Genomic DNA, 224,741 nt, shown 5'->3' with positions numbered 1-224,741 from the left:
GCGGTGGCCCAGCGGGTCAGCTCGTGCCGGTTGGAGAGCTGGAGCTTGCGGAGCACCGCGGAGACGTGCGACTCGACGGTCTTCACCGAGATGTAGAGCTGCTTGGCGACCTCCTTGTACGCGTATCCCCGGGCGATCAGCCGCAGGACCTCGCGCTCCCGCTGGGTCAGCCGGTCCAGGTCCTCGTCCACCGGGGGCGCGTCGGTGGAGGCGAAGGCGTCCAGGACGAAGCCGGCCAGGCGCGGGGAGAAGACGGCGTCGCCCTCCTGGACCCGGAAGATCGAGTCCACCAGGTCGTCACCGGTGATCGTCTTGGTGACGTAGCCGCGGGCCCCGCCCCGGATCACGCCGATCACGTCCTCCGCCGCGTCCGACACGGAGAGCGCGAGGAAGCGGACCGGGTCCTCGGCCGCACCCATCAGTCCGGCGCAGCGGCGCAGCACCTCGACCCCGCCGCCGCCGGGCAGGTGCACGTCGAGGAGCACGACCTCGGGCCGGGTGGCCGTGATGACGGTGACGGCCTGGTCGACGTCGGCGGCCTCACCGACCACCTCGACCCCGGTGATGTCGGTCCGGCCGATCTCGGCCTGGACGCCGGTGCGGAACATGCGGTGGTCGTCGACGAGGACGACCCGCACCCGGCGCCCGGCACCGCCCGCCGCGACCGGCCCCGTCTCCCCGTCGGCCCCGGTCGTCGCTCCGGTCTCGTCGCTCATCCGTCCGCCCTCTCCATCTCCAGCTCGACTTCGGTGCCCCCGCCCGGTACGGCCCGCAGCCGGGCCGTACCGCCGTTGCGCTGCATCCGGCCGATGATCGATTCTCGTACGCCCATTCTGTCCTCGGGGACCTCGTCCAGGTCGAATCCGGGGCCGCGGTCGCGCACCGACACGAACACCGTGCGCCCCTCCACCTCGGCGTAGACCTGCACCGCCCCGCCCTCGCCACCGTACTTCGCGGCGTTGACCATCGCCTCGCGCGCGGCCTGCATCTGCGCGGTCAGCTGCTCGTCGAGGGGGCAGTCGCCGACGACGACCACCTCCAGCGGCACGCCGTGCTGGTCCTCGACCTCGGCGGCGGCCCGCTTCACCGCCTCGGCGAGGGTCTCGGGCTCCTCGTCCCTGCCGGTGCCCTCGGGCTTGTACAGCCAGTTCCGCAGCTCGCGCTCCTGGGCGCGGGCGAGCCGGCGGACCTCGCCGGCGTCGTCGGCGTTGCGCTGGATCAGGGTGAGGGTGTGGAGCACGGAGTCGTGGACGTGGGCGGCGACCTCGGCCCGCTCCTGGGCGCGGATGCGCAGGGTCCGCTCCGCGCTGAGGTCCTGCGACATCCGGATCAGCCAGGGGCCGGCGAGCAGCGCTATGCCGGTCAGCACCGCGACGGCGGCGGTCAGCGCGGTGCCGATCTGGGCGACGGAACCGCGCACGACCACGAAGACGGCGAGGCCGGTGCCGACCAGGGCCACGCCGACGAGCCCGCGGACCAGGTGGAAGCCGCGCCCGTGCTTGACCCGGCCGGTCCAGGTGTCGCGGCGGGCGTTGTCGGCCTGCCGCCACACCAGGACGACGCCGACGCCGATGAGCAGCGTCGGCCACACGTACCGTCCGGTCTCGCCGTCCAGCCTCAGGTTGGCGATGAAGATCGCGGCGCCGACGGCGAGGGCGACGAGGGCGACGATCTGGCCCCGGTCGGGTTTGCGGAGCCGGCGTCTGCCGTCCTCGGTGGTCTCGAAGACGGGGCGGGGGTCGGCCCGGCCCCCGACACCGAGCGGGACGACGATCCAGAAGACCGCGTAGAGCAGCAGCCCGAGTCCCTCGGTGAGGACGAGCACCGCGAAGACGGCGCGCACCCAGGCGACGGGCAGGCCGAGGTGTCCGGCGAGGCCGCGGGCGACACCGCCGAGCCACCGCCCGTCGGCGCTCCGGTAGAGCCTGCGCACGGGCGGTTCGTCGAGGTCGGTGACGCGAGCGGTTGCGGACATGCGCCGATCGTCACACGTCCGGCCCGCCCGGGGCATCAGGGTCGGCCCTGAGATCGACCCGGGGATCGCCTCGGGGTCGACACGCCGTCGAATATCAGGGTCGCGCCAGGGTCGTTCCCGGTGCCGTCCGGGGGGCACGGGCGGTCACCATGGACGCATGACGAGTTCGACGCCTTCGCGGCCCGCGCACCCCGAGGCCCCACCGGCGGCAGAGGCCGCCACCGCAGCCCCGCTGCGCCGCTCGCGTTCGAGCCGAGTGGTCGGCGGGGTGTGCGGCGGTCTCGGCCGGCACTTCGACATGGACCCGGTGATCTTCCGGACCGTCCTGGCGGTGCTGGTGGTCACGGGCGGCGTGGGACTGATCTTCTACGGCTTCGCGTGGCTGCTGATCCCGCTCGTGGGCGAGGAGGACGGCGAGGGCCGGCGGCTGCTGACCGGCCGGGTGTCCGGCGCCTCGCTCGCGGCGGTGCTCATGGCGCTGGTGGGCTGCGGCATCTTCCTGTCGATGCTGCGCACGGGCTCGCTGCTGGGCTTCGCGGTGCTGCTGACGCTGGTCACGGCCGGGGCGGCGTACTGGTCGCAGCGGCGGCACACGGCCGGCGGGGAGACCGAGGGCGATGCGGAGGTGCGGCCGAAGGCGCCGCACGCGCGGGTCCCGGTGCCGCCGGAGGCGAAGGCGCCGCCGCTGACGTTCCCGGAGGGCCAGATGAGCTCGTGGTGGCGCGATCCGATCGTGAAGGACGGCTCCACCGGCAAGGTGGCCTTCGGCTACATGTGGGGACCGCTCGGGATCGTCGACGAGGAGGGCCGGGTCGACGGCGAGGTGCCGAAGCCCGGGAGCCGGTGGAGCGCGCCGCGGAGCGCGGAGCGTCCGGAGCCGTCGGTGCGGCGGAGCCCGTACTCGATCGCCGGTCTCGTCGACCTGCTCGCGCTGGGCGCGGCGGTCGCGGGCACGGCCCTGACGTGGGAGTCGCAGCCGCTGGGCACCAGCCTGGCGACGGGGCTGGCGGCCGCCCTGGGCGTCCTCGGCCTGGGGCTCGTGGTCAGCAGCGTCCTGGGCCGGACCGGCTTCGGCACGATCTTCCAGGCGGTGGTGACGGCGGCGCTGCTGGCCGGCGCGGTCGCCCTGCCGGACAGGATCACCACGGACTGGACGCGTCAGACGTGGACGCCGGCCACGGTGGCCGCCGTGCAGCCGCAGTACGACCTGGGCGCCGGGGTGGGGACGCTGGACCTGTCCCAGCTGACGGTGCCCGAGGGGACGACGGTGTCGACCGCGGTCGACGTGGGCGCGGGGAAGCTGGAGGTGGTCGTGCCGGACGACGTGGTGGTGAGGCTCCGCGCCCAGGTGGGTCTCGGCGATCTCCAGCTGCCCGGGCAGGCGCCCGACGACATCGACGTCGCCCCGCACCGCGACGAGACGCGGACGCTGAACCCGCCCGCCGGGGTCGACCCGGCGGGGACGCTGGACCTCTCGCTGGAGGTCGCCCTCGGACAGGTGGAGGTCACCCGTGCTGCTTCATGAGTTCCGTCCGGGCCGGCTGGTCGTCGGCGTGGCCTCCCTCGCCCTGGCCGCGGCCTACGGCGGCGAGCTGGCCGGGGCGTGGTCGGTCCCGTGGTGGCTGGCGGTCCCGGTGATGTGCGGCGGGCTGGGGGTGGCCGGTCTGGTGACCTGGGTGGCCTACGGCATCCGGCGGCGTTCGGCGAGGAGCCGGTCGGCGGAGAGCAGCGGGGCGCCGGCGAGCAGCAGCGGCAGCCAGGCGATGAGGTAGGCGAGGTCGTTGCCGAGGTAGTACGGGGTCACCTGCCAGCTGACGGTGAGCCAGAGGCTCAGCGAGATGAGGGCGCCGCCGAGGGCGGCCACCCGGGCGTAGAGGCCGAGGAGGGTGCCGAGGCCGACGGCGAGCTCGCCGAGGGCGATGGCGCAGCCGAAGCCGGTGGGGCTGTGGAGGGCGAGGTCGACGAGCCAGGGGACGGCCGAGGAGTCGCGGACGCCGCGCATGGTCTCGCCGATGGAGCCGGTGCCGGTGTCGGCGAGGAAGGCCGGGTCGGTGAGCTTGTCGAGGCCGGCGTAGACGAAGGTGACGCCGAGGAAGATCCGCAGCGGCAGGAGGGCGTACCGGGAGGCGGTGGCCCGCCAGGCGTCCGTGCGGCTCCGGAGGCCGGTCCTGCCGGGGCTCCCCTGGTACTCGGTCATGATCGCTCACCTCTCCACGCCCCGCACGACTGTTCGCGGACCGATTGTCCCCGTTCGGCCTGTGAAGGGACACAGGAGGACGGGAACCGGGTGGGTCGGCCGCCCGGCCGGGGGAGTCCGCAGGTCTCCGGGGGCCCCGGGCTCCGGGAGCGCCGGTCTCGGGGAGGGGTCAGTCGGCGACGTCGATCGTGACCCGGTTGGTCTCCAGGCCGGCGGCGGTGACGACGGAGACCTCGACCCGGCCGGGCTCGACGTCGGCGGGGAGCGGGACGGTGAGCACGGTGTCGGTGGGGTTGGCGAAGCCGCCGGGGACCGGGACCAGCGGCACGTGGGCGTGGACGGGGCCGATGCGGACGACGAGCCGGGTCAGCGGGTCGGGGGAGGCGGCGCCGGGCGGGACGAAGCCGTGGCCGCGGATCTCGATGTCGTCGCCGGTGCGGATGGGGGCGTCGAGGTCGCCGGCCTCGCGGGCGCGGACCACGGCGTGGACGGCGGGCCGGCCGCCCTCGGTGCACTTGGCGGCCAGGTGCCAGGCGGCGGAGACGGCGACGAGGAGGGCGAGGGACCACGGCAGCCCGGGGAGGCGGCCGGGGTCGCCGGCGAGCCGGACGGCGGCGAAGACGAGGACGGCGCCGGAGACGAGGACGTACTGGACGTCGGCGAGGTCGGCGCGGCCGTTGTCGTCGCAGAGGAGGTCGGCGGCGCGGGGGCGGTCGGCGCGGACCTTCTGGAGGCGCTGGGCGGCGATCCGGGTGGAGACGACGAGCCGGGCGGTGACGGCGACGGCGGAGACGAGGGCGAGGACGGTGACGAGCCCGGCGGCGCCGGAGAGGCCGAAGGCGGTGGCGGTGGGCGCGCGGAGGGTGAGGAGGAGCAGGGCGTAGCAGAGGAGGAGGAGCCAGGCGGCGGCGACGGCGCGGGTGGTGGAGAGCCGGTTGTCCTCACCGGTGAGGACGGCGAGGAGGCCGCCGCGGGCGCGGTGGGCGTGGGCGGTGGCGGTGAGCGGGACGGCGAGGAGGAGGGCGGTGCAGAGGCCGGCGGTGCGGGCGGCGGTCCAGCCGGTGCCGAGGGCGGTGAGGGCCTGGCCGAGGAGGAGGGCGAGGACGGCGGCCCAGATCGCGGCGAGGCTGCCGGTGCGGACGCGCGCGAGCCAGGCGAGCGAGGCCTCCCGGCCGTGGGCGGTCACGGCCCGGGCGGACTGGGCGAGTTCGTCGGAGACCCACTGGCGGGCGGCGACCGGGGAGTGGGCGACGGCGGCGGGGACGCCGCGGCCGGCGGCGAGCTCCTCGCGGCGGGCGAGGAAGGCCGCGACGGCGCGGCGGTGACCGGTCTCCCCGCAGTGGGCGCAGCCGGCGCAGGCCGTCGGGTGCCCTTGGGCACCGTGGTGTGCGCCGTACTGTCTCGCCTCTTGGACCGCCACGGTGCCGCCACTTCCCGATGTCGAGGTTTCGAGCTCAACCTGCCTCTGGTTTCTGGGAATTGTGCCGCACGGAGGGTGCTCGCGAAGGCCGCGTGCGCCCCGCCGGAGAGTGATTGCCGCGTCATCCCATTGACGTACGGAAGGGTGAAGGGATGGTGTTACGACAGGAGTTCGGGCTCCGCTCGGCTGATCCTGAGCCAGAGGGGCTGGTAGTTGATCCAGGCGACGAGGTCGGTGCCGAGCTGTTCGCGGGTGGCGACGGCGTCCCGGTGGTCGATGAGGACGGGTTTGCCGGCGGCGCGGGCGGCGAGCTGGATGCGGGCGCACCGGTCCATGGCGATGAACCACCAGGCGGCGGCGTCGACGGAGGAGCCGACGGTGAGCAGGCCGTGGTTGCGCAGGACGATGCCCTTGAAGGGGCCGAGGGCGAGGGCGACGCGGCGGGCCTCCTCGGCGTCGACGGTGACGCCGGTGTAGGCGTCGTAGAGGGCGTGGTCCTGGTAGAAGGCGCAGGCCTCCTGGGTGAGGGGGTCGAGGAGTTCGCCGAGGGCGGCCAGGGCGCGCCCGTGGGTGGAGTGGGTGTGGGCGACGGCGACGGCGTCCGGGCGGGCGCGGTGGACCTGGGCGTGGACGGTGAAGGCCGCCTGGTTGACGTGGTGACCGCCGAGGACGACCCGGCCGTCCCCGTCGGCGAGGACGAGGTCGCTCGCGGTGAGGTCGCCGAAGGGGGCGCCGAAGGGGTTCACCCAGTAGCAGTCGTCGTACTCGGGGTCGCGGACGGTGATGTGGCCGGAGACGCCCTCCTCGTACCCGAGCCGCCCGAAGAGCCGGAGCGCGCCGGCGAGCCGCTGTTTGCGGTGGGCGCGTTCCTCCTCGGCCGTCGCGTGGACGGGCGGCATGGCGAAGTGGAGCCGGTCGACGGGGACGGGGGCCGGTATCTCGGTCATGCGCCGGAAGGTAACGCCCGGCCGGTCAAGTCACCAGAGTCCGGACGGGAAGACGACGGAGCCGCCGCCCCTCGCGGGGGCGGCGGCTCCGTCGGCGTGCGGGAGGGGTCACTCCCACTCGATGGTGCCCGGGGGCTTGCTGGTGACGTCGAGGACGACGCGGTTGACGTCGGCGACCTCGTTGGTGATCCGGGTGGAGATCTTGGCGAGGACCTCGTACGGCAGGCGCGACCAGTCGGCCGTCATGGCGTCCTCGGAGGAGACCGGGCGCAGGACGATCGGGTGGCCGTAGGTGCGGCCGTCGCCCTGGACGCCGACGGAGCGGACGTCGGCGAGCAGCACGACCGGGCACTGCCAGATCTCGCGGTCGAGACCGGCCTTGGTCAGCTCCTCGCGGGCGATGGCGTCGGCCTCGCGGAGCAGGTCGAGCCGCTCCTTGGTGACCTCGCCGACGATGCGGATGCCGAGGCCGGGGCCGGGGAAGGGCTGGCGCTGGACGATCTCCTCGGGCAGGCCGAGCTCCTGGCCGACCATGCGGACCTCGTCCTTGAAGAGCTGCCGCAGCGGCTCGACGAGCTCGAACTCGATGTCGTCGGGGAGGCCGCCCACGTTGTGGTGCGACTTGATGTTGGCGGTGCCGGTGCCGCCGCCGGACTCGACGATGTCCGGGTAGAGGGTGCCCTGCACGAGGAAGGCGACCTCGGGGCCCTCCTCCTGGAGGATCTCCAGCTGCGCCTGCTCGAAGACGCGGATGAACTCCCGGCCGATGATCTTGCGCTTGGTCTCGGGGTCGGAGACGCCGGCGAGGGCGTCGAGGAAGCGCTTCTCGGCGTCGACGACGACCAGGCGGGCGCCGGTCGCGGCGACGAAGTCCTTCTCGACCTGCTCGGTCTCGTCCTTGCGCATCAGGCCGTGGTCGACGTACACGCAGGTGAGCTGGTCGCCGATGGCCTTCTGGACGAGGGCCGCGGCCACCGCGGAGTCGACGCCGCCGGAGAGGCCGCAGATGGCGCGCTTGTCGCCGACCTGGGCGCGGATGGCCGCGACCTGCTCCTCGATCACGTTGCCGGTGGTCCAGGTGGGCTGGATGCCGGCGCCGCGGTAGAGGAAGTGCTCCAGGATCTGCTGGCCGTGCGTGGAGTGCAGCACCTCGGGGTGGTACTGGACGCCGTAGAGCTTCTTCTCGTCGTTCTCGAAGGCGGCGACCGGGACCACGTCGGTGGAGGCGGTGACGGCGAAGCCCTCGGGGGCGGCGGAGCAGGCGTCGCCGTGCGACATCCACACGGACTGCTCGACCGGGGTGCCCTCGAAGAGGGTGGAGCCGGCCTTGGAGACGTGCAGGGGGGTGCGGCCGTACTCGCGGGCGCCGGTGTTGTCGACGGTGCCACCGAGGGTCGTCGCCATCAGCTGGAAGCCGTAGCACATGCCGAAGACGGGGACGCCGGCCTCGAAGAGCGCACGGTCGAGGCGCGGGGCGCCCTCGGCGTACACGGAGGACGGACCGCCGGAGAGGATGATCGCCTTCGGGTTCTTGGCCAGCATCTCGGCCACCGGCATGGTGGACGGGACGATCTCGCTGTAGACCCGGGCCTCGCGGACGCGGCGGGCGATGAGCTGGGCGTACTGGGCGCCGAAGTCGACAACGAGGACTACGTCCGGGTTGGTGACGTCGGGCGCGGCAGCGGGGGACGCTGATGACACTACGGCGGCCTTCCGGCGGTAGGAGGGTTCCCCCGAAGGGGCCTATTTGTCGATTCTACCGGCGCGCGGGTGACGCTCTTCGTCTCACCATCCGAACCGGGGTGGCCTTCGTCTCACCATCCGGGCCCGGCTTGCACCGGGCGGGAGCGCGGGGTCCATACTGGCGCCATGCGCACGCACTCGACCTTCGTGTTTACCTATGGCGACCGGCCCACCGGCTGCCATGGTCGTGCTGCTTGAGCAACTGACAAGCGACTTCCCAGGCGCCCCGGGCCGATCAGGCCCGGGGCGTCCTGCGTTTCCCGGGCCGGGCCGATCCGGGGCCTCCACACCACCAGGAGCCCCGCGTGACCACGAAGACCCTCACCGAGCAGACCGGCGCCCGCACCGACGAGGCGGCCTCGCTGATCGGCGACGCCCGCGAGCGGATCGACGCGCTCGACGACCGGATCATCGGTCTCATCCAGGAACGGATGGCGGTCTCGGCGGTGATCCAGGAGGCCCGGATCTCCTCGGGCGGCCGGCGGGTGAACCTGAACCGCGAGATGGACGTGCTCGCCCACTACCGCGACGCGCTGGGCAGGCCGGGCACGGCCCTGGCGATGACGATGCTGGAGCTGTGCCGGGGGCGCATCTGAGGGACCCCGCCGGGAGGCGGCGGTGCGGCCGGGACGCGTCCGGGTGGGTGCCCGCACCCGCGTTCGGTGCCGCTCTCACCCGTACGGCGCGTGACCGGCTCCCGCCGGGCTTCGTTGAGCGGGGTGTCCGTGCCAGCCAGGGGCGGGCCCGCAGAAACCACGCGTGGCTTCGCTGGGGCGTGTGGCGTGCTTCTGGCACGTCGTGGGACCTCGCTCCAGCGCACGTGACCGGACGGCAGGGGACAGCAGCCCGGTCACCCAGAAAGGGCGGTCGGTCCCGGGGACGCCCGGGGCCGACCGCAACCGGCTCACCGGTCGCGGATCCCGCGGCCCGCACCCCCTCCGTACCCGTCCCCTCCGGATCTCCCGTCCCCCTCCGACCTCTCCTCCCCCGACGCGGCGCGACCCCCCGGCGCCGCTCCGTTCGGCACCGCCGCTGCCCTGACACCGGTGCCGACCCCAGGGCCCGTGCCGCGACCGGAATCGCGGCACGGGCCCTCCCCATACCCCGCCCCCCTATGTGACGCGCGTCACATCAAGAACTCGTACAACGCCTACAACCAAAGGCGGGGGTCGGCGGTCATCTATGCAGCACCACAGAAAAGCCGGAAGGGCGCTGCACTCGGAGGGGGGTGCAGCGCCCTTTCCGTGTCCCGGCCCCTGGCCCCCGGTCCCTGGAGGACCTTCGGTCAGGCCTGCTTCTTCGGCGGGACCGCCGGGATGCCGAGGAACGGCAGCCGCAGGGCGCCGAACGCCTCGGCCGGGACCGCCGGGGACTTCGGCTCGACCGCCGCCACGCGCGCGTACGCCTCGCCCTGCCGGGGCCGCGGGTCCTCCTCGCCCTTGTTCGGCCAGAAGGACATCGCCCGCTCCGCCTGGGCGGTGATCGTCAGGGACGGGTTCACCCCGAGGTTGGCGGAGACCGCCGAACCGTCCACGACCGAGATGCCCGGGTGCCCGTAGAGGCGGTGGTACGGGTCGATGACGCCGGACTCCGCGTCGGCGCCGATCGGACAGCCGCCGAGGAAGTGCGCGGTCAGCGGGGTGCCCATCAGCTCGCCGATGTTGGAGCCGGCGAAGCCGTTGATCTCCTCGGAGAGCAGGGTGGCGGCCCGGGTCGCCGCCTCGATCTGCGTCGGGTTCGGCGCCCCGTGTCCCTGGCGGGCCGTGAGCAGGCCCTTCCCGATGCCGCCGGGCTTGCGGTAGGTGGTCAGCGAGTTGTCGAGGGACTGCATGACGAGGCCGATGATCGTCTTCTCCGACCAGCGCCGGTTGGAGAGCGAGCGGAGCGCCAGGGCGGGGTGGCGGAGCATGCCGAGGGCCCAGTTGCGCACCCGGTGGGCGCCGTAGGGGACCTGGAGGACGGTGAGGCCGCCCATCGAGTTGGAGCCCTTGCCGTAGCGGACCGGCTCGATGTGGGTGTTCGCGTCCGGGTGGACCGACGAGGTGATGGCGACGCCGCGGGTGAAGTCGGCCCTCTCCTTGCCGTGCTTGCGCCGGTAGCGGCGGTCGGTGGTCTGGGCGCCGACGATGCCCTCGGAGTTGGTGCGGGTCAGCTCGCCGAGCCGGCCGGAGATCCGGGGCAGCAGGCCGCTGTCCTTCATCCGGTGGAGCAGGGTCTGGGTCCCGTAGGTGCCGGCGGCGACGACCACCCGCCGGGCGGTGAAGGTGCGGCCCCTGCCCTTCCTCCGGTCGTCGGTCGGGAGGGTCTTCACGGCGTAGCCGCCGCGCGAGTCCTCGGTGACGGCGACGACGGAGGTCATCGGGTGGACGACCGCGCCCGCCTTCTCCGCGAGGTACAGGTAGTTCTCGTTGAGGGTGTTCTTGGCGCCGTGGCGGCAGCCGGTCATGCACTCGCCGCACTCGGTGCAGGCCTTGCGCGAGGGGCCGGCGCCGCCGAAGAACGGGTCGGCGACCTCCGCGCCGGGCCGCACCCGCGCCGGGGCGGAGCCGTCCTCGCCGACGGCGTCCCTCCCGTCGCCGAAGAAGACGCCGACCGGCGCCATGTGGAAGGTGTCGCCGATGCCCATGGCCTGGGCGGCGGCCTTCAGGTGGACGTCGGACGGGGTCATCGTCGGGTTGAGCCGCACGCCCAGCATCCGCTTCGCCTGGTCGTAGTACGGGGCGAGCTCGGAGCGCCAGTCGGTGATGTCCCTCCACTGCGGGTCGTCGAAGAACGGCGCGAGGGGCTCGTACAGCGTGTTCGCGTAGTTGAGGGAGCCGCCTCCGACGCCCGCGCCCGCCAGCACCATCACGTTGCCCAGCAGGTGGATGCGCTGGATGCCGTAGAGGCCGAGGGCCGGGGCCCACAGGAAGTTCTTCAGGTCCCAGGAGTTCTTCGGCAGGCTCTCCCGGGTGAAGCGGCGGCCGGCCTCCAGGACGCCGACCCGGTAGCCCTTCTCGGTGAGCCGGAGGGCGGTGACCGAACCGCCGAAGCCGGAGCCGACCACGAGGACGTCGTAGTCGTACGCGTCGTCGTCGTCCTGATTTCGGGCAGGGGGTACCGCGGTCATGGCTCTCCTCGTCAGGGAAAGGGGCGGGTCGGGCGGGGGCGGGCGGCGCGTCAGCTCAGGCGCAGGGCCTTCATCGCCTTCAGGGAGAGGCTCATCACCTTCGCGTACGCCTCGTCGTCCATCCCGAAGGAGGGCGCGAGCGGCATCAGGCGCTGCTGGGCGACGGTCTGGGCCTCGGTGTACTTGAGGATGCCCTCGGAGCCGTGGCGGCGGCCGAGACCGGAGTCCTTCATGCCGCCCATCGGGGCGCGGACGCTGCCGTACGCGGGCGCGTACCCCTCGTTGATGTTGACGGTGCCGGTGCGCAGCCGGGCGGCGACGGCGTGGCCGCGGCGCGCGTTCGTGGTCCAGACGGAGGAGTTGAGGCCGTACGGCGTGGCGTTGGCCTCCGCGACGGCCTCGTCCTCGTCGGTGAAGCGGTAGATCGAGACGACCGGGCCGAAGGTCTCCTCGGCGCAGACGGACATCGGGGCCTCGACGCCGTCGAGGATGGTCGGCTCGTAGAAGAGCGGGCCGATGTCGGGGCGGGCGACGCCGCCGGCGACGAGCCTGGCGCCCTTGGCGACGGCCTCGTCGACGTGGCGGGCGACGGTCTCCAGCTGGCGCTCGCCGACGAGGGAGCCCATGTCGGCGCCGTACGCGAGGGAGTTGCCGAGGCGCATGGCCCGGGTGCGGGCGGCGAAGCGCTCGACGAAGGCGTCGGCGACCGACGCGTGGACGTAGAGGCGCTCGATGGAGATGCAGAGCTGGCCGGCGGAGGAGAAGCAGGCGCGGACGGCGCCGGCGGCGGCCTTCTCGATGTCGGCGTCCTCCAGCACCAGCATGGCGTTCTTGCCGCCGAGCTCCAGGCTGACGCCGACGAGCCGGGCGGCGGCGCCCTGGGCGACCTCGCGGCCGGTGCGGGTGGAGCCGGTGAAGGAGACGTAGTCGGCGTGCCGGACGACCTCGGGGCCGACGACCGGGCCCTCGCCGAGCACGACCTGGAAGACCTCGGCCGGCAGTCCGGCCTCGATGAGCAGGTCACGGGCCCACAGGGCGGTGAGCGCGGTCTCGGTGTCGGGCTTCATGACGAGGGCGTTGCCCGTCACGAAGGCGGGCAGGGCGTCGCCGACCGAGAGTTCGAGCGGGTAGTTCCAGGGCGCGATCTGGCCGACGACCCCGCGCGGCTGGCGCAGCTCGGTGACCTTGGTGAGGGTCGGGACGACACCGGTGTGGCGCTTGGGGCGCAGGTACGAGGAGGCCTTGCGCCCGTAGTGGCGGGCGGCGACGGCGACCGCGAGGACCTCCTCGTGGGCGTGCAGCCGGGCCTTGCCGGTCTCCAGCTGGATGAGGTCGAGGACCTCGGACTGGCGGGCGAGGACGAGGTCGTGGAAGCGGAGCAGGACGGCGGCGCGGGCCCGGACGGGGGTGGCGGCCCAGGCGGCCTGCGCGGCGCGGGCGCGGGCGAACGCCTCGGCGACGTCCTCGGGCGTGGCCTCGGGCAGGTCCGCCAGCTTCCGCCCGGTGAAGGGCGTGTGGTTGGCGGTGCGGCCGGAGCCGATGACGCCCCGGGTGAGCCGGGCGACCAGGTCGGGCGTCACCACGTCGTCGGCGGTCCGGGCGCCGACCGGCACCGGGGCGACCGGGTTGGTGGCGCCGGCCGGGGCGGCGGTGCGGGCCGCCGGCGCGGCGTCGGCGGGAACCGTGGGGGCGGCGGTGGCCTGCGAGTCCGTCATGACGCCGAGCGTAGGCGCCGTTCCGGTCTTTGGGTACCCGCCGGTAACGCGTTTTCACCCCCGCGTCCACCATGCCAGTGATCACTGGCACATAAGCCCTGATCAGGGGCTTACGGCCGGCGGGGGGCGTGGGGAAGATTTTTACGGAGCTCAGGTGCCGGGCGCCCGCCAGTGCTGGAGGACGACGTCGAACTGTTCCCGGGTCTTCTCCCAGCTCGACTCCGGCGAGGTCATGTAGATCGCGTACTCGGTGCCGTCGTCGCCGAAGTACACCTGGTCGATCGCGTGCCGCGGCCCCGGGAAGTTCTGCTTCTCGGTCCAGGTGAACTCCCACAGCGCGGACTTGACCTGATCGCGGTAGGTGTTCTGGTTGAGCCACACCCGCTGGTAGTCCATCCGCTTCCGGAGCGTCTTCTCCAGGTCCAGGAGGTGGGTGTACGGGTTCTCGAAGTCGGGGCTGGCGTCGATGCTGATCCGGAGCCGGTGGCGGCCGCCGTCCGGGGTGTAGTCGATGTTCCCGCCGTCGGTCTGGCGCTTCCAGCCGTCCGGGACGACCACGCTGAAGCCCTTCGGGTCCTCGACCCGGTGCCAGCCCTCCGGGATGCCGTCCGCCGACACGCCCTTGGCGGCGGTCGGGGTCGGGGTCGGGGTCACGGATCCGGTGACGCCGGTCGTCGGACCGGCGCCGGGCTCGCCGCCCCCTCCCCCGTACTGCATCACGGCGAAGACGGCGCCGCCGGCGACGACGGCGGCGAGCACCGCGGTGAGGACGGCGGAGTACCGGCGGCCCTTCCCGGCGGGCGCCGGCGGGGCCGGGGCGGGGTGGGCGGCGGAGGGCTGCGCCGGGGCCGGCCACGGGGCCGTGCGCGGCGTCGGGGCCACCGGGGTCGGCACGTCCTCCCGGCCGGTCGCCCCGGAGGGCGTGTCCACCCGCTCCAGGTCCATCCGCTGGGTCGGCACGTAGGCCTGGGCGGCCTCCGGGCTGCGGCCCTCCATCGCGTCGAGCAGCATCCGCTCGGCCTCGTCGGCGCGCGGCCGCTGTGCCGGGTCCTTGCGCAGCAGCGCCACGATGACCGACGCGAGCGGCCCGGCGTTCGCCGGGTACGGCGGCTCCTCGGCGACGACGGCCTGCATGGTGCTGATCGGGGAGGTGCGGCGGAACGGCGAGGAGCCCTCGACCGCCGTGTACAGGGTGGCACCGAGCGACCAGAGGTCGGAGGCCGGACCGGGATCGCCGCCCTGCACCCGCTCGGGCGCCAGGTAGTCGATGGAGCCGACGAGTTCGCCGGTCCGGGTGATGGTCGAGTCGCCCTCGATCGCCGCGATGCCGAAGTCGGTGATGAGGACCCGCCCGTCGCGGGCGAGGAGGACGTTGCCCGGCTTCACGTCCCGGTGGAGCACGCCCGCGGCGTGCGCGGCCCGCAGCGCGCCGACGACGTGCAGCCCGACCCGGGCGGCCTCGCGCGGCGCGACGGTGCCGGCCTCCTTGACGACGTCGGCGAGCGACGGGCCGTCGACGAACTGCATGACGATCCACGGCCGGTCGTCGTGTTCGAGGACGTCGTGGACGGTCACCACGCCGGGGTGGGTGATCCGGGCGGCGGCCCGCGCCTCCTTCTGGGTGCGGGCGTGCAGCACCAGCCGGTCCGCCTCGGCGACGAACCTGCCCGCCGTCAGCTCCTTGACCGCCACCACCCGGTGCAGGACCTCGTCGTGCGCGCGCCAGACCTTGCCCATGCCGCCGCGTCCGATGGACTCGCCGAGCCGGTACCGCCCGGCGAGCAGCAGCCCCGACCCTGTGCTCTGAGAGTGTTCCACTTGCCCCCGCCCCGTTGCTTCCGATGCCAGGTTACGGAGGAGGGGACGGCGGACGGAACCGCGGGGCCCGCAAAGGAACCGCACTGTGACCGCCGGAGGCGGTCAACGCCCCGCCCGGAACCCCTTCACGGCCTCCTCGTAGACCTCCGTGACCTTCTCCCGCTCGCTCTCCGGACCGATCACCTGGACGACGTAATAGCGGCCGTCCTCGATCAGCGCGAGGTTGTGGACGAAGACCTCCCGGCCCGTGCCGTCCATCCAGGTGTACTGCCCCTCGGCGGTCGGCGTGCGGCCGATGTCCACCCGCCGGGCCTTCACCAACTGCGACCAGCTGGACTGCCGGTAGGGCTCCAGCTCGCGCTCCCTGGAGCTCTGGTACTCCAGCGGATCGGAGCCGTGGTCCCGGACGCTGTCCCGGCCCGGGACGACGATCAGGGTGAAGTCGCCCCCGGTGTAGCGGACTTGCCCCGCGTCGTTGACGGAGCTGCGCCGCCAGTCGCGGGGGACGCCGATCCGGAAGCCCTCCGGGTCCTCGCGCAGCACGTAGCCGGCGGCCGGCGCGGGACCGGAGGCGGGCGGGGCGGAGGTCTGCGGGGTCCGCGGGGCCGCCGGGGTGGTGGCGGGCGGGGCGGTGGTCGGCGCCGGCGCGGGGGGCGTGGTCGCCGGGGAGGCGGCCTTCGTCGGGGCCGCCGGGGGACCGGCGTCGGCGGGCTTCCCGCCGTCCCGGGGCAGGGCGACGGCGGCGTACGCCAGCGCGCCGCCGAGCAGCAGGAGGACGAACAGGAGCAGTCTGCGGCCCAGGGAGCGCGGGGCGGCCTGCGGGCGCGGACCCCGGCGCCGCGGCTCGGGCTCGGCGTCCTCGTGGCCGTACTCGTACGCCTGCCGGGACCCGTACCGCTCGTGCGTCTCGAACGGCGCTTCCCGGACAGGCTCGTACCGCTCGCGCGACTCGGACGGCGTCTCCCGCTGCGGCTCGTACCGCTCGTGCGAGTCGAACGGCGTCCCGCGCACCGGCTCGTACCGCTCGTCCTGCTCGAACGGCGTCTCCCGCGACGGCCCGTACCGGTCGCCGGCGCCGTCGTCCTCGTACGCGGGGAAGGGCCGCGACGGCGGCTCGGGTGCGGGGGCGGGCGGGGCGGTCCGCTCGGGGCGGGGCTCCTTGCCGCGCCGGTGCCGGTGGCGCCCGGAGGCGGCGGCCGCCCGGCGGCGGCGCACCAGCTCGCCCCGGCGGCGCAGGATCGGCAGCCGCCGGGGGTCGAAGCGCGACGGGGGCGCCGCCGCGAGGTCCGGCTCCGGCTCCGGCGCGGACCTGACCAGCGACCGCAGCCAGCCGCGCAGCTCCTCGAAGTCCGGCCGCTCGGTGGGGTCCTGGCGCAGCAGCGACTCCACCACCGGGCGCAGCGGTCCGCACTCCTCGGCGAAGGCGGGCGGCTCGGCGCAGACCAGCTGGACCAGTTCGGCCGCGCTGTCCTCGGGGTACGGGGCGTGGCCCTGGACGGCCCGGTACAGCAGCGCGCCGAGCGCCCACAGGTCGGTGGCGGGGCCGATGGGCGGGGCGAGGCGCCAGTTCTCGTGGACGGGCCCGGCCTGTTCGGGCGCCCAGCGCTCGGTGACGGCGCCGACGACCGCGATCCGGGTCTGCCGGGCCCGCTCGGCGTCGAGCCGGGTGGCCGGGCCGCGGTACCGCTCCGCCGCGGGACCCGGCTGCGCGGGCACGGCCGCCTCCGCGGGCGACGGCACCCGGCGGGCGGGCACCGGGGCGGCGGTGTACCCGGCGGGCAGCGCGGGGCGGCCGGACCCGGGCAGCACGGAACCGCCGCCCGCCGGGACGCGCGGCGCGTCGTCCCGGGAGGCGTGCGGGCCGTCGCTCCAGGTGCCCTTGAGCATCAGCCGGGGCGGACGCGGGCCGCCGGGGGGCCGCTCGTCCCCCTCCTCGTCCTCCTCGTCCTCGTCGGCGGCGTCGTCGCCCGTGCGCGCCCACCACTGCGGGGCCGGGCCGGGCCGGGTGCCTCCGGGCAGGGCGGGCCCCGCCGGGCCGGGCTCCGCGACGGCCCCGGGCGGGGCCGGTGACGGCGGCTCGGGCCAGGGGACGGGCACGGCCCGGGGCGCGGACGGGGAGTCGGGTGCGGGCCGGGGTTCGGGCGCGGGCGTCGGCCCGGGCACGGCCGGGCGCCGGTCCGGAAGCGGTCCGGTGTCGCCGCGCCGCGCGGCGGCGGCGCGGGTGGCCGCGCGGTAGGCGGCGATGGCACCCGCCCTGGCCGCCCGCAGATCGGCGCTGGGCGGTACCGCCGGGGCCTCCGGCGGGCTCGCGGGACGCTGCGGTGCGGCCCGCCCGTAGGGGTCGACGCCGTACGGGACGGGCTCCGGGTCCTCCGGCGGCCCGGGCTCGGCGGCGGGCTCGGGTGCGGCGGGCAGCGCGGCGACGCCCTCGGGGGCCGCGTACTCCCCGGTCTCGTACACCTCCGTCCCGTACGCGCCGGTCGCGTGCTCCCCGGTCCCGTAGGCCTCGTGGCGCGCGGCGGGCTCGTACGCCTCGTACGGCTCGTGGTGCGCGGCCGGCTCGTACGCCTCCTGGTTCCCGGGCTCCTCGTACTCCCCGGTCGCCCCGTACTCCTCGTACTCCTCGCGCTCCTCGTGGTCCCCGTAGTCCTCGTGGTCCCCGGCGTCGCCGGCCCCTTCGGTCCCCTCGGTCTCCCCGTACGGTCCCGGCCCCCCGTACTCCGGCTCGGGGGCGGGGAAGGGCGGGTCCTCCGGGTCGGGGACGGGGGCGTAGCCGCACAGGGCCTCCTCGGCGGCGCCGGCGGCGAGGCCGGTGAGGAGGACGCGCCCGTCGTCGCAGACCAGGACCGTGCGGGCGGTGATGTTGCGGTGGACCCAGCCGTGGGCGTGGAGGACGCGCAGGGCGGTGAGGAGGTCCGCGGCGATCTCGGCGGCGCGGAAGGGGTTGAGCGGGCCCTCGGCGAGGAGGGCGGAGAGCGGACGGGCGGCCACGTGTTCGCTGACTATCCACAGCGAGCCGGCTTCCGCGAAGACGTCGAAGACCTGGTCGAGTAACGGGTGGTCGGGGATCTGCGCGGCCGCCTGGGCCGCCTCGATCGCGCGGCGGGCGACGGGCTCGGCCGGTCTGCGGGTGGCGCCCCCGCCGCCGCGCGGACCGGTGGGCGCGGGTCCCTCGCCGAGGAGTTCGGCGTCGACGATCTCCGGCAGGGGGACCTGCCGGATCCGCACCTCCTGGCCGCTGTACGTGTCGAAGGCGCGGGTCTCGACGAGGTCGACGAGGGCGTCGGCGCCGGTGGGCGGCAGGGGCAGGCGGTAGCGCTCAGCGAGCACCCTTCCCGCGTACTCGTCCACGGCGCCTCCCCCTGCGCTTCGGTCGTCCCCCGCCCCTCACGATACGGGGGCCGGTCAGTCCTTGGGGCTGAACGTGGCGAACGCCGTGTCCCGGAGCGTCCGGCACGCGGCGGCGTCCCACTCCGCCGCCTTGCAGGTGATCATGATCGAGTAGCCGTGCTTCGCGTCGACCTTGAAGCCGCGGTTGAGGACGCGGACCCGCTCGCCCTTCTGGTTCCGCTCGAAGCTCCAGTCCGCGACGGTCGGGTAGCCCTTCCACGCGACGGTGTCGACGCCGAGGTGCCTGTACCCGCTGCTGGTGAGGCGGACACCGCCGACGGCGGCGAGCCAGGCGGCCTTCGCGTCGTCCTTGGGGCTGCCGTTGAAGTCGACCTGGACGCGCGGGAAGCCGCCGCTCTCGCTCCATATGGCGCCCCCGCTGTAGCCCTCTATGGGGCGCATGACGAAGGAGGAGGGCATGGCCATGGAGAAGTGGAAGCGGTCGTTGGTGACGACGGCGTAGCCGGCGGGGAGCGCGGCGCCGGTGCCGCCGCCGGGCGTGCCGGTGGGCGTGGTGCCGGTCTGGCCGGTGGAGGTGCCCGGGGTGCCGGTCGCTCCGCCGGTGCCCGTCGCGGCGGAGCCGGAGGCGCCGTCCCCGCCGGGCTGGGTGCCGCCCTGCTGGCCGGGGTCGCTGGGCGTGCCGCCCTTGCCGCCGTCGCCGCCCGTCGCGCCGGAGCCGGCGTCGCCGCCGTCGCCGCCGGCCGTGGTCCCGGCCGAGACGGTGGTCTCGCCGCCCTTGCCCTCGTCGCCCTTGTCGTCGCCGTTCAGCGAGACGGCGAGGATGGTGCCGAGCACGGCGAGCACGGCGACCGCCGCGATGATCACCAGGGTGCGCCGGGGGACGACGTCGGTGAGCGGGGCGCGGACCGGGGCCGGCCGGGAGCCGCCCTGCGCGGGCACCGGCCGGGAGGACTCCTTGGTCCCGGCCTTCTCGGCCTCCTTGGCCCTGGCGTCCTTGGCCCGGTCCTTCGCCTTCGCCTCGGCCTTGGCCGCCGCGGCCGCGTTCCGCACGGAGGCGAGGGCGCCCCGCATCCGGTCGGCGGCGGGCTCGGGGGCCTTCTCCCGGGCGGCGGCCCGCACCTCCGGCTCCCGCTCCGGACGGGCCGGCAGCGGGACGACCCTGGTGGTCTCGGGCGAGGGCTCGGGCGCGGTCTCGGGGGCGTCCAGCACCGCGCGCAGCAGCACCCGGGCGCGGGCGTCGTCGAGCCGCTGCGCCGGGTCCTTGGCGAGCAGTCCGTAGATGACCTGTTCGAGACCGGGGCCCGCGTTCTTCGGCGGGTCGACGGGCTCGGTCATGACGGCGGTGAGGGTCGCGATCGCGGAGCCCTTGTCGTACGGCGGGCAGCCCTCGACCGCCGCGTAGAGCAGGCCGCCCAGCGACCACATGTCGGCGGCCGGGCCGGGCTTGTGGCCGCGGGCGCGCTCGGGCGAGATGTACGAGGGGGCGCCGACCAGCATGCCGGTCGAGGTGATGGAGGGGTCGCCCTCCACCTGGGCGATGCCGAAGTCGGTGAGGACGACGCGCCCGTCGTCGGAGATGAGGACGTTGGAGGGCTTCACGTCGCGGTGCAGGATGCCCTCGCGGTGCGCGGAGCGCAGCACGTCGAGGATGGCGAGGCCGACCTCGGCGGCGCGGCGCGGGGTGAGGACGCCGTCCTCGCGGACCGCGTCGGCGAGCGACTTGCCCTCGATGAGCTCCATGACGATCCAGGGGCGGTCGTCCTCGTCGACGACGTCGTAGACGGTCACGGCGCCGTTGTTGCGGATCTTGGCGATGGCCTTGGCCTCGCGCAGGGTCCGGGTGATCAGGCGGCGCTTCTCGTCCTCGTCGATGCTGCTGGGGAAGCGGAGTTCCTTGACGGCGACGGTGCGGCCGAGGGTCTCGTCGACGGCGCGCCAGACGGTGCCCATGCCGCCGCGGCCGAGGAGGGCGCCGAGCCGGTAGCGGCCGGCGAGCAGCCGGCCCTCGGTCTCGGCGGTGGACGAGGAGTCCTTGCGGAGCCGGTCGGCCGCGGGCCGCTGCCCGTCGCCGTCCCCGGCGCCGAAGCCGGCCCGTCCGGTGGACGGCTCGGTCCCGGGCACCCGGTCGCGGGGCGCGCGGTCCCGGGGTTCCGCCTCCTCGCGGGGCTTCCGGTCCTGGGGCGCGGCCTCCTGAGGCTTCGTCTCCTCCGGTCCGGCGTCCTGGGGGCGCGGCTCCGCGGCGGGCGTGCCCGCGTCCTGTTCCGCCGCGTCCCGCCGCGCCTCGCGCGCGGCCGGAACCGCTCCCCGTCCGCCGTCGGTGGCGGTCCCCGCGGGGGCGTCCCGCCGGGGGTCCTTCGCCGTGTCCCGCGACTGCTCCGACTCCGACATGCGTCCCCTCTGCGATCCCTGATCTCCGCCGCGTCCGCCGCACTCCGCACGCTGCGGCAACCCGCCCTGGAAGAGAGCCCATTGTCCCCCACCTCGCGGCGGGCGGCGTCCCCGGGTCCGTACTCCGGTATGACGACGCGCCACCGGGGCCCCCGGGTTCCCCCGGTTCCCGGACGCACCGTCAGCCGGGGGACCCGTCAGATCGGGACGATGTCGGGCGCACCGAGCCGTGCGGCGTCCGCGGTGAGGTCGTCGGGCTGCCGCTGCGACTCGCGCTCCGCCTCCACCCGCTTCTCGTAGTGCTCGACCTCCTTCTCGATCTGCCGCTCGTCCCAGCCGAGGACCGGCGCCATCAGCCCGGCGGCCTCGCGGGCGCTGCGGGTGCCGCGGTCGAAGGTCTCGATGGAGACGCGGGTGCGGCGGGTGAGGACGTCGTCCAGGTGGCGGGCGCCCTCGTGGGAGGCGGCGTAGACGACCTCGGCGCGCAGGTAGTCGTCGGCGGCGGCGAGCGGCTCGCCGAGCGAGGGGTCCTCGGCGATCAGGGCGAGGAGCTCCTCGGCGAGCGAGCCGTATCGGTTGAGCAGGTGCTCGACGCGGACGACGTGGAGGCCGGTGCGGGCGGCGATCCTGGCCCGCGCGTTCCACAGCGCCCGGTAGCCCTCGGCTCCGATCAGCGGGGTGTCCTCGGTGACGCAGGGGGCGACGCGCTGGTCGAGGCCGTGGACGGCCTCGTCGACGGCGTCCTTCGCCATCACCCGGTAGGTCGTGTACTTGCCGCCGGCGACGACGACCAGGCCGGGCACCGGGTGGGCGACGGTGTGCTCGCGGGAGAGCTTGCTGGTGGCGTCGGACTCGCCGGCGAGGAGGGGGCGCAGGCCCGCGTAGACGCCCTGGACGTCGTCCCGGGAGAGCGGGGTGGCGAGCACGGTGTTGACGTGCTCCAGGAGGTAGTCGATGTCGGCGCTGGAGGCGGCGGGGTGGGCCTTGTCGAGGTCCCAGTCGGTGTCGGTGGTGCCGACGATCCAGTGGCGTCCCCAGGGGATGACGAAGAGGACGGACTTCTCGGTGCGCAGGATGAGGCCGGTGGTGGAGTGGATCCGGTCCTTGGGGACGACGAGGTGGATGCCCTTGGAGGCGCGGACGTGGAACTGGCCGCGCTCGCCGATGAGGGCCTGGGTGTCGTCGGTCCACACCCCGGTGGCGTTGACGACCTGCTTGGCCCGGACGACGTACTCGCCGCCGGTCTCGACGTCCTGGACGCGGGCGCCGACGACCCGCTCGCCCTCCCGGAGGAAGCCGACGACGCGGGCGCGGCCGGCGGCCAGCGCGCCGTAGGAGGCGGCGGTGCGGACCAGGGTGAGGACGAAGCGGGCGTCGTCCATCTGGGCGTCGTAGTACTGGAGGGCGCCGGTGAGGGCGTCCTTGCGCAGGCAGGGGGCGACCCGCAGGGCGCCCCTGCGGCTGAGGTGGCGGTGGACGGGGAGGCCGCGGCCGTGCCCGGAGGAGACGGACATGGCGTCGTACAGGGCGACGCCGGAGCCCGCGTAGAAGCGCTCCCAGCCCTGGTGCCGGAGGGGGTAGAGGAACGGAACGGGCTTCACCAGGTGGGGGGCGAGCCGCTCCAGGAGGAGTCCGCGCTCCTTGAGGGCCTCGCGGACCAGGGCGAAGTCGAGCATCTCCAGATAGCGGAGTCCGCCGTGGATGAGCTTGCTGGAACGGCTGGAGGTGCCGGAGGCCCAGTCGCGGGCCTCGACGATGCCGGTGGAGAGCCCGCGCGTGACCGCGTCGAGGGCCGTGCCGGCTCCGACCACGCCGCCGCCGACGACGAGCACGTCCAGCTCGTGCTCGGCCATGGCCTCCAGTGCCGCGGCCCGCTCGGCCGGTCCCAGTGTCGCTGTCCTCACGGCTGCCGCCTCCCGTCGTCCCGTGCGTCCCGCCGCCCGTCCGCCGTGCGTCCGGGCGCGGGAGAGCCGGACCGCTCCGTGATCCGGCTCGCCGTCTCGATTCTGGACCGGCCCGCCGGCTTCGGCCACCGTCCCCGCACGGACCTGTGGATAACACTCGGCAACCTTCGATCATGCAATGCCGCATATCGGTCATATTTACTCCTAGTCTGACATTGCGTAGGCACGGGCGTGCGTACGCCCCAGGCAACGGCTACCGGGAAGGACGGCCCACCCCCATGCCCGCAGACCTCGCCGTCATCGGCCTCGGCCACCACGGACTCCCCCTCGCGCAGGCCGCGACCGCCGCGGGCATCACCACCGTCGGCTTCGACACCGACCCCCGCCCGGTCGCCGAACTCGCCGCGGGCCGCCCCCCGGTCGACGGCTCCCTCACCACCTCCGAGATCCGCCGCATGCTCGCCGGCGGCTTCCGGGCCACCACCGGCCCGGCCGAGCTCGGCCGGGTCCGCACCGCCGTCCTGTGCTCCCCCACCCCCCTCGGCCCCGACGGCGCCCTCGACCTCACCGCCGTCACCGCCGCCGCCCGCGCCCTGGCCGCCCGGCTGCGCCCCCACACCACCGTGATCCTGGAGTCCCCCGTCCCGCCCGGCACCACCGAGGGCCCGCTCCGGGAGCTCCTGGAGGACGGTTCGGGGCTGCGGGCCGGCCGCGACTTCCACCTCGCCTACTCCCCCGGCCGCCTCGACCCCGGCAACCGCCTGCCCGGCCCCGCCGGCACCCCCAAGGTCATCGGCGGCCTCACGCCCGCGTGCACCGAGTCCGCCGCCGCCTTCTACGGCCGCTTCACCGACAAGGTGGTGCGCGCCCGTGGCCCCCGGGAGGCCGAGACGGTCAAGCTCCTGGAGACCAACTTCCGGCACGTCAACATCGCCCTCGTCAACGAGATGGCGGTGCTCTGCCACGAGCTCGGCGTCGACCTGTGGGACGTCATCCGCTGCGCCGAGACCAAGCCCTTCGGCTTCCAGGCCTTCCGCCCCGGCCCCGGCGTCGGCGGCCACGGCGCCCCCGTCGAGCACCTGGGCGCCCACCGCCCGCTCCGCCTCGTCGAGCTCGCCGGCCGGGTCAACCAGCGGATGCCGCAGTACGTCGTGCAGCGCGCCGCCGCCCTCCTGAACGAGCATGGCAAGTCCGCCCGCGGCGCCCGGGTCCTGCTCCTCGGCATCACCTACAAGCCCGACCTCGCCGACCGCGAGGGCTCCCCCGCCGACGAGATCGCCGGCCGGCTCATGGACCTCGGCGCGGCGGTCAGCTTCCACGACCCGCACGTCCCCGACTGGCGGGTGCGGGAGCTGCCCGTCCCCCGCGCGGACTCCCTCTACGAGGCCGCCGCCCACGCGGATCTGACGGTCCTGCTCCAGCACCACCGCGTCTACGACCTCCAGGGCCTCGCGGTGAAGGCCCAGCTCCTCCTCGACACCCGCGGCGCCACCCCCGCCGGCACGGCGCACCGCCTCTGATCACGAGGAACGCGGAACGAAAGGATCCGGCCACGGGCCCGCCCCGGGTAACGGGTGGGCCACCGTCCGGACGGACTGCTAGTCTCCGGCCCTCTCGATCGCACACTCGTGCGCCATCCATCCAGGGGGACCCCGATGAGCCAGCCCGTACCGCCGCCCGGCAACCCGTTCGCACAGGACGCGGCCGCCCAGCAGCCCGCCGGCCAGAACCCGTACGCGCAGAACCCGGCCGGGCAGAACCCGTACGGCCAGGCCCCCGACGGCCAGAACCCGTTCGGCGCGTACCCGCCGGCGCCCGAGCCCCGCCGGGCCAACGTCGGTCTCGGCATCGTCGCCGCCGTCGTGGCCGCGCTAGTCACCGCCGGCATCTACGGGGCCGTCATGGGCGGCATCGAGCGCGAGATCGGCTGGGCCGCCATCGGCGTCGGCTTCGTCATCGGCCTCGCCGCCGGCAAGGTCGGCGGCAGCAACCCGGTGCTCCCCGTCGTCAGCGCCGTCCTCTCCCTCGGCGCCGTCTACGTCGGCCAGCTCGTCGGCATCGCGATCGTCGTCGCCAAGGAGCTGAACGTCTCGGCCACCGACATCGTCTTCCAGGAGTTCGGCCTGCTGACGCAGGCGTGGAGCGAGGGCAAGGACGCGATGACCTTCCTCTTCCTCGCGATCGCCGCCTTCGCCGCCTTCTCCGGCGCGAAGAAGGCCGCCGCCTGACCCGCCGGTACGCGAGAGGGCCCCGCACCGACCGGTGCGGGGCCCTCTCGTCTGCGGACCGGAGACGTCAGCGGCGGTGCTGGGCGTCCGCGACGGTGACCTCGACGCGCTGGAACTCCTTGAGCTCGCTGTAGCCCGTGGTGGCCATCGCGCGGCGCAGGGCGCCGAAGAAGTTCATCGAGCCGTCCGGGGTGTGCGACGGACCGGTGAGGATCTCCTCGGTGGTGCCGACGATGCCCAGGTCGACCAGCTTGCCGCGCGGCACGTCCTCGTGGACGGCCTCCATGCCCCAGTGGTGGCCCTTGCCGGGCGCGTCGGTGCCGCGCGCCAGCGGGGAGCCGATCATCACGGCGTCCGCGCCGCAGGCGATGGCCTTCGGCAGGTCGCCGGACCAGCCCACGCCGCCGTCGGCGATGACGTGCACGTACCGGCCGCCGGACTCGTCCATGTAGTCGCGGCGGGCCGCGGCCACGTCGGCGACGGCGGTCGCCATCGGGACCTGGATGCCCAGCACGTTGCGGGTGGTGTGCGCGGCGCCGCCGCCGAAGCCGACCAGGACGCCCGCGGCGCCGGTCCGCATCAGGTGCAGGGCGGCGGTGTACGTGGCGCAGCCGCCGACGATGACCGGGACGTCCAGCTCGTAGATGAACTGCTTCAGGTTCAGCGGCTCGGAGGCGCCGGAGACGTGCTCGGCGGAGACCGTGGTGCCGCGGATGACGAAGATGTCCACGCCCGCGTCGACGACGGCCTTGGAGAACTGCGCGGTGCGCTGCGGGGAGAGCGCGGCGGCGGTGACGACGCCGGAGTCGCGCACCTCCTTGATGCGCTGCCCGATCAGCTCCTCCTTGATCGGAGCCGCGTAGATCTCCTGCAGACGGCGGGTGGCGGTGGCCTCGTCCAGCTCGGCGATCTCGTCGAGCAGCGGCTGCGGGTCCTCGTGCCGGGTCCATAGGCCTTCGAGGTTCAGCACGCCCAGGCCACCGAGCTCGCCGATCCGGATGGCGGTCTGCGGGGAGACGACCGAGTCCATCGGGGCGGCCAGGAAGGGCAGCTCGAAGCGGTAGGCGTCGATCTGCCAGGCGATCGAGACCTCCTTCGGGTCCCGGGTGCGCCGGCTCGGCACGACGGCGATGTCGTCGAACGCGTACGCCCTGCGGCCGCGCTTGCCGCGCCCGATCTCGATCTCAGTCACGATGTGTGGCCTTTCCCTCTGTGTCTGCGCCTACCAGTATCCCCGACACACGCGCGGGGGGCGGCTCCGGCCACATGCCGGAACCGCCCCCTCCCGTGCGCGCGGACTACTTCCTGCTGTAGTTCGGCGCCTCGACCGTCATCTGGATGTCGTGCGGGTGGCTCTCCTTGAGGCCCGCCGAGGTGATCCGGACGAAGCGGCCCTTGGACTCCATCTCCTCGATGGTGGCGGCGCCCACGTAGCCCATCGTCTGGCGCAGGCCGCCGACGAGCTGGTGGACGACGGAGGAGAGCGGGCCGCGGTAGGGCACCTGGCCCTCGATGCCCTCGGGCACGAGCTTGTCGTCCGAGGTGACGTCGGCCTGGAAGTAGCGGTCCTTGGAGTAGGACCGGCCCTGGCCGCGGGACTGCATGGCGCCGAGCGAGCCCATGCCGCGGTACGACTTGAACTGCTTGCCGTTGATGAAGAGCAGCTCGCCGGGCGACTCCTCGCAGCCCGCGAGGAGGCTGCCGAGCATCACCGTGTCGGCGCCGGCGGCGAGCGCCTTGCCGATGTCGCCGGAGTACTGGAGGCCGCCGTCGCCGATCAGCGGGACGCCGGCGGCGCGGGCCGCGAGACCCGCCTCGTAGATCGCGGTGACCTGCGGGACGCCGATGCCGGCGACCACGCGGGTGGTGCAGATGGAGCCGGGGCCCACGCCGACCTTGATGCCGTCGACACCGGCGTCGATCATCGCCTGGGCGCCGTCGCGGGTGGCGACGTTGCCGCCGATCACATCGACGTTCACGCTCGACTTGATCTTCGACATCCAGCTGAGGGCGTTGCTGTTGTGGCCGTGCGAGGTGTCGACGATGAGGAAGTCGACGCCGACGGCGGCGAGCGCCTGGGCGCGCTCCAGGGCCTCGGGGCTGGCGCCGACGGCGGCGCCGACGAGCAGGCGGCCCTCGGAGTCCTTGGCGGCGTTCGGGTACTTCTCCGCCTTGACGAAGTCCTTGACGGTGATGAGGCCCTTGAGCACGCCCTCGTCGTCGACGAGCGGCAGCTTCTCGATCTTGTGGCGGCGCAGCAGCTCCATGGCGTCGACGCCGGAGATGCCGACCTTGCCGGTGACGAGCGGCATCGGCGTCATGACCTCGCGGACCTGGCGGCTGCGGTCGGTCTCGAAGGCCATGTCGCGGTTGGTCACGATGCCGAGGAGCTTGCCGTCGGGCGCGGTGACCGGGACGCCGCTGATGCGGAACTTGGCGCAGAGGGCGTCGGCCTCGGCGAGGGTCGCCTCCGGGTGGACCGTGATCGGGTCGGTCACCATGCCGGACTCGGAGCGCTTGACGAGGTCCACCTGGTTGACCTGGTCCTCGACGGAGAGGTTCCGGTGGAGCACGCCGACGCCGCCCAGACGGGCCATGGCGATCGCCATGCGGGACTCGGTCACCTTGTCCATCGCCGCGGAGAGCAGCGGGATGTTGACCCGGACGTTACGAGAGATGCGGGACGAGGTGTCGACCGCGTTGGGGAGCACCTCGGAGGCTCCCGGCAGCAGCAGCACGTCGTCGTAGGTCAGCCCGAGTGTCGCGAATTTTCCGGGCACTCCGTCGACGTTGGCAGTCATGACACCTTCCCAAATGGCCTTGATCGGTGCGGGATGTCCATGCTAACGGGCCTGAGCCGTGTCTCATTCCACGATCAAGATCAGCGGAAAGCTTTGGACCTTCGTACGTATGCGAAAGGGCCGCTCCGGAGCCGTGCCGCTTACTGCTCGGCCAGCGCCCGCAGCCGGCTGAGGGCGCGGTGCTGGGCGACCCGGACGGCGCCCGGGGACATGCCGAGCATCTGGCCGGTCTCCTCGGCGGTCAGGCCGACGGCGACCCGCAGGACGAGGAGCTCGCGCTGGTTCTCCGGGAGGTTGGCGAGCAGCTTCTTGGCCCATTCGGCGTCGTCGCTGAGGAGGGCGCGCTCCTCGGGGCCGAGGGAGTCGTCGGGCCGCTCGGGCATCTCGTCGGAGGGCACGGCGGTGGATCCGGGGTGGCGCATCGCGGCCCGCTGGAGGTCGGCGACCTTGTGTCCGGCGATGGCGAAGACGAAGGCCTCGAAGGGCCGGCCGGTGTCCTTGTAGCGCGGCAGGGCCATGAGGACGGCGACGCAGACCTCCTGCGCGAGGTCCTCGACGAAGTGGCGGGCGTCACCGGGCAGCCGGTTGAGCCGGGTGCGGCAGTAGCGCAGCGCGAGGGGGTGGACGCGCGCCAGCAGGTCGTGGGTGGCCTGCGCGTCCCCTTCGACGGCACGGTGGACGAGCGCACCGATCTCCCCCTGCCCGGCAGGCATGGGGGAACCCATGGTCTCGTCGTCGCGCATCGCTCCATGGTGCCCCGATGCCGGTCCGCCGGCGGCACCGTGTCCGTAGTTGTGCACCGAAGCGTTATGAGCAGGTGCGCCTGGATTCATCTCTGGCGCCCTCCCCTTCCGCTCGATCGACTCGTCCCCGAGGAACTCCACACCTCAAGGATGCGGCATCGCGCGGGGAAGTGACACAGGCCCGCCCCGTCCGCCCCTCGGCGGACGGGGGTACGGACGGGGAGGCGGTCGGTGTCCGCCGATTCAGCGGACCAGACCCCAGCGGAATCCGAGCGCGACGGCGTGCGCCCGGTCGGAGGCCCCGAGCTTCTTGAAGAGGCGCCGGGCGTGGGTCTTCACGGTGTCCTCGGAGAGGAAGAGCTCGCGCCCGATCTCCGCGTTGGACCGGCCGTGGCTCATGCCTTCGAGGACCTGGATCTCGCGCGCGGTGAGGGTGGGCGCGGCGCCCATCTCGGCCGAACGGAGCCGCCGCGGCGCAAGCCGCCAGGTCGGGTCGGCGAGCGCCTGCGTGACGGTGGCCCGCAGCTCGGCGCGGGAGGCGTCCTTGTGCAGGTAGCCGCGGGCGCCGGCGGCGACCGCGAGCGCGACGCCGTCGAGGTCCTCGGCGACCGTGAGCATGATGATCCGGGCGCCGGGGTCGGCCGAGAGCAGCCGGCGGACCGTCTCCACGCCGCCGAGGCCGGGCATGCGCACGTCCATCAGGATGAGGTCCGAGCGGTCCGCGCCCCAGCGGCGGAGGACTTCCTCGCCGTTGGCCGCGGTGGTCACGCGCTCCACGCCGGGCACGGTCGCGACCGCGCGGCGAAGCGCCTCTCGGGCAAGCGGGGAGTCGTCGCAGACGAGAACGGAGGTCATGACCGACCTCCGCGGCTCTCGCAGCTGATGCGCGTCACCTTGAGCCTCCAGGGCTGGTACGTATCGTCACCTGTGCGGTTGACGCTCCCGGACACCTGCCCGATCGCTTGTTCATTCAACCGCCTCGCACTCTCAACGATGGTCACTCGAAAGAGTTACGGGTCGGGCGAGACCTTCGGCACTCCTCGTGAGGGGCCGTGCACGGAGAAGAGCGCCGCAGGTCCTGCGTCCATCGCCGGAAGCCATCACCAGAAGCTATGCCCCATTTAGCGGGTTTTCTTCCCTTTTCGCGGTGTCTGTGGCTAGATTCGCAATGAGTCATATTTACATCTACTTCGACAGTAGTCGGACCCACCCGGACCGACCGGGGCCCGAGGAGCCCCGGGGCGACAGCCACTTCCCGCCCACCCACCAACCCGTTTCGACACGGTTTCAAGGGGACTAGCGCAATGGCAGATTTCTCCCGCCTTCCCGGACCCAACGCCGATCTGTGGGACTGGCAACTGCTCGCGGCCTGCCGCGGGGTCGACAGCTCCCTGTTCTTCCACCCCGAGGGAGAGCGCGGCGCGGCACGGAGTGCGCGTGAGAACTCGGCGAAAGAGGTCTGCATGCGGTGCCCGGTCCGCGCGCAGTGCGCGGCACACGCACTCGCCGTGCGGGAGCCCTACGGCGTCTGGGGCGGCCTCACCGAGGACGAACGCGAAGAACTCATGGGACGCGCGCGCAACCGCCTGATCGCGGCGGCTCCGGCGGCGTCCGCCGGCCGATCGATCGTGGGGCACGCCTGAAGGAACGTTTCCTCATCAGCTGAGACAGGAAGCCCGGTGGTCCTCGGGGGACCCGGGCGTCCGTGGCCGCGCGCGGGGGGCGGCGCCCGGACGGCCACCGCCCCGCCGGGTCCCCGGCGAAGGCGCGGCTACGCGCGCGCGGCGGCCCGGGTCAGCTCGTCGAGGGTGGCCGCCACCGCGGGCACCTGGGCCAGGTCCGGCAGCGTCAGGGCCACGATCTCCCGCTCCACGGCCGGCTCGACCGCGACGGTCCTGGCCCCCTTGGGCCGTACGGACTCGATGGCCAGCTCCGGCAGGACGGCCACGCCGAGCCCCGCGCCGACCAGGCCCACCACCGCCGGGTAGTCGTCGGTGGCGAAGTCGATGCGCGGGGCGAAGCCGGCCTCCTCGCAGACGTCCACGAGCTGGCGGCGGCAGCGGGGGCAGCCGGCGATCCACGCGTCGCCGGCGAGCTCGGCGATGCCGACCGAGCCGGCGTCCGCGAGCGGGTGCCCCTCGGGGACCAGGCCGACGAGCCGGTCGGCGAGCAGCGGGCGGACCACCAGGTCGTCCCACTCGCCGGCGGCGTGCCCGGAGCCGTACCGGAAGGCGAGGGCGATGTCGCAGTCGCCCTCGCGGAGCATCTCGACGGAGCGCGGCGGCTCGGCCTCGACGAGGGAGACCCGGGTGCCGGGGTGGGCGGCGCGCAGGGCGGCAAGCGCGGTGGGGACGAGGGTCGAGCTGCCGCTGGGGAAGGAGACCAGGCGGACCCGGCCGGCCCGCAGGCCGGCGATGGCGGCGACCTCCTCCTCCGCGGCGGTGAGTCCGGCGAGGATGCCGGCGGCGTGCCGGACGAGGACCTCCCCGGCCTGGGTGAGGCGCATCTCGCGGCCGGTCCGGATGAGCAGCGGGGTGCCGGCCGAGCCCTCCAGGGCCTTCATCTGCTGGCTGACGGCGGGCTGGGTGCAGCCGAGTTCGCGCGCGGCGGCCGAGAAGGAGCCGGTGGCGGCGACGGCCCGCAGGACGCGGAGGTGGCGTGCCTCGATCATGGTTCGAGCATAAGCGACGCTTGGATGCGGAAGCGAATCTTCGAACACAACTTTGAGGTAGGGGCCGGGAGACCCGCCTACGCTGCCTTCCATGACCTTGCTGAGCGTGAACACGGGCCGGGCGAAGAGCGTCGCCTACAGCGAATCCGCCTCCGGACGGACGGGCATCGACAAGCGGCCCGTCGACGGCCCCGTACGGATCGACGCCCCCGGCCCGGCCGGCGTCGGGGCGAGCGGCGTCGCCGGGGACGACGTGTGCGACCTGCGCTTCCACGGAGGCGCCGACCGGGCGGTGTACGCCTTCGCCCGCGAGGACCTGGACCGCTGGGAGCGGGAGCTGGGCAAGGAGCTGGCGAACGGCTCCTTCGGCGAGAACCTGACCACGAGCGGCCTGGACGTGAACGGGGCGCTGATCGGCGAACGCTGGCGGATCGGCGGGGAGGTGGTCCTGGAGGTCACCGGCGGCCGGATCCCCTGCCGCACCTTCCAGGGCCACCTGGAGGAGCTGGGCCTCGACGCCAGGGGCTGGGTGCGGAGGTTCACGCGGGCCGAGGCCGGTCCCGGCGCGCTGCTGCGGGTGATCGAGCCGGGCGAGGTGCGGGCCGGCGACCCGGTGACGGTGGTGCACCGGCCGGACCACTCCGTCACGGTCGCCCTCCTGCACCGGGCGGCGACCACCGAGCGGAAGCTGCTGCCCGGGACCCTGGTGGCCGCCGAGTGGATGGAGTCCGGGCTCCTCGCGGTCGCCCGGCAGTACGCGGAGAAGTACGGCGCCTGAGGCCGGCCCGTCCGGGGACCGGGCGCCGCGGCGCCGGGCACTACGGTTCCGGTATGACCACTGCACTGATCACGGGAGCCACCGCCGGTATCGGGGCCGCGTTCGCGCGCAGGCTGGCCGCCGACGGGCACGACGTCGTCCTGGTGGCGCGGGACCTGAAGCGGCTGCGGGAGCAGGCCACCGAACTGCACGACCGGCACGGCGTGGAGGCCGAGGTGCTCGCCGCCGACCTCTCCGGGGAGGAGGGGATCGCCGCGGTCGAGGCCCGGCTCTCCGACGCGCGCCGCCCGGTCGACCTGCTGGTGAACAACGCGGGCTTCGGGAACAAGGGCCGCTTCCTCGACGTGTCGATGGCCGACGAGCTGAGGATGCTGACCGTGCACTGCGAGGCGGTGCTCCGGCTGACCTCGGCCGCGTCCGCCGCGATGCGGGAGCGCGGGCGGGGCGGGGTGGTGAACGTGGCCTCGGTGGCGGCCTTCGTGCCGCGCGGCACCTACGGCGCCTCGAAGGCGTGGGTCGTGCAGTTCACCCAGGGCGCGGCCCGCGACCTCGCGGGCAGCGGGGTGCGGCTGATGGCGCTCTGCCCCGGCTTCGTGCGCACCGAGTTCCACGAGCGGGCGGGGATGGGGACGGACAACATCCCCGGCTGGATGTGGCTGGACGCGGACAAGCTGGTGGCGGCGGCCCTGTCGGACCTGGCGCGCGGGAAGACCCTGTCGATCCCGGACCCGCGCTACAAGGCCCTGATGGGCGTGGTGAAGCTGGCGCCGCGCGCGCTGCTCGGCGGGGTCTCGTCCAAGGCCGGGCGTAAGTACGGACCCCGATAGCGGTGTCCCGCCCGGGTTCCCCGGCCCTCCTGCTCGGGACGGGTCGAGTACGCGCGCCTGCGCGGGCGCGGCGGATTGCCGGAGGCTCGGGGGCAGGGACCGGCCACCTCGGAAGAACCTTCCCTTCGCGCTGACGGACGACGGCTCGGGGCTCTTCGCGATCGGCGCGTTCACGGTCGGGTCGGCGGCCCGGCCGCGGCCTTCGTCACGCGGGCCCTGGTGACGGCGTGGTCGGACCGGCGGTTCCGGGCAGCGTGAGGCGCGTGACGGCGCCGTCCCCCCACCTGACGCGCAGCTCGGGCCCCTCGGCGACCTCGACCTCCGCGAGGGCGGCGGCCGGGGCCGGGGCCGTCTCGCCGGTGAGCGAGGCGAGCGCGACGAAGAGGGCCGCGGGCCCGCGGGTGGCGCCGTGGACGGCGGGGGTACGGGTCGGGGCCGGGCCCTGGAGGGTGGCCCCGGTGGGGAGCGCGGTGACCTCGGGACCGTAACCGTGGACCGGGTGGAGCTGGGAGGCGGGGGCGCCGGGCGCGTCGGGGACGGCCCAGCCGGTCTGCCGCACGGGGGTGCCCTCCGGCGCGCCGAGGACGAGGTGGGCGCGGAGTTCGGCGCGCCCGCGGGCGAGGGTGGCGGAGACGACCCGGACCCCGGGGAGCGGGGTGTGCGCGGAGACGGCCCGGTCGGGGCCGCCGGGGAGCGGTGCGGCGGGGCCCCGGTCGGTGGCGGTGCCGTCGGGGCGGAGCAGCGCGAAGTGGTTGTCGGCCGGGTCGGGGGCGCCGGTGGGGCCGGTGCGGGTGGCGTAGGCGAAGCGGGCGTATCCGGGGTCGTCGCCGCCGGGTCCGCCGGCGGCGACGTGGTTGCTGCCGTGGTTGTGGAGGCGGACCAGGCCGTCGGCGGCGGTGGTCTGGACGAGCAGGCCGGTGGGGCCGAGCGGGCGGACGGTGTCGGCGCGTTCGGCGGGGAGGGGTTCCTCGGGGGCGGTCCAGACGGGGTGGTCCGGGGGGAGCAGCAGTCCGAGGAAGCCCTTCGAGGCCCAGTAGGGCGAGGCCGGACCCGAGTAGGCCTGGACGAGCGGCGGGTGGGGGCCGTGCCAGCCGAGGGTGAGCAGCCCGCGGCCGTCGGTGGCGCCGCGGTCGAGGAAGTACCGCAGGGAGCCGGAGGCGAGGCGGCGGGTGGTGCCGGGGGTGAGCGGGGTGTGGCCGGTGAGGGCGCCGAGCCAGGGGGCGGCGGCCGCGGCGAAGCGGTAGACGAGGGAGCGTCCGTACGGGACGGGGGCGCCGCTGGTGTCGAAGAGGTGGGCGTGGTCGGCGAGGTGGGCGCGGAGCCGGGGGCCGTACCGGTCGAGGAGCTCCCGGTCGCCGGCGAGGTGGGCGTGGAGGACCGGGTAGAGGTGCAGGGCCCAGGAGTTGTAGTGGTCGAAGGCGCGGTTGTCGCCGTCGCTGTACCAGCCGTCGCCGAGGTACCAGTCCTCGATGCGGGCGAGGGAGCGGTCGGCGGTGGCGGCGGCGCGGTCGGTCTCGATGCCGGCGTCCCGGAGGAAGCCGGCGACGGTGAGGCCGAAGAGCCACCAGTTGTTGTCGACGGGCGAGGGGGCGAGGGCGGGGAGCAGCCAGTCGGCGGCGCGCTGCCGGGTGCGGTCGTCGAGGCGGTCCCAGAGCCAGGGGCGGGTGAGGCGCAGGCCGAGGGCGACCGAGGCCGACTCGACGACCGCCTGGCGGGTGCCGGTGGTCGTGGGCCAGGCGTCGGGGTCGCCGTCGGCGCCGGGCGCGAGGGTGCCGGCGGCGAGCCCGGCCGCGTACCGGTCGAGGTGGCCGTGCGGGTCCTCGCCGCGGGCGCCGGCGACGCGGAGGGCGGCGAGGAGGAAGGTGCGGGCGAAGCCCTCCAGGCCGTCGGAGCGGGGGCCGGACCAGCTGGGGCGGGGGCCCGGGAGGTCGATGCGGCCGCCGCGCGGCGAGGCGTGGGGGCGGACGGCGAGGAGGAGCCGGTCGGCGGTCCGCTCCCAGTGGGCGCGGGTCCATCCGGTGTACGGGCTGAGCTCACGGTCCTCCGGCGGCGTGGGCATGATGCTCCTGGGGTCCCGGGGGGGGTGACGGCTGCCTCGCCGGAATCCTCGACATGCTCCGATCGAACGTCAAGAGATTCAGAGCGAATGATCGAAACTCCCGTCGTTCGATCATTTCGTCTAAGGTCAGCTGTCCCGGGGCCGTCAAGGCCGGAACCACCACCACGAGGGGGAACCGCAGGTGCGCGAGAGTGCCGACGAACGACACGCCCGACTGCTGGACCTGGTGCGCGAGCGCGGCACGGTCCGCGTCGCCGAGCTGGCCGGCCTGCTGGGGGTCTCCCCCGTCACCGCCCGCCGCGACGCGGAGGCGCTGGCCGGCCGCGGCCTGCTCGACCGGGTGCACGGCCAGGTCTCGTGGCCGCGCCCCGGCGGGCCCGGCTCGCCCCGGACCGGCGCCGCCGAGGGCCTGGTGATCGGCCTGCTCGCGCCCTCCGCCACGTACTACTTCGCCGAGGTCATCCGGGGTGCGCACGAGGCGGCGGCCCGGGCCGGCGCCCGGCTGGTGCTGCGGATCTCGGACTACCGCCCCGAGGAGGACCGGGCCCGCACCGAGGGGCTGCTCGCGGCCGGCGCCGAGGGGGTCCTCGTGGCGCCGGGCTGGCGCGGCCCGGAGGACCGGCTCGCCCACGGCGACTGGCCGGCCCTGCTGCCGGTGCCGGCGGTGCTCCTGGAGCGGCGGGCCGAGCCGGGCAGCCCCCTCGACGGGCTCGACCGGGTCTCCTCCGACCACGCCCACGGGGTGCTGCTCGCCCTGCGCCACCTGCTCGGGCTCGGTCACGCGACCCCGCTCCTGGTGGCCCGCGGCGACTCGCCGACCGCGCTCGCGGTGCGGGCCGGGTACGCCGAGGCGCTGGGGGTGCTGGGCCTGGAGGAGCCGCGGCCGGTGATCGACTCCGTGCCGGCCGAGGCGGACCCGGAGGGGTTCGAGCGGGTGGTGCGGGCGCTGCACGAGGCGGTCTCGTCGGGGCTCGCGAGCGCGGCGCTCGTCCACAACGACGTGGACGCGATCGAGATCATGCAGCGGCTCGCCCCGCTCGGCGTGCGGGTGCCCGAGGACCTCGCGCTCATCGCGTACGACGACGAGGTCGCCGCGCTGGCCGACACCCCGCTGACGGCGGTGGCCCCGCCGAAGCGGCAGGTGGGCCGGCACGCCGCGGAGCTGCTGGTGGAGCGGCTGACCGGGCGCGCGGACGAGGACGCGCCGCGCCGCCACGTGAGCCTGCTGCCGCGGCTGCGGGTGCGGGCCTCCTGCGGCGCCTCCGGCCCGGAGCCCACCCTCTGATCGATTTGATCTTTTTCCGATCATTCAATCTTTCGCTCTTGACTTCGCTCAGGAACGGTCCCAGGATCACGGCCAACCCCCTCCACGCCGCCGATCAGGAGCCGTGCCGTGAGCCTCAGCTGGAGCAGAACGTCCCGTGTCATAGCCGGCACCGCCGCCGCCCTCGCCGTCCTCACGGCCTGCGGCGGGGGCGGTGACGCAACCGGTTCCGCCGACGGCGAGCCGGTGCGCCTCACCTTCTGGGGCTGGGCCAAGGGCTCCAAGGAGGTCGTCGACGCCTTCAACGCCTCCCACACCGACATCGAGGTGACCTTCGAGGAGATCCCCTCCGGCAACGCCGGCGGCTACGCCAAGATCTCCAACGCGGTGAAGGCGGGCAACGCCCCCGACCTCGTCTCCATCGAGTACCCCTCGCTCCCCGAGTTCGTCTCCTCCGGCGCCCTCCAGGAGATCGGCGACGTCCTCCCCGAGTCCGCCCGCGCCGCCCTCCTCCCCCAGGCCGTCGAGCTCACCACCCTCGGCGGCAAGTCCTGGGCCGTCCCCTTCGACGCCGCCCCGCAGGCCTTCTACTACCGCAAGGACCTCTTCGAGAAGTACCGCGTCGAGGTCCCCACCACCTGGGACGGCTTCAGGAAGGCCGCCGAGCAGGTGAGGAGGGCCGACCCGAAGGCCCGCATCGCCACCTTCTTCCCCGACGACCCCACCACCTTCGAGGCGATGGCCTGGCAGGCCGGCGCCCAGTGGTTCAAGGCCGAGGGCGACACCTGGAAGATCGACACCACCGACCCGGCCACCACCCGGGTCACCGCCTACTGGCAGGGCCTCCTCGACGACGGGCTCGTCCACAAGAACGCCTCCTTCAGCCCCGAGTGGACCGGCTCCCTGAAGAACGGCACCACCGTCGGCTACCTCGGCGCCTCCTGGGGCGCCGGCGTCCTCAAGGGCACCCTCCCCGAGCAGTCCGGCAAGTGGGCCGTCGCCCCCCTGCCCAGCTGGGACGGCAAGCCCGCCTCCGGCATGCTCGGCGGCTCCACCTTCGCCGTGCCCAAGAGCAGCAGGCACAAGGCCGCCGCCGTCGAGTTCGCCACCTGGATGGCCACCACCGAGGAGGGCGTGAAGGCCCGCATCGCCTCCGGCACCTCCAGCGCCTTCCCCGCCGCCACCGCCCTGCGCCCCGTCGCCAAGGAGGCCTTCGACGCCGGCTTCTACGGCGGCCAGGACATCTACGCCCTCTTCGAGGCCGCCGGCGCCTCCATCACCCCGCAGTGGTCCTGGGGCCCCGCCACCGGCACCACCAACACCGCCATCAAGGACCGCTTCGGCGCCGTCGCCGCGGGCGGGCCCACCCTCGCCGACGCGGTGAGGGCCGGCCACGACGCCACCGTCGCCGAACTCACCAGGCGCGGCCTGAAGGTCGAGGGCTGAGCACGTGAAGGCCCGCACCCGTGCCGCGGCACTCCTGCTGACCCCGTTCTTCCTGCTCTTCACCGCGGTGCTGGTGGTGCCGATCGGATACGCGGTCTGGCTGAGCCTCTTCACCGAGAAGCAGTCCGGACTGGGCTTCGGCGGCTCCGAGACCGTCTTCACCGGACTCGGCAACTACGCCGCGGCACTGGGTGACCGGGCCTTCCGCGACGGATTCGGCCTCCTGCTCGGCTACTGCCTGCTCTACGTGCCGCTGATGCTCGGCGGCGCCCTCGGCCTCGCCCTCCTCCTCGACACCGCCCTCGCCCGCGCCCGCCGCTTCTTCCAGCTCGCGCTCTTCCTGCCGCACGCCGTGCCCGGCATCATCGCCGCCCTGATCTGGGTCTACCTCTACACGCCCCAGCTCAGCCCGGTCGTCCGGGCGATGGAGGCCGGCGGGATCGGCTTCGACTTCTTCTCCCCCGAGGGCGCCCTGCCCTCCGTCGTCAACATCGCCCTGTGGGAATGGCTCGGCTACAACCTGATCATCTTCTACGCCGCCCTCCAGGCCATCGACCGCTCCGTCCTCGAAGCCGCCACCGTCGACGGGGCCGGCGCCTGGCGCACCGCCTTCTCCGTGAAGATCCCGCTGCTCCGCGGCTCGCTCGCGATGGTCGCCCTCTTCACCGTCATCGGCTCCCTCCAGCTCTTCACCGAACCGCTGATCCTCAGCAGGGGCACGGGCTCCGCCGTCACCTCCACCTGGACGCCGAACATGTACGCGTACTCCGCCGCCTTCGACCGCAACGACTACGGCCTGGCCGCGGCCGCCTCGATCCTGCTGGCCCTGACGGCCGCGCTGCTGTCCTTCGCGGTGACCCGCCTCACCCGGGACCGGAAGGAGAAGGCCGCGTGACCGCCTCCCGCTGGCTGTCGAGGACCGCCGTCAACGGCGTCCTCCTCCTCGCCACCTGCTACATGCTCTTCCCGCTCGTCTGGCTGCTCACCGCCGCCACCAAGGACGCCGGAGGACTCCTCGCCGGGAACGCCTTCTCCTTCGAGGGCTTCGACCTCGGCGGCAACCTCGCCCGGCTCGCCGAGCACCACGACGGCGTCTACTTCCGCTGGTACCTCAACAGCCTCCTCTACGCCGGGATCGGCGCCGCCGCCTGCGCGCTGATCAGCGTGGCCGCCGGATACGCCTTCCACGTCTACGACTTCCGCGGCAAGGAGAAGCTCTTCGGCCTCGTCCTCCTCGGCGTCCTCGTCCCCACCACCGCCCTCGCCCTGCCGATGTACCTGCTCGCCAGCGAGATCGGCATCGTCAACACCTACGCCGCCGTCCTCCTCCCGGTCCTCGTCAACCCCTTCGGGGTCTACCTCTCCCGGGTGCTGTGCGCCGCCTACGTCCCCGGGGAGGCCCTGGAGGCCGCCCGGATCGACGGCGCCGGGGAGATGCGGGTCTTCTGGTCGATCGGACTGCGCACGGTCATGCCGGGCTTCGTGACCGTCTTCCTCTTCCAGTTCACCGCCGTCTGGAACAACTTCTTCCTGCCCCTGGTGATGCTCTCCGACCAGAAGCTCTTCCCGCTGAGCCTCGGCCTCTACGCCTGGAACAGCAACGCCCACGCCGAACCCGGCTACTACCCGCTCGTCGTCACCGGCTCGCTGCTCGCCGTCGTCCCCCTCGTCCTCGCCTTCGTCTCGCTCCAGCGCCACTGGAAGGCCGGTCTGACCGCCGGCAGCGTCAAGTGAGGAGCCCAGGTCCCCCCATGCGCCCGACCGCCGACAACCGCCCTCCCCTCCTGCTCGCGATGGGCCCCGGCGTCTCCGAACGCCTCCTCACCGACGCCCACCGGGCCCGCCTCGCCGCCCTCACCCGCACCGACCCGCGGCTGATCGCCCACGACCTGACCGCCCCCGACCCGCGCACCGCCGCCGCCCTCGCCGAGGCCGAACTCCTCCTCACCTGCTGGGGCGCCACCCCGCTCACCCCGGAGGTGCTGGCCCGCGCACCGCGCCTCAAGGCCGTGGTGCACGCGGCCGGCTCGGTCAAGCACCACATCACCGACGCCTGCTGGGAGCGCGGCCTGCGGGTCACCAGCGCGGCCGCCGCCAACGCCCTGCCCGTCGCCGAGTACACCCTCGCCGCGATCCTCTTCGCCGGGAAGCGGGTGCTGCGCTCGGCCCGGCGGTACGCCGAACTCCGCTCCGGCCACGGCTGGCTCGCCGAGTCCGCCGCCTGGGGCAACTACCGCCGCACGGTCGGCATCGTCGGCGCCTCCCGCATCGGCCGCCGGGTCGTGGAGCTGCTGCGCCCCTTCGACCTGGAAGTGCTGCTCTACGACCCCTACCTGACGGTCCCGCCGGCCGGCGCGTCCCTCGCCGGCCTGGACGAACTCTGCTCCCGCAGCTCGGTCGTCTCCGTGCACGCGCCCCAACTCCCCTCCACGTACCGGATGATCGGGGCCCGGCAGCTCGCCGCCCTGCCCGACGGCGCCACCCTGGTCAACACCTCCCGGGGCTCCCTGATCGACGAGGACGCCCTCCTCCCCCACCTCGCCTCGGGCCGCCTGCACGCGGTGCTCGACGTGACCGAACCCGAACTCCCGCCCCCGGACTCCCCCCTCTACAGCCTCCCCAACGTCCTGCTCACCCCGCACATCGCGGGCTCGCTCGGCAACGAGCTGCACCGGATGACCGACCAGGCGCTGGACGAGGTCGCCCGCTACACCCGGGGCGAGCCCTTCGCGGAGGAGGTCAGGGCCGCCGACCTGGGACGCTCCGCCTAGGGCGGCCTAGACTGGAGGGGTCCATCCGCGGCTTCGCCGGTCGGAGGCGGCCATGACCTTCGTGCAGATCATCGATTGCAGGACGAGCCGGGTCGAGGAGCTCAACCGGCTCATGGACCGGTGGGTCGAGCAGACCCGGGGGAAACGGACCGCCACCCACAGCATCGTCGGGACCGACCGGTCCGACGCCTCGCACGTCGTGGAGATCGTCGAGTTCCCCTCGTACGACGTGGCGATGCGCAACTCGCAGCTGCCGGAGACCGACCGGATCTTCCGGGAGATGGTCGCCCTCTGTGACGAGATGCCGACCTTCACCGACCTGGACGTGGTCCGGGACGAGGCGCTGTACAAGGCGAACGCGCGGCAGATGTTCGAGCGGTTCGCGAACGGGTCGGACCTGGCGCTGCTCGACGGCCTGCTGGCCGAGGGGTACCACGACCACGATCCGGCGAACCCGGTGGCCACCCTCGGGATGGACGCGGTCCGGCGCGAGGTGGAGCAGTGGCGCGCGGGCTTCGACTTCGCGTTCACGGTCGAGGACCAGATCGCCGACGGCGACCGGGTGTGCACCCGGTGGAGCTGGAAGGGGACCCACGTCGGCGACTTCATGGGCCTCCAGCCGACGGGGATGGAGGTCACCATGACCGGGACCACCATCCACCGCTTCCGCGACGACGGGAAGATCGTCGAGGGCTGGTGGCAGTACGACCTGCTCGGGCTGATGGGACAGCTCGGCGCGGTGGAGGACTGAGGAACGCTCCGGCGGGACCCGGGAAACGGGCGAGGCCCGGTGCTCCCGCGACGGGAGCACCGGGCCTCGTGACGCGCGGGGCGTCAGGGGTCAGTGGGAGTGACCGTGACCGTGGCCGTGGCCGTGGTCCGCCGGCTCCTCCTCCTTCTTCTCCACCACGAGGGTCTCGGTGGTGAGGAGCAGGGAGGCGATGGAGGCGGCGTTCTCCAGGGCGGAGCGGGTGACCTTGACCGGGTCGATGACGCCGGCCTTGACCAGGTCGCCGTACTCGCCGGTGGCGGCGTTGAAGCCCTGGCCCTTGTCGAGCTCGGAGACCTTGGAGGTGATGACGTAGCCCTCCAGGCCGGCGTTCTCGGCGATCCAGCGGAGCGGCTCGACGGCGGCGCGGCGGACGACGGAGACACCGGTGGCCTCGTCGCCGGTCTTGCCGAGGTTGTCCTCCAGGACCTTCACGGCGTGGACGAGCGCGGAACCGCCACCGGAGACGATGCCCTCCTCGACCGCGGCGCGGGTCGCGGAGATGGCGTCCTCCAGACGGTGCTTCTTCTCCTTCAGCTCCACCTCGGTGGCGGCGCCGACCTTGATGACGCACACGCCGCCGGCCAGCTTCGCGAGGCGCTCCTGGAGCTTCTCGCGGTCCCAGTCGGAGTCCGTGGTCTCGATCTCGGCCTTGATCTGCGCGACGCGGCCCGCGACGTCCTCGGACTTGCCGCCACCGTCGACGATGGTGGTGTCGTCCTTGGAGACGGTCACGCGGCGGGCGGTGCCCAGCACGTCCAGACCGGCCTGGTCGAGCTTGAGGCCGACCTCCTCGGCGATGACGGTGGCACCGGTGAGGGTGGCCATGTCCTGGAGCATCGCCTTGCGGCGGTCGCCGAAGCCGGGCGCCTTGACGGCGACGGCGTTGAAGGTGCCGCGGATCTTGTTGACGACGAGGGTGGAGAGCGCCTCGCCCTCGACGTCCTCGGCGATGATCAGGAGCGGCTTGGAGCCACCGGCCTGGATGACCTTCTCCAGGAGGGGCAGCAGGTCCTGGATCGAGGAGATCTTGCCCTGGTTGATCAGGATGTACGGGTCGTCGAGGACGGCCTCCATGCGCTCCTGGTCGGAGACCATGTACGGCGAGAGGTAGCCCTTGTCGAAGGCCATGCCCTCGGTGAACTCCAGCTCCAGGCCGAAGGTGTTGGACTCCTCGACGGTGATGACACCGTCCTTGCCGACCTTGTCCATGGCCTCGGCGATGAGCTCGCCGACCTGCTGGTCCTGGGCCGAGAGGGCGGCGACGGCGGCGATGTCGGACTTGTCGTCGATCGGGCGCGCGGTGGCGAGCAGCTCGTCGGAGACGGCCTTGACCGCGGCGTCGATGCCCTTCTTCAGGGCGGCCGGGGAAGCGCCGGCGGCGACGTTGCGCAGACCCTCGCGGACGAGCGCCTGGGCGAGCACGGTGGCGGTGGTGGTGCCGTCACCCGCGATGTCGTTGGTCTTGGTCGCCACCTCCTTGACGAGCTGGGCGCCGAGGTTCTCGTACGGGTCCTCGATCTCGACCTCGCGGGCGATCGTGACACCGTCGTTGGTGATGGTGGGGGCGCCGAACTTCTTGTCGATGACGACGTTGCGGCCCTTGGGGCCGATCGTCACCTTCACCGTGTCGGCCAGCTTGTTGACGCCGCGCTCAAGGGCGCGACGGGCGTCCTCGTCGAACTTCAGGATCTTCGCCATGGGAGCGATTCAGCCCTCTCGGAAATCGTGTGGGTAAAACCGACCGCGCCCCTGGACGCCCAAGAGATCAAGGGGTCAGGGGCGCGGTTCAAAGCGGTACGGCGTCTTACTTCTCGATGATCGCGAGCACGTCGCGGGCCGAGAGGACGAGGTACTCGTCGCCGTTGTACTTCACCTCGGTGCCGCCGTACTTGCTGTAGAGCACGACGTCGCCGACCTTCACGTCGAGCGGAAGGCGCTCGCCGTTCTCGAAGCGGCCCGGGCCCACGGCGAGGACGGCGCCCTCCTGGGGCTTCTCCTTCGCGGTGTCCGGGATGACCAGGCCGGAGGCCGTGGTCTGCTCGGCGTCGAGCGGCTGGACCACGATGCGGTCCTCAAGCGGCTTGATGGCAACCTTGGAGCTGGCGGTCGTCACGATCCGACCTCCCCCTTCGGAGATCTCGCGGGGTTAACTTTCTGGGGTCGCGACCAGCTGGATCCGTCGTCGCGGGTGCCGGACCTGCCCGTCGCTTTCCTGGCACTCTCCGGTGGGGAGTGCCAGAGCCGAGACTATGACCGCGATTAGCACTCGGTCAAGCGGAGTGCCAATTCCTCACTCCGTGGCGGCCTCCGCGCGGACGGCGGAGCCGGCCGGGGCGCGGTCGCCGACGCGCTCGACCGCCTTGCGGCCGAGGCGTTCGAGCGGGTCGACGGCGGAGGCGCAGCCGGTGAGGCCGAGGAGGAGGACGGCGACCACCAGCGGCCGCAGGCGGCTCATACGTAGTCCTCCAGCCGGCCGACCGCGTACCCCTTGGACGTGATCACGTTCATCACCCGACGGATCATGTCCGGCATGCTGCCCTTCCAGTCCTCCTCGCCGCGGAAGTGGGTGAGGACGATGTCGCCGGGGTGCAGGTCGCGGTCCCACTCGCGCCACTCCATGTGGTCGGGGAAGGCCTCGGAGGCCCAGAGCGGGACGGCCTTGACGCCGCAGGACTTCGCGGCGCGCAGGGTGTCCTCGTTGTAGTTGCCGTACGGGGGGCGGAAGAGCTCGGGGCGCTTGCCGTACTTCTTCTCGATGACGTCCTGCATCCCGCAGATCTCCCGCTTCTGGCGCGCGTAGGAGAGCCCGGGCAGGTACTTGTGGTTCAGCGTGTGGTTGTGGAGGGCGACCCCGCGCGGCTGCGACTTCTGCATCTTCGCGAAGTAGCCGTAGTCGTCGCTGACGACGTAGTCGCTGAGGAAGGCGCTGTAGGGGATGTCCAGCTCCCGCATCATGCGGATGAGCTCGGGGTCCTTCTCGGCGCCGTCGTCGATCGTCAGGAAGACGACCTTCTCCTTGGTGGGGACGGTGGTGAAGACGGGCGGGAGTCCCTCGCCGTCGGTCTCGAAGCCCTTCCGGGTGGTGATCCTCGGCTTGGTCCTCGGCGGGGCGGGCGCTTCGAGGGGGGTCAGCCGGAGGCCCCACTTCTTCGCGGCGACGGCCCGGGCGGCCCGCCGCTCCGCCAGCGCGGCCTTCTTCTCCGCGGCGAGCCGGGCCGCGGTCTTCGCCGGGGCCTGCTGTCCCGCGGCGGGGGCGGGGGCGCCGCCGGCGCCCGGCGCGGAGCCCTCGGAGCAGGCGGCGGTGGAGGTGAGCGCGGCGACGAGGAGCGCGGCCCCCAGGGCACGGCGCGAGCCACCCTTTGTCATCATTTCTTCCTTTTGTCGTACGACCGGTATGGCGCCGCATCCTGTCAGCGCGACCCGCCCGCCCGGCCGCGACACCGCCGTACCGGCCCCACGGTCCCCCGCCCGGCCCACAGGGAGAATGGAACGGTGACCGACCTCGCCGCCTTCGCCGCCCTGCTCGCCCCCGAGGGCCAGACGCTCCTCGCCGCCCTGCGCGACTACGACCCCGCCCAGGAGCTGGCGGTCGCCTCCCGGCTGCGCCGCGACCACCCCGCCGAGCTGGTCTCGGCGGCCCTCGGACAGGCCCGGCTGCGACAGCGCGCGGTGGCGAAGTTCGGCGCCGAGGACGCCCACCGCATGTACTTCACGCCGAACGGCGTCGAGCAGTCGACCCGGGCCGCCGTCGGCGCCTACCGCGCGGCCCGCCTCAAGGCCCTCGGCGTCGGCTCGGTCGCCGACCTCTGCTCCGGGATCGGCGGCGACGCGCTCGCGCTGGCCCGCGCCGGCATCTCCGTCCTCGCCGTCGACCGCGACCCGCTCACCGCCGAGGTCGCCCGCGCCAACGCCGCCGCGCTCGGCCTCGACGGTCTGATCGAGGTCCGCTGCGCCGATGTCACCGAGATCGACACCAGCCCCCACGACGCCGTCTTCGTCGACCCGGCGCGGCGCGGCGGCCGGGGCCGCGTCTTCGACCCGGAGGCCTACTCCCCGCCGCTCTCCTGGGCCGTCGAGGCCGCCCGCAAGGCCCCGCGCGCGGCCCTGAAGATCGCCCCGGGCATCCCGCACGAGACCGTCCCCGCCGAGGCCGAGGCCGAGTGGATCTCGGACGGCGGCGACGTGAAGGAGGCGGTCCTCTGGTTCGGCACGGAGCCGGGCGCCCGGCGCGCCACCCTCCTGCCGTCCGGGGCGGGCCTCGTCGGCCGCGGCCTGCCCGACCCGGCGGTCCGCCCCGTCGGCCGCTACCTCTACGAGCCCGACGGCGCCGTCATCCGCGCCCACCTGGTCGCCGAGGTCGCCGAGGAGCTGGGCGGCGGGCTGATCGACGCCACGATCGCCTACGTCACCGCCGACGCCCTGACCCCCACCCCGTACGCCTCCGCCTACGAGATCACCGACGAACTCCCCTTCAACCTCAAGAAGCTGAAGGCCCTGCTGCGCGAACGCGAGGTGGGCACGCTGACGGTGAAGAAGCGCGGCTCGGCCGTCGAGCCCGAGGAGATCCGGCGGAAGGTGAAGCCCAAGGGCCCCCACTCCGCGACGGTGCTGCTCACCCGGGTCGCGGGGGCTCCGACGATGCTGATCGGGCACCCCGTGCGGCCGGAGCGACCCTGATCGCCATGCGGTAGTGCCCGGCCGCCTTGAAGAGCCCGATCAGGCCGTTGATCCAGAGGATGAGCGCGACGCCCATGCCGTAGGCGACGAAGCCGTGGCCGCCGTCCTGCGGGGTCGCACCGGCCGGCACGGCGAAGCCGAGCCACAGTCCGAGGCCGCACAGGAGGGCGGAGAGCAGCATCCAGCAGACGCTCGGGACCGGCCGCCGCAGCCGCGCGTCCGCCGCCCCGTCCCGGTCCAGCGCGACCCAGGCGGCGAGCCGTTCGCGCGCCACGCGGTCCTGCCGCACCCCGCGCACGGCCAGCCAGACGCCGGGCACCATGACGCCGGCGCCGAGGACGGCGGCGACCAGGCCGATGAAGAAGGTGATCGGGTCGAGGAGCGCGCCGCCGAGGTCGACGAGGAGCACGCCCACCATGCCCCAGCCGAGCTGGAGCAGCAGCACCGAGCCGGCGAACAGCGCGAACCGCCCGCCGCCGAGCAGCCGGCGCCCCAGCGCGTCGAGCGCCAGCGCCCGGTCCGCGAGCCGCGCGTCCCGGTGGGGCCAGCTCCGGAGCTCGGCGGGCGGGGGCGGCGGGGGCAGGGGCGTGCGCGGCGACATGCCCAGCACCCTAGGTGATGGCCCCGGCGGGACGCCGTCTAGGCCGTCCCTTCCGGATCCTGCCGGGCCCGGGCCAGCAGCAGGTCCCGCTCGCTCTCGTTGCGGGTGAGCTCCGCCGCCCGCGCGAAGGCGGCGCGCGCCTCGTCCGCGCGGCCGAGCCGGGCGAGCAGGTCGCCGCGGACGCTCGGCAGCAGGTGGTAGCGGGCCAGGGCGGGTTCGGCGGCGAGGGCGTCGACCAGGCGCAGGGCCGCGGCGGGTCCCTCGGTCATCGAGACGGCCACCGCCCGGTTCAGCTCGACCACCGGTGACGGGGCGAGCTCCATCAGCCGCCCGTACAGTCCGGCGATCACCGTCCAGTCCGTCTCCTCGTAGGAACCGGCCCGCGCGTGGCAGGCGGCGATGGCGGCCTGGAGGGCGTAGGGGCCGTAGGAGCGGCCGTCCCCGGCCCGGGCGAGGGCGGCGCAGCCGCGCCGGACGAGGAGGCGGTTCCAGCGCCGCCGGTCCTGCTCGGCGAGGAGCACCGGCCGGCCGCCGGGGCCGGTGCGGGCGGGGGTGCGGGAGGCCTGGAGTTCGAGGAGGGCGGCGAGGCCGTGCACCTCGCTCTCGCCCGGCATGAGGGCGGCGAGGCCGCGGGCCAGCCGGAGCGCGTCCTCGCAGAGCGCGGGCCGCAGCAGGTCGTCGCCGGCGGTGGCGGCGTACCCCTCGTTGAAGACCAGGTAGACGACCTCCAGGACGGAGCCGAGCCGGGCCTCCCGCTCCGCGCCGTACGGCACCTCGAACTCCACGCCCGCCTTCGCGAGGGCGCGTTTGGCGCGGGTGATCCGGGCGGCGACGGTCGCCTCGGGGGCGAGGAAGGCGCGGGCGATCTCGTCCGTCCGCAGTCCGCAGACGAGCCGCAGGGTGAGCGCCGCCCGGGCCTCGGCGGACAGCACCGGGTGGCAGGTGGTGAAGACGAGCCGGAGCACGTCGTCGTCGATGTCGCCGGGGCCGGAGGGTTCGGGGTCGTACGACTCCTCCGGCAGCGTCCGGCCGACCTCGGCGAGCTTGCGCGCGTAGGTCTCGCGGCGCCGCACGAGGTCGACGGCGCGGTGCTTGGCGGTGGCCGTCAGCCAGGCGCCCGGGTTCTCCGGGACGCCCTCCCGCGGCCACTGCTCCAGCGCGGCGACGAGCGCGTCCTGGGCCAGCTCCTCGGCGATGCCGACGTCCCGGACGGTCCGCGCCACCGTGGCGACGATCCTCGCGGACTCCATCCGGAAGACCGTCTCCAGCGTGCTCTCCACCGTCACGTCCCCATGACAGCACGGGACGGGTCAGTCCTCCGGCATCTCCTCGACCTCGCGGACCTCCAGGCCGACCTTCCAGTGCGGCGGGTGGGCGGCGAGGAACCGCTTGCCCCACTCGACGGCCTCGGCCATGTCCTTGCACTGGAGCATCGCGTAGCCGCCGACGACCTCCTTGGTCTCGGTGAAGGGCCCGTCGGTGCAGGAGAGCCTCCCGCCCGACCAGGTGATCCGGGTGGACTCGGCGGTCGGCCGGAGCCCGGCGGTGTCGACCATGACGCCGGCCTTGGTGATCTCCTCGAAGAGGGCGCCCATCCGCTCCTCGAAGCCGGGGTCGGCGCTCTCCATGTCGATGGCGTCAGGGGTGTTCTCCTCGATGCGGACGAGGGAGAGGAAGCGGGGCACGGTGACTCCTGGGGGTGCGGTGGCGGGGCCGTTCCCCGCCTTCCACACATACGTCGAACGGGCCGGGGCCGCATCGACACCCCGCCCGGGGAATTCCTAGACGTAGTCCTCCAGGCGGGCCACGGTGAAGCCCTGTTCCTGGATCCTGCGGAGCATCGTGGCGGTCATCTCGGTCATCGTGCGGCCCTTGAGCTCGGCGGGACCGCGGAAGTGGGCGAGGACGATGTCGCCGGGGTGGAGCTTCCGGTCGCCGCGCTGGTACTGCATGTTCTTGATCTGCATGGACTCGCGCCACAGGACGATCGCGTCGACCCCGCACGTCCCGGCGGCGGCGCGGGTGGCCTCGTTCCAGTTGCCGAAGGGCGGCCGGAAGAGGCGCGGGGCGGTGCCGTACCGCTCGCGCAGCCTCTCCTGCTGGCCGCATATCTCGCGCCGCTGGGCCTCCGGGCCGAGGGCGGGCAGGTTCGGGTGGGTGAGGGTGTGGTTGGCGACGCCGTGGCCCTGGGCGACGAGCGGGTCGAAGTAGCCGTAGTCCCCGCTGATCACCGAGTCGGTGAGGAACATCGTGAAGGGCACGTCCAGCTCGTCCATCATCCGCACGAACCCGGGGTCCTTCTCGGCCCCGTCGTCGATGGTGAGGAAGACGACCTTGTCCTCGACCGGGATGTCGCTGACCACCGGCACCGGGCCGCCGGGCGCCCGCCGCACCGGCTTGACGGCGGGCGGGGCGGGCGGCGCGGCGAGGGGCTTCAGCCCCCACTTCCGGTACGCGGCGGCCCGGGCGGCCCCGGGGGCCTGCGCCGGCTCCGGGGCGGTGGCCCCGGCCGTGGGCGTCGCCGGGGGCCGGACGGCCGACGGCGGGGCGGGGGCCGTGCAGCCCGTCATCAGGAGGGCCGCGGCGCTCAGGGCCGCCCACGCCGCGATCTGCTTCTTCACGGGCTGTGGGATGCCCGTACGGCCCGAAAGGTTGCGCGAGCCTCGAACGAACCGGCTATTCGACCGATTCGAAGCGCCAGCGGTGGACCGGACGGGTGATCAGCTCCGCGTCCGGCTCCGGCAGCTCCGGAAGCTCGGCGTCGAGGCCGTCCGCCTCCCACCAGGTGAGGACCAGGACCCGGTCCTGCGGGGCCCGGAGGACCTCCCGGCGCAGCGGCTCGCGCGCCAGCACCCGGGACCGGGCCCACTCCAGGAGCTCGGGGCCCCGGCCCTGCACGGCCCGGGCCTCCCACATCAGGGCGACCCTCACGAGTAGAGGTTCTCCTTGCTGATCTCGTGCACGTGGTCGTGGTCGTGCGCGGGGGCGCGGCCCGGCACGTGCGGGTCCGTCACCGGCAGCGAGGAGTCCGCCGAGAGCTCCAGGTCGGAGGCGGCCCGGCCCCGCGCGACCATCTCCGAGCCGAGCGCGGCGACCATGGCGCCGTTGTCGGTGCACAGGCCCGGACGGGGCACCCGGAGCCGGATCCCGGCCCGCTCGCAGCGCTCCTCGGCGAGGGCCCGCAGCCGCGAGTTGGCCGCCACGCCGCCGCCGATCATCAGGTGGTCGACGCCCTCGTCCTTGCAGGCCCGGACGGCCTTGCGGGTGAGGACGTCGACGACGGCCTCCTGGAAGGAGGCGGCCACGTCGCGCACCGGCACCTCCTCGCCCGCCGCCCGCTTCGCCTCGATCCAGCGGGCCACCGCGGTCTTGAGCCCCGAGAAGGAGAAGTCGTACGCCGGGTCCTTGGCGCCGCTCAGACCGCGCGGGAACGCGATCGCGGCCGGGTCGCCCTCCCGGGCCAGCCGGTCGATGACCGGGCCGCCGGGGAAGCCCAGGTCGAGGACCCGGGCGATCTTGTCGAAGGCCTCGCCGGCGGCGTCGTCGATGGTGGCGCCCAGCGGCCGCACGTCGGCGGTGATGTCCGTGGAGAGCAGCAGCGAGGAGTGCCCGCCGGAGACGAGCAGCGCCATCGTCGGCTCGGGCAGCCGGCCGTGCTCCAGCTGGTCGACGCAGATGTGCGAGGCCAGGTGGTTGACGCCGTAGAGCGGCTTGCCCAGGGCGTAGGCGTACGCCTTGGCGGCGGAGACGCCGACGAGGAGGGCGCCCGCGAGGCCGGGGCCCGCGGTGACCGCGATGCCGTCCAGGTCCTTCGCCGAGACGCCCGCGGTCTTCAGGGCCCGCTCGATCGTCGGGACCATCGCCTCCAGGTGCGCCCGGGAGGCGATCTCGGGCACCACGCCGCCGAAGCGGGCGTGGGTGTCGACGCTGGAGGCCACGGCGTCGGCGAGCAGGGTGGTGCCGTGGACGATGCCGACGCCGGTCTCGTCGCAGGAGGTCTCGATGCCGAGCACCAGCGGTTCGTCAGCAGCCATCAGATCTCAGTCCCCGTTCCTTGAACGATCAGTCGCATCACGAGCGCGTCGACGTTGCCCGGCTGGTAGTAGCCGCGCCGGAAGCCGATGGGCTCGAAGCCGAAGCGCTCGTACAGCTTCTGCGCCCGGGTGTTGTCCACGCGCACTTCGAGCAGGACCTCGTCGCACTCGAAGGCCGTGGCGTGTTGGAGGAGGTCGGTGAGGAGCCGGGCGCCGAGCCCGGTCCCCCACTGGTCGCGGGCGACGGCGATGGTCTGGACGTCGCCGAGTCCACCCGCCGCCGCCAGGCCCGCGTACCCGGCCAGCCTGGCGGTGCCGTCCGGCGAGGTCTCCTCGGCGACGACGTACCGCCGGGTGGCCCGGGGCCCGCGCGCGTGCGCGAGCTCGGACCAGAACATCCCCTCCGACCAGGCGTCCTCGGGGAAGAGGTCGGCCTCCAGGGCGAGCACCTCCGGCAGGTCCCACCAGCGCATCTCGCGCAGGACGGCGCCGCCGGCCACCGCTGCCCCGGTCACTGGGGGGTGACCACCTTGTAGTTCTTCGGCACCTGGGCGTCCGGCCGCCGCAGGTACATCGGCTGCGGGTCGAGGAAGCCCCCGCCGCCCGCCGCGAGCCGCTCCGCCGCGAGCGCCGCGAGGGCCCCGGCGGACTGGTGCTCGGGGCCGCGGGCGTCGGGGAAGGCGTCCGGGTAGAGCAGCGCGCCCGCGCCGACGACGGGCAGCCCGGCGAGCCGCTCGGCGATCTCGGCGGGACGGTCGACGGAGGCGTCGGTGACCCGGGTGCGGGCGTCGTCGTAGCGCGCCCAGTAGACCTCCTTGCGGCGGGCGTCCGTCGCCACCGCGAAGGGCCCCTCGATGCCGGAGGCGTACGCCAGTCCGTCGAGGGTGCACAGGCCGTGCACGGGCACCCCGCCGAGGGCGGAGGAGAAGGCGGCGGCGGTGACGAGCCCGACCCGGAGGCCGGTGTAGGGGCCGGGGCCGACGCCGACCACGATCCCGGTCACCGCGTCGAGCGCGGTCCCGGCCTCCTTGAGGACCCGGTCGACGGCGGGGAGCAGCAGCTCCCCGTGGCGGCGGGCGTCGACTCGGGTCGACTCGGCGACGACGGCCGTGCCGTCGTGGAGGGCGACGGTGACGGCGGGGGTGGCGGTATCCATGGCGAGCAACAGCACGCGAACAGCCTACGGCGCCACGAGCGGGCGATGCGGCGCGCGGCCGTCCGGGGGCCCTGCTGCTACCGTCAGGCCCGACAGCGCGTCAGGCTCGGCACGTACGTACGAAGAGGTGGAGACGGTGGCAAGGAGCAGCTCGGGATTCGTGGCCGGGCTCACCGCGGCGGCCGTCGCCGCGGTCGCCTTCCTCGCCTACCAGGCGTCGGCGAGCGTGCCGGCGGACCTCGCGGAGCCCTCGCGGACGCCCGGCGCGGTCGCGCCGTCGGCGTCGGCGCCGGCCGGGGCGAAGAAGCCGGCCGCGAACCCGCTGACGGTGCCGGCGGCGTCGGGGACCGGCGAGCGCGTCGTGTACGCCCTGGCGGAGCGCCGCGTATGGCTGGTCGGCGCGAAGAACAAGGCGCTCCGGACCTTCCTGGTGGCGCCGAGCTCGGTGAGCCCGGCGCCGGGGGCGTACGCGGTGACCTCCCGGTCGGGGTCGGTGACCGGCTCCGACGGCGTGCAGATCGAGCACGTGGTGCGCTTCGCGACGGTGGAGGACGTGACGGTCGGCTTCAGCGCGGCGCTGGACGGCTCGATGCCGGCGGCGGACCCGTCGAAGAAGACCGGCGGCATCCGGATGAAGCGGGCGGACGGCGACGCGCTGTGGACCTTCGCGTCGATCGGCGCGAAGGTCGTCGTCGTCCCCTGAACCGTCCCCCGGGCCGCCCCCGGGGTCGTCCCTGACGCACGGCGGGAGCCCCCGTCCCGGCGGTTTGCCGCAACCCGGCGTCCGGGCTGCGCGGCCTCGTCCCGGGTTACGCGGCCTCGTCCCGCAGCTCCGGCTCCGGTTCCTCCGCCTCGGGCGGGAGGGCGGGCCGCGGCGGGGTCGAGACGGCGCTGGCCGCGGCACAGGAGGCCAGCAGTTCACTCATCGAGACGCGCTCCTCGGCGGTGCGGTCGTCGCGCTCCGGCATCTGCGTCGCCATGCATGCCTCCCGTAGGTTAGGTTCACCTAACCAGCTCGTCCCTCCATGTCACCACGGGGCGGAGCGGCGGCGCAACATTTTCCCGACATGCTGTCGGAACCTACGGACGTTCACAGCGACGCGAGGTCCTCGCCGGCCCAGCGTCCGCCGATCCCCCGCAGCACGACCGAGCGCCGGTCGTCGTCGGTGTCGCCGGTGACGCGGTGGATGAGCACGTGCAGCCGGTCGTCGGTCAGCTCCTCGACCTTGCCGTCGCCCCACTCCACGACCACCACGGACTCGGGCAGCGAGACGTCGAGGTCCAGGTCCTCCATCTCGTCGAGCCCGCCGCCGAGCCGGTAGGCGTCGACGTGCACCAGGGCGGGACCGCCGACGAGCGAGGGGTGGACGCGGGCGATGACGAAGGTCGGCGAGGTGACCGCGCCCCGCACGCCCAGGCCCTCGCCCAGGCCGCGGGTGAGCGTGGTCTTCCCGGCGCCCAGCTCGCCGGTGAGCATGACGAGGTCGCCGGGGCGGAGGATCTTCGCGAGACGGCGGCCGAGCTCCTGCATCCGCTCGGGGGAGTCGACGGAGAGGGTGGCGCCGGAGACGGGCGGGTGCGCTGCTTCCATACCCGCCAACCTATCCGTTCCCGGACCCCTCCCCGGGCGGCACCGCCCCGGCCCGGGCCAGCAGGCCGGTGAGGGCGCCGGTGACGGCCCCGGGCCGCTCCAGCATCACCAGGTGGCCGGCGTCGGGGACGACGTCGAGCACCGCGCCGGGCAGCTCGGCGGCGATGGCCTCGGTGTGGGAGGCCGGGGTGACGAGGTCCTGGTCGCCGGCGAGGGCCAGCACCGGCAGGTCGCGGAAGGCGGCGAGGGCGAGCCGCTTGTCGTGCGCGGCGAAGGCGGGATAGAACTCGGCGACCACGTCGACCGGGGTCGACTCGATCATCCGCTCGGCGAAGCGGACGACGGCCGGGTCCACGTCCGGCGAGGCGAAGGAGTACTTCTTCACCAGCCCGGCGAAGAGGTCGGCGGTGGCCCGGCGCCCCTTCTCCACCAGCTCGGCCTGGGCACCGAGGGCCCGCAGCACGCCCGGCAGGACCCGCCGGACGGCGTCGACCCCGGCGCGCGGCAGCCCGTAGGAGACCTCCTCCAGGCGGCCCGACGAGGTGCCGACGAAGGCGGCGCCGACGACCCGGTCGCGGACCAGCTCCGGGTACCGCTCCGCGAGCGCCATGACCGTCATGCCGCCCATCGAGTGCCCGACGAGGACGAGCGGCCCCTCGGGCGCGGCGGCGTCGATGACGGCCCGCAGGTCGCGCCCGAGCCGGTCGATGGTGACGGGCAGCCCGTCGGGTCCCGCCTGCGAGGCGCCCCGGGCCGAACGGCCGTGCCCGCGCTGGTCCCAGTAGACGGCGCGGACCCGGCCGCGCAGGGCGGCCCGCTGGTAGTGCCAGGAGTCCTGGCTGAGGCAGAAGCCGTGGGAGAAGACGACCGTGACCGGGGCGGGTCCGAGGCCGCCGGTCCCGCCGGCCTCGCGGAGCCCTTCGGTCCCGTCGATCTCGTCGAGCTCGTCGATCTCGTAGGCCAGCGCGGTGCCGTCGTCCGCGAGGGCGCGGCCGGTGGTGCCCCGGAGGGTGCCGTACGGGCCGGTGGCGTCCAGCGCGAGCCGCGCCTTGCGGCGTACCGAGCGGCCGACCGTCAGGCGCTCGACCGCCACACCGGCCGCCGCGCCGGCGGCCAGCACGCCCAGCGCCGCACCGGCGAACCCCGCGCGCCGCCAGCCGCTTCCCCCGGCCCCCTCCCCCACGGCGGGCTACTCCCCCACGTAGACGCGCGGCACGCGCGCGCCGATCCGGGTGACGATCTCGTACGCGATGGTGTCGGCGGCCTCCGCCCAGTCCTGGGCCGTCGGCTCGCCGTGCTCGCCGGAGCCGAAGAGGACGGCCTCGGTGCCGGGCGCGGGCCGGTCGCCGCCGAGGTCCACCACGAACTGGTCCATGGCGACCCGCCCGGCGACCGTGCGGATCCTCCCGTCGACGAGGACCGGGCCGCGCCCCGAGGCGTGCCGGGGGACGCCGTCGGCGTAGCCCACCGGGATCAGGCCGAGGGTGGTCTCGCCGGCCGTGACGTAGTGGTGCCCGTAGGAGACGCCGTGGCCGGACGGCACCTCCTTGACGAGGGCGACGCCCGCCTTCAGCGACATCACCGGGCGCAGGCCGAGCTCCGCGGAGGTGCCGAGCTCGGGCGCGGGCGAGACGCCGTACATCGCGATGCCGGGCCGGACCAGGTCGAAGTGGGTCTCGGGCAGGGTGAGGGTGGCCGGCGAGTTGGCGATGTGGCGGACCTCGGGTTCGATCCCGGCCTTCTCCGCGTAGTCGAGCATCGAGCGGAAGACGTCGAGCTGGGCGGTGATCGACGGGTGTCCCGGTTCGTCCGCGCAAGCGAAGTGGGACCAGAGCCCGGTGACCTTGACCAGGCCCTCCTTCTCGGCCTTCAGGGCCTCGGCGACGAGCGCGGGCCAGTCGGCCGGCTGGCAGCCGTTGCGGCCGAGGCCGGTGTCGGCCTTCAGCTGGACGCGGGCCGTGCCGCCGGTGCGGCGGGCGGCGGCGGTGACCTCGTCGAGCGCCCAGCGGCCGCTCACCGCCATGTCGAGCCCGGCCTCGATGCCGGCGTCCCACGGGTCGCCCGGCGTCCACAGCCAGCACAGCACGGGGACGCCGGTGATCCCGGCGGCGCGCAGCGCCAGCGCCTCCTGGGGGGTGGCCGTGCCGAGCCAGTCCGCGCCCGCGTCGAGGGCGGCGCGGGCGCAGCGCTCGGCGCCGTGTCCGTACGCGTCGGCCTTGACCACGGCCATCACGCGGACGTGGGGGGCGACGCGGGCGCGCAGCGCGCGCACGTTGGCGCGCAGCGCCCCCAGGTCGATCTCGGCGCGGGCTCGGCGGGGCGGGAGTGCTGTCTCAGTCATCGCGCCCAGTCTCTCAGGTGGCCGCCGCCCCGGGCCGCTTCCCCCGGATGTAGACCCGGTCACCCTCGCGCGGGACGGACCGGGGCCTTCTCGGCGTTCCGGTGCCCCGGGGGCGCGCGGCGGCGGCTTCCGGCGCCCCGGCGGCCGCTCCGCGGACACCGCGGGAGCCCCGCCCGCCGCCGGCGGACCGGGAGGAGGCCACCGGCGTGTCCCGCACCGCGGCGCTCCTCCCGCCGCCCGCACGACACCCGTCCGGCGCACGACGCCCGTCCGGTGCGCGGCACCCGTCCGGTGCGCGGCACCCGTCCGGTGCGCGGCACCCGTCCGGTGCGCGGCCGGTACCGGACGGCGGTACCGGCCGGGACCCGCCGGGGTCAGGGCTCCCGGATGTCCCGCCAGGCCGCGGGGAGCGCGTCGGCGACCCCGCTCGCGGTGATCGGGCCGCCCGCGCCGGCGGCCCGGCGGGCGGCGAGCCCGTGCAGGTAGGCGGCGCAGGAGGCGGCGTCGACGGGGTCGAGTCCGGCGGCGAGGAGGGAGCCGGCCAGGCCGGACAGGACGTCGCCGGAGCCCGCGGTGGCGAGCCAGGGGGTGCCGGTCGGGTTGACCCGGACCGGGCCGGTGCCGCCGGGCCCGCAGACGAGGGTGGTGGAGCCCTTGAGGAGGACCGTGGCGCCGTAGCGGGCGGCGAGTGCGCGGACGGCGGCGAGCCGGCCGGCCTCCACGGCCGCCCGGTCGGTGCCGAGGAGGGCCGCCGCCTCGCCCGCGTGCGGGGTGAGCAGGGTGGGCGCGGACCGCTCCCGTACGGCCCCGGGGGTCACGTGGCGCAGCCCGTCGGCGTCGACCAGGACGGGTACGTCGGCGGCGAGGACGTGCCCCATCGCCGTCTCCGGGTCGGACCCCTCGCCGATCCCCGGTCCGGCGACCCACGCCTGGACCCGCCCGGCGGCGTCCCACGGGCCGGTGTGGACCAGGACCTCGGGGTGGGCCCGGACGACCATGTCGCCGACCCGGCCGAGGTAGCGGACGGCCCCGGCGCCGCCGCGCAGCGCCCCCGCAACGGCGAGCACGGCCGCGCCCCGGTAGCGGTCGGAGCCGGCGTACACGCCGACGACCCCGCGCCGGTACTTGTCGCTCTCCGCGCCGGGTTCGGGCAGCAGCCGGGCCACGTCCTGGTGCTGGAGGGCCTCCAGGCCGGGGATCGCGGGCAGGTACGGGCCGAGGCCGATGTCCACGAGCCGCAGGGCGCCCGCGTACTCCCGGGCGGGGTCGACGAGCAGTCCGGGCTTGTACGCGCCGAAGGTGACGGTCGCGTCGGCGCGCAGGGCCTCGCCGTCGACCTCCCCCGTGTCGGCGTCGACGCCGCTGGGCAGGTCGACGGCGACGACGACCGCGTCGGAGCCGCGCGCGGCCCGGGCGACCGGCACGGCCTCGGGGCGCAGCCCGCCGCGCCCGCCGATGCCGGTGATGCCGTCGAGGACGAGGTCGGCGGCGGCCAGCGCCTCGTACGGGTCCTCGGTGACCCGCCCACCGGCGGCCCGGAGCGCGGCGAGTCCGGCGCCGTGGGCGCGGCCGCCGAGCAGGACGGCGGTGACCCCTGCGCCGCGCCGGGCGAGCCGGGCGCCGGCGTAGAGGGCGTCGCCGCCGTTGTCGCCGCTGCCGACGAGGAGGACGACCCGGGACCCGTACACCCGGCCCTTGCCGAGCAGCGAGCAGCAGGCGGCGGCGAGTCCGGCGGCGGCCCGCCGCATCAGCGCGCCGTCGGGCAGCAGCGCCATCAGCTCGGCCTCGGCGGCACGGACGGTCTCCACGGGGTGAGCGGTACGCATGGGCAGCAGTCTGCCCCAGGTCCGGGGCGGCCGCCCGGGAGGGCCTGCCGGGGACGCCGCCCCGCGGGACGCGCGGGGCGCGGGGGGCGTGCGCCAAAGGGCTTCCGCAAAGCGCGGGTTGACGCCCCCTCACAGATCGACTGCGGAGCGGTCACCCGGACGGCCCGCAGGACACCCCCGGAACCGGCCCCTACCCCGACGCCGACACCGACGGGCGAGCCCACCGGCGAGCCCACCGGGGAGCCCACCGGGGAGGAGACAGCCCCCTGGAACCTGTCGGGGGACACGAGCCCCGCGCGCGGCACACGCGTCCGCCGCCGGCCCCGGCGGTCGCGCGCGGCGCGGAGCGGGGCCCGGTACCGCCTCCCCGCGGCCGGGCCCCGCTCCCGTGTCCGTCCGCCCCGGCGGGGGGGCTCACCCCTCGGCGATCACCACCGCCGAGGCCACGCCCGCGTCGTGGCTCAGCGAGACGTGCCACTGCTTCACGCCCAGCTCGGCCGCGCGGGCCGCCACCGTGCCGCTCACCCGCAGCCGGGGCTGGCCGGTGGACTCGGCGTACACCTCGGCGTCCGTCCAGTGCAGGTTCCCCGGCGCCCCGAGCGCCTTCGCCAGCGCCTCCTTCGCGGCGAACCGCGCCGCGAGGGAGGCCGGGCCGCGGCGCTCCCCGCTCGGCAGCAGCAGCTCCTCGCGCACGAAGAGCCGCTCCAGCAGACCGGGCGTCCGCTCCATGGACGCGGCGAACCGGTCGATCTCCGCCACGTCGATCCCCACCCCGATGATCATCTCTCTCCTCACTCCACCGTCACGGACTTGGCCAGGTTGCGCGGCTGGTCCACCTCGTTGCCCCGGGCGGTGGCCAGCTCGCAGGCGAAGACCTGGAGCGGCACCGTGGCGACGAGCGGCTGGAGCAGCGTGGGCGTCGCGGGGACGCGGACGAGGTGGTCGGCGAAGGGGACGACGGCCTCGTCGCCCTCCTCGGCGATCACGATCGTCCGGGCGCCGCGGGCCCGGATCTCCTGGATGTTGGAGACGATCTTGTCGTGGAGGACCGAGCGCCCCTTGGGCGAGGGCACCACGACGACGACCGGCAGGTCCTCCTCGACGAGGGCGATCGGCCCGTGCTTCAGCTCGCCGGCCGCGAAGCCCTCGGCGTGCATGTACGCCAGCTCCTTCAGCTTCAGCGCGCCTTCGAGGGCCACCGGGTAGCCGACGTGCCGGCCGAGGAAGAGGATCGTGTCCTTGTCCGCGAGGGAGCGGGCGAGGGCCCGCACGGGCTCCATGGTCTCCAGGACCCGCTCGACCTCCTCGCCGATCCGCGCCAGCTCGCGGACGACGGCCCGGATCTCGTCGCCCCACTTGGTCCCGCGCACCTGGCCCAGGTAGAGCGCGAGGAGGTAGCAGGCGACGAGCTGGGTGAGGAAGGCCTTCGTCGAGGCGACGGCGACCTCCGGACCCGCGTGCGTGTACAGCACGGCGTCGGACTCGCGCGGGATGGTCGAGCCGTTGGTGTTGCAGACGGCGAGGACCTTGGCGCCCTGCTCGCGGGCGTGCCGGAGCGCCATCAGGGTGTCCATGGTCTCGCCGGACTGGGAGATGGCGATGACGAGCGTCCGCTGCCCGAGGATCGGGTCGCGGTAGCGGAACTCGCTCGCCAGCTCGACCTCGCACGGGATGCGGGTCCAGTGCTCGATGGCGTACTTGGCGATCATTCCGGCGTGGAAGGCGGTCCCGCAGGCGACGATGACGACCTTGTCGGCCTCGCGGAGGACCGCGTCGGGGATGCGCACCTCGTCGAGGGTGAGCCGCCCGGAGGCGTCGATCCGCCCGAGGAGGGTGTCGGCGACCGCCTTCGGCTGCTCGGCGATCTCCTTGAGCATGAAGTGGTCGTAGCCGCCCTTCTCGGCGGCGGAGGCGTCCCAGTCGACGTGGAAGGCGCGGACGTCGGCGGGCACGCCGTCGAAGTCGGTGACGGTGACGCCGTCCCGGGTGAGCTCGACGACCTGGTCCTGGCCGAGCTCGATCGCGGACCGGGTGTGGGCGATGAAGGCGGAGACGTCGGAGGCGAGGAAGTTCTCCCCCTCGCCCACGCCGACGACGAGCGGCGAGTTCCGGCGGGCGCCGACGACGACGTCGGGCTGGTCGGCGTGGACGGCGACCAGGGTGAAGGCCCCGTCGAGCCGCCGGCAGACCAGCCGCATCGCCTCGGCGAGCTCGCCCACCGAGGAGAACTCCTCGGCGAGCAGGTGCGCGACGACCTCGGTGTCCGTCTCGGAGAGCAGGGCGTGCCCGCGCTCGGCGAGCTCCTCGCGCAGGGCGGCGAAGTTCTCGATGATCCCGTTGTGGACGACGGCGACCCGCCCCCCGTTGTCGAGGTGCGGGTGCGCGTTGGCGTCGGTCGGCCCGCCGTGCGTGGCCCACCGGGTGTGCCCGATGCCGACCGACCCGCCCGCCAGCGGCCGGTCGACCAGCTCCTTCTCCAGGTTGACGAGCTTCCCCGCCTTCTTCGCGGAGGCGAGCCCGCCGTCCGCCAGCACGGCGACCCCGGCCGAGTCGTACCCCCGGTACTCCAGCCGCTTCAGCCCCGCGACGACCACATCAAGCGCCGACTGCCCGCCGACGTATCCCACGATTCCGCACATGACGGCAGCCTACGGCCGGGGGCGGTGCCCGGCCCGCACCCCGCACGGAGTGGGAGCGGCCGCCGTCAACCGCGCGGCACGTGACCCACCCCACGGCCCACTCCCGGCGCGCACCCGGGACAATGGGGCACGTGATCACTTCGCCGCCACGGAGCGCCAACGGCAACGGTGCCGGGAGCGGGGGCACCCGTAGGGTCCCCGAGCCGACGCCCTACGTCGACCTCACCCGCGCCGAGTGGAGCGCGCTGCGCGACAAGACGCCGCTCCCGCTGACCGCCGACGAGGTGGAGCGCCTCCAGGGGCTGGGGGACGTCATCGACCTCGACGAGGTGCGGGACGTCTACCTGCCCCTCTCCCGGCTGCTCAACCTGTACGTGCAGGCCACCAGCGGGCTGCGCGGGGCCCTGAACACCTTCCTCGGGGAGCGGGCGGAGCAGCGCGGCACGCCGTTCGTCATAGGGGTCGCCGGGTCGGTCGCGGTCGGGAAGTCGACCGTGGCCCGGCTCCTGGAGGCGCTGCTGGCCCGCTGGCCGGAGCACCCCCGGGTGGAGCGGATCACCACCGACGGCTTCCTCTATCCGATGGAGGAGCTGAAGGCGCGCGGGCTGATGTCGCGGAAGGGGTTCCCGGAGTCGTACGACCGGCGGGCGCTGACCCGGTTCGTCGCCGACGTGAAGGCCGGGAAGGAGGAGGTCACCGCCCCGGTCTACTCCCACCTCATCTACGACCGGGTGCCGGGCGAGCAGCTCGTCGTGCGGCGGCCCGACATCCTGATCGTGGAGGGGCTGAACGTGCTCCAGCCGGCGCTGCCCGGCAAGGACGGGCGGACCCGGGTCGGGCTCGCCGACTACTTCGACTTCTCCGTGTACGTGGACGCGCGGCCGGAGGACATCGAGGGCTGGTACCTCAACCGGTTCCGGAAGCTGCGGGAGACGGCCTTCCAGGACCCGTCCTCGTACTTCCGGCGCTGGACGCAGGTCTCCGAGGAGGAGGCCCTGGACTACGCCCGCACGATGTGGCGGACCGTCAACCGCGTGAACCTGCTGGAGAACGTGGCCCCGACGCGCGGCCGGGCGACCCTCGTGGTCCGCAAGGGCCCCGATCACAAGGTGCAGCGCCTCAGCCTCCGCAAGCTCTGACCTCCGTAAGCTCGGGGGCATGCTGCATCTGCGGATGATCGTGCCGGCGGACCGCACCGAGGCCGTGGTCGGACTGATCGGGTCGACGGTCGGCACCACCCACGTGGTGGTGCTGCCGGGGGCTGCCCGGGACCCCGTCGGCGACGTCGTGATGTGCGACGTCGCCCGCGAGGCCGGGGACGAACTGCTGCACGAGCTGCGGGAGCTGAAGCTCGATCGGGTCGGGTCGATCGCGGTCGAGAACATCGACCTGTCGATGTCGGAGCGGGCCGACCGGGCCGAGGAGGACGCGCCGGGCGAGGGCGCGGACGCGGTCATCTGGGAGCAGTTGGCGGAGGCGACCCACGAGGAGTCGACGCTCTCCTTCACGTACCTGTCGTTCATGCTGCTGGCGACGATGATCGCCGCCTGCGGCGTCGTGCTGGACAACGCGATCCTGATCGTGGGCGCGATGGCGGTGGGGCCGGAGTTCGGGCCGCTGGCCGGGGTGTGCACGGCGATCGTGCAGCGGGCGCCCCGCCTGGCCGTCCGCTCGCTCGTCGCGCTGCTGATCGGCTTCGTCGCGGCGATCGCGGCGACGACGCTCTTCAGCCTGCTGATGGATTGGCTCGACCTGTTCAGCGAGTCGATGCTCGACGGGGAGCGGCCGCAGACCGGCTTCATCTGGCAGCCGGACCCCTTCTCGCTGGTGGTGGCGCTGCTCGCGGGCGCGGCCGGCACCCTGTCGCTGACCTCGTCGAAGTCCGGCGCCCTGGTGGGCGTGGCCATCTCGGTGACGACCGTGCCGGCGGCGGCGAACGCGGCGGTGGCGCTCAGCTACGGCGAGGTCGGCCAGACGTGGGGGTCGATCGAGCAGCTGCTGCTCAACCTCGCGGCGATCATCGTGTCGGGCACCGTGACCCTCGCGCTCCAGCAGAAGCTGTGGCGCACCCAGCGCGGCAAGCTGAAGCGCCGCCTGCGCCGGGGATGACGGAGGGGGTACGGGAAGGGCCCCGCGCACCGGAGTGCGCGGGGCCCTTCCCGTACGGTCCGTCAGACGGTTCAGCCGAGCGCGGACTTCACCACGTCGGCGAGGCGCTGGGCGACCGAGCGGGCCTGCTCGATGTCGGCGGCCTCGACCATGACGCGGACCAGCGGCTCGGTGCCGGAGGAGCGGAGCAGCACGCGGCCGGTGGTGCCGAGCTCGCGCTCGGCGTCGGTGACCGCGGCGGCCAGCTCGGCGGAGGTGGCGACGCGGGACTTGTCGACGTCCTTGACGTTGATCAGGATCTGCGGCAGCCGCTCCATGACGGAGGCCAGCTCCGCGAGGGACTTGCCGGTGGCGGCGACCCGGGCGGCCAGCATGAGGCCGGTGAGGGTGCCGTCGCCGGTGGTGGCGTGGTCGAGGACGATGACGTGGCCGGACTGCTCGCCGCCGAGGGCGAAGCCGTGCTCCTTCATGGACTCCAGGACGTAGCGGTCGCCGACCGCGGTCTGGACGAGGGTGAGGCCCTCGCGCTCCATGGCGAGCTTGAAGCCCAGGTTGGACATGACGGTGGCGACGACCGTGTCGCCGCGGAGGGTGCCGGCCTCGCGCATGGCGAGGGCGAGCACGGCGAGGATCTGGTCGCCGTCGACCTCCGCGCCGGTGTGGTCGACGGCGAGGCAGCGGTCGGCGTCGCCGTCGTGGGCGATGCCGAAGTCGGCGCCGTGCTCGACGACGGCGGCCTTGAGGAGCTCCAGGTGGGTGGAGCCGCAGCCGTCGTTGATGTTGAGGCCGTCGGGGGCGGCACCGATGGTGACGACCTGGGCGCCGGCGCGGGTGAAGGCCTCGGGCGAGACGCGGGCGGCGGCGCCGTGGGCCTCGTCGAGGACGATCTTCAGGCCGTCGAAGCGGTTGGGCAGCACGCCGAGGAGGTGGCTGACGTAGGTCTCGAAGCCCTCGTCGTAGTCGCGGACGCGGCCGACGCCGGCACCGGTGGGGCGGTCCCAGGGGGCGCCGGTGCGGTGCTCCTCGTAGACGGCCTCGATCTTGTCCTCGAGGTCGTCGGCGAGCTTGTGGCCGCCGCGGGCGAAGAACTTGATGCCGTTGTCGGGCATGGCGTTGTGGCTCGCGGAGAGCATCACGCCGAGGTCGGCGCCGAGGACGCCGGTGAGGTGGGCGACGGCCGGGGTCGGCAGGACGCCGACGCGCAGGACGTCGACGCCGGCGCTGGCGAGACCGGCGACGACGGCGGCCTCCAGGAACTCTCCGGACGCGCGCGGGTCACGGCCGACCACGGCGGTCGGCCGATGGCCCTCGAAGGTCCCCGCCTCGGCGAGCACGTGCGCCGCGGCGACCGACAGGCCGAGCGCGAGCTCCGCCGTCAGGTCCGCGTTGGCGACGCCGCGTACGCCGTCGGTGCCGAAGAGTCGTCCCACAGCTGTCCTCCGAAAATGCGTGCCCAAGAGTGGAAAAAGTCCAGGGGTGAAAAAGGTTAAGAAAAAACGTACGCCCCGACGGCACGCGCAGTGCGCCGGGGCGTACGTACAGACAGTCCGAGCAGGCGCTGATTAACGCTTGCTGTACTGCGGGGCCTTGCGGGCCTTCTTGAGACCGGCCTTCTTCCGCTCGACCGCGCGGTCGTCACGGGAGAGGAAGCCGGCCTTCTTCAGCGCCGGGCGGTTGTTCTCGACGTCGGCCTCGTTCAGGGCACGGGCCACGCCGAGGCGGAGGGCGCCGGCCTGGCCGGAGACACCGCCACCCGCGATGCGGGCGATGACGTCGTAGCGGTTGTCGAGCTCGAGCACCTTGAAGGGCTCGTTGACTTCCTGCTGGTGGACCTTGTTCGGGAAGTAGTCCTCGAGCGTACGCCCGTTGATCTTCCACTTGCCGGTGCCCGGGACGATCCGGACGCGGGCGATGGCGTTCTTGCGACGGCCCAGGCCGGCGGCCGGCTGCGGGTCGCCGAAGCGCGACGCGAGGGACTCGGAGGTGTAGTCACCCTCGACGACCTCGGTCTCGGTGGTGTACTCCTCGACGCCCTCGAACTCGTCGACGGGGGTCTCAGGGGTGGTCTCGGCCACGATGCTCCTCAGATTTCTTTCGTTCTTAGGGGGTGTGGCCGGAACTACTGCGCGACCTGGGTGATCTCGAACGGAACCGGCTGCTGGGCAGCGTGCGGGTGGTTCTCGCCCGCGTAGACCTTCAGCTTCGAGAGCATCTGACGGCCCAGGGAGTTCTTCGGGATCATGCCCTTGATGGCCTTCTCGACGGCCTTCTCGGGGTTCTTGTCCAGCAGCTCGTCGTAGCGGACGGAGCGCAGACCACCCGGGTAGCCGGAGTGGCGGTAAGCCATCTTCTGGGTCTTCTTGTTGCCGGACAGGTGGACCTTGTCGGCGTTGATGATGATGACGAAGTCGCCCATGTCCATGTGGGGGGCGTAGATCGGCTTGTGCTTGCCTCGCAGGAGGTTCGCAGCCGTGGTCGCCAGACGACCCAGGACGATGTCCTGCGCGTCGATGATGTGCCACTGGCGAGTGACATCGCCGGGCTTGGGGCTGTACGTACGCACTTCGTAGCCTTCGCTTCTTCAGTGGATGGAGTCCAGACACACCTGAAGCGATCATGCAGCTGGGGCCTGCACTGCCGGGACGTGCCCGTATGCGAGCCACTGGTAACTGCTCCAGGGAACCTGCGTAAGGGCCCCTCGCGTGAGAACGACGCGGCCTATACGCATAACAAACCTGAAGCCTACCCGGGCTCCCCGCGGCGGGTCAAAACGCGTCGTAGGCCGCCCGCGCCGCCTCCACCTCCCCGATGTGCCCGTCCGCCCACTCCTTGACCGCCGCCACCACCGGCAGCAGCGACTCCCCCAGCGGGGTCAGCCCGTAGTCCACCCGGACCGGTACGGAGGGGGTCACCGTGCGGGTCACCAGACCGTCGCGCTCCAGGGCCCGCAAGGTCTGGGTGAGCATCTTCTGGCTGACGCCGGCGACCTTGCGGCCCAGCTCCGCGTGGCGGCACGGGCCGTCGGCGAGGGCGTTCAGGACGAGGGTGACCCACGTGGCGGAGAGCCGGTCGAGGAGCTTCCGGGCGGGGCACTCGGCGAGGTACGCGTCGTACGCGCGGCGCGCCTCGGCGCGCTGCTCGGCGGCGGTGCGGGTGGGCATGGGCGCTCTCCCTCGGGTGCGGTACGCACTTCCAGGTGCCTGCTTCCCGCCGGAGAGTAGCGCTCCCTAGGTTCGTGAGGACCGTCACACCCCCTCCCGTCCCGTGGAAGGCCCTCCCATGCGCGCACTCGTCCTCGACTCCTTCGGCGGCCCCGACGTCCTGCGGATCGCCGACGTCCCCGTCCCCGCCGCAGGCCCCGGACAGGTCCGGGTGCGGGTCGAGGCCGCCACCGTCCACCCGGTGGACCTCGCCACCCGCGCCGGGGCCCTCGCCGGGGCCGGGCTGATGAGCGGCGGGGGCCGCACCGGGCTCGGCTGGGACGCGGCCGGGGTGGTCGAGGAGACCGGTCCGGGCGTCACCCACGTCCGCCCCGGCGACCGGGTCATCGGCATGAACGACCGGCTCGACGTGTCCCTCGGCACCCAGGCCGAGCACGTCGTCCTGGACGCCCACGCGGTGGTGCCCGCCCCGGCGGGGCTCGCCCCGGCCGCCGCCGCGACCCTCCCGCTGGCCGGCCTGACCGCCCTCCAGGCGCTGGACGCCCTGGCCCTGCCCGGCGGCGAGACGCTGCTGGTCACGGGCGCGGCGGGAGCGGTCGGCGGCTACGCGGTGCAGCTGGCCGCGGCACGCGGCCTGCGGGTGGTGGCGACCGCCCGCGCCGCCGACGAGGAGCTGGTGCGGGAGCTGGGCGCCGCGCTGTTCGTCCCCGCCGGCCCCGACCGCCTCGGCACGGCGGTCCGCGCCCTGGTCCCCGGCGGCGCGGCCGGGGCCCTGGACGCCGCCGTCCTGGGCGCGGCGGCACTGGACGCGGTCCGCACCAGCGGCGCCTTCGCCGCCCTGGTCGCGGGCGGCGCCCCGTACCCCCTGCGGGGCATCGGGGTCACCCCGGTGTGGGTCCGCGCGGACCGCGCCGGGCTGGCCCGCCTGGCGGCCCTGGCCGAGGAGGGCACCCTCACCCCCCGCGTCGCGGACACCCTCCCCCTGGCACGGGCGGCGGAGGCCCACCACCGCCTGTCCCGGGGCGGCCTCCGCGGCCGCCTGGTCCTGGTCCCGTGAGAGCCCCCGGGAGCATCGTGCCGAGCACGCCGCGGGCCCGGCCCGATCGGCACGGCGCCCCTACCGCTCCCGCTCGACCCGGCGCTCGTCCCAGACCGGCTCGGTCGTCTCCCGGACGACGCCGTCCGAGCCGAAGACCAGGTAGCGGTCGAAGCTCTTGGCGAACCAGCGGTCGTGGGTGACGGCCATGACGGTGCCCTCGTAGGACTCCAGGCCGTCCTGGAGGGCCTCGGCGGACTCCAGGTCCAGGTTGTCCGTGGGCTCGTCGAGGAGGAGCGCCGTCGTGCCGGCCAGCTCCAGGAGGAGGATCTGGAAGCGGGCCTGCTGGCCGCCGGAGAGCTTGTCGAAGGGCTGGTCGCCCTGCCGTTCCAGCTCGTACCGGCGCAGCATGGACATCGCCGCGCCCCGGTCCTTGGCGTGCTCGGTCCACAGGATGTCGACGAGCGGGCGGCCGGCCAGCTCGGGGTGGGCATGGGTCTGGGCGAAGTGTCCGGGGACGACCCGCGCGCCCAGCTTCCACAGGCCCGTGTGGGCCACCGACCCGTCACCGGCCAGGAGCCGCAGGAAGTGCGACTTCCCGGAGCCGTTCGAGCCGAGGACGGCGACCCGCTCCCCGTAGAAGATCTCCAGGGAGAAGGGCTTCATCAGGCCGGTCAGTTCGAGGTTCTCGCAGGTCACGGCGCGGACGCCGGTACGGCCGCCGCGCAGCCGCATCCGGATGTCCTGCTCGCGCGGCGGCTCCGGCGGCGGGCCGGCCTCCTCGAACTTCCGCAGCCGGGTCTGGGCCGCCGCGTACCGGGAGGCCATCTCGTGGCTGACCGCGGCCGCCTGCCGCAGGTTGACGACGAGCTTCTTCAGCTGCGCGTGCTTCTCCTCCCAGCGCCGCTTCAGCTCCTCGAAGCGGGCGAACCGCTCGCGCCGGGCGTCGTGGAAGGTGTCGAAGCCGCCGCCGTGCACCCAGACGTCGGAGCCGGCCGCGCCGGGCTCGACCGCGATGATCTTCTGCGCGGCCCGGGAGAGCAGCTCCCGGTCGTGGGAGATGAAGAGCACGGTCTTGCGGGTCTCCCGCAGCCGCTCCTCCAGCCACCGCTTGCCGGGCACGTCCAGGTAGTTGTCCGGCTCGTCGAGGAGGAGCACCTCGTCGCCGCCGCGCAGCAGCGACTCCAGGACGAGCCGCTTCTGCTCGCCTCCGGAGAGCGTGCGCACCTGACGGAACTGCGCCTTGTCGTAGGGGACGCCGAGCGCGGCCATGGTGCAGATGTCCCAGAGCGTCTCGGCCTCGTACCCCTGCACCTCGGCCCAGTCGGAGAGCGCCTGCGCGTACCTCATCTGCGCGGCCTCGTCGTCGACGGTCATGATCAGGTGCTCGGCCTCGTCGACGGCCTTCGCGGCCTCCCGGATCCGGGGGTGCGCCACGGAGACGAGGAGGTCGCGGACGGTCGACTCGTCCCGTACGGAGCCGATGAACTGCGGCATCACGCCGAGCCCCCCGCTGACGGTGACCGATCCGCCGTGCGGCTGGAGGTCTCCCGCGATCATCCGCAGGAGGGTGGTCTTGCCGGCGCCGTTGGCCCCGACGAGCGCGACGACGGCGCCCTCCCCCACCCTGAAGGAGGCGTCCCCGAGCAGGACCCTCCCGTCGGGAAGGTAGTACTCCAGATGCGCGGCCTCGACATGTCCCATGAGGTGCATTGTCACCGCCCGCCGCCGGTTCGCCCAAGCGGATTAGGATGCGCGGCATGAGCTTTGGGGGACCGCAGTGGCCGCAGGAGCCGCAGCAGCAGGGGCAACAGGGGCAACAGGGGTACGGACAGCCGCAGGGGTACGGGTACCCGCAGCAGCCGGGACCGCCGTACGGACAGCAGCAGCCGCCGCAGCACGGGTACGGCTACCCGCCGCCGCAGGACCCCTTCGCGGGCGGTCAGGGCGACGGCACACCCGACTGGGGCGCCCTGGCGGACGCCTCCGCGGCCGGCAACCGCCGCAAGCGCCGCCTGGTGATCGCGGGCGGCGTCGTCGCCACGCTCGCCGTGGGCGCGGTCGTCGCGACCGCCGTCGTCACCACCAACAAGAAGAACGACGAGGCGAAGGGCGGCGGCCCGGCCCCGACGGTCTCCGCCACCGCGACGGCCTCCCCCACCCCCGCACCGTCCTTCTCCTCCGTGGCCCCGCCGCCCCCGCCGGACCCGAAGGACTACATCACCGATCCGAAGAAGGACAAGGCGCCGCTGACCGCCGACGGCCTCTTCCCCGGCACGAAGCTCACCATGTTCGGCCGCCCCTACAAGAAGGGCGCGACCTCGGCCACGAAGAACTGCGCCTCGGTCACCCAGGGCTCGCTCGGCGCGGTGCTGCAGAAGAACGGCTGCGAGCGGGTGCTGCGCGCCACCTACGTCCGGGACGGCGTGGCGATCACCGTCGGCGTGGCCGTCTTCCCCTCCGAGAAGGCGGCCCTGAGCGCGAAGAAGCAGGCCGGTGGCGGCATCGCGCCCCTCGCCGGCGCGGGCGTGAAGAACTTCTGCCACGCCACGGTCTGCCTGCGCCGCGCCAACTCGGTCGGCCGGTACGCCTACTTCACCCAGGCCGGCTTCGCCGACGGCACCAAGGTCACCACCGGCGACAAGCCGGTCTTCCTGGCCAGCGACGACCTCGGCACCTTCGTCTTCAACCAGATCTACGCCCGCGGCAAGAGCCAGGCGAACGCGGCCGCGGCCTCCTCGGCCCCGCGGTAGCGCGGGCGGTCAGCAGCAGCCGGCGCCCGGCAGGGTGCGCTTGTTGCGGGCCTCGCGGCTGCGGGCGGCGAGCTGGTCGTCGGCCGGGTAGCCGACCTCTTCGAGGGTGAGGCCGTGCGGGCGGACGACGTGGACGGCGGAGTCCCGGACGCCGGCGGCGAGGACCTTGCCCGGCCACTCGGCCGGCCGGTGCCCGTCGCCGACGAAGAGCAGCGCGCCGACCAGCGAGCGGACCATGTTGTGGCAGAAGGCGTCGGCCTTGACCGTGGCCTCCAGGACGCCGTCGGGCCGCCGCTCCCAGCGCAGCTCCTGGAGCGTGCGGATGGTGGTGGCGCCCTCGCGCTTCTTGCAGTACGCGGCGAAGTCGTGCTCGCCGATGAGGGCGGCCGCGGCCTCGTTCATGGCGTCCGCGTCGAGGGTCCAGTCGTGCCAGAGCACGTGCCCGCGCAGCAGCGGGTCGACGCCGCCGGGGTGGTCGGTGACCCGGTAGGCGTACCGCCGCCAGATCGCCGAGAAGCGCGCGTTGAAGCCCTCGGGGGCCTCGGTGAGGCTCCAGACCCGCACGTCGTGCGGGAGCCGGCCGGCGAGCCGCCGCAGCAGCTTCTCGCGGTGCTCCCGCCACAGCTCCTCCGGCAGGTCCACGTGCGCGACCTGTCCGCGCGCGTGCACGCCGGCGTCGGTCCGGCCGGCGACGGTCAGCTCGAACGTCTCCGGGGAGCGCGTCACCGTCCTCAGCGCGTCCTCGATCTCGCCCTGGACGGTCCGCTGCCCCCGGGCCTGCTTGGCCCAGCCGGAGAAGTCCCGGCCGTCGTAGGAAAGGTCCAGCCGCACCCGTACGAACCCGGGCTGCACGTCATCACTCACCAGAAGATCCTCTCAGACACACGGGAACGGGCCCGCACCCCAGGGGGTACGGGCCCGTCCGCGAGAAACGTCGGAAGAACGCTTACGCGTCCTTCGCCTCGTCCTCGGTCGCCTCGACGGCGGCGGCCTCGTCGGCCTCCTTGACGGCGCGCTTGGTGGCGGCCTCGGCCTCGGCGACGGTCGCCTTCTTGGCGATCTCGCCCTCGACCAGCTCGATCACGGCCATCGGGGCGTTGTCGCCACGACGGTTGCCGATCTTGGTGATGCGGGTGTAACCACCCGGACGCTCCGAGTAGCGCGGGGCGATCTCGGTGAAGAGGGTGTGGACGACGCCCTTGTCGGTGATCGTCTGCAGCACCAGGCGACGGTTGTGGATGTCGCCCTTCTTCGCCTTGGTGATGAGGCGCTCGGCGACGGGACGCAGACGGCGGGCCTTGGCCTCGGTCGTCGTGATGCGGCCGTGCTCGAACAGCGACTTCGCCAGGTTGGCGAGCAGCAGCTTCTCGTGAGCGGCGGAACCGCCGAGGCGGGCACCCTTCGCGGGACGCGGCATGGTGTTTCTCCTTGTGATCTGCACCGGCCGTATGAGGTACCGGTGTCAGTGTCCGAGCGGGCGGTCACCCGTCGGAGATCCGGACGAGCCCCGAAGGGGCGAGTCCGGAAGGGGCGCGGGGAACTGTGCGATCAAGCACAGCGCACCCGCGCCGAAGTACGGACCCGAGGGCCCGAGCTCTTAGTACTGCTCGGTCTCGACGAAGCCCGCGTCCGCGTCGTCGTCGGCGCCGAAGGCGTCGGCGGCGGCGGTCGGGTCGAATCCGGGCGGGCTGTCCTTGAGGGCCAGGCCCATGCCGGCCAGCTTCGCCTTGACCTCGTCGATCGACTTCGCACCGAAGTTGCGGATGTCGAGCAGGTCGGCCTCGGAGCGCGCCACGAGCTCACCCACGGAGTGGATGCCCTCGCGCTTGAGGCAGTTGTACGAGCGAACGGTGAGCTCGAGCTCCTCGATCGGCAGCGCGAGGTCGGCGGCGAGGGCGGCGTCCGTCGGGGACGGGCCCATGTCGATGCCCTCGGCGTCGATGTTCAGCTCGCGGGCGAGACCGAACAGCTCGACCAGGGTCTTGCCGGCGGACGCCATGGCGTCGCGCGGGCGCATGGCCTGCTTGGTCTCGACGTCGACGATGAGCTTGTCGAAGTCGGTGCGCTGCTCGACTCGGGTCGCCTCGACCTTGTAGGTGACCTTGAGGACCGGCGAGTAGATGGAGTCGACCGGGATGCGGCCGATCTCCTGGCCGACCTGCTTGTTCTGGACGGCGGAGACGTAGCCGCGACCGCGCTCGACGGTCAGCTCCATCTCCAGCTTGCCCTTGGCGTTCAGGGTCGCCAGGACGAGGTCGGGGTTGTGCACCTCGACACCGGCCGGGGGCGCGATGTCGGCGGCGGTGACCAGACCCGGGCCCTGCTTGCGCAGGTACATCACGACCGGCTCGTCGTGCTCCGAGGAGACGACCAGCTGCTTGATGTTGAGGATGAGGTCGGTGACGTCCTCCTTGACGCCCGGCACGGTGGTGAACTCGTGCAGGACGCCGTCGACGCGGATGCTGGTGACGGCGGCACCCGGGATCGAGGAGAGGAGGGTACGGCGGAGGCTGTTGCCGAGGGTGTAACCGAAGCCCGGCTCCAGCGGCTCGATCACGAACCGGGAGCGGAACTCGTCGACGACCTCTTCGGTCAGCGACGGACGCTGAGCGATAAGCATGTGTGTTCCTTCAGTCGTGGACGCCCACCATTTGACGCCCGACGGGGGTGGAGCGGTACTGCGTACTGCAAGGGTACGGGCGGTACGCCCCCCGGAGGGGACGCACCGCCCGGATGCCCTGGTCAAGCGGGCCGTGCATCAGACCCGGCAGCGCCGAAGGCGCTGCCCCGGATCAGACGCGGCGACGCTTGGGGGGACGGCAGCCGTTGTGCGGCGTGGGGGTGACGTCCTGGATCGAGCCGACCTCGAGGCCGGTGGCCTGGAGGGAGCGGATCGCGGTCTCACGGCCGGAGCCGGGACCCTTGACGAAGACGTCGACCTTGCGCATGCCGTGCTCCTGCGCGCGGCGGGCGGCCGACTCGGCGGCCATCTGCGCGGCGAAGGGGGTGGACTTGCGCGAGCCCTTGAAGCCGACGTGGCCGGCGGAGGCCCAGGAGATCACGTTGCCCGCGGGGTCCGTGATCGAGACGATCGTGTTGTTGAACGTGCTCTTGATGTGCGCGTGGCCGTGAGCGACGTTCTTCTTTTCCTTGCGGCGCACCTTCTTGGCAGCGCCCTGACGACCCTTGGGGGGCATCTCTTACTCCTACGGGAGGTGGTCGGTCCTACAGCGAAGACCGCTTGGTCAAGCGTCCGCTGAGGACTACTTCTTGCCCGGCTTCTTCTTGCCGGCGATGGCGCGACGCGGGCCCTTGCGGGTACGAGCGTTCGTGCTGGTGCGCTGGCCGCGGACGGGCAGGCCACGACGGTGGCGGAGGCCCTGGTAGCAGCCGATCTCGACCTTGCGGCGGATGTCGGCCGCGATCTCGCGGCGGAGGTCACCCTCGGTCTGGAGGTTGGCGTCCACGTACTCGCGGATCTTGACGAGGTCTTCCTCGGCGAGGTCGCGGACACGGGTGGACGGGTCCACGCCGGTGGCGGCGAGGATCTCCTCGGACCGGGTACGCCCGATGCCGAAGACGTAGGTGAGTGCGACCACCACGCGCTTCTCGCGCGGGATGTCAACACCGGAAACGCGTGCCATTCAATGGCTCCTGTGTTCTCGGGGGTCTGCTGCAGAACCGTTCCCGGCTGCCGTATGAGGTACAGGTCGGGTCCCCGGCCCCCGCCGGAGGTGCCGTCAGCCGTGGATCACGGCCGGACGGGCTCTGCGTATGTACGTGTTGCTATGCGTCGCGCGAAGAACTGCGAAGTTGCAGGTCGGTCGGCGTGCGTCAGCCCTGGCGCTGCTTGTGGCGCAGGTTGTCGCAGATGACCATGACCCGGCCGTGACGGCGGATCACCTTGCACTTGTCGCAGATCTTCTTGACGCTCGGCTTGACCTTCATGGGATGTGAGGTTCTCCGGGTCAGTGCCACCACCCGCGCGCGGAGGCGGGGTGCGGGCAAGATCTACTTGTACCGGTAGACGATCCGGCCACGCGTCAGGTCGTACGGAGAGAGCTCCACGACGACCCGGTCGTCCGGAAGGATACGGATGTAGTGCATCCGCATCTTGCCGGAGATGTGCGCGAGGACCTTGTGACCGTTCTGGAGCTCCACCTTGAACATGGCGTTCGGCAGGGACTCGATCACGGTGCCCTCGATCTCGATGGCACCTTGCTTCTTGGCCACGCTTCGCCCTTCGAATCGGCTACCTTGATCGACTCTCGCCCTCCGGTGCGGACACACGGGTACACGAGAGCCGACGCATCAGTCTACGCCAGGCCCCACGAAAAGACGAATCCGGGGAATCTGCCCAGCACGGAAGATCGTTACTCCGCCGGTTTCCCGACGGTCACGCCAGCGGGTCCGGGGCGGCCGTGACGCCCAGCTCCGCGAGCCTGGCCTTGCCGCCGTCGACGGCGGTCAGGACCAGGGGGCCCTCCTCGGTGAGGGCGACGCTGTGCTCCCAGTGCGAGGACCAGGTGCCGTCGGAGGAGACGACCGTCCAGTCGTCCTCCAGGACCTCGGTGTGCGGCGTGCCGAGGGAGACCATCGGCTCGATCGCCAGGCAGAAGCCCGGGACCAGCTTCGGGCCCTTGCCGCGCTTGCGGGAGACGTAGTTCAGGAGGTGCGGGTCCATGTGCATCTCGGTGCCGATGCCGTGGCCGCCGTAGTCCTCGACGATGCCGTACCTGCCGAGGCTGTGGTCGCCGACGGCCGGCCGCGGCTGGCGCTTGATGTACGTCTCGATCGCCCGGGAGATGTCGACCAGGCGGGCGCCCACCCGCATCGCGGCGATGCCGGCCCACATCGAGCCCTCGGTCACCCGGGAGAGTTCGATCAGCTCCGGGGCGTGACCGGTGCCGACGAAGGCGGTGTACGCGGCGTCGCCGTGCCAGCCGTCGACGATCGCGCCGCAGTCGACGGAGATGATGTCGCCGTCCTCGAGGACGGTCTTCTCGTCGGGGATGCCGTGGACGACGACCTCGTTGACCGAGGTGCAGATGGTCGCGGGGAAGCCGCCGTACCCGAGGAAGTTCGACTTCGCCCCGTGCTCGGCGAGCACCTTGCGCGCGACCTCGTCGAGGTCACGGGTGGTGGCGCCGGGCACGGCCGCCTCGCGGGTGGCCGCGTGGATGGCGGCGACGACCAGCCCCGCCTCGCGCATCTTCGCGATCTGCTCGGGGGTCTTGATCTGCACCATCGTGACGGGGGCCTTTCCAACGAGTACGGGGACGGAACAACGATACGGCCGCGGCGCCCGTCAGGGGCACCGCGGCCGTACCGCGTGAGTGGGGGGTTACTTCTTCAGCGCGCCCATGGCGCGCGCCGTGACCTCGTCCACCTTGCCGAGCGCGGAGATCGTCACGACCAGGTTCTGCGCCCGGTAGTAGTCGATGATCGGCTCGGTCTGCGTGTGGTAGACCTCCAGGCGGGTGCGGACGGTCTCCTCGGAGTCGTCCGCGCGCTGGTAGAGCTCGCCACCGCAGGTGTCGCAGACGCCCTCGGTCTCGGGGGCGTTGTACGTCACGTGGAAGACGTGCGAGGAGTCGTTGCGGCAGATGCGGCGACCCGCGATCCGCTTCACGACCTCGTCCTCGGGGACCTCGAGGTCCAGGACCGCGTCCAGCTGCATGTCGTCGGCCTTCAGGACGACATCCAGGGCCTCGGCCTGGGCCACGTTGCGCGGGAAACCGTCGAGCAGGAAGCCGTTCGCGGCGTCCGCCTGCTCCATGCGGTCCTTGGCCATCCCGATGGTCACCTCGTCCGGAACGAGCTCGCCCCGGTCCATGTAACCCTTGGCCTCCAGGCCCAGCTGCGTGCCCTGCGAGATGTTGGCACGGAACAGGTCACCCGTGGAGATGTGCGGGATGTCCAGGTTCTTGGCAAGGAACGCGGCCTGCGTTCCCTTGCCGGCCCCGGGCGGTCCGACGAGGACGATTCGCATCAGCGGAGGAACCCTTCGTAATTGCGCTGCTGGAGCTGGCTCTCGATCTGCTTCACGGTCTCCAGCCCCACACCCACGATGATCAGGATGCTCGTCCCGCCGAAGGGGAAGTTGGCATTGGCACCGCCGAAGCCTGCCAACGCCATCGTCGGCACAAGAGCGATCAGACCCAAGTACAGCGAGCCCGGCCAAGTGATCCGGTTGAGCACGTAGCTCAGGTACTCGGCAGTAGGTCGACCAGCCCGGATACCCGGGATGAAGCCACCATACTTCTTCATGTTGTCCGCGACTTCCTCGGGGTTGAACGAGATCGCCACGTAGAAGAAGGCGAAGAACACGATCAGGAGGAAGTACGTCGCGATGTAGTAGGGGTGGTCACCCTTGACGAAGTGGGCTTCGATCCAGGTCTTCCAGCCGGCGGTGGAGCTGGAGAACTGCGCGATCAGCGCCGGGATGTAGAGCAGCGACGACGCGAAGATGACAGGAATCACACCTGCCTGGTTCACCTTCAACGGGATGTAAGTGGACGTACCGCCGTACGACCTGCGGCCGATCATCCGCTTCGCGTACTGCACCGGGATGCGGCGCTGGGCCTGCTCGACGAAGACGACGAGGGCCACCATGACGAAGCCGATGAGGATGACGGTGCCGAACTCGATCCAGCCCTGGGCGAGCTTGCCGCTCTCCTTGATGGCCCACAGGGCGCCCGGGAAGCCGGCGGCGATCGAGATGAACATCAGGATCGACATGCCGTTGCCGATGCCGCGGTCGGTGATGAGCTCGCCGAGCCACATCACGATGGCGGTACCCGCGGTCATGGTGATGACCATGACGGCGATGGTGAAGATGGTGGGGTTGGGGACGACCTGGTTCGCGACGCTGCAGCCGCTGAAGAGGGCGCCGCTCTTGGCGGTGGCCACGAGGCCCGTGCCCTGGAGGATCGCCAGCGCGATCGTCAGGTAGCGGGTGTACTGCGTGATCTTCGCGGTACCGCTCTGACCCTCCTTCTTGAGGGCTTCCAGTCGCGGGATCACGACGGTGAGCAGCTGCAGGATGATGCTCGCCGTGATGTACGGCATGATGCCGAGCGCGAAGATGGTGATCTGCAGCAGTGCGCCGCCACTGAACATGTTCACCAGGCCGAACAGGCTGTTGTTGCCTTCGCTCGCCTGGTCCACGCACATCTGGACGGCCTCGTAGCTGACGCCGGGGACGGGGACGTGGGCCCCGAGGCGGTACAGCACGATGATCGCCAGCGTGAAGAGCAGCTTCTTGCGCAGGTCGGGCGTCTTGAACGCCCGGGCGAAGCCGGTGAGCACGGTGCCTCCTGCGACCCCCGCGCTATGCGTCAGAGGTGACGGTTTTGAGATTCGATAAGGACTGATGGATATCGGTCCCGGCTCCTGCGGTCTATACCGCATGAGCATGGACGGTGCACGCCACCTTACCGGCGACCATGCCCCCCTAGGAACGACCAACCGGGGATGCCCCTTTTGGGAGGCATCCCCGGTCGGATGTTCAAGCCATCGAGTCGTCTCAGACGAGCTCGGTGACGGTGCCGCCGGCGGCGGCGATCTTCTCCTTGGCGGAGCCGGAGACGGCGTCGACCGTCACCTGCAGCGCCACGGAGACCTCGCCGGTGCCGAGCACCTTGACGAGCTGGTTCTTGCGCACCGCACCCTTGGCGACCAGGTCGGCCACCGTGACCTCGCCACCCTGCGGGTAGAGCGCGGCCAGCTTGTCCAGGTTGACGACCTGGTACTCGGTGCGGAACGGGTTCTTGAAGCCCTTCAGCTTCGGGAGGCGCATGTGGAGGGGCATCTGGCCACCCTCGAAGCGCTCCGGAACCTGGTAGCGGGCCTTCGTGCCCTTGGTACCACGACCGGCCGTCTTACCCTTGGACGCCTCACCACGACCCACGCGGGTCTTGGCGGTCTTGGCGCCCGGGGCGGGACGGAGGTTGTGGATCTTGAGCGGGTTGTTCTCCGCCATGATCAGTCGACCTCCTCAACCGTCACGAGGTGGCGGACGGTGTGCACCATGCCGCGGAACTCGGGGCGGTCCTCCTTGACGACCACGTCGTTCAGGCGCTTGAGCCCGAGCGAACGCAGCGTGTCGCGGTGGTTCTGCTTGCTGCCGATGTACGACTTCGTCTGCGTGATCTTGAGGCGAGCCATTACGCACCCGCTCCCGCACGCGCACGAAGCAGAGCCGCGGGGGCGACGTCCTCGAGGGGCAGACCACGGCGAGCCGCGATCTCCTCGGGACGCTGCAGGCCCTTGAGGGCCTCCACGGTCGCGTGCACGATGTTGATCGCGTTGTCGGAGCCGAGCGACTTCGACAGGATGTCGTGGACGCCGGCGCACTCCAGGACGGCGCGCACCGGGCCACCGGCGATCACACCGGTACCGGGGGAAGCAGGCTTGAGCAGGACGACGCCCGCGGCCTTCTCACCCTGGATCGGGTGGGGGATGGTGCCCTGGATACGGGGGACCTTGAAGAAGTGCTTCTTGGCCTCCTCAACACCCTTGGCGATGGCGGCCGGCACCTCCTTGGCCTTGCCGTAACCGACACCCACGGTGCCGTCACCGTCGCCCACCACGACCAGCGCGGTGAAGCTGAAACGACGACCACCCTTGACAACCTTGGCGACGCGGTTGATCGCGACTACGCGCTCAACGTACGCGGTCTTCTCGGCGGCGGCAGCGCCACCGTCGCGGCCCTTCCGGTCCCGCCGCTCGCCGCCACCGGCACCGCTACCGCGGCGCTGGGGTCCAGCCATTGGAATACCTCTCTCTGTTACGTCCGTTAGTCCCGGAACCGGGGCTTAGAACTTCAGCCCGGCTTCGCGGGCGGCGTCAGCCAGAGCGGCAATGCGCCCGGCGTACCTGTTGCCACCACGGTCGAACACGACGGCCTCGACACCGGCGGCCTTGGCGCGCTCGGCGACCAGGGCGCCGACCTGCTGGGCCTGCGAGGACTTGGAGCCCTCGCCACCGCGGATCGAAGCGTCCAGGTGGGACGCCGACGCGACGGTGTGACCCTTGAGGTCATCGATGACCTGCGCGGTGATACCGCGGTTCGAGCGCGTCACGACGAGGCGCGGACGCTCCGCCGTACCCGACACGTTCTTGCGGATGCGCAGGTGACGGCGCGCCTTCGCGGCGCGCTTGTAAGCGTCGCCCTTGGCGATCTTGACACCGTATGCCATGGCTTACTTACCAGCCTTTCCGACCTTGCGGCGGATGACCTCGCCCGCGTACTTGACGCCCTTGGCCTTGTACGGGTCGGGCTTCCGCAGCTTGCGGATGTTCGCGGCGACCTCGCCGACCTTCTGCTTGTCGATGCCCTCGACCGAGAACTTGGTCGGCGACTCGACCTTGAAGGAGATGCCCTCGGGCGCCTCCACCAGGATCGGGTGGCTGTAGCCGAGCTGGAACTCCAGGTCGGAGCCCTTCGCGGCCACGCGGTAACCGACACCGCTGATCTCGAGCGCCTTGACGTACCCCGCGGTCACACCGGTGATCATGTTGGCCACCAGCGTGCGGGACAGGCCGTGGAGGGCCTTGTTCTGACGCTCGTCGTTCGGACGGGTGACGTTCAGAACGCCGTCCTCGCCCTTAACGATCTCGATCGGCGCGGCGACGGTGTGGGTCAGGGTGCCCTTGGAACCCTTCACCGTGACCGTGCGGCCCTCGATGGTGACGTCCACGCCGGCGGGAACCGTGATGGGGAGCTTGCCGATTCGCGACATTGCTATTCCTCCGTTCCCGACTACCAGACGTAGGCGAGGACTTCCCCACCCACGCCCTTCTTCTGCGCCTGCTGGCCGGTCAGGAGACCGTGGGACGTGGAGATGATCGCCACGCCCAGGCCGCCGAGGACCTTCGGCAGGTTGGTGGACTTCGCGTAAACCCGGAGGCCCGGCTTCGAGATCCGCTTGATGCCCGCGATGGAGCGCTCACGGTTCGGACCGAACTTGAGGTCGACGACGAGGTTCTTGCCGACCTCGGCGTCCTCGACCTTCCAGCCCGTGATGAAGCCCTCCTGCTGGAGGATTTCCGCGATGTGAGACTTGATCTTGCTGTGCGGCATCGTCACGGTGTCGTGGTACGCCGAGTTCGCGTTACGCAGACGCGTGAGCATGTCTGCGATCGGATCAGTCATGGTCATGAATTGGCCTTCGGCCTCTCTCGCCGGGGTTTCCTGGTGCACCATCCCTCTCCCCGATCCGAGACGGGGCGGGTGCGGTGCGGTGGACCTACGGCGTAGTAAGTCGTAAGGGCGGCGGACGCCCAACCCCACTAGCCTAAGCCATGCGGGGGTGGGAGTCCGCCATCCCAATGCCTACCGAGAGACTCCGGTCATTCGCCAACGCCCAAAGGGCGAAGGGGAATTACCAGGAGCTCTTGGTCACGCCCGGCAGCTCGCCACGGTGAGCCATCTCACGAAGGCACACGCGGCAGAGGCCGAACTTGCGGTACACGGAGTGGGGGCGGCCGCAGCGCTGGCAGCGCGTGTACGCACGCACACCGAACTTGGGCTTGCGGGCAGCCTTCGCGATGAGAGCCTTCTTCGCCATCTCGCTTACGCCTCCTTGAACGGGAAGCCGAGGTGACGGAGAAGCGCGCGGCCCTCGTCGTCGTTGGTCGCCGTGGTGACCACGGTGATGTCCATACCCCGGGTACGGTCGATCTTGTCCTGGTCGATCTCGTGGAACATGACCTGCTCCGTGAGACCGAAGGTGTAGTTGCCGCGGCCGTCGAACTGCTTCGGGGACAGGCCACGGAAGTCGCGGATGCGCGGCAGCGCGAGCGACAGGGTGCGGTCCAGGAACTCCCACATGCGGTCGCCACGGAGCGTGACGTGCGCACCGATCGGCTGACCCTCACGCAGCTTGAACTGCGCGATGGACTTGCGGGCCTTGGTGACGGCCGGCTTCTGACCGGTGATCGTGGTGAGGTCGCGGATGGCGCCCTCGATCAGCTTCGAGTCACGGGCGGCGTCGCCGACACCCATGTTGACCACGATCTTCACGAGGCCGGGGATCTGCATGACGTTCTCGTAGGAGAACTCCTCACGCAGCTTGCCGGTGATCTCCTCGCGGTACTTCGTCTTGAGACGCGGAGTGGTGGTAGCCATCAGATGTCCTCACCCGTCCGCTTGGCAACGCGGATCTTGTTGCCCTCGTCGTCGAAGCGGAAACCGACACGCGTGACGACCTTCTTGCCGTCCTTCTCCACGACCAGCTGGACGTTGGAGACGTGGACCGGAGCCTCGGTCGTCACGATGCCGCCGGCCTGGTTGGGGCCGGCCTTGGTGTGCTTCTTGACCCGGTTGACACCCTCGACCAGAACGCGGGAGTCGGCGGGGAAGGCCGCGATGACCTTGCCCTGCTTGCCCTTGTCCTTACCGGTGATGACCTGGACCAGGTCGCCCTTCTTGATCTTCATGCTTACAGCACCTCCGGCGCGAGCGAGATGATCTTCATGAACTTCTTCTCGCGCAGCTCACGGCCGACCGGGCCGAAGATACGGGTGCCACGAGGGTCGCCGTCGTTCTTGAGAATGACAGCGGCGTTCTCGTCGAAGCGGATGTACGAGCCGTCCTGGCGGCGGCGCTCCTTGACGGTGCGAACGATGACCGCCTTGACGACGTCACCCTTCTTCACGTTGCCACCGGGGATCGCGTCCTTGACGGTGGCGACGATGACGTCACCGATGCCCGCGTAGCGGCGACCCGAGCCACCGAGAACACGGATGCAAAGGATCTCCTTGGCACCAGTGTTGTCGGCGACGCGAAGTCGCGACTCCTGCTGGATCACGTCTATCTCCTGATTGTCTGCCGGTTCCCGGCGGGAGCCGCTGGTCGATCAGCGGCCCCCGCCGAGCCTGGCGGAACTGTTCCTAGGGGGTCCCCCTAGGAGGGATTACTTGGCCTTCTCGAGGATCTCGACGACGCGCCAGTGCTTCGTCGACGACAGCTTCCGGGTCTCCATCAGGAGGACGCGGTCGCCGATGCCGGCAGCGTTCTGCTCGTCGTGAGCCTTGAGCTTGTTCGTACGGCGGATGACCTTGCCGTACAGCGCGTGCTTGACGCGGTCCTCGACGGCGACGACGACGGTCTTGTCCATCTTGTCGCTGACGACCAGGCCCTCGCGGACCTTGCGAGCGTTGCGCTCGGTCTTCTCAGTCACGTTGCTCTCGCTCATCAGGCGTTCTCCACCGTCTCAATGCCGAGCTCACGCTCTCGCATGAGGGTGTAGATCCGGGCGATGTCCTTACGGACCGCCCGGAGACGGCCGTGGTTCTCGAGCTGACCCGTCGCCGCCTGGAAGCGGAGGTTGAACAGCTCTTCCTTGGCCTCGCGGAGCTTGGCCACAAGCTCCTCGTTGCCCAGCTCGCGCAGCTCGGACGCCTTGGTACCGGCCGACATCACAGCTCACCTGCCTCGCGCTTAACGATCTTGCACTTCATCGGCAGCTTGTGAGCCGCACGAGTCAGAGCCTCACGCGCGATCTTCTCGTTCGGGTAGGACAGCTCGAACATCACCCGACCGGGCTTGACGTTCGCGATCCACCACTCCGGAGAACCCTTACCGGAACCCATGCGGGTCTCGGCAGGCTTCTTCGTGAGCGGGCGGTCCGGGTAGATGTTGATCCAGACCTTGCCGCCACGCTTGATGTGGCGGGTCATCGCGATACGCGCGGCCTCGATCTGGCGGTTGGTCACGTAGGCCGGGGTGAGGGCCTGAATGCCGTACTCGCCGAACGCAACCTGCGTGCCACCCTTGGACATGCCATTGCGCTTCGGGTGGTGCTGCTTGCGGTGCTTGACCCTACGGGGGATCAGCATTTCGGTCAGGCCTCCGTTCCGGTGCTCTCAGCAGCCGGAGCGGCGGCGGCCTCGGCCTTGGGGGCCTCGGCAGCGGGAGCCTGCTGCGGCTTGCGACCGCGACCGCCACGCTCGCCACCACGGCCACCGCGGCCGGCCGGACGGTCAGCGCCGCCACGGGCCGGGCGGTTGCCCGCACGGGCAGCAGCGTTCTCGGCGCGGACCTCGGCGATGTTCTTGACGTCGCCCTTGTAGATCCAGACCTTCACGCCGATGCGGCCGAAGGTCGTCTTGGCCTCGAAGAAGCCGTACTCGACGTTCGCGCGGAGCGTGTGCAGCGGCACACGGCCCTCGCGGTAGAACTCCGAGCGGGACATCTCGGCGCCGCCGAGACGGCCACCACACTGGATCTTGATGCCCTTGGCGCCGGCCTTCATGGCGGACTGCATGCTCTTGCGCATGGCCCGACGGAAGGAGACGCGGGAGGACAGCTGCTCGGCGACGGCCTGGGCCACCAGCTGAGCGTCGACCTCGGGGTTCTTGACCTCGAGGATGTTGAGCTGAACCTGCTTGCCGGTCAGCTTCTCCAGCTGGCCGCGGATCTTGTCGGCCTCGGCGCCACGGCGACCGATGACAATGCCCGGGCGAGCGGTGTGGATGTCCACGCGGACGCGGTCGCGGGTGCGCTCGATCTCGACCTTCGAGATGCCGGCGCGCTCCATGCCGGACGTCAGCATCCGACGGATGGCGACGTCTTCCTTGACGTAGTCCTTGTACAGCTTGTCGGCGTACCAGCGGGACTTGAAGTCCGTGGTGATGCCGAGCCGGAACCCATGCGGGTTAACCTTCTGGCCCATTACCGGGTTCCTTCCTTGCTGCTGACGACCACGGTGATGTGGCTGGTCCGCTTGCGGATCCGGTAGGCACGGCCCTGGGCACGCGGACGGAACCGCTTCAGGGTCGGACCCTCGTCGACGTACGCCTCGCTGATGAACAGCGAAGAGGCGTCCGTGTGGTCGTAGTTGTGCGCGGCGTTGGCAATGGCGCTGTCGAGCACCTTGCCGACCGGCACGGAGGCTGCCTGCGGAGCGAATCGCAGAACAGCCTGAGCCTCCGTGGCATCCATGCCACGGATCAGGTCCACCACGCGGCGGGCCTTCATGGGCGTGACGCGGATGTACCGCGCCTGGGCCCTGGCTTCCATGGTTGTCCCTCTCAGTTACTTACGTGTCTGAATGCGATCCGCTACTAGCGGCGCTTCGACTTCCGGTCTTCCTTGACGTGACCCCGGAAGGTACGCGTCGGCGAGAACTCGCCGAGCTTGTGCCCGACCATCGACTCGGTGACGAACACCGGGACGTGGGTCTTGCCGTTGTGCACCGCGATCGTGTGCCCGAGCATCGCCGGGATGATCATGGAGCGACGGGACCAGGTCTTGATGACGTTCTTGGTACCGGCCTCGTTCTGAGCGTCCACCTTCTTGATGAGGTGGCCGTCGACGAAGGGTCCCTTCTTGAGACTGCGCGGCATCTAAACCCGCTCCTAGCGCTTCTTGTTCGTCTTGCGGCGGCGGACGATGTACTTGTTCGAAGCCTTCTTCGGCGAACGAGTACGACCCTCCTTCTGACCCCACGGGGAGACCGGGTGGCGACCACCGGAGGTCTTGCCCTCACCACCACCGTGCGGGTGGTCGACCGGGTTCATCGCCACACCACGGACGGTCGGGCGAACGCCCAGCCAGCGCTTGCGGCCGGCCTTGCCCCAGTTGATGTTCGACTGCTCGGCGTTGCCGACCTCACCGATGGTGGCGCGGCAGCGGGCGTCGACGAGACGGATCTCGCCGGACGGCATGCGGAGGTGGGCCATGGTGCCCTCCTTCGCCAGCAGCTGCACGGAGGCACCCGCGGAGCGGGCGAACTTGGCGCCACCGCCGGGACGGAGCTCGATCGCGTGGATCGTGGTACCGACCGGGATGTTGCGGAGGGCCAGGTTGTTGCCGGGCTTGATGTCGGCCGTGGGGCCGTTCTCGACCCGGTCGCCCTGCGAGAGACCGCGCGGGGCGATGATGTAGCGCTTCTCGCCGTCCGCGTAGTGCAGCAGCGCGATGCGAGCGGTGCGGTTGGGGTCGTACTCGATGTGAGCGACCTTGGCCGGCACGCCGTCCTTGTCGTGACGACGGAAGTCGATCACGCGGTAGGCGCGCTTGTGGCCACCGCCCTGGTGACGGACGGTCACACGACCGGTGTTGTTACGGCCGCCCTTGCTGTGCAGGGGGCGGACCAGCGACTTCTCCGGCGTGGACCGCGTGATCTCGACGAAGTCGGCTACGGAGGAGCCACGACGGCCCGGCGTAGTCGGCTTGTACTTGCGGATACCCATTTCTCAGTCCTCGTCCGATATCGGACGACTCGACCGCCGTCAGGCGGTCGGGCCGCCGAAGATGTCGATTCGGTTGCCCTCGGCCAGGGTCACGATGGCGCGCTTGGTGTTGGCGCGCTTGCCGAAACCGGTGCGGGTGCGCTTGCGCTTGCCCTGACGGTTGATCGTGTTGACCCCGGTGACCTTGACCGAGAAGACCGCCTCGACGGCCTGCTTGATCTGGGTCTTGTTGGAGCCGGGCGCGACGATGAACGTGTACTTGTTCTCGTCGAGCAGGGCGTAGCTCTTCTCGGAGACAACCGGCTTGACGAGGACGTCGCGCGGGTCCGTGAAGGTCTTGCTGGTGATCTCGGCCATCAGGCGTCGTTCCCCTCGTTGTCGTCGGCCTTGGGGCCAGACACGAAGGACTCGAGGGCGGCCTGGGTGAAGACCACGTCGTCGGATCGCATCACGTCGTACGTGTTCAGCTGGCCCGGCTCCAGGATGTGCACCTGGGGCAGGTTGCGGGCGGACAGCCACGCGGCCTCGTCGGAGCGCTCGGCGATCAGGAGCAGGTTCTTGCGCTCCGAGATCTTGCCGAACAGGACCTTGGCGGCCTTGGTGGAGACGGCACCCTCGACCACGCCGGAGACGACGTGGATGCGGGAGTGGTTCGCCCGGTCGGAGAGGGCACCGCGGAGGGCGGCGGCCTTCATCTTCTTCGGGGTCCGCTGCGAGTAGTCACGCGGCACGGGACCGTGCACGACGCCACCACCGGCGAACTGCGGGGCGCGGGTCGAACCCTGACGGGCGCGACCGGTGCCCTTCTGGCGGTACGGCTTCTTGCCACCACCGCGGACCTCGCCACGCGTCTTGGTCTTGTGGGTGCCCTGGCGGGCGGCCGCAAGCTGCGCGACGACGACCTGGTGGATCAGCGGGACGCTGATCTTGGCGTCGAAGATCTCGGCCGGGAGCTCGACGGTCCCGGTCTTGTCGCCGGAGGGCGACAGAATGTCAATGGTGCTCATATCCTCAGGCCCCCTTGGCCGCGGTGCGGACCAGGACGAGGCCGCCGTTCGGACCAGGAACCGCGCCCTTGATGAGCAGCAGGCCCTTCTCCGCGTCAACGGCGTGAACGGTCAGGTTCTGGGTGGTCACGCGCTCGTTGCCCATGCGGCCGGCCATGCGCATGCCCTTGAAGACGCGGCCCGGGGTGGCGCAGCCACCGATCGAACCGGGCTTGCGGTGCACGCGGTGGGCACCGTGGGAGGCCTTGCCACCACGGAAGTTGTGGCGCTTCATGGCACCGGCGAAGCCCTTGCCCTTGCTCTTGCCGGTCACGTCGACCTTGATGCCCGCCTCGAAGACCTCGGCGGTGATCTCCTGGCCGAGGGTGTACTCGCTGGCGTCAGCGGTACGGATCTCGACGAGGTGACGGCGCGGGGTGACGTCGGCCTTGGCGAAGTGGCCCTTGAGGGGCTTGTTCACCTTGCGCGGGTCGATCTCGCCGAAGGCGATCTGGACCGACTCGTAGCCGTCGACGTCGTTCGTACGCACCTGGGTCACGACATTCGGGCCGGCCTTGACGACGGTCACCGGGACGACCCGGTTGTTCTCGTCCCAGACCTGCGTCATGCCGAGCTTCTCGCCCAGGATGCCCTTGATGTTCTTAGCCATCTCGCGCGTCACCTCAGAGCTTGATCTCGATGTCGACGCCAGCCGGGAGGTCGAGACGCATCAGCGAGTCAACCGTCTTCGGCGTGGGGTCGAGGATGTCGATGAGGCGCTTGTGCGTGCGCATCTCGAAGTGCTCGCGCGAGTCCTTGTACTTGTGCGGCGACTTGATGACGCAGTACACGTTCTTCTCAGTGGGCAGCGGCACCGGGCCCGCGACCGACGCACCAGTGCGGGTCACCGTCTCGACGATCTTCTTCGCCGAGGAGTCGATGACCTCGTGGTCGTAGGCCTTGAGCCGGATGCGGATCTTCTGTCCCGCCATGGCTACTTCGTAGTCCTGTCTCTTTGTTAACGCTCCGGAACCCGGTCGGTTCGCGTTCTTCCTCCGACCCACGCGGTCGGGCGTGTCGCACTCCCTCTACGAAGAACTCCCGAAGGATTTCCCAACCAAGGGGGTGCGGGCCGAAGACCGCGGACGGGGGTGAACACCCACCGGGCGCCTGGCTGGTACCCCGCTGACACTTCCCGGAAGATTCCCGTACGTCCGCTCCTGAGAAGGGGCGACGAGTACTGTGGGACTCGCTTCCGGTCCTCCCGGCGGGAGGCGCGCAGCATCGGCACTCAACCGAGCAACCCCGCTAGTCTGCCACATCGCCCCCGCGCCCCGCCAATCGGGGTCGAAGACTGTACCCCACGTCACGTACGGGTACACGCAGCGGGAGCGCGGCGCCCCGGACGCGCCCCCGCCCCCCACGCCGGCCGGGCGGGCCCGCTCCGTCAGGTGGCCGCCGCTCCGGGGCGCTGGTGGTGCGCCGGGCGGCCTCCCGGCAGGCCGCGACCCCGCCGCGGCGGGGTCGCCCGAGGGCTCCAGCAGGTGGGCCCGGGTGGCGAGGAGCCGGTGGTGCCGGACCAGGCGCCCGTCGGACGCCGGCGTGTCGGGCGGCTCCGGGCCCGCGCGGGGCCCCTCCACCACGGCGACGGCGACCGCGCGGTTCAGGGTGACCGTCGGGTTCGGGCCCGTCCCCTCCGGGAGCTCGTCCAGCAGCAGGATCTGCGGCCGGTCGGTCGCCTCCGCGGTCTCCGCCCCGTCGTGCACCGCCGCGATCGCCGCCTGGATCCGGTACGGCCCCACCCGGCCGCGCGGGAGGGCGCCGCTCATCAGCTCCACGCCCCCGGCCACCAGAGCCGCGTCCCAGCGGCTCCGGTCCTGCTCGGCCGGCGGCACCGGCTCGCCCCCGGGCCGGTGCGGGCCGGCCTGGGGGCGCCGGTGAGCGGCACCAGCGCGAGCAGCCCGGCCGTCTCGGTGTCCTCCGGGACGAGCCGGTGCGGCAGCCGGGCCGGCCGGATCGCCTCCACCGAGAGCCCGGGCGCGGTCGGCTCCTCGCCGCCGCTCGCCGTGTACCCCTCGTCGAAGACCAGGTACAGCACGTGCCGCACCTCGGCCGGCCGGTCCGTGCGGGTCCTCCCCCCGGGCAGGGCGAGGGCGTCCCCGGCCGCCCGGACGGCCTGCTCGGCGCGGCTGATCCGCTGCGCCGTCGTCGCCTCCGGCACCAGGAAGGCGGCGGCGACCCGCGCCGTGGCGAGTCCGCCGACCGCGCGCAGGGCGAGCGCGATCCGGCTCGGCGGCGACAGGTCCCGGTGGCAGCAGAGGAAGAGCAGCGCCGGCGAGTCGTCCGCGGCCTCCTCCCCCGCCTCGTCGTCGGCGGCGGGCGCGAGCAGCTCCGCCGCCGGGGCGGCGAGCGCGACCCTGTCCTCGCGGCGCCGGCGCGCGGCCTCGCTGCGCACCTGGTCGGCGTACCTGCGCCGGGCCACGGTCAGCAGCCGGCTCCCCGGCTTGCCGGGCACGCCCTGGTCGGGCCACTGCCGCGCCGCCGCGATCAGCTCCTCCTGGACGGCCTCCTCGCAGCCGTAGAAGTCGCCGTGGCGTCGGACGAGCGCGCCGAGGACCCGCGGGGCGCTCGCCCGCGGCAGCTCCTCGACGCCGGCCGGCACCGCGCCGGCCCGGTACTCCCCGGTCTCCGGGCGGGGCCCGTCGGTGACGGCCGGGGCGCCGTCCTCGCGGCGGACGGGCCGGGCGGAGGCCGCGTCGGCGAGCCGTCACCCCACGGTCGGAGCCGGCGGGGAGGTCTCGACGTCGCCCGGAAAGATCTTCGGAGGAACCTTTCCGGGCGTGCGCCGGGGCGTGCGGGTCAGATCACGCCCTGCGCCAGCATCGCGTCCGCGACCCGCTCGAAGCCGGCGATGTTGGCGCCGGTGACGTAGTCGCCGGGGGCGCCGTACCGCTCGGCGGTCTCGTGGCAGGTGCGGTGGATGTCGGTCATGATCCCGGCCAGCTCCTCCTCGACCCGGGCCGCGGACCAGGAGGTGCGGGAGTGGTTCTGGGCCATCTCCAGGGCGCTGACGGCGACCCCGCCCGCGTTGGCCGCCTTGCCGGGGCCGAAGGCGACGCCGGCCCGCTGGAGGAGGTGGACGGCCCCGGCGGTGGTGGGCATGTTGGCGCCCTCCGCGACGGCCTTGACGCCGTTGCGGACCAGCGCGGCGGCGTCGTCCTCGTCCAGCTCGTTCTGGGTCGCGGAGGGCAGGGCCACGTCGGCCGGGACCTCCCAGACGCGGCCGCCGGGCACGAAGCGGGCGGAGGCGCCGCGCCGCTCGGCGTAGTCGGCGACCCGGCCGCGCTCGACCTCCTTGATCTGCTTGAGCAGGTCCAGGTCGACGCCCTTGTCGTCGTAGACGTAGCCGCCGGAGTCGGAGCAGGTCAGCGGGTTGGCGCCGAGGGCGAGGAGCTTCTCGATCGTGTACAGGGCGACGTTCCCGGAGCCGGAGACGACGGCGCTCTGGCCCTCCAGGTCCTCGCCGCGCTCGCGGAGCATGGCGGCGGCGAAGAGGACGCTGCCGTATCCGGTGGCCTCGGGGCGGATCGCGGAGCCGCCCCAGCCGGTGCCCTTGCCGGTGAGGACGCCGGCCTCCCAGCGGTTGGTGATCCGGCGGTACTGGCCGAAGAGGTAGCCGATCTCGCGTCCGCCGACGCCGATGTCGCCGGCGGGGACGTCGGTGTGCTCGCCGAGGTGGCGGTACAGCTCGGTCATGAAGGACTGGCAGAAGCGCATGATCTCGGCGTCGCTGCGGCCGTGCGGGTCGAAGTCGCTGCCGCCCTTGCCGCCGCCGATGCCGAGGCCGGTGAGGGCGTTCTTGAAGATCTGCTCGAAGCCGAGGAACTTGACGATGCCGAGGTTCACCGTGGGGTGGAAGCGCAGACCGCCCTTGTAGGGGCCGAGGGCGCTGTTGAACTCGACGCGGAAGCCGCGGTTGACGTGCACCCGGCCGCGGTCGTCCTGCCACGGCACCCGGAAGACGATCTGGCGCTCGGGCTCGACGAGCCGCTCCAGGAGACCGGGCTCGGCGTACTCGGGGCGGGCCGCGAGCACCGGCGCGAGGCTGTCGAGCACCTCGTGGACGGCCTGGTGGAACTCGGGCTGGGCCGGGTTGCGGTGCTCGATCTCGGCGCGCAGGGCGTCGAGGGCGGACCGGGCGGCGGTCGTGTCGGCGATGGGCTGGGACGGCACGGAGTACCCCCTTCTGGCACGGCTGTGCGCGCCAGGGAAGCGGTGCGGAGCTCGGCGCCGTTGCCGAGCGTTGACGGGCGGCGTCCTCGCGCGCCCCCGCACCTGTGGGACCGCCACCGGACCCACTGTTACATCCAAGTGAATGCACGCACCAGTAAGCATCCGGTCCGTCCGGCATGCGAGACGGCCTCCGGCCCCGTCCGGAAACGCGGGAAGGCCCCCGTCCGGAAACGCGGGAAGGCCCCCGCACCTCTCGGTGCGGGGGCCTTCCCTCACTGCTCAGCGGCTCCTGCGAGCCACCAGGTCGGTTCAGGATCAGGCGTTGATCTTGACGACCTGGCCGGCGCCGACGGTCCGGCCACCCTCACGGATGGCGAACTTGAGGCCCTCCTCCATGGCGACGGGCTGGATCAGCTCGACGGTCATGGAGGTGTTGTCGCCCGGCATGACCATCTCGGTGCCCTCGGGGAGGGTCACGACGCCGGTCACGTCCGTGGTACGGAAGTAGAACTGCGGGCGGTAGTTGTTGAAGAACGGGGTGTGACGGCCACCCTCGTCCTTCGACAGGATGTAGGCCTGGGCCTCGAAGCTGGTGTGCGGCGTGACCGAACCCGGCTTGATGATGACCTGGCCGCGCTCGACGTCCTCGCGCTTGATGCCACGGAGGAGCAGACCGACGTTCTCACCGGCCTGGCCCTCGTCGAGCAGCTTGCGGAACATCTCGATGCCGGTGACCGTGGTGGTGGTCTTCTCGGTCTTGATGCCGATGATGTCGACGGTCTCGTTGACCTTGAGGACACCACGCTCGATGCGACCGGTGACGACGGTGCCACGACCGGTGATCGTGAAGACGTCCTCGATCGGCATCAGGAACGGCTTGTCGACGTCACGCTCGGGCTGCGGGATGGACTCGTCCACGGCCTTCATGAGGTCGAGGAGCTTCGCGCCCCACTCGGCGTCGCCCTCGAGCGCCTTGAGCGCCGAGACGCGGACGACCGGAAGGTCGTCGCCCGGGAACTCGTACTCGGAGAGGAGCTCACGGACCTCGAGCTCGACGAGCTCCAGGATCTCCTCGTCGTCCACCATGTCGGCCTTGTTCAGGGCGACGACGATGTACGGAACGCCGACCTGGCGGGCCAGGAGCACGTGCTCCTTGGTCTGCGGCATCGGGCCGTCGGTGGCGGCGACCACGAGGATGGCGCCGTCCATCTGCGCGGCACCCGTGATCATGTTCTTGATGTAGTCCGCGTGACCGGGGCAGTCGACGTGGGCGTAGTGACGCGACTCGGTCTGGTACTCGACGTGCGCGATCGAGATCGTGATACCGCGCTGGCGCTCCTCGGGAGCCTTGTCGATCTGGTCGAAGGCCGAGGCCTCGTTCAGGTCCGGGTACGCGTCGTGCAGCACCTTGGTAATGGCGGCCGTGAGGGTCGTCTTACCGTGGTCGATGTGACCGATGGTGCCGATGTTGACGTGCGGCTTAGTCCGCTCGAACTTCGCCTTCGCCACTGGGGTCCTCCTGTGGAGTGGTTCTGAACGCCTTGCTTCATCGGCGCCAGGTGATCTTTGCTGGGGTGCCGCCCGGCAGGGGGTATCCCTCTCGGGACGGCCCCCCACCGGTCGGTGTCAAGCCTAAAGCGTGTGCACGCGGTGCGTTGAACGCGGTGCGGTTACTCGCCCTTGGCCTTCGCGATGATCTCCTCGGCGACGTTCCGCGGAACCTCGGCGTAGGAGTCGAACTGCATCGAGTAGCTTGCGCGACCCGAGGTCTTGCTGCGGAGGTCGCCGACGTAGCCGAACATCTCCGACAGGGGCACGAGGCCCTTCACGATGCGGGCACCGTGACGCTCCTCCATGGCCTGGATCTGGCCACGGCGGGAGTTGATGTCGCCGATGACCTCGCCCATGTAGTCCTCGGGCGTGGTGACCTCGACGGCCATCATCGGCTCAAGGAGCACGGGGGAAGCCTTGCGCGCGGCCTCCTTGAAGGCCTGCGAACCGGCGATCTTGAACGCGAGCTCGGAGGAGTCGACCTCGTGGTAGCCACCGTCGAGAAGGATGACGCGGACGCCGGTCATCTCGTAGCCGGCCAGGATGCCGAACTGCATGGCCTCCTGCGCACCCGCGTCGACCGAAGGGATGTACTCCTTCGGGATGCGGCCACCGGTGACCTTGTTCACGAACTCGTACGACGCCTCGCCGCCCTCGATGGGCTCGATCGCGATCTGCACCTTGGCGAACTGACCGGTACCACCGGTCTGCTTCTTGTGGGTGTAGTCAAGTCGCTCGACGGCCTTGCGGATCGTCTCGCGGTACGCGACCTGCGGCTTGCCGACGTTCGCCTCGACCTTGAACTCGCGACGCATGCGGTCGACGAGGATGTCGAGGTGGAGCTCGCCCATGCCACCGATGATGGTCTGGCCGGTCTCCTCGTCCGAGTGGACCTGGAAGGAGGGGTCCTCCTCCGCGAGGCGCTGGATGGCGACACCCAGCTTCTCCTGGTCACCCTTGGACTTGGGCTCGATCGCGACCTGGATGACCGGCGCCGGGAAGTCCATGGACTCCAGGATGACCGGGTTCTTCTCGTCGCACAGCGTCTCACCGGTGGTGGTCTGCTTCAGGCCCATGACGGCGACGATGTCGCCGGCGCCCACCGAGTCGATCTCCTCACGCTTGTTCGCGTGCATGCGGTAGATCTTGCCGATGCGCTCCTTCTTGCCCTTGACGGAGTTCAGCACCGCGGTGCCGGCCTCCAGGCGACCGGAGTAGATCCGGACGAAGGTGAGCTTGCCGAGGTGCGGGTCGCTCGCGATCTTGAACGCGAGGGCGGCCAGCGGCTCGTCGTCGGACGGCTTGCGCCGGACGACGACCTCGGCGTCCTTGACGTCCTGGCCCTCGATGGCCTCGACGTCGAGGGGCGACGGCAGGTAGCGGACGACGGCGTCGAGCAGGGGCTGGACGCCCTTGTTCTTGAACGCGGTGCCACAGAACACGGGGGTGACCGTGGTCTCGCCGCCCTTGCCGGAGGCGATGGTGATACGACGGATCGCCGCGTAGAGCTGCTCCTCGGTGGGCTCGACGCCCTCGAGGAAGAGCTCCATGAGCTCCTCGTCGTTCTCGGCGACGGCCTCGACGAGCTTGCCGCGGTACTCGTCGGCGAGCTCCTGCTTGTCGGCCGGGATGTCGACGACGTCGTACATCTCGCCCTTGCTCGCCTCGGCGGACCAGACGAGGGCCTTCATCTTCACGAGGTCGATGACGCCCTGGAAGTCGGCCTCGGCACCGATCGGGAGCTGCATGACGATCGGGGTCGCGCCGAGGCGGTTCACGATCATGTCGACACAGCGGAAGAAGTCGGCACCCGTGCGGTCGAGCTTGTTGACGAAGCAGATGCGCGGAACGCCGTAGCGGTCCGCCTGGCGCCAGACGGTCTCGGACTGGGGCTCGACACCGGCCACGCCGTCGAACACCGTCACAGCACCGTCGAGCACGCGCAGGGAACGCTCCACCTCGACGGTGAAGTCGACGTGGCCCGGCGTGTCGATGATGTTGATCGTGTGGTCGACGTTCTCGAGCGGCCAGTGGCAGGTGGTGGCAGCGGACGTGATCGTGATGCCACGCTCCTGCTCCTGCTCCATCCAGTCCATCGTGGCAGCGCCGTCGTGGACCTCACCGATCTTGTACGAAACGCCGGTGTAGAACAGGATCCGCTCGGTGGTGGTCGTCTTGCCCGCGTCGATGTGGGCCATGATGCCGATGTTGCGCACCTTGGCCAGGTCAAGCGAAGTGGTAGCCATAAGGCTTCAGTCTTCTCTCGGTCTCGATGGGGGTTGCGACTACCAGCGGTAGTGCGCGAAGGCCTTGTTGGACTCGGCCATCTTGTGCGTGTCCTCGCGCTTCTTGACCGAAGCACCCAGGCCGTTCGAGGCGTCCAGGAGCTCGTTCATGAGGCGCTCGGTCATGGTCTTCTCGCGGCGGGCGCGGGAGTAACCGACGAGCCAGCGCAGCGCGAGGGTGGAGGCACGACCGGGCTTGACCTCGATCGGCACCTGGTAGGTGGCGCCACCGACACGGCGGGACTTGACCTCGAGAGCCGGCTTGACGTTCTCGAGGGCGCGCTTCAGCGTGACGACCGGGTCGGCACCGGTCTTCTCGCGCAGGCCCTCCATGGCGCCGTAGACGATGCGCTCAGCGGTGGAGCGCTTGCCGTCGAGCAGGATCTTGTTGATCAGCGACGTGACAAGAGGAGAACCGTAGACCGGGTCGATGATGACCGGGCGCTTCGGGGCGGGGCCCTTACGAGGCATTCTTACTTCTCCTTCTTGGCGCCGTAGCGGCTGCGGGCCTGCTTGCGGTTCTTGACACCCTGGGTGTCGAGGGAGCCGCGGATGATCTTGTAACGAACACCAGGCAGGTCCTTCACACGGCCACCACGCACGAGCACGATGGAGTGCTCCTGCAGGTTGTGTCCCTCACCCGGGATGTAGGCCGTGACCTCGATGCCGCTGGTCAGACGCACACGCGCGACCTTACGGAGGGCCGAGTTCGGCTTCTTCGGGGTGGTCGTGAACACACGCGTGCAGACGCCACGGCGCTGGGGCGAACCCTCGAGTGCGGGCGTCTTGTTCTTCTCGACCTTGTCCTGCCGGCCCTTCCGGACCAGCTGCTGGATCGTAGGCACTACTTCTCCGGTTTCTGTGTGCCGTAAGTACTACTAACCTGGAACATTCACCGACCCACGCGGTCGGGCGTGTCGGACCCGGTGGACCTCCGCAGAACGCGGAAGGGGCGCGGATCACGGTGGCCGTTCGCGGACTCACCGTGCGGTTGTGGACACGCACAGGAGCCCAGGCACACCCCAGGCACAAGGCATGAGCGTACCTATCGCACGGACTGCGGTCAAAAGAAAAGCCCACGCCGCCGGAGCGGACCGCCGGTGGATCTCGGGTCCGCGCCGGGGCGCACGGATCGGGACCGCTGTCAATCCCGGGCGGTACGGCGGGGCTCGGCGCGCGGCTCGTCGGCCTCGGCCGCCGTGTCGGGCTCCAGGAACTGGCTGACGACCTTGACGAAGACGCCCATGCGCTCGTCGGGGACGCCGAGCCAGCGGGCGAAGTCCTCCATGGTGGGCTGCCAGTCGGTCGGCGGGAGGAGGTCCGCCGCGAGGGGGAGCTCCTCGGGGGTGACCCGGCCGGAGCGGATCAGCATGTCCCGCACGGAGACCCCGAGGAGCGGGGCGATGCGGCGCATGGTCTCCAGGTCGGGCATGCTCTGCCGCTGGAGCAGGCGGGTCACCGCGGCCCGGTGCACACCGGCCTCGTCCGCGATCCGGGACTTGCCGCCGCCCCGCGGGCTGTCGATGTCGTATCCGCGCCGTCTCATCAGGTCTTCGACCCAGCCGGCGAACTCGTCCAGCCCTTGACTGTTCATGATCTAACGCTCCCTCATCATCCCCACCCTCCGGACCCCATACTCTAGCGTGCTTGCGCGCACGGAATTACGTGCTTTCGGGCACGCAATCGTGTCGAATCGATGAAGACCCCTCCACACCACTAGTTGCGAGCTCGCACGCAACATGCGAGTCTGCTGGCCGCCGCACTCGCCGGCCCCGGACACCGGGCCCCTCTCGGGGCGGCCCCGGCGCGCCGGCGGCCCCGGACCGTGGAGAGAACCGCTTTGTCCCAGCACGACCCGACCCCCTGGCAGGCCGCCGCCGCGTGCGCCGGCCTCTCCCCGTCCGTCGTCTTCGCCCGCCGCGAGCGGCTGGCGGCCCCCGCCCTGCGGGCCTGCGCCGCCTGCCCCGTCCGCCGCGAGTGCGAGGCGGCCGTCGCCCCCGCCGAGAGCTGGTTCGACGGCGTCTGCGCGGGACGCCTGTGGCGCAACGGACGCCCGGTGAAGTCCCGCGCGAACCGATCGCCCGGCTCGCCCCGCGCCCCCCGCACGCCCCTTTCCGCACGACCGGGCGCCCCCGGCCCGCTCGACGCCCCCACCGTCGCCGCACAGCTCGACGCCCCCACCGTCGCCGCACAGCTCGACGCCGTGCTCGTGGGCGCCGCTCCGGGCGCCGCCGGGGAGACCCCGTGAGCGCGGGCACCGGCGCGGCCGGGACCGTCCTGCGGGACGCGCTGGTCTGGGCCGCCGCCCTCGTCCGGCAGTTCCCCGAGCTCGCCGGGGAGCTGGCGCCCGTCCGCCGCTCCCCCGCCGGCACCGCGCCCGCCGCCCCGCACCCGGCGGAGGCCGAACTGCTCCGCCAGGAGCGGCGGGAGGCGCTGCTCCTGGAGCAGCGGCACGGGCTCGCCGTCCCCGGACACGGCGCCGCCCCGATCCGGCTGCACGTCTCCGACTGCATCCGGGACGTCACCGACGGCGTGGTGGAGCTGGAGGAGGCGGTCTGCGCCCGCCTCGGACTGCCGCGGCCCCCGCGGGCCGGGGTGACCGACCGGCTGCGCCGGGTCGTCGGGCTGCTCGACGGCGTGGCCGCCCACCCGGACCTCGCCCGCCACGTGCGGGACGAGCTGCGGCGGATGGCCCGCCGGTGCGCGCGCACGCTGGGCGAGGCGGAGACGGTGGTGCGGGTGGCCGGGCGCTGCCCGTGGTGCGACTCGGTCTCGCTGCGCGCCTTCCCCGACCGGCGGGCGGTGCTGTGCGTGAACCCCGCCTGCGTGTGCGTCGATCCGGTGTGCGGCTGCCAGGACGACCCCGCCTACCGGCACCTGTGGCGGGAGGACGAGTGGCGGGAGCTGGCGGAGGCCTCCGGCGCCCGCACGGAGGAGATCGAGGCGGCGATGGACGACACGGAGGAGACCGCGTGCTGAGCTCGCCCCACCTGCCGGCCCTGATCCCGGGACCGCTCGCCGCCGAGGAGGCGGGGGTCGCGCCCGCGACCATCCGCAAGTGGGTGCAGCTGGGCCACCTGCGGGCCGCGGGCCGGGCGGGCCGGGCGCAGCTCTTCCGCCTGGAGGACGTCTTCGCGGCGGAGCGGGCGGCCCGCCGCCGCCCCCGGACCGCCTGATCCCGCCCGCCCGGGCCCGCCCCGAGCCGCCGCCGCACCGCCCCGAAGCGCCCCGTGTCCTTCCCGGACACGGGGCGCTTCGTCGTGCCTCCGGGTTCGTCACGCCTCCAGGAAGGAGCGGAGGGAGCGGGTCAGGGCCTCGGTGAAGCGCTCGCGGACCGGCTCGCCGACCCGGTCGAGCGAGAGGTAGGGGTTGAGGTCCTCCAGCTCGACCAGGAGGAGGCCGCCGTCCGGGGCGCGGCAGGCGTCGACGCGCTGGACGCCGTGGCGGAGGGTGTTCCAGTCGATGAAGCGGCGGGCGAAGTCGAGGTCCGCGGGGGTGGGTTCGTACGGCTCCAGGACCCAGCGGCGCTCGGGGTCGGGGGCGTACAGCGCGTACTGGAAGAGGTCGTCGACGAAGTAGAAGGAGACCTCGTACGCGAAGTCGATCCGGGGCTGGGCGAGGAGGCCGTCGCCCCACGGGAGGCCGGCGAGTTCCGCGTGCGGGACGAAGCGCAGGCCTATGGAGTCGGCGCCGGCCCTGGGCTTGACCGCGTAGAGCTCGGAGGCGGGGAGGAGGGGGAGGTCCTCGGGGCGGCCGACGGTGGGGATGACGGGGTGGCCGTCGGCGGTGAGGTCGAGGAGGTACTGCTTTCCGGCCATGTCGCCGCGTCCGTGGAGCGGGTTGTAGACGCGGGTGGAGCGGGCGGCGGCGCGCGCGCGGAAGCGGTCGTACGCCTCCTGGTGGTGGAGGACCGGGCCGCTGTTGCGGACCACGACGGCGTCGAAGGCGTCCATCAGGGCGGCGGCGTCGCGCGGGTGGCAGAGGGCGAGGTCGAAGGAGGCGCGGAGCCGGGCGGTGAGGTCGATGTCCTCGTCGCAGTAGCGGCGTCCGCGGGCCGGGTAGGCGAGGTCGGTGACGTAGAGCAGGCGGGGGCGGTCGGCGGACACGGGGCGGCTCCTCGGGGGTCGGGGAGGCCAACCTATCCGCCGGCCCCGTCCGCCCGATAGGCATCGCCGCAGGTCAGAGCCGTATCGCCGACGCCGGGGGAAGAACGGGCCGCAGCACTCACCGTTTTAGTTGCGTGCGCGCACGCTCTCTGTCACAGTTGGTGCAGCGGCGGAGCTGCGCCCCGAGGAGGGGCGGCGGCTCCGCCGTCCGTCGTCCGGGCGCGTTCCCGCGCCCCCGCCCCCTCCCCCGCGGGAACCCCGGACGGCGGCCCCTCCCACCGCCCCTCCCTCCCGAGGAGAACCGTCATGACCACTCCCCCGAGTGCGTTCCCGGACGTCGAGAAGCTGGTCGTCGACGTCCTCAAGGCCGACCCGGCGCTGGCCGGGGCGGTGATCGCCGTCCAGGCGCCGGCCGGCTTCGACGGCACGCAGAGCGCCGTCCTGGTCAACCGCCGCGGCGGCGCCTGGATCGGCGACCTGCACGTCGACATGCCGCTGATCGAGTTCGAGGTCTACGGCCCCACCAAGAACGCGGCCCACGTCCTCGCCAACGGCGCCCGGCGCGCGCTGCTCGCCACCATCGGCCAGCGCATCGGCGCGAACAACGTCGTGCACGACGTGGAGGAGCAGGACGGGCCGCGCTGGCTGCCCGACTACCTCTACCGGGGCGCCAACCGCTACCTCTGCGTGCTGCGCCTCTCCCTCAGCGTCTTCTGACGCCCCGCCGGCCCCGTCCGGCCCCACCGACCAGGCCCCGCCGTCCGGCGGGGCCTTTGCCGTGCCCGGGCCTCCCTTCGCCCGGGCGCGGTGCCCTCACCACACAAGGAGAAACCCACCATGGCAGGAAACAACTCGGCCGAGATCCGCGTCGCCGGCACCGGCAAGCTCTTCGTCGCCACCACCGGCACGGCCGTCCCGAACTTCGGCGCCGACCCGGCCGCCGACTGGACGGGCTGGACCAACCTCGGCTTCACCACCGGCGACGGCGTCACCTTCTCCAAGAAGGACAAGCTGGAGCCGATCGACACCTGGCAGTCGGTCTCCCCGGTGCACTTCATCTACTCCAGCCGCGACCTCTCGCTGAAGTTCTCGATGCTCCAGTTCAACGAGGACACGCTGCCCTTCTTCATGGGCGGCGGCAAGGTCGAGGCGGAGCCGGCCGCGTCGACCGACACCTACAAGTACGAGATCGCCGAGCGTCCGTACGCGGACGTCCGCGCCCTCGGCCTGGAGTTCACCGACGTCAAGGCCGGCGGCACCACGGCGGTCACGTACCGCTTCATCATCCCGCGCGGTCAGGTCACCGCCTCCGACGACATCAAGCTGGCCCGCAAGGCGGCGTCCACCCTGGGCATCACCTTCACGGCCATGTCGAACGGCGACGGCAAGCCGCTGGCGACCTTCCTCATGAAGGACAACCAGTACGGCACCGCCCAGGCCTGACCCTCCTTCCGGGGCGGGACGGCGCTCCGCCGTCCCGCCCCGGGCCCCCTCTCCGCTCCCTCCTCAGCACGCACCCGAACAAGGAGTACGCATCGCCATGGCCCGTTTCGACGTCAACGCCGCCCGCGCCCAGCGCCAGGAGGCCCACGGCCGCACCTGGTCCTTCGAGCTGGACGGCGACACCTTCACCCTTCCGACGGAGCTCTCCCGCGCGACCGCCAAGGGGCTCCGCAGGCTCGACGACAACGACGTGGACGGCCTGCTCGCGCTCCTGATGGGTGCGGACCAGTTCGCCCGCTTCGAGGAGCACGATGTCACCATGCAGGACATCGCCGCCGTCCTGGAGGCGTACGGCAAGGAGACCGGGCTCGGCCTGGGGGAAGACTGAGCCTCGTCGAGTTCGTCGACGAACACGCCGAGGCCCTCGAGGCGGACTTCCTCCGCTACTACGGGACCGACCTCCTCGACTGGCACCGCGGGGAGCTCTCCAGCCGTCGGGTGCTGGTCCTGATCAAGCACCTGCCCCGGGACAGCGCGCTCCAGCGCGACCTCCACGGCGAGGCGGCCGACTGGTCGGTCACCGACCACCTGCTGGCCGCCGCCGTGGACCACCTGGCCGTCGCCAACTGGATGTTCCTGTGCGTCAACGGCTCCGAGGACGGCGACCAGCCCGATCCGCCGAAGCCGGTGCCCCGCCCGGCCGACGGCGGGGCCGGCGAGCCGGAGGGCGCGGCGCCGGCGGACGCTCCGCCCGAGGAGGTCTCCCCCGCCCGGCTGGCCCGCTTCTTCGGCTAGGCGGGCCGCCGCCGGACCCCGGTCCGGCGGGGCGACCGTCCGCCGCCCCGGCCCCCGGCGTCCGTCTCCCTCAGGGGGCGGACTCCGGGGGCGCTTCCGGCGTCCGCTCGGCGGCCAGCTCCTCCTCCAGGGCCTTGGCCCGCTCGGAGAGGCGCCGGCCCCGGCCGGGGCGCTGGTCGGCGTCCCGGCGCTCGCCCGCCGTGCCCTGCTGGACGGGGACGTGGGAGAGGGGCGGGACGATCGGGCGGCCGCCCTTGCCCCGGACGACCTTCCGCACGGGCTGCGCGTTGCGGCGCTGGCGGCCGTCCTGGGCCCCGACCGTGAACTCGGGCTCGGGATCGGGCGCGGGCTCCTTGGCGTGCTCGGGCTCCGGCTCGCGCGCACCGGGCTCGCGCCCGCCGGGCTCGCCGCGCTCCTCGCGTACGCCGTGTTCCTCGCGTACGCCGGGCTCCGGGTCGTGCGCGGCGCGCTGCTCGAACAGCTCGCGCTCCCGGCGCACCCGCTCCTCGGCCTCGACCACGGCGGCGGGGGGCTCCAGGAGGCGGGCGAAGGGCAGCGCGATCACCCGGGCCCCGTCCTGCGGCCCGGTGTCGGTCCGGCGCTGCGGGCGCCTCACGCCCCGCGCGTCCCCCTGGCCCTGGGCGTAGGCGTCGGCGATGCGGCGCTCGTACTCCCTCCGGATGCGCGGGAGTTCGTCGGAGACGGCCTCGGCCCAGCCGGAGGTGAAGGCGGTGGTCTCCCGGCGGTCGACCTCGGACCGGGGGATGACGACGAGCTCCTCGGGGGCGTGTCCGTGGACGTGGACGAGCTCGGAGAGGCGCGCGAAGAGATGCGGCAGATCGGGGTGGGAGGCGAGCCAGTCGACCACCCGCTCCCGCCGGTTCGCTCCCGGCTCCGTGTCCATGCGTCAGTTGCTGCCTTCCAGCCCCCTGGGGTCCCCGCGCGCCCCTCGCGCCCCTTGCCTCCCCGGAGCGGTCGGGTCCGGGAAGAGCGTCCTCCAGGTTACCCGGTCGAGTTTTCCGTTCGATCACCGCCAACTCGTTCGGGAACCTGACGAGAAGACACGCCGTCAGCCCCATCTCGCTCGACAAACGTAGAACAGATGTTCCACACTCTGTTCGCACAGTAGTTCGAAAACGTGGTGCCCCCGCTCTTCCTCCCCACGCGGCGCCGCCACGCAGGCACGGGCAAGCAACCGGAAGGCAGGCGTCCATGACTCAGCCGGGCGAGGCATCGCGACCGCACATCCCCCTCCAGGACCGCCTCCGCCAGCTCCTCGACGGACCCGTCGCCCTCGACAAGAGAGCGCTGCTCGGCACCCTGTGCGCCGAGGTCTCCCGCCGCGAGACCCTCGCGTACGCGGCCGGCTGGAACGACGCCCTCGCGGCGCTGCCGCGCGGCCCCCGCCCGGAGTCCGACGCCTAGCCGCGGCGCTGCCCCTGTGAACGAGCCCCCGCCGGGATCGGCGGGGGCTTTTCGGCGCTTGGCCCGCACGGGCCGGAAGCGGAGAGAACGACATGGCAGAACCAGCAGAACCGACCGGCGCCGCCGAACCGCCCGCGGCCGGGGCGGAGGAGAAGCCCGCGTGGGAACAGACGATGGAGGATCTCGGCCTCGGCATCGTCCCCGCCGCCTACAACCTCTTCACCGAGGGCGGGTGGGTCGCCCTCGCCACCGCGGGAGCCGTCGCCGCCGGCGCCGCCCTCGTCACGTCCGTCAAGACCTCGGCCGCGATCGCGGCCAGGACGCTGACCCTCAAGGCCCAGAGCCTCGCCACCCCGCGCAACGAGGCGGGCGAACGCATGGTCCGGGTCCGCAACCCCGAGAGCGACTACGGCGGCACCGAACGGCGCAGGCTCGAGGACGTCCTCCGCGAGGCGCGCGCCAAGCGCATGGAGGACGCCGGTCGCGCCCCCGCCGAAGGAGCGGGCGGCGGAGCCATGGCGCCCATCCCGGCGGACGCCAAGTTCGGTCCGCTGCGGTACGAGCTCAAGCTGCTCAACCCGCTCCTGGAGGCGTTCAACAAGCACGCCCCCGACTTCGTCGAGCAGTTCCGCAAGCTCCCGGGCAAGCGGGAGGCCGGCGGCGCGGCCAAGGGCGTCGAGAAGGTCGCCAAGGCCGTCCAGGCCGTGGACCACCGGGCCCTGCCGCAGGTGGCCTCCGGCATGGGCAAGATCAAGGGCGCGGTGCTGAACTCCGACCCCCAGCGAACCACCGACTTCGCCAAGGCCATCGGAAAGCTCAAGTCCGCCATGCGGAACTTCGACGTGGACAACGTCCCCAAGGCCGCCACTCTCGGCCCGGCCGCCGACGCCGCCGAGAAGCTCGCCACCCACACCACCACGCTCACCCGGCACATGCGCGGATTCGCGGAGGCGGTGCAGGCGCTCAACCGGGAGATGACCGGCGGCGCCGGCGCCTGACCCCGCCCCGTCACGGAAGGAGGTACACCCATGTCTCTCGTCAGCAACCTCAGGAACGCCTCGACCGCCCTCGGCGGCTTCAAGAACCAGGCGGCGAACGCCGGCGCCTCGGTCAAGAAGGTCGGCGACGCCGGGCGCTCCGCGTCCGGCCAGCTCAAGACGCTGCGCACCAACGCCCAGGGCGCCGGTTCCCAGCTCAAGAACCTCAAGACCGCGTCCGACCAGGCCGAACGCGCCATGAAGAAGGCCGGCGACACCGCCCAGTCCGCCGGCGGCAAGCTCGGCAGGTACGAGTCCGGCGCCGGCAAGGCCGCCAAGGGCCAGGACAGGCTCAACAAGTCCATGAAGGGCAACTTCCTGGTCCGCCTGCTCGAACTCTTCATGCCGCTCATCGAGGCCGTCGTCGACATGGCGCTGCGGTCGAAGACGATGCAGACGGTCCTGAAGAAGGCCTTCAGCGCGATCAAGAGCGTCATCAGCTCCGTCATGAAGGCCATCGGGCCGATCATGAAGAAGGCCGGCGACCTCATCAAGACGGTCTGGAACGGCATCAAGAAGGCCATCTCCACCGTCGTCAAGGCCGTCGCCACCGTCATCAAGACCTACGTGAAGGTCTGGAAGACGGTCATCACCACGGTCATGAACGCGATCAAGAGCGTCATCAGCACCGTCTGGAACGGCATCAAGCGCGTCATCACCCCGGTGGTGAACTGGATCAAGAGCGCGATCCCCAAGGCGTTCAGCGCCGTCAAGGAGAAGATGTCGTCCATCTGGAACGGCCTCAAGGGCATCGCGTCCCGCGCCTTCGACGGCATCAAGAGCGGCGTGAAGGGCCCGATCAACGCCGTCATCGGCCTGATCAACTCCATGATCGGCGCCATCAACCGGGTCAAGGTCTCCGTCCCCGGCTGGGTCCCCGTCGTCGGCGGCAAGACCTTCGGCGTCAACATCCCGACCATCCCGATGCTCGCCACCGGCGGTGTCGTGATGCCCCGCACCGGCGGCGTCCCCGCCATCCTCGCGGAGGCCGGCGAGGCCGAGGCCGTCCTGCCGCTCTCCAAGCTCGACCGGCTCCTCGCCCTCACCGCCCGCCGCGCCCGCCAGGCCCAGGGCCAGAGCGCCGCGGCCGGCGCCGGGCTGCACATCGAGCACTACCACGCGGCCCGGGACAACAACCCGAAGGCCACCGCCGACGCCCTCATGTACCTGGTGAAGGCGCGTGGAGCCCGGGCATGAGTGCCGCGCTCGCCATGCCGTCCTTCCGGGTGGCCCTCGGCCCGATGAGCAGCCTGCAGCAGGCCGCCACCGCGGCCGGCGGAGCGGTGCGGAACCTCCGGCAGGGCGTCCGGCAGGCCGCCTCCGGCGCCACCGCCCTCGCCGGGGCCCTGCGGGGCGCCACCACCGCCACCCGCACCCTCGCCCAGAACTCCGCCGGCACCCGCACCGCCCTCGACAAGCTCCGCCGCTCCCCCGCCGCCACCCGGCTCAAGCGGGTCGCGACCGCCGCCGGCAACGCCCGCAGGGCCGCCGGGCGGATCGGGACCGGCGCCGGGGCGGTCCTCGGCCTCCTCCTGCCGCTGCTGCCCGTCGCCGATGTCATCACCGGCCTCATGGGCACCTTCGGCACCGTCATGACCCTCGCCTCGGTCGCCATGACGGGCGTCAACGTCGCCATGCGGGCCAACCCGCTCGGCTTCCTCGTCGGCCTGATCGTGCCCATCGCCGCGTACCTCGTCGAACTGGCCCTCAGCTCCGAGACCGGACAGCGGATCGTCCGCCAGGTCCTCCAGCAGGCGCTCAAGGGCTTCCAGTCCGTCCGGAACTTCATCAGCCCCTTCATGAAGGCGCTCGGCAAGGCGATCGGGACCTACGCCAAGGCGTACCTGACCGTCTTCACCACCGCGCTGAAGACCGTCGGCTCGGCCGTCGGCGGGATCTCCCGGATCGGCTCGGCCGTCCGCTCCGCCAGCACCGCGCTGAGCGGCATCGCCTCCCGCACCCTCGGCGGCGTCAGGAGCGCCGTCCAGCCCGTCGTCCGCTGGGTCACCGAGAAGGTCCCCGGCTTCTTCCGCACCGCCAAGGACGCCGTCTCCAAGGCCCTGAACGGCATCGGCGACCTGGTCCAGGGCGGCCTCAGCGCCGTCCTCGGCGTGGTCAAGGGGCCGATCAACGGCCTGATCGCCTTCGCCAACTGGATCATCGACGGACTCAACGAGCTCAGCTTCGAGATCCCGCTCACCGGCAAGAAGTTCGGCGTCACGCTCGACAAGATCCCGATGCTCGCCGAGGGCGGCATCGTCGCGCCCCCCGAGGCCGGCGAGTACCGCATCGACGCGCTGGGCGAGCTGGAGCACCGGCGCGTCCCCGCCCTCACCGAACCGCCCCCGCGCCCCCACCGCGTCCGGGAGTTCCGCGAGGAACCCGGCGCCGGCCCCCGGGGGGTGGCCGAGGACCTGCTCTTCCTGATGACCGCCCACGCCGGCACCGCCGCCCGCGCCGGGCAGCCGGTCCTGACCTGACGACCCCGCCCACCCGAAGTGAGGTGACGGCCCCATGGCCGAGACCACCATCCCGTACGCCGGAAACACCCACACCGCCGACCTCGCGCCCGGCTCGCTCATCACCCAGGACGGGCAGATGCAGTGGGCCGGACTGCTCATCGGCCCCGGCACCCCCTTCGCCGTCGACAAGTCCGGCCTGAGCGGCTGGGAGGACCTGCCCGAGTACGACTCCTCCGACGCCGACCGCCCCACCTCGCACGGCGCCTGGCCCGGCTCCCGCTACGCCAAGCCCCGCAAGACCGGCGGCACGATCGTCCTGATGCCCGAGTACGGCGGCACCCCGGCGGCCGTCCGGGCGCTGCGGCAGGCGCTCGCCCTGCTCGACGAGGAGCGCTGGCTCGCCGTCCGGCTGCACGGCGAGACCCTCGCCGTGCGCGCCCGGATCGCCCAGCGGGTCGTCCCCGCCGACCAGGGCTTCGCCACCCAGGGCAGCTCCCGCATGTCCGTCCAGTGGCTGGCCGCCGACCCGCGCCGGTACGTGGTCAACGAGCAGCAGTCCACCACCACCCCGCCGCAGCCGGAGGCCGGCCTGACCTGGCCGCTGACCTGGCCGCTCTCCTGGGGCGAGGCCAAGTCCACCGGCGACGCCGTCGTCGAGAACACCGGCTCCGCCCCCACCCACCCGGTGATCGTCTTCCGCGGCCCCTGCTCGATGCCGAGCGTCACCGAGCGGGTCAGCCGGCGCCGGCTGCGGTACGCGATCGACCTGGCCGCCGGCGACGAGCTCACCGTCGACACCCGCGGCGGCACCGTGATGCTCAACAACTCCGCCTCCCGGCTGCACACCGCGATGGCCGACTCCACCCCGGAGGAGCTCTTCGTCCTGGAGCCCGGCCGCAGCGACCTGTCCTTCCGCCCCGAGGAGGGCACCGAGCAGGCCCTCATGACCGTCCGCTGGCGCAGCGCCGAGTGGTGACGGGGCGGCGCGCCCGCCGCCCTCCGTACGACCCCGAGCCGCCCGGCGCCCGCCGCCGGGCGGCTCTCGTGTGCCGCCCGTCCGGCGGCCGTGCCGCATCCCCTCCCCTACCCCGAGGTGACCCCATGACCGTACGAGCCGCCTGGCTGCTGCCCGAAGGGCAGACCCGCGAGGACACCCGACTCACCCTCGCCGCCCTCCTCACCCCCAGCGGCCAGAGCGCCGAGGAGACCCCGCTCCGCTCCCGGGCCGGCGTGCTGCCGGGCGGACTGCTGCTGAACGGCGGCGCGCCGATGCAGGCCACCGTCGGCACCGGCCGCGCGATCGTCCAGGGCAAGGACACCGCCCAGGGCGCGTACCTCGTCGCCGTCACCGCGCCGGAGACCCTGACGATCGAGGACGGCAACGCCCAGTACGACCGGATCGACCTGATCGAGCTGGCCGTCGTCGACGACGCCTACGACCGCACCGGCACCACCGAGGCCGTCGTCCGCCTGGTCAAGGGCCAGCCGAGCGCCACCCCGGTCGTCCCCCCGAGCCCGGCGGGCAGCACGCTCCCGCTGTACACGATCAAGGTGCCGAAGGGCACCTCGGCCGGCACCGGCGGCATCGCCTGGGCCACCGCCGTCACCCCCCAACACTGGCCGGTCGTCGCGCTCGGCGGGATCATGCCGACCAGCGGCTACAAGGGCGCCTACACCGGCCAGTACCGGGACGCCGCGGGCATCCTCCAGCGCTGGGACGGCACCACCTGGGTCTCGTACCCGAAGGCGATCGGCGGCATCGCGCCGAGCGGCACCGCCGCCGGCTCCCACACCGGACAGTTCCGGGACACCGGGAGCGGCCTCCAGCGCTGGGACGGCGCCGCCTGGCAGTACACCGAGGGCACCTCCAAGGTGCTGTTCGGGGCGACCCAGTGGACGACCGCCCAGCAGCAGACGCTCGCGGCGAACACCTGGACCGCGATCAGCCTGCCCACCGTCGAGTTCGACGACGCGTCCGCCTTCAACGGGACGACCACGTACACCGTGCCGCGCACCGGCTGGTGGCGGCTCAACGGCCACGCGACCTACGCCAACGACGCCCAGACCGGCATGCGCGGCGCCCGGATCACGGTCAACGGCACCAACCAGCCCCGGACGACCTGGCTCTCCCCCGCCGGCAACGGCGCCGTCTGCGTCGGCGGCAGCGCCCTCGTCCGGCTCGCCGCCGGCGACGCGCTCCAGCTCCAGGGCTACCACACCCACACCGCCTCCGTCCGGACGCTCGGCGGCTCCGGCTACAGCTGCACCCTCGCCGCCGAGTGGATCCGGTCCTGACGCCCACCGCCCCACCCACCCCAGGAGAACCCCATGAACCTGCGCAGCAGCTGGACCGCCGTGACCGGCCAGACCCGGGAGGACACCCGCCTCACCCAGACCGGCGTCACCACCCTGGCCAACCCCGTCCAGGTCCGCTCCGGCATCCTCCCCGGCTCCTACGACGGCCAGTACCGGCTCGCCGCCTTCTGGACCTTCGGCTCCGCCCCGATGACCGCGACCGTCTCCGAGGGGCGCGCCGTCATCCAGGGCGAGATCTCCCAGGGCGCCTACCCGGTGACCCTGCCGAACTCCGAGACCCTCACCTTCGCCCCGGGCCACGCCCAGTACGGCCGCATCGACCTGATCGTCCTCAAGATCTACGACGGCCTGTACGACGACAACCAGCGGTACGAGGCGAAGCTGGAGATCATCCAGGGCACCGCGGACGTCACTCCGCAGGTCCCGCCGGTCCCCGCGCGCTGCCTCCCGCTCTACGAGGTCCTCGTCCCGGCCGGCGCCAGCGCGGGCAACGGCGGCATCCCGTGGAACACCTCGCTGAAGGACCTGCGCACCCCGGTCGTCTCCCTCGGCGGCATCCTCCCGGTCGAGGGTCCGGTGCTGCCGGGCGCCTACCCGGGCCAGTACCAGGACGGCGGCGGCGCGCTCCAGCGCTGGGACGGCGGCGCCTGGGTGGCGTACCCCTCGTCCCTCGGCGGCATCGTCCCGAGCTCGGCCTCCAGCACCCCGGCCAGCTACACCGGCCAGTACCGGGACTCCACCTCCGGCGTCCTCCAGCGGTGGAACGGCACGGCGTGGACGGCGGCCGTCCCCGGCCCGTACTACGCCGAGAACACCGACCAGGGCGAGACCAGCTCCGGCACCTACACCTCGACGCTCGCGGGGCGCTCCGTCAACCCGCTCAAGGTCACCTTCACCGCCCCGGCGTCGAAGTCGGTCGCGGCCTCCTACGGCTGCCGCACGCGCGCCCGCGACGACCTCTACTCGTACATGGCGCTGGAGCTCTCCCTGAACGGCACCGTCGTCTCCGCCCCGGAGGACGAGTACGGGATCTACACCGCCACCACCACCACGACCTCGATCTCCTCCATCCGCCGCTTCACCAACCTGACCCCGGGCGCCACCTACACGCTGACCGCCTACTTCCGGGTCGTCCCCACCTCCCCGGCGGTCAAGGCCTACTTCGACAACACCTACATCAAGGTCGACCCGCTGCCGTAGCCCCCGCCCCACCGCCTCCCCGAGAGGAGCACCCCATGCCCCTGCGCCCCGGCTGGCTGCTGCCCAGCGGCCAGACCCGCCAGACGACCCGCCTCACCGACCTCGGGGCCGGCACCCCGGCCGACCCGCTCGTCTCCCGCTCCGGCGTCCTGCCGGGCTCCGCCGACGGCACGTACCGGGTCAGCGGCCTGTCGCTGACCGGCAGCGGCCCGATGACCGCGACCGTCCACGCCGGCCGGGCCCTCGTCCAGGGCCGGCCCGAGCAGGGCGCCTACCCCGTCACCCTCGACGGGGACACCGTCCTCGCCTTCGGCGACGGCAACCCGCTCCACCCGCGGATCGACCTCGTCGTGCTGCGCGTGTACGACGACGAGTTCGACAGCCTCACCCGCCACGAGGCCGTCCTGGAGGTGCTCGTCGGCGAGCCGTCGGCCACCCCGTCGGCCCCCACCGCCCCCGCCGCCTCGCTGCCGCTCTTCACCGTCCGGGTCAAGGCCGGGGCGTCGGCCGGCACCGGCGGCATCGACTGGGCCAAGGACCTCACCGACCTGCGCACCACGATCGCTTCGGTCGGCGGCATCCTGCCCGTGTACAACAACGCCGGCGTGCCCGGCGCCTATCCGGGCCAGTACCAGGACAACGACACCGCCCACCACCTCCAGCGCTGGAGCGGCACCGGCTGGGTCGCCTACCCCCGGGAGATCGGCGGCGTCGCCCCCCAGGGCGCGCTCACCGTCGGCGGCTACACCGGGCAGTACCGCGAGCACAACGGCGTGCTCCAGCGGTGGAACGGCACCGCCTGGGCCACCTACCACCCGCCGGTGGAGGCGGAGGTCGTCACGGCCGGCGCGGTCGCCCTCGCCAACTGGGCGCTCGTCTCCTTCGAGGCCCGCCGCACCAGGGGCGGGCTCTGCTCGGTGTCGGTGATCGTCACCCGCAGCGGCACCCAGGTCGACGCGAACTCCGCCGGCAACATCGTCAACGACGAGCCCCTGTGCACCCTGCCCTCCGGCTGGCGCCCCGCCACGGCCCTGGAGGCGAGCGCCGCGGACGGCTACGGCAGCGGCTCGGCGGTGATCTCCACCGGCGGCACGGTCACCCTGCGGACCTGGTCCTCCAACGGCGCCCTGGTGCCGGCCCGCAACATCCGCGTCAGCGCCACCTACATCCTCCCGTGAGGTCGTCATGAGTCTCGACACGCCCTACCGGGCCATCTTCTGCGACCTGGTGACCGACCAGACCCTCGACATCCTGCCGCTGCGGGACGTCTCCTTCGAGGACTACATCGGCCGGGCCGGCTCGCTCTCCGGAACCATCCCCGTCCCCGACCGCGCGATGGCCGATCGCGCGCACCAGATCAAGCCCGGCCGCACCACCGTCTACCTGGAGCGCGGCGGCTACCTGTGGTGGGGGGGCATCGTCTGGACCACCAACCTCCAGGGCAGCGACCGCGGCGTGGTGACCCTCTCCGTCCAGGCCGCCACCTTCGACTCGTACGCGGGCCGGCGCCGCATCCGCACCGAGCTCAAGTACAGCCAGACCGAGCAGTTCGACATCGTCCGCGGCCTCTGGGGGAAGCTCGGCGCCGGCCTCGGCGCCAGCGCGGTCGAGCCCGGCGACGACGTGCCCAAGGAGCCGGTCCTGCGGACCGCCTCCTGGCGGCACGGCGACGAGACCGTCTACCAGGAGGCGCTCGACCAGCTCGCCGCCTACGAGGACGGCGTCGAGTACCACGTCCTCGTCTACCGCGACCCCGGCGACGGCCGGCGCGTCCGCCGGCTCCGGCTCGGCTCCCCCGGCATCCGCACCGGCGCCACCGACATGGTCTTCGACCGCCCCGGCACGATCCTCAGCTACTCGCTGCCGGACGACGCCACCCGCGGCGGCACCACCTCGCTCGCCCGCGGCGCCTCCGACAACACCAACGCCGCGGCCGAGTCCCGGCCGACGCTGTCGGCGGAGATCCCCGCCGTGGGGCTGCCCGACCGCTGGCCCCAGCTGGACCTCTCCACCGACTACAACGACGTCAGCGACAAGGCCACGCTCGACGCGCTGGCCACGGCCGTCCTCAGGGAGGCCCAGGGCTCGGTGCAGATCCCCGAGATCAGCATCCGGCTCTCCGGGATCGTCCCCCCGGCGCTCCTCGGCCGCACCGCCCGGCTGCGGATCACCGACGAATGGCACCCGGCGGGTCTCGACACCCGCTACCGCATCGTCGGCGTGAAGGTCCGGCCGGCCGAGCGGGGCCGCCCCGACACCGCCGAACTCGCCCTGGAGGCTCTCTGATGGCCATGCTGCCCGAGGACATCATCGACCGGCTGATCCAGATGGAGCGCCGGATCAACGCCCTGTCCACGGCGGTCAACACCCGCCCGCCGGTCACCGAGATCAGCAACGGCTCGCTCACCCTGAAGCGGCAGAGCGACCCGGAGAACCCGGCGACGGCCGTCGTCGTCGCCCAGTTCACGACGAGCGGGCCCGGCGGCACCAAGCCGGTGCTGCGGGTCGTCGACGCCTACGGCCACGAGGTCCTCTCCGACGACATCCTCACCGGCGGCCTGGCCCGGCCGTGGCTGCCGATGCTGCCGCCGCAGGACCTGGCCTCGGTGAACTGGCCGGCCACCACCGCCACCGCCTGGACCACCGTCGCCCAGTCGCAGAACCCGGTCTGGCAGCCCAAGATGCGGCTGCGGATGCTCACCCGGGTCTCCTCCGGGGCCAGCGGGCAGATCCGGGTGATGGCCGGCGGCGCGCAGTTCGGCCCGACGGTGGCCGCCGGCGCCGTCTTCGACCACACCGCCGCCGTCACCGCCGACATGCAGGCCGACTTCGGCAAGGACCTCACCGTGGAGGTCCAGGGGATCGTCACCAGCGCCTCCGGCACGGTCTACGCCAAGCCGGTGCTGATGCACGGCCGCCAGACCTGACCCCCGACACCGACAGACCGAGAGAGGAGCACCCGTGATCCCCGACCCGAACCAGCCCTGGGGCGTCGCGATCGACTACGCGGGCCGCGGCGCCGTCGCCGAGAAGGGCCACACCGTCGACCTGCGCCTGTACGACAACAGCCTCGGCGGCCCGCTGGAGGTCGACCCCATGACCGGCGAGTACCCGGCGGTGTACGTCACCGCGCAGGTCGCCGAGAACGGCGAGGGCGGCGCGCAGCTGCGCGGCTACGGCCTCGTCATGGTCCAGCCCTCGAACGGCCGGCCCGCCGTGCCGGACCCCGCAGCCGTGGTCGGCGCGGTCGCCGCCGCGCTCGCCGACTTCGAGGTCCGCCGGACCGCCTTCGCCGCGCTCTGCGCCGCCTGGGTCCCGGTCCCGGAGCCCGAGCCCGAGCCGGAGCCGGAGCCGACGCCTCCGACGGAGCCGTAACCCCCCGTCCCCCCGCCCCGCGCCGTCGACGGCCGGGGTTTTCGCATGTCTGGAGGACCTCAGATGGCCACCCCCTTGTCCGCGGACCGGCTCCTCGCCGCGCTCCGCGCCGAAGGCGTCACCGTCGTCGAACACCCCGGCTGGCGCACCCACGACCGCAACCACGCCGGTGCCTGGGGCCCGGTCGCCGGCGTCATGATCCACCACACCGTCTCCACCGGCACCGCCGCCTCGGTCGCCCTGTGCTCCGACGGCTACGACAGCCTCCCGGGCCCGCTCTGCCACGGCGTGATCGCCAAGGACGGCACCGTCCACCTGGTCTCGGCCGGACGCGCCAACCACGCCGGCGGCGGCGACCCGTCCGTCCTGCGGGCCGTCGTCACCGAGGCGTACGGCGACCGGCCGCCGGTCCCGCGCGAGCACCAGGGCAGCCCCGGCGCCGTCGACGGCAACTCCCGCTTCTACGGCTTCGAGTGCGTCAACCTCGGCAACGGCACCGACCCCTGGCCGGCCGCCCAGCTCGACGCGATCGAGCGGGTCTCGGCCGCGCTCTGCCGGGCCCACGGCTGGGGCGCGAAGTCCGTCGTCGGGCACCTGGAGTGGTCCGACTGGAAGAGCGACCCCAAGGGCTTCGGCATGCCGGGGATGCGCGACCGGGTGCAGAAGCGGCTCGGCGCCGCCCCCGCCCCGAAGCCGACGGCCCCGGCGAAGCCCGCCACCCCGCGGTACCAGCCCTTCCCCGGCACCTCGTTCTTCCGGAGCAACCCCAGCTCCCCCGTGGTGACCGCGATGGGCCGCCGGCTGACGGCCGAGGGCTGCGGCCGCTACCGGGTGGGCCCCGGCCCCCGCTGGTCCGAGGCGGACCGCCGGTCGTACGCGGCCTGGCAGCACAAGCTCGGCTTCCGCGGCACCGACGCCGACGGCTGGCCCGGCGCCGCCTCCTGGAACGCGCTCAAGGTCCCGTACACCCCGTGAGGAGAGACCCCATGTCCGAAGCCGCGAAGCGCACGGCCCGTACCGTGCTGCAGACCGCCGTCGCCCTCGCCCTGGTCCTGCCGGCGCTCGTCGACGCCTCCGGGGTGCCCGCCTCCCTGCCCTGGGTGGCCGGCGCGCTCGCCGTCGCGGGCGCCCTCACCCGGGCGATGGCGGTCCCCGCCGTCCAGCTCCTGCTGCCCTCGTGGCTGCGGACGGAACCGGGCGGCGCCGATGACCGAGGCTGATCCGAACGACCCGGTCGCGGTGGCGCTCGAACTGGAGCGGCTCCGCGGCACCCTCGAAGCCGGCTTCGCCCGCGTCGACGGCTCGCTCGCCCTGCTGGTGCAGCGCAGCGACCAGACCGACAAGCAGCTCGCCGACCACGAGGCCCGGCTCGACGCCCTGGAGCGGGCCCGCTGGCCGCTCGCCTCCGTCGCGGCGCTGACCGCGAGCGCCGGCGTGCTCGTCGCGGTCTGGGAGCTGGCCGCCCGCTGACCCCCGGAAGAGCCCGAAGGGCGGCCACCCATCGCGGGGTGGCCGCCCTTCGGTCAAGCGACTCGCTTACTGGTTGTACGGACCGTAGTCGTAGTCCTCCAGCGGAACGGCCTGGCCGGAGCCGGTGCCGAACGGCGAGTAGTCGAGGTCGTCGTAGCCGACGGACGAGTACATCGCCGCCTTGGCCTCCTCGGTCGGCTCGACCCGGATGTTGCGGTAGCGGGACAGACCCGTACCGGCCGGGATGAGCTTACCGATGATCACGTTCTCCTTGAGGCCGATGAGGCTGTCGGACTTGGCGTTGATCGCCGCGTCCGTCAGGACTCGGGTCGTCTCCTGGAAGGAGGCGGCCGACAGCCAGGACTCCGTGGCCAGCGAGGCCTTGGTGATACCCATCAGCTGCGGACGGCCGGAGGCGGGGTGACCGCCCTCGGTGACCACACGACGGTTCTCGGTCTCGAACTTCGACCGCTCGACCAGCTCGCCCGGGAGGAGCTCCGCGTCGCCGGACTCGATGATCGTCACGCGGCGGAGCATCTGCCGGATGATGATCTCGATGTGCTTGTCGTGGATCGACACGCCCTGCGAGTTGTAGACCTTCTGGACCTCGCCGACCAGGTGGACCTGGACCGCGCGCTGACCGAGGATCCGGAGCACGTCGTGCGGGTTGGTGGCACCCACGGTGAGCTTCTGGCCCACCTCGACGTGGTCGCCCTCGCCCACGAGCAGACGGGCACGCTTCGAGATCGGGAACGCCGTCTCGTCGGTGCCGTCGTCCGGGGTGACGACGATCTTCTTGGTCTTCTCGGTCTCCTCGATGCGGACGCGACCGGCCGCCTCGGAGATCGGGGCGACACCCTTGGGCTGGCGCGCCTCGAAGAGCTCGACGACACGGGGCAGACCCTGGGTGATGTCGTCACCGGCCACACCACCGGTGTGGAAGGTACGCATCGTCAGCTGGGTACCGGGCTCACCGATGGACTGGGCGGCGATGATGCCGACCGCCTCACCGATGTCGACCAGCTTGCCGGTGGCCAGCGAGCGGCCGTAGCAGAAGGCACAGGTGCCGACGGCGGACTCACAGGTCAGGACCGAGCGGGTCTTGACCTCCTCGACACCGGCGCCCACGAGGGCGTCGATGAGCACGTCACCCAGGTCGACGTTGGCCGGCGCGATGACCTTGCCGTCCACGACGACGTCCTCGGCGAGCATCCGCGCGTACACGGAGGTCTCGACGTCGTCCGTCTTCCGCAGGACACCGGCCTCGTCCTTGGCCGCGATCCGCAGCTTCAGACCGCGCTCGGTGCCGCAGTCCTCCTCGCGGATGATCACGTCCTGCGAGACGTCCACCAGACGACGGGTCAGGTAACCCGAGTCGGCGGTACGCAGGGCGGTGTCGGCGAGACCCTTACGGGCACCGTGGGTCGAGATGAAGTACTCGAGGACGGTGAGGCCCTCGCGGAAGGACGCCTTGATGGGACGCGGGATCGTCTCGTTCTTGGCGTTCGACACCAGACCGCGCATACCGGCGATCTGACGCATCTGCATCATGTTTCCTCGGGCGCCCGAGTCCACCATCATGAAGATCGGGTTCGTCCGCGGGAAGTTCGCGTTCATCGCCTCGGCGACCTCGTTGGTCGCCTTGGTCCAGATCGCGATGAGCTCCTGAGTGCGCTCTTCCTTCGTGATGAGACCGCGCTCGTACTGCTTCTGGACCTTCTCGTCCTGCTCCTCGTAGCCCTTGACGATGGCCTTCTTGGCCTCGGGCACGACGACGTCGGAGATGGCCACGGTGACGCCCGAACGGGTCGCCCAGTGGAAGCCGGCCGCCTTCAGGTTGTCGAGCGTCGCCGCCACGATGACCTTGGGGTAGCGCTCGGCCAGGTCGTTGACGATCTCGGAGAGCTGCTTCTTGCCCACCGAGTAGTCGACGAACGGGTAGTCCTCGGGCAGCAGCTCGTTGAAGAGCGCACGGCCCAGCGTCGTCTTCAGACGGAAGCTGTCACCCTGCTGCCACTCCGGCTCGCCCTCCTCCGCGACCGGGGGGACCCAGCCGCGCGGCGGGACGGTGCCGATCGGGAAGCGGATGTCGATCTCCGACTGGAGCGCGAGCTCCCCGGCGTCGAAGGCCATGATCGCCTCGGCCGTGGAGCCGAACGCGCGGCCCTCGCCCTTGGTGTCACGGAGCTCGCCGTCGGTGGTGAGGAAGAACAGACCGAGGACCATGTCCTGGGTCGGCATCGTCACCGGGCGGCCGTCGGCCGGCTTGAGGATGTTGTTCGAGGACAGCATCAGGATGCGGGCCTCGGCCTGCGCCTCCGCGGAGAGCGGCAGGTGCACGGCCATCTGGTCACCGTCGAAGTCCGCGTTGAAGGCGGTGCAGACGAGCGGGTGGATCTGGATGGCCTTGCCCTCGACCAGCTGGGGCTCGAAGGCCTGGATGCCGAGGCGGTGCAGCGTGGGCGCACGGTTCAGCAGGACCGGGTGCTCGGCGATGACCTCTTCGAGGACGTCGTACACGACCGTGCGGCCGCGCTCGACCATCCGCTTGGCGCTCTTGATGTTCTGCGCGTGGTTCAGGTCGACCAGGCGCTTCATCACGAACGGCTTGAAGAGCTCCAGCGCCATGGCCTTCGGCAGACCGCACTGGTGCAGCTTGAGCTGCGGGCCGACGACGATGACGGAACGCGCCGAGTAGTCGACACGCTTGCCGAGCAGGTTCTGACGGAATCGACCCTGCTTGCCCTTCAGCATGTCGCTGAGGGACTTCAGCGGACGGTTGCCGGGGCCCGTGACCGGGCGACCGCGACGGCCGTTGTCGAAGAGGGCGTCGACCGCCTCCTGGAGCATCCGCTTCTCGTTGTTCACGATGATCTCGGGGGCACCGAGGTCGAGCAGGCGCTTCAGACGGTTGTTGCGGTTGATCACGCGGCGGTACAGGTCGTTCAGGTCGGAGGTCGCGAAGCGGCCACCGTCCAGCTGCACCATCGGACGCAGGTCCGGCGGGATGACCGGCACGCAGTCGAGAACCATGCCCTTGGGGCTGTTCGCGGTCTGCAGGAACGCGGAGACGACCTTGAGGCGCTTGAGCGCACGGGTCTTCTTCTGGCCCTTGCCGGTGCGGATGATCTCGCGGAGGCGCTCGGCCTCCTCCTCCAGGTCGAAGGACTCCAGGCGCTTCTGCAGCGCCGCGGCACCCATCGAGCCGTCGAAGTACGTGCCGAAGCGGTCGCGCAGCTCGCGGTAGAGGAGCTCGTCGCCCTCCAGGTCCTGGACCTTGAGGTTCTTGAAGCGCGACCAGACCTCGTCCAGACGGTCGATCTCGCGCTGCGCGCGGTCGCGCAGCTGCTTCATCTCGCGCTCGGCACCCTCGCGCACCTTGCGGCGCACGTCGGCCTTGGCGCCCTCGGCCTCCAGCTCGGCCAGGTCGGACTCGAGCTTCTTGGCGCGGTTCTCCAGGTCGGAGTCGCGGCGCTGCTCGATCTGCTGGCGCTCGACGGAGACGTGGGCCTCCAGCGACGGCAGGTCGCGGGTGCGGCGCTCGTCGTCGACGTACGTGATCATGTACGCCGCGAAGTAGATGACCTTCTCGAGGTCCTTCGGGGCGAGGTCGAGCAGGTATCCGAGGCGCGACGGGACGCCCTTGAAGTACCAGATGTGGGTGACGGGAGCGGCGAGCTCGATGTGGCCCATCCGCTCACGGCGCACCTTCGCGCGGGTGACCTCGACGCCACACCGCTCGCAGATGATGCCCTTGAAGCGGACACGCTTGTACTTGCCGCAGTAGCACTCCCAGTCCCGGGTCGGACCGAAGATCTTCTCGCAGAAGAGTCCGTCCTTCTCGGGCTTCAGGGTGCGGTAGTTGATGGTCTCCGGCTTCTTGACCTCGCCGTGGCTCCACTGACGGATGTCGTCAGCGGTGGCCAGACCGATCCGGAGCTCGTCGAAGAAGTTGACGTCGAGCACTATGCGTCAATCCCTCTCAGGGTTGTAAGGCTGTGGGGTCTGATACGGGGGTCCTGGGGCCGGCGGGGGGACCATCGCTGGTCCCCCTGCCGGACTCCCGTCAGACCTCTTCGACGCTGCTCGGCTCGCGCCGGGACAGGTCGATGCCGAGCTCCTCCGCTGCGCGGAAGACGTCCTCGTCGGTGTCGCGCATCTCGATGGACATGCCGTCCGAGGACAGCACCTCCACGTTGAGGCACAGGGACTGCATCTCCTTGATGAGCACCTTGAAGGACTCGGGGATGCCGGGCTCAGGGATGTTCTCGCCCTTGACGATGGCCTCGTAGACCTTCACGCGGCCGGTCACGTCGTCGGACTTGATCGTCAGCAGCTCCTGGAGGGCGTACGCGGCGCCGTAAGCCTCCAGCGCCCACACCTCCATCTCACCGAAGCGCTGGCCACCGAACTGGGCCTTACCACCCAGCGGCTGCTGGGTGATCATCGAGTACGGGCCGGTCGAACGCGCGTGCAGCTTGTCGTCGACCAGGTGGTGGAGCTTGAGGATGTACATGTACCCGACGGAGATCGGGTCCGGGAACGGCTCGCCGGAGCGGCCGTCGAACAGCCTCGCCTTGCCGGTCGGGAGCACCATGCGCTCGCCGTCGCGGTTCGGGATGGTGTGCTGGAGCAGACCGGCGAGCTCGTCCTCGCGGGCACCGTCGAAGACCGGGGTCGCGACGTTGGTGCCGGGGGCGACGGAGTCGGCGCCGATCGCCTGGAGGCGCTGGGCCCACTCGTCCGCGAGGCCGGAGACGTCCCAGCCGCGGCTGGCGAGCCAGCCGAGGTGGATCTCCAGGACCTGTCCCGGGTTCATTCGGGACGGGACGCCCAGCGGGTTGAGGATGATGTCGACCGGGGTGCCGTCCTCGAGGAAGGGCATGTCCTCGATCGGGAGGATCTTGGAGATGACACCCTTGTTGCCGTGGCGGCCGGCGAGCTTGTCACCGTCGGTGATCTTGCGCTTCTGGGCGACGTAGACGCGGACCAGCTGGTTCACGCCCGGGGGAAGCTCGTCGCCCTCCTCGCGGTCGAAGACGCGGACGCCGATGACCTTGCCGGTCTCGCCGTGCGGGACCTTCAGCGAGGTGTCGCGGACCTCACGGGCCTTCTCGCCGAAGATCGCGCGGAGCAGGCGCTCCTCCGGGGTCAGCTCGGTCTCGCCCTTGGGCGTGACCTTGCCGACCAGGATGTCGCCGGCGACGACCTCGGCACCGATGCGGATGATGCCGCGCTCGTCGAGGTCGGCGAGGACCTCCTCGGAGACGTTCGGGATGTCCCGGGTGATCTCCTCGGGGCCGAGCTTGGTGTCACGGGCGTCGACCTCGTGCTCCTCGATGTGGATCGAGGAGAGGACGTCGTCCTGGACGAGGCGCTGCGACAGGATGATCGCGTCCTCGTAGTTGTGGCCCTCCCACGGCATGAACGCGACGAGCAGGTTCTTGCCGAGCGCCATCTCGCCGTTCTCGGTGGCCGGACCGTCGGCGAGGACCTGGCCCTCGATGACGTGGTCGCCCTCGGCGACGACGACCTTCTGGTTGACCGAGGTGCCCTGGTTCGACCGGGAGAACTTGTGCAGGCGGTACGTGTTGTACGTGCCGTCGTCGTTGGCGACCGTGATGTAGTCGGCCGACAGCTCCTGGACGACACCGGCCTTCTCGGCCTTGAGGACGTCGCCGGCGTCGGTGGCACAGCGGTACTCCATGCCGGTGCCGACGAGCGGGGCCTCCGCCTTGATGAGCGGGACGGCCTGGCGCATCATGTTCGCGCCCATGAGGGCACGGTTGGCGTCGTCGTGCTCGAGGAAGGGGATCATGGCGGTCGCGACCGACACCATCTGGCGCGGCGAGACGTCCATGTAGTCCACGTCCGACGGCTCGACGTAGTCGACCTCGCCGCCACGCTTGCGGACCAGGACGCGGTTCTCGGTGAAGCGCAGCTCGTCGTCGAGCGCGGCGTTGGCCTGCGCGATGACGAAGCGGTCCTCCTCGTCGGCGGTGACGTAGTCGACCTCGTCGGTGACCTGGCCGTCGACGACCTTGCGGTACGGCGTCTCGATGAAGCCGAACGCGTTGACGCGGCCGTACGAGGCGAGCGAACCGATCAGACCGATGTTCGGGCCTTCGGGGGTCTCGATCGGGCACATGCGTCCGTAGTGGGACGGGTGCACGTCTCGGACCTCGAAGCCGGCCCGCTCACGGGAGAGACCACCGGGACCCAGCGCGGACAGACGACGCTTGTGCGTCAGACCCGAGAGCGGGTTGTTCTGGTCCATGAACTGGGACAGCTGGCTGGTGCCGAAGAACTCCTTGATGGAGGCGACGACCGGCCGGATGTTGATCAGGGTCTGCGGCGTGATCGCCTCGACGTCCTGGGTGGTCATGCGCTCGCGGACGACGCGCTCCATGCGAGCCAGACCCGTGCGGACCTGGTTCTGGATGAGCTCGCCGACGTTGCGCAGACGACGGTTGCCGAAGTGGTCGATGTCGTCGGTCTCGACGACGATCTCGTTGCCGTTCTCGCCGATCGTCTCGGTCTCGCCCGCGTGGAGCTTGACCAGGTACTTGATCGTGGCGATGACGTCGTCGGTGGTGAGCACGCCGGCGTCCAGCGGCTCGTCGGCGCCGAGCTTCTTGTTCACCTTGTAGCGGCCGACCTTCGCGAGGTCGTAGCGCTTCGGGTTGAAGTAGAGGTTCTCGAGCAGCGTCTGAGCGGCCTCGCGGGTCGGCGGCTCGCCCGGACGCAGCTTGCGGTAGATGTCGAGCAGCGCGTCGTCCTGGCCCTGGGTGTGGTCCTTCTCCAGGGTGGCGCGCATGGACTCGTACTCGCCGAACTCCTGGAGGATCTGCTCGGTGGTCCAGCCGAGAGCCTTGAGGAGGACGGTGACGGACTGCTTGCGCTTGCGGTCGATGCGGACACCGACGAGGTCGCGCTTGTCGATCTCCATCTCCAGCCAGGCACCCCGGGACGGGATGATCTTGGCGGAGAAGATGTCCTTGTCGGACGTCTTGTCGATGGAGGAGTCGAAGTAGACGCCCGGCGAGCGGACGAGCTGCGAGACGACGACACGCTCGGTGCCGTTGATGACGAAGGTGCCCTTGTTCGTCATGAGCGGGAAGTCGCCCATGAAGACCGTCTGGGACTTGATCTCGCCGGTCTCGTTGTTGGTGAACTCGGCCGTGACGAAGAGCGGGGCGCCGTACGTGAAGTCACGGTCCTTGCACTCGTCGATGGAGTTCTTCGGCGGCTCGAAGCGGTGGTCGCGGAAGGTCAGCGACATCGACCCGGAGAAGTCCTCGATCGGGGAGATCTCCTCGAAGATCTCCTCCAGACCGGACTTGGTGGGGACGTCCTGTCCCGACTCAAGGGCAGCCTCGACACGAGCCTTCCAGGCGGCGTTGCCGAGCAGCCAGTCAAAGCTCTCGGTCTGCAGCGCGAGGAGGTTCGGAACCTCGAGGGGCTCCTTGATCTTTGCGAAGGAGATGCGCAGCGGGGCGGTGCTGGCGCCGTTGTTCATGTTGTTCGAGGCGTTGCGCGAGGCGGCCAAGAGGGGGTCCTTCCGAGGGCTCGGACTCACTACGCGCGTACCGGTCCCCAGCAACGCTTCACGGCAGACGTTTCCTGAAGTGACCAAAAGGCCAGGTCAGACGGGGTCGGTCCACGAAGCTGATGCGAAGGTATGCCCCTGGTGACGGGCAGGGGGCAGCTAACAGGCAGCGCAAAGGGTCAGTGTAGCCACTTGGCTCACTGATGTCCAGGGCGACTTCCTCGCTACCCTCGTTGCTCTCAACTCCGCGGTACTCGCGCCGTGCGGCGCACCTCGATACTGCCCGTTCGGTCGTCGATCCATGCCTCGGAAACGGATCGTTGTGACGACGCGTCCTGAGAATTGCGCGCGGCGTGCCGTTCGTCAAGGCCCCCGCCCGCGAGCGGCGCACGGCGAAGATCACCATACTCCGCTTCCGCGGACCCGGACGACCCCCGCCACGCGGGTCTCCGGGAACGCCGAAAGGCGACCACCCAGATGGATGATCGCCTTTCGGTGCCTCCGCGTTACACGGGGGCGGGAGTCAGCTTCAGCGACTCGAAACGGCCTTACTTGACCGTGACGGAGGCGCCGGCGGCCTTGAGGGACTCGGCAGCCTTCTCGGCGGCCTCCTTCGCGACCTTCTCGAGGACCGGCTTCGGGGTGCCGTCGACGAGGTCCTTGGCCTCCTTGAGGCCCAGGGAGGTGAGCTCGCGCACGACCTTGATGACCTGGATCTTCTTGTCGCCGGCACCCTCGAGGATGACGTCGAACTCGTCCTGCTCCTCGGCGGCCGGGGCGTCGCCACCGGAGACCGGGCCGGCGGCAACGGCGACGGCCGCGGCGGCGGTGACGTCGAACTTCTCCTCGAAGGCCTTCACGAACTCGGAGAGCTCGATGAGGGTCATCTCCTCGAACTGGGCGAGGAGGTCGTCCTGAGAGAGCTTCGCCATGATGGGCGATCCTTCCACTAATTCGGCAGGTGCCGATGTGTCTATAGAGGCGGGCGTAACGGCCCGCTACGACCCGTGCGCTAGGCGGCGCGGATCAATGTGCGAGCCGAATTACTCGGCACCGCCCTGCTCGGCCTGCTTGGCACGGAGCGCGTCCACGGTGCGGACGAGCTTCGACGGCAGCGCCTGGAAGAGCTGAGCAGCCTGGGACTGCTTGCCCTTGAAGGCACCGGCCAGCTTGCTGAGCAGAACCTCGCGGGACTCGAGGTCCGCGAGCTTCTTGAGGTCGTCGGCGGAGAGAGCCTTACCGTCAAGGACACCGGCCTTGATGATGAGGTTCGGGTTCTCCTTGGCGAAGTCACGCAGAGCCTTCGCCGACTCCACCGGGTCACCGGTGATGAAGGCGACCGCGGTCGGACCAGCGAAGTGGTCGTCCAGCGCGGTGATCCCAGCCTGGTTGGCCGCAATCTTGGTCAGCGTGTTCTTCACCACGGCGTACTGGGCGTTCTCACCGAGAGAACGACGCAGCGTCTTGAGCTGCGCGACGGTGAGACCCCGGTACTCGGTCAGCACGGCGGCGTTGGAGCTCTGGAACGCGTCCTTGAGCTCGGCCACCGATGCAGCCTTGTTGGGCGTCGGCATAGTGCGTTCGCCTCCTTCCGGGTGATGAGGACCGCTCAGAAGGGGCTGGAAAAACGAAACGCCCCGGGCGCAGGCGCACGGGGCACAGCTCGACCGGACGAGACATCCGGGAACTCTCCACAGTCACCTGCGCGGGTCGTCCGCATCCAGCGGATCCTTCGGCCACCGCACCCGGCAGGGCACGGCAACGACCAGCGGTCTTTGGCTTCTGTGGAAGAGTACGCGACGTCGCGCGTCAGGGGCAAATCAGCCCTGAGCGCCCTCGGCACCGGCGCCGGCACCGGCCTCCTGGAGCATCTTGAAGAGGTCGACGGTCTGGCCGGCCGGCGGGGCCTCGACGGCGGCCTTGGTGCCGTAGTCGCTGTAGTCGGCGCGGATCTGCACCTTGCCCTCGGCCATCTCCATGGCGATGTCCATGCGGATCGGGTAGCCGTCCTTGTCGACCCAGACCTCGGTGTCGTAGCCCTTGAGGCCGGCCTTCTTCATCGTGTCGACGAGCTTGTCGTGCTCCTCCGCGGAGAGCAGCTGCGAGGACTTGTTCGCCTTCAGCATCTGCTCGAAGGTGAGCGTGCCCTTGTAGTGCTGGGTGTCCACGCCGTCGATCTTCTCGGGACCGACGTGCTTGAGGTCCGGCGAGTCCAGGAGGAGGGCCAGCTGCTGGGCCGGGTCCTGGTTCATGTTGTCCAGGCCGCCGGTCATCTGCTTCTGGAGGGCCTTGTCGCCGGAGGCCTCGGCCGCCGCCGACAGGTCCAGCTTCATCCAGCGCTTGCCGTCCATCTGGGCGGCCTGCTTCTCGCCCATGTCCATGTACATGACGTTGTCGAGCATGAGCATGCGCATCTGCTCGGGGGCGTCGGGGTCGCCCGCGCCCAGCATGGAGCCCTTGATGGTGAAGTCGGCCACCGAGGGGTCCCAGCCCATGGTGCCGGTCATCTCCATGGTGCCGGAGTCGGCGCCCGCGCCCTCCATGCTCATGGTCATCCTGACCTTGGCGGCCTTGGCGGCCGCCGTCTTCTCGTACGCCGCCGTGAGGACCTGCGTGACGTCGCCGAGGCCGCTGCCGGCCTTGGCGCCCGCCGCCTTGTCGTCACCGTCGTTGCAGCCCGCGAGACCGGCCACGAGGGCCGCGGCGGTGAGCGCGACGCCCGCGCGCTTCCAGGTCGACTTGCCCATAGGTGTTCCCCACCCCTTGATCTTCGTCTTTGCGATCTTCGTCTTTGCGATCTCTTGCACCGTAACGCACCCCTGCGACAGGACAGGACGCAATAAAGCCGCCCCCCGTTCCTCCGGAGAGGAACGGGGGGCGGCTTCAGGACTGACTACTGCCGAGCCTGAAGGGCTCAGACCGCGGCCGGGTCCTCCTCGACGAGGAGGTTGCGGGTGCGGTTGGAGTCGACCGGGATGCCGGGGCCCATCGTGGTGCTGATGGCGGCCTTCTTGATGTAGCGGCCCTTGGCGGCGGACGGCTTCAGACGGAGGATCTCCTCCAGGGCCGCGCCGTAGTTCTCCACCAGCTGCGTGTCGTCGAAGGACGTCTTGCCGATGATGAAGTGCAGGTTCGAGTGCTTGTCGACGCGGAACTCGATCTTGCCGCCCTTGATGTCGTTGACAGCCTTGGCGACATCGGGGGTCACGGTGCCGGTCTTCGGGTTCGGCATGAGACCACGCGGACCGAGCACGCGGCCGAGGCGGCCGACCTTGCCCATGAGGTCCGGGGTGGCGACCACGGCGTCGAACTCGTTCAGGCGCTGGCCCTTGGCGATCTCGTCGATCAGCTCGTCGGAGCCGACGATGTCGGCGCCCGCGGCGACCGCGGCCTCGGCACGCTCACCGGTCGCGAAGACCAGGACCCGGGCGGTCTTGCCGGTGCCGTGCGGGAGGTTCACGGTGCCACGGACCATCTGGTCGGCCTTGCGCGGGTCGACACCCAGGCGGAAGGCGACCTCGACGGTGCCGTCGAACTTCGTGGTGGAGGTCTCCTTGGCAAGGCGGACGGCCTCGAGCGGGGCGTACAGCTTCTCCCGGTCGATCTTGGCGTCCGCAGCGCGGAGGGACTTGCTGCGCTTCACTTCTGCTCCTGGTGTGTTTCAGGTGTGGAGTCGTGGTGCGGACCAAGCGCTGGCCCTACCACTGAGGTCACGAGGGGGGGTGATCAGCCCTCGACCGTGATGCCCATGGAACGGGCGGTGCCGGCGATGATCTTCGACGCGGCGTCCAGGTCGTTCGCGTTGAGGTCGGGCATCTTGGTGGTGGCGATCTCGCGGACCTGCGCCTCGGTGATCTTGGCGACCTTGGTCTTGTGCGGCTCGCCGGAGCCCTTCTCCACGCCCGCGGCCTTGAGGATCATCTTCGCGGCCGGCGGCGTCTTGGTGATGAAGGTGAAGGAGCGGTCCTCGTAGACCGTGATCTCCACCGGGATCACCCAGCCACGCTGCGACTCGGTCGCGGCGTTGTAGGCCTTGCAGAACTCCATGATGTTGACGCCGTGCTGGCCGAGCGCGGGGCCGACCGGCGGGGCCGGGTTGGCCGCACCGGCGTTGATCTGGAGCTTGATGAGCCCCGTGACCTTCTTCTTCTTGGGAGGCATTGCTCTCTCCGGGTCCTAGTGAGAGTTTTCAGCCGATCCATCCGGTCATCCGGATGGAGGCATACCGCACAACGATAACGGGTATGGCTGCGCGTCCAAAAACCGAGCAGGTCAGAGGGGCTGTAGCAGCCCCTCTGACCTGTCCGGAAACTCGGGAACGATCCTGAGAACGATCAGTTCTTCTGGATCTGGTCGAAGCTGAGCTCGACCGGGGTCTCGCGACCGAAGATCTCGACGAGGCCCTTGACCTTCTTCGAGTCGGGGTTGATCTCGTTGATCGTGGCCTGGAGGGTGGCGAAGGGGCCGTCGGTGACGGTGACCGAGTCGCCGACCTCGAAGTCCAGGACCTGGACCTCCAGCTTGCGGGCCGGAGCCGGCTTGCCCTCGGCCTCGGCGGCCTCGCGGGCGGCCTTCTCCTCGGCCTCCGGGGCGAGCATCTTCACGATCTCGTCCAGGGTCAGCGGGTACGGGTCGTAGGCGTTGCCCACGAAGCCGGTGACGCCGGGGGTGTTGCGGACGACGCCCCAGGACTCGTTCGTCAGGTCCATGCGGACGAGGACGTAGCCGGGGAGCTTGTTCTGCTTGACGTTCTTCCGCTCGCCGCCCTTGATCTGGACGATCTCTTCCTCGGGCACCTCGGCCTGGTAGATGAAGTCCTCGACGTTGAGCGAGACGGCGCGCTGCTCCAGGTTGGCCTTCACGCGCTTCTCGTAGCCCGCGTAGGTGTGGATGACGTACCACTCGCCGGGCAGGGTGCGCAGCTCCTCGCGGAGCGCGGCGACGGGGTCGACCGGGGCGGCCGGCTCGGCCTCCTCCTCGGTCTCCTCGACGGCGGCCTCGGCCTCGATCTCGTCGTCGGCCTCGTCGTCGGACTCCTCGTCCTCGGACTCGTCGGCGAGCTCGGACTCGTCGTCGTCCTCGGACTCCTCGTCCTCGGCGACGGCGTCCTCGTCGGCCTCGTCCGCCGCGGCGTCCGCAGCCCCGGCCTGGTCCTCGTCCTCGTCGGCGGCCTCGATGATGTCCAGCTCGTCCTCGACGGACTCGGACTCGAAGGCGTCGTTCAGGTTCGCGTCAGACACGGTGGCTGCTTCTTCCTGCGATACAGATGGGGTGGAACAAAAAGTCAGCCGAAGACGTACTTGACTGCTTCCTGGAAGCCAAAGTCAATCACGGTGACCAGGCCGATCATGACGACCACGAAGATGATCACGACGGTGGTGTACGACGTCAGCTGGCTGCGCGTCGGCCAGACGACCTTGCGGAGCTCCGCGACGATCTGGCGGTAGAAAACGGCGAGACGGCCCAGAGGGCCCTTCTTCCCGCGCTTGCCGCCCTTGCGGCCCTTCTTCTTCGCATCGGAAGAAGTGTCTTCGGCATCAGGCATGTCGATGGAGCCTACGGCGTCCGTCACGATCTCTCACCTGATTCCGGGTCGGCCGTGCCGCGCCCGGGTGGAGCCGCACGGCGGTGCAATGAAGACGTACATGCGCACAACACCTGGCGGTGTGTGTAGCAGGGCCGGAGGGACTTGAACCCCCAACCGCCGGTTTTGGAGACCGGTGCTCTACCAATTGAGCTACGACCCTTTGTGGCGTCCCCAACCTACCCCATGTGTGACGAGGTCGGTGCGGGCCAACGAGGAGTGAGTGTACGTGACCTTGGGGCCCCACGTCGAACAGGAACCGCGCCGACCTGCCAGCGGGCCCCTTCCCGACCGGTATCGACCGCTCCTGTCCGCTCCCTGAAACCTGTGTGCCGGGGCGGGAAACGGTCTGGGACGATGGCCGCATGAGCGCTGCTACCCCTCCCACCGAGCGTCGGGTCTCCGCCCGGATCGGTGCGATCTCCGAGTCCGCCACCCTCGCCGTCGACGCCAAGGCCAAGGCCCTCAAGGCCGCCGGGCGCCCGGTGATCGGCTTCGGCGCCGGTGAGCCCGACTTCCCGACCCCGGACTACATCGTCGACGCGGCCGTCGAGGCCTGCAAGAACCCGAAGTACCACCGCTACACGCCGGCCGGCGGCCTGCCCGAGCTGAAGGCCGCGATCGCCGCCAAGACGCTCCGCGACTCCGGCTACGAGGTGGACGCCTCCCAGGTCCTGGTGACCAACGGCGGCAAGCAGGCGATCTACGAGGCCTTCGCCGCGATCCTCGACCCGGGCGACGAGGTCATCGTCCCCGCCCCGTACTGGACCACCTACCCCGAGTCGATCCGCCTCGCCGGCGGTGTCCCGGTGGAGGTCGTGGCCGACGAGACGACCGGCTACCGCGTCTCGGTGGAGCAGCTGGAGGCGGCCCGCACGGAGCGGACGAAGGTCGTCCTCTTCGTCTCCCCGTCCAACCCGACCGGCGCCGTCTACAGCGAGGCCGACGCCGAGGCGATCGGCCGCTGGGCCGTCGAGCACGGCCTGTGGGTCCTCACCGACGAGATCTACGAGCACCTGGTCTACGGCGACGCGAAGTTCACCTCGCTGCCGGCGATCGTGCCCGAGCTGCGCGACAAGTGCATCGTGGTCAACGGCGTCGCCAAGACGTACGCGATGACCGGCTGGCGCGTCGGGTGGATCGTGGGCCCGAAGGACGTGGTGAAGGCCGCGACCAACCTCCAGTCCCACGCCACCTCCAACGTCTCGAACGTGGCCCAGGTCGCCGCGCTCGCCGCCGTCTCGGGGAACCTGGACGCGGTCGCCGAGATGCGGACCGCCTTCGACCGGCGCCGCCGGACGATCGTGCGGATGCTCAACGAGATCGAGGGCGTCTACTGCCCGACCCCCGAGGGCGCGTTCTACGCGTACCCGTCGGTGAAGGGGCTGCTCGGCAAGGAGATCCGCGGCAAGCGCCCGGAGACCTCCGTCGAGCTGGCCGCGCTGATCCTCGACGAGGCCGAGGTCGCGGTCGTCCCGGGCGAGGCCTTCGGCACCCCCGGCTACCTGCGCCTGTCGTACGCGCTCGGTGACGAGGACCTGGTGGAGGGCGTGTCCCGGATCCAGAAGCTGCTGGGCGAGGCTCGCGCCTGACCCGTCCCTTCCCGGCGACGGCGGCCCCCGGTCCTTCGGGACCGGGGGCCGTTCTTTCGTTCGGGCAAGGTACCGATCGGGGAATCGCCGTGCATACCGCCGTTCGGGTAAGGCAGGATCGGGCGATGGAGCACCCTTCCCGCGACCTCAGCGCCCTGCCCAAGGCCCATCTGCACCTGCACTTCACCGGTTCGATGCGGCCCACCACCCTCATCGAGCTGGCCGACAAGTACGGCGTGCACCTTCCCGAGGCCCTGAGCAGCGGTACTCCCCCGAAGCTGCGGGCGACCGACGAGCGCGGCTGGTTCCGCTTCCAGCGCCTGTACGACATCGCCCGCTCCTGCCTGCGCTCCCCCGAGGACATCCAGCGGCTGGTGCGGGAGGCGGCGCAGGAGGACGTGCGGGACGGTTCGGGGTGGCTGGAGATCCAGGTCGACCCGACCTCGTACGCGCCGCACCTGGGCGGGCTGATCCCGGCCCTGGAGATCATCCTGGACGCGGTCGACTCGGCCGCCCGGGAGACCGGGCTCGGGATGCGGGTGCTGGTGGCCGCCAACCGGATGAAGCACCCGCTGGAGGCCCGCACGCTGGCCCGGCTGGCGGTGCGGTACGCGGACCGGGGCGTGGTGGGGTTCGGGCTCTCCAACGACGAGCGCCGGGGCATGGCCCGTGACTTCGACCGGGCCTTCGCGATCGCCCGCGAGGGCGGCCTCCTGGCGGCCCCGCACGGCGGCGAGCTGACCGGTCCCTCCTCCGTCCGGGACTGCCTGGACGACCTGCGGGCGGCCCGTGTCGGGCACGGCGTGCGGGCCGCCGAGGACGAGCGGCTGCTGCGCAGGCTCGCCGAGCGGGGCGTGACCTGCGAGGTGTGCCCGGCGTCGAACGTGGCGCTGGGCGTGTACGAGAAGCACGAGGACGTCCCGCTGCGGACCCTCTTCGAGGCGGGCGTGCCGATGGCGCTCGGCGCCGACGACCCGCTCCTCTTCGGCTCCCGGCTCGCCGCCCAGTACGAGATCGCCCGCCGCCACCACGGCTTCACCGACGCCGAACTGGCGGAGCTGGCCCGTCAGTCGGTCCGCGGCTCGGCGGCCCCGGGGGAGGTCCGCAAGGAGCTCCTGTCCGGGATCGACGACTGGCTGGCGGCCCCGGCCTAGAGCGCGACGCCGACCGTCACCGGCTCGTTGACGAGGGTGACCCCGAAGGCGTCGTGGACGCCGGCGACGACCTCGCGGGCGAGGGCGAGGAGGTCCTCGGTGGTGGCCTCGCCGCGGTTGGTGAGGGCGAGGGTGTGCTTGGTGGAGATCCGGGCGGGCCCGGAGCCGTACCCCTTGGTGAAGCCGGCCCTGTCGATGAGCCAGGCGGCGGAGGTCTTGGTGCGGCCCTCGCCGGCGGGGAAGGCGGGCGGCTCGACGCCGGGGCCGAGCCGGTCGGCGACGCGGGTGAGGAAGGTCTCGTACGCGGCCGCGGTGAGGATCGGGTTGGTGAAGAAGGAGCCGGCGGACCAGGTGTCGTGGTCCTCGGGGTCGAGGACCATGCCCTTGCGGGCGCGGAGCGCCAGGACGGTCTCGCGGGCGTGGGCGAGCGGGACCCGCTCGCCGGCCAGGACGCCGAGCGCGCGGGCGGTCTCCGGGTAGGCGATCGGCGCGGAGAGCCCTCCGGCGTCCTCCAGCTCGAAGCGGACGCGCAGCACGACGTACCGGTCGGGCCGGTCCTTGAAGAGGCTGTGCCGGTAGGAGAAGGCGCACTCGGCGTTGGTGAGGGTGACGGTCTCGTCGGCCCGGCGGTCGTAGGCGACGACCTCGGTGAGGGTGGCGGAGACGTCCTGGCCGTAGGCGCCGACGTTCTGGATCGGGGTGGCGCCGGCCGAGCCGGGGATGCCGGCGAGGCACTCGATCCCGGCGAGCCCGGCCTCGACGGTCCGGGCGACGGCGTCGGTCCAGACCTCGCCCGCGGCGAGCTCCAGGCGGGTCCCGTCGAGGGAGAAGCCGGTGGTGGCGATGTGCAGGGCGGTGCCGTCGAAGCCCTTGTCGCCGATGACCAGGTTGGAGCCGCCTCCGATGATCAGCAGCGGGGTACCGGCCGCGTCGGCCTCGCGGACCGCGGCGACGACCTCGTCGTCCGTGGTGGCCGTGACGAGCCGGGCGGCGGGGCCGCCGAGCCGGAAGGTGGTCAGGGGGGCGAGGGGGGCGTCCTTGAGCTGCTGCACGCGCCCAAGGGTACTTACCCCGGGGGGCAAGCACCCTTCGCGCGAGCGCTCAGGCCAGTCGTACGACGGCCCTCGACATGCCGAGCACCTTCCGGCCCTCGCTGGTCGCCGTCAGGTCGACGCGGACGAGTCCGTCGTCGAGCTTGGCGGCGACCTTGGCGGAGACCTCGATCACGGCGCCGGTGCCGTCGTTCGGGACGACGACCGGCTTGGTGAAGCGGACGCCGTACTCGACGACGGCGGCGGGGTCGCCGGTCCAGTCGGTGACGACGCGGATCGCCTCGGCCATGGTGAACATGCCGTGGGCGATGACGTCCGGGAGGCCGACCTCGACCGCGAACTTCTCGTTCCAGTGGATCGGGTTGAAGTCCCCGGAGGCACCCGCGTACTGGACGAGGGTGGCGCGGGTCACGGGGAAGGCCTGCGCGGGCAGCTCGGTGCCGACCTCGACCTCGTCGTAGGCGATCTTCGCGGTCATGGTCAGGCCTCCTCGGGGGCGCGGGAGACGAGCTTGGTGAAGGCGGTGACGACGTGCTCGCCGGTCTCGTCGTGGACCTCGCCGCGGATGTCCAGGACGTCGTTGCCGGCCAGCGACTTGATCTCCTCGATGGTGGAGGTGACCGAGAGGCGGTCCCCGGCGCGGACGGGCCGGGTGTAGACGAACTTCTGGTCGCCGTGGACGACGCGGCTGTAGTCGAGGCCGAGCTGCGGGTCCTCGATCACCTGGGCGGAGGCCTTGAAGGTGATGGCGAACACGAAGGTCGGCGGGGCGACGACATCGGGGTGGCCGAGTTCCTTGGCCGCCTCGGGATCGGTGTACGCGGGATTCGCGTCCCCGATCGCCTCGGCGAATTCGCGGATCTTCTCGCGGCCGACCTCGTAGGGCGCGGTGGGCGGATAGGTCCGGCCCACGAAGGACTGGTCGAGCGCCATGGCCTCGATACCTCCTGCTGGATCTTCAGCGATAAACGCCACGAGGCCGCCCCCTGGCGGGGACGGCCTCGTGAACGAGCCTGATTAGCGCGTCTCGCGGTGCGCGGTGTGCGAGTTGCAGCGGGGGCAGTGCTTCTTCATCTCAAGACGGTCCGGGTTGTTGCGCCGGTTCTTCTTGGTGATGTAGTTCCGCTCCTTGCACTCCACGCAGGCCAGCGTGATCTTCGGGCGGACGTCGGTGGCAGCCACGTGAGTGCTCCTTGGACGGATGGATGGATGAACGCATGAAAGAGTAGCCGATCGCGGGACCGACCCCACAATCGGCTACCGTGTGTAGCGGTGACCGGACTTGAACCGGTGACACAGCGATTATGAGCCGCTTGCTCTACCGACTGAGCTACACCGCTTTGATGTCGGTAGCCCCGCCCGAAGGCGGGATTCCCTACACCAGAGCCCCAATACGGAATCGAACCGTAGACCTTCTCCTTACCATGGAGACGCTCTGCCGACTGAGCTATTGGGGCGAGCGAGGAAGACATTACACGGTCTGCGGCCCATCACCCAAATCCGTTTCCCGGGCCCGCCGGGGAGGGCCCTCGCACCCGTCCCGTACGCCACTCGTGGACTCATCGGTACGACTATTGGCCTCCTCCTCGAAGGCGGCGGCGACCGCCCCTAGGCTCTGCCCCACGCTGCGTGATCTCGATCTTGGTGACTTGGTGAGGAGTCCGATGTCGGCCGACAGCAGGCAGCCCCGTCAGCCTTCCGACGACCCGGGTGGCGCGGCGACCGAGGACGCGCACTCGCTCCTGCTGTCGAACGCGCGGCTGACCGACGGGCGGACCGTGGACGTGCGGCTGGTGCGCGGCCGGATCGAGGCCGTGGGCACCGCGGGCAGCCTGAGCACCTCCGGCGCCCGGGTGGACCTGGCCGGCCACCTGCTGCTGCCGGCGCCCGCGGAGCCGCACGCGCACGCCGACACGGCCCTCTCCGCCGACACCCCCGGCCCGGTCTCCTACGCCCCCGAGGAGGTGCAGCGGCGGGCCACCGAGGCGGCGCTGCTCCAGCTCGGGCACGGGGCGACCGCGCTGCGGGCGCACGTGCGGATCGGCGACGTGCACGGCCTGGGGCTCCTGGAGGCCGTCCTGCAGGCCCGGCGCTCGCTGCGCGGCCTGGCGGACCTGACGGCCGTGGCGGCGCCCCGGCTGCTGACCGGGGCGGCGGGCGCGGACGGCCTGGCGATGCTGCGGGACGCGGTGAAGATGGGCGCCGGGGTGGTGGGCGGCCGCCCGGACCTGGACCCGGACCCGACGGGGTACGCGGAGGCGGTCCTGGAGGTGGCGTCCGAGCACGGGGTGCCGGTGGACCTGCACACCGACGGGGACGACCCGGCGCGCCTCGCCCGCTTCGCGGCGATGGCCGGCGGGCTGCGGCCCGGCGTGTCGATCGGGCCGTGCGCGGGGCTGGCCCGGCTGCCGGAGGACGTGGCGGGCCGCGCGGCGGACCGGCTGGCGGCGGCGGGCGTGACGGTGGTGTGCCTGCCGCAGGGCGGCTGCGCGGGGACGGAGCGGCGGGGCACGGCCCCGGTGCGGCTGCTGCGGTCGGCGGGCGTGCGGCTCGCGGCGGGGGGCGGGGCGCTGCGGGACGCGGCGAACCCGGTGGGCCGCGGGGACCCGCTGGAGGCGGCCTTCCTGCTGGCCTCGCTGGAGGGGCTGACGCCGGCGGAGGCGTACGGGGCGGTGAGCGCCCGGGCGCGGGAGGCGATGGGCCTTCCGGAGGTGCGGGTGGAGGCCGGCTTCCCGGCGGAGCTGGTGGCGGTGCGGGGCGAGCGGCTCGCGGGCGTGCTGTCGCTGGCGTACAGCCGGATCGTGGTGCACCGGGGGCGGGTGGTGGCCCGGACCAGCGCGGTGCGGGAGTACTGCGACTCGGCGGCGGCGCTGGACCTGCCCCGCCAGGTCGGCCGGCCCGATCCGGGAGGCCCGGCGGCGCGCTGAGCCGTACGGTCGGGGTATGCGCATCGTCATCGCTGGAGGACACGGTCGGATCGCCCTGCGCCTGGAGCGGCTGCTCTCGGCGGGCGGACACGAGGCGGTCGGGCTGATCCGCCGCCCGGAGCAGGCGGAGGACCTGCGGACGGCGGGTGCGGAGCCCGTCGTGCTGGATCTGGAGTCGGCGTCGCTGGAGGAGGTCGCGGAGGTCCTGCGGGGCGCGGACGCGGCCGTCTTCGCCGCGGGCGCGGGCCCGAACAGCGGGGCCGCCCGCAAGGACACGGTGGACCGCGGGGCGGCGGTCCTCTTCGCGGACGCGGCCGAACGGGCGGGCGTCCGGCGCTTCCTGGTCGTCTCGTCGATGGGCGCGGACGCCCGGCACCCGGGCGACGACGTCTTCGACGTCTACCTGCGGGCGAAGGGCGCCGCGGACGACGCGGTCCGGGCCCGCCCGGGCCTGGAGTGGACGGTCCTGCGCCCCGGGATGCTCACCGACGACGCCGGCACGGGCCTGGTCCGCCTGGAGGCCCGGACGGGCCGCGGCCCGATCCCCCGGGACGACGTGGCGGCGGTCCTCGCCGAGCTGGTGGACTCCCCCGGCACGGCCGGCCTGACCCTGGAACTGGTCACGGGCTCGACCCCGGTCACGGTCGCGGTGAAGGACGTGGCCGGCAACTGACCGGCCGGGGAGGGGCCGCCGGCGCCTCCCCGCTCCCGCGCTCCGTCCCCGTTCCGTTCCCGGAAAACGAGTGAAGGTCCCCGGTGAGAACACCGGGGACCTTCTTCACGTGGCGACGCCAGGATTCGAACCTGGGTAGGCTAAGCCGACGGATTTACAGTCCGCTCCCATTGGCCACTCGGGCACATCGCCATGGGTTCGCTGCCTTGGTTCCCCGCTGTTCTGCGGTGTTCCCCGGCAACGACGTAAACAATACCCGATCCCCGGGGGTGGTTCGCCACCTGATTGATCGGCGGGTGATCAGAGGTTCGGGCCGCGGCTCACCCCCTAGGCTTTGGGGGTACCCCACAGCATCCGAGCAAGGAGCCACGAGTCATGGCCGACTCCAGTTTCGACATCGTCTCCAAGGTCGAGCGGCAGGAGGTCGACAACGCCCTCAACCAGGCCGTGAAGGAGATCTCCCAGCGCTACGACTTCAAGGGGACCAACGCCTCGATCTCCTGGTCGGGCGAGAAGATCCTGATGCAGGCGAACGGCGAGGAGCGCGTCCTGGCGATCCTCGACATCTTCCAGTCCAAGCTGATCAAGCGCGGGATCTCGCTGAAGTCGCTGGACGTCGAGGGCGAGCCGCAGCTGTCCGGCAAGGAGTACAAGCTCTTCGCCTCGGTCCAGGAGGGCATCTCCCAGGAGAACGCCAAGAAGGTCGCGAAGGCGATCCGGGACGAGGGCCCCAAGGGCGTCAAGGCGCAGGTCCAGGGTGACGAGCTGCGGGTCAGCTCGAAGAGCCGTGACGACCTCCAGGCCGTGCAGGCGCTGCTCAAGGGCAAGGACTTCGACTTCGCGATCCAGTTCGTGAACTACCGCTGACCTTCCGCGGTCCGTCCACGCCCGTGTCCGAAAGCCGCCGGTGCATCCGCCGGCGGGCCTCGCACACTGGAGGCATGGACGACATCACCGTGTACGCGTACGCCGACGGCCCCCTGGGCGAGATGCTGCTGACCGGGCAGGTCTCGACGGGGGGCCGTGCCGTGCTGCGGTCGCTCTCGCTGCCCGGGCAGAAGGGGGCCGTGGCGGTCGGGGACGGCTGGGTCCGCGACCAGGCGGCCTTCGCCGGGGTCGTGGCGCAGCTGGAGGAGTACTTCGGCGGGCGGCGGGAGCGGTTCGAGGTGCCGCTGGCCGCGGACGCCGGGACGGAGTTCCAGCGGCGGGTCTGGACGGCCCTGGAGGAGATCCCGTACGGGACGACCGTCAGCTACGGGGAGATCGGACGGCGGGTCGGGGCCGGCGGGGCCGGGGTGCGGGCGGTGGGGACGGCGATCGGGCGCAATCCGCTGCTCGTGGTGCGGCCCTGCCACCGGGTGATCGGCGCGGACGGGAGTCTGCGGGGGTACGCGGCCGGCCCGGAGCGCAAGCGGTCGCTGCTGGACCTGGAGGGAGCCCTCGCGTGACCGAGGGGCTGTTCCCGCGCGAGCGGGCCGAGGTCGCGCCCGGGGCGGTGCACGTGCCGGGGTGGCTGCCGCTCGACCGGCAGCGGGAACTGGTCGCGGCCTGCCGGGAGTTCGGGCGCGGTCCGCTGACGTACCGGCAGACGGTGCTGCCCGGCGGGGGCGTGATGTCGGTGCGGTCGCTCTGCCTGGGGCGGCAGTGGGTGCCGTACCGCTACCTCGACTCCGTCGCCGTCGGACTGCCGGACTGGCTGGTCGCGTTGGGCCGGGAGGCGGTGGCCGAGGCGTACGGGGACGACGGCGGCTTCGCGCCGGACACCGCGCTGGTGAACTTCTACGGCGACGGCGCCCGGATGGGCATGCACCAGGACCGGGAGGAACGGTCCGGGGCGCCCGTGGTGTCGCTGAGCCTCGGTGACACCTGCCTCTTCCGGCTGGGCAACTCCGGGGGACGGGGGCGGCCCTGGCACGATGTGGAGCTGGGTTCGGGGGACCTGTTCGTCTTCGGCGGGGAGTCGCGGTGGGTGTACCACGGCGTGCCGAGGGTGTTTCCTGGGACGGCCGACCCGTCGCTCGGGCTGGCCGGGCGGCTCAACATCACTCTGCGGGAGACAGGTCGACCGTGACCGCACCACTGCGCCGGTCCCTCGGCGTCCCCGACGCCGTCGTCATCGGGCTCGGCGCCATGGTCGGCGCCGGGATCTTCGCCGCCCTCGCCCCGGCGGCGGGCGCGGCCGGGAGTTCGGCCGCGCTGCTGACGGCCCTGGGACTCGCCGCCGTGGTGGCGTACTGCAACGCGATGGCCTCGGCCCGGCTGGCGGCGCTGTACCCGGAGTCCGGCGGCACCTACGTGTACGGTCGCGAACGCCTGGGTCCCTTCTGGGGGCACCTGGCGGGCTGGGCCTTCGTGGTGGGCAAGACGGCCTCCTGCGCGGCGATGGCGCTGACCGCCGGCGCCTATCTGTGGCCGGACCACGCCCACGCCGCGGCGGTGGCCGCGGTGGTCGCCCTGACGGCCGTCAACTACGGGGGCGTCCAGAAGTCGGCGCTGCTGGCGCGGGTGATCGTGGCGGGGGTCCTGGCGGTGCTCGCCGCGGTGGTCACGGCCTCCTTCGCGGGCGCTCCCGACGGCCGGTTCGGGCTCGGCGGGGAGGTCTCGGCGGGCGGGGTGCTCCAGGCCTCCGGTTTGCTCTTCTTCGCGTTCGCGGGGTACGCGCGGATCGCCACGCTCGGCGAGGAGGTGCGGGATCCGGCCCGCACGATCCCCCGGGCGGTGCCGCTCGCGCTGGGCCTCGCGCTCGGTGTGTACGCGCTGGTGGCGGTGGCGGTCCTGCTCGCCCTGGGGCCGCTCGCGCTGGCCCGCTCCACCGCCCCGCTCGCCGACGCCGTCCGGGCCGCGGACGCCTCCTGGCTGGTGCCGGCGGTGACCGCCGGAGCGGCGGCGGCGGCGCTCGGCGCGCTGCTCTCGCTGATCCTGGGGGTGTCCCGGACGACGCTGGCGATGGCCCGGGACGGGTACCTGCCCGGCGGGCTGGCCGCGGTGCACCCGCGCTCCGGGGTGCCGCACCGGGCCGAGCTCGCGGTGGGCGCGGTGGTGGCCGTTGTGGCGGCGACGGCGGACGTGCGGGACGCGATCGGCTTCTCTTCCTTCGGCGTCCTCGTCTACTACGCGGTCGCCAACGCCTCGGCGTGGACGCTGGGCCGGCGGGACCGGCCGCTCGCGGTGGTGGGGCTGGCCGGCTGCGCGGTGCTGGCGGGCGCGCTGCCGCTGGGCTCGGTGCTGGCCGGGACGGGGGTCCTGGCGGCCGGCGTGGTGGCGTACGCGGTCAGTCGAGGACGACCCGGACGCCCTCGGCCCTGAGGCCGTCGACCCACTCCTGGAAGGTGGCGGGGCGGCGGACGGCGAGGAGCGGGGTGACGCCGAGGCAGGCGCGGGCCACGTCGGAGTGGTGCCAGACGAGGGTGCAGCCGGAGAGTTCCCCGCCGAGGGCGTGCGGGTCGTCGAAGGGGTAGGCCAGGCCGGGGCCGTGGACGGCCTCGGTGACGGCGCAGACGAGGGCGTCCTCGTCGGTGATCCCCCGGCCGTCGAGGGCGTAGGTGGCGCCGGGGACGGGTCCGGGCAGTCCGGAGGAGCGGAGGGCGGCCTCGCGCCGCCACGCCGCTCGGGCGGCCCCGGTGAAGCGGCGCCAGGTGCCGGGCCCGGCGGGTGACCGGCGGCTGTGGAAGAGCTCCCAGACCTCGCGGGTCTGCGGCGGTATCAGGCCGGTGCGGGGGAAGGCCACGGTGAGGTCCAGGAGGCCGTGGTGGCCGCGGGCGGGGTCCCAGGAGGTGACGCGGCCGGCCTCGCCCTCGTGGTGGAGGTTCCCGCCGCTGCGGAGGACCTGGTAGCGGACCTCCTCGAAGTCCGTGGCGCCGCCGGCGAGCGCGTCGCGGAGGGCACCGCGCGGGGAGCAGCCGAGGAAGGTGACCTCGGTGGGGGGCGGGGGCGTGCCGGGGAGCGGGATGAGGTGGGCGCACGGGGTCGCGCCGGCGGCGGCGCGGGAGCGGCGCGGCGGGCCGTCCGCCTCGATGGTGACGACGTCGCCGCGGGCGCCGAGGACGCGCACGGCGTCGAAGCGCCAGGGGCCGTCGGGGGTCTCGACGTCGAGCGGGCCGAGGGGGGCGGTGCCCTCGACGATCGCCTGGGTGACGGCCCGGGCGAGCTCGCCGCGCGGGGTGCAGCCGCGCAGCTCGTGGCGGAGCCGGGGGCGGGGGGCGGGGTGGCCGTAGAGGCCGTCGACGTCGTGGCAGAGGGCCAGGACGTGGCGGCCGGAGAGCAGGGCGTAGCGCGGGTTCCGCACGGCGCGGCCGGCCTCAGAAGCCCTGGCGGCCGTACGGCTGTCCCTGGTGGGTCCCCCCGCCGTACGCCTGCTCGGTGGGGACGATGTCCTTGCCGAGCGGCAGCAGCGAGACGGGGATGAGCTTGAAGTTCGCGATGCCGAGGGGGATGCCGATGATCGTGAGGCACAGGAGCACGCCGGTGACGATGTGGCCGATGGCGAGCCACCAGCCGGCGAGGATCAGCCAGAGGACGTTGCCGACGCAGGAGGCGGCGCCCGCTCCGGGCTTGTCGACGACGGTGCGGCCGAAGGGCCAGAGGGCGTAGAGGCCGATCCGGAAGGCGGCGAGGCCGAAGGGGATGCCGATGATCGTGATGCACAGGAGCACGCCGGCGGCGAGGTAGCCGAGGAACAGCCAGAAGCCGGAGAGGACGAGCCATATGACGTTGAGGACGGTCTTCACGGGCGGCGACCTGCCATCTCTTCGAGGCGAGCGATCCGCTCGGCCATGGGCGGGTGGGTCGAGAACATCTTGGAGAGCCCCTGGCCGGGCCTGAAGGGGTTCGCGATCATCATGTGGCTCGCGGTCTCGATCCGCGGCTCGGGCGGCAGCGGGAGCTGCTTGGTGCCGGCTTCGAGCTTCCTGAGGGCGCTGGCGAGGGCGAGCGGGTCGCCGGTGAGCTGGGCGCCGGAGGCGTCGGCCTCGTACTCCCGGGAGCGGGAGATGGCGAGCTGGATGATGGAGGCGGCGACGGGGCCGAGGATGACGATGAACAGGTAGCCGAGGAGGCCGGGGCCGTCGTCGTCGTTGGAGCGGCCGACGGGGATGAGCCAGGCGAAGTTGACCAGGAACATGACGACGGAGGCGAGTGCTCCGGCGACCGAGGAGATGAGGATGTCCCGGTTGTAGACGTGGCTCAGCTCGTGGCCGATGACGCCGCGGAGCTCGCGCTCGTCGAGGATCGCGAGGATGCCCTCGGTGCAGCAGACGGCCGCGTTGCGCGGGTTGCGTCCGGTGGCGAAGGCGTTGGGCGCCTGGGTCGGCGAGATGTAGAGGCGCGGCATGGGCTGGCGGGCCTGCGTGGAGAGCTCCCGCACCATCCGGTAGAGGGCGGGGGCCTCGAATTCGCTGACGGGGCGGGCGCGCATGGCCCGCAGCGCCAGTTTGTCGCTGTTCCAGTACGCGTACGCGTTGGTGCCGATCGCGACGACGAGTCCGACGATCAGGCCCGTACGGCCGAAGAAGCTGCCGATGACGATGATGAGGGCCGAGAGCCCTCCGAGGAGTACGGCGGTCCTCAGCCCGTTGTGCCGGCGGTGCACGGTACGCCCTCCAAGTGGTGCGGCAGGGGAACCCTTTGCTTCGTGGTCCACGCGTCCAGTGGACCCTCACGTACTGGTCAACGCCAGGCGAGAGGCTGCGGTTCCCCCGGCCGCACCGGGGGCGTGTTGCGCCGTTCGGGTGAATCCCTCCGGGTTCAGCGGGCGGCGGGGACCTTGTCGGCGCCGGGGGCGAGGCCCGCCTTGAGGAGGGCGTCGGAGACCGGCTCGACCTCGCTGGTGCAGTGGGCGCAGCGGGAGGCGATGGCCGGGATCTCGGCGTAGCAGCGGGGGCAGTCGCGCTTCTCCGACTTGGGGTCGAGGGCCTCCTCCTTGGCGAACCGCTCCTGGACCTTCGCCATGGGGACGACGAAGAGGAAGTAGAGGACCAGGGCGGTGATGGCGAAGGCGATGGTGGCGGCGATGGCCAGGCCGTAGGGGAAGACGGTCTTCCCGACGCTGAACCTCGCCTCGCTGAAGTCGCCGACGGAGCCGGTGGCGAGGCCGATGAGCGGGGTGATGAACGCCTTGCTGAAGCCCGTGACGACGGCCGTGAACGCCGAGCCGACGGCCAGGCCGATGGCCATCGAGACGACGTTCCCGCGAAGTATGAAGTCCTTGAATCCGTTCAGCACGGGGGGTGCGCTCCTCAGTGGTTCTTCTGTGGGGGGTGCGGTCAGAACAGGCCGGTCGTCGCGAAGCGGAGGGCGAACTGCGGGTATCCCGACAGGACGGCTCCGGCGGCGGCGGTCAGCACGATCGCCAGGGTGACGGGCGCGGGGGCCCGCCGCGGCTCGGCGGGGATCGCGTCACCGGGCGTGCGGAACAGCAGGGCCGTCCACCGCAGGTAGTACGCGAGGCCGATGACGACGTTGGCGCCCATGACGACGGCCAGCCAGCCGAGGCCCGCGTCGACGGCCGACGAGAACACGGTCACCTTGGCGAAGAGGCCGATGATACCCGGGGGCAAACCGGCCAGATTCAGGAGGAAGAAGGCGAGCGCGAGGGCGGCGGCGGGGCTGGTGGCGTAGAGCCCGGCGTGGTCGGCGATCCGCTTGCCCGGGTGGGTGCGGGCGACGAGGGCGACGACCGCGAAGGCGCCGAGGTTCACGACGGCGTACATGAGGGCGTACGCGACGGTGGCGCCGACCTGGTCGTCGCTGGAGTACGCGGCGGCCGCTATCGGGACCAGGAGGTAGCCGGCCTGGGCCACGGAGGACCAGGCGAGCAGCCGGACCGCGCTGCCCGCGCGCGCGGGGTCCTGGCGGAGGGCGGCGACGTTGCCCGCGGTCATGGTGAGGGCGGCGAGGACGGCGAGGGCGGGGCCCCAGACGTCGGAGTACGAGGGGAAGGCGACGACCGTCACCAGGATGAGCCCGGTGAAGCCGACGGCCTTGCCGACCACGGACAGGTAGGCGGCGACGGGCAGCGGGGCGCCGCTGTAGGTGTCGGGGACCCAGAAGTGGAAGGGGACGGCGGCGAGCTTGAAGGCGAAGCCGACGAGGGTGAGCGCCACGCCGGCCTCGGTGAGGGTCTGGAAGCGGCCGGGGACCTCGTCGAGGCGGGCGGCGATCTCGGCGAGGTGGAGGGTGCCGGTGGTCGCGTAGACGAAGCTCGCACCCAGCAGGGTGACGGCGGTGGCGGTCACCGAGGAGAGGAAGAACTTGAGGGCGGCCTCGCTGGAGCGCCGGTCGCCGCGCTTGAGGCCGACGAGCGCGAAGGCCGGCAGCGAGGCGACCTCCAGGGCGACGACGAGGGTGGCGAGGTCGCGCGAGGCCGGCAGCAGGGCGGCGCCGGCGGCGGAGGAGAGCAGCAGGAACCAGTACTCGCCGGCCGGGAGCTTCGCGCGCGTGGCGGGCAGCGAGAGCAGCGCGGTGAGGAGCGCGCCGCCGAGCACGAGGAGCTGGATGACCAGGGTGAAGTGGTCGGCGGTGTAGCTGCACCCGGCGGTCTGGGCGTGGGCGTCGGCCCGGGCGCCCGGGGTGAGGCAGAAGGTGGCGCGGTCGCCGGCGCGCAGCGGCAGGAGGAGCACGAGGGCGGCGGCGAGGCCGGCGATCGAGATCCAGCCGAGGAGCTGCTTGCGCACGGCGGGGACGAAGAGGTCGGCGACGAGGACGCCGAGCGCGACCAGGGCGGTGAGGGTCGGGGGAGCGATCGCCTGCCAGTCGACGGACTGGACGAGCGAGGTGGCGGCGGACGTCACTGGGTGCCTCCCGCGAGGAGCTGCTGGACGGCCGGGTCGGTGAGGCCGAGGAGGGCCGCGGGCCAGAGTCCGGCGAGGACGGTGAGGGCGACGAGCGGGGTCCAGGCGGCCAGCTCGTACGGCTGGACGTCGGCGAGCTCGGGTTCGCCGGCCGGGCGGGGGCCGCCCATGCAGACCCGGCGGACCACGATCAGCAGGTACGCGGCGGTGAGCAGGGTGCCGAGGCCGCCGAGGGCCATGAAGACGAGGTACGCGGCCCGGTTCAGCCCCTCGGCCGGGTCGAAGGCGGCGAAGAGGGCGAGCATCTCGCCCCAGAAGCCGGCCAGGCCGGGGAGGCCGAGGGAGGCGACGGCGGCGAAGGCGAGGAGGGCGCCGAGGCGGGGGGCGCGGCCGTAGAGGGCGGCGCCGGTGGCCCCGGCGAGGGTGTCGAGGTCGGCGGTGCCGTACCGGTCCTTCAGGGCGCCGACGAGGAAGAACAGGAGGCCGGTGATGAGGCCGTGGGCGATGTTGGCGAAGAGGGCGCCGTTGACCCCGGTGGGGGTCAGGGTGGCGATGCCGAGGAGGACGAAGCCCATGTGGCCGACGGAGGAGTAGGCGATGAGCCGCTTCAGGTCGCCCTTGGCGCCGGGCCGCGCGAGGGCGAGGCAGGCGAGGGAGCCGTAGACGATCCCCGCGGCGGCGAAGGCGGCCAGGTAGGGGGCGAGGGTGTGCATGCCGTCGGGGGCGACGGGCAGCGCGATGCGCACGAAGCCGTACGTGCCCATCTTCAGGAGCACGCCGGCGAGGAGGACCGAGCCGACCGTGGGGGCGGCGGTGTGGGCGTCCGGCAGCCAGGAGTGCAGGGGCCACATCGGGGTCTTCACGGCGAGTCCGAGGCCGATCGCGAGGACGGCGGTGACCTGCACCGAGGTGGTGAGGCCGCGGCCGTCGGCGGCGGCGAGCTCCACCATGTCGAAGGTGCCGGCCTTTATCCCGATGAGGAGCAGGCCGAGCAGCATGACCACGGAGCCGAGCAGCGTGTAGAGGATGAACTTCCCGGCGGCGGCCCGCCGGCCCTCGCCGCCCCAGCGGGCGATGAGGAAGTACATGGGGACGAGGACCGTCTCGAAGGCGAGGAAGAAGAGGACCAGGTCGAGGACGGCGAAGGTGGCGAGCGTGCCGGCCTCCAGGAGGAGGAGCAGCGCGACGAAGGCCTTCGGCGACGGGCCGGCGGGCGGCTTGAAGAAGGAGTACAGCGCGCAGAGGAAGGCCAGCAGCGCCGTCAGCACCAGGAGGGGCAGCGAGATGCCGTCGACCCCGAGGTGGATCCGCACGTCCAGCGCCTTGATCCAGGCGATGTCCGTGGTGGCCTGCATCCGCGACGGCCGGTCGTGGTCGAAGCCCAGGGCGAGGGCGATCGCGGCGAGCAGGATCACGCCGGTGACGGTGACGCCGTGGCGGAGCACGGCCTGTTCGGGCGACTTCCCGCGCAGCCCGGGCGGGGCGGGCGGGAGCGCGGCGGCGGCGCCGAGGAGCGGCGCGACGACGAGGAACGCGAGGAGGAACTGCATCACGGTTTCGCTGATATCGATCACGGCTCACGCTCCGGCGAAGGCGTTGGCGACGGCGACGGCGGCGATCGCCAGGACGACGGAGCCGGCGAGCAGGGCGCTGAGGTAGGTCTGCACGTTGCCGGTCTGGGCGCGGCGGACGAGCCACCCGAGGCCCTTGGCGGTCCCGGCGGCGCCGCGCACGTAGGTGTCGACGACCTCGCGGTCCAGGAAGCGGACCAGGGAGGCGGCGGCGAGCACGGGGCGGACGAAGGCCTTCCGGTAGAGGGCGTCCAGGTGGAAGCCGTCGGCCGCCGGGCCGTGCAGCGGGCCGAGGAGGGCGCGGCCGGGGTCGGCCGGGTCCTCGGCGGGGTGCGGCAGGCGCAGCGCCTCGGCCTCGACCAGGCCGGCGTCGGCGTCCGGGTGGGGGACGTGCGGGATCCCGGCGAGCGGTACGGCCCGGGCGGCGAGGGTGCGCCACACGGCGTACGTGACGGCGCCGCCGGCGACGGCGAGTCCGGTGCCGAGGACGGCGGTGGTGAGGGTGGGGGTGAGCGCCTCGCCGTCGAACCAGTCGTCGAGGAGGGCGGCGCTCAGGCCGAAGCCGAGAGAGGGGACGGCCAGGACCCACAGGACCGCCGTCATCGCGATCGGCTGGCGTCCGTGGTCCGGCGCCTCGGCGCCCCGCCCGCGGAAGGTGCGCAGCCAGAGGCGGAGCGCGTACGCGGCGGTGAGGAGGGCCGTCAGCAGGCCCGCCACGAGGACGGTCCAGCCCGCCCCGGCGGGGGCGGGGCTCCGGTCGCCGAGCGCCGTGTGCTCGGCGGCGACCAGGACGGCCTCCTTGGAGAAGAAGCCGGCGAAGGGCGGGATCGCGGCGAGTGCGAGGAGGGCGACGGTCATCGTCCAGTACGCGTCGGGGATCCGCTTCGCCAGGCCGCTCATCCGGGACATCGCGGTGAGCGAGTTGGTGCCGGCGGCGTGGATGACCGCGCCGGCGGCGAGGAAGAGCAGCGCCTTGAAGGCGGCGTGCGACAGGAGGTGGAAGACGGCGGCGCCCCGGTCGCCGACGGCGAGCGCGCCGGCCATGTAGCCGAGCTGGCCGATCGTCGAGTAGGCGAGGACCCGCTTGATGTCGTCCTGGGCGAGCGCGGCGAGCGCCGAGCCGACCATGGTGATCGCGGCCATCACGGCGAGCACGGTCATCGCGGCGGCGGAGGCGGCGAAGACCGGGAGGAGCCGGGCGACGAAGTAGATGCCGGCGGCGACCATGGTGGCCGCGTGGATGAGCGCGGAGACCGGCGTCGGGCCCGCCATGGCGTCGGGGAGCCAGGTGTGCAGCGGGAACTGCGCGGACTTCCCGGCGACGCCGGCGAGCAGCAGCAGCGCCACGACGGTGGGGTGGTCGAGGCCGCCGCTCGCGACGGTGGAGAGGATGCCGTCGATGCGGAAGGTGCCGGCGTCGGTGGCGAGGGCGAAGAGCCCGAAGAGGAAGGGGACGTCGCCGAGCTTGGTGACGAGGAAGGCCTTCAGGGAGGCGGAGCGCGCCTCGGGGGTCTCCCAGTAGTGCCCGACGAGGAAGTACGAGCAGATGCCCATGACCTCCCAGCCGACCAGGAGCACCATCAGGTCGCCGGAGTAGACGACGAGGAGCATCGCGGCGGTGAAGAGGGAGACGAGGGCCGCGTACGAGGGGTAGCGCGGGTCCTCGCGGAGGTAGCCGGTCGAGTAGATCTGCACGCAGCTCGCGACGACCCCGACGAGGACGGCCACGAGGGCGGCGAAGCCGTCGATGTGGAGGCCCAGGCTGATCGGGACGGAGCCGGTCGGGGTGAGCTCGGTGGCCGCGTCGATCACCGTGTTCCCGCCCTGGCGGACGGCGACGACGACGGCGAGGGCGGCGGCGGCCAGGGTCGGCAGCACGGCGAGCGGCCGGACGAAGCCGGGCGCGGCGCGGCCGACGGCGAGGCCGGCGACGGCGCCGAGGAGGGGCAGGAGGGGGACGAGGACGGCGAGGGTCGTGGTGGTCACGCGGCGGCCTCGGCCTTCTCGCCGGGGTGCTCCCCGGTGCTGTCGGTGCTCTCGTCGGGGGCGCCGGCGCCCTGGCGGGGCTCGGCCGTGTCGCGGAGGCGGTCGACGTCGGAGGTGCCCCGGTTGCGGTGGACCATCAGGACGATCGCGAGGCCGATGCCGATCTCGGCGGCGGCGATGGCGATGGTGAAGAGGGTGAGGGCCTGGCCGGCGTGGAGGGCGTCGCGGAGCCAGACGTCGAAGGCGACCAGGTTCAGGTTGACGGCGTTGAGCATCAGCTCGACCGACATCAGGACCAGGATCGCGTTGCGGCGGGCGAGGACGCCGTACAGGCCGACGCAGAAGAGGAGCGCGGCGAGGACGGCGGGGTAGGCGAGGTGCATCAGTCCCGCTCCCCTTCCGGCTTCTTGCGGGACAGGACGATGGCGCCGACCAGGGCGGCGAGCAGCAGCACGGAGAGCGCCTCGAAGGGCAGCACCCAGTGCCGGAAGAGGATCTCGCCGGTCACCCCGGTGGAACCCTGCGCGGGTCCGTCCAGCTTGATCCAGGTCGTGCTGAAGGCGTCGACGACCACCCAGACCAGCGCCGCGGCGGCGGCGAGGGCGACCGCGAGGGCGACCGGCCGGTTGGCCGAGTCGGCGTCCGGGGAGCGCCCGATGGGGGCCTTGGTGAGCATGAGCCCGAAGAGGAGGAGGACGACGACCGAGCCGACGTAGATCAGGACCTGGACCCAGGCGATGAACTCGGCGGTCAGCAGGAGGTACTCGACGGCGAGGCCGCCGAGGGCGACCACGAGCCAGAGCGCGGCGTGCACGAGCTGCTTGGTGGTGACGGAGACGATCGCGGCGCCGAGGGTGACGAGGCCGACGAGGAGGAAGGCGACCCCGACGCCGGAGGGCGAGAGGAAGCCGGGATTGGTCTGGGCGGCGGCGAGGATCACTGGGGGCCCTCCTGCTGCCGTGCCGCGGCGGCCTGGGCGGCGGCCTTCTCGGCGGCCTTGCGGGCGGCGGCGATCTCCTTGGGCTCCTCGGCCGCCGGGTCGAGCGCGGGCGGCTCGGGGACGGTCCACATCCACTCGCGGAGTTTGTCCCGCTCGTGGGTGAGCTCCTGGATGTCGGTCTCCGCGTACTCGAACTCCGGCGACCAGAAGAGGGCGTCGAAGGGGCACACCTCGATGCAGATCCCGCAGTACATGCAGAGGGAGAAGTCGATGGCGAAGCGGTCGAGGACGTTCCGGCTGCGCTCGCGGCCGCCGGGGGCGGCGGCCGGGACGGTCTCCTTGTGGGAGTCGATGTAGATGCACCAGTCGGGGCACTCGCGGGCGCACAGCATGCAGACCGTGCAGTTCTCCTCGAAGAGCGCGATCACCCCGCGCGAGCGGGGCGGCAGCTCGGGCTGCGCGTCCGGGTACTGGGCGGTGACGGACCTGCGCGTCATGGTGCGGAGGGTGACGGCGAGGCCCTTGGCGAGGCCGGAGCCGGGGATGTTCGGGGACATTTAGCTGATCGCCACCTTCACGATGCCGGTGAGCGCGATCTGCGCCAGGGCGAGCGGGACGAGGGTCGTCCAGGCCAGCTTCTGGAGCTGGTCCTCGCGCAGGCGCGGGTAGGAGACCCGCAGCCAGATGACGACGAAGGCCAGGACCGCCGTCTTCAGCAGGGTCCAGAGCCAGCCGAGCCCGTCGGCCCCCCAGGGGCCGTGCCAGCCGCCGAGGAAGAGGACGGTGGTGAGGCCGCAGAGGACGACGATGCCGGCGTACTCGGCGAGCAGGAAGAGCGCGAAGCGGAGGCCGGTGTACTCGGTGTACGCGCCGAAGATGATCTCCGAGTCGGCGACCGGCATGTCGAACGGCGGTCGCTGGAGCTCGGCGAGGCCGGCGACGAAGAAGACGAGCGCGCCGACGATCTGCCACGGCACCCACCACCACGCGAAGGCGTCGAGGACGCCGGTGAGGGAGACCGTGCCGGCGGCCATCGCGACGGACGCGGCGGCCAGCAGCATCGGCAGCTCGTAGGCGAGCAGCTGGGCGGCGGTGCGGAGGCCGCCGAGGAGCGAGAACTTGTTCGCGGACGCCCAGCCGGCCATCAGGCTGCCGAGCACGCCGACGCCCATGACGGCGAGCACGAAGAAGATGCCGGCGTCGACGAGCGCGCCGACGGCGCCGTCGCCGGGGCCGACGGGGATCGCGACGAGGACGAGCAGGTACGGGAGGAGGGCGACGGCCGGCGCGAGCTGGAAGACCCGCCGGTCGGCGTCCTTCGGGACCACGTCCTCCTTCTGCGCGAACTTCACGCCGTCAGCGACGAGCTGCGCCCAGCCGTGGAAGCCGCCGGCGTACATGGGCCCGAGCCGCCCCTGCATGTGGGCCATCACCTTGTGCTCGGTCTGCCCGACGACGAGCGGCAGCACGAGGAACGCGGCGAAGACGAGCAGCAGCCGGACGGCGACGTCGAGTGCGTCGTTCACGCGGGATCGCCTCCGGCGGGGTCGGGGTCGGGGTGGGGGTGGGTGTCGGGACCGGCGTCGGGACCGGCGTCGGCGGGATCGGGCTCGCCCGCGGCGGGATCGGGGGCCGGGGCCGGCTCGGCCGGGGGCCCGTCCACCGGTACGGGCTCCGCCGCGGGCCTCGCGTCCGGTGCGGGCTCGACCGCGGGCTGCGCGTCCGGTGCGGACCCGGTCGCGGGGCTCGCGTCCGGTGCGGGCGGTGGCGGGGTGTCGTCGAAGGCCGGGCGGGCGTGGTGCCAGGGGGCGTCCGAGCCGCGGGTGCGCGGGGGCGGCGCGGGGGCCTGCGCCGCCCGCTCCGTCTCCTGGCTCGCCGAGCCCTGGGACGCGGAGCGCGAGCGGCGCGGAGCGGCCGGGGCCGTCTGGCTCGCGGAGCCCTGGGACGCGGAGCGCGTACGGCGGGCCGGGGGTGCTCCGGCCTCCGGGGCCGCCGGGGTCCCGGGAGCGTCCTGGGGGCCGGGTGCCGTCGCGGCCTCCGGGGTCTCGGGGGCGCCCGGGGTCTCCGGGGTGCCCGGGACCGCTGTGGTCCCGGGGGGCGCCGGAGGGGTCTGGCTCGCCGAGCCCTGGGACGCGGAGCGGGCGCGGCGGGGCGGGGCCGCCGGGGCGTCCTGGCTCGCGGAGCCCTCCGCGGTGGTGCGGGCGCGGCGGGGCGGGGCGTCCTGGCCTGCCGAACCGTCCGCGGCCGTGCGGGCGCGGCGGGGCCGGTCGGCGGCGGCGCCCCGCGCGGGGCGTTCGGGGGCCGGGGGGAGCTGGCCCTTGAGGGGGCCCCACTCGTTGGGGTCGGGGACGCCCGGCGGGAGCATCTGGCGGCGCTTGGGGCCGCCGTCGTGGGACTCGCCCGGCTCCTTCGCGCCCGGCCAGGCCTTGGCGACGCGGGCGGCGAGGACGAAGTCCTTGCGGAGCGGGTGGCCCTCGAAGTTCTCGGGGAGGAGCAGCGGGGTGAGGTTCGGGTGGCCCTCGAAGACGACGCCGAACATCTCGTGGGTCTCGCGCTCGTGCCAGGCCGCGCCCGCGTACACGCCGATGGCGGTGGGGAGGGCGGGGGCCGTGTGGGGCACGGTGGTGCGGAGCAGGAGGCGGCGGGGGGCGCCGTCCCCGACGGCGACGACGTGCGCGCAGACGCGGAAGCCCGTGCCCGGCTCGTCCACCGCGCTCAGCCAGTCGAAGTAGGTGCAGCCCAGCTCGTCCCGGGCGGTCCGCAGCGCGTCGAGCCAGTCCGCGGCGGGGACGTCGACGGTCAGCAGGTCGTACGCCCGCTCCGCCGCCGCCTCGTCGCCGAACAGGTCCGTCACGGCCTCGGGAAGGGAGTCGTAGCGGTTCACCGGGCGTCGCCTCCGGGCGGCGGGGTCACCAGGGGGCTGGTGAGCTGGGACACCGAGGCCGGTGCCGTCGCGCCGTACCGCTCGCCGAGGTTCTCCCGGGCGATCTTCTCCTGGAGCTTGAGGATGCCCTGGAGGAGCGCTTCGGGGCGGGGCGGGCAGCCGGGGACGTACACGTCGACCGGGATGATCTGGTCGACGCCCTTGGTGACGGAGTACGAGTCCCAGTAGGGGCCGCCGCAGTTCGAGCAGGCGCCGAAGGAGATGACGTACTTCGGCTCGGGCATCTGCTCGTAGAGCCGCTTCACCGCCGGGGCCATCTTGTCCGTCACCGTGCCGGAGACGATCATCAGGTCGGCCTGGCGGGGGCCGGGCGCGAAGGGGATCACGCCGAGCCGGATGAAGTCGTGGCGGGCCATGGACGCGGCGATGAACTCGATCGCGCAGCAGGCGAGCCCGAAGTTGAAGACCCAGAGGCTGTAGCGGCGGCCCCAGTTCAGGACCACCTTCATGGGTTCGGGGGCCAGGCGGGAGAGCGTCCCCAGCTTCGGCGCGGGCAGGGGCACGGCGCCCCCCGCGGGTGTTACGTCCATGCCAGGACGCCCTTCTTGTAGGCGTAGAGCAGCCCGACGGCCAGGAAGCCGAGGAAGACGAACATCTCGACGAGGGTGGTGGCGCCGTAGCCGGGCGCGGCGAAGACCGTCGCCCACGGGAAGAGGAAGATCGAGTCGACGGCGAAGATCACGTAGAGGAAGGCGTAGACGTAGTAGCGGACCTGGGTGTGGGCCCAGCCCTCTCCCACGGGGTCGACGCCGCACTCGTAGGTGAGCAGTTTCTCCGGGGTCGGCACGACGGGCCGGAGCAGCCGTCCGGCGCCGAAGGCGACCGCGACGAAGAGCACGCCGACGACGGCGAGCAGGCCGACGACCGAGTACGTATCGAAGTAGTCCGCCGCGATTACGGTCGGTTCCCGCACGTCCGCCGCCCCTCAGTCCCTCGCCGCCGTTTTCACGCACGCGAGTCTAGGCCCTGCTAAAAGGAGCGTAAGCAGGTGCGGGTGGGGTTATCCCCCCTGGCCGACACCCACCTCCCCCATGGCCCGGAGGGGCCGCAGGACGGCAGGCTGGGGGCATGACCGCTGATCACCCGAGCACTCCTTCCCCCGCCGTCGCGGCCGGGCACGCGCCCGCGCGGCGGCGGACCGCGTACGGGAAGGAGACCTGGAAGGAGATCTCCTTCCTCCTCCTGAACCTGCCCACCGCCCTCGTGGGCTTCGTCTACGCCGTGACGTCCGTGGTCGTCGGGGTCGGCCTGTCGGTCACCGTGATCGGTCTGCCGCTGCTCGCGGCGGGCCTGGCGGGGGCGCGGGGGATCGGCCGGTCCGAGCGGGCCCGGGCGCGCGGGCTGCTGGACGCGGACGTGGCCGAGCCGTCGCCGCTGCCGCGGACCGGCGGGGCCCTGCCGTGGCTGTGGGCGCGGCTGAAGGACCCGGTGGCGTGGCGGACCCAGCTGTACGGGCTGATCCGGCTGCCGTGGGGGGTGGTGACCTTCTCGGTGACCCTGGTGTCGCTGGTGGCGCTGTGGCCGGTGCTGCCGTTCATCGCGCGGGGCCTGGCGGCGGCGGACCGGGGCATGGTGCGGGGGCTGCTCTCGCCCTCGGACGAGCTGGAGCGGCGGATCGCCGAGCTGGAGTCGGACCGGGGCGTGGTCGTGGACACGGCGGCGGCCGACCTGCGGCGGATCGAGCGGGACCTGCACGACGGGGCGCAGGCGCGCCTCGTGGCGCTCGCGATGGGGCTCGGCCTGGCGAAGGAGAAGCTGCACGAGGACCCGGACGCGGCCGCGGCGATGGTCGCGGAGGCGCACGGCGAGGTGAAGCTGGCCCTCCAGGAGCTGCGGGACCTGGCGCGGGGCATCCACCCGGCGGTGCTGACCGACCGGGGGCTCGGGGCGGCGCTGTCCTCGCTGGCGGGGCGGTGCACGGTGCCGGCGACGGTGACGGTGGACCTGGCGGAGCGGCCCGCGGAGGCGATCGAGGGGATCGCGTACTTCACCGTCTCCGAGCTGCTGCAGAACGTGTCCAAGCACGCCCGCGCGCGTGCGGTCTCGGTGGAGGTGTGGCGGGCGAAGGACCGGCTGCTGCTCCAGGTGCGGGACGACGGCGTCGGGGGCGCGCGGACGGACGGCCCGGGCACGGGGCTGGCCGGTCTGGCGGAGCGGCTGGGGGCGGTGGACGGGGTGCTGGTGGTGGATTCGCCGGCGGGCGGTCCGACGACGGTGACGGCGGAGCTGCCGTGGCGGGGGCGGCGGGGCTGACCGCCCCGGCGTCCCGGTGGTGGGGATAACCCCCCTCGGGAGACGCCGACCCGCCTCATGGCGGCGAGGGGGTCCCGGACGGAACCCTGGAGTCGTCCCCGGGAAGGGCCCTCGCGGCCCTCCCCGCCCGGGGGCCTCCCGTCCGGAGGCCTTCCGTGGAGGGACCCGTACAGAGACCTCCCCCGTACAGAGAAGGACGTCCTCATGGCTTCGAGCCCCGTCCCCGCCGCGCTCCGGGCCCCCTTCGAGGGGCGGACCTGGCGGGCGTTCCTCTTCACCCTGGTGGGGCTGCCGCTGAGCGTGGCCGCCTTCTCCCTCGCGGTGGCGCTGACCTCCACCGGCGTCGGGCTGCTGATCACCTTCCTGGGGGTGCCGGTGCTGGCGGCGGCGCTGGTGGTGTGCCGGGGGTTCGGGGCGGTGGAGCGGGCCCGGGTGCGGGGGCTGCTCGGGGCGGACGTGGCGGCGCCCGAGCCGGTGCGGGGGCGGACCGGCGGGCCGTTCTCGTGGATGGCGGCGATGCTGCGGAGCGGGGCCTCGTGGCGGCACCTGCTGTACGCGCTGGTGCACTTCCCGTGGGCGGTGTTCTCGTTCTGCGTGTCGCTGACGGTCTTCTCGGCCGGCTGGGGCCTGTTCACGTACCCGCTGTGGCGGTGGGTCTTCCCGGCGTACCTGAGCCAGGACGGGATCCAGCTGTACGGGGACGGGAACCGGGCCCTGTACGTCGACTCGCCCTTCGAGGTGGGCGTGGCGTGCGGGGTCGGGCTGCTGATGGTGCTGGCGTGGGCGCAGGTGGTGCGGGGCCTGGCGGCGGTGGACCGGGTGCTGGTGGCGGGGCTGCTCGGGCCGGGGCGGCTCGCGGAGCGGGTGACGGAGCTGGAGTCGGACCGGGGCGTGGCCGTGGACACGGCGGCGGCCGACCTGCGGCGGATCGAGCGGGACCTGCACGACGGGCCGCAGGCGCGGCTCGCGTCGCTGGCGATGGACCTGGGGCTGGCGAAGGAGACGCTGGCGCGGGACCCGGAGGCGGCGGCGGTGCTGGTGGACGAGGCGCACGGCGAGGTGAAGCTGGCGCTGCGGGAGCTGCGGGAGCTGGCGCGGGGCATCCACCCGGCGGTGCTGACCGACCGGGGGCTCGACGCGGCGCTGTCGGCGGTGGCGGCGCGGTGCGCGGTGCCGGTGTCGGTGACGGTGGAGCTGCCGGGGCGGCCGGTGGCGGCGATCGAGGGCCTGGCGTACGTCACGGTCACGGAGCTGCTGGGGAACGTGACGCGGCACGCCGGGGCGCGGCGGGCGTCGGTGGACGTGTGGCGGTCGGAGGGCCGGCTGATGCTCCAGGTGCGGGACGACGGCGTCGGCGGCGCGGATCCGGCGCGCGGGCGGGGGCTCGCGGGGCTGGCGGAGCGGCTGCGGGCGGTGGACGGGGTGCTGGCGGTGGATTCGCCGGAGGGCGGTCCGACGACGGTGACGGCGGAGCTGCCCTGGCGCGCCTGAAATCGCCCGGTGTCCCCGGCGGGGTCTTTCCTGCGATGCTGATCAAGCGGCGCCGACCGGGCCGCGCGAGCGGCGGCGCGGGGAGCGGCGCGGGGACAGGGGGCGTCGGACGTGGGCGTGGGAGAGGTGGCGGACCGGGTGCGGGTGGTCATCGCCGAGGATTCGGTGCTGTTGCGCGAGGGCCTGACGAGGCTGCTGACGGACCGGGGGCACGAGGTCGTCGCGGGCGTCGGGGACGGCGAGGCGCTGGTGAAGACGGTGGCGGAGCTCGCGGAGGCGGGCGCGCTGCCGGACGTGGTGGTGGCGGACGTGCGGATGCCTCCGACCCACACGGACGAGGGGGTGCGGGCGGCGGTGCGGCTGCGCGCGGAGCATCCGGGGCTCGGGGTGCTGGTGCTGTCGCAGTACGTGGAGGAGCAGTACGCCACCGAACTGCTGGCCGGTTCCACGCGGGGCGTGGGGTACCTGCTGAAGGACCGGGTGGCCGAGGTGCGCGAGTTCACCGAGGCCGTGGTCCGGGTGGCCGGGGGCGGTACGGCCCTGGACCCGGAGGTGGTGCAGCAGCTGCTGGGGCGGAGCCGTCAGCAGGACGTGCTGGCGCACCTGACGCCGCGGGAGCGGGAGGTCCTCGGTCTGATGGCCGAGGGCCGGACGAACTCGGCGATCGCGAAGCAGCTGGTGGTGAGCGACGGCGCGGTGGAGAAGCACATCGGCAACATCTTCCTGAAGCTGGGCCTCTCGCCGAGCGACGGCGACCACCGCCGGGTGCTGGCGGTGCTGACGTACCTGAGGTCCTGAGCCGGTTCCCCGGCCCGGAGCCCCGATCATCTGACACTCTGTCAGACAGGGGCGTCCGGGGCCCCGGGGGACCCAGGACGGAAGAACGAGGCGGAATGCGGCGTTCCGGAGCAATCCGGGTAGCCGCAGAACAGGACAATGCAGCACGAAAGGGCGTCTCAAAAAGGGGCCCGTCATGTGAGAAGTCCCGGGAAGGCCCACCTCACCGTCGTAGGGTGGGCCCAGAGTCCCGCTTGCCGCTAGGGAGGTCCAGTAAGTGACCAGCCAGGTCAGTAGCGAGGCCGGTGAGGCCCTGCTCGGGGAGCAGCGCAGCGCCCCGGCGGAGGCCCACCGGGGCACCGAGAAGGAAGTCCGACGGCTGGACCGGGTGATCATCCGGTTCGCGGGGGACTCCGGTGACGGCATGCAGCTCACGGGTGACCGCTTCACCTCGGAGACGGCGTCCTTCGGGAACGACCTGTCGACGCTGCCGAACTTCCCGGCCGAGATCCGGGCTCCCGCCGGGACGCTGCCCGGCGTCTCCTCCTTCCAGCTGCACTTCGCCGACCACGACATCCTGACCCCGGGCGACGCGCCGAACGTGCTGGTCGCGATGAACCCGGCCGCCCTGAAGGCGAACATCGGCGACGTGCCGCGCGGCGGCGAGATCATCGTCAACACCGACGAGTTCGCCAAGCGGGCGATGGCGAAGGTCGGGTACGCGCAGAGCCCGCTGGAGGACGGCTCGCTCGACGGCTACCGGGTGCATCCGGTGCCGCTGACGACGCTGACCGTCGAGGCGCTGAAGGAGTTCGGCCTCTCCCGGAAGGAGGCCGAGCGGAGCAAGAACATGTTCGCGCTCGGACTGCTGTCCTGGATGTACCACCGGCCGACCGAGGGCACCGAGGCCTTCCTGCGGTCCAAGTTCGCCAAGAAGCCGCAGATCGCCGAGGCGAACGTGGCGGCCTTCCGGGCCGGCTGGAACTTCGGCGAGACCACCGAGGACTTCGCGGTCTCCTACGAGATCGCCCCCGCGACCCGCGCCTTCCCCACCGGCACCTACCGCAACATCTCCGGGAACCTGGCCCTCTCCTACGGGCTCGTCGCCGCCTCGAAGCAGGCGGCGCTGCCGCTCTACCTGGGGTCGTACCCCATCACCCCGGCCTCGGACATCCTGCACGAGCTCAGCCGGCACAAGAACTTCGGCGTCCGCACCTTCCAGGCCGAGGACGAGATCGCCGGCATCGGCGCCGCGCTCGGCGCCGCCTTCGGCGGCTCCCTCGCCGTGACGACGACCTCCGGCCCCGGCGTGGCCCTGAAGTCGGAGACGATCGGCCTCGCGGTCTCCCTGGAGCTGCCGCTGCTGATCGTCGACATCCAGCGCGGCGGCCCGTCGACGGGCCTGCCGACCAAGACGGAGCAGGCCGACCTGCTCCAGGCGATGTACGGGCGCAACGGCGAGGCCCCGGTCCCGATCGTCGCCCCGAAGACCCCGGCCGACTGCTTCGACGCGGCCCTGGAGGCCGCCCGGATCGCCCTGACCTACCGGACCCCGGTCTTCCTGCTGTCCGACGGGTACCTGGCCAACGGCTCCGAGCCCTGGCGGATCCCCGAGGTCGCCGACCTGCCCGACCTGCGGACCGCCTTCGCCACCGGCCCGAACCACACCCAGGCCGACGGCACCGAGGTCTTCTGGCCCTACAAGCGCGACCCGGAGACCCTGGCCCGCCCCTGGGCCGTCCCCGGCACGCCCGGCCTGGAGCACCGGATCGGCGGCATCGAGAAGCAGGACGGCACCGGCAACATCTCGTACGATCCCGCCAACCACGAGCTCATGGTCCGCACCCGCCAGGCGAAGGTCGACGGCATCGAGGTCCCCGCCGTCGAGGTCGACGACCCCGACGGCGCCTCCACCCTGGTCCTCGGCTGGGGTTCCACGTACGGCCCGATCACCGCCGCCGTGCGCCGCATCCGCCGCGAGGGCGGCCCCATCGCCCAGGCACACCTCCGCCACCTCAACCCCTTCCCGAAGAACCTCGGCGAGGTCCTGGCGCGGTACGAGAAGGTCGTCATCCCCGAGATGAACCTCGGCCAGCTCGCCACCCTCGTCCGGGCGAAGTACCTCGTGGACGCCCGCAGCCACACCCAGGTCAACGGCATGCCGTTCAAGGCCGAGCAGCTCGCCGCCGCCCTCAAGGAGGCCATCGATGCCTGAGCCGCGCACCGACTCGCTCCTGCACCTGGTCCCCCGGGCCCAGGCCGGGCAGTCCATGAAGGACTTCAAGTCCGACCAGGAGGTCCGCTGGTGCCCCGGCTGCGGCGACTACGCCGTCCTCGCCGCCGTCCAGGGCTTCATGCCCGAGCTGGGCCTGGCGAAGGAGAACATCGTCTTCGTCTCCGGCATCGGCTGCTCCTCCCGCTTCCCGTACTACATGAACACCTACGGGATGCACTCCATCCACGGACGCGCCCCGGCCATCGCCACCGGCCTGGCGACCTCCCGCCGCGACCTGTCCGTCTGGGTCGTCACCGGCGACGGCGACGCGCTGTCCATCGGCGGCAACCACCTGATCCACGCGCTGCGCAGGAACGTCAACCTCAAGATCCTGCTCTTCAACAACCGGATCTACGGCCTCACCAAGGGGCAGTACTCCCCCACCTCCGAGGTCGGCAAGATCACCAAGTCGACCCCGATGGGCTCCCTCGACGCCCCCTTCAACCCGGTGTCGCTCGCCCTCGGCGCGGAGGCCACCTTCGTCGCCCGCACGGTCGACTCCGACCGCAAGCACCTCACCGAGGTGCTGCGGCAGGCCGCCGACCACGACGGCACCGCGCTGGTGGAGATCTACCAGAACTGCAACATCTTCAACGACGGCGCCTTCGAGGCCCTCAAGGACAAGGACCGGGCCCAGGAGGCGGTCATCCGCCTGGAGCACGGGCAGCCGATCCGCTTCGGCACCGGCCTCGACAAGGGCGTCGTCCGCGACCCGGCCACCGGCGACCTGGAGGTCGTCACCGTCACGCCGGAGAACGAGTCCCGGATCCTCGTCCACGACGCGCACGCCGCCTCGCCGACGACCGCGTTCGCGCTCTCCCGGCTCGCCGACCCCGACACCCTCCACCGCACCCCGATCGGCGTCCTCCGCTCGGTCGGGCGACCGGTGTACGACACCCTGATGGCCGACCAGCTCGACCGCGCCGTCGCCCAGCAGGGCGAGGGCGACCTGGGCCGCCTCCTCGCGGGCAACGACACGTGGACGGTGGTCGGCTGACGGGTCCGCCGGACACGGAGGGGCGCGCCCGGCGACGGCCGCGCCCCTCAGTCCTCCGGGGATGCCTGGCGGCGCTTCCTCTCCGCCTCGTTGACCTCCAGGGACCGCCCGAGGCAGCGCGGGACGCCCTTCTCGACGCGGTACGCGAACACCTCGTCGAAGAAACGGAAGTTGCGCGTCGAGTCGAAGCCGTACTTCTTCGTCACGCCGGTGTGCGTGCCCTCGGCGATGCGGCGGGCGACACCGTCGCGCTGGACCGCGAGCCGGTCCTCCAGCAGGGCGCCGACGGCACCGGCGATGATGTGCACGGTGTCGTACGCCTCGGCCGCGTACCGCTCGACGGGGGTCGCGGCGGGCACGCCCCAGCGTTTGCGGTAGGCGGCGGCGAAGGGCCTGGCGGCCGGGACGACGTCCGGGTCGGCGTAGCTGGTGCCGATGAACCAGCCTTCGGCCGCGGGCCCGGCGGTGGTGAGGAACTCCCGCTCCAGGAGGGGCTCGATGCCCCCGCACAGCCCGTCGAAGCCCTCCCCGGCGAGCGCCCGGGCGCAGAGTCCGGCGCGGCGCGGCGACGTCCCCGCGTAGAGGAGGGCGTCGGCGCCGGCGGCGAGGAGGGGCCGGACGGCGGCGGCGAAGTCCTCGCTGTCGGCGGCGACGGGCCGGCGGGTGACGGTGACGCCGGCCTGGCCGAGCGTCGTCTCCGCGTCGTTGCCCATGTACCAGGAGAACCGGCCGCTCGCCTGGTCCTCCAGGACCGCGAAGCGGGTGAGGCCGCGGGCGAGTCCGGCGGTGGAGAAGGCGAGCTGGAGCGTGGTGCCGATGGGCCGCATCTCGAAGTAGGCGGTGCCCGTCAGGGCCTGGGCGAGCTGCCCCTGGTCGAGGCCGGTCGCGACGGCGGCGCAGAGGAGCCCGGTGCGGCGGTGGACCGGGAGGGCGGCGAGGACCGTCCGCTCCGTCGTGGGGCCGAGGACGGCGACGACGGAGCGGTCGGCGGCGAGCGCCTCGGTGGCGGCGACGGCCCGGCCCGGGTCGCCGGCGTCGTCGCGGACCCGGACGGCGAGGTCGAAGGGGCGGTCGGGGCGGGCGTTGAACTGCTCGACGGCGAGCCGGGCGCCCCGCTCCTGGGCGCGGCCGTCGGCCTTGCGGGGGCCGCTGAGGTCGGTCCGGACGCCGATCGCGTAGGTGGCGCGGGTGCCGGCCGGGCCGGTGCCGGGGGTGGCGCCGCTGCCGGTGGGGCGGGTGGCGAGCCAGGCGGCGAGACCGCCGACGCCGGTGACGAGGGCCGCGGAGCCGCCGACGATCAGCCGGCGACGGGACGGCCCGCCCGGGGGTTCGGCGGGGACCAGCGCCGTCGGCTCCGGGACGGGCAGGTCGAGGACGCGGGCGGAGCGTTCGGCGATGAGGGCGGGCAGCCCCGCCGGCAGGAGCTCGCCGGCCGGTCCGCCGGTGCCGCCGAGCGCGTCCCGGACGGCCTCGGCGGTGGGCCGGGCGGCCGGGTCCTTGGCGAGGCAGGCCTCGATCAGCGGTCTCAGCGGGGCCGGTACGGCGCCGAGTTCGGGCTCCTCGTGGACGGTGCGGTAGACGACCGACGCCACCGTGCCGGTGCCGAAGGGGCGTTCGCCGGTGAGGACGTACGCGAGGACGCAGCCGAGCGCGAACACGTCGGCGGGCGGGCCGACTTCGCCCGCCCCGGCCGCCCTGGCCTGCTCGGGGGCGAGGTAGCCGGGGGTGCCGATCATGGCGTCGGTGGCGGTGAGCGCGGTCGCCCCGGCGGTGCGGGCGATGCCGAAGTCGATGAGCCGGGGGCCGTCGAGGGCGAGGAGGACGTTGGCGGGTTTGACGTCCCGGTGGACGAGCCCGGCCGCGTGGAGGCCGGTGAGGGCGTCGGCGAGCCGGGCGCCGAAGGCGCGGACGGCCGCCTCGGGGAGGGGGCCGTGGAGGGCGACGGCCTCGGCGAGCGAGGGCCCGGGGACGTACTCGGTGGCGAGCCAGGGTTCGCGGGCCTCCGGGTCGGAGCCGAGGACCCGGACGACCCAGCGGCCGGTGATCCGCTCGGCGGTGCGGGCCTCGCGGCGGAAGCGCTCGCGGAAGGCGGGGTCGGCGGCGTGCTCGGCGCGGATCACCTTGACCGCGGCGAGCCCGCCGCCGGGGGTGCGGGCCAGGTAGACGACGCCCATGCCGCCGGAGCCGAGCCGTCCGAGGAGGCGGTGGCCGGCGACGGCGGACGGGTCGGACCGGTGGAGCGGACGCACGGATCAGCCGCCCGCCTTCTGCGTCGGGGTCGCGGGCGCGGCGCCGAGGGAGTGGTACCGCCCGTCCCTCACCTGGTGGAGGAAGGTGCCGACGCCCTTGAGGTTGCCGTCCTCGTCGAAGGAGTAGCCGCCCATGACGCCTTGGTGGACGGCCTTGCGCAGGAGGGGCGTGAGGGTGGTGCGGTCGGGGCGGCCGCCCGCCTTCTCGTACGCCTTCTCGGCCTGCTGGGCGAGGAGGAGCGTGACGTCGTAGGCCTCGCCCGCGTACCAGACGGGGGCGTTGCCGAAGCGGGCGCGGTGGGCGGCGAGGAAGGCGGCGGCCTCCTTGCGGGCGGTGGGGTCGGCGACGGGCGCGCCGAGGATCCACCCCTCGGCGGAGCGGCCGGCGTCGCGCGGGAAGCGGTCGCCGAAGACGTGCTGGCCCGCGTAGCGGGGGCCGGTGAAGCCGAGCCGGTCGAGGGTCTTCGCGGCGCGGATGGCGGAGGGCAGGAGTCCGGCGTGGACGTAGGCGTCGATGCCGGCGTCCACCATCTCGCCGACGACCCGCTCCAGGCCCTTGGCCCCGCCGGGGATCACCCGGGGGTGCGGCGGGATGCCGCCCTGCTTGAAGCCGAAGCCGGCGCCGACGACGAACTGCCAGGAGTACGGGTCGTCGGTCCGCTCCTGGAGGAGTCCGGGGCGCTCCGGGCGGTGGACGGACTGCGCGTGGTAGGCGATGTGCATGCCGTTGAAGGCGTGGATGGGGCAGGCCCGGACGACGCTGCGGCCCTGGTTCTGGGCGGGGTTGACGAGGAGGTTGAGGCCGGCGGAGACGGTGACGACCGGGAGCAGCGCCTCGTCGTAGGCGGGGAGCGACTCCTGGCCGGTGTAGTCGTGGCTGGGGCCGATGATGCCGAGGACGTCGGGGTCGGTGGTGAGGACGCGGGCGGCGGCGAGGGCGCGGGTGCGGTCGCCGCGGTCGTCGGAGACCTTCACGTCGAGCGTGAAGGGCTTGTCCTTGCGGGAGTTGAAGGCGTCGACGGCGAGCCGGACGCCGCGCTCCTGGGCCTGGCCGATCTCCTTGCCGGGTCCGCTGAGGTCGGCCTGCACGCCGATGGTCCAGCGGCGGGCCTTCGGCGGGGGCGTGCCCTTGCCGTCCGGGCGGTCGTCGCGGAGGGCCAGCCAGGTGCCCGCCCCGCCCGCGGCGAGGACGGCGGCGGCGCCGGAGGCGAGGAGGAAGCGGCGGCGGCTGCGGGAGGGCGGTCCGGGCGGGACCGTGCCGGCGGCGGTCGCGTCGATCTCGGGGAGCGCGAGCATCCGGGCGGAGCGTTCGGCGATGGTGCGGACGACGGGGGCGGGGAGCCAGTCGGCGGCGGTGCCGGGGGTGTCCACGACGAGCCGGGAGACGAGCTGTTCGGCGGTGGGCCGGGCGGCCGGGTCCTTGGCGAGGCACTCCCGCAGCACGGGCAGCAGTCCGGCGGGGACGCCGGCGAGGTCGGGCTCGTCGTGGACGGTCCGGTACATGAGGGCGTCGACGGCGCCGGTGCCGAAGGGCGGGCGGCCGGTGGCGGCGTAGGCGAGGAGGCAGCCGAAGGCGAAGACGTCGGAGGCGGGTCCGATGTCCCCGGTGCGGGCCTCCGCCTGTTCGGGCGCGAGGAAGCCGGGGGTGCCGACGACCATGTCGGTGCCGGTGAGCGCGGTCTCCCCGTCGGGGTCGGCGGCGCGGGCGATGCCGAAGTCGATGAGCCGGGGGCCGTCGACGGCGAGGAGGACGTTGCCGGGCTTGACGTCGCGGTGGACGAGTCCGGCGGCGTGGACGGCGGCGAGCGCGCGGGCCACGGCGCCGCCGAGGACGCGGAGGCTGCGGCCGGGCAGCGGTCCGTGCGCGACGATCGCCTCGCCGAGGGAGGGGCCGGGCACGAAGGCGGTGGCGAGCCAGGGCTCGGGGGCGTCGGGGTCGGCGCCGAGGACCGGGACGGCGAAGGGGGAGACGACCCGCCGGGCCGCCTCGACCTCGCGCCGGAAGCGGGCCCGGAAGTCGGCCCGCTCGGCCCGGTCGGAGAGCGTCACCTTCACGGCGGCCAGCTCGCCCGCGTCCGTGCGCCCCAGGTAGACGACGCCCATGCCGCCGGCGCCGAGCCGCCCGAGGAGCCGGTACCCGGCGATGCCGGACGGGTCGGAGGCCAGGAGCGGCGCGAGGTCCCCGGGCGCGGGGACGGGGGGCGCGGGGACGGGCGGCGTCGCGGGCGGCCGCGGAGGTGCGGCCGGGGCGTGGGCCGGCGGAGGCGGGGTCCCTTGCGCGCCGGGGGTCCCGTTTCCGCCAGGGGTCCCGTTTCCGCCAGGGGCCCCGTTCCCGCCAGGGGCCCCGTTCCCGCCGGGGGCCCCGTTCCCTCCCGGGGCCCCGGGCGTGCCCGGCGTTCCGTTCCCGCCGGGGGGCCCGTGCGTGCCCGGGGTGTCCGGGGTCTCGTCCGGCGCGGTCACTGTTCTGCCTCCAGCGCGTTCTCGGCACGGGTGAGCATGGCCACCGAGGCCTGGGCCATCGCCGTGGCCAGGTCGGATTCGGTGTGGCCGGGGGCGCCCTTGGCGGAGACGGCGACGGTCACCTGGCCGAGCCGGGACTGGGACCAGCCGTAGTAGTGCTCGCCGGGCACGCCGTCCTTGAGGTACTTCCCGCGCTCGTTGACGGCGTCGTCGGCGGTGTAGTTGCCGCCGACGCCGTAGGCGTTGCCGAGCGACATGAGGCCGGAGATCCGCTCGCCGTCGCGGAGGAGCTGGTCGGGGCAGCGCAGCGCCTCCTCCAGGGTCTCGGCCATCTCCCAGTCGGCGGCGTCCTCGGTGCGGTGGACGGTGACGGTGGAGGTGACGCGGACGGTCCCCCTGCCGCCGGAGGCGGGGAGCTCCATGTAGGCGGTGACGCTGTGGAGGACGGTGGCCGGCGGGGCGGTGGTCTCCCAGTCGCAGCCCTCGGCGAGGACGGGCCAGTAGCCCTCGGCGCTGAGGTAGGGGGTGCGGGCGACGTAGCCGGGCCCCCAGGAGCCGGGCCCGCCGGAGAGGATCGTGGTCGCGAGGCGGGCGGCCTCGGCCGGGGTCTTCGGGGCGCGGGCCGGGTCGGGCACGAAGCCGAGGGCGGTGGGGGTGGCGCCGGGCACGGGGGCGACCAGGGGCGGGTCGGTGCCGGGTGCCGGGGTGGTCGTGGTGGCGGGCGGCGTGCCGGAGGGCTCGCCTCCGCCGCCTCCCGAGCACCCCGCCAGCATGATCCCGCCCGCCACGACGGCACAGCAGGCGCGCGACAGCCGTACGTAGGACACGCTTCCCCCATCCCCCGCTCACACGATTCCCCCAGGGGGGACGATCGTATGCGCGGAAGGACCAACTCCGCTCCGCTACGCGGTCATTGGCCGTGGGTCTCGTCGTAGCGGGCGCGGGCCGCCTCGACGGAGGGGACGCGGGACTCGGTCCAGAGGGCGAGCTCCCTGATCCGCCGGGCGGCCTCGTCGCCGAGCGGGGTGAGGGCGTAGTCGACGCGGGGCGGGATGACGGGCTTGGCGTCGCGGTGGACGAAGCCGTCCCGCTCCAGGGTCTGGAGGGTCTGGGTGAGCATCTTCTCGCTGACGCCGCCGATCCGCCGCCGCAGCTCGCCGAAGCGGTACGAGCGCTCCAGGAGCGCGATCAGGACGAGGACGCCCCAGCGGCTGGTGACGTGCTCCAGGACGAGCCGGGACGGGCACATGGCGCCGTCGACGTCGGCCAGCAGGGGCCCCTCGAACGGCTTCGCACTTACCTCCATGCCAGTACCTTACTTCAAAGTGGGTACTTTCGATTGGTTAGCGCCGGTCGTACGGTGAGTGTGTCGCCCCCACCGCACCCACCCCGCGAAGGAAACCCCATGAGCATCGTCGTCACCGGAGCCACCGGAGAGCTCGGCCGTCTCGTCGTCGACGCCCTCCTCGCCGACCCGTCCGTCCCCGCCGGGTCCGTCGTCGCCGTCGTACGGGACAAGGAGAAGGCCGCCGGCCTCGCGGAGCGCGGCGTAGAGCTGCGGATCGCCGACTACAGCCGCCCCGAGACGCTGGCCGGGGCCTTCGGGGCCGGCGACCGGGTGCTGCTGATCTCCGGCAGCGAGGTCGGGCGGCGGGTGCCGCAGCACGCGGCCGTGATCGACGCGGCCAAGGCGGCGGGCGTGGCCCAGCTCGCGTACACCGGCGTCCTCGGCGGCCCGGACGCCGACTTCGACCTGGCGGCGGAGCACAAGGAGACCGAGGCGCTGATCCTCGCCTCGGGGCTGCCGTACACCTTCCTCCGCAACGGCTGGTACAGCGAGAACTACACGGCGAACCTCGCCCCCGTCCTCGCCCACGGCGCCGTCGTCTCCAACGCGGGCGACGGCCGGGTCGCCTCCGCCTCCCGCGCCGACTACGCGGCCGCCGCGGCGGCGGTGCTGACCGGGCCGGCCGGGGAGCACCTGGGCCGGGCCTACGAGCTGAGCGGCGACGAGGCCTGGTCGCTGGCCGAGTACGCGGCGGAGGTCGCGGCCCGCAGCGGCCGGGAGGTCGTGCACACGAACGTGCCGGCCGCGGCGCACCGGGAGATCCTGGCCGGCGCGGGGGTGCCGGAGTTCTTCGCGGCGATCCTGGTCGACGTGGACGAGGCGATCGCGCGGGGCTCGCTGGCGGTCCGCACCGGCGACCTGGCGCGGCTGATCGGCCGCCCGACCACTCCGGTCGGCACGACGATCGGCGAGGCGCTGGCCGCGGCGGAGTGACCCCCGCACTCCCGCACTCCCGCCCGCCGGGCCTCCGGGCCTCCGGGCCTCCGGGCCTCCGGGCCTCCAAGGTCATGACCGTATAGCGGTACACACATGACAGCCTGCCCTGTGCGGCGCTACCTTCGTCGGGACAGCGCGGCGCAGGGCGGGAGGCATTCATGGGCGGAAGTGGCACGGCCGGGGGCGGCGGAGGGTCCGCGGCACCGGCGGGCGGGGAGGCCGAGGGCCGCGCCGGCCTGACGTACGGCATCGCCGCGTACGTGATGTGGGGCCTGGTCCCGCTCTTCTGGCCGCTCCTGAAGCCCGCCGACGCGGGCGAGATCCTGGCCCACCGGATGGTGTGGTCGTTCGTCTTCGTCGGCCTCGCGCTGCTGGCGCTGCGCCGCTGGGGCTGGGTGCGGGAGCTGGCGGCCCAGCCCCGCAAGCTGGGGCTGCTGACGGTCGCCGCGGCCGTGATCACCGTGAACTGGGGCCTGTACATCTGGTCGGTCAACAACGGCCACGTCGTCGAGGCGTCCCTCGGCTACTTCATCAACCCCCTGGTGACGATCGCGCTGGGCGTCCTCGTCCTGAAGGAACGCCTCCGCCCGGCGCAGTGGGCGGCGGTCGGCATCGGCTTCGCGGCCGTGGTCGTCCTGGCGATCGGCTACGGCCGTCCGCCGTGGATCTCCCTCACGCTCGCCTTCTCGTTCGCCGTCTACGGCCTGGTGAAGAAGAAGGTGAACCTCGGCGGCCTGGAGTCGCTCGCGGCGGAGACGGCCGTCCAGTTCCTGCCCGCCCTCGCCTACCTGGTCCTCCTCGGTTCCCGGTCCGAGCTCGCCTTCGGCTCCGAGGGCGTCGGCCACATGGCCCTGCTCGCCTCGACCGGCGTCGTCACGGCCATCCCGCTGATCTGCTTCGGCGCGGCCGCGATCCGGGTGCCGCTCTCCACCCTGGGCCTGCTCCAGTACCTGGCCCCCATCTTCCAGTTCGGCCTCGGCGTCGCGTACTTCCACGAGGCCATGACCCCCGAGCGCTGGGCCGGCTTCTCGCTCGTCTGGCTCGCGCTCTCGATCCTCACCTGGGACGCGCTCCGCACCGCCCGCCGCAGCCGCGCGGCGATCGCCCGCGCCACGGAGGAGGCCGCCGCGGGGGCGGCCGCCGGGGAGGCCGGGATCCCCCTCCGCACCCCGCAGCCGACGACGGGCGAACCCCGCGGCTGACCGGACGCCCGTCCCGGGCGAAACCCGGTGGCGGGCGCCCGCCGCCGGGATCCACCCTGTCCCCATGCCCGCACCCCCGTCCGGCGACGAACCGGAGCGCCGCGTCCGCGCCCTGCACACCGACACCACGGTCACCGTCCACCAGGCGTACCCGCCGGAGATCGGTCCGCCCGCCGCGCGGGACGGACGGTTCCCGGCGCCGTGGAAGCGGGACCGGATGACGTGGATCAAGCCGTCGTTCCTGTGGATGATGTACCGCTCCGGCTGGGGCACCGAGGACGGCCAGGAGACCGTGCTCGCCGTGGAGATCACCCGCGAGGGCTTCGAGTGGGCGCTGCGGCGCGCCTGCCTCTCCCCCTACGTGCGCGGCTTCCACGCCGACCGGGAGGCCTGGCGGCGGGAGCTGCGGCGGGCGCCCGCGCGGGTGCAGTGGGACCCGGAGCGGAGCCTGCGCCTCGGACCGCTCCCGTACCGCTCGCTCCAGCTGGGGCTCGCGGGGGAGGCGGCGGGGCGGTACGCGGACGAGTGGACGGTCTCCGTGCGCGACGTGACCGGCCTCGCCCGCGAGGTCCACGGCCTGGTCCGCGCGGGCGACCTGGCGGGGGCCGCGCGGCTGCTGCCGGAGGAGCGGCCCTACCCGGAGACGGAGGGCCTGCTGGACCGCGTCCGCGCCTGAGCCCGGCCCGGGGGCGGAGGGCGGCGGAGGGGCGCAGAGCCCCCTCCGGCAGGGGCGTGCGGGCCGCTCAGGAAGGGACCCGCAGGCCCGCCAGGAGGCGGTCGAGGGCCTGTTCGGCGGAGACCGGGTCGCCGCCCCGGGCGATCCAGAGCGCCGCCTCGTTCATCGCGCCAGAGAGGAGCCGGGCCAGCGGCTCGACGGGCTGGTCCGGGAGGGTCCCGGCCTCGACGAGGGCGGTCAGCGCCTCCGCGAGGTGGCGGGCGGAGGACTCCTCGTCCAGGGCCCGCCACTCGTCCCAGCCGAGCACGGTCGGGGCGTCGACCAGCAGGATCCGCCGCACCGCCGGATCGCTGCCGGCGGCCAGGAAGGCCCGGCAGCCGGCCCGGAGCTGCTCCCAGGGGTCCCCGTGCCGCTCGGCCTCGGCCGCGACCCGCTCGCCCAGCTCGTGCTGGACCTCGGCGACGACGGCCCGGAAGAGGCCCGCCTTGCTGTCGAAGTGGTGGTACGCGGCCCCCTTGGTGACCCCCGCGGCCCGCGCCACCTCGGCCAGGACCACGTGGTGGTAGCCGTCGGCGGCGAAGCCGCGCCGCCCCTCCGCCAGCAGGGCCCGCCGTGTGGCCGCCCGCCGCTCCGCCCGGTTGACCGCCGCCATCGCGCGCACCGCCCTTCCCGTTTCACATACCCCGGGTATGCTAACTCCATGGTTCGCATACCCCGGGTATGCGAAACGGACGGACCGGAGGACCCGCCATGACGCACGCCCCCGCCACACCGACCGGCTTCTACCCGGTGCTCGCCACCGGGGACGTGGCCGCCGCCCGCGACTTCTACACCCGGCACCTCGGCTTCGAGACGACCTTCGAGGCGGACTGGTACGTGAGCCTGCGCCGTCCCGACGCGCCGCAGTACGAGCTGGCGCTCCTCGACCCCTCCCACCCGAGCGTCCCCGAGGGGCACCGGACCGCGCTCCGGGGCGGGCTGCTGCTGAACTTCGAGGTGGACGACGTGGACGCCGAGCACCGGCGGCTCGTCACCGGGGCCGGCCTGACCGAGGTGCTGCCCCTGCGCACGGAGGACTTCGGCCAGCGCCACTTCGTCGTCGAGGCCCCCGACGGCGTCCTGGTCGACGTCATCACCGTCGTCCCGCCCTCCGAGGAGTTCGCCGGGCAGTACACGGGCGCGGACACCGGCACCACCGGCGCCTGATCCGCCGTTCCGGTGGCGGGCCCCGCCCCGGTGCGCGAGCCTCTGGGGAATGGAACCTCTCCACTGGAAGCTCGTCGTCGACTGCGCCGACCCGCACGCCCAGGCCGCCTTCTGGGCGGCCGCCCTCCGGTACGAGGAGGAGGACCACGGCGGGCTCGTCGGCAAGCTGCTCGCCGCCGGGGCCGTACCGGCCGGGGCGACCACGACCGTGCACGCCGGGAGACCGGAGGAGCGGCTCGGGTGGCACGACCTCGCCGGCGTCCGGCACCCGGACGACCCGGTGTCGGAGGAGAACGGCGCGGGGCTCGGACGCCGGATCCTCTTCCAGCGGGTGCCCGAGGCGAAGACCGTGAAGAACCGGCTCCACCTCGACCTGCACGCCCCCGCCGGCGCCCGCGACGCCGAGGTGGAGCGCCTGGAGGCGCTGGGCGCCGCCGTGCTGCGGCGGGTCGCCGAGCAGGGCGGCTCGTGGGTGGTGATGACCGACCCCGAGGGGAACGAGTTCTGCGTGCAGTGAGCGCACGGCCGGGCCCGCACGCCCCCGGGGCCGGTCGCCGGGTCACAGGGCCAGCAGCGCCCCGTGGGCCACGCCCGGCACGCCCGGGTCCCGCAGCGGCCGCAGGGCGAGCCGCATCAGGGCGAGGGCGTTGTCGTCGCCGGCGATCCTGTTGGCGCTCAGTTCGCCGCAGGACCGGCACTCGTGGACGAGCAGCCACTCCCCGTCGGGCCGGACGGAGACGCTGAGCGGCACCATCCGGCCCCGGCAGGCGGCGGCCCGGTCGCCGGGCACCCGTCCGTCGACGTGCAGGCTCTCCAGGCAGGTCGGGCAGTGGTTGCGGTGGGCCGTGCCCGGTGCGGCGAGCGGGACCACGAGCCGGCAGCCGGCGCACCGGAAGTCCTGCTCCCGGTGCCCGCTCCCCCGCCCGTGCAGCACGTCCTTGCGCCGCTGGGCGCGGCGCCGGTCGTCGGTACGCGTCCGGCGGGCCATCTCACAGGTCCCCGAACGCTTCGAGCGGGAAGGGTGGTTGGGCCAGCGGCCGGACCGCCATCCGCATCAGGATGAGCCGGTTGTCGTCCTCGGCGACGGGGCTGGACGTGAGCTCGTCGCAGCGCACGCAGCGGTGGACGATCATCCAGTCCCCGGTGCGCAGCACGGCGATGGAGATCGGTGTCATCCGTGCCCCGCAGTCGCTCGGTCCGCCCTCGACGTGGTCGTGGACGTGCCGGGAGTGCAGGCAGGAGGGGCAGTGGTTGCGCCGCTGTCCGCCGGCGGCGTGGGCGTGGACGGTGAGTCCGCACCACACGCAGGTGAAGGTGTCGATGGTGATGGTCACCCGGAGGCTCCTTGCTGAGGAGGTGTCACTGGCAGCAGGAGTCGGCCGAGCGGGCCCGTCGAAGGTCGCCTCAGGCGGCGCGGTTCGGGGAGTGGGGCGCGCTCGGCGCGGGCCGGGTCATGGAACACCCTCTCTGCGGGCCGGGGGCCCGGGACGTGGTGGCGGACGGTTCGGAGTCGCCCCGACGGTAGACGTCCCCGGCCGTCCGCCGCCACCGCTTTTCCGGCGGTGCGCCCTACGGCCGCCGGACCTCGAAGTGGAAGCACCCGTACTCGACGGCCCGCACGTGCACGAGGGCCACGTCCGGCTCGGCGAAGGCCTCGGCGAACGCCTCGTCGAGGCCGGGGAGTTCGACGAGCCGGCCGCCGAGGATGCGCCCCTCGGCGCTGTAGCGCCGGACGGTCCGCAGGGCTCCCGCCCGCTCGAAGGGATACCCCCCGCCGGGGCCGGCCGCCGTCGGTCCCCCGCACTCCCGCGCGTGCACGAAGACGGGCCCGACCTCGTCGTACGCCCCCGGAGCGGCGCCCTCGGCGGCCGCCCACCGCCGCAGCGGGGCGTACGAGACGAGCGCGATCGACTCCCCGGCGCGGGCGGCGCGCAGACAGCAGCGGAGCGGCTCGCCGCCCTCCGGGGCGGCGTACGGGACGCAGGGGCGTCCGGCGTCGTCGGTGTCCCGGAGGGCGGCGAGGGCGGCGGGCTCGACGGCGCGCGGCAGGTAGCGGTTCATGCATCCAGCGTCGGCCTGGGCCGGCCGCCGTGCTGGCGGATTCCGGACCCCGCGCTCCCGCCGCACGCTTCCGGCCCCGGGTCCCTGGGGCTTCCGGGGACCCCGGAAGCCTCCGCGTGCTCGGCTCAGCGCAGCGCGAGCGCGACGATCTGCGTGACCGCGTCCGAGGCGAAGTTGTCGTCGCTGACGAGGATCAGCGTGCGCTCGCCGGACGGCAGGGCGGGGCCCCACGTCATGCCCTCGGTGTTGTCGACGGTCGACAGGCCGAGGGTGTGGAAGTCGGCGACGAGCCGCTTCCGCATGGGCCGGACGGACTGGCCGGCCAGCGCCTCGACGGCCTGCACGTCGGTGGCGCCGCGCGTGGTGGCGTCGTACAGGCGGACCTTGTAGCCGGAGCCGGCGACCCAGGAGCGTTCGAGCACGAGGTAGCGCTCGGGGTCGTCCGGGAAGGCGAGCAGGGACGGCACGCCGGTGTCGGGGCCCCACGGGCTGGTCGGGTCGGAGGGGGCGAAGATCTTCTCGATCGGGTAGGCGTACTGGCCGAGCACCCGCCCGGCGCGGGTCTGCCGGGTGACGCGGACGAGCGCGCCGTTCTCCAGGTCCGGCACCGGTCCGTCCTGGAGCAGCGGTCCCTCGATCGCGCTGGTCACGACGGTGCCGCGGGCGCCGAAGGTGAGCGCCTCGACGGCCTGGTTGCGGCGGGGCCCGCTCTCCGGGGCGATCGTGTAGTTCTCCGGCAGGCGCAGCCGGCCGCGGTGGGTGCCGTCGGGGTCGGAGATCTCGATCGACGGCTGGATGACCGGCGGGCCGGCGACGGCGGGCCGGTCGCCCTCCTGACCCCACCAGTAGCGGCAGTGGAGCGGGTCGACGCGGATCTCCTCCGGGTCGACCGCCTTGCCGTCGTTGAGGGCGGGCGAGGGGTAGACCGACCCGTCCGGCCGGCGGAAGGGGCGGGTGCCGGTGAAGTCGACGGCGTGCACGCCGTCCGCGTCGACGTCGAGCCGCGCGGTGTAGAAGCGCGCGGGCTGGAGGAAGGAGCGGTCGTCGCTGATGAAGACGTACTCGCCGGTGCAGCGGTCGCGGTCGACGCCGGAGAGGCCGCCGACCGTGGTCCCCAGGAAGTCGAGCTTGTGCGGGACGGTCTTCTCGCCGAGCAGGCGGGCCTGGACCGGGCCCCTCGACTCCGGCGCGGGGGTGCCGGGTGCGGGCGCGGCGGCGACGGCGGGGGCCAGCGTCGAGGTCAGGAGCAGGGCCGCGACGCAGGCGCGGCGGATCAGGGAGGCACTCATGCCCGTGATCATGTCCGTCACCCCCGGTGCTCCGCAGTCACCCAGGGGAGTGGTCCCGAAGCCCTCCCGACCGACCGTCGGATGATCGGCCCGACGGTTTCCGGCCGCGTGCGGGAGGGCCGGCCCTACTCCTGCCCGACGGGCTCGATCCGCTTCCTGAGCAGGCAGAACGCATTGCCCTCAGGGTCGGCGAGGACGTGCCAGCTCTCCTCGCCCGTCTGCCCGACGTCGGCCGGCACGGCGCCGAGCGCGAGCAGCCGCGCCAGCTCCTCCTCCTGGTCCCGGTCGGTCGGGCTGACGTCGATGTGCAGCCGCACCGGGCGGCTGGGGGCACCGGTGCCGGGACTGAGGACGAGCGTCGGCCGGGGCCCGCCGAAGCCGGTGCCGGGTGGCCCGATCTCGATGCTCCCGTCCTCCTCCCGGTCCACCTCCACGTAGCCGAGGACGGCGCTCCAGAAGGCGGCGAGCCGTTCGGGGTCGGCGCATTCGAGGACGAGCTCACTGATGCGGCATGCCATGCGGACAGGGTACGGAGCGGGCCGGGCCGGCGGGGGAAGGCGGGGCGGGCAAGGCGGGGCGGGCGCGGCGGGGTCAGCGCGACAGCCGCCGGACGGCCGCCGCCTCCGCGCGCTCCACCGAGGCGCGGCCGTGGACGTGGACCAGGGCCAGGTGGAAGAGGGCGGGGGCGAGGGGCGCCCAGCGGTGGCGCCGCTCCGGCGCCAGGAGGTGGCGGGCGACGTCGGCGGTGCGGAAGGGCACGTACTCGGTGGCCGAGTGCTCCCAGCGGTCCGCGACGCCCCGGCCGGTGCGGGCGCGCAGCTCCTCGCCGGTCATCCCGGTCAGCCGGGCGTAGAAGTGGGCGCTCCACATCCGCGCGTCGACGTCGAGGACGAAGGCGAGCAGGGAGAGGGTGAACTCGTGCGGCTCCAGCGAGAGTTCCTCGCGCATCCCGCGCCGGGCGACGGCGTGCAGGTCGGGTGCGTGGCGGCCGGCGGAGTCGGTGGGCCGGGCCAGGCCCTCGTTCACGGAGGAGTTCCACAGGCCGGGCGCCGTCCGGACCCCGTCCCCGCGCCGGTTGATCACCAGCAGGTCGTCGGAGGTGACGACCGCGACGTTCACGCCGAAGCTGCACTGGAGGAAGGCGGGCGCGGTCAGCGGCGCGTCGGGGTCGAGCCAGCGTCCGCGCGGGGTCGACCCGTCGGGGAGCCGCCGGTCGAGCTGCTGGGCGGCGAGGAAGGTGTAGTAGTCGGTGGGCCGGAGCCGCAGGTGGACCTCGGAGGCCTCGTCAGGGGGCGTACGGGTCACCTCGACGGCCTCGACCGCGTACCGCTCGCCGTTCCAGACCGGCCGCCGTTCGCCCGCCGCCGAGGCCCGCGCCTCCTCGGCCTCGATCTCGGCCCGCCAGGGGGCCAGCTCGGCGGGGAGCTCGACCTCCCCGTCCATCACCCGCACGTGCACGGCCTCGGGCGCGATCGGCCGCTCCCCGTCGCCCTCCACGATCAGCGCCGAGGTGCGCAGCGGCCCGAGCGAGAAGGTCCCCCAGGCCCCGCCGTCGGCCGCCCGGTAGGTCAGGCTCCGCACCTTCCCCGCGGCCCGGCGCCGCACCTTGAACCAGACGTCCTGCGTCCACTGCTGGAAGAGCGTCGCGAAGACGACGCCGAGGATCGCGCCGAGGATTCCGTTCCCGAGGTCTATGTCCACGCCCGGCAGACTAGATCGTCCGCCCCGCGCCCCCTCCCGCCGGCTCCGGGCCCGCCGACTCCGCGAGCAGGCGGGCCAGTTCGCGGGGGCGGGTGGCCATGGGCCAGTGGCCGGAGCCGAGGTCGGCGTAGGAGAGGCGGCGGGCCCGGGCGAGCTCGGGGCTCTCCCCGGCGGCGATCCACTTCTCGGCCTGGGCCGGGGTGAATTCGGGGCAGACGAGCACCACGGGGACGTCGAAGCGGCGCTCGTCGGCGAGGCGGACGGTGCCGCGGGCGACGCCTTCGGGCACGGGCACGGCGGCGGCCGCGAGGCGCTCGCGGGCGGGGCCGTCCAGGTCGGCGGCGTCCGGGCCCTCGAAGGGCTCCCACCCGGGGAAGGGCACGGCACCGTCCTCGACCGGGAAGAAGTCCGCGTACGCCCGCCCGTCGGGGGCCGGGAAGCCGCCGATCAGCGCCACCTTCGCGACCTTCTCCGGCCGCGCGTCGGCCGCCAGCCAGGCGAGGCTCGCCGCGGCGGAGTGCCCGACCACGAGCGGCTTCCCCGGCGCCGCGTCGACGGCCGCGAGGACCGCCGCCAGCTGGTCGTCGAGGGTCGCGCCGAGGTCGCCGTCGCCCTGGCCGGGCAGGGCGACGGGCACGGGCCGGTGGCCGAGGGCGGCGAGCTCGGGCACGACGTCGTCCCAGGCGGAGGCGTCGAGCCAGAGACCGGCGATGAGCAGGATGTCCACGGTGGTTCGCTCCCGGGTCGGAGAGGACGGAAGGGGTCGGAAGGGGTCGGAAGGGGTCGGCCGGAAAGGGAGGGCCGGAAGGGGGCCGGCGGAAAGGGGCGGTCGGGAGAGGTCGGTCCGGTCCGCCGGCACGCTATCGGGCGCCGCCGACAGCGGACCCGGGCCGCCGGCCCCGCGACCGGTTCCGCGGCGTGTCCCGCGACCGGCCACCCGGTCCGTCCCGCGACCGGTCCGGCGCCACGTCAGGCGTCTAGGGACAGCGCGTTCTTGGCGTGCTCCACGGACTCCTCGGAGGCGGGGCCGCCGGGGTTCTCGGTGGCCAGGGCCTGGTTGAGCTCGACGAAGGGGCGCATCCGGTCCTCGTAGCGGGCGAAGGCGGCGCGGTGGTCGCCGGCGTGGCGGGCGAGGCTGTCGGCGAGCACGTAGGCGCCGACGAGGGCGAGGCTGGTGCCCTGCCCGGAGAGCGGGGAGGGGCAGTAGCCGGCGTCGCCGAGCAGGACCACGCGCCCCCGCGACCAGTGGTCCATGCGGATCTGGGCCATCGCGTCGCAGTAGAAGTCGGGCGCCTTGCGGGCGGCCTCGGCGAGGGCCTCCCCTTCCCAGGCGACGCCCTCCAGCTTCTCGGCGACGGTCCGCCGCAGGGCGTCGCCGGTGCGCAGTTCGGGGGCGAGCGGCTCGGACGCGAAGCCGAAGGCGACCCTGAGCTCGGTGTTGTCGCGGACGGGCATGATGCCGAAGCCCACGTCGCCGTCGCGCAGCCACGTCTGCCAGTCCTCCAGGCCGAGGAAGTTGTCCGCGCCGAAGACCGAGAGGTAGCTGCCCAGGTGGTGGGAGTACTCCTCCTCCGGGCCGAAGGCGAGGCGCCGCACGGTGGAGTGCAGGCCGTCCGCCCCGACCACGAGGTCGAAGCGGCGGGAGGCCCCCCGGGCGAAGTCGACGCGCACGCCGTCGCCGTCCTCCTCCAGGCCGGTGACGCTGTCGCCGAAGAGGTACTCGACGTCCTCGCGGGTGTGCTCGTGGACCATCCGCACCAGGTCCTCGCGGAGCACCTCGATGTCCTCGCCGTCGAGCCGCCCGCTGCTGTAGGTGGCCTCGGTGGAGCGGTGGAGCTCCCGGCCGTCGGCGTCGAGGACCGACATGCCGCGCATCCGAGTCCGCGCCGCGCGGGCCCGCTCCAGGAGCCCGGTCCGCTCCATGACGTCGAGGGCGACGCCCCGGACGTCGACGGCCTGCCCGCCGGCGCGGGGTCCGGGGGCGCGCTCGACGACGGTGGGCGCGAAGCCGTGGCGGCGCAGCCAGTGGGCGAGGACGGGACCGGCGATGCCGCCGCCGGAGACGAGCACGGTCCGCACCCGGGCCGGGGCCCGGTCCCGGGACCGGCCCTGGACCCGGGGCAGGGACTGGGACTGGGACTGGGGCTGGGGCAGGGACTGGGGCTGGTTCTTCATGGCGTTCTCCTTCGGCGGTCCGTACGGTGTACGCGCTGAACGTACGCCGTACACGCAGCACCCTCAATCCCCCCAACAGGCCGCCTGTACTAGGGCAGAAGAGCCTCCGCCGTCATCGCCGCTGCTACCCTCTGCCCTAGTACAGGACAGGAAGGCAGGGGAGTGTGACCCAGATCACAGGAGGGGTGGGCGCCCCGCCCTACCTGCGCATCGTCGCCGAGCTCCGGCGGCGCATCGCGGAGGGCGAGCTGGCCCCCGGGGACCGGATCCCCTCGACCCGGCGGATCGCCGAGGAGTGGGGCGTGGCCCTCGCCACGGCCACCAAGGCGCTGACCACCCTGCGCCTGGAGGGCCTGGTGGAGGCCCGCCCCCGGATCGGCACGGTCGTGGCGGCCCCCGCGCCGGCGTCTCCCCCCTCCGCCGAGCCGCCCTCCCCCTCCCCCGAGCCGGAGCTGAGCCTCGACCGGATCGTCCGCACCGCCATCGGGATCGCCGACAGCGAGGGCCTCCCGGCGCTCTCCATGCGCGGAGTCGCCGCGCGCCTCGGCGTGGCCCCGATGTCGACGTACCGGTACGTCCCCAGCAAGGAGGAGCTCGTCCTCCACATGGCCGACGCCGCGTTCGGCGAGGAGGGGTATCCGGCGGACGCCCCCGAGGACTGGCGCGCCCGCGTCGAGCTGGGCGCCCGGACCATGTGGCGCCTCTACCGGCGGCACCCGTGGCTGGCCCAGCTCGGCTCGCTGACCCGCCCGCTGTTCGTCCCGCGCCTGCTCGACCACGGCGAGTGGATCCTCGGCGCCCTCGACGGCCACGGCCTCGACCCCACGCGCCTGTTCGACATCCACGTGCTGATCTACAGCCACGTCCAGGGCCTCGCGGTCCACCTGGAGCGGGAGGCGCACGCCGAGGCCGCGACGGGCCAGTCGGAGGACCAGTGGATGGACAGCCGCACCCCCGATCTCCAGGCCCTGGCGCGGTCCGGCCGCTTCCCGACCTTCGCGAAGGTCGTCGGCGGTTTCGAGGGCGGCTACGACCTCCGCCTCGACGACCTCTTCGAACTGGGCCTCAAGGCCCTCCTCGACGGCCTGCGCCCCCTCGTCGAGGGCGAGTCCGCCTGACGGCCCTTCGTGGCGGTGCGCCCGGCTCCGGCGTGCGGTCGCGCGGCAGGCCGGGGCTGCGCCCAGGGCCGCTTCGGCCGGGACGGAGGGTTCGCCGCGGCTCGTCTCGCGCACGGAAGTCCGTGGGGCCCGGAGGCCCGCCCCGGGGGCCGGATGCGCGAGGGCCTACCCTCTCCGGATGACCGGACGAGAGGGAACGATCATGCGGCGGCGGGGAACGGGCGGGCGGGCGAAGGCCGTCGGGAGGGTCATGGCGCCCCTGGGGCTGGTCGTGCTCCTGAGCGCCGTCGGGATCTTCCTCGCGACCCACCGGGGCGTCACCGTCATGGGCTCCTCGATGGAGCCCACCCACCGCGTCGGCGACCGGCTGACCGTCGAGCGCGGCGTCGGACCGGACGAGGTGCGCCGCGGTGACGTGGTCCTGCTCCACGTCCCCGACCGCTACGGCGACGCGCCCGTCGTCCAGCGGGTCGTCGGCCTCGGCGGCGACCGCGTCGCCTCCGACGGCACCGGGATCACCGTGAACGGCCGCCCCGTGGAGGAGCCTTACGTGAAGCGGGACCTGCTGCTCCCGGCCTCGGAGCCGTACGACGTGCGGGTGCCGGAGGGCCGCCTCTTCCTGCTCGGCGACAACCGGGGCAACGCGCGCGACTCGGCGCGGTTCCTCGACGACCGGGCGGGCAGCGTCGCGGCCTCCGCCGTCCTCGGCCGCGTCCGCGACGGCCTCCCCCCGGCCGTCGCCGCCACCGCCGCCCTCGGCGCCGCCCTGCTCCTCGCCGGGGCCGCCGCCTGGTACGCGGGCCGCCGGCGGTCCGTCAGCGACCGGCCCCCCGTCCCCGCTCCGCGCTGACTCCGCACCGGCGGACCGCGCCGTTCCCCTTCCGCGCGCGGGGGCGGTTCCGGTACGGCCGGAGGGCGACCGGGCGTCGCGCGCGACCCGCCACGGCCCCCGCGGGCGCCCTGTTCCTCGCCGCCGCGCTCACCGCCCGCGGAGGAACCGGCCCGGGCGACGAGCGGGCCGCCCCGGCCGCCGCCGCGACGCCCGCCGCGGACCGGGCCGCCGCTCCCCCGGAGCCCCGCGCGAGGATCCTCACCCGCGGTGCGGGCGACGCGGTCCCCGGCCCCTCCGCGCACCTCGCCGGAACGCTCGCCGCCACCGGCCGCGCCCGCGTCGCCGTGGCCTCCCCGCGCCGACGGCCCGGCCGTCGCCGTCCGGCACCACGGCCGGCCCGGCCGCGAGGAGGACGGCAAGGCCGTCGTGTACGACGCCGAGGGCGACGAGGCCGGACCGGGCGGTGGCGGTTCCGGCCGCTCCGACGGCGAGGAGCGCGCCGCCGCGACGGTCTTCGAGGAACCGCGCCGAGTCGCGCGCGGGACCCCGGTCGCCCCCGTGCGGGGGCGGGCCGCCGGGCTACTCCCCGCCGTCGTCCCGGCAGGTCTCCCGGTCCTTCACGACCGCCCCGCAGGCCACCAGGCCCGCCGCGTACATCATCGGCTCCGACTCCCCCGCCGCGTCGAGCTGCCGCACGGCCGCCCGCACCGCGGACACCGCCGCGAAGGGGTAGCAGTCCTGGTTCCCCAGCACGAGGTCGGCCGCCGTGCGGGCCTTGACCGGCGCGACCATGTCGTTCGCGTCGAGCTGCTTCCAGTCGTCGAAGACGGTCTCGACCGTCTGCCGCACCTCGGCGCACGACGGCCCGCTCCGGTCGTCCGCCCGGTCCCCCACCACGTATCCGCCCCCGGCCAGGACCACGGCACCCGCCGTGGCCAGGGCGAGCGCCCACCCTCGCTTCATGGCGCTCACCCTAGGAGCCGCCGAACCGGCCGCCCACCCCTCGACTACCGGTGGGTACAGGCCTGTTACACAGCCCGGCCGGGACCTCCCGGCCTCACTTCCCGGCGCTGTACTCCACGAACCCGGCCCAGGCGTCGGGACCGAAGGCGAGACGGGGGCCGGCGGTGTCCTTGGAGTCGCGGACGTGGACGGTGCCGGGGGTGGTGGCGACCTCGACGCAGTCGTTGCCGTTGCTGCTGTCGCTGTAGCTGCTCTTGAACCAGCCCAGCTCGCGCGTGCCCATCATGTCTCTCCCAGCAGTTGCTCGATGAAGTCCCTTGACTCCGCAGGAGTGAGGGCCTTGGAGCGGATGATGCCATAGCGCAGGTCCAGGAGCCGGAGCCGCTTCGGGTCAGTGACCGGGCGCCCACCGAAGTCACCATCCATGCGCCCCGCTGCCGAGCCATCCTCGAACTTCAGGAGCGCGATGCGTCCTGCCGTTCCGGGGTGATCGGCGCACTCGGTGGGCATGACCTGGATCTCGACGTGAGGCAATTCACCGACCTCCAAGAGGCGCTCCAACTGGCGGCGCAGCACCATCCTTCCCCCGATGGGACGCCGCAACGACACCTCTTCCTGAATGAAGCTGAATTCAGGCGTCGGGGACTTCTCCAGCACCGACCGACGGCTCTGCCGGGCCATCGCGTACCGCTCGACCTCCGCAGGGCTGTACGCCGGCCGCCAGGTCTGGAGGAGTGCCCGCGAGAACTCGTCCGTCTGCAACAGACCGTGGATGTTGGCGTTGGAGTACAGACAGAACTCCACCGCCCGCCCCTCCAGCTTCGCCAGATCCCGGATCGGCTTCGGGTACCGCACCTCCGCGATGTCCTGCCTCATCTCCGCCACGAGCCCGTTCGCGTCCAGCACCGCGTCCGCCCTGTCCAGGAACTCGGGGCGCGGAATCCGGTCCCCCCGCTCCAACTTGCGGATCATGTCCTCGCCGTAGCCGGTCCGCGCGCCGAACTCCGCCGCGCTCATGCCCCTGGCCTCCCGCCAGGTCTTGAGCTGGCGTCCGACCGTGGCCAGGATCGCCTTGCCGGGCTCGTCGCCGGGATCCACCTCCCAGCCCGCGTCCTCGACGACGACACCGTCCACCTCGTCCACGCTCATGCGTGCCCACCTCCTCGTGGCGGCCCTCTACCCGGAGCGCGGTCCGAGACAGTCGAGACAAGGCGGGACAGTCGCGGGACAGTAACCGTACGTAAGGGCGTGTTCGATGGGCAGCGTAGGCGGAGGTCGGCACGCTGGGTCCCATGAACCCGGAAACCAGCCAACTCATGGCGACCGCACGCCACTTCACGCTCCAGCTCTCCTCCACGCCCAGGGGGGCGCGGCTGGCGCGGCTGCTCGCCGTGGAGCAGCTGCGCACCTGGGGGCTTGAGGAGGTGGCGGGCGCGGCCGGGCAGGTCGTGGCCGAGCTGGCGAACAACGCGGTGACGCACGGACACGTGCCCGGGCGGGACTTCCGGCTCCGGACGATCGTCACGGGGGCGGTCGTCCGGATCGAGGTGTCGGACACGCGGGGTGACCGCGTACCGCTCCCGGGGGCGCCGTCCGGCGACGGCGAGGGCGGGCGCGGACTGCTGGTCGTCGCGGCGCTGGCACGGGGGTGGGGGGTGCGGCCGGGACCTTCGCCGCAGAAGACCGTCTGGGCCGAGCTGGACCTCCCGTGAGGCCTCGCGCGCCGGGCTCCCGCGTCGTGGACGGCCGCGATGCGGTGGCGCACGACGTAAAGACCGAAGACCGGGGAAAGAACCCTCCCCACCCCTCCAGCCTCCCCGTCCGCGGCCGTCACCCGCTCGGGTGACTTCCACCAACTGGGCTGGTTATGAGGGGGGTTGCCTGGCATATGCTCGCCTTCCCCATGAAATGCGACGGCCCCCGCCGGGACTGCAATCCCGATCGGGGGCCTGACCACCGAGGAAGAGATCGCTTCCCGATGGCTTCTCAGCACCCTAACGCGCCTGCGCGCGCCTCCGGACTCGTTCACCAGAACGTCCGGCTCACCCACCGCTACGTCGTCGTCAGCAACGACCTCGCCCAGCACCCCGCGCTCTCGTTCACGGCACGCGGGCTCGCCCTCCACCTCCAGTCGCTCCCCGCCGGCGCGCCGGTCGGCATCAAGGCCCTCGCGGCGAAGGCCCCGGAGAGCGAGCTGCGGATCGCGGCGGCGATGCGGGAGCTGGAGCGGCACGGTTTCCTCAAGCGGACGCGGGAGCGGCTGCCGGACGGCCGCTTCCTGCCGTGCACGATCTCGTACAACCGCCCGGGGGCTGACCCGGGCCCCGTACGGACGACCCCGCCGCCGCCCCGGTCACCGGAACGCGCACCCGTACCCGAGGCCGTACCCGGGTCCCAGGCGGAACCGGACCCGGAACCCGAACCCGAACCCGAACCCGGCCCCGAACCGGACCGCCCGTCCGGCCACCGGACCGGACCGCCGTCCCCGGATCCGCACCGCCCCTCCGCCGAACTCCTCGCCGGGCTCCGCGTCCACGAGCCCCGGCTGCTGCTCTCGGAGCGGGACGTGCGGCGGCTGGCGCCCGGGGTGACCGCCTGGCTGGAGCGCGGGGCGGACCCGGCCGCCGTCCGGCGCACGCTCTGCGCGGGCCTCCCGCACGACCTCGCGCACCCGGCGGGGCTGCTCGCCCACCGGCTCGCCGCGCTGCTCCCGCCGCCGCTGCCCGCCGCGCCCGTCCGGCCCGCCGCGCCCGACCCCCTCCAGAACTGCGACGACTGCGACCGCGCCCACCGGGCGCCGGTCCCCGGGCCCTGCCCGGACTGCGCGGACGCGGCGGCCGGGGGCGGCGGACGCGCCGCCTGAGGGCCCGCCCTCCCGGCCCGCCGCGGTCACCCCCGGATCAGCGACAGGACCCACGCCAGCGGCATGACCGCGAGGCCGAGGGCGATGGCGCCCAACAGCGCCGCCAGCCAGGCGAAGACGTAACCGTCGCCGTCGGCCGTCCGGCCCCGGCGGGCGGAGGCGAGCATCCACAGCCCGGGCATGCCGAGGGTGGAGACCGTCCAGCCCGCCATGGAGACGTACTCGAAGGTGCCGATCGGCGAGGGCTCGAAGACCTGGTCGCCGACGAGCCGGACGGAGGTCCGGGTACCGAGCCGGTGCTCGTCGTCGGCGGAGCGGAGCAGGACGTCCTCCCGCGTCACCGCACCGGCGCCGAAGGGCGTGTACCGGCCCCGGCAGCTGAAGTCGCCCTCCTCCATGCCCTCGAAGCAGCCGGTCACCGCGAAGGAGCCGGTCGGTGGCATGAAGCCCGACAGCGCGCCCAGCCGCGCGCCGAAGAGCAGCCACGTCACGGTCAGGGCCGCCGCCAGCCACAGCACGGCGAAACCGCCGAACACCCGCCAGCCCCACCCGGGAAAGGCCCGCTCGGCCGCCTCGGCCTTCTCCGGGGGCTCGGCCTTCCCCGCCTCCGCGACCTCGGCCTGTTCGGCTTTCTCCGCCGTCTCAGCCGTCCCCGCCGTCTCAGCCGTCTCGGCGGCCTCCGCCCGTTCGGCCCGTTCCATGTGAAGCCCCCCGCTCCCCGGCCGGCCCCCGCCCGCCCGACCACGCCCTACCCGGGCGCGGGACGGGGAAAACGGTTCGCCGGGCGGCGAGGCGGACTGACAGGGTGCGCGCATGACTTCCCTGTACGAGATCCGCGCCGACCACGACGAGCGGACGGTCGTCGTCTACCAGGCCTACGCGCCGGCCCTCGCGGACGCGGCGCTGCGGGCGGGGCGCTTCGTCCCGCCGTTCTCGTTCGGGCGGATGACGTGGATCAAGCCGTCGTTCCTGTGGCTGATGCACCGCAGCAACTGGGCGCGCAAGCCCGGCCAGGAGCGGGTGCTCGCCGTGCGGATGACCCGGGAGGGGTGGGAGGAGGCCCTGGCGCGGGCCGTGCCGACGGCCGGCGACCCCGAGGCGCTGGCGCGGGCGGCCGTGCACGTGCAGTGGGACCCGGAGCGCTCGCCGCGCGGGGCCGCGCTCAACCACTACAGCATCCAGGTGGGCATCGGGCGGGAGCTCGTCCGCACCTTCGCCGACGACTGGGTCACCGGCCTCACCGACCTCACGCCGACCGTCCGCAGGGCGGCGGAGCTGCTCCGGACCGGGCGGGCCGCGGAGGCGCGGCGGCTGTTCCCGCCGGAGCGGGTCTATCCGCTCTCCCCGGAGCTGGAGCGGCGGCTGCGCGCGGGGCGGGCCGCGTGACCGCCTTCGTGCACCTCGCGCCCGCCGTCCACGCGGCGCGGATCCGGCGCGGCGGCCTCAAGGCCTCCGGGGAGCCGCGCGGGGTGTACCTGTTCCCGGTGCTGCCGTCGTACCCCCTGACCCACCAGTGGCTGCGGGAGCTGGCCCGGCGGCCGGGGCCGCGCGGGCTCGTCGCCGTCCACGTGCGGCTGCCGGACGACGCGCCGGTGACCGTCGGGCGGTACGGCGACCGGAGCCCGGAGGCGACGACGGCGGCCGGTGCGGCGGGGCGGATCCGGGGGCTCGGCGACGGGGCCCTCGGATGGGAGGTCTTCCTGCCCCGGGCGGTCGCGCCGGCCGAGGTCCGGCGCATCCGGGCGGTGCGGCAGGTCGCCGGATGGCGGTACTTCCCCGGGGCCCACGGGACCGCCCCCTGCGTGTGCGCCGGGTGCGTGCAGCCCGGCACCTACGGCTCCCGGCGGCTGCGGGAGCGGCGGCCGCACCCGCTCGACGGGCCCGCACCGGCCTCACGGGTGCTGCGGGAGCGGCTGGAGCGGGCCGAGGCGCGGGGGGACACCGCCGCGCTGTGCGCCACCCTCCGGTGGTACGAGCTCCGCCGGCGGGGCCCGGTGGAGCGGCTCGCGCCCCTGGCGGAGCACCCCGACGCCGGGGTGCGGCGGCGGCTCGCGTGGTCCGTGGCCGGCTGGTCGACGCCCGGAGCGGACGCGCTGCTGCGGACGCTGGCCGGCGACGCCGACGCGGAGGTGCGGGAGAACGTCGCCGCGAGCATCGCCTACCGCCGGACCCCCGCCGCCGGCGCGCTCCTCGCGGACCTGGCCCGCGACCCCTCGGCCGCCGTGCGCGAAGCGGTCGTCGACGGGCTCGTCGAGCGCGAGGAGACCGCCCTGCTGGCCGTCCTCGCCCGCGACCCGGCCGCCGCCGTCCGCGAGACGGTGGCCGCCCTCGCGGACGACCTGCTCCGGGAGGCCCCGCCCACGGAGGACCGGGAGGCCGCCGCCCCCACGGAGGGCCGGGCAGCCGCCACACCGTCGGCGACAGCCGGGCCCCCGTCGGGCCCGACGGGGTCGTGAGGCCGAGGCCCGGGGACCGGCCCGGGTGGTCCGGGCGGCGGGAGACGCCGCTGTGGCGGAGGCGGAGCAGCCCGGCGGCGCGGCGGACGGAGCCGGTGGCGCGGCAGGCGTCCGGGACCGTCGGCCCCTCCGGGCAGGCCGCCGGCCGGGCGGCGGCCCGGGCTGCCCGGAGGGGGACGCCCAGCCGATCTGTCCGCTCAGCGAACTCCGGCGTCCTGAATGTGTCTTGACGAGACATCAGCCCGTCGCACACCATTCACCACGCACTCGCACAGCTCCAACGCCTCGCGTCACCCACGGCGCGAGGCGCTCGTACGTTCCGTCCCATCCCCGTTCGGAATCCGGAGCCCCCACATGAAGCTCTCCGCGAGACTTTCCGCCCTGGCCGGATCCTCGGCCCTCGTCATCGGCGCGCTCGCCGGCGCCGTACCGGCCACCGCCGCGCCGGCAGGCGCCGCGGCCGTGCCGGACATCCCGGTCGCCAGCGTGAAGCAGCACCTCACGGACCTCCAGTCGATCGCCACCGCCAACGGCGGCAACCGCGCGCACGGCCGGGCCGGCTACAAGGCGTCCATCGACTTCGTGAAGGCGAAGCTGGACGCGGTCGGGTTCACCACGACCGTCCAGCAGTTCACGTACAACGGCACCACCGGCTACAACCTGATCGCCGACTGGCCGGGCGGCGACGCCAACCAGGTCATCATGGCCGGTTCGCACCTCGACTCGGTCACCTCGGGCCCGGGCATCAACGACAACGGCTCCGGCTCGGCCGCGATCCTGGAGGCCGCGCTCACCGTCGCCCGCACCGGCTACCAGCCCTCCAAGCACCTGCGCTTCGGCTGGTGGGGCGCGGAGGAGCTGGGCCTGGTCGGCTCGAAGCACTACGTGAACAACCTCCCGACCACCGAGCGCGCGAAGCTGAAGGGCTACCTCAACTTCGACATGATCGGCTCGCCGAACCCGGGCTACTTCGTCTACGACGACGACCCGACGATCGAGCAGACCTTCAAGACCTACTTCTCCGGCATCGGGGTCCCGACGGAGATCGAGACGGAGGGCGACGGCCGCTCCGACCACGCCTCCTTCAAGAACGTCGGCATACCCGTCGGCGGTCTCTTCACCGGTGCCAGCCGGGTCAAGACCAGCGCCCAGGTCACGAAGTGGGGCGGCACGGCCACGGCCTTCGACCGCTGCTACCACTCCTCGTGCGACACGACGGCGAACATCAACGACACGGCCCTGGACCGCAACAGCGACGCCATCGCGCACGCGATCTGGACCCTGTCGGGCACCAGCACCCAGCCGCCGACCGGCAAGGTCTTCGAGAACACCGCCGACGTCTCCGTCCCGGACAACGGCGCCGCGGTGACCTCGACGGTCGACGTCACCGGCGTCACCGGCAACGCGCCGGCCAGCCTCTCCGTCGGCGTGAACATCGTCCACACCTACATCGGTGACCTCGTCGTCGACCTCGTCGCCCCCGACGGCTCGGTCTACAACCTGCACAACCGCTCCGGCGGAAGCGCCGACAACATCAACCAGACCTACACCGTGAACGCCTCCGGCGAGGTCGCCAACGGCGCCTGGAAGCTCCGCGTCCAGGACAAGGCCGGCGCCGACACCGGCTACATCAACTCCTTCAAGCTGACCTTCCCGTAGCCGGGAGGTCCGTGATGCCACCCGGGTGGGCCGGTGACGTTCTCCCGGCCCACCCGGGGACCACTCCCCTCGACCGGCCCGCGGCCGGCCTCGGCTACTTGGCCGCGTTCGCCGTGTCGATCAGCTTCTGCGGGGTCACCGCGCCGACGTAGACCGTGCCGTCGTCCGTCATCAGCGCGTTGACGATCTTCGTCTTGAAGACCGTGCCCGAACCGAACTTCCCGCTGACCTTGTCGCCGAGCGCGTCCAGGAAGCCCTGGAACTCCTTCGGCGCCTCCTCCGCCTTCGGGGCCGCCGCGCCGGTGTCGAAGCGGGCGATCGTCGTCCAGCCCTCGCCGATCACCTCCGGGCCGCTCCCGCCGGCGTCGCCGAGGCCCCCGAGGCCGAGGTCGCCGAAGTGCTTCTCCAGCTCCTCCTCGACGTCCTCCGGCGCCTTCCCGGCCCCGCCGGCCCGGTCGAGCTCGCCGCCCTCGGTGACCTTCGCGCCCTTCGGGACGGTGAAGTCGAACTCCGAGGCCGCCGGCTTCCCGAAGTCGACCTTGGTGAAGCCCGCGTCGACGACCGGCTTGCCGCCGCTCACGGAGTCGAGCGTGAACTTCAGCGGGGTGCCGGTGGCCGCGTCGACCGCGATCGTCACCGAGTCCACCGTCGAGCCCTGCTGCTTCGGCTCGATCACCAGGCGGTACGCGTCCCGGCCGGCCACCTTCGCGGTGCCGCCGACCGTGATCGAGGTGGTGTCCCCGGCGGCCTCCAGGACCTCGTCGGCGAGCTCCTTGGGACCGGCCGGCAGCTCCTTCTCGGGGGACGGGCCGCCCTCGTCGACGCCCTTCTCGTGGAAGACCTCGTTCGAGCGGGAGTCGTAGGCCCACACCTCGTCGCCGTTGTGGACGAGGCTGTACTGCTCCTTGCCGTCGAGCAGCGTCAGCTTCTGCCGCTCGGGGCCGTCGGCGGCGATCCGCAGGGTGTGGGTGCCGGAGACCAGCTTGGTGAGCTGCGCGGACGGGTCGGCGGAGCCGCCGCCCTCGCCGGAGCCGCCCGCGATCCCCGACAGCAGTCCGTCGAAGGCCGGCAGCCCCAGGTCGGTGGAGACCTTGAAGGTGCCGGACAGGGTCTGGGTGTCCGAGGCGGCGATCTTCTCGATGAGCTGCTGGGCCGTGATCTCCGGCAGGTCCGGGTCGCCGGACGCGGCGAGTGCCGGGACGAGGCCGATGGTCGCGGCGGCGATGCCGGCCACCGCGACCGGGACGAGGTAACGGCTCGTCTTTCGCTGTGCTGCCATGGTCTGTGATCCCTCCGTGCCCTGGCGTGGACCGCCTGGCTTCCTGGCTCCCTGGTCGATGTACCCATCTCACCAAGCCGGGGACCGGAAAGCGTCAGCCCCCGGGATCAAACCGACGTACGCCTGCGGGATGACCCGGCCCTAGGGGGCCTTCCCCCCGGACGGTCAGCCCGCGCGGTGGACCACCGCGTCGCACAGCTCCTGGAGGGCCGACTTGGCGTAGCCGTCGGGCAGCGGCGTCAGCATGGCCCTGGCCTCCTCCGCGTAGCGCACGGTGTCGCGGCGGGCCTGCTCCAGGGCGGGGTGGGCGCGGAGCAGGCGGAGCGCCTCGGCGTGCCGGGCGTCGTCGGTGAGGTCGCCGTCGACGAGGGCGACGAGCTCCAGGTCCTCCGGGCGCCCGTGGGCGGCCGCGGCGGCCCGCAGGCGGAGGACCGGGAGGGTGGGGACGCCCTCGCGGAGGTCGGTGCCGGGGGTCTTGCCGGACTCGTGGCCCTCGGAGGCGATGTCGAGGACGTCGTCGGCGAGCTGGAAGGCGACGCCGAGCCGCTCGCCGTACTGGGTGAGGATGTCGACGACGGACTCGTCGGCGCCGGACATCATGGCGCCGAAGCGGCAGGAGACGGCGACGAGGGAGCCGGTCTTGCCGCCGAGGACGTCGAGGTAGTGGTCGACGGGGTCGCGTCCGTCGACGGGCCCGGCGGTCTCCAGGATCTGGCCGGTGACCAGCCGCTCGAACGCCTCGGCCTGGATCCGAACGGCCTCGGGGCCGAGGTCCGCAAGGGTGTGCGAGGCGCGGGCGAAGAGGAAGTCACCCGTCAGGACGGCGAGCGAGTTGCCCCAGCGGCTGTTGGCGCTGGGCACGCCCCGCCGCACGGCCGCCTCGTCCATGACGTCGTCGTGGTAGAGCGTGGCCAGGTGGGTGAGCTCCACGACGACGGCCGCGGGCACCACGCCGGGCGCGTAGGGGTCGCCGAACTGGGCGGCGAGCATCACGAGCAGCGGGCGGAACCGCTTGCCGCCGGCGAGCACCAGGTGCTGCGCGGCCTCGGTGATGAAGGGGACGTCGCTCTTGGTGGCGTCGAGGAGCCCGGCCTCGACGGCCGCCAACCCGGCCTGGACATCGGCCTCAAGAGCCTGGTCCCGCACGCTGAGGCCGAACGGCCCGACGACGGTCACGAGGGGGTCTCCTGTCTGCTGACGCCTACTGACGATCACATGGTGACGATCACATGGTTCGGGTGGTGATCACACGGTGGCCGTGGTCACACGGATGGTCGATGTGTCGCCGGGATTCACTCAAGCCAGCGTATCCGGTCACGTTTCGATCACCGTGGGCGCCTTCCCGTCACCCCCGGTATGTTCGTGATCAGCTGATACGACATGGAGTGCACCAATTGTCCCGAACAGCGATCGACAAGGACGACGGGGGCGACGGCGAGCAGCCGCCCCCCGAGGACGACCACGCCTTCCTGGGCCATCCGCGCGGCCTCCTCGCCCTCTCGGGCCTGGAGGTCTGGGAGCGGTTCTCCTTCCTCGGCATGCAGGCGATCCTCGTCCTGTACTTCGCCGCGAGCGTCCCGGACGGCGGCCTCGGCATGGCGGCCGGCACCGCCGCCTCCGTCTCCGCCGCCTACGGCACCCTCGTCTACCTGGTCTCGGTGGCCGGCGGCTGGCTCGCCGACCGGATCCTCGGCTCCTACCGGGCGGTCCTGTGGGGCGGCGTCCTCATCGCCTGCGGCCACTACTCCATGGCCGTGCCCACCGCCGCCATGACCTGGGTCGGCCTCGGCCTGATCAGCGCCGGCACCGGCCTGCTCAAGCCGAACGTGGCCACCATGGTCGGCAAGCTCTACCGCACCGACGACGACCGCCGCGACGCCGGCTTCGCCCTCTACTACATGGCGATCAACATCGGCGCCTTCGCCGGACCGCTGATCACCGGCTGGCTCGCCGACCACAAGGGCTACCACTGGGGCTTCTCGGCCGCCGCCATCGGCATGACCTTCGGCCTGATCCAGTACGTGGCGGGCCGCCGCCACCTCGCGGGCAAGCGGCACTCCGCCGAGTTCCCCCTCGCGCCGGACGCCCTGCGCCGCGCGGTCCGCTCCATGGCCGCGGGCGCGGTCGTGGTCGCCGCGGCGGCCGTCGGGCTCGCGGCGGCCGGCTGGCTCACCATGGGCCGGTTCGTCGACCTGCTCACCCTGATCTCGGTGGTCGCGCCCGTCGTCTACTTCTGGGTGATGTTCACCAGCCCCCGGGTCACCCCCGAGGAGCGCGGCCGCCTCAAGCCCTACGTCGTGCTCTTCCTGGCCTCGGTCGCCTTCAACTTCATCCTCTTCCAGGCGTACTCGACGATGATGCTGCTGGCCTCCACCAACGCCCGCACCACCCTCCTCGGCTTCGACTTCCCCGCCGGCTGGTACGCCTCCGCCCTCGGCGCCTTCGAGGTCCTCCTGGCCCCCGTCGTGGCCGCCGTCTGGGCCCGGATGGGCCCCCGCCAGCCGCACGCCTCCCACAAGATCGCGCTCGGCGTGATCCTCGGCGGCCTCTCCTTCCTCCTCATGGTCCTGCCGACCTCGGGCCACGCCGACGACACGTACCGGATGGCCGCCTGGTGGATCGTGGGCTCCTACTTCCTCCTCGGCCTCGGCGACGTGCTCCTGGAGACCTCCGGGATGTCCGCGACCAGCAAGCTCGCCCCGAAGGCCTTCTCCAGCCAGACCATGTCGCTCTGGTTCCTCTCCCTCGCCCTCGCCAACGGCATCCAGGCGCAGACCGTGAAGCTCTACGACGACGTCTCCAAGCCCGCCTACTTCGGCGTCAACGGCGCCATCGCCGTCGCCGTCGGCCTCGCCGTGATGGCCCTGGCGCCCTGGCTGCGCCGCACCATGCACCCCGTCCGATAGGGAACCGAGATGAAGATCCGCACCGACTTCCCGTACGAGTCCCGCCACGAGGACGTCCGGATCCCGCTGCCGGACGGAACCAGGCTCTACGCGCGCGTGTGGCGGCCGCTCACCGACGAGCCCGTCCCCGCCCTCCTGGAGTACCTCCCCTACCGGCTCACCGACTGGACCGCCCCCCGCGACTGGCAGCGCCACCCCTGGTACGCGGGCCACGGCTACGCCTCCGTCCGGGTCGACGTCCGCGGCCACGGCAACAGCGAGGGCCTGCCCGGCGACGAGTACGACGCCGTCGAGCTCGCCGACGGCGTCGCCGTCGTGAACTGGCTCGCCGAGCAGGAGTGGTGCACCGGCAGGGTCGGCATGTTCGGCATCTCCTGGGGCGGCTTCAACAGCCTCCAGATCGCCGCCCTCGCCCCCGAGCCCCTCAAGGCGATCGTCACCGTCTGCTCCACCGACGACCGCTACGACAACGACGTCCACTACATGGGCGGCTCCGTCCTCGGCGTCGACATGCACGCCTGGGCCGCCACCATGCTCGCCTTCGTCAGCCGGCCGCCGGACCCGCGGTACGCGGGCGAGGAGTGGCGGGAGCTGTGGCTGCGCCGCCTGGGGGCCGTCGAGCCCTTCGTCCACACCTGGCTCTCCCACCAGACCCGGGACGCCTACTGGAAGCACGGCAGCGTCTGCGAGGACTACTCCGCCGTCAAGGCCGCCGTCCTCGCCGTCGGCGGCTGGCACGACCCCTACCGCGACACCGTCCTCCGCCTGGTCGAACACCTCCCCCAGGACCGGGTCCGCGGCATCATCGGCCCCTGGTCCCACCAGTACCCCGACCGCGGCCTCCCGCCCGGCCCCGCCATCGGCTTCCTCCAGGAGACCCTCCGCTGGTGGGACCACCACCTCAAGGGCGCCGAGAACGACGTGATGGCCGAACCGCTGCTCCGCTCCTGGATCAGCGAGTCCCACCCGCCCGCCACCGTCTACGCGGAGCTGCCCGGCCGCTGGGTCGCCGACCCGTCCTGGCCGTCCCCGCACGTCACTCCCGTCACGTACGGCTTCGGGGGCGACCACGTCGTCGTCGACTCGCCCCAGCAGACCGGCATCGACGCCGGCCGCTTCTTCCCCTTCGGCAACGACGCCGACCTCCCGCCCGACCAGCGCGACGAGGACGCCCACTCGGCCTGCTTCGACTTCCCCGTGCCGGCGGAGTCCGAGGGCGGCACCCCGATCGAGATCCTCGGCCGCCCCTCCGTCGCCCTCCACCTCATGACCCCCGCGCCCACCGGCCAGATCGTCGCCCGGCTCTGCGACATCGCCCCGGACGGCTCCTCCACCCTCGTCACCCGCGGCGCGCTCAACCTCTCCGCCCGCTACGGCCGCGACCGGGCCGTGGAGGCGCAGGCCGGCGAGTGGGAGACCTACCGCTTCGAGCTGAACGGCATCGGGCACACCTTCCCGCCCGGCCACCGCGTCCGGCTCGCGATCTCCTCCGCGTACTGGCCGTGGATCTGGCCGCAGCCCGACGCCGCCGGCTTCACCCTCGACCCGGCCGGCTCCTCCCTCACCCTCCCGGTGCGCGCCCCCACCCGGGACGCCGTCTCCTTCGAGGAGCCCGAGCAGTCACCGCCGCTCGGCGTGTCGTCCCCCGGCACCCTGGAGGAGACCCGCCCCGAACGCCTCGTCCTGCGCGACGTCGCCCAGCGCGAATGGACCCTCCAGGTCGACCCCCGGTACGGCGGCACCCGCGTCTACCCCGACGGCCTGGAGTTCACCGAGGACGCCGTCGAGACGTACACCATCGCCGAGGACGACCCCCTCTCCGCCCGCACCCGCTCGGAGTGGCACATCCGGCTGCGCCGGCCCGAACTCGCCTGGGACGTCACCGTCGACACCCGCTCGGAGATCACCTGCGACGCGGACTCCTTCCACACCTCCGACGAGGTGGTCTGCAAGGAGGGCGGCGAGGTCGTCTTCCACCGCACCTGGGAAAAGCGGATCCCCCGCACGGCGGGCTGAGCCCGGAGCCGTGCGGGGGACCGCGGCGGTCCTCCGGACGTCTAGACGTCCGCCCTGCGGCGGCGGGCGACGAACACCGCGCCCGCACCGAGCACGACCGCGGCACCGGCCGCGCCCACCAGCTGCGGCGTCCGGTCGCCGGCACCGGTCTCGGCGAGCTCGCGGCCGGTGCCGCCCTGCTGCGTGCTGCCCGGACCCGCGGGGGACGGCCCGGAGGTGCGGGTGGGCGCGACGGTGCCGAACGTGACCTTGGCGTACTGCTTGCTGACGCCGCAGGACCCGTCCTCGTTCGCGTACTCGGCGGTGGTGAAGGCGACGCCGTCGCCCACCGGGGCCTTCGCGTCCACCGTCACGCGCAGCGTGACGGTGGCCCTGCCGCCCTCGGCGAGGGCGCCCAGCTCGATGGGGACGTCCTGGGAGCGCAGGTCGTTCCACCGCGTGCCGGTGGCGGACTTCCACTGGAGGGAGAAGTACCGGTCGAGGTTCGGGTGCTCGTCGTCGACGTCGTCCCCCGGCGCGGGCACCTCGACGGCGGCGACGAAGGAGCGCACCGAGTCGAGGGCGCGGTCCGAGGCGTTCCGCACGGTGAGCGAGAAGTCGGCGCTGGAACCGATGGTGATGGTCTTGGGCCCGGTGAGGGTCGAGAGGACGGACTTGTCCTCGACGCACGCCTCCGGATCGGGCTTCTCCTCCGGCTCCGGCTTCTCCCCGGGCTTCGGCGTCTGCCCGGGCTTCGGCGTCTCCTCGGGCTTGGGCGTCTCCTCGGGCTTGGGCTCCAGGAAGTCCGCCAGCGCCTGCTTCGCCGCGGCGAGCGCCGCCTCGGCGGGCTTCAGCCTGAGGTCGATGGGGTTGAGCTCCCGGATGATCCCGATCAGCACGTCCGTCACCGGGTCGCTGGCCACCCGCAGGGCGGCGCGGGCGGCCTCCAGCCCCGCGTAGGCCTCGTCCCGGGTCTTCTGCGCGTCGGCGACGGCCTTCTCGGCCGCCTCCTTCGCCTCCGGAGCGGCGGTCGCGAGCGCCCGCTTCGCCTCGGTCAGCGCCGTGTCGGCGGTCGTGTAGACGGCGCGCGCCTTGTCGTGGACCTCCTCGGCCGCGGTCTGCGTCGCGAGCAGGTCGGCGTCGACGAACTCGGAGGGGTCCTCGCGGAACCGCTCGATCTTCGCCACGACGAGCTTCCGCTCGGCCTTGAGGGCGTCGACCGCGGCCTGCGCGTCGGCGACGGCCTTCTCCAGGCCCTCGCGGGTCGGGGCGTCCGCCGGGGCGGTCGCGCCCGACAGCGGCGTCGAGGCGCTCGGCTTCGGGGTCTCCGCGAAGGCGGGCCCGGCCGTGAGGAGCACGACGGGGGTGGTCACGGCGGCGGCGACGGCGGTCGCCAGAATGCGGCGGATCTTCACGTGCGGACCTTTTCCTGGTCAGGGAAGGAGAGGGGGGCGCGCGCCCGCGGACGTCCTCACGCGGGGGCGACACCACCACGATCGTATGACCCGCAAGGATCCGGCGGCAGAAGCCGTTTCCCCAGCTCGGAGGCGGTACGGGCGCCTCCGGCGGAACAAACCGTCCGCACCTGGACAGTTGCTCTCCTCCCGGCGGGTTTCTCTGTGATCCATGTCATCCGCGCCCGGCGGCCCGACCCGTAACGTGTCCCTCACCCATCATCGAAAGCGAGGCACGCACCGATGTCCGAGCACAGCCCGCTCGACCTGGCCGAGGGCGACCCCTTCGGCCCGCACAACCTCCCGTACGGCGTCTTCACCACCGCCGACGAGCCGGGCCGCCGCCGGCTCGGCGTCCGGATCGGGGCCCACGTGCTGGACGCGGGGGCCGCGGCACACGCGCTCGGCTCCCCGTACGCCTCCCTGCTGGCGCAGCCGAGCCTCGACCCGCTGCTCGCCGCCGGCCGGACCGCCTGGCGGGACGTCCGCCGCGCGCTGACGGCCTGGGTGACGGTCCCGGCGCACCGCCCGGAGATCGAGCCGCTGCTGCACCCGCTGGACGCGGTGACGCTGCACCTGCCGTACACGGTCGCGGACTACGTGGACTTCTACGCGAGCGAGCACCACGCCACCAACGTGGGCCGCATGTTCCGCCCGGACGGCGAGCCGCTGACGCCCAACTGGAAGCACCTGCCGATCGGTTACCACGGGCGCGCGGGCACCGTCGTCGTCTCGGGCACCGACGTCGTGCGCCCCTCGGGCCAGCGGAAGGCGCCCGCCGACGCGGCGCCGGTCTTCGGCCCGTCGGTGAAGCTGGACATCGAGGCGGAGGTCGGCTTCCTCGTCGGCACCCCGTCGGAGCTCGGCCGTCCGGTGCCGCTCGGCTCCTTCCGGGACCACGTGTTCGGCCTGACGCTGCTGAACGACTGGTCGGCGCGGGACGTGCAGGCGTGGGAGTACGTGCCGCTCGGCCCCTTCCTCGGCAAGTCCTTCCAGACCTCGGTGTCGGCGTGGGTGACGCCCCTGGAGGCCCTGGACGCGGCCCGCACCGCCCCGCCGGCCCGGGACTTCCCCCTCCTGCCCTACCTGGACGACGCGGCGGAGGAGGAGCCCGGCGGCTTCGACGTGCGGATCACGGTGGAGATCAACGGCGAGGCCGTGGCGGAGCCGCCGTTCTCCACCATGTACTGGACGGCCGCGCAGCAGCTCGCCCACATGACGGTGAACGGCGCCTCGCTGCGCACCGGCGACCTCTACGGCTCCGGCACGGTCTCCGGCCCCGAGGTGGGCCAGCGCGGCTCGCTCCTCGAACTGACCTGGAACGGCCGCGACGCCATCGAGCTGGAGGGCGGCAAGCGGACGTTCCTGGAGGACGGCGACGAGGTCGTGCTGACCGCGTGGGCACCCGGCCCGGACGGCACCCGGGTGGGGCTGGGCGAGGTCCGGGGCCGGATCGCCCCCGCCGTCTAGCCCACCCGCCAGAGGGCGGGGACGTTCGGCGGCTCCCAGCCGCCCATGGCGGTGTGGGCCTGGAGACAGACGTAGCCCACACCGCCGTAGGTGACCCTGTCCCCCGCCGCGTACGCCCGTCCGGCGGTCCAGGTGCCGCCGGGCGGGGCGGTCGTGGTGGTGGCCGTCGGCGTCGGCCCCGGGTTCTGCGGCACGTCGATGACGAAGTCGAAGGCCGCCTCGCGGCCCCCGGAACCGTCGCGGACGGTCATCAGCAGCCGCGGGTCGAAGATCGTGTCGGTGTTGTTCCGGGGCTCGTTCGGGAAGTACAGCTGGGTCGTGAGGATCGGCCGGCCCGGTGCCTGGACCTTGACGTGGATGTGGCGGGTGCGGCCCGGGTAGAGGCCGGGGACTATCGTCGTGAGCTTGAACGAGCCGTCGGCGCCGGTGAACTGGTGGCCTCGGAACTTGAAGCCGGTGTTGTCGTAGGCGCCGTTGTTGTCGGCCTGCCAGAAGTCCAGCAGGACCCCCGAGACGGGCCGGCAGGCCCGCCCGAAGACGTACCCGCCGACCGTCAGCCGGGTGCCGGTGCCGTCCGGCATGCTGCTGCGCAGCGGGGAGTTGGGCTTGAAGTAGGGGCCCTCCATCTGCGGCAGGGTCAGGTCGTCGCCGTCGTCGCACTCCGGCGTGAGGTCGAGCGGCGCCTCGCCGCCGCTCAGCGTCCGGGCGAGCGCGGGAACGCCCATGAGTACGGCGGGGGCGGCCATGCCGGCCGCGAGCGCGGCCCGCAGCACCGCCTTGCGGCTGACGTGCCCGGTGCTGGTGTTGCTCTCGCTGTCCATGTGCCTGGCTCCTCAGGTGGGGGCTGGGATCGGCACGAACCTACGAGCCCCCGGCACCGCCTTCGAGGGACGGAACGGGGTGGTCGTGGTGTTTTCTGAAGCCGCCCGGACTCCGCCCGACCTCCCGCCGGAAGAAGCGGCAGAAGTAGGCGGGATCCTCGAAGCCCACCCGTGCGGCGACCTGCCGCACCGACAGCGAGGTGGCCACCAGCAGCCGCTGCGCCTCGCGCACCCGGGCCTCCCGCAGCAGGGCGGCCGGCGTCCGCCCGGTGGCCTGGCGCACGACCTCGGTGAGGTGTCCCGGGGTGACGCCCAGCCGCTCGGCGCACTCCCGCACCGGGACCCCGGCGACGCCGGCGGCGGGGGCGAGCCGCAGGAACTCCTCGGCGAGCCCCCGCGGCGGCGCCACGACCCGCCCGCCCGGCACCCGGACGGCCCGCACGAGCAGCACGTGCAGCAGGGACCGCAGCACCCCGGCGAAGCCGTCGTCCCCGCTCCGGTACTCCTCGGCGAGCTCCTCCATCAGCCGCGAGGTCCGCGCGTGGGCGGCCTCGTCGAGGTCCGCCCAGGGCCGCTCGCCGAGCCGCCGCAGCAGATCGAGGTCGTCGGCCCCGTCGACGAGGAACTCGGGGGTGAACAGCACGAGCGAGCCCTCCAGGCCCCGCACGCCCTCCCAGTGGTGCACCTGCCCCGGCAGGATCACCCCCAGCTGCGGCGGCCGCACGGCGTACCGCCCGGTGTCGATCACGTGCACGCCGCTGCCCTCGACGACGTGGACGATCTCGTAGAAGGTGTGCCGGTGCGGGTAGTCGGCCCGCGACATGGGCCCCATGGCGTCGAAGCCGCCCGCGGCGAAGGGCACCTGCTCGGGCAGGCGCAGCTCCAGCCGGTGCACCGGCGGCTCCCCGTCCCGGGGCGCGGCGCAGGGCGTCCCCGGTAAGACCGTCGTCCCTCGCACGGCTTCCCCTCCCGACAGGTACAGACCATTAGGGCTCTCCACGATCCCACGCGGACCCCGCCCTGTCAGGGCCCGCGCCCGCCCGGAGGCGGACGCGCGGAAGGGCCCGGCTCGCCCCCGAGCCGGGCCCTTCCGCCTGACGCGCCTACCGTACGAAGACGCCGGCCTGTCCCGCCAGGTCCAGGAAGTACTGCGGCGCGAAACCGAGGAGCAGGGTGACGACCACGCCCGTCGTGATGGTGAGCGTCGTCAGCACCGAGGGCACGGCGACCGTGGGGCCGTCCGCCTTCGGCTCGCTGAAGAACATGAGCACGATCACCCGGATGTAGAAGAACGCGGCGATCGCCGAGGCGAGCACGCCGACCACGACCAGCGCGCCCGCGCCGCCCTCCGCCGCCGCCTTGAACACCGCGAACTTGCCGGAGAAGCCGGAGGTCAGCGGGATGCCGGCGAAGGCGAGCAGGAAGACCGCGAAGACGGCCGCGACGAGCGGCGAACGGCGCCCGAGGCCGGCCCACTTGGAGAGGTGGGTGGCCTCGCCGCCCGCGTCCCGCACCAGCGTGACGACGGCGAAGGCGCCGATCGTGACGAAGGAGTAGGCGCCCAGGTAGAAGAGGACCGACGAGATGCCGCTCGGCGTGGCGGCGATGACGCCCGCGAGCAGGAAGCCCGCGTGCGCGATCGACGAGTAGGCCAGGAGGCGCTTGATGTCGGTCTGGGTGATGGCGACGACCGCGCCGCCCAGCATCGTCACGATGGCGACGCCCCACATGACCGGCCGCCAGTCCCAGGTGAGGCCGGGGAGGACGACGTACAGCAGGCGGAGCAGGGCGCCGAAGGCGGCGACCTTGGTGGCGGCGGCCATGAAGCCGGTCACCGGGGTCGGGGCGCCCTGGTAGACGTCCGGGGTCCACATGTGGAACGGGACGGCGCCGACCTTGAAGAGCAGGCCCATGAGGAGCAGGGCGAAGCCGATCAGGAGGAGGGCGTCGTTGCCCATGGTGTCGGCGAGCGCGGGGTTCACCGAGGAGACGGAGCCGTCGACGACGCCGGCGATCGTGGCGTAGGAGACGGAGCCCGCGTAGCCGTAGAGCAGGGCGATCCCGAAGAGCAGGAAGGCCGAGGAGAAGGCGCCGAGGAGGAAGTACTTGAGCGCCGCCTCCTGCGACAGCAGCCGCTTGCGGCGGGCCAGGGCGCAGAGCAGGTACAGCGGGAGGGAGAAGACCTCCAGGGCGATGAAGAGGGTCAGGAGGTCGTTGGCCGCCGGGAAGACCAGCATGCCGGCGACCGCGAAGAGCGCCAGCGGGAAGACCTCGGTGGTGGTGAAGCCCGCCTTGACGGCGGCCTTCTCGTGGTCGCCGCCGGGCACGGCGGCGGCCTCGGCGGCGAAGGAGTCGACCTGGTGGCCGTGGTCGGCCGGGTCGAGCCTGCGCTCGGCGAAGGTGAACACGGCGACGATCGAGGCGAGCAGGATCGTGCCCTGGAGGAACAGGGCGGGTCCGTCGACGGCGATGGCGCCCATGGCCGCGATGCGGGCCTTGGTGGTGCCGTAGCCGCCGGCCGCGAGGCCGACGACGGCGGCGAACGAGGCCGCGAGGGCGGCCACGGAGAGGAAGAGCTGGCTGAAGTAGCGGCCCTTGCGGGGCACGAAGGCCTCGACGAGGACGCTGAGGACCGCCGCGCCGACCACGATCAGGACCGGGGCGAGCTGGGTGTACTCGATCTTCGGCGCCGGGATCTTGTTCAGCGGCTCGGCGGCCGTCGTCCACAGGCTGTGGACAGCGAGGGCGTTCACTTGGCCGCCTCCACGTTCTGGACGGGAACTTCGGGCTGGGGGTCGGTCCGCTGCACGTCCGACATCGTGTGCCGGACCGCCGGGTCGACCACGTCCGTCAGCGGCTTCGGGAAGACGCCGAGGAAGAGCAGGACGGCGATGAGGGGGGCGACCACCGCCAGCTCGCGCGGCCGCAGGTCCGGCATCGACCGCACCTCCTCCTTCACCGGCCCGGTCATCGTCCGCTGGTAGAGGACGAGGACGTAGAGCGCGGCGAGGACGATGCCGGTGGTGGCGACGATCCCGGCCACCGGGTAGCGGGCGAAGGTGCCCACCAGGACCAGGAACTCACTGACGAACGGCGCCAGTCCGGGCAGCGACAGCGTCGCCAGACCGCCGATGAGGAAGGTGCCGGCGAGGACCGGGGCGACCTTCTGCACACCGCCGTAGTCGGCGATGAGCCGCGAGCCGCGCCGGGTGATGAGGAAGCCGGCGACCAGCATCAGGGCGGCCGTGGAGATGCCGTGGTTGACCATGTAGAGCGTGGCGCCCGACTGGCCCTGGGTGGTCATCGCGAAGATGCCCATGATGATGAAGCCGAAGTGGGAGATCGACGCGTAGGCGACCAGGCGCTTGATGTCCCGCTGGCCGACCGCGACCAGCGCCCCGTACACGATGCTGATGAGCGCGAGGACGATGATCGCGGGGGTGGCCCACTTGCTCGCCTCGGGGAAGAGGCCGAGGCAGAAGCGGAGCATCGCGAAGGTGCCGACCTTGTCGACCACCGCGGTGATGAGGACGGCGACCGGGGCGGTCGCCTCCCCCATCGCGTTCGGCAGCCAGGTGTGCAGCGGCCACAGCGGCGCCTTCACCGCGAAGGCGAAGAAGAAGCCGAGGAAGAGCCACCGCTCGGTGCTGGTCGCCATCTCCAGCGAGCCGTTGGCCCGCGCCTCGGCGATCTCGGTGAGCGAGAAGTTCCCCGCGACCGTGTAGAGGCCGATGACGGCGGCCAGCATGATGAGGCCGCCGACCAGGTTGTAGAGCAGGAACTTGACCGCCGCGTAGGAGCGCTGCGCCGCCGCGTTCTCGTCGGAGCCGCTGTGCGCGCGGTCGCCGAAGCCGCCGATGAGGAAGTACATCGGGATGAGCATGGCTTCGAAGAGGATGTAGAAGAGGAAGACGTCGGTGGCCTCGAAGGAGAGGATCACCATCGCCTCGACCATGAGGATCAGGGCGAAGAAGCCCTGCGTCGGCCGCCACCTCTTCGAGGAGGTCTCCAGCGGGTCGGCGTCGTGCCAGCCCGCCAGGACGATGAAGGGGATCAGCAGCGCGGTCAGCGCGATCAGCGCCACCCCGATGCCGTCGACGCCCAGCTCGTACCGGACGCCGAAGTCCCGGATCCAGGAGTGGGACTCGACCAGCTGGTAGCGGTCGCCGCCCGGCTCGAAGCGGGCGAAGACGATCCCGGCGAGCACCAGGGTGACCAGCGAGACGATCAGCGCCAGCCACTTGGCGGCGGTGCGGCGGGCGGCGGGCACGGCGGCGGTGAGGATCGCACCGACCGCCGGCACCGCTGCCGTCGCCGTAAGGAGCGGGAAGGACATCGGGTTACACCGCCCTCATCAGCAGGGTCGCGGCGATGAGGACCGCCGTACCGCCGAACATGGAGACCGCGTACGAGCGGACGTAGCCGTTCTGGAGCTTGCGCAGGCGGCCGGAGAGACCGCCGACGCCGGCCGCCGTGCCGTTGACCACGCCGTCCACCAGGGAGTGGTCGACGTAGACCAGCGAGCGGGTCAGGTGGGTGCCGCCGGTGACGAAGACGGCGTGGTTGAAGTCGTCCTGGAGCAGGTCGCGGCGGGCGGCCCGGGTGAGCAGCGAGCCGCGCGGGGCGACCACCGGCACGGGCCGGCGGCCGTACTGGAGGTAGGCGATGCCGACGCCGATCACCATGACGGCGACGGTGGCCGAGGTGATGGCCCCGGCGCTGATCGGCGGGTGGCCGTGCTCGAAGGCGGTGACGGGCTCCAGCCAGGTCACGAACCGGTCGCCGATGCCGAAGACGCCGCCCGCGAAGACCGACCCGAAGGCCAGCAGGACCATCGGGATCGTCATGGACTTCGGGGACTCGTGCGGGTGCGGCTCGCGGCCCTCCGCGTCCGGCTGCCAGCGCTTCTCGCCGAAGAAGGTCATCAGCATCACGCGGGTCATGTAGTACGCGGTGATGGCGGCGCCCAGCAGGGTGACCGCGCCGAGGATCCAGCCCTCGGTGCCGCCCTTGGCGAAGGCCGCCTCGATGATCTTGTCCTTGGAGAAGAAGCCGGACAGGCCCGGGAAGCCGATGATGGCGAGGTAGCCGAGGCCGAAGGTGACGAAGGTGACCGGCATGTACTTCCGCAGGCCGCCGTACTTCCTCATGTCGACCTCGTCGTTCATGCCGTGCATGACCGAGCCGGCGCCGAGGAAGAGCCCGGCCTTGAAGAAGCCGTGCGTCACCAGGTGCATGATCGCGAAGGCGTAGCCGATGGGGCCGAGGCCGGCCGCCAGGATCATGTAGCCGATCTGCGACATCGTCGACCCGGCGAGGGCCTTCTTGATGTCGTCCTTCGCGCAACCGACGATCGCACCGAAGAGCAGCGTGACCGCGCCGACGACGGTGACGACGAGCTGCGCGTCCGGCGCCGCGTTGAAGATGTCGGCGGAGCGGACGATCAGGTAGACGCCGGCGGTGACCATGGTCGCCGCGTGGATGAGGGCCGAGACCGGGGTCGGGCCCTCCATCGCGTCCCCGAGCCAGGACTGCAGCGGCACCTGGGCCGACTTGCCGCAGGCCGCCAGGAGCAGCATCAGGCCGATCGCCGTCAGCTTGCCCTCGGACGTCTCGCCGGCCGACTCCAGGACGGGGCCGAAGGCGAAGGTGCCGAAGGTGGTGAACATCAGCATGATCGCGATCGACAGGCCGATGTCGCCGACCCGGTTGACCAGGAAGGCCTTCTTCGCGGCGGTGGCCGCGCTCGGCTTGTGCTGCCAGAAGCCGATCAGGAGGTACGAGGCGAGGCCGACGCCCTCCCAGCCGAAGTACAGCAGCAGGTAGTTGTCCGCGAGGACCAGCAGCAGCATCGCCGCGACGAAGAGGTTCAGGTAGCCGAAGAAGCGGCGGCGCCGCTCGTCGTGCTCCATGTACCCGATCGAGTAGACGTGGATGAGCGTGCCCACGCCGGTGATCAGCAGGACGAAGGTCATCGACAGCTGGTCGAGCTGGAAGGCGATGTCCGCCTGGAAGCCCCCGACGGGGATCCAGGAGAAGAGGTGCTGGTACATCGCCCGGTCGTCGGCGCTCCTGCCGAGCATGTCGGCGAAGAGCACCAGGCCGATGACGAAGGACGAGGCCGCCAGGAGCGTGCCGAGCCAGTGCCCGATCTTGTCGAGCCGGCGGCCGCCGCACAGCAGGACGGCCGCTCCGAGCAGGGGCGCCGCGATGAGCAGCGCAATCAGGTTGTCCACGGTTCAGCCCCTCACAGCTTCATCAGGCCGGCGTCGTCGACCGAGGCCGAGTGGCGTGATCGGAAGACGGAGACGATGATCGCGAGCCCGACGACGACCTCCGCGGCGGCCACCACCATCGTGAAGAAGGCGACGATCTGGCCGTCCAGGTTGCCGTGCATCCGGGAGAAGGTGACGAACGCGAGGTTGCAGGCGTTGAGCATCAGCTCCACGCACATGAAGACCACGATCGCGTTCCGCCGGATGAGCACGCCGACCGCACCGATGGTGAACAACAGGGCGGCGAGATAAAGGTAGTTGACGGGGTTCACCGCGAGGCCTCCTCTCCGTCACGGGCCTCGTCCCGGTCGCGGCCGAGCCGCTCCGACGAGCGCTGCTCCAGGGCCTTGAGATCGGCGAGCGCCTCCCCCGACACGTCCCGCACCTGGCCCCGCTGGCGCAGCGTCGAGATGACGGTGAGCTCGGACGGGGTGCCGTCGGGCAGCAGGCCGGGGACGTCCACCGCGTTGTGCCGGGCGTAGACGCCGGGGGCGGGGAGCGGCGGCAGGTGCTTGCCCTCGCGGACGCGCTGCTCGGCCAGCTCGCGCTGGGTCCGGGCCCGCTCGGTGCGCTCCCGGTGGGTGAGGAGCATCGCGCCGACGGACGCGGTGATCAGCAGGGCGCCGGTGATCTCGAAGGCGAAGACGTACTTGGTGAAGATGAGGGCCGCCAGGCCCTCCACGTTCCCGCCGTGGGCCGCGTTCGCCGCGCCGAGGCCGGCGAACTCGGTCAGCGCCGCGTTCCCGATCCCGGCGAAGAGCAGGACGCCGAAGCCGAGGCCGCAGGCGGCGGCCCACCAGCGCTGGCCCTTGATGGTCTCCTTCAGCGAGTCCGCGGCCGTGACGCCGACCAGCATGACGACGAAGAGGAAGAGCATCATGATCGCGCCGGTGTAGACGACGATCTGCACGATGCCGAGGAAGTACGCGCCGTTGGCCAGGTAGAAGACCGCGAGGACGATCATCGTGCCGGCCAGGCAGAGGGCCGAGTGCACGGCCTTCTTCATGAGGATGGTGCACAGCGCGCCGATGACGGCGACGGTGCCGAGCACCCAGAACTGGAACGCCTCGCCGGTCGAGGTCGTGTAGGCGGCGAGCGCGCTCATCGGCCGGCCGCCTTCTCCGACGCGGGCTCGTCCTCGCCGAAGGTCGACGCGCCCTCCTGCGGAGCCTCCCCCTTGGACACGGCGGCCTGGGGGACCGTACCGGGCGCGGCCTCGACGACGAGGCCCCGGTAGTAGTCCTGCTCGGTCATGCCCGGGAAGATCGCGTGCGGGGTGTCGACCATGCGGTCGTCGAGGCCCGCGAGGAGCTGCTCCTTGGTGTAGATGAGGTTCTCGCGGGAGGAGTCGGCCAGCTCGAACTCGTTGGTCATCGTGAGCGCGCGGGTGGGGCACGCCTCGATGCACAGCCCGCACAGGATGCAGCGGGCGTAGTTGATCTGGTAGACGCGGCCGTACCGCTCGCCGGGCGAGTAGCGCTCCTCGTCCGTGTTGTCCGCGCCCTCCACGTAGATGGCGTCGGCGGGACAGGCCCAGGCGCACAGCTCGCAGCCGACGCACTTCTCCAGCCCGTCCGGGTGGCGGTTGAGCTGGTGCCGGCCGTGGAAGCGGGGTGCCGTGGTCTTCTGCTGCTCCGGGTACTGCTCGGTCAGCCGCTTCTTGAACATGGCCTTGAAGGTCACGCCGAAGCCGGCCACCGGATTCTGGAAGTCAGACACGGTCCGTCCCCCTTTCGTCACTCTCGGTAGCGGTATCGGGGCCACCACTGACCACGAGGTCCCGCTGGTGTCGGGGCCTGCGCCGGGGCACGGGCGGCAGGGACTCGCCGGGCTTGGGCGGTACGGGGAAACCGCCGGCCATCGGGTCGAAGGGCCGCTCGGCGGCGGGCCCGGCACCCGGGTCCTCCTTCTTCCGGTCGCGGTAGAAGTCGGCGAGGAAGGAGAGCAGCAGCACCACCAGGACCGCACCGGCCACGTACAGCACGATGTCGGTGAAGGCGATGTTCTCGTTGCGCAGCGCCCGGACGGTGGCGACCAGCATCAGCCAGACCACCGAGACCGGGATGAGCACCTTCCAGCCGAGCTTCATCAGCTGGTCGTAGCGGACCCGGGGCAGGGTGCCGCGCAGCCAGATGAAGAAGAAGAGCAGCAGCTGCACCTTGAGGACGAACCACAGCATCGGCCACCAGCCGTGGTTGGCGCCCTCCCAGAAGGTGGAGATCGGGTACGGGGCCCGCCAGCCGCCCAGGAAGAGCGTCACCGACACCGCGGAGACCGTCACCATGTTCACGTACTCGGCGAGCATGAACATCGCGAACTTGATCGACGAGTACTCGGTGTTGAAGCCGCCGACGAGGTCGCCCTCGGACTCCGGCATGTCGAAGGGGGCGCGGTTGGTCTCGCCGACCATCGTCACGATGTAGATGAGGAACGACACCGGCAGCAGGATCACGAACCAGCGGTCCTGCTGGGCCTCGACGATCGCCGAGGTCGACATCGACCCCGAGTAGAGGAAGACCGAGGCGAAGGCGGCGCCCATGGCGATCTCGTACGAGATCATCTGCGCGCAGGAGCGGAGGCCGCCGAGGAGCGGGTACGTGGAGCCGGACGACCAGCCGGCGAGCACGATGCCGTAGATGCCGACCGAGGCGACCGCGAGGATGTAGAGCATCGCGATCGGCAGGTCGGTCAGCTGCATCGTGGTGCGCTGGCCGAAGATCGACACCTCGTTGCCGGCCGGGCCGAAGGGGATCACCGCGATCGCCATGAAGGCGGGGACGGCGGCGACGATCGGGGCCAGGACGTAGACGACCTTGTCGGCCCGCTTGACGATCACGTCCTCCTTCAGCATCAGCTTGATGCCGTCCGCGAGGGACTGGAGGAGGCCCCAGGGGCCGTGCCGGTTGGGGCCGATGCGCAGCTGCATCCAGGCGACGACCTTGCGCTCCCACACGATGGAGAAGAGCACGGTCACCATCAGGAACGCGAAGCAGAAGACGGCCTTGACCAGGACGAGCCACCAGGGGTCCGTCCCGAACAGGGAGAGGTCTTCGGCTGCGAGGAGCGTGTTCACGCCTGCGCCTCCTTCGGGGTCGCCGGGCCGATGCGGACCAGGTCGCCGGGGCGGGCTCCGGTGCCGGCGAGGACGCCGTGGCCGGCCGAGTTCAGCGGCAGCCAGACGACCCGGTCGGGCATCTCGGTGACCTGGAGCGGGAAGGCCACCGCGCCGGCGGGACCGGTCACCTCCAGCAGGTCGCCGTCCTTGACGCCGGTGTCGGCGGCGGTGGCGGCGGAGAGCCGGGCGACCGCCGCGTGGCGGGTGCCGGCCAGGGCGGTGTCGCCCTCCTGGAGGCGGCCGAGGTCGAGCAGCAGCCGGTGGCCGGCGAGGACGGCCTCGTCGTCGCCGGGCCGGGGGGCCGGGACGGCGTGCGCGGTGGGCTCGGAGGCCCGCTCCTCGGTCCAGCGGCCGAGCCGGTCCAGCTCGCGCCGGGCCGCCTTGAGGTCGGGCAGGGCGAGGTGGACGTCGAGCGCGTCGGCCAGCATGTGCAGGACGCGGGCGTCGCTCGGGGCGAGCGGCCGGGTCATCTGCTCGGGCTTGAGCGCGGCCTCGAACATCCGCACCCTGCCCTCCCAGTTGAGGAAGGTGCCGGGCTTCTCGGCGACCGCGGCGACCGGCAGGACGACGTCGGCGCGCTCGGTGACCGCGCCGGGGCGCAGCTCCAGGGAGACGACGAAGGCCGCGTCGAGGGCCTCGCGCGCGCGGGCCGGGTCGGGCAGGTCGTCGACGCCGACGCCGCCGACGAGGAGTCCGGCGAGCTCGCCGGAGGCCGCGGCCTCCAGGATCTGGCCGGTGTCGCGCCCGTAGCCGTGCGGGAGTTCGCGGACGCCCCAGGCTGCGGCGACCTCCTCGCGCGCGCGGGGGTCGGTCGCGGGCCGGCCGCCGGGCAGCAGGCTCGGCAGCGCGCCGGCCTCGATCGCGCCGCGCTCGCCGGCCCGGCGCGGGATCCACACCAGCTTCGCGCCGGTGGCGGCGGAGGCGCGGAGCGCGGCGGTCAGCGCGCCGGGGACTCCGGCGAGCCGCTCGCCGACGGCGATGACGGCGCCCGCCTGGCGCAGGGCCTCGGAGGCCGCCCAGCCGGTGGAGTCCAGGCCGACCCGGGAGGTGAGGGCGTCGAGCCACTCGGTCTCGGTGCCGGGGGCGGCGGGCAGCAGGGTGCCGCCGGCCTTCTCCAGGCCGCGGGTGGCGTGGGTGGCGACCGCGTACGTCTTCTGCCCGTGCTTGCGCCAGGCCTTGCGGAGCCGCAGGAAGACGCCGGGGGCCTCCTCCTCGGACTCCAGGCCGACGAGCAGCACCGTCGGCGCGGCTTCGAGGGTCGTGTAGGTGACCCCCGAGCCGTCCAGGTCGCGGCCGCGCCCCGCCACGTACGCGGCGAGGAAGTCGGCCTCCTCGCCGGAGTGGATCCGGGCCCGGAAGTCGACGTCGTTGGTGTCGAGGGCGACGCGGGCGAACTTGGCGTACGCGTAGGCGTCCTCGACGGTGAGCCGGCCGCCGGCGAGGACGCCGGCGCGGCCGCGGCCGAGTCCGCGGGCGGCGGCCTCCAGCGCCTCGGGCCAGGAGGCCGGTTCGAGGACGCCGTCGGCGTTGCGCACCAGGGGGGTCGTCAGCCGGTCGCGCTGCTGCGCGTACCGGAAGGCGAACCGGCCCTTGTCGCAGATCCACTCCTCGTTGACCTCGGGGTCGTTCTGCGCCAGGCGGCGCATGACCTTGCCGCGCCGGTGGTCGGTGCGGGTGGCGCAGCCGCCGGCGCAGTGCTCGCACACCGAGGGCGACGACACCAGGTCGAAGGGGCGGGAGCGGAAGCGGTAGGCGGCGGAGGTGAGGGCGCCGACCGGGCAGATCTGGATGGTGTTGCCGGAGAAGTACGACACGAAGGGGTCGCCCTCGCCGGTGCCGACCTGCTGGAGGGCGCCGCGCTCGACGAGCTCGATCATCGGGTCGCCGGCGACCTGGTGGGAGAAGCGGGTGCAGCGGGCGCAGAGCACGCACCGCTCGCGGTCGAGCAGCACCTGGGTGGAGATCGGCACCGGCTTCTCGTAGGTGCGCTTGACGCCCTCGAAGCGGGACTCGGCCTGCCCGTGGGACATGGCCTGGTTCTGCAGGGGGCACTCGCCGCCCTTGTCGCAGACCGGGCAGTCCAGCGGGTGGTTGATGAGCAGCAGCTCCATCACGCCGTGCTGGGCCTTCTCGGCGACCGGCGACGTCAGCTGCGACCTGACGACCATGCCGTCGGTGCAGGTGATGGTGCAGGAGGCCATCGGCTTGCGCTGGCCCTCGACCTCGACGATGCACTGGCGGCAGGCGCCGGCGGGGTCGAGGAGGGGGTGGTCGCAGAAGCGGGGGATCTCGATGCCGAGCTGCTCGGCGGCGCGGATGACCAGGGTCCCCTTGGGGACGGAGATCTCCGCGCCGTCGATGGTCAGCGTGACGAGATCCTCCGGCGGTACGGCCGGGCTTCCGCCGCCCGCCGGGGTGGACGCGGTGACGGTCATGCGGTCACCTCCTTGTGGTTGTCCGCCCAGGCGGTCGACTTGGCCGGGTCGAAGGGGCAGCCCTTGCCCGTGATGTGCTGCTCGTACTCCTCGCGGAAGTACTTGAGCGAGGAGAAGATCGGCGAGGCGGCGCCGTCGCCGAGGGCGCAGAACGACTTGCCGTTGATGTTGTCGGCGATGTCGCCCAGCTTGTCGAGGTCGGCCATCTCGCCCCGGCCTGCCTCGATGTCGCGGAGGAGCTGGACGAGCCAGTAGGTGCCCTCGCGGCAGGGGGTGCACTTGCCGCAGGACTCGTGGGCGTAGAACTCGGTCCAGCGGGTGACGGCCCGGACCACGCAGGTGGTCTCGTCGAAGCACTGGAGGGCCTTGGTGCCGAGCATGGAGCCGGCGGCGCCGACGCCCTCGTAGTCGAGCGGCACGTCGAGGTGCTCGTCGGTGAACATCGGGGTGGAGGAGCCGCCGGGGGTCCAGAACTTGAGCCGGTGCCCGGGGCGCATCCCGCCGCTCATGTCGAGGAGCTGGCGCAGGGTGATGCCGAGGGGGGCCTCGTACTGGCCGGGCGAGGCGACGTGCCCGCTGAGCGAGTAGAGCGTGAAGCCCGGGGACTTCTCGCTGCCCATCGAGGTGAACCACTCCTTGCCGCGGTGGAGGATCGCGGGAACGGAGGCGATGGACTCGACGTTGTTCACCACGGTGGGGCAGGCGTAGAGGCCGGCGACCGCGGGGAAGGGGGGCCGCAGCCGGGGCTGGCCGCGGCGGCCTTCGAGCGAGTCGAGGAGGGCGGTCTCCTCGCCGCAGATGTACGCGCCGGCGCCGGCGTGCACGGTGAGTTCGACGTCGAGCCCGCTGCCGAGGACGTTCCTGCCGAGGTAGCCGGCCCGGTAGGCCTCGCGGACCGCCTCGTGGAGGCGGCGGAGGACGGGGACGACCTCGCCGCGCAGGTAGATGAAGGCGTGGCTGGAGCGGATCGCGTAGCAGGCGATCACGATGCCCTCGATGAGGGAGTGCGGGTTGGCGAAGAGGAGGGGGATGTCCTTGCAGGTGCCGGGCTCGGACTCGTCGGCGTTGACGACGAGGTAGTGCGGCTTGCCGTCGCCCTGCGGGATGAACTGCCACTTCATGCCGGTGGGGAAGCCGGCGCCGCCGCGTCCGCGGAGACCGGATTCCTTCACGTAGGCGATGAGGTCGTCGGGGCTCATCGCGAGGGCCTTGCGCAGGCCGCGGTAGCCGTCGTGGCGCTCGTACGTCTCCAGGGTCCAGGAGTCGGGCTGGTCCCAGAAGGCGGAGAGCACCGGGGAGAGGAGCTTCTCGGGACTGCTGCTGTTGATCTCGGCGGCCAACGTCATCACGCTCCCTCCTGACCGGCTGCCTCGCCGCGCGGGTGGACGATTCGGGTCTGCGGGGCCTCGCCCTTGGCCAGGCGGAGGCCGACCAGCGAGGCGGGGCCGGCACCGCCGGTGGCCGCGACGGCGCCGGGGCGCTCGTCGGGGAAGCCGGCGAGGATCCGGGCGGTCTCCTTGAAGGTGCACAGGGGGGCGCCGCGGGTGGGTTCGACGGTGCGGCCCTCGCGGAGGTCGTCGACCATCTTCTTGGCCGACTCCGGGGTCTGGTTGTCGAAGAACTCCCAGTTGACCATCACGACGGGGGCGAAGTCGCAGGCCGCGTTGCACTCGATGTGCTCGAGCGTGATCCTGCCGTCCGCGGTGGTCTCGTCGTTGCCGACGCCGAGGTGCTCCTTGAGCTCCTCGAAGATGGCGTCGCCGCCCATGACCGCGCAGAGCGTGTTGGTGCAGACGCCGACCTGGTAGTCGCCGGACGGCTTGCGGCGGTACATCGTGTAGAAGGTGGCGACCGCGGTGACCTCGGCGGTGGTCAGGCCGAGCGTGTCGGCGCAGAACTGCATGCCGGTACGGGTCACGTGGCCCTCCTCCGACTGCACGAGGTGCAGCATCGGCAGGAGCGCGGAGCGGGAGTCCGGGTAGCGGTCGATGATCGCCTTCGCGTCCTCCTCCAGCCGGGCCCGGACGTCGTCCGGGTAGGCGGGGGCGGGAAGCTGGGGCATCCCGAGGCTGACGTTCTCCGTCATCGGTCGACGCCTCCCATCACGGGGTCGATGGAGGCGACGGCGACGATGACGTCGGCGACCTGGCCGCCCTCGCACATCGCGGCCATGGCCTGGAGGTTGGTGAAGGACGGGTCGCGGAAGTGGACCCGGAAGGGGCGGGTGCCGCCGTCGGAGACGACGTGCACGCCGAGCTCGCCCTTGGGGGACTCGACGGCCGCGTAGGCCTGGCCGGCCGGGACCCGGAAGCCCTCGGTGACCAGCTTGAAGTGGTGGATCAGGGCCTCCATGGAGGTGCCCATGATCTTCTTGATGTGGTCGAGGGAGTTGCCGAGGCCGTCGGGGCCGAGGGCGAGCTGCGCGGGCCAGGCGATCTTCTTGTCGCCGACCATGACCGGGCCGGGCTCCAGGCGGTCGAGGCACTGCTCGACGATCCGCAGCGACTGGCGCATCTCCTCCAGGCGGACGAGGAAGCGCCCGTAGGAGTCGCAGGTGTCGGCGGTGGGGACCTCGAAGTCGTAGTTCTCGTAGCCGCAGTACGGGTCGGTCTTCCGCAGGTCGTGCGGGAGGCCCGCCGACCGGAGGATCGGTCCGGTGGCTCCGAGGGCCATGCAGCCGGTGAGGTCGAGGTAGCCGACGTCCTGCATGCGGGCCTTGAAGATGGGGTTGCCGGTGGCGAGCTTGTCGTACTCCGGCAGGTTCTTCTTCATGGTCTTCACGAACTCGCGCACGGCGTCGACGCCGCCGGGCGGGAGGTCCTGGGCGAGGCCGCCGGGCCGGATGTAGGCGTGGTTCATGCGCAGGCCGGTGATCAGCTCGTACAGGTCCAGGATCATCTCGCGGTCCCGGAAGCCGTAGATCATGATCGTGGTGGCGCCGAGCTCCATGCCGCCGGTGGCGATGCAGACCAGGTGCGAGGAGAGCCGGTTGAGCTCCATGAGGAGGACCCGGATGACGCTGGCCCGGTCGGGGATGTCGTCGGTGATGCCGAGCAGCTTCTCCACGCCGAGGCAGTACGCCGTCTCGTTGTAGAACGAGGTGAGGTAGTCCATGCGCGTGACGAAGGTGGTGCCCTGCGTCCAGGTCCGGTACTCGAGGTTCTTCTCGATGCCGGTGTGGAGGTAGCCGATGCCGCAGCGGGCCTCGGTGACGGTCTCGCCGTCGATCTCCAGGATGAGCCGGAGCACGCCGTGGGTGGACGGGTGCTGCGGGCCCATGTTGACGACGATCCGCTCGTCGTCGGCCTTCGCGGCGGACCGGACGACCTCGTCCCAGTCGCCGCCGGTGACCGTGTAGACGGTGCCCTCGGTGGTCTCGCGGGGGCTTGATGCGGTGTTCACGAGTACGACCTCCGCTGGTCCGGAGCCGGGATCTGGGCGCCCTTGTACTCGACGGCGATGCCGCCGAGCGGATAGTCCTTGCGCTGCGGGTGGCCCTGCCAGTCGTCCGGCATCATGATCCGGGTGAGGGCCTGGTGGCCTTCGAAGACGATCCCGAAGAAGTCGTAGGTCTCGCGCTCGTGCCAGTCGTTCGTCGGGTAGACGGCGGTGAGCGAGGGGATCCGCGGGTCGTGGTCGGGGGCCGAGACCTCCAGCCGGATCAGCCGCCCGTGGGTGAGCGAGCGCAGGTGGTAGACGGCGTGCAGCTCGCGGCCCTTGTCGCCCGGGTAGTGGACGCCGGAGACGCCGGTGCAGAGCTCGAAGCGGAGCGCCGGGTCGTCGCGCAGGGTGCGGGCGACGCGGACGAGGTGCTCGCGCTCGATGTGGAAGGTGAGCTCGCCCCGGTCGACGACCGTCTTCTCGATGGCGTTCTCGGGGACGAGCCCCTGCTCCTCCAGGGCGCCTTCGAGCTCGTCGGCGACCTCGTCGAACCAGCCGCCGTAGGGGCGGGCGGCCGCGCCGGGGAGCCGGATGGAGCGGACGAGGCCGCCGTAGCCGGAGGTGTCGCCGCCGTTGTTCGCGCCGAACATGCCGCGCTGGAGCCGTACCTCCTCCCCGTGTTCTCCGCGCTGCCCGGGCAGGTTCTGCTCGGACAGCTCCTTCTCGGGGTTCGGGGTCTCGTCGCTCATCGTGCGGTCCCGTTCCCTTCTCCGCCCGCGCGGCGCAGGGGCGCGGCTTTCGTCGTCGACTGCGGCCCGGTGGCCGCGTGTGCGTCGGTCACCGCAGCAGACCCTTCATCTCGATGGTGGGCAGCGCCTTGAGCGCCGCCTCCTCCGCCTCGCGGGCCGCCTCCTCGGCGTTGACGCCGAGCTTGGAGCCCTGGATCTTCTGGTGGAGCTTGAGGATCGCGTCCATCAGCATCTCCGGGCGGGGCGGGCAGCCGGGGAGGTAGATGTCGACCGGCACGATGTGGTCGACGCCCTGCACGATCGCGTAGTTGTTGAACATGCCGCCCGACGAGGCGCAGACGCCCATGGAGATGACCCACTTGGGGTTGGGCATCTGGTCGTAGACCTGCCGCAGGACGGGTGCCATCTTCTGGCTGACCCGGCCGGCGACGATCATGAGGTCGGCCTGGCGCGGCGAGCCGCGGAAGACCTCCATGCCGAAGCGGGCGAGGTCGTAGCGGCCGGCGCCGGTCGTCATCATCTCGATGGCGCAGCAGGCGAGGCCGAAGGTCGCGGGGAAGACGGAGGCCTTCCGGACCCAGCCCGCGGCCTGCTCGACGGTGGTCAGCAGGAAACCGCTGGGCAGCTTCTCTTCGAGTCCCATGGGTGCTCCTCAGCCCCTCAGTCCCATTCCAGGCCGCCGCGCCGCCACACGTAGGCGTAGGCGACGAAGACGGTGAGCACGAAGAGCAGCATCTCCACGAGCCCGAAAAGCCCCAGGGCGTCGAAGGTGACCGCCCAGGGGTAGAGGAAGACGATCTCGATGTCGAAGACGATGAAGAGCATCGCCGTCAGGTAGTACTTGATGGGGAAGCGGCCTCCCCCGGCGGGCGTCGGTGTCGGCTCGATGCCGCACTCGTACGCCTCAAGTTTTGCCCTGTTGTACCGCTTTGGCCCGATTAGCGTGGCCATGACCACGGAGAAGATCGCAAACCCCGCACCCAGGGCACCGAGCACGAGGATGGGCGCGTACGCATTCACGCTCCTCGCTCCTTCCAGTCGTCCTTGACCGTTGGACCGCACTGCCGGCTCGCGCACCCCGGGGCGGTCCCGGGGTCCCGGGGTCGCCCGGGAAGATCGCCCCCATGTGAGGCAGTTCACAAGCCTGACGTCCGCGTATCTTAAGCCCGCCCCTCTGTGATCTGCGACACGGGGGTCGCCAACGGATTTGTGATCTCCACCACCTGACGAAGGATCATGAAGCCGGATGAGCGGTGATCTTGTCGCGTGAAGCGCCCAGGTGATCACCAGGTGTGACATTCGGACCGGAAATCGCTGGTCGGAGCGGTGGCGCTCTATCAAGAGATGGACAGTGCAAGCAAATTGGCAGTGGACGCGTCCGGGTGATAAAGGACGCCGGGTCGCCCGTCCGGGGGGCCGGCGGGACGGAAGTGGACGACCCGGGTCCGTGTGCACGCGTTCACGAGACGCCGATGTGACCTGCGTCACTCATCTGACGGCCGAAAAGAACGGGGCTTGGCCATCGGCGTCAAGAGGTGGTAAGCGAAGGGCAATCCGGGCATCTCATCGAAAACCCGTGATCAAGGGCAGAATGAGCCGTGCCCGATTTGCCCGTTACGGCGTCAATAAAGGCGCCGAGGAAGCGGATTGGATGGTTCCGGTCGTAACTGTGGCGCAACCCACGTTTCTTGAAGGGAACCGTGAAGCCCTGATAGCGGTTGTACCCATGTCCCAGACCGCTCACATACCCAGCCACCGGAAGCCCCGCCGCAGCGCCTCGAAGCTCGCGCTCCGCGCCGGAGTTGCCGGTGGTGTCCTCAGCACCATCGCGGTGGCCGGTGCTGCCGGACCGGCGAATGCCGAGCCGGTGACCGAGACCATCGAGATGCCCACGCTGGGCTCGCTCGGCATCGACCTCTCCAGCGCCGTGGCCGCCTCCGCCGAGGCGTCCGAGCAGGAGGCCCTCGACCAGAGCCTCCAGGCCCAGGAGACCGCCGCCCTGCAGAAGGCCGCCCAGGAGGCCAAGAAGGCCAAGGCCGAGGCCGACCGCAAGGCCGAGGCCGAGCGCGCCGAGAAGGCCCGCCAGGCCGCCGAGGCCAAGGCGGAGGCCGAGCGCGCCGCCGCCGAGGCCCGCGCCGCCGCCGAGGCCCGCGCCTCCCGCGACAGCGACCGCACCCGGCTGACCTCCACCTCGGCCTCCGACTCCTCCGGCTCCTCGGACTCCTCCGCGTCGAAGAGCGACTCATCCTCCGAGTCGAACCAGGTCGCCTCCGGCTCCGCCGCCTCGATCGTCGCCTTCGCCCGCGCCCAGGTCGGCGACGCCTACGTCATGGGCGGCACCGGCCCCAACTCGTGGGACTGCTCCGGCCTCGTCCAGGCCGCCTACCGCGCCGCCGGCATCGACCTGCCGCGCATCTCCGGCGACCAGTCCTCCCGGGGCACCTCCGTCTCCCTGAGCAACCTCCAGCCGGGCGACATCCTCTACTGGGGCAGCCGCAGCGGCTCGTACCACGTCGCCATCTACGTCGGCGGCGGCAAGTACGTCGGCGCGCAGAACCCCTCCACCGGTGTCGTCGAGCGCTCCCTCGACTGGGACACCCCCTCGGGCGCCGTCCGGATCCTCTGACCCCGCCCGCACGCCACGAAGGGCCGTCACTCCTCGGGGGAGCGACGGCCCTTCGCCGTGGCCGGGGCCGGGCGAGCCGCCCGGCCCGGGGGCCTACGCCTTCGGCGCGACCTTCGACAGGCCGTTGATGATGCGGTCCATCGCGTCGCCGCCCGTCGGGTCCGTGAGGTTCGCCAGCATCTTGAGCGTGAACTTCATCAGGACCGGGTGGGTGAGGCCCCGCTGCGTCGCGATCTTCATGACCTTCGGGTTGCCGATGAGCTTCACGAAGGCGCGGCCCAGCGTGTAGTAGCCGCCGTAGGTGTCCTTCAGGATCCGCGGGTAGCTCAGCAGGGCCAGCTCGCGCTGGGCGGGCGTGGCACGGGCGTGCGCCTGCACGATCACGTCGGCGGCGATCTGGCCGGACTCCATCGCGTAGGCGATGCCCTCGCCGTTGAACGGGTTGACCAGACCGCCCGCGTCGCCGACGAGCAGCAGGCCCTTCGTGTAGTGCGGCTGGCGGTTGAAGGCCATCGGGAGGGCCGCGCCGCGGATCGGCGTCGTCATGTTCTCCGGCGTGAAGCCCCAGTCCTCCGGCATCGAGGCGCACCAGGCCTTCAGCACCTCGCGCCAGTCCAGCTCGCGGAAGGCCGAGGAGGAGTTGAGGATGCCGAGGCCGACGTTGGACGTGCCGTCGCCCATGCCGAAGATCCAGCCGTAACCGGGGAGGAGGCGGTCCTCCGCGCCCCGCTTGTCCCACAGCTCCAGCCACGACTCCAGGTAGTCGTCGTCGTGCCGCGGGGTCGTGAAGTACGTGCGGACCGCGACGCCCATCGGCCGGTCCTCGCGCCGGTGCAGACCCATCGCCAGCGAGAGGCGCGTCGAATTGCCGTCGGCCGCGACCACCAGCGGCGCGTGGAAGGTGACCTCGGTCTTCTCCTCGCCGAGCCTGGCGTGCACGCCGGTAATCCGGCCGGTGCGGTCGTCGACGATCGGGGCGCCCACGTTGCAGCGCTCGTACAGGCGGGCGCCGGCCTTCTGCGCCTGCCGGGCCAGCAGCTCGTCGAAGTCGTCGCGCTTGCGGACCAGACCGTAGTCCGGGTACGAGGCGAGGTCGGGCCAGTCCAGCTGGAGCCGGACGCCGCCGCCGATGATCCGCAGGCCCTTGTTGCGCAGCCAGCCGGCCTCCTCGGAGATGTCGATGCCCATGGAGACGAGCTGCTTCGTCGCGCGCGGGGTCAGGCCGTCGCCGCAGACCTTCTCGCGCGGGAACGCCGTCTTCTCCAGGAGCAGCACGTCGAGGCCGGCCTTGGCCAGGTAGTACGCGGTGGTGGAGCCGGCCGGGCCCGCCCCGACGACGATCACGTCGGCGCTGTGCTCGGAGAGGGGCTTCTCGGTCACGGCGAATCTCCCGAAAGGTCGGCGATGAGGTCGTACCGAAGTCTAGGACGCACGCCCCGCCCGCCACCGAACGGGCCGCGCCCGCCACGGCCCCGCCCCGCCACGGACCCCGCGCGCCCGTGGAACGGGGCCCTGCCCCGGACCCCCGCGCATGGACCACGCCCCGCGCCCCGCGCCCCGCGCGGGCGCGCGGCGGGGGGTCAGGGGTGTTTGTAGCCCCGGTGGAGGGCGACGATGCCGCCCGTGAGGTCGCGCCACGCAACCTTCGACCAGCCCGCCTTCCGCAGGAGCGCCGCGAGCGAGGGCTGGTCCGGCCAGGACCGGATGGACTCGGCGAGGTAGACGTACGCGTCGGGGTTGGAGGAGACCGCACGGGCGACCGGCGGCAGCGCGCGCATCAGGTACTCCTCGTACACCGTGCGGAACGGGCCCCACGTCGGGTGCGAGAACTCGGAGATGACGACCCGGCCGCCCGGCTTCGTCACCCGGTACAGCTCCCGCAGCGCCTGCTCGGTGTCCTGGATGTTGCGCAGCCCGAAGGAGATGGTGACCGCGTCGAAGACGTCGTCCCGGAAGGGCAGCTTCGTGCCGTCGCCCGCGGTGAACGGCATCCACGGGTGCCGCTGCTTGCCGACGCGGAGCATGCCGAGCGAGAAGTCGCACGGGACGACGTAGGCACCCGCCCGCGCGAAGGGCTGCGAGGAGGTGGCGGTGCCGGCCGCGAGGTCGAGGACCTTCTGCCCGGGGCGCGCGTCGACCGCCTTGGCGACCTCCTTGCGCCATCTCCGGTCCTGGCCGAGCGAGAGCACGTCGTTGGTGAGGTCGTAGTTGGCCGCCACGTCGTCGAACATGGAGGCGACTTCGTGCGGCTTCTTGTCCAGGTTGGCTCGGGTCACGGAACCCATTCAAGCAGCCGCCGGATTCTCCTCCCGTACCGCTTCAACCTTTCGGGCCCGGGCGTGCTCAAGGACGGTCGAACACAGCACGCGACGGCGAGGAGAGCGGGAGTTCGATGGCGGTGTCGACGGAAGTGAGACCCGATCCGGTGGCGGGAGGGGGCGCGGCGGTGGACGTGGGATCGGACGCCGGCTTCGAGGAGTTCGCGCGCTCGGCGCAGCAGCGGCTCTACCGGACGGCGTACCTGCTCTGCGGGGACGCGGAGACCGCGCGGGACCTGACCCAGACCACGCTGGCCAAGCTGTACCAGCACTGGCGGCGGGCCGGCGCGGCCGAGCATCCGCACGCCTACGCCAAGACGGTGCTGACCCGCACCTTCCTGGCGGAGCGGCGGCGCCGGCTGCGGGACCTGCTCCTGCTGACCCGGACCGGCGGCACGGTGCCGGAGTCCGCCACCGACCACACGGACCTGCGCGTCACGCTGCTCGCGGCCCTCGCCGAGCTGCCGCCGCGGGCCCGGGCGATGGTCGTGCTGCGCTACTGGGACGACCAGAGCGTGGCCTCGGTGGCCTCGCTGCTGCGGTGCAGCGAGGCCACCGTCAAGAGCCAGTGCTCGCGTTCCCTCGCCCGACTCCGCGTACGCCTGGCCGACGCCGGGCTCTCGATCACAGGAAGCTGAGGTCCGCTGTGGAAACCGACGAGAACATCCGTCTCCGCCAGGCCCTGGAGCACGCCGCCGCGGAGCTTCCGCCGCTGCCCGACCTCGCTCCGCTCGCGGTGCGCGAGGGGCGCAGGCGGCGGGCCCGGGCCCGCTTCGCCGTCGCGACGACCGCCTTCGGCGCGGTCACCGCCGGGGCGCTCGGCATCGCCCTGCCGCCGGGGTCCGACCCGGCGCCCGCGACGCCGGCCGCCGTGCCGTCCTCGCCCGCCCCGTCGGCGTCGCCGGGGGCGAGCTACCCGCCGGTGGTCGTGGAGGCGACGCCGGGCGTCACCCCGCCCGACAACCCGGACGGCCTGTCCCCGGCCGAGCGGGAGCGCCGCGCGGCGCACCAGCAGCGGGTGGCCGCGCTCCTCGACGAGCTGCTGCCGGAGAAGGTCACCGGGATCCGGCCGGTCAAGGACGAGGTGGCGGTCTACCGGATCACCGCGGGCGGCGCGTCCTTCCGCATGGCCGTGTCGGTGCGGCCGACCGACGAGCCCCTCGCGCCCTGCCCGGACCTGCCGGAGGAGCGGGGGGTCTGCGAGACCGTCGCCTTCGACGGGGACCGCGAGGCGCAGCTGATGGCCATGCCGGTGAACGGGCCGGACACGACCGGCTCGTACCTGAGGTTCTCGTACGGGAAGAGCCGGGTGCTGCTCTCGGTCGACCCCGAGGCCGTGTCGGCGCCGGTGACGCCGCGCGAGCTGCTGGACGTCGCGGCGGACCCGCGCTTCCTCGACCTGGTGGAGGACACGGACGCGCGCCCGGTGGAGACGAAGGAGCCCCGGCCCGTCGCGGGCGGGTGAGCCGCCGGCCGGCGCGGCCTCACTCTCCCCCCGTCAGACGAGCAGGTCGTAGACGTTCCAGCCGCCGCCGACGGGGGTGCGGGCGGTGTCCGGGACGAGCGACGGGTTCCAGGCGGGGCCCGTCCGGCGCCGGCCCTGGTGGAGCCAGAGCTGCCCGGAGGCGTCGCGGGCGACCAGGTCGGCGCTCCGGTCCCGGCCCAGCTCGCCCGTGCCCACGAGGGCGGTGTACCGCTTCCAGTCGCCCTGGAGCCGCTGCTTCGGGGTGAAGGGCGGGGCGGGCGCGACGGCCGGGACGTCGTGCTTCCAGAGCACGCCGGCCGCGTCCCTGGCGAGGGCGCCGTTCGGGCTGTCGAGCGTCGTCATGGTGTCGTAGGCGTTCCAGCCGCCGCCGACCCGCACGCGCCGCGCGAACGGGGCTCCGGGGTCGCCCGTCCCCTCGTAGTACCAGAGGACCCCGTCCCTGTCCCGGGCCGCCAGCGCGCCCCCGCCGGCGACGTCGGGCTTCCGCAGCGGAGTGACGGCGGTGTAGACCTGCCAGCCGCCGCCGACGCGCTTGCGGCGCTCGAACGGGCGCGAGGTGACGCCGGTGGCCTCGTACCGCCACAGCACCCCGGAGCGGTCCCGGGCGTGCAGGGTGCCGCGTTCCCGCGCGGGGGGCGTGCCGGGGACGAAGGAGAGGAGCACCGGCCCCTGGGCGACGACCGCGCCCGTGCCGTCCTTCAGCTCGACCCGGGCGTCCAGCGCGGCGGAGGAGGCGTCCGGGCTGCCCAGCCCCACCGCGGTCTCGTCGGCGTCGAGGGTGACGGCGTAGGCGAGGGTGGCGGCCGCCCCCACCGTCGGGAGGGCGAGGGACGGCGGGTCGAACGGGAGGCCCATGTCGTTGTAGGGCCACTTCCACGGGCAGGGGCCGTACGCGACCCCGCCGACCGCGCAGGTGGAGACGACGGCCTCGTCGCTCACCTCCGCGTCGCCCGCCGCCCCGTCCAGCCGGTGGGGCAGGTGCAGGGCGGCGCTCACCGGACCCCGCACGCCCTCGGGCAGCGTGGCCGTGAACCTCAGGGTCACGGGTCCTTCGTCGCCCGCCGGGACCGTCGGCCGACCGCCCTCCTGGACGACCGTCCCGGGTGTGGCCGCGGTCCCCGTCACGGCGGCGTGCGCGGCCGCTCCTCCGAGCGCCGCCGGCGCCGGCACGGCCAGTGCCGCCGCCAGTGCCGCCCCCCACGGCGGTCATGTACCTGCGCTGCATGCAACCCCTCCCCTGTGTACGCCCTTTGGACACGGCGGGGCGGTGGAGGGTCGTACGGGTCCGGTCAGCGGGCGCGGTAGACCAGGCGGCCGTCGAGGACGGTGGCGACGCAGGTGGACGCGCCCGCGCGGACCAGGGCCGCCGTGTCGGGGACGTCGAAGACGGCGAAGCGGGCCGGGCCGCCGGGCGCCGGGCGCGGGAGCAGGATCAGCGGCACCGGGGAGAGCGACGGGGGCCCCGGGAGGACGTCGGGCCTCCGGCCGACCGCGAGGCCGGCGCGGCGGACCGCGTCGGCGGCGCCCCGGATCCGCAGCTCGCCGGCGACGGCGACCGTGCCGTGGGCCAGCATCCGCTGGACCCCGCGCCGGGCGCTGGCGCCGAGCCGGGCCGGATCGGCGCGGAAGATCTCCGCCGCCCGCTCCCCCGTGACCGGCGCGGTGCCGTACACGTCGGCCTCGCGCGGGTCCGGGTGGTAGGTCCGCTCCAGGAGCTCGGGGGCGTACGGGTTGAGCAGGCCGGGCGTCAGGATGCCGGGCCAGCGGCGCAGCCGGGCGTCCTGGTGGCGCTCGGCCAGTTCCTCGTACGGGCCGACGGCGGCGATCCGGGCGCCGTCGACGAGGACCGCGGTCTCGGGGGACGCCTCGGCGGCGTGGAGGGTGAGCACCGGTCTCAGTTGGCGTCGAGGAGCTTCAGCTCGGGGTGGGCCGTGCCGCCCTCGATGGCGACCGAGGAGATGTGCGAGGCGACGCGCTCGTCGACCGGGTCGTTCGCCGGGTCGTCGTGGACGACGAGGTGCTCGTAGGTGGTGGCGCGCTGGGCGGGGACGCGGCCGGCCTTGCGGATCAGGTCGATGATCTCCAGGCGGTTGGAGCGGTGCCTGGCACCGGCGGAGGAGACGACGTTCTCCTCCAGCATGATCGAGCCGAGGTCGTCGGCGCCGTAGTGCAGGGAGAGCTGGCCGACCTCCTTGCCGGTGGTCAGCCAGGAGCCCTGGATGTGGGCGACGTTGTCGAGGAAGATCCGGGCGATCGCGATCATCCGCAGGTACTCGAAGAGGGTGGCCTGCGTCCGGCCCTTGAGGCGGTTGTTCTCGGGCTGGTACGTGTACGGGATGAAGGCGCGGAAGCCGCCCGTCCGGTCCTGGGTGTCGCGGATCATCCGCAGGTGCTCGATCCGCTCGGCGTTGGTCTCGCCGGTGCCCATGAGCATGGTGGAGGTCGACTCGACGCCGAGGCCGTGGGCGGTCTCCATGATCTCCAGCCAGCGCTCGCCGGACTCCTTGAGCGGCGCGATGGCCTTGCGGGGGCGCTCCGGGAGGAGCTCCGCGCCGGCGCCGGCGAAGGAGTCGAGGCCGGCGGCGTGGATGCGGCCGATCGCCTCCTCGACGGAGACGCCCGAGATGCGCGCCATGTGCTCGACCTCGGAGGCGCCGAGGGAGTGGATGACGAGCTGCGGGAACTCCTTCTTGATGGCGGCGAAGTGCTCCTCGTAGTACTCGACGCCGTAGTCCGGGTGGTGGCCGCCCTGGAACATGATCTGGGTGCCGCCGAGCTCGACGGTCTCCGCGCAGCGGCGCAGGATGTCGTCGAGGTCCCGGGTCCACCCCTTCCCGGTGTCCTTCGGGGCGGCGTAGAAGGCGCAGAACTTGCACGCCGTCACGCAGACGTTGGTGTAGTTGATGTTCCGCTCGATGATGTACGTCGCGATGTGCTCGGTGCCGGCGTAGCGGCGGCGGCGCACGGCGTCGGCGGCGGAGCCCAGCGCGTGCAGGGGCGCCGAGCGGTACAGGTCGAGCGCCTCCTCGGGGGTGATCCGGCCACCCGCGGCGGCACGGTCGAGAACGGACTGGAGGTCGGCCTTCTCGGTCACCGTTTCGTCCCTTTCGGAGGGTTGCTTCAGAGGTCGTTCCGGGCCGCTCGGCGGCCCGATCCAGCGTACGCCAGCGGGGGTGGGCAGCCGGGCCGGGGTCCGCTGCGGCGTGAATTTCCGATGAACGTTCAATTGCGCGAATGCCGTGGACGGAATGCGCGTCCCGGACGGGAGGCCCGTAAGGGAATTGCGGGCACGAATTGCACCGTGTGTTGCGCCGCGTCTTGCGGCGCGCCTTGCGCCGCTCCTTGCACCGCGTCTTGCACCGCCGCGCAGGGGCTCTATTCCGGCGGCAGCAGATCGACCGTCACGTCCGCCGGAAATCCGGTCGTCGGACCGGTGCGGCGGGCGAACTCGCGCACTCCGGCGAGCTGCTCGGGGCCGAAGCGGAAGTCGAGCGTGCGGAAGTAGCGCTCCAGCAGTTCGGCGTCGAATGCCTCCCAGCGGGCCGCCTGTTCGGCCACCTTGGCGACCTCGTCGAGGGAGAGGTCGCGGGAGGCGAGGAAGGCCCGGTGGACGTCGTGGACGGTCTCCGGCTCCCGCGCCAGGTACTCCTTGCGGGCGGCCCAGACGGCGAAGACGAACGGCAGTCCCGTCCACTCCTTCCACATCAGGCCGAGGTCGTGGACCTGGAGCCCGAGCCGGGGCGCGTCGTGCAGCGAGGCGCGCAGGGCGGCGTCCCCGATGAGGACCGCCGCCTCGGCCTCCTGCATCATCAGGCCCAGGTCGGGGGGGCAGGTGAAGTACGCCGGGTCGACCCCGTACCGCTCGGCGAGGAGCAGCTGGGCGAGGCGCACCGAGGTGCGGGAGGTGGAGCCGAGGGCGACGCGGGCGCCGTCGAGCTCCTCCAGGGGACGCTGGGAGACGATCACGCAGGACATGACGGGGCCGTCGCAGCCGACGGCGATGTCGGGGAGCGCGACCAGCTCGTCGGCGTGGCGGAGGTACTCGACGAGGGTGATCGGGCCGATGTCCAGATCGCCCCGGACGAGCCGCTCGCTCAGCTTCTCCGGGGTGTCCTTGGTGAGCTCCAGATCGAGGAGCGTCCCGGTCCTGGCGAGCCCCCAATAGAGGGGCAGGCAGTTCAGGAACTGGATGTGTCCGACCCGGGGCCGGCTGCGCTGGTGCTCGTCGTTCGCATTGTCCACATCGCGAGGCTAGACCCGTCTCGTCCCGGGGGCGCCTCCGGGGGACATCCCCGCTCGTCGGCCCGGCGCGTCAGCGTCATAGGGGTGGATCAAACATGAGGGTGACGTGATCTTTCCCTCTATCGCCGTGCGCACGCTGCGTGCTACGCTCGACGCAAGTTGCAGTTTGGTTTCCCTTGCAGTACAGAGCCTGCGGAGCATGTGACCCGCAGGCTTTTGTAGTTTTCAGACTTCTTTGCAGGTTCTGGAGCAGGGCGACCCTTTGGCCCATAGGAGGGCTCATGGCTACCGGAACCGTCAAGTGGTTCAACGCTGAAAAGGGCTTTGGCTTCATCGCCCAGGAAGGCGGCGGCCCGGATGTCTTCGTCCACTACTCCGCGATCAACGCGAACGGCTTCCGTTCGCTTGAGGAGAACCAGCAGGTGAGCTTCGACGTCACCCAGGGTCCGAAGGGCCCGCAGGCGGAGAACGTCACCGCGATCTGAACGCCGTAGTGGCGATCGAGATCTTCTAGAGCAGTACCCAAGGAGCCCCGCTCCGGACCGCAGGTGCGGTCCGGAGCGGGGCTCCTGCCCGTGGGCGGGGGCTCCTGCCCAGGGACTCCTTGCCCGTGGGCGGGGGCTTCCCGCCGGTCGGCGGGGGGCTCAGCAGTTCGGGATCACGGTCCCGTTGTTGTCGCGGGCCTCGTCGTTGCCCCACCGGGAGAGGTAGTAGGCGGAGACGTAGGCGCCGTAGCCGTTCTTCCCCGCGTACACCGTGTCCAGGTCGGTGCGGAGCCACCAGTGGTTGTAGTTCCCGGAGGCGTCCCGGATCTCCTGGCCCCAGACCTTGCAGTAGACGTAGTTCGTGCCCGCGTTCAGCACGCCCTGGGCGTCGTTCGTGTTCGCGCCCGCGTAGCCGGTGGCGTGGGCGAAGGTGTCCACCCAGTACTTCCCGCCGCCCCCGCCCGAGCAGCCGTTGTCGCTGGTCAGGTGCTTGGAGCCGTACGAGCCGGGGTAGGGCGCGAGCGAGGCGCCGTTGATCACGATGGACTGGCCGACGCCGTTGTGGAGCTGCTCGTAGTGGATGTGGGCGCCGGAGCTGTTGCCGGTGGAGCCGGTGGTGCCGATCTGCTGGCCCTGGGCGACGGCGGCGCCGTTCGCGACCGAGTAGGCGGTGAGGTGGAAGTAGTACGTCTTCCAGCCCCCGCCGTGGTCGACCACGATGTAGTTCCCGGCGCCGGACGGCTGCGCGTAGCGGTAGGCGGTGCCGGAGGCCGAGGCCAGGACCGGGGCGCCGGCGGTGGCGCCGCCGTCCGAGCGGACGAAGTCCAGGGCCTGGCGGACCTCGGCGGAGTGGTGGCTGTAGGTCCACTTCTGGCCGCAGGGGAACGGGGCCTTGAAGAGCGGCGCGGCGTGGGCGGTGCCCGCGGTACCGAGGACCGCGAGCAGGCCCGCGAGGAGCGCGAGGAGCGCGCCGAGGGCGGGGATCCGGGCCCGGCGCGAGGGGGTCCGGGCGGGGGCGCCGGCCGTGGGGCGAGTCGTACGCGGGTGACGCATGTGTCCTCCGTGACGTGAGGTGACAGGGGTATACGCGCGTTGACCGACCACAGGGTGCCGGAACGGCGCCCGTCGCAGTAGCCCGCCTTCCCCACATGCGGATCGGCCCGGATACGTACGCTGGACACATGACCGAACGGAAACCGCCCGGCGTCAGCTTCGAGTCCTTCGTCGACAAGCAGATCCGGGAGGCATCCGAGCGCGGCGACTTCCGGAAGCTCGCGGGCTTCGGCAAACCGCTGCCGAACGACGCCGCGCCCTACGACGAGCTGTGGTGGATCAAGCAGAAGATGCACCGCGAGGGCATGTCGGCGCTGCCGCCCGCCCTCCAGCTGCGCAAGGAGGCCGAGGACGCGGCCGCGGCCGTCCTGGAGGCCGTCTCGGAGCACCAGGTCCGGCGGATCCTCGGCGAGATCAACACCAAGATCGCGGAAGCCCTGCGCCGCCCGCCGGCCGGCCCCCCGCTGAACCTGACGCCCTTCGACGTCGAGGCGGAGCTGACCCGGTGGCGGGAGGCGCGCGACCCCAAGGGGACGTGATGAACAGTGCCGGCCTGCTGCTCGACTCCTTCGGCCGGATCCGGGAGGCCGTCCACGGCGCCGTGAAGGGCCTCGGCGAGGAGGACCTGGCCACCCGGATCGACCCGGACGCCAACTCGATCGCCTGGCTCGTCTGGCACCTCACCCGCATCCAGGACGACCACCTGGCGGGCGCCTTCGGCACGGAGCAGCTGTGGCGCTCCGACGGCTGGCGCGACCGCTTCGGCCTGCCGTTCCCTCCCTCGGCGACCGGTTACGGACACACGTCCGCGCAGGTCGGAGCCGTACGGGCGCCGGCCGCGCTGCTCCTCGGCTACCACGACGCCGTGCACGAGCGGACGGCCTCGCTGCTGGCCCCGGTGACCGACGCGGACCTGGACCGGGTCGTCGACACCGCCTGGGACCCGCCGGTGACGCTGGGCGTCCGGCTGGTGTCGGTGATCGCGGAGGACCTCCAGCACGCGGGGCAGGCGGCGTACGCGCGCGGGGTGGTGGAGCGGCGGGAGTGAGGTCCGGCGGCCCGGGGCCGGCGGCGGGCGGCGGGCGGCGGACCGGAGCTCGTGGCCGGGACCTGGCCGGGGCCGAAGCCTGGCCGGGGCCGGGACCTGGGCGGGGGCCGTACAACCATCGGTGATCGTCGGGAGTCCACCTGGTGCTTCGTACTCGCGTGCGAGGCCCGGTTCGCTCCTGGAGGATCCTTGTCCGTCGCCCGTATCCGGCGCGCGCGTCTCGCCGCGTCCGTCGCCACCGTCCTCGCCGCCTCGCTCGGCGCGGGCGTCCTGACCGTCCCGGCCGCCGTCGCCGCCCCCGGTCCCTCCGCCGCGGCCCCGGCCGCGGCGGAGGGGGGCGTGGCCCGGATGGAGCCGCACACCACTCCCCTCGCGGCCGGCGCCGGTGGCTTCTTCTCCACGTTCACGTACAACTCCGACCGGCTCTTCTGGACGAGCTACGCGACCGGCAGGACGTCCGCACTGGCCTACGGCAGTGCCGCGGGGGGTGACCTGTACAGCGCCGGGAGGGTCATCACGGACATGTCCACCGGCGCCGCGTTCACCCTCCCGGAGGGGGCCTACCCGATCGGGGGCGCCGGCGGGTACGTCTTCGGCACCGACAAGGACGAGACCAAACTGACCATGTACACGGCCGAGGGCGGCCGCGAGGTCACGGGCCTGCCCGCGGGCGCGCGGGACCTGACGGTCCGGCCGGGCTCCCCGAAGGAGGCCGTGCTCGGCTACTGGGGCGCCGACAACAAGGACCACAACGCCCTGCTGGACCTGGCCTCGGGCCGGATCACCGAGACCTTCGAGACGCCCGGCCAGCGGGCCTACCGGGACATGCCCGACTCGCCCACCCCGGTCACCGTCGACGACGAGCGGATCACGTGGCCCTCGTGGAACAGCACGGCGAAGACGATGACCGCGGTCGTCCACGACCGCGCCACCGGCGAGGAGCGCCGGATCGAGCTGGGCCGCACCGGCTTCGTGCGGAGCATCGGGAACTGGCTCGTCCACCACGGCACGGACCCGCTCACCGGGAAGTCCACCCTGGTGGCCACGAGCCTCACCGGCGGAGCCGCCACGGCCTTCCCGCTGCTCGACCGCGTGGACGCCACGGCCGTCCCCGACGGCACCGGGGCGCTGCTGGTCGGCGGCGGCCGGCTCGGCGTCGGCCAGGGCGCGTACCGCATCACGCTCGGCGCGGACGGCCGGCCGACCACGGCCGTCATGGGCGTCTACGCCCCGGCGGAGCTCGCCGAGATGAGCCCGGCGGTGGTGCCCACCGGCACGGTGGACCTGGACAAGACCCCCTCCCCGACCGTGAAGTTCCTCCTCAACCACCTCGACGGGAAGGTCACCTTCACCCTGAGGCACACCCGGACCGGGAAGACGTACGGCTGGACCCAGTCCGGCTTCGACGTCTACGACGACTGGTGGAAGGACTTCTCCGGCGGCTTCCCCTACACCGGCAGCGGCAACCACTCCGGCTTCTGGAGCGGCACCCTCGACGCCAGGAACGCGGACGGTTCCGCCGCACGGACCCAGGCCTACAACGGCGCGTACACCTGGGAGATGACCGCCGCCTCGCTGAAGGGCGTCGGCCCCGACCTGAAGAAGTCCGGATCCTTCGCCGTCACCCGCGCGCCGCGGCCGCACGACTTCGACGACAACGGCTCCCCCGACCTGCTGGCCCGCGACGCCTCCGGCGTCCTCTGGGCCGACTCCTCCTTCGCGAGGAACAGCGCCACGACCGTCCCGGAGACGCGGATCGGCGGCGGCTGGCAGATCTACGACCGCATCGAGGCCACCGGCAACATCGCCGGCTCGACCCACGCCGACATCGTCGCCCGCGACAAGGCCGGCGTCCTCTGGCTCTACCAGGGCAACGGCACCGGCGGCTTCACCGGCCGCGTCCAGGTCGGCGGCGGCTGGCAGGCCTACGACCAGATCTCCGGCGGCTCCGACTACACCGGCGACGGCCGCCCCGACGTCCTCGCCACCGACAGGACCGGCGCCCTCTACCTCTACAGGTCCACCGGCAGCACCACCAAGCCCTTCGAGACCCGCAAGAAGATCGGCACCGGCTGGCTGGGCTACGGCCGGCTGGTCGGGGCCGGGAACCTCGCCGGA

At 72.7% G+C, this 224,741-nt stretch carries 226 protein-coding genes, 4 tRNA genes and 1 pseudogene (1 of these 231 only partly in view); 75 read left to right on the top strand and 156 right to left on the bottom strand.

Annotation, left to right across the window (positions count from 1 at the left end; all coding sequences use genetic code 11):
- Nucleotides 1-716, bottom strand: partial view of a LuxR C-terminal-related transcriptional regulator gene (locus tag IE287_RS02130; protein ID WP_189847099.1) — the 5' portion only. 16 nt of this gene lie to the left of the window's left edge; the window shows 716 of its 732 coding nt (coding positions 1-716); it begins with the start codon at nt 714-716; the stop codon falls past the left edge of the window.
- Nucleotides 713-1,975, bottom strand: coding sequence for an ATP-binding protein (locus IE287_RS02125; protein ID WP_189847098.1), 1,263 nt, complete (start codon nt 1,973-1,975; stop codon nt 713-715). The genes IE287_RS02130 and IE287_RS02125 overlap by 4 nt, the downstream gene beginning before the upstream one ends.
- Before the next feature lie 157 nt (nt 1,976-2,132).
- On the opposite strand from IE287_RS02125, the gene IE287_RS02120 reads away from it, so the two are divergent.
- Nucleotides 2,133-3,500 (top strand): PspC domain-containing protein, encoded by a 1,368-nt coding sequence (locus tag IE287_RS02120; protein WP_189847097.1) that lies wholly within the window; start codon nt 2,133-2,135, stop codon nt 3,498-3,500.
- Nucleotides 3,501-3,656: 156 nt separating this feature from the next.
- Here IE287_RS02120 and IE287_RS02115 read toward each other — a convergent pair whose 3' ends face one another.
- The 4 genes from IE287_RS02115 to guaA all read right to left on the bottom strand — a co-directional run bounded on the left by IE287_RS02115 (nt 3,657) and on the right by guaA (nt 8,240).
- On the bottom strand, nt 3,657-4,172 hold the full coding sequence (locus IE287_RS02115; RefSeq protein WP_189847096.1) for a DoxX family protein: 516 nt from the start codon (nt 4,170-4,172) through the stop codon (nt 3,657-3,659).
- Between the two features lie 169 nt (nt 4,173-4,341).
- A complete protein-coding gene (locus IE287_RS02110) occupies nt 4,342-5,592 on the bottom strand; it encodes a hypothetical protein (RefSeq protein WP_189847095.1) in 1,251 nt (416 codons plus the stop codon).
- Nucleotides 5,593-5,750: 158 nt separating this feature from the next.
- Entirely contained in the window at nt 5,751-6,539 is a 789-nt protein-coding gene (locus IE287_RS02105; RefSeq protein ID WP_189847094.1) for a class II aldolase/adducin family protein, read from the bottom strand.
- 108 nt (nt 6,540-6,647) lie between these two features.
- The gene (guaA, locus tag IE287_RS02100) at nt 6,648-8,240 is read right to left on the bottom strand and encodes a glutamine-hydrolyzing GMP synthase (protein ID WP_189847093.1); all 1,593 of its coding nucleotides are present in this window, start codon (nt 8,238-8,240) and stop codon (nt 6,648-6,650) included.
- A 347-nt stretch (nt 8,241-8,587) separates the two neighbouring features.
- Between guaA and IE287_RS02095 the strand changes: the two genes are divergently transcribed.
- Nucleotides 8,588-8,878, top strand: a complete 291-nt coding sequence (locus tag IE287_RS02095; RefSeq protein WP_189847092.1) for a chorismate mutase — start codon at nt 8,588-8,590, stop codon at nt 8,876-8,878.
- Nucleotides 8,879-9,567: 689 nt separating this feature from the next.
- On the opposite strand, the gene IE287_RS02090 is transcribed toward IE287_RS02095, so the two are convergent.
- The 6 genes from IE287_RS02090 to IE287_RS02065 all read right to left on the bottom strand — a co-directional run bounded on the left by IE287_RS02090 (nt 9,568) and on the right by IE287_RS02065 (nt 22,567).
- On the bottom strand, nt 9,568-11,391 hold the full coding sequence (locus IE287_RS02090) for a GMC family oxidoreductase (RefSeq protein WP_189847091.1): 1,824 nt from the start codon (nt 11,389-11,391) through the stop codon (nt 9,568-9,570).
- Between the two features lie 50 nt (nt 11,392-11,441).
- Nucleotides 11,442-13,106, bottom strand: coding sequence for a succinic semialdehyde dehydrogenase (locus IE287_RS02085; RefSeq protein ID WP_229883226.1), 1,665 nt, complete (start codon nt 13,104-13,106; stop codon nt 11,442-11,444).
- Nucleotides 13,107-13,256: 150 nt separating this feature from the next.
- A complete protein-coding gene (locus IE287_RS02080) occupies nt 13,257-14,924 on the bottom strand; it encodes a serine/threonine-protein kinase (RefSeq protein ID WP_189847090.1) in 1,668 nt (555 codons plus the stop codon).
- A gap of 102 nt (nt 14,925-15,026) precedes the next feature.
- Nucleotides 15,027-18,275 (bottom strand): serine/threonine kinase C-terminal domain-containing protein, encoded by a 3,249-nt coding sequence (locus IE287_RS02075; RefSeq protein ID WP_189847089.1) that lies wholly within the window; start codon nt 18,273-18,275, stop codon nt 15,027-15,029.
- Between the two features lie 54 nt (nt 18,276-18,329).
- Nucleotides 18,330-20,663 carry a serine/threonine-protein kinase gene (locus tag IE287_RS02070; protein WP_189847088.1) on the bottom strand — a complete coding sequence of 778 codons (2,334 nt, stop codon included), beginning with the start codon at nt 20,661-20,663 and terminating at the stop codon, nt 18,330-18,332.
- Nucleotides 20,664-20,860: 197 nt separating this feature from the next.
- A complete protein-coding gene (locus tag IE287_RS02065; protein WP_189847087.1) occupies nt 20,861-22,567 on the bottom strand; it encodes a glycerol-3-phosphate dehydrogenase/oxidase in 1,707 nt (568 codons plus the stop codon).
- Between the two features lie 278 nt (nt 22,568-22,845).
- On the opposite strand from IE287_RS02065, the gene IE287_RS02060 reads away from it, so the two are divergent.
- Together IE287_RS02060 and IE287_RS02055 are read left to right on the top strand one after the other, a co-directional pair.
- Complete coding sequence (locus tag IE287_RS02060; protein ID WP_189847086.1) at nt 22,846-24,087, top strand: nucleotide sugar dehydrogenase; 1,242 nt, start codon at nt 22,846-22,848, stop codon at nt 24,085-24,087.
- A gap of 135 nt (nt 24,088-24,222) precedes the next feature.
- Nucleotides 24,223-24,795 carry a hypothetical protein gene (locus IE287_RS02055; protein WP_189847085.1) on the top strand — a complete coding sequence of 191 codons (573 nt, stop codon included), beginning with the start codon at nt 24,223-24,225 and terminating at the stop codon, nt 24,793-24,795.
- A gap of 67 nt (nt 24,796-24,862) precedes the next feature.
- Here IE287_RS02055 and IE287_RS02050 read toward each other — a convergent pair whose 3' ends face one another.
- From IE287_RS02050 to IE287_RS02035, 4 genes are all read right to left on the bottom strand, one after another.
- Entirely contained in the window at nt 24,863-25,987 is a 1,125-nt protein-coding gene (locus IE287_RS02050; RefSeq protein WP_189847084.1) for a GuaB3 family IMP dehydrogenase-related protein, read from the bottom strand.
- A gap of 106 nt (nt 25,988-26,093) precedes the next feature.
- Complete coding sequence (gene guaB, locus IE287_RS02045) at nt 26,094-27,596, bottom strand: IMP dehydrogenase (RefSeq protein ID WP_043227893.1); 1,503 nt, start codon at nt 27,594-27,596, stop codon at nt 26,094-26,096.
- A gap of 140 nt (nt 27,597-27,736) precedes the next feature.
- Nucleotides 27,737-28,339, bottom strand: a complete 603-nt coding sequence (locus IE287_RS02040; RefSeq protein ID WP_030750140.1) for a sigma-70 family RNA polymerase sigma factor — start codon at nt 28,337-28,339, stop codon at nt 27,737-27,739.
- 243 nt (nt 28,340-28,582) lie between these two features.
- Nucleotides 28,583-29,194: a response regulator transcription factor gene (locus tag IE287_RS02035; RefSeq protein ID WP_003948568.1), complete on the bottom strand. Its 612-nt coding sequence runs from the start codon at nt 29,192-29,194 to the stop codon at nt 28,583-28,585.
- A gap of 449 nt (nt 29,195-29,643) precedes the next feature.
- Here IE287_RS02035 and IE287_RS02030 point away from each other — a divergent pair, with 449 nt between their 5' ends.
- Complete coding sequence (locus tag IE287_RS02030; RefSeq protein ID WP_189847083.1) at nt 29,644-29,982, top strand: WhiB family transcriptional regulator; 339 nt, start codon at nt 29,644-29,646, stop codon at nt 29,980-29,982.
- 128 nt (nt 29,983-30,110) lie between these two features.
- Here IE287_RS02030 and IE287_RS02025 read toward each other — a convergent pair whose 3' ends face one another.
- The gene (locus tag IE287_RS02025; RefSeq protein ID WP_189847082.1) at nt 30,111-31,010 is read right to left on the bottom strand and encodes a LysR family transcriptional regulator; all 900 of its coding nucleotides are present in this window, start codon (nt 31,008-31,010) and stop codon (nt 30,111-30,113) included.
- Between the two features lie 91 nt (nt 31,011-31,101).
- Between IE287_RS02025 and IE287_RS02020 the strand changes: the two genes are divergently transcribed.
- Both IE287_RS02020 and IE287_RS02015 read left to right on the top strand, forming a co-directional pair.
- Nucleotides 31,102-31,788: an MOSC domain-containing protein gene (locus tag IE287_RS02020; RefSeq protein WP_189847081.1), complete on the top strand. Its 687-nt coding sequence runs from the start codon at nt 31,102-31,104 to the stop codon at nt 31,786-31,788.
- A 53-nt stretch (nt 31,789-31,841) separates the two neighbouring features.
- Nucleotides 31,842-32,615, top strand: coding sequence for an SDR family NAD(P)-dependent oxidoreductase (locus tag IE287_RS02015; RefSeq protein ID WP_189847080.1), 774 nt, complete (start codon nt 31,842-31,844; stop codon nt 32,613-32,615).
- A 205-nt stretch (nt 32,616-32,820) separates the two neighbouring features.
- Here the strand turns inward: IE287_RS02015 and IE287_RS02010 are convergent, their stop codons facing one another.
- Nucleotides 32,821-34,674, bottom strand: coding sequence for a DUF2264 domain-containing protein (locus IE287_RS02010; RefSeq protein ID WP_189847079.1), 1,854 nt, complete (start codon nt 34,672-34,674; stop codon nt 32,821-32,823).
- Nucleotides 34,675-34,855: 181 nt separating this feature from the next.
- Here IE287_RS02010 and IE287_RS02005 point away from each other — a divergent pair, with 181 nt between their 5' ends.
- From IE287_RS02005 to IE287_RS01980, 6 genes are all read left to right on the top strand, one after another.
- Nucleotides 34,856-35,959, top strand: a complete 1,104-nt coding sequence (locus IE287_RS02005) for a substrate-binding domain-containing protein (RefSeq protein WP_189847078.1) — start codon at nt 34,856-34,858, stop codon at nt 35,957-35,959.
- Nucleotides 35,960-36,067: 108 nt separating this feature from the next.
- Nucleotides 36,068-37,384, top strand: a complete 1,317-nt coding sequence (locus IE287_RS02000) for an ABC transporter substrate-binding protein (protein ID WP_189847077.1) — start codon at nt 36,068-36,070, stop codon at nt 37,382-37,384.
- A gap of 4 nt (nt 37,385-37,388) precedes the next feature.
- Nucleotides 37,389-38,279, top strand: coding sequence for a carbohydrate ABC transporter permease (locus tag IE287_RS01995; RefSeq protein WP_189847076.1), 891 nt, complete (start codon nt 37,389-37,391; stop codon nt 38,277-38,279).
- Nucleotides 38,276-39,118 carry a carbohydrate ABC transporter permease gene (locus IE287_RS01990; RefSeq protein ID WP_229883225.1) on the top strand — a complete coding sequence of 281 codons (843 nt, stop codon included), beginning with the start codon at nt 38,276-38,278 and terminating at the stop codon, nt 39,116-39,118. The genes IE287_RS01995 and IE287_RS01990 overlap by 4 nt, the downstream gene beginning before the upstream one ends.
- Nucleotides 39,119-39,135: 17 nt before the next feature.
- Nucleotides 39,136-40,155, top strand: coding sequence for a hydroxyacid dehydrogenase (locus IE287_RS01985; RefSeq protein WP_189847075.1), 1,020 nt, complete (start codon nt 39,136-39,138; stop codon nt 40,153-40,155).
- 52 nt (nt 40,156-40,207) lie between these two features.
- Nucleotides 40,208-40,906 (top strand): ester cyclase, encoded by a 699-nt coding sequence (locus IE287_RS01980; protein ID WP_189847074.1) that lies wholly within the window; start codon nt 40,208-40,210, stop codon nt 40,904-40,906.
- Between the two features lie 90 nt (nt 40,907-40,996).
- Here the strand turns inward: IE287_RS01980 and groL are convergent, their stop codons facing one another.
- The 4 genes from groL to IE287_RS01960 form a co-directional block, all read right to left on the bottom strand.
- Entirely contained in the window at nt 40,997-42,625 is a 1,629-nt protein-coding gene (gene groL / locus IE287_RS01975; RefSeq protein ID WP_189847073.1) for a chaperonin GroEL, read from the bottom strand.
- A 106-nt stretch (nt 42,626-42,731) separates the two neighbouring features.
- Nucleotides 42,732-43,040, bottom strand: coding sequence for a co-chaperone GroES (gene groES, locus IE287_RS01970; RefSeq protein ID WP_004955293.1), 309 nt, complete (start codon nt 43,038-43,040; stop codon nt 42,732-42,734).
- A gap of 177 nt (nt 43,041-43,217) precedes the next feature.
- The gene (locus IE287_RS01965; RefSeq protein WP_189847072.1) at nt 43,218-43,382 is read right to left on the bottom strand and encodes a hypothetical protein; all 165 of its coding nucleotides are present in this window, start codon (nt 43,380-43,382) and stop codon (nt 43,218-43,220) included.
- Complete coding sequence (locus IE287_RS01960) at nt 43,379-44,293, bottom strand: polysaccharide deacetylase family protein (RefSeq protein ID WP_189847273.1); 915 nt, start codon at nt 44,291-44,293, stop codon at nt 43,379-43,381. The genes IE287_RS01965 and IE287_RS01960 overlap by 4 nt, the downstream gene beginning before the upstream one ends.
- Nucleotides 44,294-44,419: 126 nt before the next feature.
- Here IE287_RS01960 and IE287_RS01955 point away from each other — a divergent pair, with 126 nt between their 5' ends.
- Complete coding sequence (locus tag IE287_RS01955; protein WP_189847071.1) at nt 44,420-45,604, top strand: THUMP-like domain-containing protein; 1,185 nt, start codon at nt 44,420-44,422, stop codon at nt 45,602-45,604.
- Here IE287_RS01955 and IE287_RS01950 read toward each other — a convergent pair.
- The 8 genes from IE287_RS01950 to tsaB all read right to left on the bottom strand — a co-directional run bounded on the left by IE287_RS01950 (nt 45,540) and on the right by tsaB (nt 51,410).
- Nucleotides 45,540-46,205 (bottom strand): hypothetical protein, encoded by a 666-nt coding sequence (locus tag IE287_RS01950; protein ID WP_189847070.1) that lies wholly within the window; start codon nt 46,203-46,205, stop codon nt 45,540-45,542. The genes IE287_RS01955 and IE287_RS01950 overlap by 65 nt on opposite strands.
- Before the next feature lie 38 nt (nt 46,206-46,243).
- Nucleotides 46,244-47,455: an RNA polymerase sigma factor gene (locus IE287_RS01945; RefSeq protein WP_189847272.1), complete on the bottom strand. Its 1,212-nt coding sequence runs from the start codon at nt 47,453-47,455 to the stop codon at nt 46,244-46,246.
- A gap of 60 nt (nt 47,456-47,515) precedes the next feature.
- Nucleotides 47,516-47,890: a YciI family protein gene (locus IE287_RS01940; protein WP_189847069.1), complete on the bottom strand. Its 375-nt coding sequence runs from the start codon at nt 47,888-47,890 to the stop codon at nt 47,516-47,518.
- Between the two features lie 96 nt (nt 47,891-47,986).
- A complete protein-coding gene (locus IE287_RS01935) occupies nt 47,987-48,826 on the bottom strand; it encodes a polysaccharide deacetylase family protein (protein WP_189847068.1) in 840 nt (279 codons plus the stop codon).
- A gap of 55 nt (nt 48,827-48,881) precedes the next feature.
- Nucleotides 48,882-49,136: a hypothetical protein gene (locus tag IE287_RS01930; RefSeq protein ID WP_189847067.1), complete on the bottom strand. Its 255-nt coding sequence runs from the start codon at nt 49,134-49,136 to the stop codon at nt 48,882-48,884.
- Nucleotides 49,133-50,239, bottom strand: coding sequence for a tRNA (adenosine(37)-N6)-threonylcarbamoyltransferase complex transferase subunit TsaD (gene tsaD / locus IE287_RS01925; RefSeq protein ID WP_189847066.1), 1,107 nt, complete (start codon nt 50,237-50,239; stop codon nt 49,133-49,135). Before tsaD ends, IE287_RS01930 begins: the two co-directional genes overlap by 4 nt.
- A complete protein-coding gene (gene rimI / locus IE287_RS01920) occupies nt 50,239-50,712 on the bottom strand; it encodes a ribosomal protein S18-alanine N-acetyltransferase (protein ID WP_189847271.1) in 474 nt (157 codons plus the stop codon). Before rimI ends, tsaD begins: the two co-directional genes overlap by 1 nt.
- 38 nt (nt 50,713-50,750) lie before the next feature.
- On the bottom strand, nt 50,751-51,410 hold the full coding sequence (gene tsaB, locus IE287_RS01915) for a tRNA (adenosine(37)-N6)-threonylcarbamoyltransferase complex dimerization subunit type 1 TsaB (RefSeq protein WP_189847065.1): 660 nt from the start codon (nt 51,408-51,410) through the stop codon (nt 50,751-50,753).
- Between the two features lie 121 nt (nt 51,411-51,531).
- Between tsaB and IE287_RS01910 the strand changes: the two genes are divergently transcribed.
- Nucleotides 51,532-52,098 carry a hypothetical protein gene (locus tag IE287_RS01910; protein WP_189847064.1) on the top strand — a complete coding sequence of 189 codons (567 nt, stop codon included), beginning with the start codon at nt 51,532-51,534 and terminating at the stop codon, nt 52,096-52,098.
- 106 nt (nt 52,099-52,204) lie between these two features.
- Here the strand turns inward: IE287_RS01910 and IE287_RS01905 are convergent, their stop codons facing one another.
- The 7 genes from IE287_RS01905 to glmS all read right to left on the bottom strand — a co-directional run bounded on the left by IE287_RS01905 (nt 52,205) and on the right by glmS (nt 59,792).
- A complete protein-coding gene (locus IE287_RS01905; RefSeq protein WP_189847286.1) occupies nt 52,205-52,375 on the bottom strand; it encodes a hypothetical protein in 171 nt (56 codons plus the stop codon).
- Nucleotides 52,376-52,485: 110 nt separating this feature from the next.
- Entirely contained in the window at nt 52,486-52,986 is a 501-nt protein-coding gene (gene tsaE / locus IE287_RS01900; protein ID WP_189847063.1) for a tRNA (adenosine(37)-N6)-threonylcarbamoyltransferase complex ATPase subunit type 1 TsaE, read from the bottom strand.
- Nucleotides 52,987-52,996: 10 nt separating this feature from the next.
- Nucleotides 52,997-54,169 carry an alpha/beta fold hydrolase gene (locus tag IE287_RS01895; RefSeq protein ID WP_189847062.1) on the bottom strand — a complete coding sequence of 391 codons (1,173 nt, stop codon included), beginning with the start codon at nt 54,167-54,169 and terminating at the stop codon, nt 52,997-52,999.
- A 6-nt stretch (nt 54,170-54,175) separates the two neighbouring features.
- Nucleotides 54,176-55,327: an alanine racemase gene (alr, locus tag IE287_RS01890; RefSeq protein WP_189847061.1), complete on the bottom strand. Its 1,152-nt coding sequence runs from the start codon at nt 55,325-55,327 to the stop codon at nt 54,176-54,178.
- Between the two features lie 374 nt (nt 55,328-55,701).
- Nucleotides 55,702-57,153, bottom strand: a complete 1,452-nt coding sequence (locus IE287_RS01885) for an NAD(P)H-hydrate dehydratase (RefSeq protein ID WP_189847060.1) — start codon at nt 57,151-57,153, stop codon at nt 55,702-55,704.
- A gap of 414 nt (nt 57,154-57,567) precedes the next feature.
- Nucleotides 57,568-57,936 carry a holo-ACP synthase gene (locus tag IE287_RS01880; RefSeq protein ID WP_189847059.1) on the bottom strand — a complete coding sequence of 123 codons (369 nt, stop codon included), beginning with the start codon at nt 57,934-57,936 and terminating at the stop codon, nt 57,568-57,570.
- A gap of 8 nt (nt 57,937-57,944) precedes the next feature.
- Nucleotides 57,945-59,792: a glutamine--fructose-6-phosphate transaminase (isomerizing) gene (gene glmS / locus IE287_RS01875; RefSeq protein WP_189847058.1), complete on the bottom strand. Its 1,848-nt coding sequence runs from the start codon at nt 59,790-59,792 to the stop codon at nt 57,945-57,947.
- Between the two features lie 131 nt (nt 59,793-59,923).
- Here glmS and coaA point away from each other — a divergent pair, with 131 nt between their 5' ends.
- Together coaA and IE287_RS01865 are read left to right on the top strand one after the other, a co-directional pair.
- Nucleotides 59,924-60,931: a type I pantothenate kinase gene (coaA, locus tag IE287_RS01870; protein WP_373307775.1), complete on the top strand. Its 1,008-nt coding sequence runs from the start codon at nt 59,924-59,926 to the stop codon at nt 60,929-60,931.
- 19 nt (nt 60,932-60,950) lie between these two features.
- Nucleotides 60,951-61,901, top strand: coding sequence for a DUF389 domain-containing protein (locus IE287_RS01865; RefSeq protein WP_189847056.1), 951 nt, complete (start codon nt 60,951-60,953; stop codon nt 61,899-61,901).
- A gap of 71 nt (nt 61,902-61,972) precedes the next feature.
- On the opposite strand, the gene glmM is transcribed toward IE287_RS01865, so the two are convergent.
- The 4 genes from glmM to IE287_RS01845 all read right to left on the bottom strand — a co-directional run bounded on the left by glmM (nt 61,973) and on the right by IE287_RS01845 (nt 65,062).
- Nucleotides 61,973-63,331 (bottom strand): phosphoglucosamine mutase, encoded by a 1,359-nt coding sequence (gene glmM / locus IE287_RS01860; RefSeq protein WP_189847055.1) that lies wholly within the window; start codon nt 63,329-63,331, stop codon nt 61,973-61,975.
- 132 nt (nt 63,332-63,463) lie between these two features.
- Nucleotides 63,464-63,976 (bottom strand): 30S ribosomal protein S9, encoded by a 513-nt coding sequence (gene rpsI, locus IE287_RS01855; protein WP_030494273.1) that lies wholly within the window; start codon nt 63,974-63,976, stop codon nt 63,464-63,466.
- Between the two features lie 44 nt (nt 63,977-64,020).
- On the bottom strand, nt 64,021-64,464 hold the full coding sequence (gene rplM / locus IE287_RS01850) for a 50S ribosomal protein L13 (protein ID WP_189847054.1): 444 nt from the start codon (nt 64,462-64,464) through the stop codon (nt 64,021-64,023).
- 202 nt (nt 64,465-64,666) lie between these two features.
- Entirely contained in the window at nt 64,667-65,062 is a 396-nt protein-coding gene (locus tag IE287_RS01845; RefSeq protein WP_189847053.1) for a winged helix-turn-helix transcriptional regulator, read from the bottom strand.
- Between the two features lie 118 nt (nt 65,063-65,180).
- Here IE287_RS01845 and IE287_RS01840 point away from each other — a divergent pair, with 118 nt between their 5' ends.
- Complete coding sequence (locus tag IE287_RS01840; protein WP_189847052.1) at nt 65,181-66,119, top strand: alcohol dehydrogenase catalytic domain-containing protein; 939 nt, start codon at nt 65,181-65,183, stop codon at nt 66,117-66,119.
- Nucleotides 66,120-66,179: 60 nt separating this feature from the next.
- On the opposite strand, the gene IE287_RS01835 is transcribed toward IE287_RS01840, so the two are convergent.
- Nucleotides 66,180-67,802 (bottom strand): ABC-F family ATP-binding cassette domain-containing protein, encoded by a 1,623-nt coding sequence (locus tag IE287_RS01835; protein ID WP_189847051.1) that lies wholly within the window; start codon nt 67,800-67,802, stop codon nt 66,180-66,182.
- Nucleotides 67,803-67,858: 56 nt separating this feature from the next.
- On the opposite strand from IE287_RS01835, the gene IE287_RS01830 reads away from it, so the two are divergent.
- Nucleotides 67,859-68,851: a hypothetical protein gene (locus tag IE287_RS01830; RefSeq protein WP_189847050.1), complete on the top strand. Its 993-nt coding sequence runs from the start codon at nt 67,859-67,861 to the stop codon at nt 68,849-68,851.
- 9 nt (nt 68,852-68,860) lie between these two features.
- Here IE287_RS01830 and truA read toward each other — a convergent pair whose 3' ends face one another.
- From truA to IE287_RS01640, 38 genes and pseudogenes are all read right to left on the bottom strand, one after another.
- Nucleotides 68,861-69,715: a tRNA pseudouridine(38-40) synthase TruA gene (gene truA, locus IE287_RS01825; RefSeq protein WP_189847049.1), complete on the bottom strand. Its 855-nt coding sequence runs from the start codon at nt 69,713-69,715 to the stop codon at nt 68,861-68,863.
- An 82-nt stretch (nt 69,716-69,797) separates the two neighbouring features.
- Nucleotides 69,798-70,268: a 50S ribosomal protein L17 gene (gene rplQ / locus IE287_RS01820; protein WP_189847048.1), complete on the bottom strand. Its 471-nt coding sequence runs from the start codon at nt 70,266-70,268 to the stop codon at nt 69,798-69,800.
- 180 nt (nt 70,269-70,448) lie between these two features.
- Nucleotides 70,449-71,471, bottom strand: coding sequence for a DNA-directed RNA polymerase subunit alpha (locus tag IE287_RS01815; protein WP_030759338.1), 1,023 nt, complete (start codon nt 71,469-71,471; stop codon nt 70,449-70,451).
- A 172-nt stretch (nt 71,472-71,643) separates the two neighbouring features.
- Nucleotides 71,644-72,048: a 30S ribosomal protein S11 gene (gene rpsK, locus IE287_RS01810; RefSeq protein ID WP_006376016.1), complete on the bottom strand. Its 405-nt coding sequence runs from the start codon at nt 72,046-72,048 to the stop codon at nt 71,644-71,646.
- Between the two features lie 66 nt (nt 72,049-72,114).
- A complete protein-coding gene (rpsM, locus tag IE287_RS01805; RefSeq protein ID WP_030759345.1) occupies nt 72,115-72,495 on the bottom strand; it encodes a 30S ribosomal protein S13 in 381 nt (126 codons plus the stop codon).
- A gap of 190 nt (nt 72,496-72,685) precedes the next feature.
- On the bottom strand, nt 72,686-72,799 hold the full coding sequence (gene rpmJ, locus IE287_RS01800; RefSeq protein WP_003956441.1) for a 50S ribosomal protein L36: 114 nt from the start codon (nt 72,797-72,799) through the stop codon (nt 72,686-72,688).
- 63 nt (nt 72,800-72,862) lie between these two features.
- Nucleotides 72,863-73,084: a translation initiation factor IF-1 gene (gene infA, locus IE287_RS01795; RefSeq protein WP_003956442.1), complete on the bottom strand. Its 222-nt coding sequence runs from the start codon at nt 73,082-73,084 to the stop codon at nt 72,863-72,865.
- Between the two features lie 163 nt (nt 73,085-73,247).
- Nucleotides 73,248-74,099, bottom strand: a complete 852-nt coding sequence (gene map / locus IE287_RS01790) for a type I methionyl aminopeptidase (protein WP_189847047.1) — start codon at nt 74,097-74,099, stop codon at nt 73,248-73,250.
- Nucleotides 74,100-74,195: 96 nt separating this feature from the next.
- Nucleotides 74,196-74,843: an adenylate kinase gene (locus IE287_RS01785; protein WP_189847046.1), complete on the bottom strand. Its 648-nt coding sequence runs from the start codon at nt 74,841-74,843 to the stop codon at nt 74,196-74,198.
- Nucleotides 74,843-76,162, bottom strand: coding sequence for a preprotein translocase subunit SecY (secY, locus tag IE287_RS01780; protein WP_189847045.1), 1,320 nt, complete (start codon nt 76,160-76,162; stop codon nt 74,843-74,845). The genes IE287_RS01785 and secY overlap by 1 nt, the downstream gene beginning before the upstream one ends.
- Nucleotides 76,163-76,379: 217 nt before the next feature.
- Nucleotides 76,380-76,835, bottom strand: coding sequence for a 50S ribosomal protein L15 (gene rplO, locus IE287_RS01775; protein ID WP_030494264.1), 456 nt, complete (start codon nt 76,833-76,835; stop codon nt 76,380-76,382).
- Nucleotides 76,836-76,837: 2 nt separating this feature from the next.
- Nucleotides 76,838-77,020 (bottom strand): 50S ribosomal protein L30, encoded by a 183-nt coding sequence (rpmD, locus tag IE287_RS01770; protein WP_005313525.1) that lies wholly within the window; start codon nt 77,018-77,020, stop codon nt 76,838-76,840.
- Nucleotides 77,020-77,625, bottom strand: a complete 606-nt coding sequence (gene rpsE, locus IE287_RS01765) for a 30S ribosomal protein S5 (protein WP_030201551.1) — start codon at nt 77,623-77,625, stop codon at nt 77,020-77,022. Before rpsE ends, rpmD begins: the two co-directional genes overlap by 1 nt.
- Before the next feature lie 45 nt (nt 77,626-77,670).
- On the bottom strand, nt 77,671-78,054 hold the full coding sequence (gene rplR, locus IE287_RS01760) for a 50S ribosomal protein L18 (protein ID WP_030759358.1): 384 nt from the start codon (nt 78,052-78,054) through the stop codon (nt 77,671-77,673).
- 3 nt (nt 78,055-78,057) lie between these two features.
- Nucleotides 78,058-78,597 (bottom strand): 50S ribosomal protein L6, encoded by a 540-nt coding sequence (gene rplF / locus IE287_RS01755; RefSeq protein WP_189847044.1) that lies wholly within the window; start codon nt 78,595-78,597, stop codon nt 78,058-78,060.
- Nucleotides 78,598-78,617: 20 nt separating this feature from the next.
- The gene (gene rpsH, locus IE287_RS01750; RefSeq protein WP_030759363.1) at nt 78,618-79,016 is read right to left on the bottom strand and encodes a 30S ribosomal protein S8; all 399 of its coding nucleotides are present in this window, start codon (nt 79,014-79,016) and stop codon (nt 78,618-78,620) included.
- Nucleotides 79,017-79,239: 223 nt separating this feature from the next.
- Nucleotides 79,240-79,425 (bottom strand): type Z 30S ribosomal protein S14, encoded by a 186-nt coding sequence (locus IE287_RS01745; RefSeq protein ID WP_003956452.1) that lies wholly within the window; start codon nt 79,423-79,425, stop codon nt 79,240-79,242.
- A gap of 5 nt (nt 79,426-79,430) precedes the next feature.
- The gene (rplE, locus tag IE287_RS01740; protein ID WP_189847270.1) at nt 79,431-79,988 is read right to left on the bottom strand and encodes a 50S ribosomal protein L5; all 558 of its coding nucleotides are present in this window, start codon (nt 79,986-79,988) and stop codon (nt 79,431-79,433) included.
- Complete coding sequence (rplX, locus tag IE287_RS01735) at nt 79,985-80,296, bottom strand: 50S ribosomal protein L24 (protein ID WP_189847043.1); 312 nt, start codon at nt 80,294-80,296, stop codon at nt 79,985-79,987. Before rplX ends, rplE begins: the two co-directional genes overlap by 4 nt.
- Before the next feature lie 2 nt (nt 80,297-80,298).
- On the bottom strand, nt 80,299-80,667 hold the full coding sequence (gene rplN, locus IE287_RS01730) for a 50S ribosomal protein L14 (RefSeq protein ID WP_003956455.1): 369 nt from the start codon (nt 80,665-80,667) through the stop codon (nt 80,299-80,301).
- A 105-nt stretch (nt 80,668-80,772) separates the two neighbouring features.
- A complete protein-coding gene (gene rpsQ / locus IE287_RS01725) occupies nt 80,773-81,054 on the bottom strand; it encodes a 30S ribosomal protein S17 (RefSeq protein WP_024755411.1) in 282 nt (93 codons plus the stop codon).
- Complete coding sequence (gene rpmC, locus IE287_RS01720; protein ID WP_030494258.1) at nt 81,054-81,278, bottom strand: 50S ribosomal protein L29; 225 nt, start codon at nt 81,276-81,278, stop codon at nt 81,054-81,056. Before rpmC ends, rpsQ begins: the two co-directional genes overlap by 1 nt.
- A complete protein-coding gene (gene rplP / locus IE287_RS01715; protein WP_030494257.1) occupies nt 81,278-81,697 on the bottom strand; it encodes a 50S ribosomal protein L16 in 420 nt (139 codons plus the stop codon). The genes rpmC and rplP overlap by 1 nt, the downstream gene beginning before the upstream one ends.
- A 5-nt stretch (nt 81,698-81,702) precedes the next feature.
- Nucleotides 81,703-82,533 (bottom strand): 30S ribosomal protein S3, encoded by an 831-nt coding sequence (gene rpsC / locus IE287_RS01710; protein WP_030759375.1) that lies wholly within the window; start codon nt 82,531-82,533, stop codon nt 81,703-81,705.
- The gene (gene rplV / locus IE287_RS01705; protein WP_009327087.1) at nt 82,533-82,880 is read right to left on the bottom strand and encodes a 50S ribosomal protein L22; all 348 of its coding nucleotides are present in this window, start codon (nt 82,878-82,880) and stop codon (nt 82,533-82,535) included. The genes rpsC and rplV overlap by 1 nt, the downstream gene beginning before the upstream one ends.
- A gap of 44 nt (nt 82,881-82,924) precedes the next feature.
- Entirely contained in the window at nt 82,925-83,206 is a 282-nt protein-coding gene (gene rpsS / locus IE287_RS01700) for a 30S ribosomal protein S19 (protein WP_030759378.1), read from the bottom strand.
- 12 nt (nt 83,207-83,218) lie between these two features.
- Nucleotides 83,219-84,055: a 50S ribosomal protein L2 gene (gene rplB / locus IE287_RS01695; RefSeq protein WP_046908246.1), complete on the bottom strand. Its 837-nt coding sequence runs from the start codon at nt 84,053-84,055 to the stop codon at nt 83,219-83,221.
- A gap of 39 nt (nt 84,056-84,094) precedes the next feature.
- On the bottom strand, nt 84,095-84,412 hold the full coding sequence (rplW, locus tag IE287_RS01690) for a 50S ribosomal protein L23 (RefSeq protein WP_030759382.1): 318 nt from the start codon (nt 84,410-84,412) through the stop codon (nt 84,095-84,097).
- Entirely contained in the window at nt 84,412-85,062 is a 651-nt protein-coding gene (gene rplD / locus IE287_RS01685) for a 50S ribosomal protein L4 (RefSeq protein WP_189847042.1), read from the bottom strand. The genes rplW and rplD overlap by 1 nt, the downstream gene beginning before the upstream one ends.
- A gap of 4 nt (nt 85,063-85,066) precedes the next feature.
- Nucleotides 85,067-85,711 (bottom strand): 50S ribosomal protein L3, encoded by a 645-nt coding sequence (gene rplC / locus IE287_RS01680; protein WP_031012092.1) that lies wholly within the window; start codon nt 85,709-85,711, stop codon nt 85,067-85,069.
- A gap of 13 nt (nt 85,712-85,724) precedes the next feature.
- On the bottom strand, nt 85,725-86,033 hold the full coding sequence (gene rpsJ, locus IE287_RS01675) for a 30S ribosomal protein S10 (protein WP_003948644.1): 309 nt from the start codon (nt 86,031-86,033) through the stop codon (nt 85,725-85,727).
- A gap of 444 nt (nt 86,034-86,477) precedes the next feature.
- Nucleotides 86,478-87,703: pseudogene (locus IE287_RS01670) on the bottom strand (RNA polymerase sigma factor); the annotation flags it as partial.
- 197 nt (nt 87,704-87,900) lie between these two features.
- Nucleotides 87,901-89,436 (bottom strand): NADP-specific glutamate dehydrogenase, encoded by a 1,536-nt coding sequence (gene gdhA / locus IE287_RS01665; RefSeq protein ID WP_373307774.1) that lies wholly within the window; start codon nt 89,434-89,436, stop codon nt 87,901-87,903.
- A 153-nt stretch (nt 89,437-89,589) separates the two neighbouring features.
- Nucleotides 89,590-90,783 (bottom strand): elongation factor Tu, encoded by a 1,194-nt coding sequence (gene tuf / locus IE287_RS01660; RefSeq protein ID WP_189847041.1) that lies wholly within the window; start codon nt 90,781-90,783, stop codon nt 89,590-89,592.
- A 161-nt stretch (nt 90,784-90,944) separates the two neighbouring features.
- A complete protein-coding gene (gene fusA, locus IE287_RS01655) occupies nt 90,945-93,071 on the bottom strand; it encodes an elongation factor G (protein ID WP_189847040.1) in 2,127 nt (708 codons plus the stop codon).
- A 39-nt stretch (nt 93,072-93,110) separates the two neighbouring features.
- The gene (gene rpsG / locus IE287_RS01650; protein ID WP_030494244.1) at nt 93,111-93,581 is read right to left on the bottom strand and encodes a 30S ribosomal protein S7; all 471 of its coding nucleotides are present in this window, start codon (nt 93,579-93,581) and stop codon (nt 93,111-93,113) included.
- Nucleotides 93,582-93,583: 2 nt separating this feature from the next.
- Entirely contained in the window at nt 93,584-93,955 is a 372-nt protein-coding gene (rpsL, locus tag IE287_RS01645) for a 30S ribosomal protein S12 (RefSeq protein WP_003948652.1), read from the bottom strand.
- 299 nt (nt 93,956-94,254) lie between these two features.
- Nucleotides 94,255-94,704, bottom strand: coding sequence for a helix-turn-helix domain-containing protein (locus IE287_RS01640; RefSeq protein ID WP_189847039.1), 450 nt, complete (start codon nt 94,702-94,704; stop codon nt 94,255-94,257).
- Between the two features lie 246 nt (nt 94,705-94,950).
- Here IE287_RS01640 and IE287_RS01635 point away from each other — a divergent pair, with 246 nt between their 5' ends.
- The 3 genes from IE287_RS01635 to IE287_RS01625 are packed head-to-tail and all read left to right on the top strand — an operon-like array spanning nt 94,951 to nt 96,286.
- Nucleotides 94,951-95,358, top strand: a complete 408-nt coding sequence (locus IE287_RS01635; RefSeq protein ID WP_189847038.1) for a WhiB family transcriptional regulator — start codon at nt 94,951-94,953, stop codon at nt 95,356-95,358.
- Nucleotides 95,355-96,089 carry a hypothetical protein gene (locus IE287_RS01630; protein WP_229883224.1) on the top strand — a complete coding sequence of 245 codons (735 nt, stop codon included), beginning with the start codon at nt 95,355-95,357 and terminating at the stop codon, nt 96,087-96,089. Before IE287_RS01635 ends, IE287_RS01630 begins: the two co-directional genes overlap by 4 nt.
- Nucleotides 96,083-96,286, top strand: coding sequence for a MerR family transcriptional regulator (locus IE287_RS01625; RefSeq protein ID WP_030759416.1), 204 nt, complete (start codon nt 96,083-96,085; stop codon nt 96,284-96,286). Before IE287_RS01630 ends, IE287_RS01625 begins: the two co-directional genes overlap by 7 nt.
- Nucleotides 96,287-96,385: 99 nt before the next feature.
- Here IE287_RS01625 and IE287_RS01620 read toward each other — a convergent pair whose 3' ends face one another.
- Entirely contained in the window at nt 96,386-97,216 is an 831-nt protein-coding gene (locus IE287_RS01620; RefSeq protein WP_189847037.1) for an ATP-grasp domain-containing protein, read from the bottom strand.
- Between the two features lie 306 nt (nt 97,217-97,522).
- Between IE287_RS01620 and IE287_RS01615 the strand changes: the two genes are divergently transcribed.
- From IE287_RS01615 to IE287_RS01600, 4 genes are all read left to right on the top strand, one after another.
- Nucleotides 97,523-97,933: a hypothetical protein gene (locus tag IE287_RS01615; protein WP_189847036.1), complete on the top strand. Its 411-nt coding sequence runs from the start codon at nt 97,523-97,525 to the stop codon at nt 97,931-97,933.
- Between the two features lie 120 nt (nt 97,934-98,053).
- The gene (locus tag IE287_RS01610; protein ID WP_189847035.1) at nt 98,054-98,659 is read left to right on the top strand and encodes a phage tail tube protein; all 606 of its coding nucleotides are present in this window, start codon (nt 98,054-98,056) and stop codon (nt 98,657-98,659) included.
- A 97-nt stretch (nt 98,660-98,756) separates the two neighbouring features.
- Nucleotides 98,757-99,047, top strand: coding sequence for a hypothetical protein (locus IE287_RS01605; protein ID WP_189847034.1), 291 nt, complete (start codon nt 98,757-98,759; stop codon nt 99,045-99,047).
- A gap of 110 nt (nt 99,048-99,157) precedes the next feature.
- Nucleotides 99,158-99,454, top strand: a complete 297-nt coding sequence (locus IE287_RS01600) for a hypothetical protein (RefSeq protein ID WP_373307773.1) — start codon at nt 99,158-99,160, stop codon at nt 99,452-99,454.
- A 70-nt stretch (nt 99,455-99,524) separates the two neighbouring features.
- On the opposite strand, the gene IE287_RS01595 is transcribed toward IE287_RS01600, so the two are convergent.
- Entirely contained in the window at nt 99,525-100,358 is an 834-nt protein-coding gene (locus IE287_RS01595; RefSeq protein ID WP_189847033.1) for a hypothetical protein, read from the bottom strand.
- A gap of 308 nt (nt 100,359-100,666) precedes the next feature.
- Here IE287_RS01595 and IE287_RS01590 point away from each other — a divergent pair, with 308 nt between their 5' ends.
- The 14 genes from IE287_RS01590 (at nt 100,667) to IE287_RS01525 (ending at nt 112,739) form a co-directional block, all read left to right on the top strand.
- Entirely contained in the window at nt 100,667-100,879 is a 213-nt protein-coding gene (locus IE287_RS01590; RefSeq protein ID WP_189847032.1) for a hypothetical protein, read from the top strand.
- A gap of 92 nt (nt 100,880-100,971) precedes the next feature.
- Complete coding sequence (locus IE287_RS01585; RefSeq protein WP_189847031.1) at nt 100,972-101,877, top strand: hypothetical protein; 906 nt, start codon at nt 100,972-100,974, stop codon at nt 101,875-101,877.
- A 30-nt stretch (nt 101,878-101,907) separates the two neighbouring features.
- Nucleotides 101,908-103,113 carry a phage tail protein gene (locus IE287_RS01580; protein ID WP_189847030.1) on the top strand — a complete coding sequence of 402 codons (1,206 nt, stop codon included), beginning with the start codon at nt 101,908-101,910 and terminating at the stop codon, nt 103,111-103,113.
- The gene (locus IE287_RS01575; protein ID WP_189847029.1) at nt 103,110-104,396 is read left to right on the top strand and encodes a tape-measure protein; all 1,287 of its coding nucleotides are present in this window, start codon (nt 103,110-103,112) and stop codon (nt 104,394-104,396) included. Before IE287_RS01580 ends, IE287_RS01575 begins: the two co-directional genes overlap by 4 nt.
- 34 nt (nt 104,397-104,430) lie before the next feature.
- Complete coding sequence (locus IE287_RS01570) at nt 104,431-105,354, top strand: phage distal tail protein (RefSeq protein ID WP_189847028.1); 924 nt, start codon at nt 104,431-104,433, stop codon at nt 105,352-105,354.
- A 125-nt stretch (nt 105,355-105,479) separates the two neighbouring features.
- A complete protein-coding gene (locus IE287_RS01565) occupies nt 105,480-106,673 on the top strand; it encodes a hypothetical protein (RefSeq protein ID WP_189847027.1) in 1,194 nt (397 codons plus the stop codon).
- Between the two features lie 33 nt (nt 106,674-106,706).
- Complete coding sequence (locus IE287_RS01560) at nt 106,707-107,894, top strand: hypothetical protein (RefSeq protein WP_189847026.1); 1,188 nt, start codon at nt 106,707-106,709, stop codon at nt 107,892-107,894.
- A 35-nt stretch (nt 107,895-107,929) separates the two neighbouring features.
- The gene (locus tag IE287_RS01555; protein WP_189847025.1) at nt 107,930-109,072 is read left to right on the top strand and encodes a hypothetical protein; all 1,143 of its coding nucleotides are present in this window, start codon (nt 107,930-107,932) and stop codon (nt 109,070-109,072) included.
- A gap of 7 nt (nt 109,073-109,079) precedes the next feature.
- Nucleotides 109,080-110,180 carry a hypothetical protein gene (locus tag IE287_RS01550; protein WP_189847024.1) on the top strand — a complete coding sequence of 367 codons (1,101 nt, stop codon included), beginning with the start codon at nt 109,080-109,082 and terminating at the stop codon, nt 110,178-110,180.
- Nucleotides 110,180-110,821: a hypothetical protein gene (locus tag IE287_RS01545; protein WP_189847023.1), complete on the top strand. Its 642-nt coding sequence runs from the start codon at nt 110,180-110,182 to the stop codon at nt 110,819-110,821. The genes IE287_RS01550 and IE287_RS01545 overlap by 1 nt, the downstream gene beginning before the upstream one ends.
- A gap of 34 nt (nt 110,822-110,855) precedes the next feature.
- Complete coding sequence (locus IE287_RS01540; RefSeq protein WP_189847022.1) at nt 110,856-111,269, top strand: ATP-binding protein; 414 nt, start codon at nt 110,856-110,858, stop codon at nt 111,267-111,269.
- A gap of 63 nt (nt 111,270-111,332) precedes the next feature.
- Nucleotides 111,333-112,244, top strand: coding sequence for a peptidoglycan-binding protein (locus IE287_RS01535; RefSeq protein WP_189847021.1), 912 nt, complete (start codon nt 111,333-111,335; stop codon nt 112,242-112,244).
- Nucleotides 112,245-112,255: 11 nt separating this feature from the next.
- Nucleotides 112,256-112,489 carry a hypothetical protein gene (locus IE287_RS01530; RefSeq protein WP_189847020.1) on the top strand — a complete coding sequence of 78 codons (234 nt, stop codon included), beginning with the start codon at nt 112,256-112,258 and terminating at the stop codon, nt 112,487-112,489.
- Nucleotides 112,476-112,739: a hypothetical protein gene (locus IE287_RS01525; protein ID WP_189847019.1), complete on the top strand. Its 264-nt coding sequence runs from the start codon at nt 112,476-112,478 to the stop codon at nt 112,737-112,739. The genes IE287_RS01530 and IE287_RS01525 overlap by 14 nt, the downstream gene beginning before the upstream one ends.
- Nucleotides 112,740-112,805: 66 nt before the next feature.
- On the opposite strand, the gene IE287_RS01520 is transcribed toward IE287_RS01525, so the two are convergent.
- The 10 genes from IE287_RS01520 to IE287_RS01475 all read right to left on the bottom strand — a co-directional run bounded on the left by IE287_RS01520 (nt 112,806) and on the right by IE287_RS01475 (nt 126,035).
- A complete protein-coding gene (locus tag IE287_RS01520; RefSeq protein WP_189847018.1) occupies nt 112,806-116,705 on the bottom strand; it encodes a DNA-directed RNA polymerase subunit beta' in 3,900 nt (1,299 codons plus the stop codon).
- 100 nt (nt 116,706-116,805) lie between these two features.
- Nucleotides 116,806-120,288, bottom strand: coding sequence for a DNA-directed RNA polymerase subunit beta (gene rpoB / locus IE287_RS01515; RefSeq protein ID WP_189847017.1), 3,483 nt, complete (start codon nt 120,286-120,288; stop codon nt 116,806-116,808).
- A gap of 548 nt (nt 120,289-120,836) precedes the next feature.
- Nucleotides 120,837-121,220 (bottom strand): 50S ribosomal protein L7/L12, encoded by a 384-nt coding sequence (rplL, locus tag IE287_RS01510; protein ID WP_189847016.1) that lies wholly within the window; start codon nt 121,218-121,220, stop codon nt 120,837-120,839.
- 111 nt (nt 121,221-121,331) lie between these two features.
- Nucleotides 121,332-121,862: a 50S ribosomal protein L10 gene (rplJ, locus tag IE287_RS01505; protein WP_189847015.1), complete on the bottom strand. Its 531-nt coding sequence runs from the start codon at nt 121,860-121,862 to the stop codon at nt 121,332-121,334.
- A 246-nt stretch (nt 121,863-122,108) separates the two neighbouring features.
- Complete coding sequence (locus tag IE287_RS01500) at nt 122,109-123,035, bottom strand: SCO4651 family lipoprotein (RefSeq protein ID WP_189847266.1); 927 nt, start codon at nt 123,033-123,035, stop codon at nt 122,109-122,111.
- A gap of 167 nt (nt 123,036-123,202) precedes the next feature.
- Nucleotides 123,203-123,931, bottom strand: a complete 729-nt coding sequence (rplA, locus tag IE287_RS01495; RefSeq protein WP_189847014.1) for a 50S ribosomal protein L1 — start codon at nt 123,929-123,931, stop codon at nt 123,203-123,205.
- A gap of 83 nt (nt 123,932-124,014) precedes the next feature.
- On the bottom strand, nt 124,015-124,449 hold the full coding sequence (rplK, locus tag IE287_RS01490; protein ID WP_030494213.1) for a 50S ribosomal protein L11: 435 nt from the start codon (nt 124,447-124,449) through the stop codon (nt 124,015-124,017).
- 173 nt (nt 124,450-124,622) lie between these two features.
- Complete coding sequence (gene nusG, locus IE287_RS01485; protein ID WP_189847013.1) at nt 124,623-125,528, bottom strand: transcription termination/antitermination protein NusG; 906 nt, start codon at nt 125,526-125,528, stop codon at nt 124,623-124,625.
- Nucleotides 125,529-125,572: 44 nt separating this feature from the next.
- Nucleotides 125,573-125,860 (bottom strand): preprotein translocase subunit SecE, encoded by a 288-nt coding sequence (gene secE / locus IE287_RS01480; protein ID WP_189847012.1) that lies wholly within the window; start codon nt 125,858-125,860, stop codon nt 125,573-125,575.
- Nucleotides 125,861-125,962: 102 nt separating this feature from the next.
- Nucleotides 125,963-126,035: transfer RNA gene (locus IE287_RS01475), tRNA-Trp, on the bottom strand.
- A gap of 202 nt (nt 126,036-126,237) precedes the next feature.
- Between IE287_RS01475 and IE287_RS01470 the strand changes: the two genes are divergently transcribed.
- Both IE287_RS01470 and IE287_RS01465 read left to right on the top strand, forming a co-directional pair.
- Complete coding sequence (locus IE287_RS01470) at nt 126,238-127,464, top strand: pyridoxal phosphate-dependent aminotransferase (protein WP_189847011.1); 1,227 nt, start codon at nt 126,238-126,240, stop codon at nt 127,462-127,464.
- 125 nt (nt 127,465-127,589) lie between these two features.
- Nucleotides 127,590-128,618, top strand: coding sequence for an adenosine deaminase (locus IE287_RS01465; RefSeq protein WP_189847010.1), 1,029 nt, complete (start codon nt 127,590-127,592; stop codon nt 128,616-128,618).
- On the opposite strand, the gene IE287_RS01460 is transcribed toward IE287_RS01465, so the two are convergent.
- The 6 genes from IE287_RS01460 to IE287_RS01435 form a co-directional block, all read right to left on the bottom strand.
- Nucleotides 128,615-129,670 carry a UDP-N-acetylmuramate dehydrogenase gene (locus IE287_RS01460; protein WP_189847009.1) on the bottom strand — a complete coding sequence of 352 codons (1,056 nt, stop codon included), beginning with the start codon at nt 129,668-129,670 and terminating at the stop codon, nt 128,615-128,617. The two genes, IE287_RS01465 and IE287_RS01460, sit on opposite strands and share 4 nt — an antisense overlap.
- 49 nt (nt 129,671-129,719) lie before the next feature.
- Nucleotides 129,720-130,148 (bottom strand): MaoC family dehydratase, encoded by a 429-nt coding sequence (locus IE287_RS01455; protein WP_189847008.1) that lies wholly within the window; start codon nt 130,146-130,148, stop codon nt 129,720-129,722.
- Between the two features lie 2 nt (nt 130,149-130,150).
- Nucleotides 130,151-130,603 (bottom strand): MaoC family dehydratase N-terminal domain-containing protein, encoded by a 453-nt coding sequence (locus IE287_RS01450; protein WP_189847007.1) that lies wholly within the window; start codon nt 130,601-130,603, stop codon nt 130,151-130,153.
- 84 nt (nt 130,604-130,687) lie between these two features.
- Nucleotides 130,688-130,852: a 50S ribosomal protein L33 gene (gene rpmG, locus IE287_RS01445; RefSeq protein WP_003956487.1), complete on the bottom strand. Its 165-nt coding sequence runs from the start codon at nt 130,850-130,852 to the stop codon at nt 130,688-130,690.
- A gap of 85 nt (nt 130,853-130,937) precedes the next feature.
- Nucleotides 130,938-131,010, bottom strand: a tRNA-Met gene (locus IE287_RS01440).
- Between the two features lie 44 nt (nt 131,011-131,054).
- Nucleotides 131,055-131,127 (bottom strand) — tRNA-Thr (locus IE287_RS01435).
- A gap of 207 nt (nt 131,128-131,334) precedes the next feature.
- On the opposite strand from IE287_RS01435, the gene IE287_RS01430 reads away from it, so the two are divergent.
- A complete protein-coding gene (locus IE287_RS01430) occupies nt 131,335-132,597 on the top strand; it encodes an amidohydrolase family protein (RefSeq protein WP_189847006.1) in 1,263 nt (420 codons plus the stop codon).
- A gap of 16 nt (nt 132,598-132,613) precedes the next feature.
- Nucleotides 132,614-133,270, top strand: a complete 657-nt coding sequence (locus IE287_RS01425) for an SDR family oxidoreductase (RefSeq protein WP_189847005.1) — start codon at nt 132,614-132,616, stop codon at nt 133,268-133,270.
- A 110-nt stretch (nt 133,271-133,380) separates the two neighbouring features.
- Here the strand turns inward: IE287_RS01425 and IE287_RS01420 are convergent.
- Nucleotides 133,381-133,462 (bottom strand) — tRNA-Tyr (locus IE287_RS01420).
- Nucleotides 133,463-133,645: 183 nt separating this feature from the next.
- On the opposite strand from IE287_RS01420, the gene IE287_RS01415 reads away from it, so the two are divergent.
- The 4 genes from IE287_RS01415 to IE287_RS01400 all read left to right on the top strand — a co-directional run bounded on the left by IE287_RS01415 (nt 133,646) and on the right by IE287_RS01400 (nt 136,576).
- Nucleotides 133,646-134,137 carry a YajQ family cyclic di-GMP-binding protein gene (locus tag IE287_RS01415; protein WP_189847004.1) on the top strand — a complete coding sequence of 164 codons (492 nt, stop codon included), beginning with the start codon at nt 133,646-133,648 and terminating at the stop codon, nt 134,135-134,137.
- Between the two features lie 74 nt (nt 134,138-134,211).
- Entirely contained in the window at nt 134,212-134,718 is a 507-nt protein-coding gene (locus IE287_RS01410) for a methylated-DNA--[protein]-cysteine S-methyltransferase (protein WP_189847003.1), read from the top strand.
- On the top strand, nt 134,715-135,341 hold the full coding sequence (locus tag IE287_RS01405; protein WP_189847002.1) for an alpha-ketoglutarate-dependent dioxygenase AlkB family protein: 627 nt from the start codon (nt 134,715-134,717) through the stop codon (nt 135,339-135,341). Before IE287_RS01410 ends, IE287_RS01405 begins: the two co-directional genes overlap by 4 nt.
- A complete protein-coding gene (locus IE287_RS01400) occupies nt 135,338-136,576 on the top strand; it encodes an APC family permease (RefSeq protein WP_189847001.1) in 1,239 nt (412 codons plus the stop codon). Before IE287_RS01405 ends, IE287_RS01400 begins: the two co-directional genes overlap by 4 nt.
- Here the strand turns inward: IE287_RS01400 and IE287_RS01395 are convergent.
- The 14 genes from IE287_RS01395 to IE287_RS01330 form a co-directional block, all read right to left on the bottom strand.
- Entirely contained in the window at nt 136,542-137,555 is a 1,014-nt protein-coding gene (locus IE287_RS01395; protein ID WP_189847000.1) for a barstar family protein, read from the bottom strand. The two genes, IE287_RS01400 and IE287_RS01395, sit on opposite strands and share 35 nt — an antisense overlap.
- Nucleotides 137,556-137,568: 13 nt before the next feature.
- Nucleotides 137,569-137,997 (bottom strand): YccF domain-containing protein, encoded by a 429-nt coding sequence (locus IE287_RS01390; RefSeq protein ID WP_189846999.1) that lies wholly within the window; start codon nt 137,995-137,997, stop codon nt 137,569-137,571.
- Nucleotides 137,994-138,857 carry a zinc metalloprotease HtpX gene (gene htpX / locus IE287_RS01385; protein WP_189846998.1) on the bottom strand — a complete coding sequence of 288 codons (864 nt, stop codon included), beginning with the start codon at nt 138,855-138,857 and terminating at the stop codon, nt 137,994-137,996. The genes IE287_RS01390 and htpX overlap by 4 nt, the downstream gene beginning before the upstream one ends.
- Nucleotides 138,858-139,012: 155 nt before the next feature.
- On the bottom strand, nt 139,013-139,489 hold the full coding sequence (locus IE287_RS01380; protein ID WP_189846997.1) for an MscL family protein: 477 nt from the start codon (nt 139,487-139,489) through the stop codon (nt 139,013-139,015).
- Nucleotides 139,490-139,530: 41 nt separating this feature from the next.
- Entirely contained in the window at nt 139,531-141,057 is a 1,527-nt protein-coding gene (locus tag IE287_RS01375; protein WP_229883223.1) for an NADH-quinone oxidoreductase subunit N, read from the bottom strand.
- A complete protein-coding gene (locus IE287_RS01370; protein WP_189846996.1) occupies nt 141,054-142,631 on the bottom strand; it encodes a complex I subunit 4 family protein in 1,578 nt (525 codons plus the stop codon). Before IE287_RS01370 ends, IE287_RS01375 begins: the two co-directional genes overlap by 4 nt.
- 3 nt (nt 142,632-142,634) lie before the next feature.
- A complete protein-coding gene (locus IE287_RS01365; protein ID WP_189846995.1) occupies nt 142,635-144,614 on the bottom strand; it encodes an NADH-quinone oxidoreductase subunit 5 family protein in 1,980 nt (659 codons plus the stop codon).
- Nucleotides 144,611-144,997, bottom strand: coding sequence for an NADH-quinone oxidoreductase subunit NuoK (gene nuoK, locus IE287_RS01360; RefSeq protein ID WP_189846994.1), 387 nt, complete (start codon nt 144,995-144,997; stop codon nt 144,611-144,613). Before nuoK (IE287_RS01360) ends, IE287_RS01365 begins: the two co-directional genes overlap by 4 nt.
- A complete protein-coding gene (locus IE287_RS01355) occupies nt 144,997-145,554 on the bottom strand; it encodes an NADH-quinone oxidoreductase subunit J family protein (RefSeq protein ID WP_189846993.1) in 558 nt (185 codons plus the stop codon). Before IE287_RS01355 ends, nuoK (IE287_RS01360) begins: the two co-directional genes overlap by 1 nt.
- On the bottom strand, nt 145,551-146,111 hold the full coding sequence (locus tag IE287_RS01350) for a NuoI/complex I 23 kDa subunit family protein (RefSeq protein WP_189846992.1): 561 nt from the start codon (nt 146,109-146,111) through the stop codon (nt 145,551-145,553). Before IE287_RS01350 ends, IE287_RS01355 begins: the two co-directional genes overlap by 4 nt.
- Nucleotides 146,112-147,080, bottom strand: a complete 969-nt coding sequence (locus IE287_RS01345; RefSeq protein WP_189846991.1) for a complex I subunit 1/NuoH family protein — start codon at nt 147,078-147,080, stop codon at nt 146,112-146,114.
- Nucleotides 147,077-148,438 (bottom strand): NADH-quinone oxidoreductase subunit C, encoded by a 1,362-nt coding sequence (locus IE287_RS01340; RefSeq protein WP_189846990.1) that lies wholly within the window; start codon nt 148,436-148,438, stop codon nt 147,077-147,079. The genes IE287_RS01345 and IE287_RS01340 overlap by 4 nt, the downstream gene beginning before the upstream one ends.
- Nucleotides 148,435-149,028, bottom strand: coding sequence for an NADH-quinone oxidoreductase subunit B (locus tag IE287_RS01335; protein ID WP_189846989.1), 594 nt, complete (start codon nt 149,026-149,028; stop codon nt 148,435-148,437). The genes IE287_RS01340 and IE287_RS01335 overlap by 4 nt, the downstream gene beginning before the upstream one ends.
- Nucleotides 149,019-149,411 (bottom strand): NADH-quinone oxidoreductase subunit A, encoded by a 393-nt coding sequence (locus tag IE287_RS01330; protein ID WP_030498740.1) that lies wholly within the window; start codon nt 149,409-149,411, stop codon nt 149,019-149,021. Before IE287_RS01330 ends, IE287_RS01335 begins: the two co-directional genes overlap by 10 nt.
- Before the next feature lie 155 nt (nt 149,412-149,566).
- On the opposite strand from IE287_RS01330, the gene IE287_RS01325 reads away from it, so the two are divergent.
- The 5 genes from IE287_RS01325 (at nt 149,567) to IE287_RS01305 (ending at nt 156,291) form a co-directional block, all read left to right on the top strand.
- The gene (locus IE287_RS01325) at nt 149,567-150,751 is read left to right on the top strand and encodes a sensor histidine kinase (RefSeq protein WP_189846988.1); all 1,185 of its coding nucleotides are present in this window, start codon (nt 149,567-149,569) and stop codon (nt 150,749-150,751) included.
- Between the two features lie 204 nt (nt 150,752-150,955).
- Nucleotides 150,956-152,242 carry a sensor histidine kinase gene (locus tag IE287_RS01320; protein WP_189846987.1) on the top strand — a complete coding sequence of 429 codons (1,287 nt, stop codon included), beginning with the start codon at nt 150,956-150,958 and terminating at the stop codon, nt 152,240-152,242.
- A gap of 138 nt (nt 152,243-152,380) precedes the next feature.
- Nucleotides 152,381-153,040: a response regulator transcription factor gene (locus IE287_RS01315; RefSeq protein ID WP_308436845.1), complete on the top strand. Its 660-nt coding sequence runs from the start codon at nt 152,381-152,383 to the stop codon at nt 153,038-153,040.
- A gap of 256 nt (nt 153,041-153,296) precedes the next feature.
- The gene (locus IE287_RS01310) at nt 153,297-155,234 is read left to right on the top strand and encodes a 2-oxoacid:acceptor oxidoreductase subunit alpha (RefSeq protein WP_229883221.1); all 1,938 of its coding nucleotides are present in this window, start codon (nt 153,297-153,299) and stop codon (nt 155,232-155,234) included.
- Nucleotides 155,227-156,291 (top strand): 2-oxoacid:ferredoxin oxidoreductase subunit beta, encoded by a 1,065-nt coding sequence (locus IE287_RS01305; RefSeq protein ID WP_189846986.1) that lies wholly within the window; start codon nt 155,227-155,229, stop codon nt 156,289-156,291. The genes IE287_RS01310 and IE287_RS01305 overlap by 8 nt, the downstream gene beginning before the upstream one ends.
- Before the next feature lie 47 nt (nt 156,292-156,338).
- Here the strand turns inward: IE287_RS01305 and IE287_RS01300 are convergent, their stop codons facing one another.
- The 4 genes from IE287_RS01300 to IE287_RS01285 form a co-directional block, all read right to left on the bottom strand.
- The gene (locus tag IE287_RS01300; protein ID WP_189846985.1) at nt 156,339-158,540 is read right to left on the bottom strand and encodes a bifunctional serine/threonine-protein kinase/ABC transporter substrate-binding protein; all 2,202 of its coding nucleotides are present in this window, start codon (nt 158,538-158,540) and stop codon (nt 156,339-156,341) included.
- Nucleotides 158,541-158,543: 3 nt separating this feature from the next.
- The gene (locus IE287_RS01295) at nt 158,544-160,706 is read right to left on the bottom strand and encodes a bifunctional serine/threonine-protein kinase/ABC transporter substrate-binding protein (RefSeq protein WP_189847262.1); all 2,163 of its coding nucleotides are present in this window, start codon (nt 160,704-160,706) and stop codon (nt 158,544-158,546) included.
- A gap of 290 nt (nt 160,707-160,996) precedes the next feature.
- Nucleotides 160,997-161,827, bottom strand: a complete 831-nt coding sequence (locus tag IE287_RS01290; RefSeq protein WP_189846984.1) for a hypothetical protein — start codon at nt 161,825-161,827, stop codon at nt 160,997-160,999.
- An 83-nt stretch (nt 161,828-161,910) separates the two neighbouring features.
- Entirely contained in the window at nt 161,911-162,306 is a 396-nt protein-coding gene (locus IE287_RS01285; RefSeq protein WP_189846983.1) for a winged helix-turn-helix transcriptional regulator, read from the bottom strand.
- 99 nt (nt 162,307-162,405) lie between these two features.
- Between IE287_RS01285 and IE287_RS01280 the strand changes: the two genes are divergently transcribed.
- The 3 genes from IE287_RS01280 (at nt 162,406) to IE287_RS01270 (ending at nt 165,162) form a co-directional block, all read left to right on the top strand.
- Complete coding sequence (locus tag IE287_RS01280) at nt 162,406-163,281, top strand: NAD(P)H-binding protein (RefSeq protein ID WP_189846982.1); 876 nt, start codon at nt 162,406-162,408, stop codon at nt 163,279-163,281.
- A 161-nt stretch (nt 163,282-163,442) separates the two neighbouring features.
- Entirely contained in the window at nt 163,443-164,486 is a 1,044-nt protein-coding gene (rarD, locus tag IE287_RS01275; protein ID WP_189846981.1) for an EamA family transporter RarD, read from the top strand.
- A 64-nt stretch (nt 164,487-164,550) separates the two neighbouring features.
- Entirely contained in the window at nt 164,551-165,162 is a 612-nt protein-coding gene (locus IE287_RS01270) for a DUF4291 domain-containing protein (RefSeq protein WP_189846980.1), read from the top strand.
- A 67-nt stretch (nt 165,163-165,229) separates the two neighbouring features.
- Here the strand turns inward: IE287_RS01270 and IE287_RS01265 are convergent, their stop codons facing one another.
- On the bottom strand, nt 165,230-165,814 hold the full coding sequence (locus IE287_RS01265; protein ID WP_189847261.1) for a TetR/AcrR family transcriptional regulator: 585 nt from the start codon (nt 165,812-165,814) through the stop codon (nt 165,230-165,232).
- Nucleotides 165,815-165,912: 98 nt separating this feature from the next.
- Between IE287_RS01265 and IE287_RS01260 the strand changes: the two genes are divergently transcribed.
- Both IE287_RS01260 and IE287_RS01255 read left to right on the top strand, forming a co-directional pair.
- Nucleotides 165,913-166,368, top strand: coding sequence for a VOC family protein (locus tag IE287_RS01260; protein ID WP_189846979.1), 456 nt, complete (start codon nt 165,913-165,915; stop codon nt 166,366-166,368).
- 49 nt (nt 166,369-166,417) lie between these two features.
- Entirely contained in the window at nt 166,418-166,885 is a 468-nt protein-coding gene (locus tag IE287_RS01255; RefSeq protein ID WP_189846978.1) for a VOC family protein, read from the top strand.
- 42 nt (nt 166,886-166,927) lie between these two features.
- Here IE287_RS01255 and IE287_RS01250 read toward each other — a convergent pair whose 3' ends face one another.
- From IE287_RS01250 to IE287_RS01215, 8 genes are all read right to left on the bottom strand, one after another.
- Nucleotides 166,928-167,356: an RNHCP domain-containing protein gene (locus IE287_RS01250; RefSeq protein WP_189846977.1), complete on the bottom strand. Its 429-nt coding sequence runs from the start codon at nt 167,354-167,356 to the stop codon at nt 166,928-166,930.
- 1 nt (nt 167,357) lies between these two features.
- Nucleotides 167,358-167,702, bottom strand: coding sequence for an RNHCP domain-containing protein (locus IE287_RS01245; RefSeq protein WP_189846976.1), 345 nt, complete (start codon nt 167,700-167,702; stop codon nt 167,358-167,360).
- A 235-nt stretch (nt 167,703-167,937) separates the two neighbouring features.
- Nucleotides 167,938-168,429 (bottom strand): DUF1203 domain-containing protein, encoded by a 492-nt coding sequence (locus IE287_RS01240; protein WP_189846975.1) that lies wholly within the window; start codon nt 168,427-168,429, stop codon nt 167,938-167,940.
- 125 nt (nt 168,430-168,554) lie between these two features.
- On the bottom strand, nt 168,555-169,718 hold the full coding sequence (locus IE287_RS01235) for an esterase-like activity of phytase family protein (RefSeq protein WP_229883219.1): 1,164 nt from the start codon (nt 169,716-169,718) through the stop codon (nt 168,555-168,557).
- A 125-nt stretch (nt 169,719-169,843) separates the two neighbouring features.
- Nucleotides 169,844-170,236, bottom strand: a complete 393-nt coding sequence (locus IE287_RS01230; protein ID WP_189846974.1) for a VOC family protein — start codon at nt 170,234-170,236, stop codon at nt 169,844-169,846.
- Between the two features lie 73 nt (nt 170,237-170,309).
- Nucleotides 170,310-171,419: a hypothetical protein gene (locus tag IE287_RS01225; protein WP_189846973.1), complete on the bottom strand. Its 1,110-nt coding sequence runs from the start codon at nt 171,417-171,419 to the stop codon at nt 170,310-170,312.
- A 10-nt stretch (nt 171,420-171,429) separates the two neighbouring features.
- Entirely contained in the window at nt 171,430-172,146 is a 717-nt protein-coding gene (locus tag IE287_RS01220; RefSeq protein WP_189846972.1) for an alpha/beta fold hydrolase, read from the bottom strand.
- A 242-nt stretch (nt 172,147-172,388) separates the two neighbouring features.
- Nucleotides 172,389-173,498, bottom strand: a complete 1,110-nt coding sequence (locus tag IE287_RS01215; protein ID WP_189847259.1) for an FAD-dependent monooxygenase — start codon at nt 173,496-173,498, stop codon at nt 172,389-172,391.
- Nucleotides 173,499-173,758: 260 nt separating this feature from the next.
- On the opposite strand from IE287_RS01215, the gene IE287_RS01210 reads away from it, so the two are divergent.
- A complete protein-coding gene (locus tag IE287_RS01210) occupies nt 173,759-174,712 on the top strand; it encodes a TetR/AcrR family transcriptional regulator C-terminal domain-containing protein (RefSeq protein WP_189846971.1) in 954 nt (317 codons plus the stop codon).
- A gap of 178 nt (nt 174,713-174,890) precedes the next feature.
- On the top strand, nt 174,891-175,562 hold the full coding sequence (lepB, locus tag IE287_RS01205; protein WP_229883218.1) for a signal peptidase I: 672 nt from the start codon (nt 174,891-174,893) through the stop codon (nt 175,560-175,562).
- Between the two features lie 561 nt (nt 175,563-176,123).
- Here lepB and IE287_RS01200 read toward each other — a convergent pair.
- The 3 genes from IE287_RS01200 to IE287_RS01190 form a co-directional block, all read right to left on the bottom strand.
- Nucleotides 176,124-176,507 (bottom strand): hypothetical protein, encoded by a 384-nt coding sequence (locus IE287_RS01200; protein WP_189846970.1) that lies wholly within the window; start codon nt 176,505-176,507, stop codon nt 176,124-176,126.
- 94 nt (nt 176,508-176,601) lie between these two features.
- Nucleotides 176,602-176,790, bottom strand: a complete 189-nt coding sequence (locus IE287_RS01195; protein ID WP_189847257.1) for a DUF397 domain-containing protein — start codon at nt 176,788-176,790, stop codon at nt 176,602-176,604.
- Complete coding sequence (locus IE287_RS01190; RefSeq protein ID WP_189846969.1) at nt 176,790-177,656, bottom strand: helix-turn-helix domain-containing protein; 867 nt, start codon at nt 177,654-177,656, stop codon at nt 176,790-176,792. The genes IE287_RS01195 and IE287_RS01190 overlap by 1 nt, the downstream gene beginning before the upstream one ends.
- 143 nt (nt 177,657-177,799) lie before the next feature.
- On the opposite strand from IE287_RS01190, the gene IE287_RS01185 reads away from it, so the two are divergent.
- A complete protein-coding gene (locus IE287_RS01185) occupies nt 177,800-178,219 on the top strand; it encodes an ATP-binding protein (protein WP_189846968.1) in 420 nt (139 codons plus the stop codon).
- Between the two features lie 266 nt (nt 178,220-178,485).
- Nucleotides 178,486-179,370 (top strand): helix-turn-helix domain-containing protein, encoded by an 885-nt coding sequence (locus IE287_RS01180; protein WP_189846967.1) that lies wholly within the window; start codon nt 178,486-178,488, stop codon nt 179,368-179,370.
- Between the two features lie 26 nt (nt 179,371-179,396).
- Here the strand turns inward: IE287_RS01180 and IE287_RS38255 are convergent, their stop codons facing one another.
- The gene (locus IE287_RS38255; RefSeq protein ID WP_229883217.1) at nt 179,397-180,071 is read right to left on the bottom strand and encodes a hypothetical protein; all 675 of its coding nucleotides are present in this window, start codon (nt 180,069-180,071) and stop codon (nt 179,397-179,399) included.
- Between the two features lie 112 nt (nt 180,072-180,183).
- On the opposite strand from IE287_RS38255, the gene IE287_RS01170 reads away from it, so the two are divergent.
- The 3 genes from IE287_RS01170 to IE287_RS01160 all read left to right on the top strand — a co-directional run bounded on the left by IE287_RS01170 (nt 180,184) and on the right by IE287_RS01160 (nt 183,485).
- Nucleotides 180,184-180,756 (top strand): DUF4291 domain-containing protein, encoded by a 573-nt coding sequence (locus IE287_RS01170; protein WP_189846966.1) that lies wholly within the window; start codon nt 180,184-180,186, stop codon nt 180,754-180,756.
- Nucleotides 180,753-181,826 carry a HEAT repeat domain-containing protein gene (locus IE287_RS01165; protein WP_189846965.1) on the top strand — a complete coding sequence of 358 codons (1,074 nt, stop codon included), beginning with the start codon at nt 180,753-180,755 and terminating at the stop codon, nt 181,824-181,826. Before IE287_RS01170 ends, IE287_RS01165 begins: the two co-directional genes overlap by 4 nt.
- Nucleotides 181,827-182,180: 354 nt before the next feature.
- Nucleotides 182,181-183,485 (top strand): M28 family metallopeptidase, encoded by a 1,305-nt coding sequence (locus IE287_RS01160; RefSeq protein WP_189846964.1) that lies wholly within the window; start codon nt 182,181-182,183, stop codon nt 183,483-183,485.
- Between the two features lie 94 nt (nt 183,486-183,579).
- Here the strand turns inward: IE287_RS01160 and IE287_RS01155 are convergent, their stop codons facing one another.
- Together IE287_RS01155 and IE287_RS01150 are read right to left on the bottom strand one after the other, a co-directional pair.
- Nucleotides 183,580-184,764, bottom strand: coding sequence for a LolA family protein (locus IE287_RS01155; protein WP_189846963.1), 1,185 nt, complete (start codon nt 184,762-184,764; stop codon nt 183,580-183,582).
- A 165-nt stretch (nt 184,765-184,929) separates the two neighbouring features.
- Complete coding sequence (locus tag IE287_RS01150; RefSeq protein WP_189846962.1) at nt 184,930-185,940, bottom strand: polyprenyl synthetase family protein; 1,011 nt, start codon at nt 185,938-185,940, stop codon at nt 184,930-184,932.
- A gap of 218 nt (nt 185,941-186,158) precedes the next feature.
- Here IE287_RS01150 and IE287_RS01145 point away from each other — a divergent pair, with 218 nt between their 5' ends.
- Together IE287_RS01145 and IE287_RS01140 are read left to right on the top strand one after the other, a co-directional pair.
- A complete protein-coding gene (locus IE287_RS01145; protein WP_189846961.1) occupies nt 186,159-187,670 on the top strand; it encodes a peptide MFS transporter in 1,512 nt (503 codons plus the stop codon).
- Between the two features lie 9 nt (nt 187,671-187,679).
- On the top strand, nt 187,680-189,686 hold the full coding sequence (locus IE287_RS01140; protein ID WP_189846960.1) for a CocE/NonD family hydrolase: 2,007 nt from the start codon (nt 187,680-187,682) through the stop codon (nt 189,684-189,686).
- A gap of 41 nt (nt 189,687-189,727) precedes the next feature.
- Here the strand turns inward: IE287_RS01140 and IE287_RS01135 are convergent, their stop codons facing one another.
- Nucleotides 189,728-191,080, bottom strand: a complete 1,353-nt coding sequence (locus IE287_RS01135) for an LAETG motif-containing sortase-dependent surface protein (RefSeq protein ID WP_189846959.1) — start codon at nt 191,078-191,080, stop codon at nt 189,728-189,730.
- A gap of 282 nt (nt 191,081-191,362) precedes the next feature.
- Between IE287_RS01135 and fahA the strand changes: the two genes are divergently transcribed.
- Nucleotides 191,363-192,589 carry a fumarylacetoacetase gene (gene fahA, locus IE287_RS01130; RefSeq protein ID WP_189846958.1) on the top strand — a complete coding sequence of 409 codons (1,227 nt, stop codon included), beginning with the start codon at nt 191,363-191,365 and terminating at the stop codon, nt 192,587-192,589.
- On the opposite strand, the gene IE287_RS01125 is transcribed toward fahA, so the two are convergent.
- The 16 genes from IE287_RS01125 to IE287_RS01050 form a co-directional block, all read right to left on the bottom strand.
- Nucleotides 192,586-193,410: a dioxygenase family protein gene (locus IE287_RS01125; protein ID WP_189846957.1), complete on the bottom strand. Its 825-nt coding sequence runs from the start codon at nt 193,408-193,410 to the stop codon at nt 192,586-192,588. The genes fahA and IE287_RS01125 overlap by 4 nt on opposite strands.
- A gap of 40 nt (nt 193,411-193,450) precedes the next feature.
- A complete protein-coding gene (locus IE287_RS01120) occupies nt 193,451-194,368 on the bottom strand; it encodes a helix-turn-helix domain-containing protein (RefSeq protein WP_189846956.1) in 918 nt (305 codons plus the stop codon).
- A 145-nt stretch (nt 194,369-194,513) separates the two neighbouring features.
- A complete protein-coding gene (nuoN, locus tag IE287_RS01115) occupies nt 194,514-196,163 on the bottom strand; it encodes an NADH-quinone oxidoreductase subunit NuoN (protein ID WP_189846955.1) in 1,650 nt (549 codons plus the stop codon).
- Nucleotides 196,160-197,746 carry an NADH-quinone oxidoreductase subunit M gene (locus tag IE287_RS01110; protein WP_189846954.1) on the bottom strand — a complete coding sequence of 529 codons (1,587 nt, stop codon included), beginning with the start codon at nt 197,744-197,746 and terminating at the stop codon, nt 196,160-196,162. Before IE287_RS01110 ends, nuoN begins: the two co-directional genes overlap by 4 nt.
- A 4-nt stretch (nt 197,747-197,750) precedes the next feature.
- Complete coding sequence (gene nuoL / locus IE287_RS01105; protein WP_189846953.1) at nt 197,751-199,646, bottom strand: NADH-quinone oxidoreductase subunit L; 1,896 nt, start codon at nt 199,644-199,646, stop codon at nt 197,751-197,753.
- A gap of 11 nt (nt 199,647-199,657) precedes the next feature.
- A complete protein-coding gene (nuoK, locus tag IE287_RS01100) occupies nt 199,658-199,957 on the bottom strand; it encodes an NADH-quinone oxidoreductase subunit NuoK (RefSeq protein WP_189846952.1) in 300 nt (99 codons plus the stop codon).
- Entirely contained in the window at nt 199,954-200,790 is an 837-nt protein-coding gene (locus IE287_RS01095) for an NADH-quinone oxidoreductase subunit J (protein ID WP_189846951.1), read from the bottom strand. The genes nuoK (IE287_RS01100) and IE287_RS01095 overlap by 4 nt, the downstream gene beginning before the upstream one ends.
- On the bottom strand, nt 200,787-201,440 hold the full coding sequence (gene nuoI / locus IE287_RS01090; protein ID WP_373307789.1) for an NADH-quinone oxidoreductase subunit NuoI: 654 nt from the start codon (nt 201,438-201,440) through the stop codon (nt 200,787-200,789). The genes IE287_RS01095 and nuoI overlap by 4 nt, the downstream gene beginning before the upstream one ends.
- Nucleotides 201,397-202,758 (bottom strand): NADH-quinone oxidoreductase subunit NuoH, encoded by a 1,362-nt coding sequence (gene nuoH / locus IE287_RS01085; RefSeq protein WP_189846949.1) that lies wholly within the window; start codon nt 202,756-202,758, stop codon nt 201,397-201,399. The genes nuoI and nuoH overlap by 44 nt, the downstream gene beginning before the upstream one ends.
- Nucleotides 202,755-205,235, bottom strand: coding sequence for an NADH-quinone oxidoreductase subunit G (locus IE287_RS01080; RefSeq protein WP_189846948.1), 2,481 nt, complete (start codon nt 205,233-205,235; stop codon nt 202,755-202,757). The genes nuoH and IE287_RS01080 overlap by 4 nt, the downstream gene beginning before the upstream one ends.
- Nucleotides 205,232-206,581 carry an NADH-quinone oxidoreductase subunit NuoF gene (nuoF, locus tag IE287_RS01075; protein WP_189847256.1) on the bottom strand — a complete coding sequence of 450 codons (1,350 nt, stop codon included), beginning with the start codon at nt 206,579-206,581 and terminating at the stop codon, nt 205,232-205,234. The genes IE287_RS01080 and nuoF overlap by 4 nt, the downstream gene beginning before the upstream one ends.
- Nucleotides 206,581-207,297 carry an NADH-quinone oxidoreductase subunit NuoE gene (gene nuoE, locus IE287_RS01070; RefSeq protein ID WP_373307788.1) on the bottom strand — a complete coding sequence of 239 codons (717 nt, stop codon included), beginning with the start codon at nt 207,295-207,297 and terminating at the stop codon, nt 206,581-206,583. The genes nuoF and nuoE overlap by 1 nt, the downstream gene beginning before the upstream one ends.
- A gap of 20 nt (nt 207,298-207,317) precedes the next feature.
- Complete coding sequence (locus IE287_RS01065) at nt 207,318-208,637, bottom strand: NADH-quinone oxidoreductase subunit D (RefSeq protein ID WP_189846946.1); 1,320 nt, start codon at nt 208,635-208,637, stop codon at nt 207,318-207,320.
- Nucleotides 208,634-209,365, bottom strand: coding sequence for an NADH-quinone oxidoreductase subunit C (locus IE287_RS01060; RefSeq protein ID WP_189846945.1), 732 nt, complete (start codon nt 209,363-209,365; stop codon nt 208,634-208,636). Before IE287_RS01060 ends, IE287_RS01065 begins: the two co-directional genes overlap by 4 nt.
- 88 nt (nt 209,366-209,453) lie before the next feature.
- Nucleotides 209,454-210,008, bottom strand: coding sequence for a NuoB/complex I 20 kDa subunit family protein (locus IE287_RS01055; protein ID WP_030494814.1), 555 nt, complete (start codon nt 210,006-210,008; stop codon nt 209,454-209,456).
- Between the two features lie 17 nt (nt 210,009-210,025).
- Nucleotides 210,026-210,385, bottom strand: coding sequence for an NADH-quinone oxidoreductase subunit A (locus tag IE287_RS01050; protein ID WP_030494815.1), 360 nt, complete (start codon nt 210,383-210,385; stop codon nt 210,026-210,028).
- Between the two features lie 706 nt (nt 210,386-211,091).
- Here IE287_RS01050 and IE287_RS01045 point away from each other — a divergent pair.
- Nucleotides 211,092-211,991, top strand: coding sequence for a C40 family peptidase (locus tag IE287_RS01045; RefSeq protein WP_189846944.1), 900 nt, complete (start codon nt 211,092-211,094; stop codon nt 211,989-211,991).
- A gap of 93 nt (nt 211,992-212,084) precedes the next feature.
- On the opposite strand, the gene IE287_RS01040 is transcribed toward IE287_RS01045, so the two are convergent.
- The gene (locus tag IE287_RS01040) at nt 212,085-213,371 is read right to left on the bottom strand and encodes a geranylgeranyl reductase family protein (RefSeq protein WP_189846943.1); all 1,287 of its coding nucleotides are present in this window, start codon (nt 213,369-213,371) and stop codon (nt 212,085-212,087) included.
- Between the two features lie 200 nt (nt 213,372-213,571).
- Nucleotides 213,572-214,267 carry a demethylmenaquinone methyltransferase gene (locus tag IE287_RS01035; RefSeq protein WP_189846942.1) on the bottom strand — a complete coding sequence of 232 codons (696 nt, stop codon included), beginning with the start codon at nt 214,265-214,267 and terminating at the stop codon, nt 213,572-213,574.
- Nucleotides 214,268-214,437: 170 nt separating this feature from the next.
- Here IE287_RS01035 and IE287_RS01030 point away from each other — a divergent pair, with 170 nt between their 5' ends.
- Both IE287_RS01030 and IE287_RS01025 read left to right on the top strand, forming a co-directional pair.
- Nucleotides 214,438-214,947, top strand: coding sequence for a SigE family RNA polymerase sigma factor (locus IE287_RS01030; RefSeq protein WP_229883216.1), 510 nt, complete (start codon nt 214,438-214,440; stop codon nt 214,945-214,947).
- A gap of 8 nt (nt 214,948-214,955) precedes the next feature.
- Entirely contained in the window at nt 214,956-215,774 is an 819-nt protein-coding gene (locus IE287_RS01025) for a hypothetical protein (protein ID WP_189846940.1), read from the top strand.
- Nucleotides 215,775-215,807: 33 nt separating this feature from the next.
- Here IE287_RS01025 and IE287_RS01020 read toward each other — a convergent pair whose 3' ends face one another.
- The 4 genes from IE287_RS01020 to IE287_RS01005 all read right to left on the bottom strand — a co-directional run bounded on the left by IE287_RS01020 (nt 215,808) and on the right by IE287_RS01005 (nt 220,037).
- Nucleotides 215,808-216,839 carry a hypothetical protein gene (locus tag IE287_RS01020; protein WP_189846939.1) on the bottom strand — a complete coding sequence of 344 codons (1,032 nt, stop codon included), beginning with the start codon at nt 216,837-216,839 and terminating at the stop codon, nt 215,808-215,810.
- A gap of 245 nt (nt 216,840-217,084) precedes the next feature.
- Nucleotides 217,085-217,684: an imidazolonepropionase-like domain-containing protein gene (locus IE287_RS01015; RefSeq protein ID WP_189846938.1), complete on the bottom strand. Its 600-nt coding sequence runs from the start codon at nt 217,682-217,684 to the stop codon at nt 217,085-217,087.
- A 5-nt stretch (nt 217,685-217,689) separates the two neighbouring features.
- Nucleotides 217,690-218,889: a cyclic dehypoxanthinyl futalosine synthase gene (gene mqnC / locus IE287_RS01010; RefSeq protein WP_189846937.1), complete on the bottom strand. Its 1,200-nt coding sequence runs from the start codon at nt 218,887-218,889 to the stop codon at nt 217,690-217,692.
- A gap of 281 nt (nt 218,890-219,170) precedes the next feature.
- Nucleotides 219,171-220,037, bottom strand: coding sequence for a menaquinone biosynthetic enzyme MqnA/MqnD family protein (locus IE287_RS01005; protein WP_189846936.1), 867 nt, complete (start codon nt 220,035-220,037; stop codon nt 219,171-219,173).
- Nucleotides 220,038-220,318: 281 nt separating this feature from the next.
- Here IE287_RS01005 and IE287_RS01000 point away from each other — a divergent pair, with 281 nt between their 5' ends.
- Nucleotides 220,319-220,522 (top strand): cold-shock protein, encoded by a 204-nt coding sequence (locus tag IE287_RS01000; RefSeq protein WP_043442843.1) that lies wholly within the window; start codon nt 220,319-220,321, stop codon nt 220,520-220,522.
- A gap of 159 nt (nt 220,523-220,681) precedes the next feature.
- On the opposite strand, the gene IE287_RS00995 is transcribed toward IE287_RS01000, so the two are convergent.
- Nucleotides 220,682-221,575 carry a M23 family metallopeptidase gene (locus IE287_RS00995; RefSeq protein ID WP_189846935.1) on the bottom strand — a complete coding sequence of 298 codons (894 nt, stop codon included), beginning with the start codon at nt 221,573-221,575 and terminating at the stop codon, nt 220,682-220,684.
- A gap of 128 nt (nt 221,576-221,703) precedes the next feature.
- Here IE287_RS00995 and IE287_RS00990 point away from each other — a divergent pair, with 128 nt between their 5' ends.
- The 3 genes from IE287_RS00990 to IE287_RS00980 all read left to right on the top strand — a co-directional run.
- Complete coding sequence (locus tag IE287_RS00990; RefSeq protein ID WP_189846934.1) at nt 221,704-222,114, top strand: DnaJ family domain-containing protein; 411 nt, start codon at nt 221,704-221,706, stop codon at nt 222,112-222,114.
- Nucleotides 222,114-222,623 (top strand): mycothiol transferase, encoded by a 510-nt coding sequence (locus tag IE287_RS00985; protein WP_189846933.1) that lies wholly within the window; start codon nt 222,114-222,116, stop codon nt 222,621-222,623. Before IE287_RS00990 ends, IE287_RS00985 begins: the two co-directional genes overlap by 1 nt.
- A gap of 189 nt (nt 222,624-222,812) precedes the next feature.
- A partial coding sequence (locus tag IE287_RS00980; protein ID WP_194690231.1) for an FG-GAP repeat domain-containing protein occupies nt 222,813-224,741 on the top strand: 1,929 nt, incomplete at its 3' end.

This window comes from Streptomyces omiyaensis, from assembly GCF_014650895.1.
Lineage (GTDB): Bacteria > Actinomycetota > Actinomycetes > Streptomycetales > Streptomycetaceae > Streptomyces > Streptomyces omiyaensis.
The sequence above is the reverse complement of the archived record's forward strand: the minus strand, read 5'-3'. Positions and strand labels throughout refer to the sequence as shown.

Bases quoted from the DNA above. Each gene is read 5' to 3' on its own strand.
- tsaE (WP_189847063.1), bottom strand. From the start codon at position 52,986: ATGGAAGCAGCGCACCCGCCCGTCTCCGGCGCCACCCTCTCCGTCGAC.
- IE287_RS01565 (WP_189847027.1), top strand. From the start codon at position 105,480: ATGACCGTACGAGCCGCCTGGCTGCTGCCCGAAGGGCAGACCCGCGAG.
- IE287_RS01270 (WP_189846980.1), top strand. From the start codon at position 164,551: ATGCCCGCACCCCCGTCCGGCGACGAACCGGAGCGCCGCGTCCGCGCC.
- nuoF (WP_189847256.1), bottom strand. From the start codon at position 206,581: ATGACGTTGGCCGCCGAGATCAACAGCAGCAGTCCCGAGAAGCTCCTC.
- IE287_RS01335 (WP_189846989.1), bottom strand. From the start codon at position 149,028: ATGGACGTAACACCCGCGGGGGGCGCCGTGCCCCTGCCCGCGCCGAAG.
- IE287_RS01465 (WP_189847010.1), top strand. From the start codon at position 127,590: ATGGAGCACCCTTCCCGCGACCTCAGCGCCCTGCCCAAGGCCCATCTG.
- IE287_RS01170 (WP_189846966.1), top strand. From the start codon at position 180,184: ATGACTTCCCTGTACGAGATCCGCGCCGACCACGACGAGCGGACGGTC.
- IE287_RS01610 (WP_189847035.1), top strand. From the start codon at position 98,054: ATGGCAGGAAACAACTCGGCCGAGATCCGCGTCGCCGGCACCGGCAAG.
- rplQ (WP_189847048.1), bottom strand. From the start codon at position 70,268: ATGCCGCGTCCCGCGAAGGGTGCCCGCCTCGGCGGTTCCGCCGCTCAC.
- IE287_RS01410 (WP_189847003.1), top strand. From the start codon at position 134,212: ATGGACGACATCACCGTGTACGCGTACGCCGACGGCCCCCTGGGCGAG.
- alr (WP_189847061.1), bottom strand. From the start codon at position 55,327: ATGACTGAGACAGCACTCCCGCCCCGCCGAGCCCGCGCCGAGATCGAC.
- IE287_RS01095 (WP_189846951.1), bottom strand. From the start codon at position 200,790: ATGAGCGCGCTCGCCGCCTACACGACCTCGACCGGCGAGGCGTTCCAG.
- IE287_RS01255 (WP_189846978.1), top strand. From the start codon at position 166,418: ATGGAACCTCTCCACTGGAAGCTCGTCGTCGACTGCGCCGACCCGCAC.
- rimI (WP_189847271.1), bottom strand. From the start codon at position 50,712: ATGCGCTGGTGGGACCTGCCGGAGGTGCTCGCCCTGGAGGCCGACCTC.
- IE287_RS02010 (WP_189847079.1), bottom strand. From the start codon at position 34,674: ATGCCCACGCCGCCGGAGGACCGTGAGCTCAGCCCGTACACCGGATGG.
- IE287_RS01595 (WP_189847033.1), bottom strand. From the start codon at position 100,358: ATGGACACGGAGCCGGGAGCGAACCGGCGGGAGCGGGTGGTCGACTGG.
- IE287_RS02125 (WP_189847098.1), bottom strand. From the start codon at position 1,975: ATGTCCGCAACCGCTCGCGTCACCGACCTCGACGAACCGCCCGTGCGC.
- map (WP_189847047.1), bottom strand. From the start codon at position 74,099: ATGGTGCAGATCAAGACCCCCGAGCAGATCGCGAAGATGCGCGAGGCG.
- IE287_RS01305 (WP_189846986.1), top strand. From the start codon at position 155,227: ATGCCTGAGCCGCGCACCGACTCGCTCCTGCACCTGGTCCCCCGGGCC.
- IE287_RS01185 (WP_189846968.1), top strand. From the start codon at position 177,800: ATGAACCCGGAAACCAGCCAACTCATGGCGACCGCACGCCACTTCACG.
- IE287_RS02030 (WP_189847083.1), top strand. From the start codon at position 29,644: ATGGCAGATTTCTCCCGCCTTCCCGGACCCAACGCCGATCTGTGGGAC.
- glmS (WP_189847058.1), bottom strand. From the start codon at position 59,792: ATGTGCGGAATCGTGGGATACGTCGGCGGGCAGTCGGCGCTTGATGTG.
- rpsH (WP_030759363.1), bottom strand. From the start codon at position 79,016: ATGACCATGACTGATCCGATCGCAGACATGCTCACGCGTCTGCGTAAC.
- rplP (WP_030494257.1), bottom strand. From the start codon at position 81,697: ATGCTGATCCCCCGTAGGGTCAAGCACCGCAAGCAGCACCACCCGAAG.
- IE287_RS01580 (WP_189847030.1), top strand. From the start codon at position 101,908: ATGTCTCTCGTCAGCAACCTCAGGAACGCCTCGACCGCCCTCGGCGGC.
- IE287_RS01575 (WP_189847029.1), top strand. From the start codon at position 103,110: ATGAGTGCCGCGCTCGCCATGCCGTCCTTCCGGGTGGCCCTCGGCCCG.
- IE287_RS01045 (WP_189846944.1), top strand. From the start codon at position 211,092: ATGTCCCAGACCGCTCACATACCCAGCCACCGGAAGCCCCGCCGCAGC.
- rplK (WP_030494213.1), bottom strand. From the start codon at position 124,449: ATGCCTCCCAAGAAGAAGAAGGTCACGGGGCTCATCAAGCTCCAGATC.
- IE287_RS01905 (WP_189847286.1), bottom strand. From the start codon at position 52,375: ATGGCGACGCAGATGCCGGAGCGCGACGACCGCACCGCCGAGGAGCGC.
- IE287_RS01160 (WP_189846964.1), top strand. From the start codon at position 182,181: ATGAAGCTCTCCGCGAGACTTTCCGCCCTGGCCGGATCCTCGGCCCTC.
- rplV (WP_009327087.1), bottom strand. From the start codon at position 82,880: ATGGAAGCCAGGGCCCAGGCGCGGTACATCCGCGTCACGCCCATGAAG.
- IE287_RS38255 (WP_229883217.1), bottom strand. From the start codon at position 180,071: ATGGAACGGGCCGAACGGGCGGAGGCCGCCGAGACGGCTGAGACGGCG.
- IE287_RS01260 (WP_189846979.1), top strand. From the start codon at position 165,913: ATGACGCACGCCCCCGCCACACCGACCGGCTTCTACCCGGTGCTCGCC.
- IE287_RS01615 (WP_189847036.1), top strand. From the start codon at position 97,523: ATGACCACTCCCCCGAGTGCGTTCCCGGACGTCGAGAAGCTGGTCGTC.
- IE287_RS01265 (WP_189847261.1), bottom strand. From the start codon at position 165,814: ATGGCGGCGGTCAACCGGGCGGAGCGGCGGGCGGCCACACGGCGGGCC.
- IE287_RS01950 (WP_189847070.1), bottom strand. From the start codon at position 46,205: ATGTCGCCGCGCACGCCCCTGCCCCCGCCGCCCCCGCCCGCCGAGCTC.
- gdhA (WP_373307774.1), bottom strand. From the start codon at position 89,436: ATGCTTACTGGTGCGTGCATTCACTTGGATGTAACAGTGGGTCCGGTG.
- groL (WP_189847073.1), bottom strand. From the start codon at position 42,625: ATGGCGAAGATCCTGAAGTTCGACGAGGACGCCCGTCGCGCCCTTGAG.
- rplL (WP_189847016.1), bottom strand. From the start codon at position 121,220: ATGGCGAAGCTCTCTCAGGACGACCTCCTCGCCCAGTTCGAGGAGATG.
- IE287_RS01235 (WP_229883219.1), bottom strand. From the start codon at position 169,718: ATGAGTGCCTCCCTGATCCGCCGCGCCTGCGTCGCGGCCCTGCTCCTG.
- IE287_RS01865 (WP_189847056.1), top strand. From the start codon at position 60,951: ATGCTGCATCTGCGGATGATCGTGCCGGCGGACCGCACCGAGGCCGTG.
- rpmJ (WP_003956441.1), bottom strand. From the start codon at position 72,799: ATGAAGGTCAAGCCGAGCGTCAAGAAGATCTGCGACAAGTGCAAGGTG.
- IE287_RS01000 (WP_043442843.1), top strand. From the start codon at position 220,319: ATGGCTACCGGAACCGTCAAGTGGTTCAACGCTGAAAAGGGCTTTGGC.
- IE287_RS01525 (WP_189847019.1), top strand. From the start codon at position 112,476: ATGACCGAGGCTGATCCGAACGACCCGGTCGCGGTGGCGCTCGAACTG.
- IE287_RS01455 (WP_189847008.1), bottom strand. From the start codon at position 130,148: ATGACCGCGAAGATCGCCTACGACGAGGTCGAGGTCGGCACCGAGCTG.
- IE287_RS01500 (WP_189847266.1), bottom strand. From the start codon at position 123,035: ATGGGCAAGTCGACCTGGAAGCGCGCGGGCGTCGCGCTCACCGCCGCG.
- tsaD (WP_189847066.1), bottom strand. From the start codon at position 50,239: ATGGCTGCTGACGAACCGCTGGTGCTCGGCATCGAGACCTCCTGCGAC.
- IE287_RS01815 (WP_030759338.1), bottom strand. From the start codon at position 71,471: ATGCTTATCGCTCAGCGTCCGTCGCTGACCGAAGAGGTCGTCGACGAG.
- IE287_RS02015 (WP_189847080.1), top strand. From the start codon at position 31,842: ATGACCACTGCACTGATCACGGGAGCCACCGCCGGTATCGGGGCCGCG.
- IE287_RS02025 (WP_189847082.1), bottom strand. From the start codon at position 31,010: ATGATCGAGGCACGCCACCTCCGCGTCCTGCGGGCCGTCGCCGCCACC.
- IE287_RS01885 (WP_189847060.1), bottom strand. From the start codon at position 57,153: ATGCGTACCGCTCACCCCGTGGAGACCGTCCGTGCCGCCGAGGCCGAG.
- IE287_RS01320 (WP_189846987.1), top strand. From the start codon at position 150,956: ATGGCTTCGAGCCCCGTCCCCGCCGCGCTCCGGGCCCCCTTCGAGGGG.
- rplJ (WP_189847015.1), bottom strand. From the start codon at position 121,862: ATGCCGACGCCCAACAAGGCTGCATCGGTGGCCGAGCTCAAGGACGCG.
- rplO (WP_030494264.1), bottom strand. From the start codon at position 76,835: ATGGCGGAGAACAACCCGCTCAAGATCCACAACCTCCGTCCCGCCCCG.
- IE287_RS01835 (WP_189847051.1), bottom strand. From the start codon at position 67,802: ATGGGACATGTCGAGGCCGCGCATCTGGAGTACTACCTTCCCGACGGG.
- rpsM (WP_030759345.1), bottom strand. From the start codon at position 72,495: ATGGCACGCGTTTCCGGTGTTGACATCCCGCGCGAGAAGCGCGTGGTG.
- IE287_RS01280 (WP_189846982.1), top strand. From the start codon at position 162,406: ATGAGCATCGTCGTCACCGGAGCCACCGGAGAGCTCGGCCGTCTCGTC.
- rplD (WP_189847042.1), bottom strand. From the start codon at position 85,062: ATGAGCACCATTGACATTCTGTCGCCCTCCGGCGACAAGACCGGGACC.
- rplW (WP_030759382.1), bottom strand. From the start codon at position 84,412: ATGGCCGAGATCACCAGCAAGACCTTCACGGACCCGCGCGACGTCCTC.
- IE287_RS01425 (WP_189847005.1), top strand. From the start codon at position 132,614: ATGCGCATCGTCATCGCTGGAGGACACGGTCGGATCGCCCTGCGCCTG.
- IE287_RS01535 (WP_189847021.1), top strand. From the start codon at position 111,333: ATGGCCACCCCCTTGTCCGCGGACCGGCTCCTCGCCGCGCTCCGCGCC.
- rpsS (WP_030759378.1), bottom strand. From the start codon at position 83,206: ATGCCGCGCAGTCTCAAGAAGGGACCCTTCGTCGACGGCCACCTCATC.
- rplC (WP_031012092.1), bottom strand. From the start codon at position 85,711: ATGGCTAAGAACATCAAGGGCATCCTGGGCGAGAAGCTCGGCATGACG.
- IE287_RS01430 (WP_189847006.1), top strand. From the start codon at position 131,335: ATGTCGGCCGACAGCAGGCAGCCCCGTCAGCCTTCCGACGACCCGGGT.
- IE287_RS01155 (WP_189846963.1), bottom strand. From the start codon at position 184,764: ATGGCAGCACAGCGAAAGACGAGCCGTTACCTCGTCCCGGTCGCGGTG.
- IE287_RS01325 (WP_189846988.1), top strand. From the start codon at position 149,567: ATGACCGCTGATCACCCGAGCACTCCTTCCCCCGCCGTCGCGGCCGGG.
- IE287_RS01180 (WP_189846967.1), top strand. From the start codon at position 178,486: ATGGCTTCTCAGCACCCTAACGCGCCTGCGCGCGCCTCCGGACTCGTT.
- rpmC (WP_030494258.1), bottom strand. From the start codon at position 81,278: ATGTCGGCCGGTACCAAGGCGTCCGAGCTGCGCGAGCTGGGCAACGAG.
- nuoE (WP_373307788.1), bottom strand. From the start codon at position 207,297: ATGCCCCAGCTTCCCGCCCCCGCCTACCCGGACGACGTCCGGGCCCGG.
- IE287_RS01985 (WP_189847075.1), top strand. From the start codon at position 39,136: ATGCGCCCGACCGCCGACAACCGCCCTCCCCTCCTGCTCGCGATGGGC.
- IE287_RS01285 (WP_189846983.1), bottom strand. From the start codon at position 162,306: ATGGAGGTAAGTGCGAAGCCGTTCGAGGGGCCCCTGCTGGCCGACGTC.
- rpsC (WP_030759375.1), bottom strand. From the start codon at position 82,533: ATGGGCCAGAAGGTTAACCCGCATGGGTTCCGGCTCGGCATCACCACG.
- IE287_RS01965 (WP_189847072.1), bottom strand. From the start codon at position 43,382: ATGAGCCGCCTGCGGCCGCTGGTGGTCGCCGTCCTCCTCCTCGGCCTC.
- IE287_RS01545 (WP_189847023.1), top strand. From the start codon at position 110,180: ATGGCCATGCTGCCCGAGGACATCATCGACCGGCTGATCCAGATGGAG.
- rpsE (WP_030201551.1), bottom strand. From the start codon at position 77,625: ATGGCTGGACCCCAGCGCCGCGGTAGCGGTGCCGGTGGCGGCGAGCGG.
- IE287_RS02040 (WP_030750140.1), bottom strand. From the start codon at position 28,339: ATGCGCGACGACGAGACCATGGGTTCCCCCATGCCTGCCGGGCAGGGG.
- IE287_RS01585 (WP_189847031.1), top strand. From the start codon at position 100,972: ATGGCAGAACCAGCAGAACCGACCGGCGCCGCCGAACCGCCCGCGGCC.
- IE287_RS01785 (WP_189847046.1), bottom strand. From the start codon at position 74,843: ATGCGAATCGTCCTCGTCGGACCGCCCGGGGCCGGCAAGGGAACGCAG.
- rpsJ (WP_003948644.1), bottom strand. From the start codon at position 86,033: ATGGCGGGACAGAAGATCCGCATCCGGCTCAAGGCCTACGACCACGAG.
- IE287_RS01140 (WP_189846960.1), top strand. From the start codon at position 187,680: ATGAAGATCCGCACCGACTTCCCGTACGAGTCCCGCCACGAGGACGTC.
- IE287_RS02060 (WP_189847086.1), top strand. From the start codon at position 22,846: ATGCCCGCAGACCTCGCCGTCATCGGCCTCGGCCACCACGGACTCCCC.
- IE287_RS01880 (WP_189847059.1), bottom strand. From the start codon at position 57,936: ATGATCATCGGGGTGGGGATCGACGTGGCGGAGATCGACCGGTTCGCC.
- IE287_RS02090 (WP_189847091.1), bottom strand. From the start codon at position 11,391: ATGACCGCGGTACCCCCTGCCCGAAATCAGGACGACGACGACGCGTAC.
- IE287_RS01080 (WP_189846948.1), bottom strand. From the start codon at position 205,235: ATGACCGTCACCGCGTCCACCCCGGCGGGCGGCGGAAGCCCGGCCGTA.
- IE287_RS01350 (WP_189846992.1), bottom strand. From the start codon at position 146,111: ATGTCCCCGAACATCCCCGGCTCCGGCCTCGCCAAGGGCCTCGCCGTC.
- IE287_RS01550 (WP_189847024.1), top strand. From the start codon at position 109,080: ATGAGTCTCGACACGCCCTACCGGGCCATCTTCTGCGACCTGGTGACC.
- rplR (WP_030759358.1), bottom strand. From the start codon at position 78,054: ATGGCATACGGTGTCAAGATCGCCAAGGGCGACGCTTACAAGCGCGCC.
- IE287_RS01605 (WP_189847034.1), top strand. From the start codon at position 98,757: ATGGCCCGTTTCGACGTCAACGCCGCCCGCGCCCAGCGCCAGGAGGCC.
- IE287_RS01190 (WP_189846969.1), bottom strand. From the start codon at position 177,656: ATGAGCGTGGACGAGGTGGACGGTGTCGTCGTCGAGGACGCGGGCTGG.
- IE287_RS01200 (WP_189846970.1), bottom strand. From the start codon at position 176,507: ATGAAGCGAGGGTGGGCGCTCGCCCTGGCCACGGCGGGTGCCGTGGTC.
- rpmD (WP_005313525.1), bottom strand. From the start codon at position 77,020: ATGGCTCGCCTCAAGATCACGCAGACGAAGTCGTACATCGGCAGCAAG.
- IE287_RS02115 (WP_189847096.1), bottom strand. From the start codon at position 4,172: ATGACCGAGTACCAGGGGAGCCCCGGCAGGACCGGCCTCCGGAGCCGC.
- IE287_RS00995 (WP_189846935.1), bottom strand. From the start codon at position 221,575: ATGCGTCACCCGCGTACGACTCGCCCCACGGCCGGCGCCCCCGCCCGG.
- IE287_RS01060 (WP_189846945.1), bottom strand. From the start codon at position 209,365: ATGAGCGACGAGACCCCGAACCCCGAGAAGGAGCTGTCCGAGCAGAAC.
- IE287_RS01195 (WP_189847257.1), bottom strand. From the start codon at position 176,790: ATGGGCACGCGCGAGCTGGGCTGGTTCAAGAGCAGCTACAGCGACAGC.
- rplF (WP_189847044.1), bottom strand. From the start codon at position 78,597: ATGTCGCGAATCGGCAAGCTCCCCATCACGGTTCCCGCCGGCGTGGAC.
- rpsG (WP_030494244.1), bottom strand. From the start codon at position 93,581: ATGCCTCGTAAGGGCCCCGCCCCGAAGCGCCCGGTCATCATCGACCCG.
- IE287_RS01530 (WP_189847020.1), top strand. From the start codon at position 112,256: ATGTCCGAAGCCGCGAAGCGCACGGCCCGTACCGTGCTGCAGACCGCC.
- fusA (WP_189847040.1), bottom strand. From the start codon at position 93,071: ATGGCTACCACTTCGCTTGACCTGGCCAAGGTGCGCAACATCGGCATC.
- fahA (WP_189846958.1), top strand. From the start codon at position 191,363: ATGTCCGAGCACAGCCCGCTCGACCTGGCCGAGGGCGACCCCTTCGGC.
- IE287_RS01240 (WP_189846975.1), bottom strand. From the start codon at position 168,429: ATGAACCGCTACCTGCCGCGCGCCGTCGAGCCCGCCGCCCTCGCCGCC.
- IE287_RS01840 (WP_189847052.1), top strand. From the start codon at position 65,181: ATGCGCGCACTCGTCCTCGACTCCTTCGGCGGCCCCGACGTCCTGCGG.
- IE287_RS01560 (WP_189847026.1), top strand. From the start codon at position 106,707: ATGAACCTGCGCAGCAGCTGGACCGCCGTGACCGGCCAGACCCGGGAG.
- IE287_RS00985 (WP_189846933.1), top strand. From the start codon at position 222,114: ATGAACAGTGCCGGCCTGCTGCTCGACTCCTTCGGCCGGATCCGGGAG.
- IE287_RS01110 (WP_189846954.1), bottom strand. From the start codon at position 197,746: ATGTCCTTCCCGCTCCTTACGGCGACGGCAGCGGTGCCGGCGGTCGGT.
- IE287_RS01470 (WP_189847011.1), top strand. From the start codon at position 126,238: ATGAGCGCTGCTACCCCTCCCACCGAGCGTCGGGTCTCCGCCCGGATC.
- IE287_RS00990 (WP_189846934.1), top strand. From the start codon at position 221,704: ATGACCGAACGGAAACCGCCCGGCGTCAGCTTCGAGTCCTTCGTCGAC.
- IE287_RS01845 (WP_189847053.1), bottom strand. From the start codon at position 65,062: ATGCCCACCCGCACCGCCGCCGAGCAGCGCGCCGAGGCGCGCCGCGCG.
- IE287_RS02120 (WP_189847097.1), top strand. From the start codon at position 2,133: ATGACGAGTTCGACGCCTTCGCGGCCCGCGCACCCCGAGGCCCCACCG.
- IE287_RS01590 (WP_189847032.1), top strand. From the start codon at position 100,667: ATGACTCAGCCGGGCGAGGCATCGCGACCGCACATCCCCCTCCAGGAC.
- rpsQ (WP_024755411.1), bottom strand. From the start codon at position 81,054: ATGAGCGAGAGCAACGTGACTGAGAAGACCGAGCGCAACGCTCGCAAG.
- IE287_RS01745 (WP_003956452.1), bottom strand. From the start codon at position 79,425: ATGGCGAAGAAGGCTCTCATCGCGAAGGCTGCCCGCAAGCCCAAGTTC.
- IE287_RS02085 (WP_229883226.1), bottom strand. From the start codon at position 13,106: ATGACGGACTCGCAGGCCACCGCCGCCCCCACGGTTCCCGCCGACGCC.
- IE287_RS01230 (WP_189846974.1), bottom strand. From the start codon at position 170,236: ATGGCATGCCGCATCAGTGAGCTCGTCCTCGAATGCGCCGACCCCGAA.
- IE287_RS01555 (WP_189847025.1), top strand. From the start codon at position 107,930: ATGCCCCTGCGCCCCGGCTGGCTGCTGCCCAGCGGCCAGACCCGCCAG.
- rpsK (WP_006376016.1), bottom strand. From the start codon at position 72,048: ATGCCCCCCAAGGGTCGTCAGGGCGCTGCCAAGAAGGTGCGCCGCAAG.
- IE287_RS01945 (WP_189847272.1), bottom strand. From the start codon at position 47,455: ATGGAGTCCGCGAGGATCGTCGCCACGGTGGCGCGGACCGTCCGGGAC.
- IE287_RS01415 (WP_189847004.1), top strand. From the start codon at position 133,646: ATGGCCGACTCCAGTTTCGACATCGTCTCCAAGGTCGAGCGGCAGGAG.
- IE287_RS01980 (WP_189847074.1), top strand. From the start codon at position 40,208: ATGACCTTCGTGCAGATCATCGATTGCAGGACGAGCCGGGTCGAGGAG.
- IE287_RS02070 (WP_189847088.1), bottom strand. From the start codon at position 20,663: ATGTCGGAGTCGGAGCAGTCGCGGGACACGGCGAAGGACCCCCGGCGG.
- IE287_RS01960 (WP_189847273.1), bottom strand. From the start codon at position 44,293: ATGACAAAGGGTGGCTCGCGCCGTGCCCTGGGGGCCGCGCTCCTCGTC.
- rarD (WP_189846981.1), top strand. From the start codon at position 163,443: ATGGGCGGAAGTGGCACGGCCGGGGGCGGCGGAGGGTCCGCGGCACCG.
- guaB (WP_043227893.1), bottom strand. From the start codon at position 27,596: ATGACTGCCAACGTCGACGGAGTGCCCGGAAAATTCGCGACACTCGGG.
- IE287_RS02105 (WP_189847094.1), bottom strand. From the start codon at position 6,539: ATGACCGAGATACCGGCCCCCGTCCCCGTCGACCGGCTCCACTTCGCC.
- IE287_RS02020 (WP_189847081.1), top strand. From the start codon at position 31,102: ATGACCTTGCTGAGCGTGAACACGGGCCGGGCGAAGAGCGTCGCCTAC.
- IE287_RS02055 (WP_189847085.1), top strand. From the start codon at position 24,223: ATGAGCCAGCCCGTACCGCCGCCCGGCAACCCGTTCGCACAGGACGCG.
- IE287_RS02035 (WP_003948568.1), bottom strand. From the start codon at position 29,194: ATGACCTCCGTTCTCGTCTGCGACGACTCCCCGCTTGCCCGAGAGGCG.
- IE287_RS01250 (WP_189846977.1), bottom strand. From the start codon at position 167,356: ATGGCCCGCCGGACGCGTACCGACGACCGGCGCCGCGCCCAGCGGCGC.
- IE287_RS01055 (WP_030494814.1), bottom strand. From the start codon at position 210,008: ATGGGACTCGAAGAGAAGCTGCCCAGCGGTTTCCTGCTGACCACCGTC.
- IE287_RS01570 (WP_189847028.1), top strand. From the start codon at position 104,431: ATGGCCGAGACCACCATCCCGTACGCCGGAAACACCCACACCGCCGAC.
- lepB (WP_229883218.1), top strand. From the start codon at position 174,891: ATGACCGGACGAGAGGGAACGATCATGCGGCGGCGGGGAACGGGCGGG.
- rplX (WP_189847043.1), bottom strand. From the start codon at position 80,296: ATGAAGATCAAGAAGGGCGACCTGGTCCAGGTCATCACCGGTAAGGAC.
- IE287_RS01830 (WP_189847050.1), top strand. From the start codon at position 67,859: ATGAGCTTTGGGGGACCGCAGTGGCCGCAGGAGCCGCAGCAGCAGGGG.
- nuoK (WP_189846994.1), bottom strand. From the start codon at position 144,997: ATGCACCTCGCCTACCCCGCCGTCCTCGCCGCGCTCCTCTTCTGCGTC.
- rplB (WP_046908246.1), bottom strand. From the start codon at position 84,055: ATGGGTATCCGCAAGTACAAGCCGACTACGCCGGGCCGTCGTGGCTCC.
- IE287_RS01640 (WP_189847039.1), bottom strand. From the start codon at position 94,704: ATGAACAGTCAAGGGCTGGACGAGTTCGCCGGCTGGGTCGAAGACCTG.
- IE287_RS01125 (WP_189846957.1), bottom strand. From the start codon at position 193,410: ATGGACAGCGAGAGCAACACCAGCACCGGGCACGTCAGCCGCAAGGCG.
- IE287_RS01450 (WP_189847007.1), bottom strand. From the start codon at position 130,603: ATGGCGCTCGACCAGTCCTTCGTGGGCCGGACCTATCCGCCCACCGCG.